This is a genomic window from Amycolatopsis sp. NPDC114505, assembly GCF_055633615.1.
Genome location: NZ_JBVKDV010000005.1, coordinates 265273 through 491108 on the forward strand (window position 1 = coordinate 265273; position 225836 = coordinate 491108).

The following is a 225836-nucleotide window of genomic DNA, read 5'->3' on the forward strand; positions in this document are numbered from 1 at the left end:
CGGGACGGCCTTCGCGGCTTGCGCCGAGACTTACTGCCCGGCTCGTGTCGAGACTTGCTGCCGCGGCCCGAGCCGAAACCTGCTGCCGCGGCTCGAGCCGGAACACGCCGCCCCGGTTCGAGCCGAGACTTACTGCCGCGGCTTGGCCGGAACACGCTGCCCCAACTCGAGGCGGGGACTTGCTGCCCCGGCTCAAGCCGGAACTCACGGTCCCGAATCAAGCCGGGGCTTGCTGCCCCAACTCGAACCGGAACCCGCTGCCCGGCTTGAGCCGGAACTCACGGTTCCGGCTCGAAGCGGGACTTGCTGCCCGGCTCGAACCGAGACTTACTGCCCGGCTTGAGCCGGAACCCGCGGTCCCGGCTCAAGCGAGACCTACTTGTTCACGTCGCGGACCGCGCCCGTGTCCGCGGACGTCGCCATCCGGGCGTACGCGCGCAAGGCCGCCGTCACCGGGCGCTGGCGGTCCTTCGGCTGCCAAGGCCGCTCGGATGCCTCCATCTTCGAGCGGCGCTCGGCCAGCACCTCCGGGTCCACCAGCAGCTCCAAGCGGCGCTCGTGGATGTCCAACAGGATCCGGTCGCCGTTCTCCACCAGGGCGATCAGACCGCCTGCCGCCGCCTCCGGGGAGATGTGGCCCACCGAAATGCCCGATGATCCGCCCGAAAACCGGCCGTCCGTGATCAGGGCGCACTTCTTGCCGAGGCCGGACCCCTTGAGGAATGCCGTCGGGTGCAGCATCTCCTGCATGCCCGGGCCTCCCGCCGGGCCCTCGTAGCGGATCACCAGGACCTCGCCGGGCTGGATCTCCTTCTTGAGGATCGCCGACACCGCCTCCTCCTGGCTCTCCAGCACCCGCGCCGGGCCCTCGAAGTGCCACAGGTCCTCGTCGATGCCCGCGGCCTTGATCACCGCTCCGTTCTCGGCGAGGTTGCCGCGCAGGATCGCCAGGCCGCCGTCCTTCGTGTACGCGTGCTCGACGTCGCGGATGCAACCCCCGGCCGCGTCGGTGTCCAGTGACGACCACCGATTGGAAGTCGAGAACGCCTGGGTCGTGCGGACTCCGCCCGGTGCCGCGTGGAAGAGCTCCAGAGCAACAGCGGAAGGCGAGGAAGCCCGGATGTCCCACGAACCGAGCCACGACTCGATGTCCGGGGAGTGCACCGACCGGACGTCGGTGTTCAGCAGGCCGCCGCGGTACAGCTCGCCGAGGATCGCCGGGATTCCGCCCGCCCGGTGGACGTCCTCCATGTGGTAGTCGGAGTTCGGCGCCACCTTCGACAGGCACGGCACGCGGCGGCCGATCGCGTCGATGTCGGCGATCGTGAAGTCGACCTCGCCCTCCTGGGCGGCGGCGAGGATGTGCAGCACGGTGTTCGTCGAGCCGCCCATCGCCATGTCGAGGGCCATCGCGTTCTCGAACGCCTCGCGCGTGGCGATCGAGCGCGGCAGCGCGGACTCGTCGTCCTGCTCGTACCAGCGCTTGCACAGCTCGACGACCGTGCGCCCGGCCTCCTCGAACAGCGCGCGGCGCGCGGCGTGCGTCGCCAGCGTGGAACCGTTGCCCGGCAGGGAGAGCCCCAGCGCCTCGGTGAGGCAGTTCATCGAGTTCGCGGTGAACATGCCGGAGCATGAGCCGCAGGTCGGGCAAGCCGAGCGCTCGACGATGTCGAGCCCGTCCTCGTCGACGTCGGGGCTGGCCGACGCCGCGATCGCCGTGATCAGGTCGGTCGGCGCCTGCGCGACCCCGCCGACGACAACGGCCTTGCCGGCCTCCATCGGGCCGCCGGAGACGAACACGACCGGGATGTTGAGCCGCATCGCGGCGTTGAGCATGCCCGGGGTGATCTTGTCGCAGTTGGAGATGCAGACGAGCGCGTCGGCCTGGTGCGCGTTGACCATGTACTCGACCGAGTCGGCGATGATCTCGCGCGAGGGCAGCGAGTAGAGCATGCCGGAGTGGCCCATGGCGATGCCGTCGTCGACGGCGATCGTGTGGAACTCGCGCGCGACGCCGCCGGCTTCCTTGACCGCGCCGGCGACGATCTCGCCGAGGTCCTTGAGGTGCACGTGGCCGGGCACGAACTGCGTGTAGGAGTTGGCGATCGCCACGATCGGCTTGCCGAAGTCGCTGTCGGTCATGCCGGTGGCGCGCCAGAGCGAGCGCGCGCCCGCCGCGTTGCGGCCGTGGGTGGTGGTCCGGGAACGGAGAGGCGGCACGGCGAACTCCCAGGTCGGAATGGTGGGCCAGGCGGAGGTCGGGGACGCTCCGGCGAAACTGGTCCTACCAATTTAGCCCACGGGTTCCCGAGGGTTACTCGCTGGGCGACGTCTCGGGCTTGGCCGGCTTGACGTCCTCGGTGTCCAGCAAGCCGCTCGGGTCGGCGACGAGACCCTCGCTGACCAGCGAAAGCACCGGCAGGTGCCGGGTCCGAACGGTCGGCAGCGGCACCTTCGTGTCGTCCTCGAGCACCGCCTGCACGCGGGACTTCTTGGTGATCGCCAGTCCCTTGAGCGCCGACCACGGGACGTCGCGGTGGCCGAACATCGTGCGCGTCGCCAGCCCCGTGCGGGTCGCGATCGTGCGGGTCCGGACCACGAACACCGCGAGCGCGATCGGGAAGATGTAGAGCCACTGCAGGTACGGGATTTCGCCGAGCGCGATCGGCGTCACGCAGAGCGTCAGGAGCGCGATCGCCATGAACGACGTGCGGGGGATCCGGAAGACGGCCTTCCGGCCTTCGTCCTGCTCTTTTTCGGCCACCCCGAAATGGTGCACCGCGGCGCGGACCAGCCCGGAACCGGGTCGGATGCGAGTGACATGCGCCGCGCCGGTGTCCACGATGCGGACACGTCATCCCGCAGAGTTGACACCTGAGAGACCTTCGGACTAGCGTCAGCGTCGTGACACCGCTGACCGGCCTCGTACTTCCCAAGCGCGTCGACGCTTAGGGAAGACTTTCCGCTGCGTCGACGCGCGAACCCTCGTGCGACCTTACGGTCGGCGAGGGTTTTTTGTTGCCCACGGGAAGAGATTCCCCGCCCCACCGCACCAAGCGAGCCCAAAAAAAGACCCGAACGAGTGACACCGAGACCCACGAGGCAGAACCGATGACCAGTGCCACGTCGCGCAGCGACGCGAAACCCGGGCCGACGCCCGGAACGCCCGGAGCACGTCCGAAGCCGGCGCCACCGGCGGGAACCCCGGTGCGCGTCACCGGCGCGCAGTCCCTCGTGCGCTCCCTCGAGGCGGTCGGCGCCGAGGTGGTCTTCGGCATTCCGGGCGGCACCATCCTGCCCGCCTACGACCCGCTGCTGGACTCGACGAAGGTCCGCCACATCCTGGTCCGCCACGAGCAGGGCGCGGGGCACGCGGCCACCGGCTACGCGCAGGCCACCGGCAAGGTCGGCGTCTGCATGGCGACCTCGGGCCCGGGCGCGACCAACCTCGTCACCCCGCTGGCCGACGCGAACATGGACTCCGTCCCGGTCGTGGCCATCACCGGGCAGCAGTCCCGGGCGCTGATCGGCACCGACGCGTTCCAGGAAGCCGACATCTGCGGCATCACCATGCCGATCACCAAGCACAACTTCCTCGTGACCGACCCGGCGGAGATCCCGCGGACGATCGCCGAGGCGTTCCACCTGGCGTCCACGGGCCGGCCGGGCCCGGTCTTGGTGGACATCCCCAAGGACGTGCTGCAGGAGATGACCTCGTTCTCCTGGCCGACCGAGCTGCGGCTGCCGGGCTACCGCCCCACGCTGCGCCCGCACGGCAAGCAGGTCCGCGAAGCCGCGAAGCTCATCGCGAAGTCGCGTCGCCCGGTGCTCTACGTCGGTGGCGGCGTGATCAAGGCGGAGGCGCACGAGCAGCTGAAGCAGCTCGCCGAGCTGACCGGCATCCCGGTCGTCACCACGCTGATGGCGCGCGGCGCGTTCCCCGACTCGCACCCGCAGCACCTCGGCATGCCGGGCATGCACGGCACGGTCGCCGCCGTCGCCGCCATGCAGCGCGCCGACCTGCTGGTCGCGCTCGGCGCCCGGTTCGACGACCGCGTCACCGGCCAGCTGTCGTCGTTCGCGCCGGACGCCGCGATCGTGCACGCCGACATCGACCCGGCCGAGATCTCCAAGAACCGCAAGGCGGACGTCCCGATCGTGGGCGACTGCAAGGAGATCATCGGCGAGCTGATCACCGCCGTGCAGACCGAGTTCGAGCACGGCGGCAAGCCCGACCTCACCGACTGGTGGACCCAGGCCAACGGCTGGCGCGACGACTACCCGGCCGGCTACGAGTGGCCGGACGACGGTTCGCTGTCGCCGCAGTACGTCATCGAGCGGATCGGGCAGCTCGTCGGCCCGGACGCGGTGTACGCCGCCGGTGTCGGCCAGCACCAGATGTGGGCCGCGCAGTTCGTCAAGTACGAGAACCCGCGCACCTGGATCAACTCCGGCGGCCTCGGCACCATGGGCTACGCGGTGCCCGCGGCGATGGGCGCGCAGTTCGGCGTCCCCGGCACCCCGGTGTGGGCGATCGACGGCGACGGCTGCTTCCAGATGACCAACCAGGAGCTGGCCACCTGCGCCATCGAGGGCGCGCCGATCAAGGTCGCCGTCATCAACAACGGCAACCTGGGCATGGTCCGGCAGTGGCAGAACCTCTTCTACTCGGAGCGGTACTCCAACACCGACCTCGGCACGCACAAGCACCGCATCCCGGACTTCGTGCTGCTCGCCGAGGCCCTGGGTTGTGCGGGCCTGCGCTGCGAGACGAAGGAAGACGTCGACGCCACCATCCGCCGCGCGATGGAGATCAACGACCGCCCCGTCGTGATCGACTTCGTCGTGGGGAAGGATGCCCAGGTGTGGCCGATGGTCGCGGCCGGCACCGGCAACGACGAGATCATGGCGGTCCGGGGCATCCGGCCGCTGTTCGACGACGACGAGGTTTCGGTGGAGACGACCGAGGCCGCCGCGGAAGCCGCCCTGGAAGGTGAGCGCTGAGATGAGCGTCCACACGCTGAGTGTGCTGGTCGAAAACAAGCCGGGTGTGCTCGCGCGCGTCTCGGGCCTGTTCTCCCGCCGCGGTTTCAACATCGAGTCCCTCGCCGTCGGGCCCACGGAAAACCCCGAGGTGTCCCGCATGACGATCGTGGTCGCCGTGGAAGAGCTACCGCTCGAACAGGTGACGAAGCAGCTCAACAAGCTGGTCAACGTGATCAAGATCGTCGAGCTGGAGCAGTCGACCGCCGTGCAGCGTGAACTGCTGCTGGTCAAGGTCCGCGCCGACAACACCGTGCGCAGCCAGGTCCTCGAAACCGTCCAGCTCTTCCGCGCCAAGGTGGTGGACGTCTCTCCCGAGGCGCTCACCGTCGAGGCCACCGGGACGTCCGACAAGATCGGTGCGCTGCTGCGGATGCTGGAGCCCTATGGCATCCGCGAGCTGGTGCAGTCCGGCATGGTCGCGGTGGGCCGAGGCGCCCGTTCGATCACCGCCACCTCCCCGCGCTAGAAGCAAGTCAGTCAGGAAAGGAAGCAGTAACCCCCATGGCAGTGGAAATCTTCTACGACGACGACGCCGACCTCTCGATCATCCAGGGGCGCAAGGTCGCCGTGATCGGCTACGGCAGCCAGGGCCACGCCCACTCGCTGAGCCTGCGCGACTCCGGCGTCGACGTCCGCATCGGCCTGCCCGAGGGGTCCAAGTCGCGGGCGAAGGCCGAGGAGCAGGGCCTGCGCGTGCTCACCCCGGCCGAGGCGTCGGCCGAAGCCGACCTGATCATGATCCTGGCTCCGGACACGAAGCAGCGCTTCATCTACGAGCAGGACATCGCGCCGAACCTCAAGGACGGCGACGCGATCTTCTTCGGGCACGGCTTCAACATCCGCTACGACCTGATCAAGCCGCCGGCCAACGTCGACGTCGCGATGGTCGCCCCGAAGGGCCCGGGTCACCTCGTGCGCCGCCAGTTCGTCGACGGCAAGGGCGTCCCGGCGCTCATCGCGGTCGAGCAGGACGCCACCGGCAACGCGCAGGCGCTCGCCCTCTCCTACGCGGCCGCCATCGGTGGTGCCCGCGCCGGCGTCATCAAGACGACGTTCACCGAGGAGACCGAGACCGACCTCTTCGGCGAGCAGGCCGTGCTCTGCGGTGGCGCGTCCGCGCTGGTGCAGACCGGGTTCGAGGTGCTCACCGAGGCCGGTTACGCCCCGGAGATCGCCTACTTCGAGGTGCTGCACGAGCTGAAGCTGATCGTCGACCTCATGTACGAGGGCGGCATCGCGCGCCAGCGCTACTCGATCTCCGACACCGCCGAGTACGGCGATCTGACCCGCGGCCCGCGCGTCATCTCGCCGGCGGTCAAGGAAGAGATGAAGAAGATCCTCGGCGAGATCCAGGACGGCACGTTCGCGCGTGAGTGGGTCGCCGAGGACGAGGCCGGCCGGCCGAACTTCACCAAGCTCGAGGAGCAGGGCAACCAGCACCCGATCGAGGCGACCGGCAAGAAGCTGCGCGACCTGATGTCGTGGGTGGACCGGCCGATCACCGAGACCGCCTGATCTTTTTTGGTTGGACGCTGAAGGGGACGCCCGCTCGGGGCGTCCCCTTCAGTGCTTCCGGCGCTTGGTTACGCTATTCACATGAGCGATGACAAGGCGCACATCCGGCACGAGCTGGACCTGTCGAAGGCGGAATGGGTCCGGGCCGAGCCGGCGGGCGTCACGCTCGACGAGGTCGTCGAATACGCGCACATCCCGCACACCGACGGCGTCACCTACACCGCGATGCGGAAGTCGACCGACCCCGGCGGCGTGGTCCTCGTCTTCACCCCGTCCGAGTGGGACGCGTTCCTCAAGGGCGTCCGCGACGGCGAGTTCGACCTGCCCGAAGACCTCGCGCAGGCCTAGAGCTTCGCCGCCAGCTCGGGGATCTTCCCCAGCTCGCCCGCGATGGCGAGGTGGTCGCCGTAGTCGCGGGATTCGACGACCAGGCCGTCGCGCACGCGCATCGAGAAGATGTTGGCGATCCGCACCGGCTTGCCGCCGTACTCGCCCTGGTAGGCGAACTCGCCGATGAGGACCTCCGGGTCGGTGCCCTGGTAGGTGACCAGGTCCGTCACCGAGAAGCCGGGGTTCAACGCCTTGCCCGCCGCGAAGTGCTCTCGCAGCTCGTCGCGCGTGCGGACCACGCTCGAGCCCGGCAGGAACGGGTGCGTCACGTGGGTTTCCTCGGCGTACAGCTCCGGCAGCTCGTCCCAGCGCCCGCCGGCGACGCCGTGCACGAGCCGCTCGAACACCGTGCCCGAGGTCTCCGGCGTGACCGGTGAAAGAACCCGTGGCGGTGCCTGCTCGTAGGCCTTGGCCAGCAGGTCGACGCCGTCGTGGAGCGCCGCGAGCCGCAGGAAGTCGTGGTAGTCGCGGGAATGGACGATCAGGCCGTCGCGCACGCGCAGGACCTGGATGTTGGCGGCCGTGGTCGTCCGGCCGGTTTCGACCGACTCGGCGTCGTAGTCGTATTCGGCGACGATCACCTCGGGATCCGTCGTCTCGTGGACGACCACGTTCTTGGGCTTGAGCCGGACCGCCGTCGCGAGCGGGCCGGCGAACCGCTCGTGCACGGCCGCGCGGCCGGTGAGCCGCGTCGGCCGCGGCACGGCTTGGGGGTGTTCGACGACGGTGTCTTCGGCGTAGAGCGCGGAAAGCTCGCCGAACCGTCCGTCGCCGATGCCGTCGGACAGGGCGGCGAACACGTCGCGGGGTGTGGTCATGAATCCTCCCAGTGGCAAAACGGAGTCTGTAGTCCGTCTCCGACGATACGGACTGCAGACTCCGGTTGTCTACAGGGAGCGGATGAGATCCCGGGCGGCCGGCTGCTCGCACACGTCGGCCCACGTCTCCGGGGTGCTGGTGAAGATCCCGTCCCGGGCGCCGAGGTCGGCGCCGTGCCCGACGAGGACGCGGATCGCGTCCAGGTGCCCGGACTGCGCGGCGAGGTGCAGCGCCGTGACGCCTTCGCCGTGGTTCGGGCCTCCGAAGGTGCCCTTCCGGTTCACGTCCGCGCCGAGGTCGAGCACCGTCCGGATCGCGGCGATCCGGCCGGTGGCCGCCGCCCACGCGAGGGCGGTGCCGCGGTAGACGTCCGCGTCGACGTCGGCGCCCCGCTCGACGAGCGTGCGGAGTGCGTCGACGCGGTCGTTGCGGGCGGCCCAGGCCAGTGCTTCGTTCTTGGCCTCGGCGGGGTCGTCCGCCGGGTGCCAGGCCGGGAAACCGCTGTGCGGGCGGTAAAAGCCGCGGTGCGCGCCGGCCGCGGGGTGCCCCGGTCGCAGGAGCTCGTCGAGGAGGTCCGCGTCGCCGAGCCCGGCCGCGACGCGCAGGTTGCCGGGCGCCCGGCTGTGGGGCGCCAGCTTCTCCGCGGCCTCGCGGTGGCCCCAGAACAGCGCGACGACCAGGGGAGTGCCGCCGTCACCGCGGGCGGAGACATCGACCGGGGCGCCCGCGTCGAGCAGCAGGTCGAGCAGGAGCGGGAGGTTGCTGTAGGCGGCCTGGTGCAGTGGCGTCCAGCCGTGGACGTTGCCGCGGGCCGGGTCGGCACCGTGGTCGAGCAGGATCTTGCTGAGCCGCTCGTCGCAGGTGGCGCCGGCCATGCCGAGCAGGTCGTTGCCGTTGGTGCCGCGGGCGGTGACCAGGCCGGGGAACTCGTCGAGGAGCGTTTTGAGGGCTTCGGGATCCCGTGCTTCGACCGCGCGGTACGCCCGCGCGAACGGCTCCCCACTGTCCACAAGGGACTTGACGTGGTCGCGGAGGGTGCGCCAGGAAACGAAACCGTGTTCGCGGGCGACGACCACGAGTGCGCCGTCCCGGGTGAGCGGTTGTTCCCAGCGCTCGAAGGGCTTTCGCGCGCCGGGCGTTTCGTCCTCGGCCGAGGCGAGCAGGCCGAGCGCGCGTTCGGCGTAGTAGTGGACGTCCTGGTGGTACGGGTGCTGCAGGTTTTCGCCGTGGTCCGTGACGCGCCGGACGTACGCCTGGAGTTTCGGCCAGCTCGGGAAGCCGTGGTCGCGGGCGATCCGGAACTGCGCTTCGGAGAGTTTGACGCCTTCGGCGCGTGCGAGGTCCTTCGCGCGCTTGCGGAGCTGGTCCAGGCTGGGTTTGGCGGGCAACGTGCCCATGGTGCCTCCTTCCCTCGACGCCCGTGGTCCGCCGGCACCGGGCAGGAAAGAAGGTGCGGAGCTGGTGGTGCGGTGCTGCGGGGGTGGGCTCGGCCCTTTCCGCGGACGGGACGCGGCCCTCACCGCGTCCCGCCACCCTACTCCGGCGTGATCGAAGGGGCATCGCGCGTGATTGCACGGGCATCACGCGTGACTGGAGGGGCATCACGCGTGATTGCGCGGGCATCGGACGTGATGCCCCTCCAGTCACAGGTGATGCCCGTCAGGACACGAGTGATGCCCCTCGGAGCACGTCCGCCAGGCGACGGTAGGAGTCCGGGGTCCGGGCCAGGACCTGGACGCAGACGTGGTCGGCGCCCGCGTCGAGGTGGGCCTGGATGCGGTTCGCCGCCGCCTGCTCGCCGGTCGCGACGATCGCGTCGACCAGGCGGGCGCTGCCGCCGTCGGCCAGGTCCTCCTCCGTGAAGCCGAGGCGGCGCAGGTTCTCCCGGTGGTGCCGCGCCTGCCGGACGTACGGGTCGACGTGCTCCCGCGCGGCCGACGGGGAAGCGTCCAGGAGAACCGCCTGCTCGACCGCCAGGTACTTGCCCGGCCCGAGCCGCTCGCGGGCCATCGCGGTGTGTTCCGGCGGGACGAAGTACGGGTGGGCGCCGTCGGCGCGTTCGGCCGCCAGGTCCAGCAGCTTCGGGCCCAGCGCCGCGAGCACCCGGCGCGGCCGCGGGCCGGGCTGGGGGAGTCCCGGCAGCTCGGCCGAGTCCATCCCGTCGAGGTATTCGCGCAACGCCGTCAGCGGCCGCGCGCCCGGCCGGTGCCCGCCCAGACCGGCGATGAACCGGCCCGGGTAGGCCTCGCCCAACGCGCGGACGGCGCCTTCCGCCGCGAGCGGGGAACGCTGGTCGAAGCGCGCGACGCCGGTGGCGATCGTCAGCTTCGACGTCGCCGCGAGGAGCAACGCCGCCTGCGTGAACGCCTCCCGCCCGGCGTATTCGCCGAACCAGATCGCGTCGAAACCCAGCTCCTCGATCTCCGCGGCCGTCTCGCGCACCGCGGAAATCGGGTCGCCGTCGAAGAACCGCCAGATCCCGACGCTCATCGGACGACCTCCGGGGCCAGCTCCAGCAACAGGTCCACAGTGGACTCGAAGGTCGCCGCGGACGGGGTCAGCAGCACGTGGTCCGCGCCCGCGTCGAGGAGCTCGTCCAGTCGCTTCGCGATGGTCGAAACGTCACCCCACAGGACGAGGTCGTCGACGAACCGGTCGCTGGGGCCCGCGATGTCGGCATCGGTGTAGCCGAGCCGTTTCCAGCCCGCGAGGTAGACCGTGACGGAGTATTCGCGCGACTGCGCCACCCGCCGCCGCACGCTCTCCCTGGCGTCCTCGCGACCGCCGAGCAGCACGGTCTGCTGCGGGATCAGCAGCTTGTCCAGCCCCAGGATGCCGCGGGCGTACGGCGTGTGCGACACAGGCTGGGCGAAGGGGTGCGCGCCGTCGGCGAGATCGCGCGACAGCTCCAGCATCTGCGGTCCGACGGCGGCCAGCACGCGCGGAAACGCCACTGGAGAAGGGTTCTCCGTCGCCGCCGCGTCCATTTCGGACAGATACGCGCGCATCCGGTCGATCGGCCGGTACTCCTCGCCGAGCTTCGTGGCCTGGAACGCGTGCCCGATGCCGATGCCGAGCACGAACCGTCCCGGGTGGGCCTGGGCGAGGGTGGCGCCGCCCTTTTCGGTGGTCACCCCGCGCCGCAGCCAGGTGTTCGCGATACCGGTGCCGAGCACGACGTCCGGCACCGAAGCGAGCAGGTCGCCGAAGTGGGCGAACACCTCGCGGGTGCCGGGTCCTTCGCCGCTCCACACCGAGCGGTAGCCGGCTTCGGCGACCCGGCGGGTGGCCGCGCGCTCGACGTCCGGGGCTGGTTGCAGGGGCGCGCTCGGCAGCCAGGCGCCGATGGCGCCGAGCCGGGCACGCGTGTCTTCGACCAGGGTCATCCTCGTTCCCTCCAGTAATGTGAGGCTGCCTCCGGTTAATATACGGAGGTAGCCTCCGATTGGCTACCCGGTAGGGTCGGAAGGGCGATGACCGAAGTCAAGCCGATGCGCGCGGACGCCCGCCGCAACTACGAGCGCCTCCTCGAAGAGGCCCAGCGTGCCTTCGCCGAGCACGGCGTCGAGGCGTCGCTGGAAGACATCGCGCGCCGCGCCGGGGTCGGCATCGGCACGCTCTACCGGCACTTCCCGACCCGGGAGGCCCTGCTCGAGACGCTGCTGCGCGCCCGGTTCGACGCGCAGGCCGACCGGGCGCGCGAACTGCTCACCCACCCCGAGCCGCTGGCCGCGCTGCAGACCTGGCTGACCGGGCTCGGCGTCGCCACCGGCACGTTCCGCGGCCTGGTGGAGCTCACCGCCGACGCCCTCAGTGACGAATCGTCCCGTTTGTACGCGTCGTGTCACGCGATGCGGGAGGCCGGTTCCCACCTGGTGGAACGCGCGAAAAAAGAAGGCGCACTACGCAAGGACGTCACCACGCACGAGCTTCTTCTCTTGCTGCACGCGGCATCCTGGGCGGGCGGGCACCTGCCCGGCCCGGAGGGCATGCAGCGCCTCCTGGCACTTGTTTTCGAGGGATTACGAGTGAGTTAACACCATGGGAAGCCAGGGGGCGGCCCAGCGGGTTAAACTCCGCCTCGACCGGGGCACAACGACGTGCTGAGTCCGTCTGTCGACACAAAGCGTCCTGGAAATGACCAGATAGTGGGAGCCGCATCGTGAGCAAGCCCAGCAAACCCGTCGTCCTCATCGCGGAGAAGCTCGCCCCCTCCGTGCTGAGTGTTTTCGGTGACGAGGTCGAGGTCCGGCACGTCGACGGGACGGACCGCTCCGCGCTGCTCGAGGCGGTGAAGAGCGCCGACGCGCTGCTGGTGCGCTCCGCCACGAAGGTCGACGCCGAAGTCTTCGCCGCCACGACGCAGCTGAAGGTCGTCGCCCGCGCCGGCGTCGGCCTGGACAACGTCGAGGTGCCCGCCGCCACCGAGCGCGGCGTCCTGGTCGTCAACGCGCCGACGTCGAACATCGTCTCCGCCGCCGAGCACGCCGTCGCGCTGCTGCTTTCGGTCGCGCGCCGCGTCCCGGCCGCCAGCCAGAGCCTGCGCGCCGGCGAGTGGAAGCGCAGCTCGTTCTCCGGTGTGGAACTGCAGGGCAAGACCATCGGCGTGGTCGGCCTCGGCAAGATCGGCCAGCTGTTCGCCCAGCGCCTCGCCGCGTTCGACACGCACATCATCGCCTACGACCCCTACGTCTCGGCCGCGCGCGCGGGCCAGCTCGGCATCGAGCTCGTCACCCTCGACGAGCTCCTGTCGCGCGCCGACGCCATCTCCATCCACCTGCCGAAGACGCCGGAGACCAAGGGCCTCATCGACGCCGAGGCGCTGAAGAAGACCAAGCCGGGCGTCATCATCGTGAACGCCGCCCGCGGCGGGCTCATCGTCGAAGAGGACCTGGCCGACGCGCTGCGCTCGGGTCACGTCGGCGGTGCCGGCATCGACGTCTTCGTCACCGAGCCGACCACGGCCAGCCCGCTGTTCGAGCTGCCGAACGTCGTCGTGACGCCGCACCTGGGCGCGTCGACGGCCGAGGCGCAGGACCGCGCGGGCACCGACGTCGCGAAGTCCACGCTGCTGGCGCTGCGCGGCGACTTCGTGCCGGACGCGGTGAACGTCTCCGGCGGCGGCGCGGTGGGCGAGCACGTCCGCCCGTACCTGTCGCTGACGCAGAAGCTCGGCCAGCTGCTCACCGCCCTGAACCCGACGGCGCCGGCATCGGTGACCGTGCAGGTCAAGGGCGAGATCTCCAGTGAGGACACCGGGGTGCTGCAGCTCGCGGCGCTGCGCGGGGTGTTCACCGGCGTGGTCGAGGACCAGGTCACGTTCGTCAACGCGCCGCAGCTGGCGGAGAAGCTGGGCGTGCAGGTCGAGCTGGAGACCGAGTCGGAGAGCCCGAAGTTCCGCAGCCTGGTCACGGTGCGCGCGGTGCACGCCGACGGCGCGGTGCTGACCGTGTCCGGTTCGGTCACCGGCAAGGACGAGGTCGAGAAGCTGGTCGAGGTCAACGGCCGCGGGTTCGACCTGCGCGCCGAGGGCACGGTCCTGCTGGTCGAGTACGGCGACCGCCCGGGGGTGATGGGCCGCGTCGGGACGCTGCTCGGCGAGGCCGGCATCAACATCGAGGCCGCGCAGATCAGCCAGACGACCGACGGCTCCGACGCGGTGATGCTGCTGCGCGTCGACCGCCACATCGACGCCCACCTGCTGGAGCCGATCGGCGCTTCGGTCGGTGCGCACACGATCCGCGCCGTCGACTTCAACTGACGCGAAACACCCGCAAAGGCCCCCTCGTCGTTCGCGGCGAGGGGGCCTTTGCGCGCAATCACATCTGGATAACGGAGTCCTTTGCCTACGTAAGTAGGTGTTTTGGGGCATTAGGTTCTCTCCGCGAGGTCGAACCACGCGCCGTCGAGGGCACGGCGCGGTCGCCGTGGCTTCACCGTCGGGGGTGCTAGGAGCGGCAGGCAGGTTCGGGTCCAGACCTCGAGTAAGGGGCCGACTCATGAGCAGATCCCGCTTACCCGCTCGCGTCACGACGGCGTTCTTCGCCGTCGTGCTGGCGGCCGCGCTCGGGGCGCCGGTCGCGAGCGCCGCCGACGCTCCTCTGGCCGACGGAGTGGCGCCGGCGAAGATCGACGACGCCAAGCTGCAGGGCAAGGTCGCGCCGCGGCTGGCCGCCGCGCAGGGCCGCGTCACCGCGTTCGTCGAGCTGGCCAAGAAGCCCGCCGTGGACGCGTTCACCGCCGCGCAACCCCAGGGCAAGGAAGCCGCCAAGCGCGCCGCCCGGGTCGCCAAGGACGACACCGCCGCCGCCGTGAACTCGGTTCTCGGCCAGCTGCGTTCGGTCAACGCCCAGCCGCAGGTCGTCACCCAGACCGCCAACGCCGTCCCCGGCGTGGTCGTCACGGCCGACGCCGCGAAGCTGCGCGAGGTCGCCAAGCGCGCGGACGTCGTCGCGGTCCGCACGGTCGTGCCGAAGACCCGTACCAACGCCAGCGCCGAGCAGCTGACCAACACGCTCGCCGCGTGGCAGCAGACCGGCAAGTTCGGTGACAACGTCCGCGTCGGCGTCATCGACGACGGCATCGACTACACCCACGCCGACTTCGGCGGCCCCGGCACGCCGGCCGCCTACAAGAGCGTCGACAGCACCAAGCCGACCCCGCTCTTCCCGAGCGCCAAGGTCGTCGGCGGCACCGACCTCGTCGGCGACGACTACGACGCCGCGACGGCGGGCAAGACCACCCCGAAGCCGGACCCGAACCCGCTGGCCTGCGGTGAGCACGGCACGCACGTCGCCGGCACCATCGGCGGCTTCGGCGTCACCGCCGACGGCAAGACCTTCAAGGGCGACTACAAGAAGCTGGACGCCAAGAAGGTCGACGCGATGCAGATCGGCCCGGGCACGGCGCCGAAGTCGCTCCTCTACGCCATCAAGGTGTTCGGCTGCGCGGGCTCGACGAACGTCACCTCGCAGGCGCTCGACTGGGCGCTCGACCCGGACGGCGACGGCGACTTCACCGACCACCTCGACATCGTCAACCTGTCGCTGGGCTCCGACTTCGGCGCGCCGGACGACCCGGACTCGCTGTTCGTGCGCAAGCTCGCCGCGAACAACGTGCTGCCGGTGATCTCCGCGGGCAACGGCGGCGACATCAACGACATCGCCGGCTCGCCGGGCAACACCCCCGAAGCGCTCACCGTGGCCAGCACGCGGGACGCGGGCATCCTGCGCGACGCCGCCGAGGCCACCGCGCCGACCGCGGCGAAGGGCCAGAAGACCGGGCAGTACAGCCAGAACTACGCCGGCTACGACACGCTCAACCTGACCGCACCCGTCGTCGCGTTGTCGGCGGCGAACAACGCGGGCTGCGCGCCGTACTCCGCCGAGGACAAGGCGAAGGCCGCCGGCAAGTTCGTCTGGCTGGAGTGGGACGACAACGACTCGACCCGCGCCTGTGGTTCGGCGGCCCGGGCGAACAACGCCCAGGCGGCCGGGGCGAAGGGCGCGCTGCTGTCCTCCACTTTGGAGCACTTCAGCGCGGGCATCGCGGGCAACGCGGCGGTCCCGATGTTCCAGTTCACCGGCTCCGCGACGAAGACGCTGCGCGCGGCGCTGACCGCGGGCACGCTGCAGATCCGGCTCTACGGCACCGGGCGCGCCTCGGTCCAGACCTACGACAAGACCATCGTGGACACCCCGAGCTCGTTCACCTCGCGCGGCACCCGCGGCCCGGCTCTCAAGCCGGACGTCGCCGCGCCGGGTGACACGATCACCTCGGCGTTCCGCGGCAGCGGCAACGGCCGGACCGTGCTCTCGGGCACGTCGATGGCCGCCCCGCACACCGCGGGCATCACCGCACTGGTCCGCCAGTCCCACCCGGACTGGTCGGTCGAGGAGGTCAAGGCGTCGGTCATCGACACCGCCGGCCACGACGTCGGCGACGGCGCCGGCCACACCTACGCGCCGCAGCGCGTCGGCAGCGGCCGGATCGACGCCAAGGCGGCGCTGGACAACCAGGTGCTCGCCTACGTCCAGGACGACCCGGGCGCGGTCAGCGTCAGCTTCGGCACGGTCGAGGCCCCCGGGCCGGTGACGCTGTCGAAGACGATCAAGCTGGTCAACAAGGGTGTCACGCCCGCCGAGTACACCGTGGCCTACCAGGCGGTCAACGCGCTGCCGGGTGTCGAGTACACAGTGGACAAGCAGTCGGTGAAGCTGACCCCGCGCGGCACCGCCAAGGTCAAGGTGACGCTGAAGATCACCGACCCGAAGGCGCTGCGCAAGGTCATGGACCCGACCATGCAGGCCACCCAGGCCGGTCTGGCCCGGCAGTTCGTCGCCGACGCCTCCGGCCGCGTCGCCTTCACGCCGACCAGCGGGGCCAAGGTGCCGCTGCGGGTTTCGGTCTACGCCGCGCCCAAGCCGGTGTCGACGATTTCGACGCCGCAGTCGGTGAAGTTCGGCGCCGACGCCACCCAGGCCGTGCTGAACCTGAGCGGCAAGGGCGTCGACCAGGGCTCCGGCGCGCAGCGGTACCGCTCGCTGATCAGCGTGCTCGAGCTGCAGGCGGAATCCCCGCAGCTGCCCGAGTGCGACGCGGACGTCGTCACCGACTGCACGGTGAACAAGACGGCCAAGGGCGGCGACCTCCGCTACATCGGGGCGGCTTCCACCGCGCCGCTGGCGAAGGAACAGGGTGAGCCGGAGAACGCGATCCTCGCGTTCGGTCTGTCCACCTGGGGCGACTGGGCGAACATCGGCAGCAACACCTCGCCGTTCGTCGACATCGACACCACCGGGGACGGGACGCCGGACTTCGAGACCTACGTGACCAAGGCGACGTCCACGGACGTGCTGCTGGCCGTCACGGTCGCGCTGACCCCGGGCTTCCCGCAGGTGGACGTCCAGGCCGTCAACGGCCAGCTCGGCGACGTCGACACGAACGTGTTCGACACGAACGTGCTGACGCTGCCGGTTTCCCTGGCGGCGCTGGGCATCGACGCGAACGCCGACAGCCACCGCATCTCGTACACGGTGGGTGTGAGCGGTTTCTACGTCGCACCGGGCACGACGAACGGGCTGATCGACTACGTCGGCACGCCGCTTTCGTTCGACGCGCTCGCGCCGGGCTATTCGGTGCAGGGTGGCGGCGACGCCGCGCTGGGCTACGTCGCGAAGCCGGGAACGGCGCTGGTCGTCAACCGGAACGCGGCCTCGGCTGCGGCCGACAACGCGCTCGGGCTGCTCGCCATCGAGCACCACAACGCCGCGGGCAACCGGGCGAACGTGGTCAAGGTGGACGCCGCCCAGGGTGCCCGGCCGGGCAATGACCGTCAGCCGATCGGGGCCGGTCAGCGCTAGTTCGAAGAAAGATCGATCTGTGCAGGAACAGGGGCGTCTCCGGCGGGATTCCGCCGGGGGCGCCCCGTCCTTGTTCACCCGATCGGGTGTCTCACCCTGCGGGAGGATGCGGCATAAGGGTGGTGCGGCTACGGCCGTTTGTCTACGGCCGGTAACCTTCCGGCTGCTGGCGTTTTGTTGCGGTGGGCCATCGGTGCATCCGGTGGCCTCGTCGACGGAGGTGTGTGGATGCGGCTCGCGGTGATCCCAGGAGACGGGATCGGGCCCGAGGTGGTCTCCGAGGCGCTGAAGGTGCTCGGCGAAGTGTTACCGACGGCGGAGATCACGAACTACGACCTCGGCGCCGCTCGCTGGCACTCGACCGGTGAGCTGCTTCCGGAGTCGGTGCTCGGCGAACTGCGTCAGCACGACGCGATCCTGCTGGGCGCGGTCGGCGACCCGACGGTGCCGAGCGGCATCCTCGAGCGCGGCCTGCTGCTGCGCCTGCGGTTCGAAATGGACCACCACGTCAACCTGCGCCCGGCGCGGCTGTACCCGGGTGTCCGGGGACCGCTGGCCGACGCCGGTGACGTCGACATGGTCGTCGTGCGCGAAGGCACCGAAGGCCCGTACGCGGGCACGGGTGGCCTGATCCGCAAGGACACCGAGCACGAGATCGCGACGGAGGTCAGCGTCAACACGGCGTTCGGCGTCCGCCGCGTCGTCGCGGACGCGTTCAACCGCGCCGAGCTCCGCCCGCGCAAGCACCTGACGCTGGTGCACAAGACCAACGTGCTGTCGTTCGCCGGCTCGCTGTGGTCGCGGATCGTCGAAGAGGTCTCGCTGGAGCACCCGGACGTGACGGTCGCGTACTCCCACGTGGACGCGGCGACCATCCACCTGGTGACCGATCCGTCCCGGTTCGACGTGATCGTGACGGACAACCTGTTCGGCGACATCATCACCGACCTCGCGGCGGCGGTCACGGGCGGCATCGGCCTCGCGGCGAGCGGCAACCTGGACATGACCCGCCGCAACCCGAGCATGTTCGAGCCGGTCCACGGTTCGGCGCCGGACATCGCGGGCCAGGGCCTCGCCGACCCGACGGCGGCGGTCCTGTCGGTGGCCCTGCTGCTGGACCACCTGGGCCAGAAGGAATCGGCGCGGCGGATCGAGGCCTCGGTGGCGTTCGACCTGGCCACGCGGGACCAGGCGTCGCCGGGCGCGACGACGGCGATCGGTGACCGGCTGGCGGCTTTGGTTTCTTCCAACGTGCGCACGGCCGGCTGAGACCGCTTTCCGCTTGCGAAAGGCCCCGCACCCTGGTGGTGCGGGGTTTTTCGTGTTTCCGTGTGTGGTCCTTTCGCACGACAGCGGTGCGCTGGTGGTCCTTTCGTGTGCTCGCGGTGCTGACGGGCCAGGGGTGCGGGTCTTGCTGCGAACGGTCCGTTCGCGCGGACGGTGTGGCGAGCAGTCTGTTCGTCGTGGTGCGAGCGGTCCATTCGCGCGCAGGCGGTGGTGCGAACGGTCCGTTCGTGACGTGTGTGGGGCCGTGGCGCCACGACCGCGTAGCCAACCCGCCTGCGAAGGGCGTTGGCGGCTACGGTCGCGGGGATCACCCTTGAGCTTCCGTGCGAACGGTCCGTTCGTACGCGGTTGGTGCGCGAACGGCCCGCTGGTGCAGGGCGTCGGTGCCCGAGCCGGGCGTCCTGCGTTCACGGCTCCACCGTTTCCACGGCGCCACCGGTTTCCGCAGCGCCACAGCGCCTCGGTTTCCACAGCGCCACCGTGATGTGGACAAGCCGGCCGCCGAGCGGCTTTCCGGCCGGTTCGGTCGGTGGCCGCCGATAGACTGGACCCAGGGCCTGCCCCCAGGGAGGGCGGGGCTTCGCGTCCGGGGCCGATCCCGGATGGTGGGAGCTTGACCCAGCTTGTGGACTTCCGGCGAAACCCTGTGGCATGATGCGACCGTGACCAGCTTCGCGATCATTATCGTTGAGCGCGCCGGACGATAGCTCCACAAGAGCTCCCGGCGCGCAACCTCTCGCACCCTTGCGGGAGGTTTTTTTGTTGCCCGAAACGCCTCGAGACGCTGCATTAGGAGACCACCGTGACCCGCCAGGAGCCCGCCGATACCCCGCTCGGCGACGCCTTCCACCTCTACGACACGACCCTGCGCGACGGTGCGCAGCGCGAGGGCGTCTCCTACTCCGTCCAGGACAAGCTGGCCGTCGCGCGGCTGCTGGACGAGCTCGGCGTCGGGTTCATCGAAGGTGGCTGGCCGGGGGCGCTCCCCAAGGACACGGAGTTCTTCGCCCGCGCCGCGAAGGGGGAGCTGACGCTGAAGCACGCGGCCCTCGTCGCCTTCGGGGCCACGCGCAAGGCCGGCACCACCGCCGAAGCCGATCCGCAGGTCCGCGCGCTGCTCGACAGCGAAGCACCCGTCATCACCCTCGTCGCGAAGTCCGATCTGCGGCACATCGAACGCGCTCTCCGGGTCGACGTCGACGAAGCCTGTGCCATGGTCCGGGACACCGTCGAATTCCTGACGAAGGAAGGCCGGCGGGTCTTCCTCGACGCCGAGCACTTCTTCGACGGCTACGCGCATTCGCCCGAAACCTCGCTCAAGGTCCTCGATGCCGCCGCGCACGCGGGTGCCGACGTCCTCGTGCTCTGCGACACCAACGGCGGGCAGCTGCCGCTCGGCCTCGCCGAAACGGTCAAGACCATCAAGGAAAAGACGGGATTCCGCCTCGGGATCCACTGTCAGGACGACACTTCCTGCGCCGTGGCGAACTCCGTCGCCGCGGTGCAGGCCGGCGTGACGCACGTCCAGTGCACCGCCAACGGTTACGGGGAGCGGGCCGGCAACGCCGACCTCTTCGCCGTGACGGGAAACCTGGTGACCAAGCTCGGGATGGAGGTCCTCCCGACCGGAGGTACCGCCGAGCTCACCCGGGTCTCCCATGCCCTTGCCGAAATCGCCAACCTCGCCCCCTACACCCACCAGGCCTACGTAGGGGCGTCGGCTTTCGCTCACAAGGCGGGACTGCACGCGAGCGCGATCAAGGTGGATCCGTTGCTGTACAACCACATCGATCCGTCTTCCGTCGGCAATGACATGCGGGTACTGGTCACCGAGATGGCCGGCAGGGCCAGCCTCGAGCTCAAGGGACGTGAGCTCGGGGTCGACCTTGCCGGCCGGCCCGAGGCGCTGACGAGCGCCATCACGAAGGTCAAGCGCCTCGAATCGGAGGGGTGGTCCTTCGAGGCCGCCGACGCCTCCCTCGAGCTCCTGCTGCGCCAGGAAGCCGACGAACCCGTCGAGGCGCCGTTCGAGCTCGAGTCCTACCGCGTCGTGCTCGACCACCGCGCCGACGCCGAGGTCGTCTCCGAGGCGACGGTCAAGGTGCACGTCGGCGGCCGGCGCGTCATCGCCACCGCCGAGGGCATCGGCCCGGTGCACGCGCTCGACGCGGCGCTGCGGAAGGCGCTCTCCCCGCACCTGTCCTGGTTGGACAGTGTGGAGCTCGCCGACTACAAGGTCCGCATCCTCCAGGGCCACCCGGGCACCGACGCGGTGACGCGCGTGCTGGTCGAGAGCACCGACGGCGAGCGCGAGTGGACCACGGTCGGGGTGCACGGCAACATCGTCGAGGCGAGCTGGCTGGCCCTGTGCGACGCGCTGGTGCACAAGAGCACCACCGTGGCCCCGGTCACGAGCACAGCGCACGTAGACTGACGACGTGCGCCTAGCCCGTATTGCTCATCCCGGTGGAGTCGCGTTCGCTTCGGTCGAAGGGGACGGTGACGACGCCCAGGTCCTGGAAATCGCCGAGCACCCGTTCGGCCAGCCCAACTTCACCGGCAAGCGGTGGCCGCTGGCCGACGTCCGGCTGCTCGCGCCGATCCTGCCGTCCAAGGTGATCGCCGTCGGCCGCAACTACGCCAAGCACGCGGCCGAGTTCGGCAACGAGGTGCCCGGCGCCCCGATGCTGTTCCTCAAGCCGTCCACCACGGTCATCGGCCCGAACGCGGCGATCCGCCGTCCGTCGAACGTCGGCCGCGTCGACTTCGAGGGCGAGCTGGCCATCGTCATCGGGCAGCCGGTGAAGAACGTGCCCGCCGCCCGCGCTGCGAGCGCGATCCTCGGCTACACGATCGCGAACGACGTCAGCGCGCGCGACCTCCAGAAGGCCGACGGCCAGTGGGGCCGCGCGAAGGGCTTCGACACGTTCTGCCCGCTCGGGCCGTGGATCGACACGTCGATCGACGCGTCCGACCTGTCGCTCAAGGCTTCGGTGGACGGCGAGCTCAAGCAGGACGGCCGCACGTCCGACCTCGTCCACAAGATCCCCGAGCTGGTCGAGTTCGTCTCCGGCGTCATGACGCTGCTGCCGGGCGACATCATCCTGACCGGCACCCCGGAGGGCGTCGGCCCGATCGAGGGCGGTCAGAGCGTCTCGATCACCATCGAAGGCATCGGCACCCTGACCAACCCCGTCGAGAACATCTAGTTCCCGCTTTTCGAATCAGCGCTGTGCCGGCTCCATCGGCCGCCGGGCGTACGCCGGAGCGTGCTCCGGCCGCAGCCCGAGGCCGAGGAGCCGGGCCGGGAAGTACGACAGCCGCGGGAACCGCGCGAACGCCTTGATCATCGGCATCGGCGGGCCGTTGCGCTTGCCGCTCATCACCCCGCGCACGACGGTCCGGTGCATCAGCCGTTGCAGCCCTTGCACCATCAGCGTCGGGGCGAGCCGCCGCGAACGCACCTTCGCCAGGTCGGCCTGCGATGGGCGGCCGCGCCGCAGCGGCTCGGCCAGCAGCGTCGCCGCCGCGACCGCGTCCTGCACCGCCAGGTTGATGCCGACGCCGCCGATCGGCGACATCGCGTGCGCCGCGTCGCCGAGGCACAGCAGCCCGTCGACGTGCCACTTGCGCAGCAGGTTGAGCCGCACGTCGAGGAACTTGACGTCGTCCATCGTCTTCAGTTCGTGCACGCGGTCGTGGAACTCGGGGCAGACGTGCGTCACGTTCTCCCGGAACGCCTCGATGCCCTGCTTGCGCAGGTCCTCGCCCTTCGGCGCGAGGTAGGCGACCTGGTAGAAGTCCGGGCGGGGGAGCGGCACCGCGAAGCGGCGGTCGCGCATCTTCGGCAGCAGCATGTTGCCGGTTTCGCCGTCGCCGCGCGAGAGCCGGAACCACCAGACGTCGAACGGGCAGTCGTACTCGCGCGGCACGAGGCCGGCCTCACGGCGAGCGAGCGACCAGCGTCCGTCGGCGGCGATCACCAGGTCGGCGCGGATCTCGCCGGTCTCGCCCGCCGTCGTGCGGTAGGTGACGCCGGCGACGCGGCCGTGCTCGCGGACCAGGCCGGTGCACTCGGTCTCCATGCGCTGGACGAACGTCGGCTCCTTGCGCGCGCTCTCGGCGAGCAGGTCGAGGAAGTCCCACTGCGGCACCATCGCGATGTACGGGTGGGGGACCTTCAGCCGGGTGAAGTCGGCCAGCTTCATCAGCGTGCCGTCCTCCTCCGGGAAGCCCGCCGCGGTCAGCTCGCTGTGCGGCAGCGCGTGGAACTTCTCGCCGAGGCCCAGCTCGTCGAGCAGCGTGAGCGTGGACGGGTGGACCGTGTCCCCGCGGAAGTCGCGCAGGAAGTCCGCGTGCTTCTCCAGCACCGTCACCTCGACGCCGGCCCGTGCCAGCAGGAGTCCCGTGACCATCCCGGCCGGCCCGCCACCGATGACGACGCAGCCCGTGCGCTCGGTCATCTCCACCATCTCCCCATCTATTCATCGCTTGTTGAATAAACTGAGGATGCACCCGGCCGGTCCCCGGCGTCAAGCGATGTGGCGACGGATACGCTGATCGGGCTATGAGTGAGACATCGGTGGTACGCGCGCGCTTCTGTCCTTCGCCGACCGGCACCCCGCACGTCGGGCTGATCCGCACGGCGCTGTTCAACTGGGCCTTCGCCCGGCACAACCAGGGGCAACTGGTCTTCCGGATCGAAGACACCGACGCCGCCCGCGACTCGCAGGAGTCCTACGAGCAGCTGCTCGACGCCCTGCGCTGGCTCGGCATCAACTGGGACGAGGGCCCCGAGGCCGGCGGCGAGTACGGGCCGTACCGCCAGAGCGAGCGCCGCGCGATCTACGCCGACGTCGCCGCGAAGCTGCTGGAAGCGGGGGAGCTGTACGAGGCGTTCTCCACCAACGAGGAGGTCGAGGCGCGGCGCAAGGCGGCCGGCCTGGACCCGAAGCTGGGCTACGACAACTTCGACCGCGACCTCACCGACGAGCAGCGCGCCGCGTACCGCGCCGAGGGCCGCGCGCCGGTGCTCCGCCTGCGCATGCCCGCCAAGGACCTCGCGTGGACCGACCTGGTCCGCGGCGACATCAGCTTCCCGGCGGGCACGATCCCGGACCCGGTGCTGGTGCGCGCCAACGGCGAGCCGCTGTACACGCTGACCAACCCGGTCGACGACGCGCTGATGAAGATCACGCACGTCCTGCGCGGCGAGGACCTGCTGCCCTCGACGCCCCGGCAGATCGCGCTCTACGAGGCGTTGCAGCGCGTCGGCGTCGCCGAGTTCACGCCGCGGTTCGGCCATTTGCCGTACGTCATGGGCGAGGGCAACAAGAAACTGTCCAAACGCGACCCTTCGTCGAACCTCTTCAACTACCGCGACCGCGGCTTCATCCGCGAGGGCCTGCTCAACTACCTGGCCCTGCTCGGCTGGTCGATCGCCGACGACCGCGACGTCTTCAGCGTCGAGGAGATGATCGCCGCCTTCGACGTCACCAAGGTCAGCGCCAACCCTGCGCGCTTCGACGTCAAGAAGGCCGAAGCGATCAACGGCACCCACGTGCGGGCGCTGCCCGCAGCCGAGTTCGTGAAGCGCGTCACGCCCTATTTGGTCACCGCGGGTGTCCTTCCGGAATCGCCGAGCGAGGAACAGCTGGCCCGGTTGAACGCGATCGCGCCGCTGGTTCAGGAACGCGTCACGGTGCTTTCGGACGCGCCGGCGATGGTGCGTTTCCTCTTCGTTGCGGAAGACGCGTTCGCGCCCGAGGAGGACGCGGCGGCGAAGAACCTCGGCGAAGCCGCGCAGCCGGTGCTCACCGCGGCGGTCGCGGCGCTCGAGGCGTTGCCGTCCTGGGAGACCGAAGCGATCGAGCAGGCGCTCAAGGACGCCCTTGTGGACGGTCTGGGTCTCAAGCCCCGCAAGGCTTTCGCGCCGGTTCGCGTCGCCGTGACCGGGCGGACCGTTTCCCCGCCGCTGTACGAGTCGATGGAACTGCTCGGCCGTGATGTCTCACTTGGACGTCTTCGCCGCGCGTTGGTCGGATAACCGAAAGAAGACGGTTCGCCAACTGGGAGTAGAGCCGGTGCGCCGGAACGGGCGACCGGCAATCACCTCTTTGGCAGCGTCGCGAACGCTGCGGTTGCCCTAGCCTCACTGGGTGGATTTCGCCCTGGCACCCCGGACCCCGTCGCGAACCGCCCCCGTCGAGGCGGCGCCCGAGCCCTGGGCGCCGCCGGAACTCCGGCTGGTGTGCCTGGACATCGACGACACCCTGATCGACTGCACCGCCGCGATCCGCCGCAGCCTCCACATCCTCACCGGCCGGGGCGACCTGTGGCCGTTGTGGGACCTGATCACCGAGGAGCACGTCGCCCTCGTCGTCGCCGGCGAAATCGACTACGCGACGATGCACCAGCGGCGCACCGACTGCTTCCTCGCGGAGATCGGCATCCTCGCCGACGACGAGCAGGTGAGCTCGTTCGAACGGCGCCGAAGAGAGCTGCTCGACCACTCGTGGCAGCTGTTCGGCGACGTCCTCGACTGTCTGGAGTGGCTGCGCGCCGCCGGCCTGATGCTGGCCGCCGTGACCAATGCTTCGGGTGTCCACCAGCGGAAGAAAATCGCCGACCTCGGGCTGGCGCCGTTCTTCGACCACGTCGCCATCGCCGGCGAGCTCGGGGTGGCGAAACCCGATCCGGTGATGTTCCACACGGTCTGCCTCGGCCTGGGCTGCGCGCCCGCCCAGACCGTCCACGTCGGCGACAAACTGGACACGGACGCGATCGGCGCCCGCGACGCGGGCCTGGGCGCGGTCTGGCTCGACCGCGACGACATCGGCGAGCGCGCGCCCGAGGGCGTCCACCGGGTGTCGGCCCTGACCGAGCTGCCTGAGCTGCTGGTTTCGGAGTACGCGACGATCGGTGTCCCCGCCCAGCGGGGAAGTGGCACCCCCGCGTTCACCGTCCGGAACAGCGTGCTCTAGTATTTCTTCTCGTGCGGTGCTGAACCGGCCGGGCCTGATCGGGTCGGTGGTACCTCACTGGGGTATGGTGTAATTGGCAGCACGACTGGTTCTGGTCCAGTTAGTCTAGGTTCGAGTCCTGGTACCCCAGCTGCGGAGAGTGACCCCCCTGCGGGGCGAGAAATCGCCTCTGGTAAGTTCTCTCCAGCAAGAAAAACAGAAAAGCCCCTGGGAAACCAGGGAAAGATCCTAAGCCCCCGTCGTCTAGCGGCCTAGGACGCCGGCCTCTCACGCCGGTAGCGTGGGTTCGAATCCCATCGGGGGTACCAGCAGTTACCACTGCGAGCCCGTCTGACCCAGGTCAGGCGGGCTTTTTGGTGCGCAAGCCCGCAGTCGGGTCGCCGGGCGATCGTGGCCGCCGGCGACGAAGGTGAACTGTCTTCGCCGCCGACGGATCGACCGAATGACCGCGGTGATCTTCTCCCCAGTGATCTGCCGTCGCCATTCTTACTTCTTGGCGGCGGCGACCTTCTTGCGCGGGGCGCGCTTGCGCGGAGCTGCCGCGGGAGCCGCCGCCTCCGCCGCCTGAGCCGATTCGTAAGCGGCGATCACCTCGGAGGAGAGGCGGCCGCGCTCGGAGACCTCGTAGCCGTTCGCGTTCGCCCAGGCGCGGATCTGCTGGTTGCGCTCGCGGTCACTCGTGCTGGTCGTCGTCGACTGGCCGGTCGCGACGCGGACCTTGCGGCCACCGGTGCGGCGGGCGGCGGCGATGTAGCGGGCGAGCTCATCACGCAGGGCGGCCGCGTTTTCGTCGGAGAGGTCGATTTCGTACATGACCCCGTCGAGGGTGAACGGGACGGTGTGGGTGGCGGGGGTACCGTCGATGTCGTCGAGCATCTCGACGAGGACCTTCTGGGCCATTCCTGCTCCTTGAAACGGTATATACCAGTTGAGTGGCGGCGGTCACCGAGCACACGAATGCGGTGCTCTTCCGCGGAGTATATCCATACCGGCCGGTTTGCGGAGATATCTCCGCGCCAGTATCGAATACGGCAAGCCACGCTGAAGCCAGGCCGGAGAATTGTCGGCCAGGCCGTCGAACCGGTATTCGCCGCGAGCGGAGTGTCCTATCCGGACACCGGGGTGGCGGGGAGGCCGCCGCCCCGGCCGGAGGATCACCGGCGCAGGGCTCGCCGCCGGGTCAGCAGGACGAGGCCGCCGCCGGCGGCCAGGAGCGCGGCACCCCAGTAGACGCCCGTCAAGGACACCCCGGTGCTCGCCAGATTCGACGGCCGGAACGCGACGTCCGGGACCAGGTCACCGCCCGAGCCGGTGCCCGCCTGACCGCCGGGGGTCGGACCGCCCGCTCCGGGCAGCGTCGCGCACTGCGCCGGGTAGCCGAAGACGACCTTGCCGGTGAACGCCGCGGTGAACTCCGTGTCCGAGGTGGGCGTCCCGCTGCCGAGCGCGAACCGGTAGGCGCCGGTCGGGATCGCCTTGCCCGCGACCTCGTCGACGGTCGTGACCTCCGCGCCGCCGGACGCCGTGATCGTGTTCCCGGCCCGCCGCCGACGTACGAACGGAAGCTCTTCTTGAAGCCCCACAGCAGGTTTCCCTGCGCGATGGTGCCGGGGTAGTGGTGGACGTCGGCGGTGTGCCGGGGTCCGTGCCGCCGGGGGGCGGGGAAGACGAGCTTGCCGGCGTCGAGATCGGTGCCGGCCGGGTAGAAGCCGGCGAACGCGCCCGCGCCCGCCTCCGTCAGCTTGGCCGAGGCGCGCTCGACCACGACGTCGTCCTTGCCACCGACTTGACCGCCAGGTCCGCGAAATCCACTTCGGACGGCAGACGGACCTGCTCGGGCGCAGTCTTGGTGCCGTAGAACTGGTACCCGATGGTCGCGCTGAGCTTGCCTGTGCCGTCGCCGGCCAGGGTGATCCTCGGGTTGGCGAGGCTGAACTGCCAGATCATGTGCGGTTCGAGGGTGAACACGACCCGGCCACCGAAAGCGACGCTGCCCTTTTGCCCGTCCCAGGTCGCCGTCCCGGCTGGCCAGCGGTACGGGAATGGCGCGGTGTTCGGCGCGGCCTCGTCGAGGGTGGCGCCCTGGTCCGCGGCGATCGTGCCGCCGAACCGGGCGATGTAGGCGCGCCAGCTCTGCTTGATGCCCCACGCCAAGCCGGTCGAGGAGGTGCCGGGGTCGGGGTCGCCGAGGCCGGTGAACTTCAGCGGCGTCGTGCTGTCCCACGTGACGTCCGGGGTGTCCCAGCCGAACACGTACACGCTGAACGGCTGCGTCTTCGCGCTGCAGGTCGTGCCGGCGGAGGTGTACTCGGCCTTGACGGTGACCCTCAGCTCCCAGCTGCCGTCGTCCTTGAGAGGGATCTGGCGTCCGCGTCCGCGTCGGCCCGGCCAAGGACGACGTGCGCACCGTCAAGGGCACCGAGTTCGCCCCGGCGGCCAACGACGGCAAGGGTCACCGCCGGGCCGGCGGCCAGCGCGGGAGGCGAGACGAGACAGCCGAACAGCGCGGCCCCGGCCACGAGCCACCATCATGTGCCGCGCTCGGGTTCGGTGGCTGCGGCGAACGGCTACTACGTCGCGTTGTGCGTGGTGCCCGAGGACTACTCATACGGCGCGAAGCCGAGCCCCTGTGCGGGCGGCGACGGCCAGGGTGGCGCCGGCGTCAGCCCGTCGGCGTGGGTGACGAACCTGCCCGGCGGCACCGCGACGATCTCCGCCGGCGGCACTTTCACCACGCGGATCCGGTTCGCCCGGGCGAACAGCGGACTCGACTGTGGCGACGCCGCGGTGACGTGTGCGATCGTGTCCCGCCGCGACCACCTGTCGGCCGACGACCGCACGGCCGACGTCTTCATCCCGGTCACGTTCTCCTGAGCCCCGGCGCGGGGTGCGGCCGCGTCCGCACCCCGCGCTACTCGTTGACCCGCTTGGGTTTTCTCACGATTTCAGGTCGAACAGTTGAGCGACTGGACGGCCTTGTCCTATATGGACATGACTCGTCATCGCGATGAATTCGCAGGTCAGCGGCCGCTCCCTCCGTTCGTGCGCCGAAGGAGCGGGCTCGGCCGGACGAGACTTCTTCGGCGACACAACGGAGTTCTCGACCACCCCTGTTTGGAATTTCGGCCCTCCTGGTAATACTCTGTGTGACGTCGGCCGCGATGGGCCTGACAAGTTCCACTATGGAGGACTGGAATGACGAACAAGGCCCAGCTGATCGAGGCGCTTTCGGAGCGTCTGGGCGACGACAAGAAGGTGGCTGCGCAGGCCGTTGACGGTCTGGTGGACATCATCATCCGGACGGTCAACAAGGGCGAAAAGGTCAACATCACCGGCTTCGGTGTGTTCGAGAAGCGCGCTCGCGCCGCTCGCACCGCGCGCAACCCGCGCACCGGTGAGGCCGTGAAGGTCAAGAAGACCAACGTTCCCGCCTTCCGCGCCGGCACGACGTTCAAGGACGTCATCTCCGGTTCGAAGAAGCTGGCGAAGATCGCCCCGGTCAAGCGCGCCACCGCCACGGCGACCCGTGCGACCGCGACGAAGGCCGCCGCCGCGGCTCCGGCCAAGGCGACGACGACCCGCACCACGCGGGCCACCGCCGCGAAGCCGGCCGCCACGCGCGCGACCACGACCCGCACCCGCGCGGCCGCCGCGAAGCCGGCCGCCAAGGCGACGGCGACGAAGGCGGCCCCGAAGACGGCGGCGGCCAAGCCGGCCGCTGCCAAGGCCACCGCCGCCAAGGCGACCACGACCCGCGCGAAGGCCGCGGCCAAGCCGGCGGCGGCCGCGGCGGCCAAGCCGGCCGCAACCCGCACCGCGGCAGCGAAGAAGCCGGCGGCCGCCAAGGCCCCGGCCAAGCGCACCTCGGCTGCGAAGAAGAAGTAGTAGCAACCGCTTCTCTCCGAAGGGCCCCGCACCTGGTGGTGCGGGGCCCTTCGGCGTTCCTGGCTCGGTGAGCTGGCGCGGATCGGGGATGGCGGCTGCTGGGGAACGGGATGGCGACGGCGGCAAGTGGCTCAGCTAGGCGACGTGGCTCGGGATGGCGGCTGCGGCTGCCGGGAACGGGATGGCCTGGGCCGGCGACGGGCAAGTGGCTCAGCGAGCCGACGTGGCTCGGGGATCGCGGCCGCGGCCTGGGCGAGTGCCGGGAAACGGGATGGTCTAGGCAGTGTGCGCGAGGGCGCCGGCGGCGAGTGGCTCGGCGAGCCGACGTGGGCGGGGATGGTGGCCGGGCTGCTGGGAACGGGACGGCCTGGGCGGTGTGCGCGAGGGCGCCGGCGGCGAGTGGCTCGGCGAGCCGACGTGGGGCGGGGATGGTGGCTGCGGCTGCGGGGAGCGGGATGGCCTGGGCGGTGCGCGCAACCGCGACGGCATCGCAAGCGGCTCAAGGAGCCGACGCGGGTCGGGGATGGCGGCTGCGGCGTGGACGAGTGCCGGGACGGGATGACCAAGGCGGTGCGTGGGATCGCGACGGCATCGCACCCCCACTCAGGGGGGAGGTTCATCGGCGAGCCCGATGGCCGCCGGGATGTGCTGCGCGCAAGCCGCAGCCGATCAGGAGTTCAGGAGTGCCGCAGGTGAGTAAACCGGTTCGGCCTTCGGAGCGACCCGGCGCCCCGGTGGTGCACAGTGCGCGGGACAGACACCCGCATCACCAAGCGGAAACGGCCTTCGTCGGCGGCGGGAACCGTTGTCCTCGCCGCCGACGGGCCTTGCCAAGCGCTCTGCCGGACACCGGCGTCACTTCCGGGCGGCGGCGACCTTCTTGCGCGGGGCGCGCTTGCGCGGGGCTGCCGGGGCTTCCGCCTCGGCCACCTGGGCCTGCTCGAACGCCGAGATCACCTCGGACGACAGGCGGCCGCGCTCGGAGACCTCGTAGCCGTTCGCGTTCGCCCATGCTCGGATCTGCTGGTTGCGCTCGCGGTCGGTGGTGCTCGTCGTGGTCGACTGGCCCGTTGCGACGCGGACCTTGCGGCCTCCGATGCGCCGGCCGGCCGCGATGAAGCGGGCGAGCTCGTCGCGCAGGGCGGAGGCGTTGGCGTCCGAAAGGTCGATTTCGTAGGTGACACCGTCGAGGCCGAACTGAACGGTCTGGGCGGCGGTGGAGCCGTCGATGTCGTCCAGGATCTCGACGAGGACTTTCTGGGCCACGGGAATGCTCCTCAAGCTGGATGTGCGTCCGGGGAACGTGACGTGTGACAAGTTGCACAATGACCGACGTTCTTGGGTGGAGTGTATCCACCCGGGGATCGGTACGGCAATTTCCCCCGGGAACTTCCCGCGATTCCGCAGTCCTGATAGGACGTACCGCCGCAGCGTTTCCGTTTCCTGGCCTAGGTTCCGGACGGCGTCGAGTCCGGCTCTTCCCCTTCGGCGGGGTCCGCGAGATCCGCTTTCGCCGCGGCCTCCTTGGCCTCGTCGATGAGCTGCCGCGAGTGGGCGAGCTCCGCGTCGGGGTCTTCCTGCTTCTCGTTCGCCATCACAACTCCTCGCGAGGGTTTTCGGGCAATTCCGCACTCACGGGCTACCCACCGGAGCACGAGCGCAACCGCGGGGGCCGGGATCGTTTCTTCGACGCGTCAATTCGTGAACACGCGGTCTCAGCCCACCCGGCCCGGTGGTCCGTACGGCCGGCTCCGGGACCGGTTCCGGCGTTCTCGTGGCCCGGCAACGCCATCCGCCGTTGAACGCCGTTCCCCGCGCCGCCCCGGGAACGCTGAAGGGCCCCGCACCAGCCGGTGCGGGGCCCTTCGGAGAGAAGCTGGTGTAACTACTTCTTCTTGGCAGCCGAGGTGCGCTTGGCCGGGGCCTTGGCGGCGGCCGGCTTCTTCGCGGCGGCGGTCTTGGCGGCAGCCGGCTTGGCGGCGGCCTTCGCCCGCGTGGTGGTGGCCTTCGCGGTGGTGGCCTTGGCCGCGGTCGCCTTGGCGGGAGCCTTGGCCGCGGTCTTCGGGGCCGCCTTGGTGGCGGTGGCCTTGGCGGCCGGCTTCGCGGCGGCGGCGCGGGTCCGCGTGGCCGTGGCGCGAGCGGTGGCCGGCTTGGCGGCGGCCGCACGGGTCGAAGTGGCCCGCGTGCTGGTGGTCTTGGCCGGGGCGGAAGCCTTGGCGACGGCCGCGCGAGTGGTCGTCGACGCCGCGGTGGCGCGCTTGACCGGGGCAGCCTTGGCCAGCTTCTTGGAGCCGGAGATGACGTCCTTGAAGGTGGTCCCGGCGCGGAACGCGGGCACGTTGGTCTTCTTCACGCGCACGGCTTCGCCGGTGCGCGGGTTCCGGGCGGTGCGAGCGGCGCGGGCGCGCTTCTCGAACACGCCGAAGCCGGTGATGTTGACCTTCTCGCCCTTGTTGACCGTCCGGATGATGATGTCCACCAGACCGTCAACGGCCTGCGAAGCCACCTTCTTGTCGCCCAGACGCTCCGACAGCGCCTCGATCAGCTGGGCCTTGTTCGTCATTCCAGTCCTCCATAGTGGAACTAGTCACGGCCCATCTCGGCCGACACTGCACACGGTATTACCAATACCGCACAAAATCCAACCGGAAGTCGAAATATTTCCTTGCGAGGGCGCTGGTTCCGCCTCTCGAAGAGCCTTCGTGAGAGATGAACCGGAATGGAAGCCGGACGTCGACCATGGCCCTGAGCAGGCAAAACCCTATATCCGGGCCGTCCACAGTGGTCGTCCATATAGGACCAGAGGCCCTCGGGAGACTTTTTTCCGCGACACGCCGGGCCGGAGCCCCCAGGCGTGTGGCCGGGGCCACTTCGACCCCGATCCCGCGCAGCGGCGGGGGTTCCCAGGCCCCGCGGCGGCCCCGTCGCGAGGCCCGGCGAGGCGCCCGGGAAGGCCCCGCGGAGCCACTTCGCCGTGGGGCCAACGCAGTAACGCCCCGCCCGCCCCGAGCGACCTCTCCGGGGTGCGGCGAGGTCCGTTGCGGCGCAACCGGTGGCGGCCGCGCACGAACACGGTGAGGCGAAAAGGATCTTCCCCGTAGGGTGAACTCACTCGTTCGGCCCAGCCGGACCGCTGGTGACGACTCCGGTACGCCACGGCCGGAACGCCGTGTTGGCCGCGGGACTGTCGGTCCGGCGAGCTAGTCTGCGGCCGGAGAAAGCCCCGGGTGCGACAGGGAGAACCGTGGACCAGGAGACGCTCACCACCGTGGTCGGCCGGGTGGCCGGCACCGAGGATTCGACGCCGCTGCAGTTCCACGTGGCCATCGATCCCGAGGCCTACCTGCAGCTCGACGACGTCGTCGTCACCCGGCGGGAACTCCCCGGCCTGGGCGAAGTCACGTCCTTCGGGGTCGTGACGCAGGTGAGCGCGCGGCACGAGGGCGCCAGCTTCGGCAGCGACGTCTTCCTGATCTCCGACGGTGTCCTGCCCGCGCAGGTGCAGGAGATCGCCGAGATCGCGACCACCCGCGTCGAGCCCGAGTGCTACGTGCCGCCGCGGCCGGGGGCCGTCGTGCAGCGGGCCGTGGGGGAGGATCGCGCGCAGGCGCTGTACTTCGACAACATGACCCGCCAAGTGGCGGTCGGGCTGGGGCGCGACGGCGAACCCGTCTTCCTCAACATGGACTTCCTCGACGGCACGCGCGGCGCGCACGTCAGCATCAGCGGCGTCTCCGGCGTCGCCACCAAGACGTCGTTCGCGTTGTTCCTGCTGCACTCGATCTTCCGCGGCGGCGCCCTGCCGAACGCCCACAACGCCAAGGCCCTGGTGTTCTCGGTCAAGGGCGAGGACCTGCTGTTCCTCGACACCCCGAACATCCACCTCGACGAGAAGCTCAAGGCCGAGTACGCCAAGCTCGGCCTGCCCGCGGAGCCCTTCGCCTCGACCGGGTTCTTCGCGCCGCCGACGCCGTCGGACACCACGGGGAAGCCTTACGTCACCGGGCGCACGTCCGGGGTCGGGGCGTTCTGGTGGACCATCGCGGAGTTCTGCGCCAAGGACCTGCTGCCCTACGTCTTCGCGGACGCCGAGGATGAGCGCAACCAGTACACGATGGTCATCCACCAGGTCGCGAACCGGTTGCGGCTGGACAGCGAGCCGGCCGGGAAGGACGGCGCGGCCAAGGTCGACGGCGTCCTGTGCCGCACCTACGCCGAGCTCGTCGACGTCATCTGCGAGCGCGTCACCGACGAGGAAACCCGCGCGAGCTGGGCGGGCGCGGTCACCGGCGCCGGCACGGTCAACGCCTTCATCCGCCGCCTGCGGTCCAGCCAGCGCGCGCTCAACGGCCTGATCCGCGGCGACCTCACCGATCACCCCGCCCGTCAGCTGTCCACGGAAAACCAGCAGGTGACCGTGGTGGACATCCACAACCTCGTCGAGCGCGCGCAGCGGTTCGTCGTCGGTGTCACGCTCGCCGCGGAGACCGCGCGCAAGGAAGCCGCCGGCCCGGGCGGTCTCCTGTTCACCATGCTGGACGAGCTGAACAAGTACGCGCCGCGCGAAGGCAGCAGCCCCATCAAGGAGGTGCTGCTGGACATCGCCGAGCGCGGGCGTTCCCTCGGCGTCATCCTGATCGGCGCGCAGCAGACGGCCAGCGAGGTCGAGCGCCGCATCGTCAGCAACAGCTCGGTGCGGATCGTCGGGCGCCTCGACGCCGCGGAGGCGTCGCGCCCCGAATACGGCTTCCTCCCCACCAGCCAGCGGGTCCGCGCGACGCTGGCCACGCCCGGCACGATGTTCGTGAGCCAGCCGGAGATCCCGGTGCCGATCGCCGTCGGCTTCCCGTTCCCGGCCTGGGCCACGCGGCTTTCCGAGGCCGGGAAGGTCCCGACGGCGACGGTGGCGTCGAAGAAGTCCGATCCCTTCGCCGGTCTGCCGACGGGCGGCAGCGACCCGTTCGGCGACGACCCGCCGCCGTTCTGAGCCACTGCCCGCTACCTGAACGGAAGGACGAAGTGTGAAGTTCCTGCACACCTCCGACTGGCACGTCGGCAAGACGCTCAAGGGCCGCAACCGCCTGGACGAGCAGCGGGCCGTGCTCGGCGAGATCGTCCGGATCGCGCGCGACGAGGCGTTCGACGCGATCCTCGTCGCGGGTGACCTCTACGAGACGTCGGCACCGTCGGCCGCCGCGCAGGAGCTCGTGGTCCAGGCGCTGATGGCGTTGCGCGACACCGGCGCCGAGGTCATCGCGATCGCCGGGAACCACGACCACGCGGCGACGTTCGAGGCGTACCGGCCACTGCTGCGCAAAGCGGGCATCCACCTCACCGGCAACCCGCGGCCGGTCGCGGACGGCGGGGTCGTGTCGTTCGACGCCCGCTCGACCGGCGAGCGCGTCAACGTAGCCGTGCTGCCCTTCCTTTCCCAGCGCTACGCGGTTCGCGCGGCCGAGCTGCTCGCCGGGACCCCGGCGGACAACGTCGGCGAGTACGACCAGCGCGTGCGCGACATCCTGGAGCACCTCAAGTCCGGGTTCTCCGCCGGCGCGGTGAACCTCGTCATGGCGCACCTGACGGTGACCGGCGGGACGATGGGCGGCGGCGAGCGCGCGGCGCAGTCCATCTTCGAGTACCACGTGCCCGCGACGGCGTTCGGCGCCGACCCGCACTACGTCGCCCTCGGCCACCTGCACCGGCGCCAGTCGCTGCCCGCCGCCTGCCCGGTGCACTACAGCGGCTCGCCGTTCGCCGTGGACTTCGGCGAGCAGGACAACAAGAGCGTGGTACTGGCCGTCGAGGTGACACCGACGACCCCGGCGAAGATCACGGAACTCCCGATGACCTCGGGACGCCGGCTGCGGACCGTCCACGGCACGGTCGCCGAGCTGATCGGCCGCGCCGAGGAGTTCGGCGAGGACTACCTCCGCGTCTACATCCGCGAAGCGACCAGGGCCGGGCTGCGCGAGGAGATCCAGGAAGCCCTGCCGAACGCCCTGGAAATCCGCATCGACCCCGAGTTCGCCGCCCCGGTGACGACGGCGGACGGCGACCGCGCGATCGCGGACCGTTCGCCGGGCGAGCTGTTCGCGTCCTACTGCGAAGAACGCTCTGTCGAGGACAAGCGGGTCCAGTCGCTCTTCGCGCGGCTGCACGACGAAGAGACGAGCGAGGTGTGACATGCGGCCTGTGCTGCTGGAGATGACCGGGTTCGCGTCGTTCCGCGACAAGACCGAAGTCAGCTTCGAGGACACGGACTACTTCGCGCTCGTCGGGCCGACCGGCGCCGGCAAGAGCACCGTGATCGACGCGCTCACCTTCGCCCTCTACGGGTCCGTCGCGCGCTGGGACCACGAAGGGCTCGTCGCGCCCGCGCTCGCCCCGACGGCGAACCGGGCCACCGTGCGGCTGGTCTTCGACGCCGGCGGCACGCGCTACCACGTCGTGCGGGAAGTCCGGCGCAGCGGCGGGAAGAAACCCACGGTCAGCGTGAAGAACGTCCGCCTGGAACGGCTCGCCGACCCCACCGCGCTCGGCGGCCCGGAGGACGACGCCGACCCGGTCGCCGCGGACTCCGAGGTCACCCCGGCCGTCGAACGCCTGCTCGGGTTGACCTTCAAGCACTTCTGCACTTGCGTGGCGCTGCCCCAGGGCGACTTCGCGGAGTTCCTGCACGCCAAGGCCGCCGACCGGCAGAAGATCCTCATCAAGCTGCTGGGCCTGGAGGTCTACGAGCGGATCGGCCGTCGCGCCGGCGTCACGGCGGAGCAGCAGAAGCAGCGCGCCGCCGTCCTCGCCGAACAACTCGGCAGCTACGCCGACGCGACCGAGGAAGCCGTCGAAGGGCTTTCCGCGCGGATGACGGCGCTCGCGGACCTCGACGCGCGGGTGAGTGCGGCGCTGCCGGGGTTGTCCGACGCCACCCGCGCCCACGACGAAGCCCAGCGGCTGGTCGCGACCGTGACGCGGGAGCTGGGTGTCCTCGAAACGCTGGAACGTCCGGACGGCGTCGAAGCCCTCGAATCCCGGCGCCGCACGGCGGCGGACGCGGCCACGACGGCCCGGACGGGACTGGAGACGGCCGAGACGGCGGACGAGGCCGCCCGCGCCGCGCTCGCCGCCGCTCCCGCTCGCGCCGAGCTGGAACGGATCCGCGCCGCCCGCACCGAGCTCGCCGAGGCCGAGAAGGCCCTCCCTCGCCTGGAAGAGGCCGCGAAGACGGCGTCGCAGGAGAAAGAGGTGGCGACCGCCGCGGTGGCCGAAGCGGTGTCCGTCGTCGAAGCGGCCAGGAAGAACAGGGACACGACAGCCCGCGCCGCCGAGGACGCCGCCGCCGAAGCCGCGCGAGCCCGGCAGGTCCGCGACCGCCTGGCCGGGCTGCGTCCGCCCGCGAACCTCGGGGACCTGGCGGCGGATTCGGCGCGGGTGGCGAAACGCACCGAGGCCGCCGACGCGCGCCTGCGCGAGGCCGAGGCCGCCGATGCCGGAGCGCGCGAGGCGCTGGGCGCCCAGCCGGACGTCGCTCCGCTGGCGTCGGCCCGTTCCGACGCCCGCACGCTCTACGCGTTGTGCGAGGCGCAACGGAAGGCCGCGCCCGAGCAGGTCGCCCGCCGGAAGGAGCTCGAAGCGGCGCGTAGTTCCTTCGCGAGCGCCGATGCGGAGCTGGTCGCGGCGAAGACCGCGCTGACCGATGCCGAACGCACCGGGCAGGCACTGGTGCTGCGGGCCGGGCTCGCCGTCGGCCACGCGTGCCCGGTGTGCGAGCAAGAGGTCTCCGCGCTGCCGGACGCGGGCGGGCACGCCCACCTGGCCGAGGCGAAAGAACGTCTCGAGCGGGCGGAATCCGGCCGCGCCGCCGCCGAGTCCGCGCTGCGCAAGCTGGAACGGGCCGCGGACCGCGACGCCGACTCGGCCGTGTCCGCGGCCGCGCAGGCGGAAGAGCTGCGCGTGGTGCTCGCCGACGTTGACGGTCCGCCGGAGTCGCCGGTGCTGCGGCGCCCGGTCGAGGCCTCTTTCTCCGAGCAGGACTACGCGGACCTCGTCGCGGCCGTGCGCGAACGCGGCGAGTGGCTGTCGACGACGATCGAGGGACGCACCCGCGTCGCCGAAGCCGCGCACGCCGCCGACAAGGAACTGGCGGCGGCCCGTGCCGACCGCGTGGCGGCGCGGCACGAGGCCGACGTCGTGGAGAAGTCGTTCGCGGCAGCCCGGGAAGCACTGCGGGCGGCCCGGGATCCCCTGGTGGAACTGGGCGCGCCGGCGATCGACGGCGACGACGTCCCGGCGGGCTGGCAGCGGCTGACCGCCTGGGCGGCGGCCGCGCTGGAAGAACGGCGCACGGCGCTGGCCGCGCTCGAGGCGGCCGCCGAAGCCGCGGGCAAGGAAGCCGTCGTCGCGGCGGACGACCTCGCCTCCGCCGAGCGGAACGCCGAACAGCGGCGGAAGCGGGCTTCGGAGGCGGCGCTCGCCGAGCAGTCGGCGAGCACCGAGTGGGCGAACACCCGGCGCCGCCACGGCGAACTGGCCGAGACCCTGGCCGGCGCGCCCGCCGCCGAGGTCGTCACCGAGCAGCTCGCGCAGGTGGCCGGACTCGAACTGGCCGCGAAGACGGCCGACGCGGACCTCAGGACCGCGCGCGCGGCCGCGAAACAAGCCGCCGAAGCCCAGGCGCGGATCGCCGACCAGGTCGAGGCCGAGCGTCAGCGGCTGTCCCGGGCGCGCGACCCATTGGTCGGCCTCGGTGCCCCGCCGATCGACGGCGAGAGCCTGCTGGACGCGTGGGCCGCCTTGACGGACTGGGCGGCCGGGCAGGCGAAGGAACGCCGCGAACGGCTGACCGTCGTGACGGCCGCCGAGGGCGAAGCCGCCGAAGCGTTGCGAGTGGCCGAACGCGCGGTCGCCGACGACGTCACCGCGCTCGGGGTCGAACTGCCCGAGGGGCCGGTGCGCGACCGCGTCCCCGTGGCCGTCGCCGCCGCGCGGGCGCGGGCCGAGGGCGACCACACGGAGCTGAAGCGGCGCGTGGCGCACGTGGCGGGCCTGCACGGCGACATCGCGGCGGCCGAGTCGGAGTCCCAGGTCGCGCGGCTGCTCGCGGATCTCCTGCGCTCGGACAAGTTCCCGCGCTGGCTGATCGCCGGGGCGCTCGACACGCTCGTCGCCGAGGCGTCCGCGTCGCTGCTGGAGCTGTCCGGCGGCCAGTTCGAGCTGACCCACGACAAGGGCGACTTCCTGGTGGTGGACCACAACGAGGCCGACGCCCGCCGGCCGGTGAAGACGCTGTCCGGCGGGGAGACGTTCCAGGCGTCGCTCTCGCTGGCCCTCGCCCTGTCTTCGCAGCTGGGCGCCATGGCCGCCGAGGGCGCGACCAAGCTCGAGTCGATCTTCCTCGACGAGGGGTTCGGGACCCTGGACGAGGCCACCCTCGACGTCGTGGCGTCCACATTGGAGAACCTGTCGGCCACCGGCTCCCGGATGGTCGGGGTGATCACGCACGTGCCGGCGCTCGCCGAGCGCGTGCCGGTGCGGTTCCTGGTCACCCGCGACGGCACCGGCTCGCACATCAGCAGGGAGGGCGCATGACCGCCGTGGCCGGGATGAACTTCAGCGTCGACTCGTGGGACCCGGGTTACGGCAGCTCGATGGAGGCCGAGGAGCTGGCGCGGTCCGGAGCCGAGGTCGAGCTCGAGGTCGAGGTGCCCATGGAGGAGTGGGCGCCCATCGACCCGTCACCGGTTTCGCCGCCCGAGGCCATCCTGTTCGTCGACGGCGTCCGCCGGATCGACGCCCGCGTCTGGATCGACGACCCGGCCGGGATGAACTCGGCGTCCATCGGCTTGTGCGCGTCGTACGCGGCGGGGGTGGTGTGCTGCTGTTCGGGCCGGGCGCACGTCGTCGCGTCGGATGTCCGGCGCGGGGTGTTCACGGTGGCCTCCGAGGCGGCCGGCATCTCGACTTCGGCGGGGCTGTACGAGGCCTTCTCGACGACCGCCAAGGACGACAAACCGCTGGCGGTCGTGCTGTCGTCGTTGCTGCAGGAGCGACTGGCCGAGACGGAGCTGGACACGGCGGCCGCGGCGCGGGAGGCGATCCGGGGCCACGTCGGCAGCGACCTGCTCGTGGTGGACGGGCCGTTGAGCGGCCGCACGCACCTGTCCCGGGCGGTCGGGTTCATCAAGAGCCACCAGACGACGTACCTGCCGGGCGACCTCAACGCGATGGTCGGCCGGCTGACCCCGCACCAGCGCACCCCGGTGTTCCTGATGGGCACGACGTGGGTCCGGCATTCGTGGTACCTGCGGCTGCCGTCGGTGGGCGGGCCCCCGTGGTCGGGGGTGGTGCGGGTCGAGGCGGCGCCCCACCTCGGCCGGGCGGAGGTGGCCGAGCTGGCGAACCTGACGCAGTCGGTGCTGGGGCGGTTCGCGTCGGTGGAGTACAAGGACTCGCGGGCGCCGCAGAACCTCTACCCGATCGCGGGGCTGGAGCGGGACCTGCGGCACCGGCTGGGCGACCAGCAGTTCGTCTACCGGGCGTTGCGGCTGGCCGCGGCTCGCTGAGGCCGGCCCGTGTAGACCGGCCCGGCGGTGTGAACCGCCGGGCCGGAATCCGCCCTCTGGGGGTGGGCGGCCCCGGGACGGCGGGCCTGGGGACCCGCACCTTCCCGGGGTGTCCTTTGTGGAGGGTCAGCTCGGTGAGCCGTCCGCGGTGGGCTCGCCGGCTCGGCGGGCGGGGTGCCGCCCGACCCTCGTTAGTCCGATCAGTGCTTTCTTCGGCATGATCCGTCCCCTCTGCCGCGTACCTTCTCCACGCTTGAGCCGCGAAAACGGTTGAGCCCGCGAAATATTCAAGTACGTGAACGACTATCGAGTCTATGTTTACTGCTCACGTATGCGTTAGCTTGTCCGCCGTTGATCCCGTTCGGTGACGAGGGAGACTCGATGCGCAACGGCCGGCTCGTTCTTGCCGCGGTACTGGGACTTTCGCTCGCGGCCCCCGTGACCGCCGCCGCGGCCGCGCAGCCCTGGCGCGACGCCCGCCAGTCGCCCGACCGCCGCGCCGCGGAGCTCGTCGCCGCGATGACCCTCGACGAGAAGATCTCCCAGCTGCACCTGCAGCCCGACGCCGAGCACCAGCGGTTCGTGCCGCCGATCCCGCGGCTCGGCGTGCCCGGCTTCCGGATCGCCAACGGCCCGGCCGGCATGGGCCCGGCCGACGACAAACCGCAGAAGCCGGCGACCGCGCTGCCCGCCACGATGGCGCTCGCGTCGACGTTCGACACCGGCCTCGCGCGCCGCTACGGCCGCCTGATCGGCGACGAGACCCGCGCGCTCGCGCACAACGTGTCCGAAGGCCCCGACATCAACATCGCCCGCGTCCCGCGCAACGGCCGGACGTTCGAGGGGATGGGCGAGGACCCGGTGCTGGTCGGGGACATGGGCGCCGCCGACATCCGCGGCATCCAGGAGAACGGCACGATCGCCGAGGTCAAGCACTACGCGGCGAACAACCAGGAGACCCAGCGCCAGAGCATCGACGAACACATCGACGAGCGCACCCTCAACGAGCTGTACCTGCCGCACTTCGAGCAGGCGGTCACCGAAGGCCACGCGGGCTCGGTGATGTGCGCCTACCCGAAGATCAACGGCGTGTTCACGTGCGAGAACCCGGCACTGCTGCAGGACAAGCTGCGCGACGACTGGGGGTTCAAGGGGTTCGTCCAGTCGGACTGGGGCGCCGCGCACAGCACCGTGGGCTCGGCGAACGCGGGCATGAACCTCGAGATGATCGACGGCACCTGGTACGGCGAGAAGATGAAGCAGGCGGTGCTGGCCGGGCAGGTGAGCGAACAGCGCGTCGGCGAGCTGCTGCTGCCGCGGTTCCGCACGATGTTCGCGTTCGGGCAGTTCGACCACCCGCCGACGCTCACGCCGCTGCCGACCGCCCAGCACGACGCCGCCGCGAAGGACTTCGCCGAACGCGGCATGGTGCTGCTGCGCAACGAGCACGCCCAGCTCCCGCTCGACGACCGGACGGTGAAGTCGATCGCGCTGATCGGGCCGTTCGCGACCAAGGCCAAGACCGGCGGCGGGGGCAGCTCCGCCGTCATCCCGACGTCCACAGTGGACCCGTTGCCGGGGCTCCGGCAGCGGGTTCCGGGCGCCGCGGTGACGCTGGACGACGGCAGTGACCCGGCCCGGGCCGCTGCCCTGGCGGCCGGTTCCGACGTCGCGATCGTGATGGTCGGCGACAACGAGGCCGAGGGCAAGGACCGGCCGAGCCTGGCCTTGGACGGCAACCAGGACGCCCTGGTGGCGGCGGTCGCCGCGGCGAACCCGCACACGGTCGTGGTGGTGAAGAGCGGCGGGCCGGTGCTGATGCCGTGGGCGTCGTCGGTGCCGTCGATCCTGCAGGCGTGGTACCCGGGCCAGCAGGACGGCGCGGCGGTGGCGGGCGTGCTGTTCGGCGACGCCAACCCCTCGGCGAAGCTCCCGATCACGTTCCCGGCGGCGGACGCGGACACCCCGGCGAACACGGCGGCGCAGTTCCCGGGCGTGAACGGGGTGGCGACGTATTCGGAGGGCCTGCAGGTCGGCTACCGCTGGTTCGACGCGCAGGGCAAGACGCCGTTGTTCCCGTTCGGGCACGGGCTGTCGTACACGACGTTCGCCTTCGCGGGGCTGTCGGTGCACAACACGGGCAGCGGAGCGACGGCGACGTTCACAGTCCGGAACACGGGGAAGAGGGCGGGAGCCGAGGTGGCACAGCTGTACGTGGGCTTCCCGGCAGCCGCGGGCGAGCCGCCGCGGCAGTTGAAGGGGTTTTCTCGGGTGGAGCTGGCACCGGGCCAGTCCCGCCGGGTGACGATCGACTTGGACGCGCGCGACTTTTCGACTTGGGATGTGGGGGATCATGCGTGGCGGCTGGTTAAGGGCGGGTTCACGGTTCAGGTGGGTGACTCGTCGCGTTCGCTGCCGTTGCAGGCTCCGCTGGTGCGGCGCTGACCAGGTCTCTCAGGCCTTGCAACCCGGTGCGCTAGCCGCCGCGGTGAGCAGGTCCGTCGACTCCGCCAACGGCGCCAGCGGGTCGTACGTGCCGTCGACGTCCCGCTGGGCCTGCTGCAACGCCTGCATCGCCGGATCCTGCGAAGCCGCGTCGCCCGGCTTCGCCTGGTCCAGGGTCGTCTTCGCGTCGCGGGCGCGGTCGCGGGCCGTTGCGTACTTGCCGGCGAATGCCTTTCGGACCGTCTCGGCCAGCGGTACCGGGGCCGGCGGGAGCGCCTTCAGACGGTCGACCACCTCGCCGGCGCGGTCCGCGATGCCGCCGAGTGCTTCGCTCAAGGCCTTCTGCGCTTCCGCGACCGAGTGCGGCTGGGACGTCCCCGGCACCGCCTCCTCGCCGGTGCGCGTCCGGTAGGCGCGGATGGCGGAGCAGAAGCCGTTCAGCCAGTCGAGCGTCGCCGGGTCGACCGCCGGCGACGGGGCGGTCGTCGGCGGGGCCGTCACCGTCACGGTCGGCGCGGGCGGCTGCGGCTCCGAACACGCGGCCAGCAGCAGGCAGGCGCCGAGCAGTCCCGTGACGATCTTCATCGCTTCCCCTCACGCTTTGCGAGTACACGCGCGAGGCATTCTGACGGTTGCCTCAGGCCGCGGCGAGCGTCCCGCCCAGTGCCGTCCTGCCGTCGTCGGTCAGCTCCGCCCGCGTCCACTGCCCGACGGCCACCACCGGCCCCCGCGCCGGCCGGATCAGCCCGGCCCGCGCCAGCTCGTGCGCCGTCGCCTGGTCGCAGCACGGCAACCCGTCGACCCGCAGGTCCGGCTCGCAGCTGCAGGTCAGCTCGGCCCGTCCGGCCCCGACGGCCCGCAGCATCGCCAGTGCCCTTCTGTTCAGCATGGTCGTTCCCCCTCCGTGGTGCTGTCCTGAAGGAGACGTGACCGCCGTCACCGAATACGCGGCTTTCGCGAGGTTCCCCCGAACGGTGCACCATGACCCCATGACGGATTCGATCGGCGACCCGGCGGTGCGCGCGTTCATCGACGCACTGAACGCGGGCGACCGCACAGCGTTCCAGGCCGCGCTCACCCCCGACGCGACGATGTCCGACGACGGCACCGACCGCGACCTCGCGGCGTGGACGGAGAAGGAGATCTTCTCCAGCCAGGGCCGGCTCGAGGTGGAAACCGCCGAGGACGACGGTCGGAAGTTCATCGCGAACTACTCGAACTCGACTTGGGGCGCGATGCGGACGCGCTGGACGTTCACCGTTCGCGACGGCAAGGTGGCGCGCTTCGAAACCGGTCAGGCTTAACCGCCGGCGCGGTTCTAGAGTCGTTCCTGCAACGCGTCCGCCGCCGCGAGGAGGTCCGCCGCCCAGCGCGCGCCCGGCTTGCGGCCGATGCGCTCGATCGGGCCCGACACCGACACCGCCGCCACGACCGTGCCCGCCGAATCGCGGACCGGCGCCGAAATGCTCGCCACACCCGGCTCGCGTTCGGCCACGCTCTGCGCCCAGCCGCGGCGACGCACCTCCAGCAGCGTCCGCTCGCCGAAGACCGCGTCCGCCAGGATCGTGCGCTGCGTGTGCGGATCCGCCCACGCTGCCAGCACCTTCGCGCCCGAACCGGCCGTCATCGGCAGCCGCGAGCCCACCGGGACGGTGTCGCGCAGGCCACTCGGCGGCTCCGCCGTCGCGACGCACACGCGCTGCACGCCGTCGCGGCGGTAGAGCTGCACGCTTTCGCCTGTGACGTCCCGCAGTTTCGGCAGGACCACGCCCGCCGCGTCGAGCAGCGGGTCCGTCGAACCGCCGGCCAGTTCGGCCAGCGCCGTACCGGGACGCCAGCGGCCGTCGGGACCGCGGCGCAGCAGCCGGTGCACCTCGAGGCCGACCGCGAGCCGGTGCGCGGTGGCCCGGGGCAGGCCCGTCCGCGTGCACAGTTCCGCCAGGCCGCAGGGGTCGTCCGCGACCGCCTGCAGAACGGCCACTGCTTTGTCCAGTACTCCGATACCGCTATGCTGTCCCACGACCCGATACTAGCGTCCCGCACTTTGGGAAGTCCAGTATCTGGGAAACCCCGAACTCGAGCTGCGCCCTCCCTTCGCGGCTCGCACCAGTTCCGCAGGTGTGCGCCCGAGTTCCACCACCACAACGCACCGTGGAAGGAGCCGGAGATGACCAGCCCGACCGGCAAGGCCCGCACACTGGCGGAGAAGGTGTGGGAAAGCCACCTCGTGCGCCGCGGCGAAGGCGCCGAACCGGACCTCCTCTACATCGATCTCCACCTGCTGCACGAAGTGACCAGCCCGCAGGCCTTCGACGGCCTCCGCCTGGCCGGGCGGCCGCTGCGCCGCCCCGACCTCACCATCGCGACCGAGGACCACAACGTCCCGACCGTCGACATCGAGCTCCCCATCGCCGATCCGGTCTCGCGCACCCAGGTCGACACCCTTCGCCGCAACTGCAAGGAGTTCGGCGTCCGGCTGCACCCGATGGGCGACGCCGAGCAGGGCATCGTGCACGTCATCGGCCCGCAGCTCGGCCTGACCCAGCCCGGGATGACCGTGGTCTGCGGCGACAGCCACACCTCCACGCACGGCGCGTTCGGCGGCATCGCGTTCGGCATCGGCACGTCCGAGGTCGAGCACGTCATGGCGACCCAGACGCTGCCGCTGCGTCCGTTCAAGACGATGGCCATCACGGTCGACGGCGAGCTGCGGCCCGGCGTCACGGCGAAGGACATCATCCTCGCGGTGATCGCCAAGATCGGCACCGGCGGCGGCCAGGGCTACATCCTGGAGTACCGCGGCAAGGCCATCGAGGCCCTGTCGATGGAAGCCCGGATGACCGTCTGCAACATGTCGATCGAGGCCGGCGCCCGCGCCGGGATGATCGCCCCGGACGAGACGACCTTCGCGTACCTGAAGGGCCGTCCGCACGCGCCGAGCGGCGCGGACTGGGACGCGGCGCTCGAGAACTGGCGGCAGCTGCGCACCGACGACGGCGCCGAGTTCGACGCCGAGGTGCACCTCGACGCGAGCGCGCTGACGCCGTTCGTGACCTGGGGCACCAACCCCGGCCAGGGCCTCCCGCTGGGCGCCGACGTGCCCGACCCGGAGCAGATCCCGGACGAGAACGATCGCATCGCCGCTGAAAAGGCCCTGTCCTATATGGACCTGAAGCCCGGGACGCCGCTGCGGGAGATCTCGGTCGACACCGTCTTCCTCGGCTCCTGCACCAACGGCCGGATCGAGGACCTGCGGGCCGCGGCCGAGGTGCTGCGTGGGCGGAAGGTGGCGGACTCGGTCCGCATGCTGGTGGTTCCCGGCTCCATGCGCGTCCGCAAGGCCGCCGAGGAGGAGGGCCTCGACGAGGTCTTCACCGCCGCGGGCGCCGAGTGGCGCCAGGCCGGCTGCTCGATGTGCCTGGGCATGAACCCGGACCAGCTGAAGCCGGGCGAGCGCAGCGCGTCGACGTCGAACCGCAACTTCGAGGGCCGGCAGGGCAAGGGCGGCCGGACGCACCTGGTCTCGCCGCTCGTGGCCGCCGCCACGGCCGTCCGGGGCACGCTGTCGTCCCCGGAAGACCTGCAGACCGCCGCCCGCTGACCCACCCGAGGAGCTACAGCCATGGAACCGTTCACCCAGCACACCGGCGTCGGCGTCCCGCTGCGCCGGTCCAACGTGGACACCGACCAGATCATCCCGGCGGTCTACCTCAAGCGGGTGACCCGGACCGGTTTCGAGGACGGCCTGTTCGCCGCCTGGCGCGGTGACCAGGAGTTCATCCTCAACTCCGAGCCGTTCAAGAGCGGCAGCGTGCTGGTCGCGGGCCCGGACTTCGGTACCGGTTCGTCCCGCGAGCACGCCGTCTGGGCGCTGATGGACTACGGCTTCCGGGCCGTCATCTCCGCCCGGTTCGCCGACATCTTCCGCGGCAACTCCGGCAAGGGCGGCCTGGTGGCCGCGCAGTGCGAGCAGCACGACGTCGAGCTGCTCTGGAAGCTGCTCGAAAACGAGCCCGGCACCGAGGTCACGGTCGACCTCGAGACCAAGACCGTGCGCGCCAAGGACTTCACCGCGCCCTTCCAGATCGACGACTACGTCCGCTGGCGGCTGCTCGAAGGCCTCGACGACATCGCTCTGACGTTGCGCCATGCCGGTGAGATCGACGGCTACGAGGCGGCCCGCCCGTCCTGGAAGCCGACGACCACGCCGGTCGCCACGAGCTAGTTCCACACGGAGGCGGGATCCCTTTGTCACCAAGGGATCCCGCCTCCGTTCGCTTTCGCCAGACGGATCTCCGAAGGCCTCTCAGGGGGCGCTTCGCGAGGCGGAACCCGTCCCCCGGCAAGGGAAGGATTCCGCGTCCCGTCTGGAATTTGCGCTGTGTTGGTAATACCGTGTCGCTAGTCGGCCCGTCGCGGCCGTGGACGAGTACTTCCTTCTTGGAGGACTGGTATGGCCAACAAGGCCCAGCTGATCGAGGCGCTGACGGAGCGCCTGGGCGACAAGAAGGCCGCTTCCGAGGCGGTCGACGGTCTGGTCGACATCATCATCCGGACGGTCAACAAGGGCGAAAAGGTCAACATCACCGGCTTCGGGGTGTTCGAAAAGCGCGCCCGCGCGGCGCGGACGGCCCGGAACCCGCGCACCGGTGAGGCCGTGCGGGTCAAGAAGACCAACGTGCCGGCGTTCCGCGCCGGGACCACCTTCAAGGACGTCATTTCCGGCGCGAAGAAGCTGGCCAAGGCGGCACCGGTGAAGCGCGCGGCCGCGGGCACGCGGGCATCGACGACAACGCGGGCGACCACACCCCGCGCGGCGGCGGCAAAGCCGGCCGCGGCGCGCGCGACGGCAACACGAACCCGCGCGGCGGCGGCCAAGCCCGCGACGACAACGAGGGCGACGGCGACGAAGGCGGCCCCGAAGACGACCACGACCCGCGCGAAGGCGGCCCCGAAGGCAGCGGCGCCGAAGGCGACGGCGACCAGGTCGACGGCCGCGAAGTCGACGGCAGCCAAGCCGGCGAAGGCCCCGACGGCGCGTAGGGCGACGGCGGCGAAGGCGACGACTGCGACGGCTGCGAAGACGACGACGGCCCGGAAGACGACGGCCGCCAAGGCGCCTGCCCGGCGTACCACGGCGGCGAAGAAGAGCTGACCGCCCGAAACTGTCGGACCCCTGCGGTAACGTGAAATTCGGGGATCCCCCGGGGGGTTACCCCCGCTGGGCGAGTGACTTTTCCGGCCAGGGCCCCGCGCGTCGCGCGGGGCCCTGCCGCGTTTCCGGCGCCGGTGGGGAAGAAGCGGTCCGGCGGACGAGCGGGAGCCGCGGTACTCAGGAGCCGGGCCAGGCCAGCAAGTCGGCTCGCGCGGCGGACGCCAGCTCACGTGCGGCGGAAGTCGGCTCACGTACCCGGATGGTCGGCTCGCGTACCCGAGGAGTCGGCTCGCGTACGGCGAAGTTGGTTCGTGTGCCCCGAAGGTCGGCTCGCGTACCTGCGGAGTGGGCCTGAGCGCCCGGAAGCGCGCGAGCCGACCGTCCAAGTACGTGAACCGACTGTGCGGGCCCCAGCCCCGTTACCCACTGCCAAGATCCGTCGTCCGAACGGGACCCGTGCACCACCCGCTCGGACCACTCTGCCACCCCGGGACCGGTTCCGCCCAATTTCGCAAAGTTGCTTGAGCGCCCGGCCGAGTGATGCCACGCTGCCCTCCTCGGGGTCCGCGTCCGGCGGTGCCCGGCGGCGTGCGCGAAACCTGGGGGCGACCACCATCGACATCCGGCTGCTCGGCCCGTTCCAGGTGCTCGTCGGCGGCTCGCCGGTCGTGCTGACCAGTTCCCGGCAGCGTGCGCTGCTCGCGACGCTGGCCTTGTCCGCGGGTCGCCTGGTGTCGATCGACGCGCTCGCGCGCGGCGTCTGGGGCGAGGAGCCGCCCGCGCACATCCGCGGCAGCCTGCAGACCTACGTCATGCGCCTGCGCCGGCTGTGCGGCGAAGAAACCGTCGTCACCGAACCGGACGGGTACCGGCTGGTCGTCGACCCGTCCCGGGTGGACGCCCTGCGCTTCCTCCGCACCCTCGACCAGGCCGCCGCCGCGTCGGAACCCACCCGCCGCCGCGCCCTGCTCACCGCCGCGCTCGCCGCCTGGGGTGGCGCGCCGCTCGAAGGCGTCGGGTCGCCCGCGCTGGCCGCGGAATGGGGGCCGCTGCTGACCGAGCGGTACCTCTTCGCCGTCGAACAACGCATCGACCTCGACGCCGGGCTCGTCCCCGATGCCCGGCTCGTCGCCGAGCTCACCGACCTCGTCGCCCAGCACCCGCTGCGGGAATCGTTGTGGGAACGGCTGGTGCGCGTCCTCGCCCGGTCCGGCCGCCGCGCCGAGGCGCTGGCCCGCTACGCCGGGCTTCGCTCGTTGCTGGCCGACGAGCTCGGCGTCGAGCCGGGGGAGGACCTGCGCCGCCTGCACGCCGAACTGCTCACCGCCGACACCGGACCCGCCGGTCACACCGTGCCGCGGCAGCTGCCCTTCGACGTCGCCGGGTTCACCGGCCGCGGCCCCGAGCTCGCCGAACTCGACCGGCTCCCGCCCGGCGGCGCGTCCGGCATCGTCGTCATCGAAGGGACCGCGGGCATCGGGAAGACGTCGCTGGCCGTGCACTGGTCGCACCGCGTCCGCGACCGCTTCCCCGGTGGCCAGCTGTTCCTCGACCTGCGCGGCCACTCCGTGGGCACGCCCGTCACGCCGGACGCCGCACTGGCCGGCTTCCTCCGCGCCCTCGGCGAGCCACCCGAAACGCTGCCTTCCACAGTGGAGGAACGCTCGGCGCTCCTGCGCAGCCGGCTGGCCGGCAGCCGCACGCTCATGCTGCTCGACAACGCGCGCGACGCCGACCAGGTCCGTCCGCTCCTGCCCGGCCCCGGCAATCTCGTCGTCGTGACCAGCCGCAACCAGCTGCGCGGGGTCGTCGCGCGCGACGGCGCCCGCCGGATCGCCTTGCGCTCCTTCGACGACCAGGACGCCACGGCGCTGCTCGCCGGGAGCGTCGGGCCGCAGCGCCTCGCCGCCGAACCCGACGCCGTCGCCGAACTCGTCCAGCTCTGCGGACGGCTCCCGCTCGCGCTCGCGCTGGCCGGGGAACGCGCGTCGCGGTTTTCCGGCGTCTCGCTCGCGGGGATCGTCGAAGAGCTGCGCGACCAGCGCCTGCGGCTCGACACCCTGCGCGACCCGCAGGACGCCGGCACCGACCTGCGAGCCGCGTTCTCGTGGTCGTACAAGGCGTTGCGCCCGGCCGCCGCGCGGTTCTTCCGGCTGCTGGGCCTGCACCCCGGCCACGGCTTCAGCCTGTCCTCGGCCGCCGCGCTGGCCGGGGCGGACCTGCGCGAGGCCCGCGAGCTCGCTGACCAGCTCGCCGCCACGCACCTGCTCAACCAGCCCAGCACCGACCGCTACCAGTTCCACGACCTGCTGCGCGTCTACGCCGCCGAGCTCGTCGAAACCGAGACGACGGCGGCCGAGCGCGCGGCCGCGCGGCGCCGGCTTCTCGACTGGTACCTCGCGAGTGTCGCCGAAGCGACCAAGCTCGTCCGCCCCGACCTGCTCACCGACGACATCACGCTCGGCCCCGCGCCGGTGCCCGCCGTCCGGTTCACCCAGCACGAGCAGACGATCGCCTGGTACACGACCGAACGCGTGGCCCTGACCGCGCTGGTCGGCGTCGCGGCGGAGAACGGCTTCACCGCCCACGCCTGGAAGCTCGCGTGGCTGCTGCGCGGGTTCTTCGCCGAACGCCACGACCGCGACGACTGGATCACGACCGCCCGATCGGCCGTCGCCGCCACGCGCGACGCGGGCGACAACACTGGCCTGCAGTACAGCGCCAACAACCTCGGCTCGGCCTACCTGCGCACCCTCCAGCCCGACAAGGCGCTCGAAGCTTTGGAGGAGGCACGCGCGGCGTCCGAGGCGGGCGACGGCACCGCATTGGCGGTGGCGATCCTCTCGAATCTCTCCGGCGCGTACTACGTCCGCGCGGAGTATGCGGAGGCCGAGCGCTACGCCCTGCAGGCGGTTCGTCTCGCGCGCGACCACGGCCAGCGGACGTTCGTGCCGCACGCGCTCCTCAACGTCAGCGCCAGCCGCATCGGCCTGCGCAACTACGACAACGCCGCCGAAGCGGCACAGTCCGCACACCAGGCGTTCGCCGACCTGGGCGACCGCTACCACGCGGCGCTGGCGCTGGGGAACGTCGCCGAAGCGCTCGAAGGAGCCGGGCGGCAGGACGAAGCGGAGAAGGCGGGCCTGGAAGCGCTCGCCGAGCTGAAGGAGCTGAACGCCGACTACGGCACGATCGACGTCCGCATCACGCTGGGCCGCCTGAAGCTCCGCACCGGCCGTGGTGCGGAGGCGCGGGCGCATTGGGCCGAGGCGCTGACCGTCTGCCAGCGCCTCGGCGACCCCCGCATCCCGGAGATCCGAGCCCTGCTGGCGACGGTGCCGACAGACGGGTCCCCGTCCCGGGATGCGCCGTACCCCTAGCCCGGCGCAGCCCAGCGGGACCCGGATCCAGTACACCAAGATCGACTGTCACGCCGCTGTCTCGCGATGGCAGCGCGATCCAGCCGGCTCAGGAGCGGGTCGGGGAGGGGGTCGGCAGGGCGCTCGGGTGGTAGTCGGCCGCCAGGAGGACTGGGCCCTCCTCGGCCGTCGGTGCGCGGAACGACAGCACCCAGAACGAGCCCTTCTTGCTCGGGACCACGCCGCCGCGGGCGGCTGGGAGTTCTACGCCGTCGCGGTCGGCCAGTGCGCTGATCAGGTCCGGGATCACGCCGCCCTGGCTGCACACCACCGGGGTTCCGCCGTCGCCCGCGACCGCCAGCAGCCGCGCTACGCCCAGTACCGGGTCCGGCCAATAGCCCTCTTCCGACAGCAGCGGCTCGTGGCGCACCTCGATGCCCGTGTCGTCGGCGATCCCGTGGACCGTCTGCACGCACCTCAGCCGCGGCGCCGACAGCACCCGGTCCGGTCCGTACAGCGCCAGCACCCGCCGCAACGCCGACGCCTGCCGCAACCCCGCCTCCGACAACGGCCGGAGGTCGTCGTCGCCGTTCCACTCGTCGCGCTTGCCCGCCTTCGCGTGGCGCACCAGCACCAGCGTCGTCAGGCCCACCGGTACCTCGCAGAAAGCGCGCAGCACCCGCACGTCCTCCGGCCGCGTCAGCAGCTTCTCCGCCGCCGTCGGGTCGAGCCAGCGCAGCTCGTCGACCTCGTCGTTCACGGTGAATCCGCCGGACACCGCTTCGGCGCTGAAGTAGTCGACCGTCTTGGGGACCGTGCCGGAGCCGTTGCGCGCGGGCACCGGGTACGCCGTCCGGGCCAGGTACCGGCCCAGGACCGCGTCGAACCCGGTCTCTTCCTTCACTTCCCGGACAGCTGCCTCGGCGGTCGTCTCGCCCGGGTCGAGCTTTCCCTTGGGCAACGACCAGTCGTCGTACCGCGGGCGGTGCACCAGGGCGACCTCGGTCGCCTTGCCGGCGCCGCGCCACAGCACCGCGCCGGCCGCCCGTACCTCCTGGGTCATCCGGCGGCCCCGTGCAGCTTCGCCAGCTCCAGCTGGTGGTCGCGCACCCGTGAGCCGTCGGCCGGGAACGGCGACCACTCGCCGCTCGCGGTCAGCACCCAGCAGCGCGTCGCCGGGTCGAGCGCCGAGTCGAAGATGTTGTCGAGCTGCGCGGTGAGCTTGGGGTCCTTGACGCGCACCAGCGCCTCGATCCGCCGGTCCAGGTTGCGGTGCATCATGTCCGCGCTGCCGATCCAGTGCGTGCCGCCGGCGCGGAAGTTGAAGATCCGCGAGTGCTCCAGGAACCGGCCCAGGATCGACCGGACGTGGATGTTCTCGGAAAGCCCTTCGACGCCGGGCTTCAGCGTGCAGATCCCGCGCACCACGATCTCGACCGGCACCCCGGCCTGCGACGCGTGGTAGAGCGCGTCGATGATCTGCTCGTCGACCAGCGAGTTGCACTTGATCCGGATGCCGGCGTGCTGCCCGGCCCGCGCCAGCTCGATCTCCTCGCCGATCGCGCGCACGATGCCCCGGCGGATGCCGTGCGGCGACGTGAGGATCGTCCGGTAGGTGTCCTGCCGCGAGTAGCCGGTCAGCACGTTGAACAGGTCGGTGACGTCGGCGCCGATGCTCGGGTCGGCGGTGAACAGGCCGATGTCCTCGTAGAGCCGCGCGGTCTTCGGGTTGTAGTTGCCGGTGCCGATGTGGCAGTAGCGGCGGATGGTCGAGCCCTCCTGGCGCACGATCATCGACACCTTGCAGTGCGTCTTCAGCCCGACCAGGCCGTACACGACGTGGACGCCGGCGCGCTCCAGCGTGCGCGCCCAGGTGATGTTCGCCTGCTCGTCGAAGCGCGCCTTGATCTCGACCAGCGCGACGACCTGCTTGCCCGCCTCCGCCGCGTCGATCAGCGCGTCGACGATCGGGGAGTCGCCCGACGTCCGGTACAGCGTCTGCTTGATCGCGAGGACCTTCGAGTCGGCCGCCGCCTGCTCGATGAAGCGCTGGACGCTCGTCGAGAACGAGTCGTACGGGTGGTGCACCAGGACGTCGCCCTCGCGCAGCGTCGCGAAGACGCTCTTCGGCGTCTCGCGCTCGCCGAACGCCGGGTGCGTCGCCGGCACGAACGGCCGGTCCTTCAGCTCCTTGCGGTCCACACTGGACAGCTGGTGCAGGCAGGTCAGGTCGAGCAGGCCGGGGACCTCGACGACGTCCGCCGGGTCGACGTCCAGCTCGCGCAGCAGCAGCTCGAGCATGTGCTCGCTCATGTCCTGCGCGACCTCGAGGCGCACCGGCGGGCCGAACCGGCGCTGCGCCAGCTCGCGCTCGAGGGCCTGCAGGAGGTCTTCGTCGCGGTCTTCGTCGACCTCGAAGTCGGCGTTGCGGGTGACGCGGAAGACGTGGTGCTCGGTGACGTCCATGCCGGTGAACAGCTCGCCGAGGTGCGCCGCGATGAGCTCTTCGAGGGGCAGGAACGTCGCCGTCCGGCTGGTCCGCTCGGTCTCGACGCGCATCAGGCGCGCCACGTTGCTCGGCACCTTCACCCGGGCGAAGCGCTCGGTGCCGCCCTCCGGGTCGCGGACCGTGACCGCGAGGTTGAGCGAAAGGCCCGAAATGTACGGGAACGGGTGCGCCGGGTCGACGGCCAGCGGCGTCAGCACCGGGAAGATCTGCTCGGAGAAGTAGCTGGACAGCCGGAGCTGGTCGGCGCCGGAGAGGTCGGCCCAGCCGACGATGTGGATGTCGTGCTCGGCCAGCTGCGGGCGCAGGTGCTTCTCGAACGCGCCGGTCTGCCGCTCGACCAGGTCCTGGTTGCGCTTGGCGATGTAGTCGAGCTGCTCGCGCGGGGTGAGCCCGTCCGCGCTGCGCACGAGGAGGCCGGTCTCGTCGCGGCGCTTCAGGCCGGCGACGCGGACCATGTAGAACTCGTCCAGATTGGACGCGAAGATGGCGAGGAACTTCGTCCGTTCGAGCAGCGGCTGCGACTCGTCCTCGGCCAGCGCGAGCACGCGGGCGTTGAAGTCCTGCCACGAGAGCTCGCGGTTGAAGTACCGGTCGTCCGGGAGCGTCTCGGTGGCGGTCGGGGCCGTGGTGACCGCGGGCGGCGCCGACGGGCCGGCGCGGAACTCCTCGCCGGGGCGCTCGCTGGCGCGGCGCCGGGGCGTGGCCGCGGCGGCGGTGCTCTTGCGGGTTCTCGGCTTCCCGGCGTTGGCACGGGCGGCGGTGTCACGCGCGGTCGACTTCGACGGGACCTTCTTGGCGACGGCCGGTTTGGCCGCGTTCGCCCGGGCGGTGGTGGTCTTCTTCGCCGCCTCCGAAGATCCGTCCGCCGGGTTCCGTCGCCTCCGCGGTGCGGGTGTTCCGCCGTCGTCTGTGCTCACGGCCCCCATTCTTCACTAAGCCCGGCCGAATTGCGCAGGGCGCGGTGAAGGTCAGATGAACAGCTCCGCGGTGTGTTTCCCGACACCCAGCGCCCGCACGTGGGCGAGGTCTTCCGGGGTGTCGACGTCGCTGCGCAGGCTCGGGAGCGGGTTTTTCAGCGGAACGGCCCCGGAGTCGGCGTGTTTTCGCGCCGAGCCCAGGCCGAAGTGCGGGTCGAGGGGGGCGCCGGGGGCCGACAGCAGCAGGGTGGTGCCGGTGCCCTGGCGATCGGCGACGAAGGCGCGTTTTCCCGCCGCTTCGGCGAGGGCGTCGGCGAGGTCGCCCGCGCGCAGGGCGGGGAGGTCGGCTTGGAGGGCGCCGACGATCGCTTGCGGGTCGTCCTTCCGGAGGAGCTCCGCGCCGTAGCGGAAGGCGGCGTTGAGGGTCTTTTCGGCGGGTTCGGCGACGATCTCGACCCCGAGCTCGGCGAGCTCGGCGACGGCCCCGGGATCGGCGGCGACGAGCAGGACACGCCGCACGTGCGCCCCCGACGTCACGGCGGCGAGGGTGTCGGCGGCGAGGGCGAGCACGAGGCCGGGGTGCCGCTCGGCCTCGACGGCGCCACGCAGCCGCGACTTGCCGTCGCGGGGGTGTTTCATCGGCACGACCAGGTCCACGTCCACCCATCCATCTTTACCCGAAACGCCGGGTGGGTGTCGGCCGGAGGGGCAGGTTGTCCACAGGCGACGGGTGTTGTGGACAAGTCGGGGGTGGGAGCGCTTTCGGGAGGGGTCTTGTCGGTGGGCGGCGGTACGTTCGAGACGGGGTGGCCCCCAGGGAGGGTGGGCTTGCGTTGTGGGGCCGGGGCGGGGCTCCGGCGGTCAGCGGCGGACCTTGGTGGGCGCGGACCTGCGTGGGCGCAGACCTGGGTGCGCTTGGACCTGGGTCGGCGGGCGGCGGGCGTGGGGCGGGCCCGTCTGGTGGGCGTCGTGAGGCGAGCCCGTGTCGGGGCCGTGGCGCTCAGCAGGGACATCGGCGCGGATCTGCGGCGCCGGCGCGGCTCGGTCGAGACCCGGTCGAGGCGCGGCGGCCTGCTCGGCGAGGTCGACGCGCGTCCCCACACCGGCGGTATGCCGCCGCCACGAACCGCCCCGGCCCCCGCAGACCGACGTCGTGAACGATCTGTTCACCTCACGAACGACTCCTTCACACCATCCCGACCACCCGCCGGATCACCGCTTCGACCTCGGCGAAGGCACCCTCCCTGGACTGGCCTCACCCCGGCGCGGCAGGATCTGGGGCGGACGTGACGCGTGGAGGAGGAAGATCGTGGCCCGGCGTGAGAAGGGCGGCTTCTGGGTGGGGTTGGCCGCCGCTGTGTTCTACCCGGTTACCGGCATTGCGCGGCGGGTCTACGTCGGGGATGAGAAGGTTCCGCGGCAGGGGCCCGCGCTGCTCGTGCTGAACCACATCTCGCACCTCGATCCCGTCGTCGACGCCGTGTTCGTGCACCGGGCGAAGCGGGTGCCGCGGTTTCTCGGCAAGGAGAGCCTGACCCGGACCCCGATCTTCGGGAAGGTCTTCGTCGGCTCCGGGCAGATCCCCGTCTCGCGCGGGTCGGCCGCCGCCGGGGACAGTCTCAAGGCCGCGCACCAGGCCCTGCAAGAGGGCAAGATCGTCGTGATCTACCCCGAAGGCACCATCACCAAGGACCCGGCCGGCTGGCCGAAGGAGTCCTTCACCGGCGCCGCGCGGCTCGCGATCCAGAACGACGTCCCCGTGATCCCCATCGCGCGCTGGGGCACCAACCAGATCTTCAACGGCTACACCAAGAAGTTCACGCCGTTCCCGCGCAAGACCATCACCCACAGCGTGGGCGACCCGCTCGACCTCTCCGCCTACCGCGGCGGCAACACGCGCAGCGCGTCGAAGCTGCGGGAGGTCACCAAGGTCATGATGGACGAGGTCACCCGCCTGCTCGGCGAGATCCGCCACGAAGAACCGCCGTCGGCGAAGCCGGGGGATCCCGTCTGATGCGCGCCGACGTCCAGCGGGTCACCGTGCTCGGGGCCGGTTCCTGGGGCACCGCCTTCGCGAAGGTGCTCGGTGACGCCGGCCGCGACGTCACGATGTGGGCGCGCCGCGAGCAGGTCGCCGAAGACATCCGCGAGCGGCACGTCAACAGCGGCTACCTGCCCGGCGTCGGCCTGCCGGAGAACATCACCGCCACCAGCGATCCCGAAAAGGCACTGGCGCAAGCCCAGGCCGTCGTCCTGGGCGTCCCCAGCCAGAGCCTGCGGGAGAACCTCACGTCGTGGCGCCCGCTGCTGCCGCCCGACGCGATCCTCGTCAGCCTCGCCAAGGGCGTCGAGCTCGGCACGCTCAAGCGGATGAGCGAGGTCATCGGCGAGATCGTCGGAATCGACGCCGGCGACGTCGTCGTCGTCACCGGGCCCAACCTCTCCAAGGAGATCGCCGCCGGGCAGCCGGCCGCGGCGGTGCTCGCCTGCGCCGACCACGAACGCGCCGTCGCGATCCAGCGGGCCTGTGCCAACTCCTACTTCCGGCCGTACACCAACACCGACGTCGTCGGCTGCGAGCTCGGCGGCGCCTGCAAGAACGTCATCGCGCTCAGCACCGGGATGGCCGCGGGCCTCGGCCTCGGCACCAACACGATGGCCACGCTCATCACCCGCGGCCTGGCCGAGATGGCCCGTCTCGGCGCGAAGCTGGGCGCCGACCCGCTGACGTTCGCCGGGCTCGCCGGCGTCGGCGACCTGGTCGCGACCTGCTCGTCGCCGCTTTCGCGCAACCGGACGTTCGGCGAACGCCTCGGCCGCGGCGAGACCCTCGAACAGGCGCAGGCGGCGGGCGGCGGGCAGGTCGCCGAGGGCGTCATGTCGTGCTCGTCGATCCGGGCGCTGGCCATGAGCGTCGGTGTCGACATGCCGATCACCGACGCGATGCACCGCGTCTGTCACGAAGGCGTCGACCCGCGGCAGGCCGGCGCGGAGCTGCTGGGCCGCTCGCAGAAGCACGAGTGGTCCTGAGGACGGCGACGTTCTTCCCGGTTGCTGAGACGTCTTGACCGGGTCCGGGCGGCCTGCGACTCTGGTCGCATGTTCGCGCACGACATGACCGAGCCGCGGGGTACTTCGTACCTCAGCGCTGTCATGTGCGCGTGTCGCTGTTGTCGGTGAACCCCGCCCCGGCCCAGTTCGACACCCCTTTCTCTTCCGTGAGGACCCTCATGTTCGCCGTTCCCGACAACACCCTGCTGCGTCCCGAGAACCCCGCGCTGCGCCACCCGGTGCGCGTCGCGCTGGAGGTCGCCGCCGACCGTGACCGCTGGAAGCACCTGCTGCGCTACGACCCCGACGAGCGCTTCGCGACGCTCGTCCACAAGGACGCGCAGCAGGAGGTCTGGCTGATGAGCTGGCTGCCCGGCCAGCGCACCGACCTGCACGACCACGCGTTCGCCAGCGGTGCGTTCACGCTGGTCAGCGGCCACCTGACGGAGGCGGTGGCCCGCCGGGCGCCGGGCGGCCGCGCGGTCACCGAGCTGCACGCGCTCTCGGCGGGGCAGTCGCGGGTGTTCGGCCCGGGGTACGTGCACGAGGTGCGCAACGACGGCCCGGACCCGGCGATCTCGATCCACGTCTACCGCGACGCCGAGCGCGAGATGCGCTCGTACCACCTCGACCCGCTGGGCGGCCCGGTCCTGGACTGAACCACTCAGTCCAGGTCGCCGCGGGCCCGGAACTCGCGCTCGATCGTTTCGCGGTCCGCGCCACCGGCCAGCAGCGTGTGCAGCAGGATCCGGGACTTGCGGGCGTCCAGCCAGCCGGCCATCGTCGCGCCCAGCTTGATCAGGCTCGACTCCGAACCGTGGAAGCCGTACGTCGACCGCAGCGTCGGGCCCGCCCCGGTCCGCGAAGCGACGACCACCGGCAACGACGGCACCAGCCGCGCCACCGCGTCGGCCGTGCCGGACGACACGTGACCCGCACCCGTCGCCGCCAGCACGATCCCGCGGACTCCCGGCTGCGAAGCCGCGTACGAGAGCACCGCGCCCGAGTCGTCCAGACCGGATTCCACCACCGGCACCAGCCCGGCGAAGTCCCGGCCGGCCAGGGTAGGCAGCCGCGGCGGCGACGGGTGGAACCAGTGCACGGCCCGCTCGACGACCATGCCGAGCGGACCCGCCGGCGCCGACGAAAACGCCTCCAGGTGGCTCGAATGCGCCTTCCGCACCCAGCGCGCCGCGTGGACGTCGTCGTTCAGCGTCACCAGCACGCCCCGCCCGCGGCTGCGCGGATCGGCCGCCACGGTCAGCGCGTTCCGCAGGTTCGCCGGGCCGTCCGGGCTGAGCAGGCCCGCGTTGCGCATCGCCCCGGTGACCACCACCGGGACCTCCGACGGCCAGCACAGCTCCAGGAAGAAAGCGGTCTCTTCCAGGGTGTCCGTGCCCTGCACGACGACGAACCCATCGGCGTCCTGAGCCAGCCCCCAGTCGCGGCACCGCAGCAACGTCGCGAAGTCCATCGACGCGCTGCCGATCCCGGCGAGGGTCTCGGCGAGGACGTCCATCGGCAGGTCGCCGAGGCCCCCGAGCAGTTCCGCGGCGCCGAAGCGGGGGACGGCGCCGCCCTCGCCGGAGACGGGGGCCATCGAGATGGTGCCGCCGAGCGTGGCGACCGCGATCAAGGGACGTGCCATGCCGTCACCCTATTCAGCCGCCCTTGACCGCCTGGAGCGTGTAGCTCGCCGCGACGCGGGACGGTGTGTCCGTCATCCGCCACTCGTCCACGGCCTCGTCGCGCGTCATCTGCCCGGGGATCGCGTTCCACGGGACGCTGTCGTGCTCGGTGAACGCGGTCAGCGCCAGGCCGTTGTCCAGCAGCGCCGTGATGATCTCGCCCAGCGAGTGGTTCCACGAGTGGCTGATGCTGTTCTCCAGCTTCCGTTCCACCTTGACGTACGTCTCGGGCTCGTCGAACACCAGCGGTTCGGCGTGCTCGAAGTACGGGTACCGCGGCCACGCCGGGTCCGCCGTCTCGTCGAGCGCCCACAGCATCGGGTGGCCCTCGCGGATGAACAGCCGCCCGCCCGGCCGAAGCAGGCCGGCGACGACCGCCGCCCAGCGTGCGACCGAAGGCAGCCAGCACAGCGCGCCGATCCCGGTGTAGACCAGGTCGAACCGCCCGGCGCCGAGCACGTCGACGGCGTCGTAGACGTTGGCCTCGTGGAAGTCGACCGAAGCGCCCGTGGCCGTCGCGAGCCGTCGCGCCGCCGCGATGGCCTCGCCGGAGAAGTCCAGGCCCGTCATCGAAGCGCCCAGGCGGGACAGCGAAATCGTGTCCGTCCCGATGTGGCACTGCAGGTGGACCGCCCGCAGCCCGGCGACGTCGCCCAGGCGCGGCCGGTCGAACCGCACGACCCCGCTCAGGTACGCCGGGTCCGCCGCGAGGGCCGCGAAGCTGTAGTCCGGCGACGCCGCGTGCAGCACCGCGCGTTCGTCCCAGTTGGCCTTGTTGACGGCGAACGAGTCCGTCACGGCGTCGTGGCCCGCTCGGCGGCGCTGCGCAGGACGCAGAACTCGTTGCCCTCGGGGTCGGCGAGCACCGCCCAGCCCCGGCCGTCCGGCTTGCGGAGGTCGTTCACCAGTGTCGCGCCCAAGCCCAGGATCCGCTCGACCTCTTCGTCGCGCGGGACGTCCGGCTGCAGGCACACGTGCAGGCGGTTCTTCACGGTCTTCGGTTCCGGGACGCGCAGGAACAGCAGGTCGATGCCGCCTTCGAGACCGATGCCGCACTCGTCGTCCCCGGGCTGGTCCTCGTCGGGGATCGGCTTGCCGGTGACCTCGCTCCAGAACTGGCACAGCTTGTAGGGGTCGGCGCAGTCGACGGACACGTGCAGGACGGACGAAGGCATGGCACTCCTCGGCAGGCGGGTGGCCCCGAGTCTGGCCGAGTACCCGCGCGAGGGCGAACCGATTTCAGGAAGCCAGCGCCAGGCCCGCCGTCCGGTGCACGCGGCGGCTGTCGTCGACGATGAGGATCTCGCAGTCGGGCCGGTCGGCCGCCCAGGCGATGCCCTCGGCGCCCATCGCGAAGGCCGCGGTGGCCAGCGCGTCGGCGGTGACCAGGTCGCGGGCCATGACGGTGACGCTCATCAGCCCCGTCGCCGGCGTCCCCGACCGGCCGTCGACGATGTGCGAGCCGCGCTCGTAGGCCGCCGACGTCGCGATGGCGCCGTTGCGCGACTCCAGTACCGCGCACACGGCCAGGGGCTGTTCGGGGTGGCGCACGCCGACCCGCCACGGCCGTCCCGGTTCCGGTTCGCCGGCCGTGACGACGTCGCCGCCGGCGTTGAGGCAGAACGTCGTCGCGCCCTCGGCCTTGAGCATGTCGGCGGCGCGCTGCACGGCCCAGCCCTTGACCACCGCGCACGGGTCGAGGCCGCGTCCCGGCAGCCGCGCGCGGAACGCGCCGCCGGAGAGCTGCTCGTAGTACGCGCAGAGCTCCAGGACCTCCAGCAGGTCGTCGGTCAGCTCGGCCGCCGTGAGCTCACCGCGGTCGTACCGGCTGACCTCACTGTCCTCTTTGAACGGGCTGAACTTCGCGTCGACGTCGCGGAACCACGCGAAGACCTCGTCGACGATCTCGGCGAAGTCCCCTTCGTCCCTCAGATCGAGAGAGATCGGCAGGCCCATCACCTGTTCGACGCGCGTGGTCATCTGTTGCCCCGAGCGTCGATGGCTGCCTGGAGCGACGTCTTGTACGACTCGCTCGTCTCGGTCGCCCCGGTGATCGTGTCGATGTCGGCGTTCTGGGCCTTCATGGCTTCTTCCTGCAGACGCGGCAACGCGGTGAGCGCGCGGCCGTCGTCCGGGGCCTGCAGCAGGGTGACCGCCACCATCCGTGAGCCGGTGAACGTCACCTCGACCTGGACGGTCCCGTAGCTGCTCGACTCCGGCGTGCCCTGGGTCGTGACTGTCGCGTTCGCACTGTCCGGAGTGGACGGAGTGGCGCCCGTCGAGGCCGGCGGAGCGGGCGCGGTGGACGGTGCGGCGACGCTCGGCGGTGGTGCCGCGACGGCGGTGTTGTGCACCGGTCCCGGCTCGAACCGCCAGACCGCGATGAAGCCCGCGATCGACAGCGCGACGACGAAAATGGTCCTCTTCACTGCACCATCCCCCTTTAGGCCGCGAGGCTGAAGCGTTCGGCGTGGACCTGGGCCTTGGGCACCTTCAGCTCGCGCAGGCTGCGCAGCACGGCCGATGTCATTCCCGGCGGGCCGCAGACGAACACGTCCCGTTCGTGCACGTCCGGCACCATCATGTGCAGGTTCGCCGGGCCGAGCATCGCCCCGCGCGGGCCGACCGCCTGGTCCGATCCGGCGAGGACGCTCACCACCGCGCCGCGGGCCTTGGCGAGCCCGTTGAGCTCGGGCAGCAGCACCGCGTCGGCCTGGGTGCGCACCCGGTAGAGGACGACGACGTGACCGTCGATGTCCTCCAGCAGCGCCCGGATCGGCGTGATGCCGACGCCGCCCGCCACCAGCAGCGCGTTGGGCCGCTGCTGGTGGATCGTCGTGAACGCGCCGTACGGACCTTCGGCGAACACGCGCGTCCCGATCCGCAGGCTGCGCAGCGACGCGCTGGAGTCGCCGAGCGCCTTCGCGGTCAGGCGCAGCGTGCGGCCGTCGGGCGCGGCGGACAGCGAGAACGGGTTGGCCTGGTACCAGCGGTCCTTCGTGAGGAACCGCCACAGGAAGAACTGGCCCGCCCGCGCCGGCATCTTGTCGAGGTTCTTGCCCGTCATGTAGACCGAAACCACGTCTGGGGCCTCGGAAACCACCGCGGTGACGCGCAGCTGGTGGCGCAGGTTCCGCCACAGCGGGAGCACGACGCGCCCGGCGAGCACGGCGGCGCCGGCGCCCAGCCACATCGACCACCAGTAGGCCTTGGCCGTCGGGGCGCTCGCGAACGACGTTCCAAGCGCGATCTGGTGCGTGAACGCCAGCACGATCGCGGCGTAGGTGTAGAGGTGGATGAAGTGCCACGTCTCGTACGCGAGCCGCTTGCGCGCGAACTTCGCCGAAGCCGCGCCCACGATGAGGATGACGGCGAACGCGACCAGCGCCCGCAGGATCCCCTCGAGCGTGTTGGCCATTTCGACCAGCTCGTCGACGACGCCCTTGTCCGAGACCTCCGCGTACCCGAACGCGATGAACACGAGGTGCGCCAGCAGCGTCCACAGGATCGTGAAGCCGGTCCAGCGGTGCCACGTCGTGAGCCGGTCCATCCCGATCCGCCGGTCCAGCCAGGGCAGCCGCGCGATGAGCAGCAGCTGGACGGCCATTGCCAGCGCGCCGTACATCCCGGCGAGCCTGCCGATGCTGATCAGCACGTTCTGGGAGAGCCCGGCCTCGGCGAAGAGCACCGTGACGGCGCCCACGTTGGCGCCCAGGAAGAGGAAGAGGCCGGATTTCGCGGCGATCCGGGGGCGGATCGCCGGGCGCGTGGCCTCGGCGGTCTGCGTCATGCTGGTCACACGGATTCCCCTCGGGTTCGGTTCACGACGCTCAGCTTCGCCACGCAGCCTGTGGCGAGTCTGGGTACGGGCTGTCGGATTCCTGTCGGCCCGCGTCACGGGTCGCCGCTCGCCGGGGCGCCGGGAGAAGATGGGGTGGTGCAGCCCTCCGAACCCGTGCGCCTGCTCGTCGTCGACGACGAGCCGCACATCGCCGACCTCGTCGCGACCGTCGCCCGGTACGAGGGCTGGCACGCGGTCACGGCCGGGTCCGGCCGGGCCGCGCTGAGCCAGGCCGCGGACTTCGGGCCGGACATCGTCGTGCTCGACCTGATGCTGCCCGACCTGGACGGCTTCACCGTGCTCGACCGCCTCCGGGAGAACGGCAGCACGGTGCCCGTGGTGTTCCTCACGGCCAAGGACGCGACGGCCGACCGGATCGCCGGGCTCACCCGCGGGGGTGACGACTACCTCGTGAAACCGTTTTCCGTCGAGGAGCTGATGGCGCGGCTGCGGGCGGTGCTGCGGCGCAGCACCGGCCTCGCGCACCAGACCGTGACGCGCGGTGCCGTGCTGCAGGTCGGCGACCTGACGCTGGACGAGGACACCCGCGAGGTCCGGCGCGGTGACCGGCCGGCCGAGCTGACGCCGACCGAGTACGAGCTGCTGCGCTACCTCATGCGCCGCTCGCCGGCGGTGCTGACGAAGGCGCAGATCCTCGACCACGTCTGGGAGTACGACTTCGGCGGCCGGTCCAATGTGGTCGAACTCGTCATCTCCCACCTGCGGCGCAAGGTCGACGCGGGCGACGGCGAACCGCTGATCCACACCGTGCGCGGCGTCGGGTACGTCGTGCGCCGGGTCAACCGGTGACGCGCTTCTTCCGCCGGTGGTACGCGGCCTGGCAGCGGACGCGGCTGGGTACCCGGATCACGCTGGGTCTCGGCGCGCTCGCGCTGGTCGTGTTCGCCGCCGTCGGCGTCACGACGGTCGGGATCATGCACGGCTACCTCGACCGGCGGCTCGACGACCAGCTGACCAAGAGCCAGAACACGCAGCTGCCGCAGCTGCGGGAAACGCACGGCTCGCCGCAGTCGGTGTACTCGTGGTACTCGGCGCTGTACAAGGTGCGTGACGGCGTCGCGACGCCCCAGCCCGGCGGCCAGCTGCCCGGCGACGCCGAGCAGCTGGCGAAGATCGCGGCCGACGCGGTCGGCGGCGACGTCACGCGCAACATCTACCTGTACGACGACGGCCCGTACCGGGTGCGCGCGTGCCCGGTCGACAACGGTTCGGTGCTGCTGTCGGCCGCCCCGCAGAAGGACCTCGACGGCACGGTCCAGCAGCTGATCTGGGTGGAGGTCGGCGCGTTCGCGTTCGCGCTGGCCGTGCTGGTGGTCGTCGGGCGGCTGGTGCTGAGCCGCGGCCTGCGCCCGCTGGCGGACATGGCCGGGACCGCGCACGACATCGCGTCCCACGACCTCACCGCGAACCCCGCCCTGCCGGCCCGCTCGGCCGGCACCGGTGGCGGCGCCGAAGTCGACGAGCTGCGGACGGCGTTCAACGTGATGCTCGCGCACATCGACACGTCCTTGGCGGCGAAGACCGAGGCGAACGAGCGGCTGCGCCGGTTCGTCGCGGACGCGTCGCACGAGCTGCGGACGCCGCTGACGTCGATCCGGGGCTACGCCGACCTTTTCCGCTACGCGGCGGCGAACGAGCCGGCGGAGCGGGAGGCACACCTGGCGAAGATCCGGTCCGAGACGGCCCGGATGAGCGTCCTCGTCGACGATCTCCTGCTGCTCGCCAGGCTCGACGCGCGCGCGGCCGAGACGCCGTTGCGGCCGGAGCGCGTCGACCTCGCCGAGCTGGCCGGGGACGCGGCGGACGCCTTCGCCGCCGGGCGGCCCGACCACCCGCTGACTTCGTCGTTTTCGGCGGCTTTCGTCTCCGCGGATCCGCTGCGGTTGCGGCAGGTGCTCGACAACCTGCTGGCCAACGCGGCCATCCACACCCCGCCCGGGACCGCGGTGCACGTCTCGGTGGAGTCCTCGGAGTCCGACGCGGTCGTGCGGGTGGCCGACGCCGGGCCGGGCATCGCCGCCGCCGATCAGGAGCGGATCTTCGACCGGTTCTTCCGCGTCGACGACTCGCGCACCCGCGGCAACGGCGGCACCGGGCTCGGGTTGTCCGTGGTCCAGTCCCTGGTGACGGCGCACGGCGGCACGGTCTCGGTGACCTCGGAGCCGGGCCGCACGGAGTTCACGGTCAGGTTGCCGCTCGCCCGGTGACGTGCGGCGGCGTCGTCCAGCCGGGGGAGAGGTCGTCCGACGGCTCGGGCGCGCCGAAGACGGTCCGGACCGGGAGGACGCCGGCCCACGCGGCGTCGGCGTCGAGGTCCTCCGGCTCGTCGTCCGGGCCCTCGGCGCGCACCTTCACCGACGCCTCGGCGAGGTCGAGCGCCAGGACGCTCACCGCCGCGAACTCCTTCGCGTTGACCTCGCGCGCGTGCTCCCACGAGCCGGGCGCGAGGTGGTCGGTCAGCACCTTCAGGCCGTGCATCTTCGCTTCGGGGTCGGTGACCGCTTCGGCCTTCCCGAAGATGACCGCGCTGCGGTAGTTCATCGAGTGGTTGTTCACCGACCGCGAGTAGACGACGCCGTCGAGGAGCGTCACGGTGACGCAGACGTCGAGGTCCTGCGACGCCGTGCGGAGGCTCGACGCGCCGGTGGAGCCGTGCAGGTAGAGCGTGTCGCCGTCGCGGCCGTAGCCGGTCGGGAGGACGAGGGGCGCGCCGTCGCGGACGATGCCGAGGTGGCAGATCAGGCCCTCGTCCAGGACGGCGTGGAGCGCGGAGCGGTCGGTCACGGCCCGGTGCTTCTTGCGGCCGAGCGTGGTGCGGGGCGTGGTGGACAGCATGCGACCAGCGTCTCCCAGCACAGTGGCATCGGAAAACGGCCACTTCTCGTACACTTGGGAAGTCCACTCGAGGAGGTCCCGTGACTCACGCCGACACCGCGCTCCCGGTCAGCCTCGACCGCTCGGCCGTGACGCCCCTGGCTGTCCAGCTCGCGGACGCGTTGCGCGAAGCGGCCGCTTCAGGCCACCTGCGGGGCGGCGACCGGCTGCCGTCGACGCGGGCATTGGCGGGACGTCTCGGCGTCAGCCGCACGGTGACGTCGGCGGCGTACGAGCAGCTGCACGCCGAGGGGTGGATCGCGGGGCGGCACGGCTCCGGCACGTACGTGACGACGCCGCCGTCGTTTTCGGCGTCGGAGGTCCCGGCGCCCGCTGTCCCGGCACCCGAGACCGAGGTGCCGTCGCTGCTCGACCTGGGCCCCGGCACGCCGTGGGCCGACGGCCTGGACCGCTCGGCGTGGCGCCGCGCCTGGCGTGCGGCGGCCGACCCGGACCCGCTGGTCCGCGCGCACCGCGCCGGGCTGCCGGAGTACCGCGCGGCGGTGTCGGAGCACCTGCTGCGCCACCGCGGCCTGGCCGCCGGCTCGGTGCTGGCGACGGGCGGCACGACGGCGGCGGTGGTGGAGCTGGCCGCGGCGGTGCTCGAACGCGGGGACGTCGTCGCCGTCGAGGAGCCCGGGTACCAGCGCGCGGTGCAGGCGTTCCTGCGGGCGGGCATGCGGGTGGTGGGCGTGCCGGTGGACGACGAGGGGCTGCGGCCGGACGCGATCCCCCCGGGTGCGAGGGCGGTGTACTGCTCGCCGGCGCACCAGTACCCGATGGGCAGCCGCCTGAGCGCGGCACGGCGGGTATCCCTGGTCGAGCGGGCGCGGGCGTCGTCGATGCTGGTCATCGAGGACGACTACGACGGCGAGCTGCGCTTCGACGTGGCGCCGTTGCCGATGCTGGCGTCGCTGGCACCGGACGTGGTGGCGCACCTGGGGACGACGTCGAAGATCCTGACGCCGACGCTGGGGGCCGGGTGGATGGTGGCGCCGGAGGCGATCACGTCGGCGGTGCTGGCGTATCGAGATCTGACGGGGACGCGGCCGTCGCCGGCGGGGCAGCGGGTGTTGTACGAGTTCGCGCGGAACGGAGATCTGGGCCGTCACCTGCGGAAACTGCGTCGGGAGATGGCCGAGCGGCGGACGTTGCTGGCGGGAGCGTTGGCATCGGCCGGGGTGCCGGTCCGCGGGGATGACGCGGGGGCGCACCTGGTGGTGCCGTTTTCGTCGGCTTCGGTGGAGGTTTCGGTTCTTGCGGCGGCCGAACGGCGGGGGATTCGGTTGGATGGGCTGGCGCGGCACTTCGCCGGTTCGCCTTCGGCTCATGGCGTGGCGATCGGGTACGCGGGGTGTTCGCGGGAGGCTTTGGTGGCGGCGTTGCCGACGCTGGTGTCGCTGCTGCGGTGAGGTTCGCGGTTGTCCACAGCTCCTCCAGCACGCACATCCGTTCAGGTGCCTCCGATACCTGAAGAAGGCGACTGATGTATGTCAGGCGGCTGCTCGAGGCTCTGCTCCTTTGCCGCTTGGCTCACTCTCAACGCCTCGACGCGTTCTACCAGGGTCCGAAAACGGTCTGCTTCATTGGGGATCGACGCATAAACCCCGATCTGAAACTCGGCTGCGCGATACTGCTGTTCGATATCGCTCGCTGTTCTCTGGAACATCTCGGCGCGCTCTCGCAATCGAAAAGTGAGGGAGCAGCTCGCTGCGATCCCAACAACAAGGGAAACTGCGATCGATATCGACCGGGTCTCTGCTGTGCCGGCGAGAGCGGTCAACGACGAGGCCGACAAGGATCCGACGATGATGAGAAGTTGCAGGGCTACATAGCCGCGCCTGTAGGCTTGAGCTCGGATTTTGTATCGATCTGCCAATGATGGCAGGTGTTCCTTGTATCTCGAATGTGGTGCGCTGGTTCGTTTCGCCCGCCCGGCGAGAATTTCAGCGCGGCGGATGCGGTTCCTGTCCAGCTCGCTTTGCAGTGTAATGCGCGTGCTGCGATTTTCCAGCGAGTATCCGAGGCAAGTGGCGCCTCCTCCGATTAGGCACATAGTTCCAATGGCGCCGACCGGCAGCATTTCTGCTCCGATCGCGGCAACCAGGAACCAAAGTCCGGTGATGAGGAAGGGGGACGCGAGAGTTCCGCAAATCGCCCACCGCCAGCGGAGCAGCAGCTCTTTTTGCTCCTCTGTCAGCTCGTCCGATTCCTGGTCGATCTCCTGTACCTCGGGTGGTGACGGCATGTCGTCACGCATCAACGGACCTCTCAGTGTTCGATAGCTCACGATGGGTTGCCGGTACTGTAGTCAATGCATTCGTGGCGAGTCGCGATAGAACCATCGTCGCCCGAGTGCTCAACGTGGTGGCGGTAGTTTGCGTGTGATGATTTGTGCCTGAGTGTTTGCTCGGCGTCGCAGTGTCCTCACCGGTTGCGTTCACCGCTCACTTCACGCCGCCCGGCGCACGGGGCTCGGCTGTTCGCCGAGGTCACCGGGTACGGTGGCTCACCATGAGCGAGAAGATCCGGGTCGCGGTCGTGTTCGGTGGGCGCAGCAGCGAGCACACCATCTCCTGCCTTTCCGCCGGCAGCGTCCTGGGGAACCTCGATCCGGAGCGGTTCGAAGCGGTCCCCGTCGGCATCACGCGCGCGGGGCGCTGGGTGCTCGGTACCGGGGACTCCGCCCAGCTCGCCATCCGCGGCCGCGAACTCCCCTCCGTCGATGACGGCAAGGGGCTCGTTCTCGCCGGTGATCCCTCCAGTCAGGGCCTCGTCGCCGTCGAAGCCGGGCGGGAAAGCGAGCTCCTCTCTCAGGTCGACGTCGTCTTCCCCGTGCTGCACGGCGCCTTCGGTGAGGACGGCACCATCCAGGGCCTCCTCGAGCTCGCCGGCATCCCGTACGTCGGCCCCGGCGTTCTTGCCAGCGCGGCCGCCATGGACAAGGAAACCGCGAAGAAACTCCTTGCCGCCGAAGGACTTCCGGTCGGGACCTTCGCCGCGCTCAAGCGCAGTGAGTCCACTTTGGACGACGAGGCTCAGGCCAAGCTCGGCCTGCCCGTCTTCGTCAAGCCCTCGCGCGCCGGGTCTTCCGTCGGTATCAGCCGGGTGACGTCGTGGGATGACCTCGACGCCGCCATCGAGCTCGCGCGGGCCACCGATCCCAAGGTCCTCGTCGAAGCCGCCGTCGTCGGGCGGGAGGTCGAGTGCGGGGTCCTCGAGTTCCCGGACGGGCGCGTCGAAGCCTCGCTGCCCGCCGAGATCCGCGTCCTGTCCGAGGACGAAAACGCTTGGTACGACTTCGAAACCAAGTACCTCGGCGACGACGCCGAGCTGGACATCCCGGCCAAGCTCGACGACGCCCTCACCGAGAAGCTCCGCGCCATGGCCGTCAAGGCCTTCCAGGCGCTCGACTGCCAGGGCCTCGCCCGCGTCGACTTCTTCGTCGGCGCCGACGGTGAGCTGACCATCAACGAGGTCAACACCATGCCCGGCTTCACGACGAAGTCCGCCTACCCGAAGATGTGGGAGGTCACCGGCGTGGACTACTCGACGCTGCTGACCACGCTCATCGAGACGGCCATCGCCCGCGGTACGGGCCTGCGCTAGCCGAAGCGCAGCGGCGTCGCCGGCAGCTTCGCCGCCACGGTGTCCGAGATCTGCTGCAGCGGGCCCGTCCCGGCGCTGTCCGGCACCGTCAACGCCGCGTAGACGTCGCGGTCCACGACGTACCACGTCGACGCGCCGTCGCCGGACACCTGCAGCCACTGCACCTTGTTCACCAGCCGCAGCGCCGCCGTCGGCGTCAGCTCCGGGGGACGGTCCAAGCCGCAGCGCAGCACCAGCGGGTCGTCCGAGCCCCAGGCCACCGTGGCCGGCGGGGCCGGGTCGGCCAGCGCGCGCACCTTCAGCGTCTTGCCGTTGGACGTCAGTTCGGAGGGCACCGCGCTCATCAGCGTCGTGCAGCCCGGGGCCGAGGCGAAGGGCGCCGGCACGGAGACCAGCGGAAGCGGCCCGGAATCGGTGGAGTCCGCGGAGCGCTGGGTCAGCGCGAAGACGGCGACGGCGACCGCCAGGGCGACGGCGAGCGCGGCCGCGGTGACGAGCACCACCCTGGGTGGGGCACCGGTGTCGGAGTCTGGCACCGCACCACTACACCACTGCTCAGAGATGCACGACCGGGCAGGTCAGCGTCCGGGTGATGCCTTCCACGTTCTGGACCTTGGCGACCACGAGCTGGCCCAGCTGGTCGACACTGTCGGCGGCCGCGCGGACGATCACGTCGTACGGTCCGGTGACATCCTCCGAACTGGTGACGCCCGCGATGCTGGAGATCTCGGCCGCCACCGCGGCCGCCTTGCCGACCTCGGTCTGGATGAGGATGTATGCGTGGACCACGGCGCGCCCTTTCGTCGGGATCGGTCAGCTCAGGTAGGAACGTATAGCCAGCTCACCGAAAAACATAGGGCATCCGACTATCGGTGATCGATCTTTGTCCCGGTAGAGAAAGCAGAGGTGACCGGTGTCACCGAACGACGCAACGGTCGCCGAGACCGGCGAGTTCGCGCTCATCCGCGCGGTCACCGAAGGGCGCCGCCAGCCGCCGGGCACGCTGCTCGGCCCCGGCGACGACGCCGCCGTCCTCGCGGCCCCCGACGGCCGCGTGGTCGCCAGCACCGACGTGCTCGTCCAGGGCGTCCACTTCCGGCTCGACTGGTCGCCGCCCGAGTACGTCGGGCGCAAGGCCGTCGCGGTCAACCTGGCCGACATCGCCGCCATGGGCGCCACCCCGACCACCGTCCTGGTCGGCCTCGCCTGCCCGCCCGACACCCCGCGCGACCTGGTCACCGCGCTCGCCGACGGCATGTGGGCCGAGGCCGAACGCGCCGGCATCGGCGTCTCCGGCGGCGACATGGTCCGCGCCGACCAGCTCGTGATCAGCGTCACCGCGCTCGGCGACCTCGGCGACCGCGAGCCCGTGACGCGCTCGGGCGCCCGGCCCGGCGATGTCGTCGCGGTCTGCGGGAAGCTCGGCTGGGCCGCGGCCGGCCTGGCCGTGCTCGGACGCGGGTTCCGGTCGCCGGTCGGCGTGGTCAACGCGCAGCGCTGCCCGGAACCGCCGTACGACGCCGGTCCGCGCGCCGCTCTCGCGGGAGCGACGGCGATGATCGACGTCTCCGACGGGCTCCTGGCCGACCTCGCCCACATCGGCGAGGCCTCCGGAGTCGGCCTCGACGTCCGGACCGCCGACCTCGACATCCCCGCGCGGCTCACCGAAGTCGGCGCCGCGCTCGGCGCCGACCCCCTGGACTGGGTGCTGACCGGTGGTGAGGATCACGCTCTCGTCGCGACCTTCCCGCCGTTCGCCGAACTGCCCGAAGGCTGGCGCACCATCGGCGTCGTGACGATGGCGGACTCCGGGATCACCGTGGACGGGAAACCGTTTTCGCGAGAAGCCGGATGGACTCACTGGCGCTGATCTAGGCTCGGAAAGCGTGAGAATCGTTCCGGTCCCCTACGACCATCCCGACGCGGTCAAGCTCATGGCCGCGGTGCAGCAGGTGTACGTCGAGCGCTACGGCGACGAAGACGCCACCCCGATGAGCCCGGCGGACTTCGATCCCCCGCAGGGCGTCTTCCTGGTCGGCTACCAGGGCGAGGAAGCGGTCGCCTGCGGTGCCTGGCGCGCCCACGACGGCCCGGCGCCGGACTTCCAGGACGGCGACGCCGAGTTCAAGCGGATGTACGTCGCCGACTCCGCCCGCGGCCGCGGGTTCGCGCGGATGATCCTGTCCGAGCTGGAACGCACGGCGGCGCTGTGCGGCCGCAAGCGCGCGGTGCTGGAGACCGGCACCAAGCAGCCCGAGGCGATCGCGCTCTACACGTCCTCCGGGTACGCCGAGATCCCGAACTTCGGCGTCTACAAGGACGAGCCGGAAAGCCGTTGCTACGGCAAGGACCTCACCTCGGTGTGAGCTTGAGCAAGGCCGCCGCGTGCGGGCGCAGGGACGCCGCAATGGCGCCGACGGCTGGGCCGGTTTCTCGGTGGGCCCAGAGATCCCGGACGGTCCACGACCCCGGGATCGCCGCGGAGACGGTCGCGGTGGTGGTGCCGGTGTTGAGCAGCACCACCGCGAACCCGCCGCCGGTCAGCGGTTTCCCCCACACCTGGTAGCCGGGGCCCGCGGCGAGCTGCCGCCCTTGGCCGCCCGCGAAGTCCTGGTCGACGGCGATCGCTTCGGTGTTGCCCAGCGTCGCCAGGTCGCTGTCGCTCAGCTTCGCCGGGTCCGTCCCGGCGAACAGCGGCGCGTTCAGCACGGCCCAGACGCTGAAGTGCGCGCGGGCTTCGTCCGCGGTGAGGGTGCCGTTGCCGACCTGCAGCATGTCCGGGTCGTTCCAGCCGCCCGGGCCGCCGCTGTGGGTCGCGACGGTGGCCTGCTGGTCGATCGTCGCGAGGACGGAGTCCCAGGTCGCGGTGAGGTCGTAGGTGGTCCGCCACAGGTTGGCCACCGGCCGCGCCCAGGTCCAGGGGCTGGAGACGCCGTATTCGGAGATCGCGTAGACGATCGGGCGGGGCAGCGCCGCGAGCTCGTCGCGCATCTTCTCGAACGCCGCCTTGCGACCGAGGCCGTCGACGGTGTCGGCGTTGCACCAGTCGTACTTGAGGTAGTCGACGCCCCAGCGGTCGAACGTCTCGGCGTCCTGGCGTTCGTGGCCGAGCGAGCCGATGCCGGTGGCGGGGTAGGCGTCGTTGGCCATCGCGCACGTGCGGCTGCCGGGGACGGCGTAGATGCCGAACAGCAGGCCGCGGGAGTGGACGTAGTCGGCGAGGTCGGCGATGCCGTGCGGGAAGCGTGTCGGATCGGCCTGCAGCGAGCCGTCGTCGGCGCGCTTCGGGGCCTGCCAGCAGTCGTCGACCACGACGTAGCGGTAGCCGGCGTCGCGCAGGCCGGTGTCGGCCAGTGCGTCGGCCGCCTTTTTGACGACGTCCTCGGTGAGGTCATAGCAGCGGACCTGGTTCCAGCTGTTCCAGCCCATCGGCGGGGTCGCGGCCAGGCCGTTCGCGAGGGCGGGCGACACCGTCGGGAGGCTGAGCACCCAGGTCAGCACGATGAGGAGGAGCACGAGACCCGTGCTCCCGGTACTGGCGTTCCGGTTCGCGGCGATGCCGTGATCCAATCGCAGAACACGTGAAACCGCAGTCACCCCGGAGGCGGCATGCCGATCTACGCACTCGGCTCGATCGAACCGACGATCCACCCGGACGCCTACGTCCACCCCGACGCCACGGTGATCGGCGACGTCCGGATCGGTGCTTTCGCGTCGGTGTGGCCGCAGACCGTCCTGCGTGGCGACCACGGCTACATCGAGATCGGCGAGCGGTCGAACGTCCAGGACGGCTGCGTCCTGCACTGCACCGAGCGGCATCCGACGATCCTCGGGCCGTCGTCGGCGATCGGGCACGCCGTGCACGTCGAGGGCGCGACGATCGGCACCGGCTGCCTGATCGCGTCCGGCTCGGTGGTGCTCAACGGCTCGGTGATCGACGACGGCGGCATGGTCGGCGCGGGCGCGGTGCTGTCGTACGGCTCGCACGTGAAGACCGGGGAGATCGCGCTGGGCGTGCCGGCGAAGACACGGGAGAACAAGTCGTTCAGCGCGGAAAACATCGCCATGGTGGTCGATTCCTACGTGGAGCGCGGGAAGCGGTTCCGCGTCGAACTGCGGCGGCTCGACCCGCTCGGGTGATGCCGGCCACGCCCGGTAGGCTTGCGCGCCGTGACCGCACGACCGCTGCAGGACATCGTCGAGGCAGGCTGGGCTGAGGCCCTCGAACCGGTGGCGCCGCAGGTGTCCGCGATGGGGGAGTTCCTCCGCGCGGAGATCGCCGCGGGCCGCACGTACCTGCCGGCGGGTGAACACGTGCTGAGGGCGTTCAAGCAGCCGTTCCACGACGTGCGCGTGCTGATCGTCGGGCAGGACCCGTACCCGACGCCCGGGCACGCGGTGGGCCTGAGCTTCTCGGTGGCGCCGGACGTCCGGCCGATCCCGAAGAGCCTGGTCAACATCTACAAGGAGTACGCCGAGGACCTCGGCCACCCGCTGCCGTCCAACGGCGACCTGACGCCGTGGGCCGACCAGGGTGTCCTGTTGCTGAACAGGGCGTTGACGGTGCAGCCGGGCAAGTCGAACTCGCACCAGGGCAAGGGTTGGGAAGAGGTCACCGAGCAGGCGATCAAGGCCCTCGCGGCCCGGTCGGAGCCGATGGTGGCGATCTTGTGGGGCCGCAACGCCCGCAACCTGCGCCCGATGCTGGGCGAGGTGCCGTGCATCGAGTCCGCGCACCCGAGCCCGCTCTCGGCCCACAACGGTTTCTTCGGGTCGAAGCCGTTCAGCCGCGCCAACCAGCTGCTGGAGCAGCAGGGCGCGGCGCCGGTCGACTGGAAACTTCCGTAAGTTCGGTGTCCGGATCGGGGTGACGGCTCCGACCAGGGGGAAACGGAACCTTGGAGGACACCATGAACGTCACGTCGGCCGACGGCACGACCATCGCTTTCGACCAGCGCGGATCGGGCGCGCCGGTGATCCTGGTCGGCGGCGCGTTCAACGACCGGACGACCGTCGCCGGCCTGGCCGAAGTGCTGGCCGGGGACTACACGACGATCGCCTACGACCGGCGCGGCCGCGGTGACTCCGGGGACGCCGCTTCGTACGCGTTCGAGCGGGAGATCGAGGACATCGCGGCGCTGATCGCCCACGCGGGTGGTTCGGCGTCGGTGTTCGGGCACTCCTCGGGCGCGGTGCTGGCCCTGGAAGCGGCGGCGGCCGGTCTCCCGATCGACAAGCTCGTGGCGTACGAGCCGCCGTACGCGACTCCCGAACAGGCGCGGGGTGACGTCCTGGGGCAGGTGCGGGCCCAGCTGGCCGCGGGTGACCGCGACGGCGCGGTGAAGACGTTCCTGATGGTCGCGGGCACCCCCGAGGAGATGGTCGAGGGGATGAAGCAGGCGCCGGTGTGGGGCTGGTTCACGGGCCTGGCGCACACGCTGCCGTACGACCTGACGATCTGCGGCCCGGGCGCCCACCCCCGCTTGGACCACCTGGCGAAGATCGCGGTCCCGACGCTGGTCATCGGGGGCGGCGCGAGCCCCGAGGAGCTTCAGGCGGGTGCCCGCGTGGCGGCCGAGGCGGTTCCGGGAGCCCGCCACGAGACGCTGGAGGGGCAGGACCACGGCGTGCTGCAGTACCCGGAGACGCTGAAGCCGCTCCTGCTGGACTTCCTGAAGTAAGCGAAAAAAATGGCGGGTGCTCCGGAGAGCACCCGCCATTTTCGAACTCTTCTCGCCTCAGCCGCGAACGACCTTGCCCGCCTTGATGCACGAGGTGCACACGTTCAGGCGCTTGCGCTGGGAAATACCCACCTTGGCGTGGACGGTCTGGATGTTCGGGTTCCACCGGCGGTTGGTACGCCGGTGGGAGTGCGAGACCGACTTGCCGAAGCCGGGTCCCTTGCCACAGACGTCGCACACGGCAGCCACGTCGAACTCCTTTGGATCTGGGTCATAGAAATGAGCCCAGATGCACTGGGCAACTCGACCATAGTAACTACTGCGTTCCCGGCCCCGAGCACCGGGTCGATACGCTGCCCCGGGACCGGGTAGGAGGTTACGGGGTGCGGGTGCTGGACGTGGCTGCGGTGTCGGCCTGGGCGACGGGCTGCGTGCGCAGTCTCGCGAGCCTGCGGCCGGCCATCGACGAGATCAACGTCTACCCCGTCGCGGACTCCGACACCGGCTCCAACATGCTCTTCACGATGACCGGCGCGGCGAAGGAACTCGAAGCCGCGCAACCGGAAGACGCCGCCGAAGCGCTGAAGATCCTCGCGCGCGGTGCCGTCGCTTCGGCCAAGGGCAACTCCGGCGTGATCCTCTCCCAGGTCGTGCGCGGGCTGGCCGACAGCGCCCGGGGGGAGCTCGACGGCGAGTGGCTGGCCCAGGCGCTCGGGCACGCCGACGAGGTCGCCACCGGCGCGGTCAGCCGCCCGGTCGCCGGGACCATCCTCACCGTCCTGCACGCCGTCGCCCTCGCTGTGCGCGGCGACACGGTCTCGCTCGGCGAAGTCGCGCAGAAGGCCGCGAAGGAAGCCGCGCACGCTCTCGAGAAGACGCCCCTGCAGCTGCCCGCGCTGGCCAGGGCCGGGGTCGTCGACGCGGGCGCCCGCGGGCTCGTCGCCGTGCTCGACGCACTGGTCGGCGTGCTCACCGGCGTCCCGCTGCAGCAGGAGCACCCCCTCGAGGTGCACGCGATCCCGCAGGCCGAGGCCTACGCCTGGGAGGTCATGTACCTCCTCGACGGCGTCGACGAGCTGAGCCTGCCGACCCTGCGCAAGGAGCTGAGCGGCCTCGGCGACAGCGTCACCGTGGCCGGCGACGGCTCGGGCAGCCACGCCGTGCACGTCCACTGCGCCGACATCGGCGCCGCCATCGAAGCCGGGCTCGCCCTGGGCCGCCCGCGCAAGATCCGCGTCGAACCCCTGCTCACGCCCACGCCGATCGAGCCGGGCGGCGGGATCGACCGCACGGTCGTCGCCGTCGTGCACGGTGGCGAGCTGGCCGAGCTGCTGCGCGCCGAGAGCATCCCGGTGCTGGCCGTGGGTGAGGGCGAAACCCCCAGCATCGAGGACGTGATCGGCCTGCTCAACGAGGCCGCGGGGCGGCACGTCACGGTGCTGCCGGGCAGCGTCGCGCTCACCGCGGCGGTCGACACCGCGGCCGGGCACGCGATGGCGGGCGACCGGGACGTCGTGGTCATCCCGTGCGTCTCGCCGGTGCAGGTCCTGGCCGCTCTCGCCGTGCACGACGCCGGGCGCCGCACCAACGACGACGTCGTCGCGATGGCCGAAGCGGCCGCCGCGACCAGGCGTGGCGAACTGCGGATCGCGCGCGAGGAGTCGCTAACCTGGGTGGGCCGGGCCCAGTCCGGCGACGTGGTCGGCCTGGTCGACGACGAGGTGGTGCTGATCGAGCCGGCACCGGCGTCGGAGACGAACCTGGTCGCGGCCGCGATGAACGTGCTCAACCGGATGCTGGCGCTCGGCGGCGAGCTGGTGACGGTGCTGAGCGGGGCCGCCGCCCCGCCCGGGGTCGTCGAGGAGCTCGCGGAGCAGCTGCGGGTCGAGCACCCGGAGGTGGAGCTGACCAGCTACGCCAGCGGCCAGGCGGAAGCCGTGCTGCTGATGGGAGTCGAATAGCCGATGGCCGGACTGCGCGACAAGCTGCCGCTGCTCCTGGGCGCCAAGACGGCGAAGGCGCTCGCCACGGCGTTGGACATCGAGACGGTCAGCGACCTGCTGCGCCACTACCCGCGCCGCTACGCCGAGCGCGGCGAGCTCACCGACATCGCCGGCCTCGAGCTCGGCGAGCACGCCACGGTGCTGGCGCGCGTGGAAAAGGTGAGCAAGCGGCGGATGAAGTCCCGCAACGGGACCATCCTCGACATGGTGATCACCGACGGGAAACGCCGGCTCACCTGCGCCTTCTTCAACCAGGCCTGGCGCGAGAAGGACCTCGTCCCCGGCAAGACCGGCCTGTTCGCCGGCAAGGTGTCCGCCTTTCGCGACACCCTGCAGCTGACCAACCCCGAGTACGAGCTGTTCGACGCCGAGAACGAAGCCGCGGCGATGGACGACTTCCTCGCCGCGATCATCCCGGTCTACCCGGCGGCGCAGGGCATGCCGACGTGGTCGATCGCCAAGTGCGTGCGCCAGGTCCTCGACGTCCTCGAGGTCGACGACGACCCGATGCCGGCCGAGCTGCGGCGGCTGCACAAGCTGTCCGACCTCGACACGGCGCTGCACGGCATCCACCGCCCGGCCAACTGGGCGCACCTGGAGGCGTCGAAGAAGCGGCTGAAGTGGGACGAGGCCATGGCCGTCCAGCTGATCTTCGCGCAGCGGCGCCACTCGGCCATCTCGCGACCGGCGAAGGCGAACCCGCACGTCAGCGGCGGCCTGATGGACGCCTTCGACAAGCGGCTGCCGTTCGACCTGACCGCGGGCCAGCGGGCGATCGGCGACGAGATCGCCGCGGACCTCGCCTCCGAGCACCCGATGAACCGGCTGCTGCAGGGCGAGGTCGGCTCCGGCAAGACGATCGTCGCGCTGCGGGCGATGCTGCAGGTCGTCGACAACGGGCGGCAGACCGCGATGCTGGCCCCGACCGAGGTCCTCGCCGCCCAGCACGCGCGGTCGCTGCGGGAGATGCTCGGCGACCTCGGCCAGGCCGGCGAGCTGGGCGCGGCGGAGAACGCCACCCGCGTGACGCTGCTCACCGGGTCGATGGGCGCGAAGGACCGCAAGAAGGCGTTGCTGGAGATCGTCAGCGGCGAAGCGGGCATCGTCGTCGGCACGCACGCGCTGATCCAGGACCACGTCGAGTTCGCCGACCTCGGCCTCGCCGTCGTCGACGAGCAGCACCGCTTCGGCGTCGAGCAGCGGGACGCGCTGCGCACCCGCGGCGCCGGCGACACCAGCCCGCACGTCCTCGTCATGACCGCGACGCCGATCCCGCGCACCGTCGCGATGACCGTGTACGGCGACCTCGAGGTCTCCGCGCTGCGCGAGATGCCGGTCGGGCGGTCGCCGATCAAGACCACCGTGGTGCCGGTGGCGGAGAAACCGGCCTGGTTCGACCGGATCTGGCAGCGCGTCCGCGAAGAGGTCGGCAAGGGGCACCAGGGGTACGTCGTGTGCCCGCGGATCGGAGACGAGCCGCCGTCGGACAAGAGCGACAAGCGGCCGCCGCTCGCGGTCCTCGAAGTCGCGCCGGAACTGGAGCATGGCGCGCTTCAGGGGCTCAAGATCGGTGTGCTGCACGGCCGGATGCCGCCCGACGAGAAGGACGCCGTGATGCGCGCGTTCTCGGCGGCGAAGCTAGACGTCCTCGTGGCGACCACGGTGATCGAGGTCGGCGTCAACGTCCCGAACGCGACCGCGATGGTGATCATGGACGCCGACCGGTTCGGCGTCAGCCAGCTGCACCAGCTGCGCGGCCGCGTCGGCCGGGGCAGCGTGCCGGGCGTCTGCCTGCTGGTCACCGAGGCTCTCGACGGCACCGCGACGCGCGAGCGGCTGGCCGCGGTCGAGTCGACGACCGACGGCTTCGAGCTGTCGCAGCTGGACCTGGAGCTGCGCCGCGAGGGCGACATCCTCGGCGCCGCGCAATCCGGCAAGCGCTCGACGCTCAAGCTGCTGTCGCTGCTGCGGGACGAGGACGTGATCGCCGCGTCGCGGATCAGCGCGCAGGAGATCGTCGAGAAGGACCCGGACCTGAAGAAGTACCGCGGCCTGGCGCAGATGGTCGCCGACGTCGTCGACGTCGACCGCGCGGAGTACCTGGAGAAGAGTTGAGCATTCGTGACGCGACGGTGGCCGACGCACAGGGGATCGGCGAGGTCCACGTGGCGTCGTGGCAGGCGGCTTACGCGGGCCTCATCCCGGAGGACTTCCTCGCGCGCCTTACGGTCGAGCCGCGCGCGGCGTCGTGGGCACGGCAGATCGGCGAGGGCGCCGGCCGGGTGCTGGTCGCCGAGGAGGACGGCGTCATCGCGGGGTTCGCCGCGTTCGGGGACGCGCAGCTCTACGCGCTGTACCTGCTGCCGCGGTTCTGGGGCCGCGGCCTCGGCCGGGCGCTGCACGACCGGGTCGTCGAAGGACTGTCCGGCGACAGTGCCGTGCTGTGGGTGCTGTCGACGAACGAACGCGCGAAGGCCTTCTACGTCCGGCAGGGCTGGGTGGACGACGGCGCCACCCAGACGGAGACGATCGACGAGGGCCGGGTCACGCTGGAGGAGACGCGGTTCCGGCTTCGGCTGTCGTGAACACCCCGGCTTTCGCGGCCGCTGCCGCCGCCGCGGCCGCGACTCCGGCGTCCTGCGGTGTCACGCCTTCGCGGGAGACGAACAGGCGGTAGAAGATCGGTCCGCACGCGACCCGGACGACCTCGACCGCGTCGGTGCCCGCCGGGACCTCGCCGCGTTCGACGGCCCGGTCGACCACCACGGCCGAGCGCGCGTGGCGGTCGACGTAGAACTCCTGCAGGGCGTCGGCCGCGCGGGTCGAGAGGAAGGCGGCCGAGATCGACGCCGTCGGCAGCTCGCGCTCGCCGGGCGAGGTGAAGTAGTGGACCAGCTCGAGGTTGATCCCACGCAGGTCGCCTTCCAGGGACCCGGTGTCCGGGGGCGTCCACTCCTGCTCGGTCCCCATCAGCAGGGCCGCCGCGACCAGGCCTTCGGCGGACTCCCACCGGCGGTACAACGTCGTCTTGTGCACGCCGGAGCGCTCGGCGACCGCCTCGACGGTCAGCTCGGCGTACCCGCGTTCGCCGAGCAGCTCGAGGGTGGCGTTCAGCGCGGCGAGGCGGGTCCGCTCGGTGCGGCCGCCCGGGCGCTTGGTCCCGGAAATCTCGGTTGCCAACTGCTACTCCTGTTGCGTTAGTGTGCCCAGTATGCCAGGAACCGTCGCCGTCACCGAGATCGCCGAGCTGATCGGCGCCGCCGAAGTCGTCGCCATCGGCGAGAACAACCATCACATCCGCGAGTTCGGCGTGCTGCGCGACCAGCTCCTGCGGCACCTCGTCACCGAGTGCGGGTTCACCGTCCTCGGCTTCGAGGGTGGGTACCCCGAAGGGCGGCTCGTCGACGCGTGGCTGTCCGGCGGCCCGGGTGAGGTGGCCGACATCGCGCGGGACGGCTTCACCTTCGGCCTGGGCGACTCGGCCGAAGTGCACTCGATGCTGACCTGGCTGCGTGGCCGCGGCGTCCGGTTTGCCGGCTTGGACCTGCCGAGCTCCGCCGGTTCGCCCGTGCCGTCGCTGAAGGCGGTCCGCGAAGTCCTGTCGCGGGTGGATCCCGCCAATGTGTCCCTTGTGGACACGGCGATGGCGGCCTGTGAGCCGTACGCGTCGGTGAGCAGTGCGGTCGCGCCCGGACGGTACAAGGAGATGAGCGTCGAGGCGCGGGACGCGGCCACCACGGCGCTGACCGTCCTCAAAGGACACGTCGAGTCGCTGGCACCCGAAGCCGCGCACGACGCCGAGGGCGCGTTGCGGATCGACCTGTACCTGCGTGAGCTGGCCGCGCTGATGGCCGGGCAGGCGCCGGAGCCGCAGAGTTCGTCGCGGGACACGTACATGGCGGCCACCGTCCGGCTGCTGCGCCGGCGGTTTCCGGGCGAGAAGATCGTCCTGATGCTCCACAACGGACACCTCCAGCGCGTGCCGTTCTCGCCGATGCCGGGCATGACGGCGCCGTCGGCGGGCACCCACCTGGCCGCGGAGCTGGGGGACAAGTACTTCGCGCTCGCTTTGACCGCGGTCTCGGGGACGACGACCGGGCTCGTCCCCGACGAGGGCGAGCGGCTCGGTTTCCGGATGTTCGAGCAGCCTCTCGACGCTCCGGCGGAAGGTAGTGTCGAGGCGGCGCTGGCTTCTCGGGCGCCGTGCGTGGTCGCGCGCCCGGCCGCGTCGGGCATCCGGCACGCGCACATGACCGTGTCGGTCGACGTCGCATCGGCGTTCGACGCGGTGGTCTGCCTGAAAGGGCAGGAAACGATTTTCCGGGCCTGAACCGGACAGGTGTGCCCGTTCGGCTGATTGCCGTAGTGGGTTCGTGGGCGTTTCCTACCGGTATGGCCGGGCGGAGGCGGGCGCTGATCGTCGCCAACGGCGAGTACGACAACGCGGGGCTGCAGCAGCTGGGGTCCCCCGCGGCGGACGCGGACGCCCTCGTGGAGGTGCTGTCCGACCGGGCGATCAGCGACTTCGAGGTCCGGGTGGTCCGCAACGAGACCGCGCACGTCGTGCAGGCCGAGATCGAGGACCTGTGCGCCGAGGGCCGGCCTGATGATGTCTTGCTGATGCACTTTTCCTGCCACGGCTTGAAGGACGACTCGGGCGGGCTGTACTTCGCCGCGCGCAACACCCGGCCCGACCGGCTCCGGTCGACGGCCGTGCCCGCGCAGTTCGTGCAGCAGTGCCTGCGGCAGAGCCGCTCGCGCAGCGTCGTCCTGCTGCTGGACTGTTGTTACGGCGGCGCGTTCGGGCAGGGCGTGGCGGTGCGCGCGTCGGGCGACGCGAACGTGCTCGACAGCTTCCGCGGCGGCCGCGGCCGCGCGGTCATCACGGCGTCGAACTCGATCGAGTACGCCTTCGAGGGCGCACGGCTGGCCGAGGGACAGCCCGCACAGCCGTCGGTGTTCACGTCGGCGCTGGTGGAGGGCCTGCGCACGGGCGAGGCCGACCGCGACGAGGACGGCTGGATCGCGCTGGGGGAGCTGTACGAGTACCTGTTCGACCGCGTCCGCGAGCGCAACCCGAAGCAGACCCCGAGCCGCGACATCGAGATGCAGGGCGAGCTGTACCTGGCGAAGAGCAGACGCCGCCGGATCAAGCCGTCCCCGATCCCGGCCGACCTGGCGGGCGCGATCGGGGCGGAGAACCCGTTCACGCGCCTGGGCGCGGTGGCGGAGCTGCGCAGACGTCTGGCGAGCGACAACCTGCCGGTGGCGATGGGAGCGTTCGAAGCGCTGAAGTCCATGGCGGCTACCGACATCCAGCACGTCGCGGCGGCGGCCTCGGACGCTTTGGGGTTCGCGGTGGTGCGGGTGGACGTGCCGTCGGTGCGGTTGTCGGCGGTCGCTGGTTCGCATGCGTCGGCGGCGCTGCGGGTGGTGGGGCCGCCGGTGGCGCGGGAGGTGCGGTTCGAGGCATCGCACGCGTGGATCCGGGTGGTCGAGGTCGCGGGCGGTGCGGAGCTGTCGGTGACGGCGGGGGAGACCGGAACGCGACGCGGGAAGGTCATGGTGACCGGGCCGACCGGGGACGTCGTGGTGGCGGTGGAGATCGAGACGGAGCCGGAGCCGGTTGCGGAGGTCGGGCCGGAGCCGGAGCCGGTTGCTGCGGCGGAGGTCGAGCTAGAGCCGGTTGCTGCGGCAGAGGTCGAGCCGGAGTCGGGCGCCGTGGCGGAGGTCGAGCCGGAGTCGGGCGCCGAGGAGCCGGGGCCGCGAGCGGTGGTGGCCGCCGCACCTGAGCCGGTGGTCGAGCCGGAGCCGGTCGCCGTGGCGGAGGTCAAGCCGGAGCCGGTTGCCGAAGAGCCGGAGCCGCGAGCTGCAGTGGCCGCCACGCCAGAGCCAGAGCCGGTCGCCGAGGAGCCGCGACCGGCCGGACCCGTCGAGCCCGAACCCGCGCCCGCGGCGGATCCGGTGGCCGGCACCGCCGGTGTCACGGCGATCGCCGGGGTCGTCTTCGCCCTGCTCGGGCTCGGCCTGAACTACCGCTACGACGAGTACACCCTCGGCCAGTACCGGCCCGGGATGCCGTTCTACGTCGTCTTGGTCGCGGTCTGCGCGCTGGTCGGCGGCGTCCTGGCCCTGGCGCCGCGAACCAGGCAGCGAACCGGCCCGGCCATCTTGGTGGGCGCCGGCTTCGCGGCGCTCTTCGGGCTGCTGCGCTTCATCGGCGAAGGGATCACCCTCGGGTCGGGCGATTCGGAGACCGGCCTCAACGCGGGTTTCGTCTTCGAACTGATCGCCCACGCCGCCGTGGTGGTCGCGGCCGTGCTCGCGCTCGTGGCGCTGCACCGCAGTCCGGGCCTCGCCTTCGGCGCCGGCTGGGTGCGGGGCTGGCAGCCGTGGGTGGCGATCGCCCTCGCCGGGGTGGTCTCGGCCGGGTGGATCGCCCAGCTGTCCGAGCTGGACTACCTCGATCCGAGCGAAGCCGGCCGGGCCACGGCCTACTTCACCCTCGGCCCGCTCCTGGTCCTCGTGCTGGTGGTCACCGTGGCGGCCCTGCGCCCGCCGGTGGTCGCGTGTGCGGTGCTGGGCGCCGGGAGCGCGGGGCTGGCGGGCGTGCTGGGTCCCACGTATTCGACCCTCCGCGAAAACACTTCGCTGACTCTCGCGGGCGAAATCCTCGCCGGGGTGGGGCTCGCCGGGCTGCTGGTGCTCGCCGTCGTCTGGGGCGTCAAGCTGCGGAATCAGCCGATCGAGCGACAGTCCTGAGTTGTCGCCCGGGCACCGCCGGGGTACCACGACGATCATGAGGATGCTGCTCGCCGCCGTGGCCATCGTGTTCGCCGGACAGACGCCGGCGGTCGCCGCCGGTGGGGTGCAGCCGGATCCGCCCAGCTGGGGGCTCGACCGGATCGACCAGCGCGCCGGGCTCGACCACGCCTACCACTACGCGAGCGACGCCTCGGGCGTCACCATCTACGTGATCGACAGCGGCGTCGACGCGAAGCACCCGGACTTCGAGGGCCGTGTCGCGCCCGGGCGGGACTTCCTGAACGGCGGCTCCGACACGTCCGACACCAACGGCCACGGCACGCGCCTCGCCGGGATCGCCGCGGGCAAGGCGTACGGCGTCGCGAAGGGCGCGCAGATCGTGCCGGTGCGGGTGCTCGACAAGGACGGCGGCGGCGCGACCGACCAGATCATCGCGGGCATCGACTGGGTCGCGCAGAACGCCCAGCAGCCGGCCGTCGCGGTGCTGGGCATCGGCGGCGTCCCGAACGACGGGCTCGACGCGGCGGTCAAGCGGCTGGCGGCGGTGGTCCCGGTCGCGGTCCCGGCGGGCAGCGAGACGGCCGACGCGAGCGGGTTCTCCCCGGGCCGGGTGACCGAAGCGCTGACCGTCGGCGCGACGGACGCCCAGGACCACCCGGACAAGGCGTCGAACTTCGGCGAGGACGTCGACCTGTACGCGCCGGGGGTGGCGGTCCCGTCACCGACCGCGGGCGGCACGGGCGCGGGCCCGGAATCGGGCACGTCGATGGCGGCGGCCTTCGCGGCGGGAGCGGCGGCGCTCTACCGCGCCCAGCACCCGGAAGCGGCGCCCGACCAGGTGGACCAAGCGCTTGTTCAGGCGGCGACGCCGGACGCGCTCAAGGGCGTCCCGGACGGCACGGCGAACCGGCTGCTTTACGCCGCGCCGGGATCCTGACAAGCTGCCCAGCCGCGGACCGGGCGAATCCCCTGGTCCGCATGACGTCCATCACCCGGGACACCGCTCCCGCAGAGCGGGAAGAACCGGGTAACGTGCGTTGACTTACCGATCCAACCGGGAAGGACCGGGCATGTTCCGCAAGGTGCTGGTGGCCAACCGCGGGGAGATCGCGATCCGAGCGTTCCGCGCCGGCTACGAACTGGGCGCGGGGACCGTCGCCGTGTTTCCGCACGAGGACCGCAACTCGCTGCACCGGCTGAAGGCCGATGAGGCGTACGAGATCGGCGAGCCCGGTCACCCCGTGCGGGCCTACCTCTCGGTCGACGAGATCGTCGCCGCCGCGAAGAAGGCGGGGGCCGATGCCGTCTACCCCGGCTACGGCTTCCTCTCCGAGAACCCCGACCTCGCGCGCGCGTGTGAAGAAGCGGGCATCACCTTCGTCGGGCCGAGCGCCGACATCCTCGAGCTCACCGGCAACAAGGCCCGCGCGGTCAAGGCCGCGCGGGAGGCCGGCGTGCCGGTGCTCGGGTCGTCCGAGCCCTCCAGTGACGTCGACGCGCTGGTCGCGGCCGCCGACGAGCTGGGCTTCCCCGTCTTCGTCAAGGCCGTCGCCGGTGGTGGCGGACGCGGGATGCGCCGGGTCCAGGATCCCGCCCAGCTGCGCGAGTCCATCGAGGCCGCCGCGCGCGAGGCCGAGTCCGCCTTCGGCGACCCGACCGTCTTCCTCGAGAAGGCCGTCGTCGAGCCGCGGCACATCGAGGTGCAGATCCTCGCCGACGGCGCGGGCAACGTCATCCACCTCTTCGAGCGCGACTGCTCCGTGCAGCGGCGCCACCAGAAGGTCGTCGAGCTCGCCCCGGCGCCGAACCTCGACCCCGAGCTGCGCGACCGGATCTGCGCGGACGCCGTCAAGTTCGCGAAGCAGATCGGCTACCGCAACGCCGGCACCGTCGAGTTCCTGCTCGACAAGCAGGGCAAGCACGTCTTCATCGAGATGAACCCGCGCATCCAGGTCGAGCACACGGTCACCGAAGAGGTCACCGACGTCGACCTCGTGCAGTCGCAGCTGCGGATCGCCTCCGGCGAGACCCTGGACGACCTCGGCTTGAGCCAGGACAAGATCTACCTGCGCGGCTTCGCCCTGCAGTGCCGCATCACCACCGAAGACCCGGCCAACGGCTTCCGCCCGGACACCGGGATGATCTCCGCCTACCGCTCGCCGGGCGGCTCCGGCATCCGGCTCGACGGCGGCACTGCCTTCTCCGGCACCGAGATCAGCGCCCACTTCGACTCGCTGCTGGTGAAGCTCACCTGTCGCGGCCGCGACTTCAAGACCGCCGTCGGCCGCGCGCGCCGGGCCGTCGCCGAGTTCCGGATCCGCGGCGTCGCCACGAACATCCCGTTCCTGCAGGCGGTCCTCGACGACGAGGACTTCCGCGCCGGGCGCGTCACGACGTCGTTCATCGAGGAGCGCCCGCAGCTGCTCACCGCGCGGCAGTCCGCCGACCGCGGCACGCGGCTGCTGACCTACCTCGCCGACCAGACGGTCAACAAGCCGCACGGCGAGCGCCCGAAGACCCCGGACGCCACGCTGAAGCTGCCGAAGCTCCCGAAGGACGCCCAGCCGGCCGACGGCTCGAAGCAGAAGCTCGTCGAGCTCGGCCCGGTCGGGTTCGCGGAGTGGCTGCGGAAGTCGCCGCACATCGGCGTCACGGACACGACGTTCCGCGACGCGCACCAGTCGCTGCTCGCCACCCGCGTCCGCACGAAGGACCTCCTCGCGGTCGCGCCGGTCGTCGCGAACACCCTGCCGCAGCTGCTGTCGCTGGAGTGCTGGGGCGGCGCGACCTACGACGTCGCGCTGCGGTTCCTCGCCGAGGACCCGTGGGAGCGCCTCGCCGCGCTGCGCGAAGCCGTGCCGAACATCTGCCTCCAGATGCTGCTGCGCGGGCGCAACACCGTCGGGTACACGCCGTACCCGACCGAGGTGACCCACGCCTTCGTCCAGGAAGCCACGAAGACCGGCATCGACATCTTCCGGATCTTCGACGCGCTCAACGACGTCGAGCAGATGCGCCCGGCCATCGAAGCCGTGCGCGAGACCGGGTCCGCGGTCGCCGAGGTGGCGCTCTGCTACACCTCGGACCTGTCGGACCCGGGCGAGAAGCTCTACACGCTCGACTACTACCTCAAGCTGGCCGAGCAGATCGTCGGCGCCGGCGCGCACGTCCTGGCGATCAAGGACATGGCCGGGCTGCTGCGCGCGCCCGCGGCGACCAAGCTGGTCACCGCGCTGCGCAAGGAGTTCGACCTGCCGGTGCACATCCACACCCACGACACCGCGGGCGGCCAGCTGGCCACCTACCTCGCGGGGATCAACGCGGGCGCGGACGCCGTCGACGGCGCGGTGTCGTCGATGGCGGGCACGACGTCGCAGCCGTCGCTGTCGTCGATCGTGGCGGCCACCGACCACTCCGACCGCACCACCGGGCTGAGCCTGGACGCGATCGGCGAGCTGGAGCCGTACTGGGAGAGCGTGCGCAAGATCTACGCGCCGTTCGAGGCCGGGCTGGCCTCGCCGACCGGGCGCGTCTACCACCACGAGATCCCCGGCGGGCAGCTGTCCAACCTGCGCACGCAGGCCATCGCGCTGGGTCTGGGCGACCGGTTCGAGGACATCGAGGCGATGTACGCCGCGGCCGACAAGATCCTCGGGCACCTGGTGAAGGTGACGCCGTCGTCGAAGGTCGTCGGCGACCTCGCGCTGCACCTGGTCGGCGCGGGCGTCTCGCCGGCCGACTTCGAGGCGGAGCCGAACAAGTTCGACATCCCCGACTCGGTGATCGGCTTCCTGCGCGGCGAGCTCGGCGACCCGCCCGGTGGCTGGCCGGAGCCGTTCCGCACCAAGGCCCTCGAAGGCCGGGCGGCGGCCAAGCCGGTGGCGGAACTGTCCGAAGAGGACCGTTCGGCGCTGGCCGAGCACCCGCGCCGGACGCTCAACCGGCTGCTGTTCCCGGCTCCCACCAAGGAGTTCGAGACGCACCGCGAGGCCTACGGCGACACGTCCGTGCTGCCCAGCAAGGACTTCTTCTACGGGCTGCGGCCGGGGGAGGAGTACGCGGTCGACCTCGAGCCGGGCGTGCGGCTGCTCATCGAGCTGGAGGCGATCGGCGAGGCCGACGAACGCGGCGTCCGCACGGTGATGTCGACGCTCAACGGCCAGCTGCGGCCCATCCAGATCCGCGACCGCTCGATCGCCTCGGACATCCCGGCGACCGAGAAGGCGGAGAAGGGCAACCCGAAGCAGGTCGCGGCGCCGTTCGCCGGCGTCGTCACGCTGCAGGTTTCGGAAGGCGACACGGTCGAGGCCGGCGCGACGGTCGCGACGATCGAGGCGATGAAGATGGAGGCGTCGATCACCGCGTCCGCCGGGGGCAAGGTCGGCCGGCTGGCGATCAACTCCGTCCAGCAGGTCGAGGGCGGTGACCTCCTGCTGGTGCTGGAGTGACGCTGGTCAACGCGGTCCCGCAGCGCCAGGGCGCGGTGGGACCGCGGGCGGCGGAGCTGCCGGACGGCTGCCTGGCGCTCGCGGAGCTGGCCGGGCACGTGCTCGGCCGGCCCGTCCACCACGTCCGGCAGACGCGGGAAGTGTCCGAAGTGGACCGCGGGATCGCGTCCCGTGCGGAGCTGACGGGCCCGAACCGCGCGGCCCAGCTGGCGGCACTGGAGGCCCCGGGCGGCCCGGTCCTGACGATCGGCGGCGACTGCGGGGTCGAGCTGGTCCCGATCGGCGTCGCGCGGTTCCGGTACGGCCCGGGCCTGGGCGTCGCGTGGTTCGACGCGCACGCCGACCTGAACACGGCTTCGACCTCGCCCTCGGGCGCGTTCCACGGGATGGTGCTGCGGTCGCTGTTCGGCGAGGGCGACCTGGAGTTCGCGGCGGACCCGGCTCTGACGCCGGGCCAGGTGGCCCTGCTCGGGACGCGGGTGTTCGACCCGGAGGAGCGGGCGGCGGTCGCGCGGGGGCTGGCGGTCACGTCGGTGGATGCACTGGTGGGCGTGGAGAAGCTGTACGTCCACGTGGACCTGGACGTGCTGGATCCGGCGGAGTTCGCGGGCCTCAACTACCCGGAGCCGGCCGGCTGGACCATTCCGCAGCTGGTGAGCGCGCTCGACGCCCTCACGACGTACGAGGTCGTGGGCGCGGGGATCACGGAGTGCGTGGGGACTTCGCGCGAGGTCGAGGTGCTGGAGCCGGTCCTGGCCGCGATCGGCCGCCTGCTCGCTCCCGGCTAACCGGTTTCGTAGGCGGCCCGGAGCGCGGTCGCCGCCGCCTCGACGTCCGCGCCGAGGTCGCGTGCCCGTGACGCGTACTCGATCGCCGCGGTGAGGAGCAGGGCCGTCGGGTCCGGGCGGTCCTTGGGAACCGTGACCACCGTGCCGCGCGCGCGGGCCGTCACCACCCAGCCCGCCGTCTCCAGTTCGCGGTACGCGCGGGCCACCGTTCCGGACGCCAGTCCCAAGTCACGGGCCAGCTGGCGGATCGGCGGCAGGCGCGTCCCGTCCGGGAGCGCCCCCGCCGTCACCGCGCGGACGATCTGGTCGTGCACCTGCCGCCAGGGCGCCAGGCCGTTTTCGGTGTCGACGACGATCTTCACGTCCGGGCCGGCTGCCGTTTCACCGGGGCGGTCACCGCCAGGAACGCGGCCAGCCCGGCGACGACCGCCAGCAGCGACCCGAGGTCCCCGCCCGGCCAGCCGATCGCCGCGCAGCCGGCGATGCCCAGCCCGATCGCGACGCGCCCGCTGCGGCGGCGCAGGGCCAGGTCGACCCGCGGCTCGCTGACCGCCGGCCGGCGCACCGCCAGCGCCGTGATCCCCCAGCAGACCACCGTGGTGCCCGCCGCGGCCGCCAGCAGCGTCCACTGCGCGGTCCAGACCAGGCGCACGATCGCGCCCGCCGACGCCAGCACGCTGAGCACCAGCGCCCAGACGGGGACGACGTCGGCCAGCGTCCGCGGGGCCAGGACGGCCTCGCGACGCGGAGTGCGCGACGGCCGCTGGGCGAACAGCTCCGCGATCAGGCCGCCGACCAGCAGCGTCGTGATGATCGTGCCCGGCCCGGTGTCGCCGAGCACGGGCGGGATCGCCAGGTAGAGCCACGGGTACCAGAGCCGGCGCCGCTTCAGGTACCGGACGGCGAGCGCCACCTCGCCGGCGTCCGGGTCCGGGACGCCCCAGCGTTCGAGAAGGCGCTTTCCGTGCTTCTCGCCCGGCCAGAGCACGATCAGGATCGCCAGGCCGATCAGCCCGCCGAAGAGCGCGACCGCCAGCACGTTGTCCCACGGCATATCCGGACCTCCTCGCTTGTATCAACCACACGATACAAGCGTTCGGCGCGGCGTGCGAGACGGCTTCGGGGTTCGCCCGTTCGTACGTACAATCGTGAGCAGTCGGCGGGGTACTTGTCAGCGAATCGCAGCCCGGCCCCGTGAACTTGTCACGAAGATGACAAGAAATCGGTTTCCCTTCGAAGGTGTGACACGTTCGGGACTACTTTTTCGATGTGTCCGGTGTCACCCCGCACCAGGCTGGGTGCCCGGTGCTCGCGTGCCGGGGTCGCGGGGCGGAGCGAAGGAGCTGCGATGTCGGTGGAGCGCGGACTCGATCACGCTGCGCCGCCGCCCGCCGCACTACCCCGCAAGCTCGCCGACATCCTGCGTCCCGAGCTGGCCAGCCTCGCGGCCGAGATCGTCGACGAGATCCGCGCGACCATCCCCGCCTACGCCCGCCCGCTCGACGGGCCGTACGGCAAGTCGATCCGCGCCGGCGTCGAGTACGCGATCACGTTGTTCGTCGCGCAGATCGCCGACCCGACGGTGTCCAAAGAGCAGTCCCACGAGGTGCACCACCGCTTGGGGCAGAACGAAATGCGCGAAGGCCGCAGCCTCGACACGCTGCAGTCGGCGTACCGCGTCGGCGCGCGCGTGTCGTGGCGGCGCATCATGCGCGTGGGGCGGCGAAGCGGGCTTTCGTCGGCGGTGATGTCCCAGCTGGCCGACGCGATGCTGGCGTTCATGGACGAGCTCGCCTCCGTCGCGCTCGACGGCTACCTGGAGGCGAAGGCGCGCACGGCGGGAGCGCTCGACACGTGGCGCCGCAAGCTGCTGCACCTGATCCTGGAGACGCCGCCCGCGTCCCCCAAGGCGATCGCCGAGCTGGCCCAGCTGATCGGCTGGCCGGTGCCCACCGACGCGACGCCGGTGGCGGTCTGCCCGGCCGACGGCGTCGCCCCGGCCCGCCGCCACGCCGGGCTCGACGCGGACATCCTGGCCGAGCTCGACACCCCCGACCCGAAGCTGGTGGTCCCGGGCGAGCTCGGCGGTGCCCGGCTGGCGACACTGCAGGTGGCCCTGCCGGACTGCCGGCTCTCGATCGGCCCGTGCGTCCCGCTCGCGTCGGTGGCGGACTCCCTGCGCTGGGCCCGCAACGCCCTCCACCTGGCCGAGCGCGGGGTCCTGGTGCCCCGCCCGGTGCTGCGCGCGGAGGAGCACCTGGCGACGCTGCTGGTCAACTCGGACACGGGCCTGGTCGGCACGCTGCGGCACCGCCTGTTCGCCCCGCTGGCGGACATGACGGGCAAGCAGCAGGAGCGGCTGCTGGAGACGCTGCGGGCCTGGCTCGACAGCCAGGGCAACGTGGTGGAGATCGCGGAGCGCCTGGGCGTCCACCCCCAGACGGTCCGCTACCGCATGAGACAGCTCCAGGCGACGTTCGGCGAGAAGCTCCGCGACCCGGCGGCGCGCTTCGAGATGGAGCTGGCGTTGCGCGCGGGCGCGGCGCCGTTGCCGCTGCGGTACCCGGTGAGCGAGCTGCTGCCGTCGCCGCGCACCGGGGTTTCACGTCCACAGTGGACGTCCAATTAGGTTCGGGTGCCGAAGCCCGCTCAGGTGATCGGGACATCCGGCTGGAAAGCCCGGTCCTGCACCGGGTTGGTGACCCGCAGCGTGCACGTCAGCGACCAGAGCGTCCACGCGCCGGTGGACGCCTTGTGGACCTCGAGGCCTTCGGTGAAGCTCACGCCGACCGTGAACCCGACCGAGCCCGACGCGCCCGCCGTGAACGTCTGGGGTGAACCGGTCACCGGCAGCGTGGTCGCGCCCGTGCCGAGGGGCGTCTCCGGGAAGCCGCCGCTGATCGTTCCGGCCGCCGGGCTCGCGTTCTTCACCGCGAACGGTACGGCGAAGGTCCCCCGCACCGCGTCGTAGCCGGCCGCGCGCAGCAGCGCCGTCAGGCCGATCGGGAAGACGTGCTGCGCCGAGGGGGAAACCGTGAACGGCTGCCCGGGGTGCGGGTCGGTGACCGCCAGCTGGGCGGTCAGCGTGGTCGACGGCGGGGAGATCCCGGGGAACGTGCACGTGTGGGTCAGCGTGCCGGTGGTCGTCGTGGTCGTGGCGTGCGCCGTGCCCACTGCCAAGCCCGTGACGAGCAGCGCCGCGGCGACGGCCGGTCCGATCCTCATGCGTCCCCCTCAGTTCGAGTGCTTGACCGCCTTCTTCGCCGCCGGGGTCTCCGGGGGCGGTCCGTCGGACCCGGGCGGGCACTGGGTGGAGTCCGGGTCGGTGCAGACGATCAGGTTGTACGTGTCGACGAAGGCCTGGTTGCCCTCGCCCGAGCTCATCCCGGAGAGCAGCGGGCTCAGGTCCTGGCCGCCGTCGCCGCAGCCGACGAACTCGGGGAGCTTGAACCCCGTGTTCTCGTCGGTCCGGATGTGCCCGACGCCGAAGGCTTCGTACGGGCCGCTCAGCGTGAGGGTCACCGTCTCCCGGGTGACGCAGTCGGGGCCGAGGTCGAGCGGGACGCCGTTGACCTTCGCGTTGCTCAGCCTGGCCATCACCTGCAGCGTCGTCTCCAGGTGCGTGCCGTCGGGCTGGTCGGTGATCTTGCCGGCGACCTCGATGATCTTGCTGTTCCGGTAGTCGACCGGCAGGAACTCGACCGTCGCGGTCACCGGGACGAACCCGAAGCCGAGGAACGTGGTCGTGGCCGGGTTGAACGTCGTCGAGCCGGTGACGCGCGAGGTGCCGTCCACCAGGTTGAGGATGAACAGGCCGTTGAACAGGAACGCGGGATCGGCGGTGACGGTCGCGCCGAGCTTCCGGACCGTCGACTTCGTCATGATCGTGACCAGGCTCAGCGGTACCGCGAACTCGTCTTCGGTCGGCGGATCGCCGGGGCCGGGAGCGTCGGCGGCCGCGGCCTGCTGTTCCTGCTTCGCGTCCGGCACCACCTTCGGCAGGACCATGATCTTGCCCAGGACGGTCGGCTGGTCGGGGTCGAGGGTGCACGCGATCTGCGGCGCCGGCTGCGCGGCCGCGGTGTCCGGTGGCGGCACGGCTTCGAGGGCCAGCGTCGGCGCGGCGACGTCGAACGTGACGGCCCCGACGGTGTTCAAGGCGATCTCCGGCACGGTGCCGGTGGCCGTCAGCGTGAGGTCACCGGTGTCCGGCAGCGGGGTGGCCGGGACGGTCAGGTCGACCGGCACCTTGTCCGCGCGGTCGTCCTGGTGCACGGCCAGGTCGACGTGCACGCTGCCGCGCAGCGACCCGGCGGTGGCACCTTCCGGCAGGAAGGACAGCGCGACGTCGCGGGGGAGCGTGAGCTTCGCCGAGAACCCGCCGATCGTGGCCGACGTCCCGGTCTTCGCCTGCGAGGGCAGCGTCGCCGCCGTCTCGGCCGTGAGCTTGCGCGCGCCGAGCGGGTCGGCGAACGGGCAGGTCACCGAAACCGACGCCGTGGCCTCCGTGTCCGGCGGGACCGCGGGCGCGGGAGCGGCCGAACCGACCCCGGTCAGCGCGCCGTTCACCGCGGAGAGCAAGCCGACGGCCGCCAGCGCGGAAACGGTGAGGGTGCGAGGCCGGGCTCGACGTGGCATCAGGGTCCCTGGGTGTGTTCGGAACGGACAGGACGTCCCGGTGCGGGCCGGGAAAACCGGCCCGCACCGGGAAACCCGGTCAGGAAACGGTGATGCTCGGGCTGAACGAGGTGTTCTGCGCCGGGCTCGTCACCTTGAGGGTGCAGTTCATCGTCCACGGCGCCCAGGCGCCGGTGGACTTCTTGTGGAACTCCAGGTTCGCCGACAGCCCGCTCGTCAGCGACAGGGTGGCGCTGCCCGCGGAGGCCGGCGCGGTCCAGTCCGGGATGCTGGACCCCGCGTCCTGCGAGATGACCACCGTGATCGGCCCGCCGGTCGGGTAGATCACTTCCGGGATGTCCAGCCCGGAAGCCGACGGCTGCGACAGCGTGCCCGCCGACGCCGTGACCGGCACCGTCGCCTTGCCCCGGATGCCGTCGTAGCCGACCGCGGTCAGCAGCGAGTGGACCGTCGAGCTGATCGTGGCGCTGCCGCCGACGTTGGCCGGGGTGACGGTGGTGCTCGCCGGGACGACGTCCGGCGCGTCCAGGTGCGCGGTGATCGCGACCGGCTGCGGCGAGATGCCGGGGAAGGTGCAGTTGTAGGTGACGCCCGCCGTGCCCCCGGCGGTGTAGGTGGTGGTGGCGGCGGCCGCGGTGCCCGCGGTCAGCACCGCGATGGCGCCGATGGCGGTCGCGGTGGTGGCGAAACCGGCGGACAGCCTGCTGAGTCGGGACATACCTGTCATCTCCTTTGATTCAGTTCAGTCTCGGCTTTGGCTGATCGATTGCTCGCCGCCGTGAGCCCCCATCGCGTTCACCGTCCCCATTGCCCCGGGCGGCGGGTCGCGATTTCATCGGCGTGCGAGGTGGAGGTCCATCTGCCGGAATCGAGGCTACTCGCCAGTTCAGTAAGGAACAAGACTTCGCACCGTCGCGGGTGAGGCGGCCTCGGACCGTCTCGATTTCTTGTGCGCGACGGCGTAGGTGCAACACCGGATTTGGCGGATTTTGACAAAGAACGGCCGGCGCGGCGAAGTGCCGTGCGCACCGGTCTACCATTTGTGATCTTGCCGAAGCAATCCCGGATAACAAAACCGGAGAAATGAGGCTACCGTGCCGGGTACTTCCCGTTGTGGACGGGTATCACTGAAGGGCGCCGCATTCGCGGTGACGGCCGCGATGGCCGTCTCGGTGTTCCCCCAGCCGGCGTCCGCGGCCACCGTCGGCGGCGTGATCGCCTGGGGCAAGCCGGACTACGACGTCACCATCCCGCCGCCGGACGCGCTGACCGGGGTCACCGCGGTGTCGGCGGGGAGCACGACCGCGCTGGCGCTGAAGGACGGCGCGGTCCTCGCGTGGGGCGCGAACAACTGGGGCGCCAACCAGATCCCGGCCGCGGCGACGTCCGGGGTCAGCCAGATCGCGTCGGGCTGGGGGCACGAGCTGGCCCTCAAGAACGGCAAAGTCCTGGCCTGGGGCAACAACTGGTACGGCCAGACGACCCTGCCGGCGTCGGTGTCCAGCGGGGTCGTCGCGATCTCGGCGTCCAACATGCACAGCCTGGCGCTGAAGCAGGGCGGGCTGGTGGTGAGCTGGGGGTCGCGGACCGACGTGCCGGCGACCGCGCAGTCGGGGGTCACCGCGATCTCCGCCGGGGGCGACCACAACCTGGTCCTCAAGAACGGTGGCGTGCTGGCCTGGGGCAGCAACACCTACGGGCAGACGACGGTGCCGGCCGGGCTTTCTTCGGGGGTCACGGCGGTGTCCGCCGGGTTCTTCCACAGCCTGGCGCTGAAGGACGGCCAGGTCTACGCCTGGGGCCGCGACAACTTCCACCAGACCGAGGTGCCGCCGGAAGCGCTTTCGGACGTCGTGGGCATCGACGCCGGGTTCAACCACAACGTCGCTCTCAAGGCCGACGGTTCGGTGGTGACCTGGGGCTCGAACCTCGTCGGTGAGACGTACTTCCCTTGGTGCGGCCCGGTGTTCGCCGTCTCGGCCGGCGACAACGACAGCTTCGCGCTGAAGGAAGATCCGTCCGCTCCTTGCTGACGCCGCGCGGGTGGCGGGCACTGCGCCCGCCACCCGCGTCGGTCACTTCAGGGTGGCGTCGCTGGCCAGGTCGAGCGAAATGGTGTTGCCCGGACCCGAAATCAGGGCGCCGAGGGCGATGTCGGCGATGAAGCAGTTGTTGAACTCGGGGATCGTGTAGGTGCCGGTGACCCGGATGGCCGGCGCGGTGATGTCGATGTCCTGCGCGGACAGCGTGAGGTCGAGCGGGGTCTTCGTCTTGCAGCTGCCCGGGACGGTCGGCAGGGGGATGATCGGGATGATCGGGCCGGCCCAGATGTCGTAGATCTCCATGTTGGCCTTGGCCTTGGTGACGAGGTTGCCGTCGGCGATCGTGCCGGTGGCCGGGCCGAGCGGGGTCACCTTGACCTTGGCCTTGATGCGGAAGATGCCCGAGAGCAGGGAGATGTCGGCCTGCGACGGCGGCAGCGCGAGGTCCGCGCTGAGCCCGACCGAGCCGGTCTGGTCGTCGATGAGCAGGTTGCCCTTGAGCGAGCCGGGGCCGAGCGCCATGGCGCTGCCGGTCTTCTTCACCGTGGTGCTGCCGGTGACCTTGTAGGACACGGGGATCGGGATGACGTCGGCCGAGGCCGGGGTCACGACGACCCCGGTCAGCACGACGGCCGCCGTCGAGGTGAGCACGGCCATTCTCCTCAGCTGCGTTGCCACGGACATGGTTGTCCTCCTTGTGCGTTTCCCGTCCGTTCCGGGTGCTCCCGGAAACGGTGAAGTGTTCGTTGTTCAGCGGGGTTCGAGCTCGGTGACGACCCAGCCGTCGCCGGCGCGTTCCGCGGTCACGGAAAGCTGCGCGGCGGCGCTGTCGGTCGCATTGTTGTCAGCCCGGACGGCTGATTGATCGAGAAAGACGAGTAACCGCGCGTGACCATTCTGGAGTTCTTGCACGGCGATGGCGGAAACGCGCGAAGTGAGCACGAGTTTCTGCTCGGGAGCCTTCTGCCGCACTTGGGCGAAGAGCTTGTCGTAGGAATCCTTGGCGGACCCGCGCAGCACGGCGGCGGCGGCCTTTTCGGTGACGTCGGTCTTGTCGTAGGAATAGGAGAAGATCCGGTTCATCGCGAGGGTGACGGAAGAGGTGACCTCGGAGGTCTGGCCGACATCGGTGAGCGCGAGGTTGTCGGCGGCGGGGTTGCTCGAGGCGGAGTGGGCTTCGAGGGTGAACCAGACCCCGGCACCGGCCAGCACGAGGGCGGCGGCGAGGAGGAGTGCGGGCAGGCGAAGCCAGGCGGGGCGGGGCCGGGCGGGTTGAGCTGCGGGTTCGCCTTCGGCTCCGGCCCCGGCCCCGGCTTCGGCTCCGGCCTCGGCTTCGGCTGGCTCGCTGGTGGCGGGTTCGGGCTGGCCTTCGGCCGGGTCGCTGCCGGTGGCTTCGAGCGGCTCGGCTTCAGCGGACGCGGCTTCGGCCTCGACCGACGCCTCAGCGGCCCCGGCTTCGGCGGCCCGATCGGTTTCGGCGACGGCACCGGTCTCGGCAGCAGCCGGGTCTTGCTCGGTCGCCCGGCTGCCGGGTTCGCCGGCCCCGGCAGAGCCGGGCCGGATGCCCCCGATGCTGCCCGGTAAGAGTTCAGCCGAGTCGCTCGAGCCCCGCAACGACCCGTCCCGCTCGTCGGCGGGCGCGGCCTGCTCGGCCTCGCTTGCGGGCGAGCCGCCCTCGGGCCCGGTCGCAGCCGAGCCGTCCTCGGCCCAGTTCGCGGCCGAGCCCACCTCGGCACCCACCTGCGCCGGAGCCTCCCCGGCCTCCACCTCGACCGGAGCCTCCCCAGCCTCCACCTCGGCCGGAGCCACCCCAGCCTCGGCGACCGTCCGCGCGCGGTTCATCGGGCACCCACCGGCAGCTGGTCCAGCGCGCTGAGCTTCCAGCCGTCCGGTGTCCGTGACAGCGCCGCCGCGAAACGGTTGCGCTTCACCGCCGGGGCCGTTCCCTGCTTTGCCATCGTGATCTCCACCGAAGCCAGCATCTTCGCCGTGCCCGCGTGCTCGTCCAGCTCGCTCAGGGCCGCGTCCAGGACCCGGCCCGTCGCCACCGTCGCGTTCGCCGTCAGGGCTTCCTTCGTCTTCGAGTCCGTGCGGGCCAGCTGGTCGTGCAGAGGACCCGTCGACGCCGACAGCCAACGACCCAGACCGCCGTTCACGTCGTGGTAGTCGAGGGTGTTCAGCTCCGCCACCAGCGTCCGCCCGCTCGACAGAGCCTCGTCGCGCGCCACCCCGTACGTCAGGGACGCGTCGTGCGATGCCGCGTACCACGAGTAGCCCGACCAGCCCGCGAAGATCGCGGCGGCCGCGAAAACCACCACAGCGCCCTGCTTCAGCGCAGCCACAGCATCTCCTCGAGGCTCGTCGACGTCGCCTGCCCGTCGAGTCCGGTCAGGCCGCCCGGCAGCGCCGGCTCCGGGACCGGTGGGTGCGGCGCGTTCTGCACGCCGCGCACCGAACTCTCGTTCCCGTACGGCAGCGTGCAGGCCGCGTCCGTGTTCAGCGGCAACGGCGAGAGGTCGTTGCTCGGCCGGTGCTGCGTTCCCTCGTAGCCCTGGCTGCACGGCGGTGGGTTGTCGAAGTTCAGCACCAGCCCCATCCGCAGCGCGTCGCCCTGGGGGTTCAACGCCGACCCCACGCCGGCGACCGCGCGAGGCAGGTTCGCGAACAGCGTCTCCTCCGCCGCGGTGCGGGTGCCGAACACCCGGGCCGTCGTCAGCAGGTTGGCCAGCAGGATCGGCAGCCCCGGGTCGTTCTCCTTCAGCAGCGAAGACAGCTCCGTCGCCGCGGGCGGCGCGGTCGCGATCAGCCGCCGGAGGTCTCCGTCGGACTTGGCCAGCTGCTGGGCGAACACCCGGGCGTTGCTGCTGAACGAGCGCCACTCCGCCGACGAGTCGACCTGCGTCCGCAGCACCGTCGCCCCGTCGTTGATCAGCTTCGACGTCTGGGGCAGGTTCGCGCTCGCCTCGTGCGTGAACGTCGTCGCCGAGTCCATCAGCGTCTGCAGGTCCGGGCCGGCGCCGCGCAGGGCGTCGTCGAGCTCGTCGACCACCGTGCGCAGGTCCTGGGTCGGCACCGACGCGGTGAACGAGTCCAGGTCCGTCAGCAGGCTGTTGACCGGCAGCGGCAGCGTCGTCGACTCGCGCCGGATGACCGAGCCCGCCGTGAGGTAGGGCGCGTCGCCGGTGCGCGGCTGCAGGTCGACGTACTGCTCGCCGACGGCCGACCGGTTCGCCACCACCGCGCGGGAGTCCTCCGGGATGGGCGGGGCGCCGTCGTCGATCAGCAGGTCGGCCTCGGTCCCGGTGACGGTGAGCCGCAGCTCGCCGACCCGGCCGACGGCGACCCCGCGGTAGGTCACCTCGCCGTTGGTGAACAGCCCGCCGCCCTCGGCCAGCTCCAGCTTCACCGTGTAGCTGCCCGAACCGAAGAGCCGGCCGAGCCCGGCGTAGTTCGCGCCGACGAACGCCGTCGTCGCCAGCGCGATCACGACGAACAGCACCACCTGGACCCGCACTCTGCGCGTCAGCATCACTGGCCTCCCGAGGGGAGCGGGAGCTGCGGCAGGTCCGGCGGCACGCCCTCGCCGGGCGCCGGCAGCGGCACGCCGGGCGCCGGGATCATCGACGCGTAGGCGTTGATGTAGTCGCCCTTGATCGCCGGGAGCACCGAGTCGGGGAACGGGAACGTCGGCAGCATCTGCAGCGACTTCGGCAGGTCGGCTCCGGCGTCGGCCAGCTGGTCCAGGATCGGCGCGAGCGCCCGCAGGTCGGCCACCATGTCGTCGCGGCTGCGGTCGACGACGTCGGTGGCCACCGTGGAAAGCCGGTCCAGCGCCTGCAGCATCGAGACGAGCTGGGTGCGCTGGTCGGTGAGCGTCTGCAGGCCGGGCGTCAGGTCGGTCAGCGCGCCGGAGACCTGTTCGTGGCGATTCGCGAGCGTCGAGGACAGCCGGTTCAGCCCGTCCAGCGCTTCGGTGATGTCCGAGCGGTGCGCGTCCAGGTCCGTCATCAGGGTGTTCACCCCGCCCAGGAACGAGCGGATCTGCGCCTCGTTGCCGTCCATCACCTTCGACAGCTCGCGGTTGATGGTCTGCAGCTGGCCGATCCCGCCGCCGTTGAGCAGCAGCGAAAGGGCACCGAAGATCTCTTCGAACTCGGGGTTGCGGTTGGTGCGGTCCAGGGTGATCACCGCGCCGTTCACCAGCCGCGCGCCGCCCGCGGCCGGCGCCGCGCCGTCGGGTGCGGCCAGCTCGACGAACTTCTCGCCCAGCAGGCTGGACTGGCGCAGCCGCGCGACGGCCCCGGCCGGCAGCACGACGTCGCCGTTGACGTCCAGCACGGCTTCGGCCGTCCAGCCGTCGCCGCCCAGCCGGACCTGCCGCACCCGCCCCACCGGCACATCGCCGACCTTCACGGCGGCCTGCGGCACGAGGTCGAGGACGTCGGTGAACTGCGCGGTCACCGCGTACGGGTGGTCGCCGAGGTCGGCGCCGCCCGGCAGCGGCAGGTCGTAGACGCCCTTGAACTCACCGGGCGAGCAGCCCGCGAGGGCCAGGCACCCGATGGTCACGGCGGTCAGGACCCGTTTCATCGCCCGCCCCCGTTCGTGTAGACGTCGCCGGTGGCCGGCAGCGGCATCGGCGGGTAGTACTCGAGGGCGTTGTCGCGGCCCAGCAGCTGCCCGGTCGCCGGGTCGATCGCGTTGAGGACGTTCGTCACGGCCAGCGGGACGCCGTCGAGCGTCTCGGCCAGTGACTGGCGCTGTTCGACGAGCGTTCGCGTCGTCGTCACCAGGTTGTCCACATTGGACTTGATGGCGCCGCGGTTGTCCCGGATGAACGCTTGGACGTCGCCGAGCGCCTGGCCGAGGCTGTCGAGGGCGTGGGCCAGCTCGCCGCTGTTCGCGGCCAGCGTGCCGGAGATCTGCGACAGCTGCTGGTTGACCCCGCTGACCTGCTGGTCGTTGGTGGCGAGCATGGTCGTGAACCGCTGCAGCTCGTCGACCGTGCCGAACAGGTCGCCGGAGTTGCCGGCCAGCGTCCGGGCCAGCTGGGCGAAGTTGCGGACGCTGTCGTTGAACGCCTGCCCGTTGCCCCGCAGGTTCTGCGCGCCGGTCTTGAGCAGGTCCGACAGCGCGCCCTGGGAGTTCGCGCCGTTCGGGCCGAGTGCCTTCGACAGCGTGTCGAGGCTGGCGTAGAGCTGGTCGAGCTCCACCGGGGTGGCGGTCCGCCGCGCCGGGATCGACGCGCCGTTCGGCAGCCGCGGCCCGCCGCGCGCCGGCTTGGCGAACTGGACGTACCGGTCGGCGACGACGCTGGGGGCGATCACCAGCACGGTGGTGTCCTCGGCGATGCCGACCGAGCCGTCGATGCTCATGTCCACCTGCACCTGCTCGCCACGCGGGGTGACGGCGTCGACCTGGCCGATGCGGACGCCGAGCACGCGGACGTCGGAGCCGGAGTAGACGCCGACCGCGCGGGTGAAGAACGCCGTGACGTGGTGCTGGCCGGTGCCCGAGAACACCCACCACAGCGCGGCCGTCACGACCAGCGCGAGCAGGATCGCGGCGGCGACGAACCGGGTGGTCAGCACCCCGGCGCGGGTGGTGGTCAGCGCGCTCACCTGGTGCCTCCCGGCGTGGTGCAGGGGTTGTGGTTCTCCGGCACCAGGCCGCAGAGGTAGGCGTCGATCCAGCGGCCGTTGCCGGTGGTGTTGGTGACCACGCGGAAGTACGGCCCGGCCAGCTGCAGGCCCTTGGTGAGGTTGTCGTTCTGCCGCTTCAGCAGGTCGGTCACCTGGCTCAGCGACTGCAGCGCCTTCTTGAGCGGGTCGGAGTTCTCCGCGACCAGGCCGCGCAGCTGGTCGGCCAGCCGCGCCGAGCCGGTGAGCAGGTCGTGGATCGCGTCGCGGCGGCGGTTCAGCTCGGTCAGCAGCAGGTTGCCGTCGTCGATCAGCTTCTCGAAGTCCTCGTTGGAGTTCGCCAGCGTCGTGGTCAGCTTCCGCGCGTTGGCCAGCAGCTCGGCGATCTCGCCGTCGCGGCTGGAGACCGTCTTGGACAGCTGGGACAGGCCGTCGAGCGCGCTGCGGACGTGCTCGGGGGAGTTGCGGAAGGTGTCGGACAGCGTGGTGAAGCTGTCCGCGAGCTGCTTGGTGTCGATCGCGCCGACCGTGTCGGCCAGGCCGTTGAACGCGTCGGTGACGTCGTAGGGCGTGACCGTCCGGGTGCGCGGGATCGCCTGGTCCGGGTTCTGCACGCCGTCGCCGGTCGGGTTCAGCGCGAGGTACTTGCGGCCCAGCAACGTCTTGATCTTGATGTCGGCCGTCGTGCGGTCGCCGATCCACGCGTTCTTGACCCGGAAGGACACCAGGACGTGGTCGTCGGCCAGCGCGACGTCGCGGACCTCGCCGACCTTGATGCCGGCGATCCGCACCTCGTCGTCCGCCTGCAGGCCGGCGGCCTCGGAGAACTCGGCCTCGTAGGTGGTGCCGCCGCCGACGATCGGCAGGTTGTCGTAGTTGAGCGTGACGGTCAGCAGCGCGGCCAGCGCGACGCTGCCGACGACGCCGAGGGCGATCGGGTTGCGCTCCTTGAAGGACTTCACGAGTCGCACCTCGCCGTCGGGATGTACACACCGCGCGGGGGTGTGGTCTGCAGCGTGGCGCGGCAGAGGAAGAAGTTCATCCACGTGCCGTAGGAGGCGACGCGGCCGATTTCGGTGAACTTCACCGGGAGGTTCGTCAGGAAGCTGTCCACATCGGACTGTTTCTGCACCAGCGTGCCGGCGACCTCCTGCAGGTCGGCGATGCTCTCCTTCAGCGGCGGGCGCGCCTGCTCGAACAGGCCGGCCGTCGACTGCGTCAGGTCCCCGATCCCGCTGATGGCGTCGCCGATCGCGGCGCGGTCGCCGGCCAACCCGGACACCAGCTGCCGCAGCGTGGACACCAGGTTCGCGAGCGCGTCACCCTTGCCGTTGACGGTCTTGAGCACCGAGTTGAGGTTCCCGATCACCTCGCCGATCACCTTGTCGCGCCCGGCGAGGGTGGTGGTCAGCGAACCGGTGTGGGCCAGCAGGCTTTCGACGGTGCCGCCTTCGCCCTGCAGCACCTGGACGATCTCGCCGGAGAGCTCGTTGACGTCGTTCGGCGACAGTGCCTGGAACAGCGGCTTGAAGCCGTTGAACAGGTCGGTGAGGTCCAGGGCGGGAGTCGTGCGGTCCAGCGGGATCTCGCCGCCCTCGGGCAGCTGGTCGCGGGTGCCGGTGGTGCCGCGTTCGAGGGCGATGTAGCGCTGCCCGACCATGTTGCGGTACTTGATGACCGCGTGGACGTCGGCGGGCAGCCGGCGGCCCTGGTCGAGGGAGAACCCGACGAGCGCGCGGTTGTGGTCGCTGATCTCCAGCGTTTCGACCTGGCCGACGCGGACGCCGGAGATGCGCACGTCGTCGCCGGCGTTGAGCGAAGTCGCGTCGAGGAACTTCGCCGTGTAGTGCTCGCCCGCGCCGACGCCGGAGTTCGTGATGGACACGGCCAGCAGCGTCGTCGCCAGGACGGTGATGACGATGAAGATCAGGCTCTTGATGAGCGGGGAGGCGATGTTCCTCATTTGAGCTTCACCTCCGTGCCGCGGTAGAGCGGCCCGACGAGCACGCTGCTCCACTCCGGGACCTGCCCGGCGGGCACGCCGATCGACGGCGCGACCAGCGTGGCCAGCAGCTGCTCCTCCTGCGGGGAGTTCGCGACGCCGAGGTCGCCCTCGCCGCCGGTGAGCAGCGGGTGCCCGGCGCTGCCCGGGGCCGCGGCGGCGACGCCGGTGGTCGGGGCGACGCCGGAGGGGTAGCAGCGCGGCTCGCCGCCGCCGGTGAAGCGCGGGTCGTCCCGGCCGGGCAGGTACTTGCCGCTGTCGGCGGTCACCGAGACCTCGGCGTGCAGGCCGGGCTCCTTCCGGGTGACGCCGAGGACCTTGTCCATGGATCCCTCGAGGGCGCTGAGCGAACTGATGGTGCAGGCGAAGCTGGGGGAGTACTTCGCGGCGACCTCGAGCGGCGCGCGGCTGTCGGCGGCCAGCGCGATCAGGTTGTCACGGTTGTTCTGCAGGAAGTTCGTGACCTCCTGGGAGGACGACGTCACCTGCTGGTAGACCCCGGCGAGGTCGTCCTGCTTCTCCTTGACAGTGTTGAGCGTGACCGCCGAAGAGGTGAGCGCGTCGAGCAGGTCGGGGGCGATGTCGCCGTAGAGGTTCGAGACGGTGGCCAGGTCGTGGAGGTCCGACGTCAGCTGCGGGAGCTCCGGGTTGAAGTCCTTCAGGTAGTCCGCGGCGGTGCCGATCGTCTGCCCGAGCTGTTCGCCGCGGCCCTGCAGCGCCGTCGACACCGCGGTCAGCGTCGTCGCGAGCTTCTGCGGCTGGACGGCCTTGAGCAGCGGCAGCAGGTTGTCGAAGACGCGTTCCAGCTCGATCGCGTTGGCCGAGCGGTCCTGTTCGATCGTGTCACCCGCGGCCAAGTGCGGGGCACGGGCACCGTCCGGGATGGACAGCTGGACGTACCGTTCGCCGAACAGCGTCTTGGGTACCAGCAGCGCGGACACGTTGCGCGGCAACATGTCCACTTTGCCCGGCTCCAGGGCAAGCGCTATCTCGGCGCCCTGCGGCGTCGCCCGGACCTCGCGGATCTCGCCGACGAGCACCCCGCGGGCCTTGACCTGCCCGCCCGGGGAAAGCTGGTTGCCGATGCGGCTCGCCTTGAGCGTCACCGGGACCGTGCTGACGAAGTCCTTGTCGTACACCTTGATGGAGAGCGTCACGAGCACGCCCATCACCACCAGGAACAGCACGCCCGCGGTGCGGATCCCGGCCTTGTGGCGGGTCTCCCGTCTCATCCGGCCACCTGCACGGTGGTCGTCGCGCCCCAGATCGCCAGGGAGAGGAAGAAGTCGAGGACGCTGATCGCGACGATCGCGGTGCGCACCGCGCGGCCGACCGCCACGCCGACGCCGGCCGGGCCGCCGCTCGCGCGGAAGCCGTAGTAGCAGTGGGCCAGCACCACGACGACGCTGAACACGAGCACCTTCCCGAACGACCACAGGACGTCGCCGGGTGGGAGGAACAGCAGGAAGTAGTGGTCGTAGGTCCCCGCGGACTGGCCGAAGAACCAGACGGTGACCTGCCGGGAGGCGAGGTAGCTCGACAGCAGCCCGATCGCGTAGAGCGGGATGACGGCGAGGAAGCCGGCGATCACCCGGGTCGTCACCAGGTACGGGACGCTGGGGATGCCCATGACTTCCAGGGCGTCGATCTCCTCGGAGATCCGCATCGCCCCGAGCTGCGCGGTGAACCCGCAGCCGACGGTGGCGGAGAGGGCGAGCCCGCTCACCAGCGGAGCGATCTCGCGGGTGTTGAAGTAGGCGGAGACGAACCCGGCGAACGCCGACGTCCCGACCTGGTTGAGCGCGGAGTAGCCCTGCAGGCCGACGACCGTGCCGGTGGCGACGGTCATCCCGATCATCACGCCGATCGTGCCGCCGATGACGGCGAGCGCGCCGCTGCCGAAGCTGACCTCGGCCAGCAGGCGGACGATCTCGCGCAGGTACCGGTGGATCGCCCGCGGGATCCAGGCGATCGCGCGCAAGAAGAAGAGGATCTGGTCGCCGAGGGTGTCGAGGAAGCCGAACCGGCGGTCGACGGCTTCGCGCACCCGCGCGGTCTTGGGGACTTCCGTGGTCGTCACGATCAGCTCCCCTTGGGCGGCACGAGTTGCAGGTAGACGGTGGTGAGCACCAGGTTCAGCACGAACAGCAGCAGGAACGTGATGACCACCGACTGGTTGACGGCGTCGCCGACGCCCTTCGGGCCGCCCTTGGGGTTGAGCCCCCGGTAGGCGGCGACCACGCCGGCGACGAAGCCGAAGATGACCGCCTTGATCTCGCTGATCCACAGGTCGGGCAGCTGCGCCAGGGCCGAGAAGCTGGCCAGGTACGCGCCCGGCGTCCCGTGCTGCATGATCACGTTGAAGAAGTAGCCGCCGAGCACGCCGACGACGCTCACCATGCCGTTGAGGAAGACCGCGACACCCATGGCGGCGAGCACCCGCGGCACGATCAGCCGCTGGACGGGCGAGACGCCGAGGACTTCCATGGCGTCGATCTCTTCGCGGATGGTGCGCGAGCCGAGATCGGCGCACATGGCGCTGCCGCCGGCCCCGGCGATGAGCAGCGCCGTCACGATCGGGGCGGCCTGCTGGATGATCGCGAGCACGCTGGCCGCGCCGGTGAACGACTGTGCGCCGATCTGCGTGGTCAGCGACCCGATGTGCAGCGCGATCACCGCGCCGAACGGGATGGAGACCAGCGCCGTCGGCAGGATCGAGACGCTCGCGATGAACCAGAACTGCTGGATCAGCTCACGCACCTGGAACGGGCGGCGGAACGTCAGCCGGACGACGTCCAGCCCGAGCCCGTAAAGCCGTCCGGTCTGCCGCAGTGCGGCGGCCCCGGGGAACGACGGCGTCGTCGTCCGTTCGGCCATTCGTGTGCCTCCCCAGCGGTTTCGACGGCACGTCGAATACACCCGAGTCGAGCAAGGGGAAATGGTCCGAACGGGGTAACAATTGTCGGCCATTCACGGTCTCGGGGGACACCGTGCCGGTTCCTACTGGTCGGTACGTTAACCACGGCCTTGTTGGGAGACAAGAACTTGAGCAGGATCACGCGGTCACGGGCTGGTAACCGCGCATTTCTTGTCCGTCGTTGACAAACGGACCTGATCTTGTTGTCAGAGAAGGAAAAGAAAATCCCGTACCGGATGCGGGAGTGGGTGCACCGCTATCCATTCGCGCGGGGAGGGAACACCGCCGAACGGAGGACACGCCAGGGGGAGAGTAGGCCCGGCGGTGCCCTCCGTCCAGGGGGATCAGGACTTGAGACCGGCCAGCAGCTCGTAGGAGCGGACGCGGTCCGCGTGGCCGTGGACCATCGTCGTGACCATCAGCTCGTCCGCGCCCGTGTCGGCCAGGAGCTGCTCGAGTCCCTTGTGGACCGTTTCGGGCGAGCCGACGATGCTCGAGCCGAACCGCTCGGCGAGGAACGCGCGGTCCATCTCGGTGTACGGGTATTCCGCGGCCTCCTCCGGCGTCGGCAGCGCGATCGGGCGGCCGCGGCGCAGGCTCAGGAACGTCAGCCCGGACGGCCCGGCCAGGAACTGCGCGCGGTCGTCGGTCTCGGCGGCGACCACGGAGACCCCGAGCATCACGTACGGCTCGTCGAGCACGCCGGGTCGGAAGTTCTCGCGGTAGAGCTGCACGGCCGGGATCGTGTTCTCGGCCGCGAAGTGGTGCGCGAAGGAGAACGGCAGCCCCAGCCGTCCGGCCAGCTGGGCGCTGAAGCCGCTCGAGCCCAGCAGCCACACCGGCGGCTGGTTGCCCTCGGCGACCACGGCGTTGACGCCGCGTGCCTCGGAGTGGGTGAAGTAGCCGATCAGCTCCTGCAGGTGCTCCGGGAAGTTCTCCGCGGACAGCCCGCCGGGGCCGCGCAGCGCCAGCGCCGTCCGCTGGTCGGTGCCCGGCGCACGGCCGATGCCGAGGTCGATGCGGCCCGGGTGGAACGCCTCCAGGGTGCCGAACTGCTCGGCGACCACCAGCGGCGCGTGGTTGGGCAGCATGATCCCGCCCGAGCCGACGCGGATGCGCTCGGTCGCGTCGGCGACGTGCCCGATCAGCACGACGGTGGCGGAGCTGGCGATGCCGGGCATGTTGTGGTGCTCGGCCAGCCAGTAGCGGTGGTAGCCCAGCCGTTCCGCGGCGCGGGCGAGGTCCAAGGTGTTTCGCAGCGTCTCGCCGACACTGTTCCCCTCGGACACGGGGGACAGGTCGAGCACGGACAGCGGCACGTCAGGCAGTGAGCTCACAACCGGGGTCAACGCCCCGGTGCCGTCATTGCTTCCCGCAACGCCGCCGGATCGCCGCCTTGCCACGCCACGACGCCGTCCGGGCGTGCGAAAAGCGCGTCGGCCGGGGCTTCCGGGCACTCCGCCGTGACGATCTTCACGTCCGGGCCGGCGGCTTCCCGCAGGTCGGCGCGATCGGCGAAGTCGAACAGCACCGGCCGCGCCGCGCGCATGACCTCGGCCACGCGGGTGGCGCGGCCGCCGACGGTCAGCGGCAGGTCGGGGACGTACGGCAGCTCGTCGGCGTCCCGCAGCAGCCCGGCCAAGTGCCGCGTCGCCGGGGGAAGCGCCGCCAGCTCGCCGAACAGGGTCCGCAGCGCGTCGCCGTCCTCGCCGGTCAGGCGGTCGAGCACGGCCTGGACGCGGGTGTGGGTCAACGTCCGCGCGGCGACCGGGTGCCGTTCCGCGTGGTAGCTGTCGAGCAGGCTTTCGTCCGCGGAACCGCGCACGACGGCAGCGAGCTTCCAGCCGAGGTTGACCGCGTCCAGCAGCCCGACGTTCAGCGAGGAGCCGCCCGCCGGGAAGACGTGCGCCGCGTCGCCGGCCAGCAGCACCCGCCCGGCGCGGTATCGCTCGGCGAGCCGGGCGGAGCTGACCGTCCGCGACAGCCAGAGCGGTTCGCCCAGCCGGAGATCGGTGCCGAGCACGCGCCGCACGGCGTCGCGGAACTCGTCGAGCGTCGGCTCCCCGGCCGGCTCCGGCGCCACCTCCCGGACGCCGGCGATCAGGACGCCCGGCGTCAGCGACGTCACCAGCACCCGGCCGCCGGGCCGGCGGTTCCAGCCCCGCTTCAGCTCCGAGGTGAAGAGGGGCAGGTCCGCCCGGAAGTGCCCGAGGCGCATCAGCTCGTCGCCGGTGGTGCCGGGGAACCCGATGCCGGCCAGCTCGCGGACGCGGCTGTGCGCGCCGTCGCAGCCGACGACGTACTTCGCCTCCAGGGGATATTCGCCGTCCGGGCCGCGGACGGTGCCGAGGTCCAGCAGCTCGTGACCCCGCCGGATTTCGGCGCCGAGCTCGAGTGCGCGCTCGGTCAGCAGGGCCTCCATCCGCGGCTGCTGCAGCATCAGCCCGGGCAGGGGCGTGTTCAGCGGCACCGGGCCGAACGGGAAGCCGGGGAGCGGTCCGGCGAACCCGGCTTCGGCCCGGAAGCGGTCCAGCAGGCCCCGGTGGTCGAGCTGCTCGACGATCCGGCCGACGAGTCCGTTCGCCCGTGGCCGCTCGTCCGGCGTCGCCCGCCGCTCCAGCACCACCACCTCGGCCCCGCCGAGCCGCAGCTCCGCCGCCAGCATCAGGCCGACCGGGCCCGCTCCGATCACCGCGACGTCCATGACGTCCTCCTCACTGTCAGTTTGAACTGACGGATGAGCTGTCAGGCTAGACTGACGCACCATGGAAGCGGAAGAGCTTTCCGGGCGGATCTCGGAAACCGACCCCGCGGTCGCGCTGCGGGCGGTCGGCGCGCTGCACCGGCTCGCCGAGCAGGTCGAGGCGGCCGCCGTCGCGCACGCGAGGGAGCGCGGCTGGTCGTGGGAGCAGATCGGGGACGCGCTCGGCGTCGCCCGCCAGTCCGTGCACGCGAAGTACGGGAAGTGAGGCCGTGGTGCTCGACCGGCTGATCGCCAAGAGCCCGTTCGCCGTCGTGGTGACGGCCGCGTTGGAGGAGTCCCGCCGCCGCGGCGACCGGCGCCTCGGCACCGAGCACCTGCTGCTCGGCCTCCTCCACGACCCGGACAGCGCCCGGGCCCTCGGCAAGACCGTCGAGGAGGCCCGCGCGGCCCTCGACCGCCTCGACCGCGCGGCTTTGGCGGCGCTCGGCATCGAGGTGGAAGGGCTGCGGCCGGCGGCGGTCCCGGTGAAGCGCGGGCGGCTGTCCCCGGGCGCGCTGACGTCGAACGCCCGCGCCGTCGCCAACCGGGCGAAACCACGGGAGCCCGCCGAACTGCTGCGGGAACTGCTGAAGGTGACCCCGCCCGATCCGGCCGCCGACCTGCTCGCCGAACTGGGTGTCGACGCCGCGGCCGTCCACCACCGGCTGGTTTCGCCGAACGAACCCTGACGCGTCGCGATACCCGATACGGTTGTCGGAAACCGGCGGATAAAGGGAGGACGGGGTGCCGCGTCCGGAGCGACCCTTGGATCCCGGCGACGACCCGCTGACCGAATTCGCCGCCGATCTCCGGCGTTTGCGGGAGAGCGCCGGGAATCCGACCTACCGCGAGCTCGGCCGGCGCGCGCACTACTCGGCCGGGACGCTTTCGGACGCCGCCGGCGGACGGAAACTCCCCAGCCTGGCCGTCACTTTGGCCTACGTCCGGGCCTGCGGCGGGGTTCCCGGCGAATGGGAAGAACGCTGGCACGCCGTCGCCCGCGACGGTGATGGTGCACCACCCGAGCCGGAAACCGGGGAGAAGCCGCCGTACATCGGGCTGGGCGCATTCGGCCCGGCGGACGCGAGCCGATTCTTCGGCCGGGAACGGCTGGTCGAAAAGCTCGTCTCCCGGCTTTCGAGACAGCGTTTTCTCGCTGTCCTCGGCGCATCCGGTTCGGGGAAGTCGTCACTGCTGCGCGCCGGCCTGCTGCCGTCGGTCAAGGACCCGGTCGTGCTGCTCACCCCGGGCGCCCGGCCGCTGCAGGAGTGCGCCGTCAAGTTCGCCGCCGCGCTCGGCCTCGCGCCGGGCGCGCTGCTCGACGACTTCGCCGCGCACCCGCGCAACCTCGGGCTCGCCGCCCGGCAGCTGGCCGAAGCCGAAGACACCGACGTCGTCGTGGTCGTGGACCAGTTCGAAGAGGTCTTCACGCTGTGCCAGGACGACCAGGAGCGAGCGCGGTTCCTCGCCGCGCTCGTCACGGCGACGACCGAGCCCGGCAGCCGGACCCGGGTCGTCCTCGGCATCCGCACCGACTTCTACACCCACTGCGCGCGGCACGCGGACCTCGCCGAAGCCATGCAGGACGCCCAGGTGCTCGTCGGCCCGATGACCACCGAGGAGCTCCGGCAGGCCATCTCCCGGCCCGCGGTCGACGCCGGGTACCGCGTCGAGACGGCCTTGGTCTCCCGGCTCGTCGCGGACGCCACCGGCCGGCCCGGCGTGCTGCCGCTGCTCTCGCACGCGCTCCTCGAAACGTGGCGGCGGCGGCGCGGCACCACGCTCACCCTGACCGGGTACGAGTCCACCGGCGGCATCGAGCGGTCGGTCGCGCAGACGTCGGAAGGCACCTTCGCGACGCTCTCGGCGCGTCAGCAGCGGCTGGCGCGGCAGATCTTCCTCCGGATGACCGCGCTCGGCGAAGGCACCGAGGACACCAAGCGCCGGATCAGCCGGGCCGAGCTCGACACCGAAGACGACGACACCGCCGTCGTGCTCGGCGAGCTGGCCGCGGCGCGGCTGGTGACCCTCGACGACACCGGCATCGAGATCACCCACGAAGCCCTCATCCGCGGCTGGCCACGCCTGCGCGAGTGGCTCACCCAGGACCGCGAGGGCCTGCGCGTGCACCGGCAGCTCACCGAGGCGACCGACGCGTGGGAGTCGGTCGAGGAGGACCCCGGCTGGCTCTACCGCGGCACCCGGCTGGCCATCGCGCGGGAGTGGGCCGCGCGCCAGGACACCGCGCTTTCCCGGCGGGAACGCCGGTTCCTCGACGCGAGCCTCGCCGTCGAGCACGCCGAGCAGGAGCGCGACCGCCGGCGCACGCGGCGGCTGCGGCAGCTCGTCGCGCTGCTCGCCGTGCTGCTGGTCTTCGCCGTCGCGGCCACGGTGTACGCCGTGCGCGCCGAGAACACGGCCACCGGTCAGCGCAACAGCGCGCTCGCCCAGAAGGTCGCCGGTCAGGCGCTGGCCATGCGTGCCACCAACCCCGCGCTGGCCGCGCAGCTCGCGCTCGCCGCGTACCGCCTCGACCCGAGCGCCGAGGCGCGCAGCAGCGTGCTCGGCATGTTCGCGACGCCGTACTCGACCCGCGTCACCGGGCACACCGGCCGGGTCAACACCGTCGCCCTCCGGCCGGACGGGCAGGTCCTCGCCACGGCGAGCTGGGACGGCACCGCGCGCCTGTGGGACGTCCACGACCCGCACCACCCGGCGCCGCTGGGCGTCCTCACCGGGCACACCGGCAACGTCAACAACGTCGCCTTCAGCGCGGACGGCCGGAGCGTCGCCACCGCGGGGTTCGACGGCACCGTCCGGGTCTGGGACGTCGGCGACCCGGCGCGGCCGGGCCCCGGGGTGGTCGTCGAACAGCACGAGGGCAAGGCGTACGCGGTCGCGTTCAGCCCGGTGGCACCGCTGCTGGCGACCGGCGACGTCGCCGGGACGCTCCGGCTCTACGACACCACCGACCTGGCCCACCTGCGGCAAGCCGGCGAGCTGACCGGGCACACGTCGTACGTCAACAACCTCGCCTTCAGCCCCGACGGCCGGCTGCTCGCGTCCGCGTCGGCCGACAAGACCGCGCGCGTCTGGGACGTCGCCGCGCGGCGTCAGCTCGGTGTCGCGACCGGGCACACCGGCGTCGTCCACTCGGTCGCCTTCAGCCCTGATGGGCGCACCCTCGCCACGGCGAGCGCCGACGAGACCGCGCGCCTGTGGGACGTCACCGACCCTGCGATGCCTCGGCAGCTGTCGTCGCTCGGCGCGCACAAGGCGATCGTGCGGTCGGTCGCGTTCGCCCCCGGCGGCCGCGCCCTGGCCACGACCGGGTTCGACCGCACCGCGCGGCTGTGGGACGTCGCCGACCCGCGGCAGCCGCGCGAGCTGGCGTCGATGCCCGGGCACACCGGCGCGGTCGGCTCCGCGGTGTTCTCCCGCGACGGCCGCACCCTCGCCACGGCCAGCGACGACCAGACCGCCCGGCTCTGGGACCTGCCCGGCCCGGCGATCCCGACCCACACGGCGCAGGCGTGCCACGCCGCGTTCGGCCGCGGGCTGCTCGCCACCGGCGGCTACGACAAGACGGTCCGGCTGCACGACCTCGCCGACCCGGCCGCGCCCCGGACCGTCGCCACCATCGGCGGCTTCGACGACGCTGCCTGCGGCGTCGCGATCAGCCCGGACGGCCGGACGCTGGCCACCGGCAGCTGGGACCACACGATGACGCTGCGGGACATCACCGACCCCGCCCACCCCGGGCCGCCGGTGGTGTTCTCCCGGCCGCACGACGACATCGACGCGGTCGCGTTCAGCCCCGACGGCAAGGTGCTCGCCACCGCGGGCGACGGCCACACGGCCCGGCTCTGGGACCTCGCCGACCGCCTGCACCCGGTGGAGATCGCCCGGCTGGAGGGGCACGACGACGACGTCCACACGCTCGCCTTCAGCCCGGACGGCCGGACGCTGGCGACCGCGGGCTGGGACCACACCGCGCGGCTGTGGGACGTCTCGAAGCCTCGCACGCCCCGGCCGCTCTCGAAGCTCGAAGGGCACACCGACACGATCTTCTCGGTCGCGTTCAGCCCCGACGGCCGCACGCTGGCGACCGCCGGCGCCGACCGGATGATCCGCTTGTGGGACGTCGGCGACCCCGCCGCGGCGCACGGCTCGGCGATCCTCTCCGGGCACGCCGACATCGTCATGTCGGTGTCCTTCAGCGGCGACGGCCGCGTGCTGGCCTCCGGCAGCTACGACCGCACGGTCCGGCTCTGGGACGTCGCGCGTCGCGAGCCGTACGCGGTGCTGCCCGAGGAGGACGACCGGGTCTACGCCGTGCAGTACGCCCCGGACGGCCATACGCTGGCCGGGACGGTCGCCGACGGCACGGTCCGGTTCGCCGAGACCGACCCCGACCGGGCGGCCGCCCGGATCTGCGCCGACGCGGCGCCCCGGATCACTCCGGCGGAGTGGTCGGCGAACCTCCCGGGCATCGGCTACGCGCCGCCGTGCCCATAACGAGTTGTCCGGCGTTGTTGTTCGGTGCGGGCGCGCGGACACCGAACAACTTTTGTCCAGTAGACATGCCCTCGGACGCGTTCGGTCCGAGAGACGTTTCTTCACCGGGGGTCTGAAGGGCTCCTTCAAGGGCACGGGAACCTGCCTCCCGCCCCTCGAAGGAGCCCTTCTGCGTGTCTTCGTCAGCCCGCCGGGATCCAGTCCGGGTTCGAGGCCAGCACGATCAGCTGCTGCGTCGCCCGGGTCAGCGCCACGTAGAGCACGCGCCGCCCGGTCGTCGACTCGGTGATCAGCTCGTTCGGCTCCACGAGCACCACCGCGTCGTACTCCAGGCCCTTCGAGTCCAGGCTGCCGACGACCTTCAGCCGCTCGTCCGCCTGCCCCGACACCCAGCCCTCGACCTCCGGCACCCGGTCCATCGCCGTGATGACGCCGACCGTGCCCTCGACCGCGCCCAGCAGCTCCTTGACCGCCGCCTGCGTCGCCGACGCGAGGCCCGACGCCTCGACCGGACGGACCTCCGGCTCCACGCCCGTCTTGCGCACCGCGATCGGCAGCTCGCCCGACTCCGCGTGCCCGGCCACGACCTTCGCCGCCAGGTCGAAGATCTCCGCCGAGTTCCGGTAGTTCGTACGCAGCGTGAACCGCCGCCGCGCCGTCTTCACCCCGAACGCCTGGTCGCGCGCCTGGGCCGCCTCCGCCGGGTCCGGCCACGAGCTCTGCACCGGGTCGCCGACGACCGTCCAGCTCGCGTACTTGCCGCGCCGGCCGACCATCCGCCACTGCATCGGCGAAAGGTCCTGCGACTCGTCGACGACGACGTGCGAGTACTCGTCGTAGTGCTCGGGCCGGGTCGGGGCACCGCCCGACCGCTGCGGCTCCACCTCGATCACCTGACGGCGCTTGCGCTTCGGCGGGGTCCCGACCAGCACGCGCAGCTCGTCGAGCAGCGCCACGTCCGCGATCGACCAGCCGCGCGACCGGTCCGCGAAGTCCGCGGCCAGCAGCGAGATCTCGGTCCGGTTCAGGACGCCCCTGGCCACCGACGCCAGCCGCTTCTCCTCGCCCAGCCACTTCAGGATCTGCGCCGGGTACAGCTCCGGCCACCACACCACCAGGAACCGGTGGAAGTCGATCCGCTCGCCCAGGTCGGTGATCAGCTCGGCCCGCTCGAACGGCTTGCCGTCGGCCTTCGCGTACTCCTCGGCCTTCGCCGCGAGCGCGTCCAGCAGCATCTCGGCCGCCCGGATCCGCGACCGGTTCGGCGGCGCGCCCTGCGTGTGGGCCTTGCGGCGCACCTTCTCCAGGTCGCGCGCGGTCAGCTTCAGCACCTCGCCGCGGTAGACGATCCGCATCTCCTCCGGCGCTCCCGGCGGGGTGTCCCGCAGGGTCCGCAGCAGGATCTTCCGCATCCGCAGCGACCCCTTGATCGCGGCCAGCGGCGCCGCGTCCTGCCGCGTCGCCTCCAGGCCGTCGAGGACCTCGCCGAGCGCGCGCAGCTCGACGTTCGTCTCCCCCATCGAGGGGAGGACGCGCGAGATGTAGCTGGTGAACACGCCCGAAGGTCCGATCACGAGCACGCCGGCCCCGCCCAGCTGACGGCGGTAGCGGTAGAGCAGGTAGGCCGCGCGGTGCAGGGCGACCGCGGTCTTGCCGGTGCCCGGGCCGCCGGTGATCTCGGTGACGCCGCGCCACGGCGCCCGGATGACCTCGTCCTGCTCCTTCTGGATGGTCGCGACGATGTCGCGCATCTTCTCGCCGCGCGAGCGCCCCAGCGCGGCCATCAGCGCGCCTTCGCCGACGATCTGCATGTCCTCGGGCACGGCGTCGGCGATGAGGACGTCGTCGTCGACGTCCAGGACGTTCTGGCCGGAGCAGCGGATCACGCGCCGCCGCACGACGCCCATCGGCTCTTCGGCGGTGGCCTGGTAGAACGCCGCCGCGGCGGGCGCGCGCCAGTCCGTGACGAGGTTGTCGAACTCCGCGTCGCGGATGCCGAGCCTGCCGACGTAGGTGCGTTCGTCGTCGTCGACGTGGTCGAGCCGGCCGAAGACGAGGCCCTCGTACTCGGCGTCGAGCGTCTGCAGCGTCTGATTGGCGTGGTAGACCATCATGTCGCGCTCGAACAGCATCGACGCCTGCTCGAAGATCGCCTCGCGCTGCGCGCCCTGGCCGATCTCGTAGCCCTTGGTGCGCATCGCCTCGGCTTGGGCACGCAGTTCGTCCAGACGGGTGTACACGCGATCGACGTGGGCTTGTTCGATGGCGATCTCGGCCCGTCTGACCCGAGGTTCCGACACGCATGGCTCCTTGACAGCTCTGGATCGCCTCCGAGGGCGAAGAACGACTCTACGCGTTGGCTCCGGCGGGCACACCGATGTCCCGGCCATCAGTGCCGCGTGTCATCCCGCACAATCAAGGGGTGACCAGGATCGTGGCCGGGACGGCGGGCGGGCGGCGGCTGAAGGTGCCGCCGAAGGGCACCCGGCCGACCTCGGAACGCGTGCGGGAGGCCCTGTTCAACGCGCTGGAGACGGCGGGGGAGCTGGACGGCGCCCACGTCCTCGACCTCTACGCGGGCTCCGGTGCCCTCGGCCTCGAAGCGCTCTCGCGCGGTGCGGCGGACGCGCTGTTCGTCGAAGTCGACCGGCGGGCGGTCGAGGTCCTGCGCGGCAACGTCGCGGCGCTGGGCCTGGGCGGCACGGTCCGCGCCGGGCAGGTCGAGGCGGTGGTCGCGGCGCCCGCGCCCCGGCCGTACGACCTGGTGCTGGCCGACCCGCCGTACGCCGTGGACGCGGCCGCGCTCGGCAAGGTGCTGGCGTCGCTGGCCGCGGGCGGCTGGCTGGGGGAGAGCGCGCTGGTCGTCGTCGAGCGCGCGGCCCGCGACGGCGAGCCGGACTGGCCGGCCGGCTTCGAGCCCTCGCGCGCGAAGAAGTACGGCGACACGGCGGTCTTCTGGGCGGACTACGGCCCTTCGTGACGTGGGCCACGCACGGCAGAGCGGGCGCCGCGACCTGCGGCACGGTAGCGTCCGCGCCATGCGGCGTGCGGTCTGTCCCGGTTCCTACGATCCGGCCACCAACGGGCACTTCGACATCATCGAGCGGGCGAGCATCCTGTTCGACGAGGTCGTCGTCGCGGTGGGGGTGAACAAGAGCAAGAAGGGCCTCTTCGAGATCGAAGAACGCCTGGAGATGCTGCGCGAGATCACCGCGAAGCTGCCGAACGTGCGGATCGACTCGTGGGAAGGCCTGCTGGTCGACTACTGCCGCGACAACGAGATCGTGGCGATCGCCAAGGGCCTGCGCTCGGTCAGCGACTTCGACTACGAGCTGCAGATGGCGCAGATGAACCGCGAGCTGACCGGCGTCGAGACGCTGCTGATGGCGAACAACCCGGCGTACGGCTTCGTGTCCAGCTCGCTGGTCAAGGAGGTCGCGGCGCTCGGCGGCGACATCGAGCACCTCGTGCCGCCGGTGGTCTACGAGCGCCTCACGGAGAAGTTCCCGAAGCTCGGGCGCTGACCCTCCGCCGCGTCCCTCCAAACAGGACTTCGCGCAACCCGGACGCCCGGTTCCCGTCGTTCGGCCCCCTACGTTCGTCGGGACTTCCGTTCCACACGGCCGGAGTTCACGTGCGCGCCTTCTGACGATCATCCGATCGGGCTACGGTCCGAAAATGACCAACTACCGATCACGCCTGGTCGCGGTCTTGTTCGCGCTCCTGGCCACGCTGTCTGTGTCGTTCTCGGGGGTCACCGCCGCCGAAGCGGTGACAGCTGCACCGGCATCACCGGCCGTCGCCGCCCAGAACGCCTGCGGGAACCTCTCCGGGTTCTCCCACACGACGCTCTCGGCCCTGCCCGCCGAGGCGACGACGACGTACAACCTGATCCAGAAGGGTGGTCCGTTCCCGTACCCGCAGAACGACGGCGTCGTCTTCGACAACCGGGAAGGCATCCTCCCCTCCTGCGCGTCGGGCTACTACCACGAGTACACGGTCCCGACGCCCGGCTCGAGCAACCGCGGCACGCGCCGCATCGTGACCGGCTCGGGCGGCGAGTACTTCTACACCGGTGACCACTACGCGACCTTCAAGGTCATCGACATCGGCGGCGGCACGACGCACGCCTGCGGCGACCTGTCGGGCCTGACGAAGATCGGCTACTCCCAGCTTTCGGCGGCCGCCCGCGCGGTGGTCGACAACGTCCGCGGCGGGGCGACCAGCAGCACGACCTACGAGAACCGCGAGGGCGTCCTCCCGGCCTGCGCGTCGGGCTACTACAAGCTCTTCAACGTCGGCACGAACGACCGCGTGATCTCCGGCAAGGCCGGCGAGCTCGCCTACACGCCCGACCACTACGTCACCTTCAAGCGGATCGACCTGAATTCCTGAGTCCCGTGCAACGCGTCGCGCCCCCTCGTCCGTGAGGTACACCGGAACGAGGACGAGGAGGCGCGATGCGGGCCGGTGACGACGCCGACTTCCGGGAGTTCGCCCGTGCGCGGGCACTGGTGCTCCGGCGCACGGCGTACCTGCTGTGCGGCGACTGGCACCTGGCCGAGGACCTTGTCCAGAACGCGCTGGTCAAGCTCTACCGGGTCTGGCCGAAGATCACCCGCCGCGGGCCGGTCGACAACTACGCCCGGCGGGTCCTGCTGCGCTGCTGGCTCGACGAGCGGCGCCGGCCGTGGCACCACCGCGAACGCCGGGACGGCGTCGTGCCGGACCAGGCCGCTCCCGAGCCGGAAGCCGGGATCTCCGGCCCGCTCCTGCGCGCCCTCGCCGAAGTTCCGCCGAAGCAGCGCGCCGCCGTCGTGCTCCGCTACTGCGCCGACCTGCCGGCCGCGGAGGTGGCGGAAGTGCTGCGCTGCTCGGAAGGAACCGTCCGGAGCCAGGCCGCGCGCGGGCTCGAGACCCTCCGGGACGTCCTCGAGCACGACGCGGAGAGGAGCGTGCGATGACCGACCTCGAGACCCGCCTGCGGGACGTGCGCCTCGCCGAGCCGCCGCTCGGCTTCGACCCGGACGAGGTCGCCGACCGGGCGGCGCGGCAGGCCCGCACCCGAACCGCGGGGATCGGCGGCACGCTCGCCGTCATCGCCATCGTCGTGGCCGCGTTCGTCTTCGCCCCGGCGCCCGCCCCGGTGTCCCCGGCGGCCGGCCCCGTGCCGCCGTCGCTCGCCGAGCAGGCCCGGATCCGCCAGGCGCTCACCGACGCCGTGACGCGGCTCTTCCCCGGGTTGCGGCACCTGAGCGTGGGAACCTCGCCCGCCGATGCCATCTCGCCGGCGCAGATGAGCGTGTCGGCCGAGTTCGTCGACGCGACCGGGCGGGCGGGCTGGTTCCAGCTGACCGTGCGCGGCCCGAAGGCCAAGCCGTCGGGCCTGGCGCCCGGGCAGCCGTGCACCGGGACCGGGTGCCGCGGGGTGTCCCAGCCCGGCGGTGGCGTGCTGGACCCCGGCGGGGTTCTTTACCGCCCCGACGGCTCGACGGTGATGGTCATCGTGGGTCTCGGGTTTTCGCTGACCCCGGAGCAGCTCACGAAGCTGATCACGGATCCGGCCTTCAGGCTGCCGTAGGGGGAGGGGCGCCGGGCGTGGCCAGGGGGACACGCCCGGCGCCGGTGGCGTTCACCGGTTCCGCGCCGAACAAGGGCAGACTGATCTCAGCGACAGGGGATTGGAGTTGCCGTGTACCGGGTTTTCGAGGCGCTCGACGAGCTCGTCACCATCGTCGAGGAGGCGCGCGGCGTTCCGATGACGTCCAGCTGCGTGGTGCCCCGCGGCGACGTCCTCGAGCTCCTCGACGACGTCCGCGACGCACTGCCGGCGGAGGTCGACGACGCGCAGGACGTGCTCGACAAGCGTGACGACCTGATCCTCGCCGCCCGCAAGGAGGCGGGGGAGACGGTCACCGGCGCGAACGCCGAAGCTGAGCGCGCGATCGCCGACGCCACGGACGAGGCCGAGCGCATATTGGCCGACGCGCGCGCCCGCGCGGAAGCGATGCTCGCCGACGCGCACGACCAGGCCGACCGCACGGTGGCGGCGGGCCAGGCCGAGTACCAGAACCTCACCGACCGGTCGCGAGCCGAGTCCGAGCGCATGATCCAGGCCGGCCGCGACGCCTACGACCGCGCGATCGAGGACGGCCGTCTCGAGCAGTCCCGGCTGGTCGCGCAGACGGAGGTCGTCCAGGCGGCCCACGCGGAGTCGGCCCGCATCGTCGACGAGGCCCACGCGGAGGCCGACCGCCAGCGCGCCGACTGCGACGCGTACGTGGACGGCAAGCTGGCGGAGTTCTCGGAGCTGCTGGCGACAACGCTGCGAACGGTGGACTCGGGCCGCAACCACCTGCGCTCCCCGGCGAACCTCCCGAACTCGGGCGGCCGCCCCACGCTGTACGACTACCAGGTGTGACGAGCCTCTCAGCCGGTGCCGGCGCGATGAGGTGAATGAGTCGTTCACCTCGCCTGACGACAGGGCCACGGCACAGTCGGGGCTAAGCGATGCCGCGGAGGGCGAGCGAGCGGGCGTCGTCGCGGGCGGGTTGCGGAGTCCGGCAGCGATGTCGGCGTGCCCCGGCCATGGCTCGAGATGCGGTGCCGACACGGACCCAGTGCAGCGGTTTTCGATGCCCCAGTGGCCACGAACGTGCCGGGTCACCAGCGATGGCGGGTCGGTTGACCGGCGGACCTCGCCCGAACTGCGCACGCCGCCCGGCGGTGGCGGAGCGAACCGGGTCCGGCGACTTTGCCGAGCACTGTCGTCCGACGACGTGAACGACCCGTTCACTTCGCCTGACGACATGAACGAGTCATTCAAGTCACCGGAAGAACCGCCCCGCACCGCCCGCCGCACCCGCGCGGGTGCCTGCTCAAAAGGGGTGGCACCCGGTGCGTACCCTGGACTGGATGTCCGAGAACAAGACCCCCCAGCTCGACGACCGCAGCCCCTGGGTGCTCGACACCCGTGAGCTCGGTCGTCACGCCGGCCTCAGCCGCGCCGTCCAGCGCAGCGTGCCGGTGGAGACGCCGCTCGGCGTCCCCGATGTCATCACCATCGATGCCGGTTCCGAGCTCAAGCTCGACCTGCTGCTCGAGTCCGTCGTCGAGGGCGTCCTGGTCAGCGGCACCGCGACCGCGACCGCGAAGGGCACCTGCGCGCGCTGCCTCGACCCGGTGACCGAGGAGGTCGAGGTCGAGGTCCAGGAGCTGTTCGCCTACCCGGGCTCGGCCACCGAGGAGACCACCGACGAGGACGAGATCCCGCGGCTGGTCGACGACCGGATCGACCTCGAGCCCATCGTGCGCGACGCCGTCGTGCTCGCCCTGCCCCTGGCGCCGCTGTGCACCGAGGACTGCGCCGGGCTCTGCATCGACTGCGGCGTCAAGTGGGCCGATCTCGAGCCCGGACACGGGCATGAGAAGATAGACCCTCGGTGGGCCGCACTGGTCGAGCGCTTCGACGAGAATGCGGGCGAGAAGCCTGCGCCGGGTCCCGCCGAGCAAGCCTGACGAGCGCCCCAGCTCGTTGCGGAGGAAGTTCGCTCGCACCGCGAGCAGACCGTCTTAAGGAGATCTACTCGTGGCCGTCCCGAAGCGGAAGATGTCGCGATCCAACACGCGCTCCCGCCGCAGCCAGTGGAAGGCGGCTCCGGTGCAGCTGGTGCCCTGCTCCAACCGCGCCTGCAAGCAGCCGAAGCTCCAGCACATCGCGTGCCCGTCGTGCGGCCAGCACAACGGTCGCCAGGTCGTCGAGCCCGCCTGATCGGGTAGCCGATATGGGGGGCAAGACGCCCGGGGGACCACCAGCCGATCCGGCGCCGTTGCTCGACGCGCTCGGGGTCACTCTCGACCCCGAGCTGCTCGAGCTGTCGCTGACCCACCGTTCGTACGCGTACGAAAACGGGGGCCTGCCGCCGAACGAGCGGCTGGAGTTCCTCGGTGACGCCGTGCTCGGCCTGGTCGTCACCGATCACCTGTACACCACACACCCCGACCTGCCCGAGGGTCAGCTCGCGAAGCTCCGCGCCAGCGTCGTCAACATGCACGCGCTGGCCCGGGTCGCGCGCGGGCTCGGCGAGGGCGGGCTCGGGGCACACCTGCTGCTGGGCAAGGGCGAAGAGCTCACCGGCGGCCGGGACAAGGCGAGCATCCTGGCCGACGGCCTGGAAGCGGTCATCGGTGCCGTCTACCTCGCGCACGGCATCGAGATCGCGCGCAAGCTCGTGCACCACCTCTTCGACGGCCTGCTCGCCGAAGCCCCGTTGCGCGGCGCCGGTCTCGACTGGAAGACCAGCCTGCAGGAGCTGACGGCGTCGGCCGGTCTCGGCGTGCCCGAGTACCGCGTCGAAGACACCGGTCCGGACCACCGCAAGGAGTTCACGGCCACCGTCCTCGTCGCCGGCCGCCCGCTGGGCAACGGCAACGGGTCGACGAAGAAGGAAGCCGAGCAGAAGGCCGCCGAGACGGCCTGGCGTTCGCTTTCCGCCGAGCTCGAAGCCGAGAAGAAGGACACCCCGGAGTCCTGATCACCGGGAACCTCCGTTGACGCCTCCGCCGGCCACTCAGTAGCGTGATGATCATCCGCCGCGCAACTACTCACTGAGAGGTCCGGCGGATGCGTCTTTTCCTGGTTCCCCTGATCGTGGCGGCGCTCGTCGTCGTACCCGGGCCGTCCGCGTCGGCGGCGCAGATCCGCGTCACCTCGCTGACGGCGCTGCAGTCCGCGCTGGACAAGGCGAACGCGGGCGACACGATCGTCCTGGCCGACGGCTCGTACTCGGCGGGCTCGACACTGTCGATCAAGCGGTCCGGCACCGAGGCCGCCCCCGTCACGGTCGCCGCCGAGCACACCGGCAAGGCCACGATCACCGGCTCGAAGACGTTCGCCTTCGCCGGCGGCGTCTCGAACGTGGTCCTGCGGGGCTTCAAGTTCCGGGGCGGCGCGTCACTGAGCATCCCCGCCGGCGCGTCGCACAACCGCCTGACCCGCAACGACTTCCAGCTCACCGGCGACGGGAACTGGGTGACCGTCAGCGGTGACGACACGGTGGTCGACCGCAACGTCTTCCAGAACCGCACCAGCCAGGGCGTGTTCCTGCAGATCCTCGGGCCGTCCGGTGCGATGGCGAAGCGCGTCCACGTGCACCACAACTACTTCTTCAACCACCAGTTCGCCGGCGCGAACGGCGGCGAGTCGATCCGGCTCGGGCTGAGCGACCGCCAGTCGTACACCGCGAACGCGCTGATCGAGAACAACCTCTTCGAGAAGGCCGACGGCGACAGCGAGGCGATCTCGGTCAAGTCGTCCGACAACGTGGTGCGGTACAACACGATCCGGGACAGCAAGGGCTACATCGTCCTGCGCCACGGCAACCGCAGCGTCGTCGAGGGCAACCTGCTGTTCGGCTCGGGCATCCGGTTCCACGGCAACGACCACAAGATCGTCGGCAACTACGTCGCGAACTCCGGCGACCGCGCGATCGTGTTCGGGTCCGGTGACGAGGCCGACAGCGGGCCGACGAGCAAGCTCCATGATCGACCCGATCGGGTGACGGTCGCGTACAACACGGTGCTGGGCTCGAAGAGCGTGATCGACGGCGACGGCGGCGACTTCAAGCCGAAGGACTGCGTCGTCGCGGACAACATCGTGAAAGGGACGTCCGGCCCGCTCGTGACGCTGCCCGGCGGGTCGACGGTGAAGTACGAAGGCAACATCACCTTCGGCGGCTCGGCGGGTGTTCCGTCCCGTGACGTGGACCCGAAGCTGGTGAAGGACGCGGCCGGGCTGTACCGGCTGGCCGCGGGAAGCCCGGCGATCGACGCGGGCGTGGGTTCGTACCCGTCGGCGGCCAAGGACTTCGACCTGCAGCCCCGCTCGGGCGCTTTCGACGTCGGTGCGGACGAGTACTCCGCCTCCGGCGCGACGCGGGTGCCGCTGACGAAGGCCGACGTCGGACCCACCGCGCCGTAAAGTGTCGTACCTCCCGGGCACAATGGGGGCATGCCCGAACTTCCCGAGGTCGAAGTCGTCCGCGTGGGCCTCCAGGCGCACATCGCGGGCCGGACCATCCGCGAGGCGGAGGTCCTGCACCCGCGCGCCATCCGCCGGCACGCGCTGGGCGCGGAGGACTTCACGAAGCGGCTGATCGGCAGCCGCGTCGAGGCGGCGCGGCGCCGCGGCAAGTACCTGTGGCTGGAGCTGTCCGACAAGGAGGCGCTGCTGGCCCACCTCGGGATGAGCGGGCAGATGCTCGTCCAGCCCGAGGGCGCGCCGGACGAGAAGCACCTGCGGGTGCGGCTGCGCTTCGACGACGACGGCCCGGAGCTGCGGTTCGTCGACCAGCGGACGTTCGGCGGCCTGGCGCTCGACGACGTCCACGACATCGGCGACGACATCCTGCTGCCGGACACGATCGCGCACATCGCGCGCGACCCGATGGACCCGGCGTTCGACCTCGGCGCGGCGGTGCGCGCGCTGCGGTCGCGGCGCACGGAGGTCAAACGGGCGCTGCTGGACCAGACGCTGGTTTCGGGCATCGGCAACATCTACGCGGACGAAGCGCTGTGGCGCGCTCGCCTGCACTGGTCCCGGCCGACCGAAAAGCTGACGCCGGCGAAGGGCCGCGAGCTGCTTTCGGCGGCGTCGGACGTGATGAACGCGGCGCTGGGCGCGGGCGGGACGTCGTTCGACGCGCTGTACGTGAACATCAACGGGCAGTCGGGCTACTTCGACCGTTCGCTGGACGCGTACGGCCAGGAGGGGCTGCCGTGCCACCGGTGCGGCACGGCGATCCGGCGGGAGCCGTTCATGAACCGGTCGTCGTTCTCGTGCCCACGTTGTCAGCCGCGGCCGAGGGCGAACTCGCGTTGATAAATGGTGTTCGCACTTCAGCTAGGATGAATGTGCCTGGTAGCTGAGGGAGTGCATCGTGGTCAAGGAGCCCGGAAAGTCGACGCTGGCCGACAAGATCGACCGGCTGTTCCACGTGGTCCGCAGGCCCGATCGGGAGCCGTACAGCAACGAAGAGGTCGCGAAGGCCTGTCGTGAGGCAACGGGCGAGAGCTTTTCGACGACGTACCTGTGGCAGCTGCGCACGGGCCGTCGCAACAACCCGACGAAGCGGCACCTGGAAGCACTGGCCCAGTTCTTCGGAGTGCCCCCGGCATACTTCTTCGACGACGAGCAGAGCACGAAGATCGCGGAGGAGCTGGCCCTGCTGGGCGCCCTCCGCGACGCGGGTGTCCGCGACCTGGCCCTGCGCGCGGTGACCCTGTCGGCGGACGGACTGGACACGATCAGCGACATGATCGACGCGATCGCCCGAAGGGAGGCCGGTCGCAGCGCACCGAAGAAGGAGGACTGAGGTGACGCCGTTCGCGAACCCGGCGGCGACTGCTGCCGCGGACGATCGGCCGCGCGTCCGCCTGGTCGCGGGGGCGAGCGCTCTCGGCCGCCCACGGTGCATCGAACTGGCGGCGGATCGGCGCTCGGCCTGCCTGCCACGCGCTGCCGGTGTCGAGCCGAAGCGCGCGTCCGACGCCTGGTCCGCCTGTCGGCCGCGCGGTGCCGGTGGGTTGTCGGCGTCCGACGCCTGGTCCGCCTGTCGGCCGCGCGGTGCCGGTGGGTTGTCGGCGTCCGGCGCCGCTCGGTCCGCCTGCCGGCCGCGCGTCGCTCGCGAGTCGCCGGCGCTCGTTCCCCATGGCGCTGTCCGGTTCGCCGGCTCGAAATCCGGGCGCCCGATCTTGCTCCCGTCGCGTATCCACGCCAGGCTCGTCGCGTTGAACCGGCTGGGGCCGTGGGGTCGCGGCGTGAGGGAGGGCTGACGTGGCGCATACACCGTGGCGCCGGCGACCGGGGCGGGCGCTGTGGAAGCGGGCGCGGGAGGTCGCCGATGCCGTCACGCTGCCCGAGCCCTTCGATGCCGAAGCGTTCGTCGCGAGCCTGGCCGCCGAACGGGGGCGTCCCATCGAGCTCATGCCCGTCAGCGCGCCCGAAGGTGCTCCCTGCGGGCTGCTCATGAGCACCGAACGCGCCGACTACATCCTCTACCCGACCACCACCACCGCCCTGCACCGGCAGCACATCCTGCTGCACGAGGTCGGCCACCTGCTCTGCGGCCACACCGGCCCGGCCGGCGGCGCGGACGGGGTCGCGATCGACGCCGCCGCCGGGCGGCAGCTCATGCCCAGCCTCTCGCCCGAGCTCGTCCGGCGCGTGCTCGGCCGCACCACCTACACCGAGGTCGAAGAGCGCGAAGCCGAGCTCGTGGCGAGCCTGCTCGCCCAGCGCGTCGCCCGGCACGAGGAGCCGCGCGAGCTCGCGCCCGACGCCCCGGACGGCCTGCGGCGCTTCGACTCCCTCTTCGGCCGGTCCCGCCGCCGGACGCCGTGATCGAAACCCTGGCCTACCACCTGTGCCTGGTCGGGTTCGCCGGGTTCGGGTACAAGCTCGTCGAGGCGCGGCGCAGCCAGCCGGTGCGCACCATGTGGTTCCTCGCCGGGTTCGGCATCTGCATCGCCACCGGCATCCTCGTGCTGACCCCGGCGATGGCCGCCCTCGCCGGTCCGGGCCCGGTGGCCGAATGGGTCCTGAGCCTGGCCGGCGACGAGCTGAAGCTGGGTGCGATCGGGTTCGCCGTCGCGTTCACGCAGTCGGTGTGGCGCGGCGAAGGCGCCCGGCTCGCCCCGCACGCGCTGTTCACCGGCGTGGCGATGGTGCTGCTCGCGGTGTGCTTCACGCTCTCCCGGCCGCGGCGCGTCGGCGACGACACGGTCTTTTCGGACGCGGGCCTGCCGTTCGCGCTGGCCGACAAGCTCGTCTTCCTGGCGTACAGCCTGTTCAGCCTCGGCCTGCTGATCACGGTGTTCGCCCGCAGCGCGTGGCACGCGGAGCCGGGCCCGCTGCGCACCGGGCTGTGGCTGCTGGTGGTCGGCGTGGCCGCGGCGTTCGCGTGGACGTTCTGGGACATCGACGACGTCCGCCGCCTCGCCGAGGGCGCCCGGATCGGCGCCCGCGAGGACCTGCCGTCATCGGTGCTCGCCGCGACGACGATCGGTTTCGTGACGGCCGGCGCGACGCTCAGCGCGTGGTCGCCGGCGGTGTCGTCGGTGATCGGCCGGGTGCGGGCGTACCGGGCGTACCGCCGCATCGAGCCACTCTGGACGGCGTTGCGCGCGGCGGTCCCGGGCATCGCACTGGACCCGGGCCGCGAGCTGTCGGGCGGCGCCGAGTTCGCGCTGTACCGCAGGGTGATCGAGATCCGCGACGGTCACCTGGCGCTCCGCGCCCACTTCGACCCGGACCTCCCGGCCCGAGCCGAGACGGCGGCCCGCCGGGCGGGAGTCCCCGAGGCAGAGGTCGCACCAACGGTGGAGGCGGTAACCCTGGCGGCGGCGATCGAGGCAGGCCGCCAGGGGAGAAGGTTCGAGCCGGCCGAGCCAACCCCGGACCCACTCCCGGACGCGGACGTGGCGACGGAGGCGGCCTGGCTGGTCCGGGTAAGCCGAGCCTGGCAGCGCGACGCGGTGGTGGACCGGGTGAGGACAAACGCACTCGGCTAGCAAGGGCGGGCCGACCGCGCGGCCACCGGCCTCGCCGATGCTCACGGGCGGGTGCTGGCGTAGGCGCTGCCGGTTGGGCCGTTCCTCGCGGGGCCGCTGCCTGCCCGCGGCGCCGCCAGCCGCGCCGATTCTCGCGAGGCCGCAGCCACAGGATCAGCCCGCGAGGCCCCAGCCTGCAAGTCCACGCGAGCGCCCGTCAACGTGGGTAGCGAGCCCCGTTCACCGTCACCCTCAGCGTGTACAGCGAGCTCGAAGCCGTGATGAACAGTTCGTTCCCCCTCGCGCCGCCGAACGTGAAGTTCGAGCAGATCTCCGGTACCCGCAGCTTCCCGATCAACGTCCCGTCCGCCGCGAAACAGTGCAGTCCGTCGTGTGCCGCCGCCCAGACCTGGCCTTCGCTGTCCACCCGGACTCCGTCGAACACGCCGTTGTCGCACGTTCCGAACACCGCTCCGCCGGTCAGTTCCCCCTCGGCGCCCACCTCGAACACCCGGATGTGGCTGGGCTTCTGCCGGGTGTCCACTATGTACAGCAGCGACTCGTCGGCCGAGAAGGCCAGGCCGTTCGGGCGGGAGAAGTCGTCCGCGACGATCCGTACGTCACCCGATGGGGACACGCGGTATACGTGGCAAGCCCCGATCTCGCTCTCCGCGCGGTACCCCTCGTAGTCGCTGTCGATGCCGTAACTCGGGTCGGTGAACCAGATTGACCCGTCCGAGTGCTCGACGACGTCGTTCGGGCTGTTGAACCGCTTCCCCTCGAACTCCGACGCCAGCACGGTGATCGAGCCGTCGTGCTCGGTGCGGGTCACCCGGCGGTGGCCCTGCTCGCAGCTGACCAGCCGGCCGGCGCGGTCGACCGTGTGCCCGTTCGCATAGGACGCGGGCTGCCGGAACACGCCGACCTGGCCCGTCGTCTCGTCCCAGCGCAGCGTGCGGTCGTTCGGGATGTCGCTGAACACCAGGTAGCGCCCGGCCGGGAAGTACGCCGGCCCCTCGGTCCAGCGGCACCCCGTGTGGAGGCGCTGCATCCACTCGTCGCCGTTCACGCGCGCGAACCGCTCGTCCAGTACCTCGAACTCCGTCTTGACCAGATCCATCTGTCACCCCTAATGAGATTCTGCGTCAAGCATGGATCGCCGAACCTGATATGGTCAAGCCGTGGATGACGTGGACCGCATGCTGCTCTCCGCACTGCAGCAGGACGCGACGCAGGCGTACGCCGCGCTGGGCAAGGCCGTCGGTCTCTCCGCGGGGGCGGCCCACGAGCGCGTCCGCAAGCTTCGCGAGCAGGGTGTGATCCGCCGGACCACCGTGGACGTCGACCCGGCCGCCGTCGGTCGCGGGGTCGCGGCGTTCGTCCTCGTCGAGGCCAACGCCTGGATGGGCGACGAGCCGGTGCGCGCGGCCCTCGAAGCCCTGCCCGAGGTGGTGGAGGCGCACGTCATCGCCGGACCGGCGTCACTGCTGGTCAAGGTACGCACGCCGACGACCGAGGAGCTCCAGGCGTCGCTGCGCCGGCTGTTCGCGATCGACGGCGTCACCGGCACGCAGACCATCGTGATCCTCGAATCCTTCTTCGAGCGCCCGGTGGACACCGGGGCCTGAGCAGGGGAACACGCCCACTTGGCCCTCCGCTGTCCGCACTACTGTGCAATGCGTGGTACCTTTCCAAGCGTAGGACTGGAGGGTGCAGTGGAGATCAGTCAGCTGCTCAAAGGGGTGCTGGATCTGGCCGTGCTCGCGGTGCTCCGCGAGGAAGACGGCTACGGGTACGACGTCCTGCGAAGACTCAGGGGCGCGGGCCTGGACGAGGTGGGGGACGCGTCGGTGTACGGGACGTTGCGCAGGCTCTACAAGGCCGGCCTGCTCACCTCGTACGTGGTGCCCAGCGAAGAGGGCCCGCATCGCAAGTACTACAGCCTGAACGAACCGGGTCGGCTCCGCCTCGCGGAGTCGGGGAAGACCTGGCAGAGCTTCGCATCGACGATGAACGTACTCCTGGGAGACGCAGTGGGAGAGGCAGCATGAGCGACAAGCCGACCGCCGTGCGGGTTTATCTGGCGCGGGTCCGCACCGCGCTCGCCGACCTGCCCGCGAGCGAGATCGAAGAGATCCTCGAAGACGTCCGCCCGCATCTGGCGGAGCTGGAGGCCGAGCTGGGGGAGGGCGCCCGCGTCGAGGCCCTGATCGAGCGCCTCGGCACGCCCGAAAGCTACGCCGCCGAGCTGCGCGCGTCCGGTGGCTACCCGCCGGCGGCCGAAGGGGCGACGCAGGTGCTCGCCACGTCGGCGACCCCGAGCCTCGCGAAGCCGCGGATCGCGTTCTGGGGCCTGGTGCTCTGCGCGGTGGCACTCGCGCTGTTCGCGTTCGCCGCCGCCGTGAGCGTCCAGCCGGACGCGCTCCTCGGTGCGGGGCTCTTCCTGCCCGTGTTCCTCATCAGCCTGTTCTTGCTACTGCGCGGCGGGATCGAGCCGGTGCTGGCGCTGCCCGAGGTGGCGTGGCTGCGCCAGACGCTGAACAAGGGTCGTCAGCAGGAGGACTCCGGGAAGGCGCTGAGCTACCTCGCTTCGCTCAAGCCGGCGTGGTGGATCGTGTGCGCCTTCGTGCTGATCGGCTTCGGGCTGCTGCTCATGCTGCGCTCGCGCGGTGCCGTCCTGCTGCTGCCGTTCCTGCTCGTCGCGGGCGGCGCGGCCGTGTGGGCGGGCCCGCGGCTGCGGCGCGACCGGCGGCTGCTGTGGGTGGCCGTGCCGATCTCGGCGTTCGTCATCGGCGGCATCCTGGGCGGGTTCGGCGCCGCGGTCGACCTGATCTCGAACCGGAACTCGTACTCGAGCTCGCCGTCGTACTACCCGTCGTCGTCCGACCGGTACGGCAACGAGCAGCTGAGCTACGGCAACCACGAGATCGAGAACGTCTACGCGTTCGACGCCGAGGGCAAGCCGCTGACCGAGGTCTACCTCTACGACGAGGAGGGCCGTCCGATCACGCTGACCCGCTACGGCTGCGAGCGGTCGAGCGGGTCCAAGGAGAAGATCGGCGAGGACAACCGGTTCCCGCGGCCGAAGATCGAGCAGGGCGTCACCGACGACCAGGGCAACTACAACGGCTACAACGGGTACCGCTCGGCCTGCCGCGAGAACGCGGGAGTGCCGTTCAGCGCGGCGATCCCGAAGGTGACGGTGCCGCCGACGACTTCGGCGACACCGACGCCGACTCCGTCACCCACGACGAGCACCACGACGACGCCGACCAGGTAGAAGCCATCAGGAGCGGAGGTCGGGGCCGCTCCTGACGCGACGAAGGCCGCCTCCGGAGAACCGGGGGCGGCCTTCGATCTCGGTGGGTCAGTGGCCGAAAGCGCTGCGGGCCGCGAGGTCCGCCAGGAGAGCGCGGCCCTTCTCGGCGTTGCGGGGCTGGGACAGGACGTCGTAGCGGCGCGCCACCAGCTGGCTCTGGGAGACGAACCCGCGCTTGTTGCGGTTGGCCGCGTACCCGAGGGCGCCGAAGAGCAGGTTGAACCCGAGACCGGCGACCAGGCCGATCACGATCGGGACCAGGCCCGCGCCCGGGTTCAGCAGGCTCAGCACCAGGCCGAGGAACACACCGAACATCGCGCCGGACGTCGCCGCGCTGCCCAGGACCTTGCCCCAGGACATCTTGCCGGCGATGCGCTCGACGAGCATCGGCTCCACGCCCACGATCGTGACGTCGGTGACCGGGAAGTCCGTGCCCGCGAGGTGGTCGACCGCGCGCTGCGCCTGCTCGTAGGACTCGTAGGAACCGATCGGCCAGCCGGTGGGCAGGGTGGGCAGCTGGGGCCGCGCCTGCTGCTGTCCGATCGTGCTCTGCTGCGTGAATGCTGTGGTCATCGATCTCACCTCTCCTGCCCCGTTCAACGTGGGAGTACCCCGGATTCCTCCCGCTCGCGCGGAATTCACAGACTCTTCTCAGCCGGGCAAACCGCGCAATCCGCCGCGCCGGACCCGGGCGGGCCATCGTGTCGTCCATCCGGGTACGCGTGTCGTCCGTCCAGGTGCGCGTGCGCGCCGGTCCGGTACCTCCGGACGCGTGCCTCGCGTACCCGGAGGGACGACACGCGCACGCCGGTGGACGACACGCGTACCTGGCTGGACGACACGGCCGGAGGGGGTGTGCGGCCCGCCGAATCAATGGTTCACAAAAATACCTTTGTTCCGGTTGACCCGCCCGGCGTCACCGGGTAGGAAGGACCCGCAAAGGATTCGCATCAAACCTTTGGGGCGGCTGATGGCACGCAGACGAGGCATGCTCACGCTCGACGAGCTCCGGGCGCGGGTGGACGCGGGCACGATCGACACCGTGCTCGTCGCGATCACGGACATGCAGGGCAGGCTCCAGGGCAAGCGCTGCTCGGCGGAGTACTTCCTGGACGAGGTCGTCGGGCACGCCACCGAGGCCTGCAACTACCTCCTGGCCGTGGACGTCGACATGAACACCGTCGACGGCTACGCGCTCTCCTCCTGGGAGAGCGGCTACGGCGACTTCGTGCTGCGTCCCGACTTCGAGACCCTGCGCGAGATCCCCTGGCACGAGGGCACCGCGCTGGTGCTGGCCGACGTCGAGCGCGTGCAGGGTGGCCCGGTGTCGGTGTCGCCGCGCCAGATCCTGCGCCGGCAGCTCGACCGGCTCGCCGAGCGCGGGCTCACCGCCTACGTCGGGACCGAGCTGGAGTTCATCGTCTTCGACGACACCTACGAAGCCGCCTGGGACAAGCGCTACCACGGTCTCAAGCCCGCCAACCAGTACAACGTGGACTACTCGATGCTCGGCACCGCGCGGCTCGAGCCGCTGCTGCGCCGCATCCGCAACGAGATGTCCGGCGCCGGGCTCTACCCGGAGTCCGCCAAGGGCGAGTGCAACCCCGGCCAGCAGGAGATCGCCTTCCGCTACACCGATGCCCTGAGCACCTGCGACAACCACAGCGTCTACAAGAACGGCGCCAAGGAGATCGCGGCCCAGGACGGTAAGAGCCTCACGTTCATGGCGAAGTACAACGAGCGCGAGGGCAACTCCTGCCACATCCACATCAGCCTGCGCTCCACCGAAGGCCGGGCGGTGCTCGCCGGCGACCACGAGCACGGCTTCTCGACGCTCATGGAGCAGTTCCTCGCCGGCCAGCTCGCCGGGCTGCACGAGCTGACGTACTTCTTCGCGCCGAACATCAACTCCTACAAGCGTTTCGTGCCCGGCAGCTTCGCGCCGACCGCGATCGCGTGGGGCACCGACAACCGGACCTGCGCGCTGCGCGTCGTCGGCCACGGCGAGTCGCTGCGCGTCGAAAACCGCGTGCCGGGCGGGGACGTCAACCCGTACCTGGCCGTCGCCGCGCTGATCGCCGCCGGCCTGCACGGCATCGAAAACGAGCTGGAGCTGGAAGAACCGTTCAGCGGCAACGCCTACAACTCCGACCGCGGCACCGTGCCGACGACTCTGCCCGAGGCCGCCGCCGCGCTGGCGGGCAGCGAACTGGCGCGTGAGGCGTTCGGCGAAGACGTCGTCGAGCACTACCTGAACGCGGCGAAGATCGAGGTGGACGCCTACAACGCCGCCGTCACCGACTGGGAGCTCGTCCGTGGCTTCGAACGGCTCTGAGCCCGTCATCGGTCTCACCAGCTACCTGGAACCCGCGAAGTTCCTGGTCTGGGAGACCGAAGCCGTGCTGCTGCACCGGGTCTACGTCGACTGCGTCGTCGCGGCCGGCGGCATCCCGGTGCTGCTGCCGCCGGTGTCCGACGCGTACGACCGGCTCGTGTCTACTGTGGACGGCCTGGTGCTGACCGGCGGCGCCGACGTCGAGCCGGAGCGCTACGGCCAGGAGCGGCACCCCGCGACCTACACGCGGCCGGACCGGGACGCGTTCGAGTTCGGCCTGTTCGAAGCGGCGCGGAAGGCGGGCAAGCCCGTCCTCGGCGTGTGCCGCGGCCTGCAGGTGATGAGCGTCGCCCTCGGCGGCACGCTCACCCAGCACCTGCCCGAAAGCGCGGGCACCACCGAGCACCAGCCCGCGCTCGCGACGTTCGGCCGCGGCACGGTCACGCTCGCCGAGGGCAGCCGGGCCGCCGCGATCCTGGGCTCGGAAACGAAGACGCTCTGCTACCACCACCAGGCGATCGACCGGCTCGGCACCGGCCTGGAGCCGGTCGGCTGGGCCGCCGACGGCACGGTCGAGGCCGCCGAGATTCCCGGCGAATTCGCACTGGGCGTGCAGTGGCACCCCGAGCAGGACAGCGACGACGTGCGGCTCTTCGCGGCCCTCGTCGACGCGAGCAAGGAGAGGGCATGACCAGCACCTTCGACGTCCTGAACCCCGCCACCGAGAAGGTGGTGCGGACCGTCCCGCTGACGAGCGCCGAGGAGACGGACGCGGCGATCGCCCGCGCGCAGGCGGCGTTCCCGGCGTGGCGCGACGTCACCCCCGGCGATCGCGCGCGGCTGCTGCGCCGCTTCGCCGACGCCGTCGAGGCCGACATCGAGAACCTCGCGCGGCTCGAGGTCGCCAACTCCGGGCACACCATCGGGAACGCCCGGTGGGAGGCGGGCAACGTCCGCGACGTCCTCAACTACTACTCCGCCGCGCCGGAACGCCTGATCGGCAAGCAGATCCCGGTCCCGGGCGGCGTCAACGTCACGTTCCAGGAGCCACTGGGCGTCGTCGGCGTGATCGTGCCGTGGAACTTCCCGATGCCGATCGCGGGCTGGGGCTTCGCGCCCGCGCTCGCCGCCGGCAACACCGTCGTCCTCAAGCCCGCCGAGTTGACGCCGCTGACCGCCATCCGGCTGGGCGAACTGGCGCGCGAGGCGGGCATCCCGGAGGACGTCTTCCAGGTCCTGCCCGGCAAGGGATCCGTGGTGGGGCAACGGTTCGTCGACCACCCTGGCGTGCGCAAGGTCGTCTTCACCGGCTCGACCGAGGTCGGCAAGCAGATCATGGCCGGTTGCTCGGCCCAGGTGAAACGCGTGACGCTCGAGCTGGGCGGCAAGAACGCGAACATCGTCTTCGCCGACTCCGACCTGGAGAAGGCCGCCGCGACCGCGCCGTACGGCGTCTTCGACAACGCGGGCCAGGACTGCTGCGCGCGGTCGCTGATCCTGGTGCAGGCGAGCGCGTACGACCGCTTCATGGAGCTGCTCGAACCCGCGGTGCACGGCGTCGTCGTCGGCGACCCCGGCGACGAGAAGACCGAGATGGGCCCGCTGATCTCGGCCGCGCACCGCGAGAAGGTCGCGTCCTACGTGCCGGACGACGCGCCGGTCGCCTTCCGCGGCAGCGCGCCCGCCGGACCCGGGTACTGGTTCCCGCCGACCGTCCTCACCCCGCCCGACCTGCGGCACCCGGCCGCGGCGGACGAGGTGTTCGGCCCGGTCGTCGCCGTCGTGCCGTTCGCCGAGGAGGCCGACGCGGTCCGGATGGCCAACGCCACCGAGTACGGCCTGTCCGGGTCGATCTGGACCCGCGACGCCGGCCGCGCGTTCCGGGTGGCGCGCGGCGTCGAAGCCGGCAACCTGTCGGTGAACTCGCACTCTTCGGTGCGCTACTGGACGCCGTTCGGCGGCTTCAAGCAGTCCGGCCTCGGCCGCGAGCTGGGCCCCGACGCCGCGGCGGCGTTCACCGAAACCAAGAACGTCTTTCTCAGCACGGAGGAGTAATGGTCCAGCGTTTCGAAGGCCGCGTCGCGGTGATCACCGGCGGCGCGAGCGGCATCGGGCTCGCCTCGGCCCGCCGTCTGGCGAGCGAAGGCGCGAAGGTCGTCATCGGCGACCTGACGCCGGCCGAGGGCAAGGCGGCCGCGGACGAGGTCGGCGGCGCGTTCATCCAGACCGACGTCACCGACGCCGAGCAGGTCGAGAACCTGTTCCACAGCACGGTCGAGCAGTTCGGCTCGGTCGACGTGGCGTTCAACAACGCGGGGATTTCGCCGCCCGAGGACGACTCGATCCTGACCACCGGCATCGACGCGTGGGAGCGGGTGCAGCGCGTCAACCTGACGTCGGTGTTCCACTGCTGCAAGGCCGTCCTGCCGCACATGCAGCGCCAGGGCCGCGGCTCGATCATCAACACCGCGTCGTTCGTGGCGGTGATGGGCGCGGCGACGTCGCAGATCTCCTACACCGCGTCCAAGGGCGGGGTGCTCGCGATGAGCCGCGAGCTGGGCATCCAGTTCGCGAGGGAGAACATCCGCGTCAACGCGCTGTGCCCGGGGCCGGTGAACACGCCGCTGCTCAAGGAGCTGTTCGCGAAGGACCCGGAACGCGCGGCCCGGCGGCTGGTGCACGTGCCGGTAGGCCGGTTCGCGGAGCCATCGGAGATCGCGGCGGCGGTGGCGTTCCTGGCCAGCGACGACGCGAGCTTCATCACGGCGTCCCAGTTCCTGGTCGACGGCGGCATCTCCGGCGCGTACGTGACCCCGCTCTAACGGCGCGTCTTCTCCCCCGGTTTCCGCACGCCGTACACCTCCCGCAGGTACTTCCAGGCGGCGTTGAGCGTCTTGCGCTCTTCGGAGATCTGCCGCTCGCGCCGTCGCAGGATGCGAGTGGCGATCTCGGCGGCGAGGAAGGCACCGGCGGCGAAGGTCAGCGTGCCGACGATCAGGATGAGAGCGATCACGGTGGTGGTCATGGTGACCAGCGTCGATCCCGGCTGGGCGATTCGTCCCTGCGCAAAGCTAGCGGGTTTCGTTAGCTTTGTGAGGTGACGCATTGGCGCGCCGACGAGTGGGCGGAAGCGGTCCGGACCGGCATCCGGGCGAGGGGCCTCTCCCTGGACGAGGCCGCCAGACGCATCGGCGTCCCCACGTCGACCCTGCGCAGCTGGATCGAACACCGGCACGCGCCCAAGGTCACCGTCTTCGATCACTGGGCCCAGATCGCCGAGGTCACCGGGCTCGGCGAGGCCGAACTCCTGCGCGTCGCCGGCGTTCTGCCCGAAAGCCTCGCCAGCCCCGTGCACGTCGCCCAAGCCGCGAAAGCGCTGCGTGAAGGCATCGACCAGGCCGGGCAGTTCCTCCGGCAGGCCACGGCGCTCGTCTACTCCTCGCCCGGTACGCAGGTGGCCAACCTCATCGCCGCGTCGCCGATCGACTGGGAGATGCGGATCCGCTCCGCGACCCGCGGTGACGAGGTCCGCGTCACCTACCACCACTACGTCGGCATCGTGGCCCCTCGGGACTTCCCGCACGACGACGCCGAGGTGCGCCGGATCCTCGAGCACGACGTCCTCGGTGAGCTGTGGCGGCCGCTCGGGCTGTACTGGCGGGTCGCCGAGGTGCACGACTGGCACGAGCCGCCGCGGCTGGTCATCCAGGTGCCCGAGCAGGAGGCGACGCGCCCGCCCGCGCCGTCGCCGGTCGTCGCCGCGCCGCCCGTCGTGGTGCTGTCGCCGATCTGGGGGTACGGCGAGCTGCTCGCGTCGCTGGTCGCCGACGGCCTCGGGTTCGGCAACGTCGACTTCCGCTACTTCGGCCTCCCGGACGCGATGGCCGACCGCGTCCGGATCACCGCCCGCGAGCTGGCCGAACCCGCGCCGCGGCTGGTGCACGCGGTGCCGCCGATCATGCTGCTGCACGGCCTGGCCGTGCCCGACCTGACCGGCCGGCTCCCGGTGGTGGTCCGCTACGGGCCGCGGATGCGGGAGCGGGCGGCCCGCATCTACCGCGAGCCGCTGCTCGAAGCCGGCTTCCCGGACGCCTTGGCCGGGGCCCGCGCGATCGAGGACGCGGTCTCGTCGGGGGTGCCACCCGGCTGCGCGTACTACGAGGTGACCCTGGACGACTCCGACGTCTTCGACGGCGACCGCCTCTCGCTCGACCGGCTCAACGACTCGGTGGCGTGGCTGGCCGAGCAGATCGTGGAGCGGGTGCTGCTGGGGGCCGGCCACCCGCCGGTGCCGCTCGGCGGGCCGTTGAAACGCCTGGTCCTGCCGTCGGGCCGGGTCCGGCGGCCGCCCGCGCTGGCCGGGAGCGTGGTGCGGCGGGTCGCCGATCGAGGCGCGGTCGAGGATCACTGTGGCGTTGGCCCGATGAAGTAGACGGACCTCGGCGGCGGCAGGTACCGTAGCCGCCACAACTGCAGATCGGGCCGTCGAGCCGAGGCGGGAGAGCCCTCACGAACGTGGTGGGGCACCGAAGGAGCAAACTCCCCGGAATCTCTCAGGTACCTGCTACCGCTTCGTGCGAGGCCACTCTGGAAAGCAGGCGCACCCGCGCCTCACCCAAGGTGAAAGCTGTGCTCCGCACAGTGAAACTCTCAGGTGCCATGACAGAGGGGGAGTTCCCAGCGCACCGTTGTGCCCGGTGCCCGGCCCGAGGAGCTCCCATCACCTCCACGCAGTTCGACGCCCGCCACATCGGCCCGTCCGAGGCCGAACGCGCGAAGATGCTGGCCGAGTGCGGCTACGGCAGCCTGGACGCCCTCGTCGGTGCGGCCGTGCCGACCGCCATCCGCGCCACCGCCGACCTGCGGCTCCCGCCCGCCGCGTCCGAAGAGGACGCCACCGCGGAGCTGCGCGCCCTCGCCGCGCTCAACCGCCCGATGACGCAGATGATCGGCCTCGGCTACTCCGACACCGTCACCCCCGGCGTGATCCGCCGCAACGTCCTCGAGAACCCCGCCTGGTACACCGCGTACACGCCCTACCAGCCGGAAATCTCCCAGGGCCGCCTCGAAGCGCTCCTCAACTTCCAGACGATGGTCGCCGACCTGACCGGCCTGGCCACCGCCAACGCGTCCCTGCTGGACGAGTCGACCGCCGTCGCCGAGGCCGTCACACTGATGCGCCGCGCGTCCAAGTCGAAGTCCAACAAGGTCGTGCTGGACGCCGAGTGCCTGCCGCAGACCATCGCCGTCGTGCGGACCCGCGTCGAGGCGCTCGGCATCGAGGTCGAGGTCCGCGACCTGCTGACCGGCCTGCCGGACGAGTTCTTCGGCGTCGTCGCCCAGTACCCCGGCGCGTCCGGTGTGCTGCGCGGCCGCGGCTTCTACCACGCGATTTCCGAGTCGGCGAAGGCCGCGGGCGCGCTGTTCACCGTCGCCGCCGACCTGCTTTCGCTGACGCTGATCACCGCGCCGGGCGAGTTCGGCGCCGACGTCGCCGCGGGTTCGACGCAGCGCTTCGGCGTCCCGCTCGGCTACGGCGGCCCGCACGCCGGGTTCATGTCCGTCCGCGCCGGCCTCGAGCGCTCGCTGCCCGGGCGCCTGGTCGGCGTCTCGGTCGACGCCGACGGCAACCCGGCCTACCGGCTGGCGCTGCAGACGCGTGAGCAGCACATCCGCCGCGAGAAGGCGACGTCCAACATCTGCACCGCGCAGGTCCTCCCGGCCGTGCTGGCCGCGATGTACGCGGTCTACCACGGTCCCGACGGCCTCAAGCGGATCGCCCAGCGCGTCCACGGCCTCGCCGCGGGCTTCGCCGACGCCCTGCGCAAGACCGGCGTCGAGGTCGTGCACGAGTCCTTCTTCGACACCGTCGTCGCGCACGTCCCCGGCCAGGCCGCCGAGGTCCACGCCGCCGCGCGCGAGGCCGGGATCAACCTCGGGCACGTCGACGCCGACCACGTCCGCGTCGCCTTCGACGAGGTCAGCACCCCCGCGATCGCCGAGAAGGTCCTCCGCGCGTTCGGCGTCGAGGCGGACCTGAGTGACGGCGTCGCGCTGCCGAACGGCCTAGCCCGCGAGAGCGGCTTCATGGGCCACGAGGTCTTCGGCAGCCACCGCTCCGAGACGGCGATGCTGCGCTACCTGCGTCGCCTGTCAGACCAGGACTACGCGCTCGACCGCGGCATGATCCCGCTCGGCTCCTGCACGATGAAGCTCAACGCCACCACCGAGATGGAGCCGATCAGCTGGCGCGAGTTCGCCGGTATCCACCCGTTCGCGCCGGCCGAAGACGCTGAGGGCTACCACGTCCTCGTGGGGCAGCTGGCGGACTGGCTGGCCGAGGTCACCGGCTACGACAAGGTGTCGCTGCAGCCGAACGCGGGCAGCCAGGGCGAGCTGGCCGGGCTCCTCGCGATCCGCGCCTACCACCGGTCCCGCGGCGACGAGGCCCGCGACGTCTGCCTGATCCCGTCGTCCGCGCACGGCACCAACGCCGCGTCCGCGGTGCTCGCCGGGATGCGCGTGGTCGTCGTCAAGTGCACCGACGAGGGCAACGTCGACCTGGCCGACCTGCGGTCCAAGGTGGACACGCACAAGGACACCCTCGCCGCGATCATGGTCACCTACCCGTCCACGCACGGCGTCTACGAGCACGACATCGACGAGCTCGCGAAGATCGTCCACGACGGCGGCGGCCAGGTGTACGTCGACGGCGCGAACCTCAACGCCCTGCTCGGCCTGGCCAAGCCGGGCGAGTTCGGCGGCGACGTCTCGCACCTGAACCTGCACAAGACCTTCTGCATCCCGCACGGCGGTGGCGGCCCCGGCGTCGGCCCGGTCGCGGTGCGCGCGCACCTCGCGCCGTTCCTGCCCAACCACCCGCTGCTCGACCAGGCCGGCCCGGCGACCGGCGTCGGCCCGATCAGCGGCGCGCCGTACGGCTCGGCCTCGATCCTGCCGATCTCGTGGGCCTACGTCCGGATGATGGGCGCGCCCGGCCTGACCGCGGCCACGAAGGTCGCGGTGCTGGCCGCGAACTACGTCGCCTCGCGGCTCGCGCCGCACTACCCGGTGCTCTACACGGGCCAGGACGGCCTGGTCGCGCACGAATGCATCCTCGACCTGCGGCAGATCACCAAGGAGACCGGCGTGACGGTCGACGACGTCGCGAAGCGGCTCATCGACTACGGCTTCCACGCGCCGACCATGTCGTTCCCGGTCGCGGGGACGCTGATGGTCGAGCCGACCGAGTCCGAGGACCTGGGTGAGATCGACCGGTTCATCGCCGCGATGATCGCCATCCGCGCGGAGATCGACGAGGTGGCGTCCGGTCGCTGGAGCGCGGAGGAGTCGCCGCTGCGCGGGGCGCCGCACACCGCCGAGACGCTGGTCGGGGAGTGGGACAAGCCCTACGACCGCGAGCTGGCCGTGTACCCGGCCGGGGTGTCGCGCAAGAACAAGTACTGGCCGCCGGTCCGCCGCATCGACGGCGCTCGCGGTGACCGTAACCTCGTGTGCTCCTGCCCGCCCCTCAACGCTTACGAAGGCTGAACCCGTGTCACGAGAGACCTCCCTGCACGGAGTCCACAAGGGACTCGGTGCGCTGTTCACCGACTTCGCCGGCTGGTCGATGCCGGTCCGCTACGCCAGCGAGCTGGCCGAGCACAAGGCCGTCCGCGAGGCGGCCGGGCTGTTCGACCTCTCGCACATGGCCGAAATCCACGTCACGGGCAAGCAGGCCGCCGACGTCCTGGACTTCGCGCTGGTCGGCAACCTCACCGGGGTCAAGCCGGGCCGGGCGCGGTACACGATGATCTGCGACGCTTCCGGCGGCGTGCTCGACGACCTCGTCGTCTACCGGCTGGCCGACGAGCACTACCTGGTCGTCGCGAACGCGGGCAACGCGAAGGTCGTCGTGGACGCCCTGGCCGAGCGGGTCGCGGGCTTCGACGCCGTCGTGGACGACCGGTCCGAGACGACCGCGCTGATCGCCGTCCAGGGCCCGAACGCCGTCGCGATCCTCGGCGCGGTGACCGACGCCGACCTGAGCGCGCTCAAGTACTACGCGAGTGTCCCGGCGGTCGTGAAGGGCCACGAAGTCCTGCTCGCCCGCACCGGCTACACCGGTGAGGACGGCTTCGAGCTGTTCGTCAACGCGGACGAGGCACCAGCGGTCTGGCGCATCCTCACCGAGGCCGGTGAGGGGCACGGGCTGGTCCCGGCCGGTCTGGCCTGCCGCGACACGCTGCGGCTGGAAGCCGGGATGCCGTTGTACGGCAACGAACTCACGCTCGACCAGAGCCCGTTCGAGGCCGGGCTCGGGCGCGTCGTCAAGTTCGAGAAGCCGGGCGACTTCGTCGGTCGCGCGGCCCTGGAGGAGCGGTCCAAGCAGGACGTTCCGCGCGTGCGGGTCGGTCTCAAGGGAGCCGGGCGTCGCGCCCCGCGTCACGGCTACAAGCTCTTGGCCGATGGCGTCGAGATCGGCGAGGTCACCAGTGGCGCGCTGTCGCCCACGCTCGGTTACCCGATCGCCATGGCGTACGTCGATCGGGCGTACGCCGAGCCCGGCACCGAGCTCTCCGTCGACATCCGGGGCAGGATCGAGCCCGTCGAGGTCGTCGCCCTGCCCTTCTACTCCCGCGCGTAAGGACTTTTGAGCCATGAGCATCCCCGAGAACCTGAAGTACACCAAGGAACACGAGTGGCTGAACGTCGAGGACGGCGTCGCCACCGTCGGCATCACCGCCTTCGCCGCCGAGTCGCTCGGTGACATCGTGTTCGTCCAGCTGCCCGAGGCCGGCGCCACGATCACCGCGGGCGAGGTGTTCGGCGAGGTCGAGTCGACCAAGTCGGTCAGCGAGCTGTACGCGCCCGTGTCCGGCGAGGTCGTCGAGGTGAACGGCACCACAGCGGACACCCCCGAGGTCATCAACTCCGACCCGTACACGGAAGGCTGGCTGCTGAAGGTGCGTCTGACCGGGGACGTGCCGGAACTGCTCGACGCCGCCGCGTACGCCGCGCTCACCCAGGAGAACTGATGACGACGTTCGACCAGCACCTGTCCGAAGTCGACCCCGAGGTCGCCGCGGCCGTCGCCGACGAGCTGACCCGTCAGCAGTCCACCCTGGAGATGATCGCGTCGGAGAACTTCGCCCCGGTGGGCGTGCTCGAGGCGCAGGGCTCGGTGCTGACCAACAAGTACGCCGAGGGCTACCCGGGCCGCCGCTACTACGGCGGCTGCGAGCACGTCGACGTCGTCGAACAGCTCGCCATCGACCGCGCGAAGGCCCTGTTCGGCGCCGAGCACGCCAACGTCCAGCCGCACTCGGGCGCGCAGGCCAACGCGGCCGCGATGTTCGCCGTGCTCAAGCCGGGCGACACGATCCTGGGCCTCGACCTGGCGCACGGCGGTCACCTGACGCACGGGATGAAGATCAACTTCTCGGGCAAGCTCTACAACGTCGTCGCCTACCACGTCGACAAAGAGACCGGCATCGTCGACCTGGCCGAGATCGAGCGTCTCGCGGTCGAGCACCAGCCGAAGCTGATCATCGCCGGCTGGTCCGCCTACCCGCGTCAGCTCGACTTCGCCGAGTTCCGGCGCATCGCCGACCTCGTCGACGCGCGCCTGATGGTGGACATGGCGCACTTCGCCGGGCTGGTCGCGGCCGGGCTGCACCCGTCGCCGGTGCCGCACGCCGACATCGTCACCACGACCACGCACAAGACCCTCGGCGGCCCGCGTGGCGGGCTGATCCTCTCGCGCCAGGAGCTGGCGAAGAAGATCAATTCCGCGGTGTTCCCGGGCCAGCAGGGCGGGCCCCTCGAGCACGTCATCGCGGCCAAGGCCGTCGCGCTGAAGATCGCCGCCAGCGAGGAGTTCAAGGAGCGTCAGCAGCGGACCCTCGAAGGTTCCCGCATCTTGGCTTCGCGGCTGTCCCAGTCGGACTGCGCTGACGCCGGTGTGCGCGTGCTGACCGGCGGCACCGACGTCCACCTGGTGCTCGTCGACCTCGTCCAGTCCACTCTGGACGGGCAGCAGGCCGAGGACCGGCTGCACGAGGTCGGCATCACGGTCAACCGCAACGCCGTCCCGTTCGACCCGCGCCCGCCGATGATCACATCGGGCCTGCGCATCGGCACGCCGGCGCTGGCCACCCGCGGCTTCCAGGCGGACGACTTCACCGAGGTCGCCGACGTCATCGCCGAGGCACTCAAGCCCGACTTCGACGACGCCCTGCGTTCGAAGCTGCGCGACCGCGTCGAGGCACTGGCCGCGAAGCACCCGTTGTACGCGGACCTGTCCCGATGAGCGCCCTGCCCGAGGGCCGGAAGCTGCTGCGGCTGGAGGTCCGCAACAGCGAGACGCCGATCGAGAAGAAGCCGCCGTGGATCAAGACGCGGGTGCGGATGGGGCCGGAGTTCACCGAGCTCAAGGGTCTCGTGCGTCGCGAGGGTCTGCACACGGTGTGCGAAGAAGCGGGCTGTCCCAATATCTATGAGTGCTGGGAAGACCGTGAAGCGACGTTCCTGATCGGTGGCGATCAGTGCACGCGTCGGTGTGACTTCTGTCAGATCGACACGGGCAAGCCGGCCGAGCTGGACCGGACTGAGCCGCGGAAGGTCGCGGAGTCCGTTCAGGCCATGGGCTTGCGGTACTCGACGGTCACCGGTGTCGCGCGCGATGACCTTTCCGATGGTGGCGCGTGGCTGTACGCGGAGACCGTCCGGCAGATCCACGACTTGAACCCGGGTACCGGCGTCGAGCTGCTGATTCCGGACTTCAACGCCGAGCCGTCGCAGCTGGCCGAGGTGTTCGGCTCGCGTCCGGAAGTCCTTGCCCACAACGTCGAGACGGTGCCGCGGATCTTCAAGCGCATCCGCCCGGGGTTCCGGTACGCGCGTTCGCTCGAGGTCATCACGAAGGCGCGTGAGTTCGGGCTCGTGACGAAGTCCAATCTGATCCTGGGTATGGGCGAGACGCCGGACGAGGTCGCGCCGGCGATGCAGGACCTGGTCGACGCCGGGTGCGAGATCCTGACGATCACGCAGTACCTGCGCCCGTCGCCGCGGCATCACCCGGTGGATCGCTGGGTCAAGCCCGAGGAGTTCGTCGAGCACTCGAAGGCTGCCGAGGCCATGGGCTTCGCCGGTGTGATGGCGGGGCCGCTCGTGCGGTCGTCGTACCGCGCGGGACGGCTGTACGCGCAGACCAAGGGCTACCGTGGGGAGGAGCTGCCGGAGAACCTGCAGCACCTCGCCGACCAGGGCCCGGCCGCGCAAGAAGCCAGCTCCCTGCTGGCGCGATAGGAAGGGGCGGATCAATGGCGATCAGCGTCTTCGACCTGTTTTCCATCGGCATCGGCCCGTCGAGCTCCCACACCGTCGGGCCGATGCGGGCGGCACGGACCTTTGTGGACGGTCTCGGCGACGATCTCGGCCGCACGGCACGCGTCCAGGCCGAGCTGTTCGGCTCCCTCGGCGCGACCGGCTTCGGCCACGGCAGCGACAAAGCCGTCCTGCTCGGGCTTTCGGGCTCGCGTCCGGAAGAGATCGACACCGACACCGTCCCGGCGCGCATCGCGGCGATCCGGGAGTCCGGCCGGCTGCTGCTCGCCGGCACGCACGAGATCGCGTTCGACGAGGACAACGACCTCACGATGCACCGGCGCAAGTCGTTGCCGGCGCACCCGAACGGCATGATCTTCCGCGCGTTCGACGCGTCGGGCGCGCTGCTGCGCGAGCGGACGTACTACTCGGTCGGCGGCGGCTTCGTCCGCGACGAGTCGTACGAGACGGACGCGGTGTTCGTCGAGGATTCGACGCCGGTGCCGTACCCGTTCCGCACGGGCGCGGACCTGCTGGCGCACTGCGCGTCGACCGGGCTGCCGATGAGCGAGATCATGCTGGCGAACGAGCTGTCCTGGCGTTCGCGCGAGGAGGTGCGGGACGGGCTCCTCGCGATCTGGGCGGTCATGGCCGAGTGCGTCCGCAACGGCTGCGGCCACGAAGGCGTCCTGCCGGGCGGGCTGAAGGTGCCGCGCCGGGCCAAGGCGCTGCACGAGAAGCTGCTGGCCGAGGACGGCGTCGGCGACCCGCTGTACGCGATGGACTGGGTCAGCCTGTACGCGCTGGCGGTGAACGAGGAGAACGCCGCGGGCGGCCGCGTGGTCACCGCGCCGACCAACGGCGCCGCCGGGATCATCCCGGCCGTGCTGCACTACTACCAGCGCTTCATCCGGCACTCGACCGACGACGGGATCGTGACGTTCCTGCTCACCGCGGGCGCGATCGGCTCGATCCTCAAGCAGACGGGCTCGATCTCGGGTGCCGAAGTGGGCTGCCAGGGCGAGGTCGGCTCGGCGTCGGCGATGGCGGCGGCGGGCCTGACGGAGGTCCTCGGCGGCTCGCCGGCCCAGGTGGAGAACGCGGCGGAGATCGGGGTGGAGCACCACCTCGGGCTGACGTGCGATCCGGTCGGCGGCCTGGTCCAGATCCCGTGCATCGAGCGCAACGCGGTGGGAGCGTCGAAGGCGATCCACGCGGCCCGCATGGCGATGCGCGGCGACGGAAGCCACGTGGTGACCCTGGACAAGGCGATCAAGACGATGCGCGAGACCGGCGCGGACATGAGCGTGAAGTACAAGGAGACCGCCCGCGGCGGGCTGGCGGTGAACGTCATCGAGTGCTGACGGGGTCAGGTCCGCCGGTCTTCGTCCTCCACCGCCAGCTTCAAGCCCACCTCCACCAGGCGCCAGCCCAGCTGCTGTTTTCTCGTTCCCGGACTGCGGCTCGGCGTCGCCCGGCCTGGAGGGTGGCTGCGCACTCCGTGGCGCAGCTCGTTCTCCCGCTCGTGGACCAGATCTTCGGCCATCAGAAAATGCACCGGATCGCCCCCTGCGTCGATGTTCGGTGTCGGTGGTGTCATCGTCGCCGACCGTGGCCGTCCGCTTCCACCGGTTTTTCCGCGGGCGAACGACATTGTCACCGACAGCGACCGGCCGTGGCCACTCCGAAGGTGCGCCGCGCCGGGGTGATCCACGCGGTGCGGCCTAAACTCGGGGGATGGAACCGACCTCGGTGGTGAATGCCGGTGAAGCGCTGTTCCGGCCGGTCCGCGCGGGCAACGCCTTCGAGGAGACCGTCGAGCGGCTGCTCCAGGCCATCCGCCTCGGCGTGGTCGGTGCGGGGGAACGGCTGCCGTCGGAGCGTGAGCTCGCCGAGCGTCTCGGGGTCAGCCGCGTCACGCTCCGCGAAGCCATCCGGGCCCTCTCCGACGCCGGTTACGTCGAGTCACGCCGGGGGCGCTACGGCGGCACGTTCGTGAACGACACCCTCCCCGGGCCGTCGGAACGGTCACCCGGAGACAAGGTCGAACCGGTCGCGCTGGAAGACGCGCTGTGCATCCGGTACGTCCTCGAAACGGGCGCCGCGGAGATGGCCGCCGCCCGCTCGCTGAGCCCGGCCGACCGGCAGCACCTCACTGGCACGCTCGCCGAGGCCGCGAGCGCGGGCCTCGACGACTACCGCCGCAAGGACTCCCGCCTGCACCTGGCGATCGCGGAGGTGACGGCATCCGGCTCCCTGACCACGGCGATGGCCGACGCCCGCTCCCGCGTCAACCAGCTGCTCGACCGGATCCCCCTGCTCCCGCCCAACCTCGACCACTCGAACGCCCAGCACGAGGCGATAGTCGACGCGATACTGGCCGGCGACGCCCCCGCGGCCCGCCAGGCGATGGCGGAGCACATCGAGGGGACGGCCTCACTCCTGCGCGCGTTCCTGGCGTGAGCCTGTCTTGGGGCCGTCGCGCCTGGTCGCAGTGAAGTGGTCGACGGCGAGTTCGGCGACCCGGGCCGATAGTCCAGTGATCGCTTTGTCGGCGAGGATGAGCGCGGCGCGTCCATCCGTTCCATGTCCCGCGTGAAGGCATGGCGTCGCTTCTGCGCGGGTTCCTGGCGTGAGCTCGTTTGGGGCCGTCGCGCCTGGCCGCGGTGAAGTGGTCGACTGCGAGTTGGGCGACCCGGGCCGATAGTCCAGTGATCGCTTTTGTCGGACGCGATGAGCGCGGCGCGTCCATCCGTTCCATGTCCCGCGTGAAGGCATGGCGTCGCTTCTGCGCGGGTTCCTGGCGTGAGCTCGTTTGGGGCCGTCGCGCCTGGTCGCAGCGAAGTGGTCGACTGCGGTTGTTCGAGTTCAGTGACCCGGGCCGAATGAGCGATGCGCGTCCATCCGTTCCCTGTCCCGCGTGACGGCGGACAAAGCCGACTCCTCGCGTGAACCCGTCTTGACAGGATTCGAACAACCTCGTTAGTTCTCCACAGAACCTCCTCACCCGGTCGGCCGTCATCCATTCGTGACCTTGGCGAGCGAGGAAATCGACGAATCGGAAGAGCAGCCGGACACCCCGCGCCGACGGCGGTGGCGGCGGATCCGGCGGGTCGGCTACTGGAGCTTCGGGCTGCTCGTCGGTGTCCCGCTGATCGCCTTCTGGGTCGCCTACCTCGTGCTCGACGTCCGCAGCCCGCAAGAGGTCCTCGCCGGGCTCGACAAGACCGTAGTGCTCAAGTACTCCGACGGGTCAGAGATGTTCAAGGTCATCCCGGCCGACGGCGATCGGACCTTCGTGCCCTACACGCAGGTGCCCGAGAAGCTGCGGGACGCCATCATCGCCACCGAAGACCCGACCTTCTGGGACAACCAGGGCTTCGACCCGACCGGCATCGGCCGCGCGTTCCTCACCGGTGTCGGCGGCGGGTCCGGGATCACCCAGCAGTACATCAAGAAGTCCACCGGCGACGACGACGCCACCATCGGGCGCAAGTTCGCCGAGCTGGTCCTCTCCACGAAGATCACCCAGGAACAGAGCAAGGAACAGATCTTCGAGAGCTACGTCAACATCATCTCCTTCGGGCGCGGCACGTTCGGGCCCGCCGCCGCGATGAACGCCTACTTCGGCAAGAAGCTCGACGACTCGATGACGTGGAGCGAAGCCGCCTTCCTCGCCGGGATGATCCAGTCGCCGTCGGTGCACGACCCGGCCGCGTCCGGCGACGCCCACGCCGCCCGGCGCTGGCAGTACGTGCACGACAAGCTCGTCGCCCGCGGTTACGTCAAGCCCGCCGAACCGATGGCCTACCCCGGCGGTGAGATCCAGGCGCCGTCGGAGACCCGCGCGGGTCGCGTCACCTACGACGAGTTCCACATCAAGCAGCAGGTCCTCGCCGAGCTCGAACAGGACGGCTTCCCGCTCGGCCGGCTCCAGCAGGGCAACATGACCGTCGAGACCACACTCGACCGCGGCATGCAGGACGCCGCGAAGAAGGCGTTGCAGGACAGGCTGAAGGGCGAGCCGAAAGAGTTCCGCGGCGCGGTCGTCGCCGTCGACCCGAAGACCGGCGCCGTCCGCGTCTACCAGGGCGGCGACCAGGGCGTCCGCGACTACGCGAGCACCCCGCACGCGGCCGGTTCGGCGTTCTACCCGTTCACCCTCGCCGCCGCTCTGCGCCGCGGCTATGGCCCCGACGTCCCGGTCCCGGCGCCCGAGGAGCAGGAGTTCCTCGGCGAGAAGTTCAAGTACCCGGACGTCTGCGGCCCCAAGTGCACCCCGCGCACCGCGATGCGGGCGCACGCCGACGGCCCGTTCATCGCGCTGGCGAAGAAGCTCGGCCCGGACGCGCTGAGCGACGCCGCCCGGCAGGCCGGCATCCCCGAGACCGTCGACGGCAACCCGACGATGCGGGAGAAGGACGGCTTCCTCGTCGGGCCGGGCATCGCCATCGGCCGGTACCCGCTGCGGCCGATGGACATGGCCGGCGCCTACGCGACCTTCGCCGCGGACGGCCGCCGCACCACCCCGCACCTGGTGGCGAAGGTGCGCGACGAGAGCGGCGCGGTCGTCTGGGAGCACACCGACACCGCGCGCCCCGCGTTCGACGAAGACGGCGACGAAAGCCGCCGCATCGCCCGGGACGTCACGGGCACGCTGACGGACGGCACCGGCGCCGCGCTGCGCACCGGCGAGGCCGAGCACGGCAGCAGCCCGGACAACCAGGACGCCTGGGCCGTCGGCTACACCCCGCGGCTGGCGACCGCGGTCTGGATCGGCTCCGACGACGAACGGCTGCTGAAGGACGCGAACGGCGCGAAGCTCACCGGCGACGTCGTGCCGGCCGACATCTGGCGCGGGTTCATGGCGGCGGCGCACCAGGGCGTGCCGGCCCGGGTGGCGACCCCGGGCCCGCCGCCGGTGGTGCGGCCGCCGCGCTGAGTCAGCGGACCAGGGCCAGCACGAACCCGTCGTGCCCCTTGCTGCCCACGGTCTGGACGGCGGTCGCGTCCAGCCGCGGCTCGGCGGCGAGGAGCGCGAACATCTCGCGCACGCCCACGACGTCCGGGTCGGTGCTCGCCGCGTCGGTCACCCGGCCCTGCCGGACGACGTTGTCGACGACGATCGTCGTGCCCGGCCGCGAAAGCTCCAGCGCCGCGCGCACGTAGTTCGCGGAGTTGTTCTTGTCGGCGTCGACGAAGATGAAGTCGAACGGGCCGGTCAGCGTCGGCAGCGTGTCGAGCGCGGCGCCGACGCGGATGTCGACGACGTCCTCGCCGAAGCCCGCCCGCGCCAGGTTGGCCCGCGCGACTTCGGCGTGCTTGGGCTCGTATTCGCAGGTCACCAGCTTGCCGCCGGCCGGCAGCGCGCGGGCCAGCCAGATCGTGCTGTACCCGCCGAGCGTGCCGATCTCCAGGATCGACCGGGCTCCGGCCTGGCGGGCCAGCAGGTTCAGCAGCTTGCCCTGGTTGGGGGCGACGGCGATGCGCGGCAGCCCGGCGGCGGCCGAGTCGGCGAGCGCGTCGTCGAGCACCGGATCGGGCGCCAGCAGCGCGCCGGTGAAGTAGTCGTCGACTTCGGCCCAGGTCTTGTCGGTCATGACACCTCCACCGCCAATCTAGCGGCCAGGCAAGCCAGGTACAGGGGGACGGCGGCGGTGGCGTCGCGCACCGGGCGCCCGGTCAGATCGGCGATCTTCGCCAGCCGGTGCAGGAGCGTGTTGCGGTGGATGTGCAGCGCCGCCGCGGTGTGCACCAGGTTCAGGCCGTGCTCGACCCACGCGAGCACCGTCTCGGACAGCGCGTCCCACGCCGGGTCGGTCCGCAGCGCGCCGAGCTGCCCGGTGGCGAACCGGTCGCGGGCCTGGTGCGCGGTCGTCTCCAGCAGTTGCTCGGTCCGCAGCGTCTCGATGGCGAAGACGGACTCCGCGGGGTGGCGCAGCGGGCCGAGCCGCACCGCGGCGGCGGCGTCCACATAGGACGCGTGCAGCCCCGGCACGTCCGTGGCCGGAGCGCCGGCCCCGGCGTGCGCGGCCAGCCCGTATCGGTCGCGCAGCTCCGCGACGAGCCGGGCGCACCGACGCGCTGTCTCGCCCGGGTGCCGCGGGTGGTGCAGCACCGCGAAGCGGCTCGCGGTCATCTCGGCGACCAGGTCCTGCGGGAAGGCGTCGCGGATCGCCCGCAGCGGTGACGCGGCCGGCGTGCCGCGCACTTCGACGAGCACCGCGACGCGCGGCAGGCGCAGGTCGAGCCCGAGCTCGCCGGCGCGGGCGGCGATCGCCGCGGGCTCGACGACGTCGGCGTCGAAGAACGCGAGGTCGCGCACCAGGTCGTGGCGGGCCCGCTCGCCGAGCAGGCGTGACTCGAGGCCGATCGCCTCGCGCAGCAGGATCTCCGTCTGGCGCCGCACGACCAGGCCGAACGGGCGGACGTGCCGGGGCGCGCCGGTGAGGCCGACCGTGCCGACCGCCGTCCCGTCGATGACGATCGGCAGCGTGATCCCCGGCCGCACGCCGTGGAGCGCGCGGGCCCGCTCGGCTGAGTGCTCCGCGGCTTCGAGCGTGCGCAGGACCTCCAGGGACGCTTCGTGGACGCTGCCGACGCGCGAGGCGTCGCCGCTGCCGATGACCACGCCCTCGACGTCGGTGATGAGCACGTTCAGGCCGATCACGGCGCTCGTCTCGCCGGCGATCTCCTGGGCGAGCGCGGGCGTCAGTTGTGGATCGGCCATGGACGAACCGTACAACGCCAGTCGTCGGATGGGGTGATACTTCGGATGGTTCGTCCGATGACCGTCGCGATCGATGTGTCTAGCGTCACCTGCCAACCAGACCCCCGAAACCCCGGGAGCGGACCATGAAGGCAACCTCGCCGGAGCGGCAGTCCCTCGAACACAGCAGGCCGACGAAGACCCACTGGCTCATCACGATGTACGCCGGCGGCGGCGAGTTCTGCGACGGCTACATCCTGTCGATCATCGGCGTCGCACTGCCTTTGGTGACCGGCGCGTTCCACCTGAGCGGCTCCGCGGCCGGGCTGCTCGGTTCGGCTTCGCTCGTCGGGATGTTCGTCGGCGGCCTGATCTTCGGGTACGTGACCGACCGCGTCGGGCGGCAGAAGGTCTACCTCGCCGACATCGCGGCGTTCATCCTGCTGTCGGCGCTGCAGTTCTTCGCCACCGACCCGGGACAGCTGACGGCGCTGCGCTTCCTGATGGGCATCGCGATCGGCGCCGACTTCGCCATCGCGGCCACGATCGCCTCGGAGTTCGCGCCGCAGAAGTCCCGCGGGCCGTTGCTGGTGGTGCTGGTGACGATGTGGTCGGTCGGCGCCGCGACCGCGTACGTCGCGGGCTGGGCGATGCTCTCGCTGGGAAGCGACGCGTGGCGCTGGATGCTCGCGAGCAGCGCGATCCCGGCGCTGGTGATCCTCGCGTTGCGCATCGGGACCCCGGAGTCGCCGCGCTGGCTGCTGAGCAAGGGCCGGACCGAAGAGGCGCACGCCGTGCTGCGGAAGATGCTCGGCCCGGACGCCGACTTCTCCGACATCGAAGCCGACACGGGGTCGAAGACGCGCTACGGCGACATCTTCCGCGGCGCGTACCGCAAGCGCACGGTGTTCGTCTGCCTCTTCTGGGCGTGCCAGCTGCTGCCGATCTACGCGATCACGACGTACCAGCCGACGATCCTGCACTCGCTCGGCCTCGCCGAAGGCAACGCGTCCTACTTCGGGGCGGTCGTCATCCAGATCTTCTTCGTGCTCGGCTCGCTTTCGGGCGCGCTCGTGGTGAACCGCGGCCGCCGGAAGCTGCTGCTGTGGAGCTTCGGGATCGCCGCGATCCCGTTGTTCCTGCTGGGGATCCTGGGACATCCGTCGACGTGGCTGGTGATCCTGCTGTTCGCGGTGTTCGGCGTCGCGTCGTTCTCCAGCCAGTGCCTGCAGGCGATCTACCCGTCGGAGCTGTTCCCGACCGGCGTCCGCGCGACGGCGAACGGCTTCGCGACCGGGGTCAGCCGGATCGGCGCGGCGATCGGCACGTACGGCGCGCCGCTGCTGCTGGCGCAGAGCACGCGCCTGGCGATGCTCGTCGGCGGCCTGATCGCCGTGGCCGGGCTGGTGTCGTCGCTGTGGCTGGCGCCGGAGACCAAGGGCATGACCCTGGCGGAATCGAGTGCGGCGTGAAGGTGACGATCGCCGGCGGCGGGCTCATCGGCCTCTGCAGCGCCTACTACCTGGCCTCGGCCGGAGCGACGGTGACGGTGCTCGAACGCGGGCGCGTCGGCGGCGGCGCGTCACGGGGGAACGCGGGCGAGATCTGCCCGGACCTCGTGACGCCGCTGCCCGCGCCCGGCGTCATCGGCCCGGCGCTGCGGGGGCTGCCCCGGCCGGACAGCGCGCTGTACGTGCGGCCCCGGCTGGACGCGTCCCTGGTGCGGTTCCTCCTGCGGTTCGGGCTCAACACCTCGCGTCGCCGGTACACCGCCGGCGTCCGGACCCTGGCCCGGCTGGCGCGCGGCACGTTCGGGCTGTTCGGCGAGCTGGAAGCGGCGGGCGTCGACGGCGACGCCGTGAAGTCCGGTTTCGTGTTCGCCTTCGCTTCCGAGGCCTCGGCGCGGACGGCGTGGGAAGGGCAGCGGGACATCGGGGCTCCGGTCGAGCCGGTGCTGTCCGCCGGTGACCTGGCTGCGCTGGAGCCGGCGCTGGGCCCGGCGGCGCGGGCCGGGTTCCTGGTGCGGGAGCAGTGGTCGGTGGACCCGTCGCTGTTCGTCGACCGGCTGGTCCGCCGGCTGCGCGCGCTCGGCGTGTCCATTGTGGAGGGAGCGCGGGTGACGTCGGTGGGCGAGCGCGGCGGCGGCACCCGCGTCCGGACGACGGTGGGCGACTTCGACGCGGACGTCACGGTGGTGGCGGCCGGCGTGTGGTCGCGGGAGCTGTGCCGGGCAGTGGGCGTGCGGACGGACCTGTTCCCCGGCAAGGGGTACAGCTTCTCGGTCGACGCGGACCCGGTGCCCCGGCAGGTGGTGCACCTGGGTGACGCGCGGGTGGTGCTGACGCCGATGGGCAAGCGGGTCCGGGTGGCGGGCACGATGGAGTTCGACGCGGACCCGGAGGCGTTCCACCCGCGCCGAATCCAGGCGATCGTGGCAGCGGCCTCGGGCTACCTCCGGTCGGCGGACTGGGCCGGCCGCCAGGACGAGTGGGTCGGCGCGCGGGTGCTGACCCCGGACGGCCTCCCGGCGGTGGGGCGCCTGCCCGGGCACGACCGGGTGCTGCTGGCATCGGGGCACAACATGCTGGGGCTCATGCTCGGCCCGGCGACGGGACGGCTGGTGACGGACTTCGTGACGGGCTCACCGGACCCGGAGCTGGCCGCGGCCCTGGACCCGGCCCGCCTCTCACGCCGGGCGCGGTGAACGGCCGGCGCGGTGGGTCTGCCGCGGCTTGTCGTGAGTGAGAAACAGTGTTCTAACCCTGTTTCTCACTCACGACCCCCTGAGCTGCGCCGATCCGGTGGGCTGGGATCATGGCCACGACGGCGTTCCGGCGGGAAGCGAAGGTGGGCATGGACGACTACCGCGTCGTCGCGGACGCCCTCGCCGCCGACATCGAGGCCGGCCGCCTCCGGCCCGGCGATCGGCTCCCGCCCCAACGCCGTTTCGCGCGGCAGCGCGGGCTCGCGAACTCCACCGCCGCCCGCGTCTACGGCGAGCTCGTCCGGCGCGGCCTGGCCGTCGGCGAGGTCGGGCGCGGCACCTTCGTCCGGGCCGCGAAGCCGCCGCCCGAACCGGCGCTGGCCGAGCCGGGGGACGCCCGCGTCGACCTCGAGCTCAACTTCGCCGTCCTGCCCGACCAGAGCGCGCGGCTCGCGAAAGCGCTCCAACCCCTGCTGCGCGACGACGTCCTGACCGCGGCCCTGCACCCGATCGGCGCCGCGGGCACCCCCACCGCCCGCGAAGCCGCGGCCACGCTCCTCACCCGCGGCGACTGGCGCCCCGACCCCGCGGCGCTCCTGTTCACCGGCAACGGCAGGCAGGCGATCGCGGCCGCGATCGCCGCCTTCGTACCGGTGGGGGAGCGGCTCGCGGTCGAGTCGCTCACCTACCCCGTGGTCAAGGCCGTCGCGTCGAGGCTCGGCGTCGAGCTGGTGCCGATCGAGACCGACGAGCACGGCCTCGTCCCGGACGCCCTCGCCGCGGCCGGGCCGGTGCGCGCGCTGTACGTCCAGCCGACCCTGCACAACCCGCTCGGCACGACGATGCCGCCGAAGCGCCGCGAAGAGCTGGCCGCCGTCGTCGCCCGGCTGGACCTGCCGGTGATCGAGGACGGCATCTACACGTTCCTGCGCGACGACGTCCGGCCGTTCGCCGCGTACGCGCCGGAGCGGACGGTGTTCGTCGACAGCCTTTCCAAACGCGTCGCACCTGGCCTGACCACGGGATTCCTGGTGACGCCGCCGGCCTGGACCGCGCGGCTGGCGTCGTCGGTGCGGTCGGGCGCGTGGGCCGCGTCGCGCTTCGCCGTCGAAGCGGCGACGCAGTGGATCGTGACGGGCACCCTCGCCGACGTCGAAGCCGCGAAGCGCCGTGACGCAGCTACGCGGGCGATAGTGGTCGAGGCGAAGCTGCCGGGACTGCGGGGCGACGCGGCGTCCTACCACCGCTGGTGGGAGCTGCCGGAGCGGTGGCGGGCGGAGACGTTCGTCGCGGCGGCGGGGCGTCGCGGCATCGCCCTGTCCCCGGCCGCGGCGTTCGCGGTGCTGCCGGGGCACGCCCCGAACGCCGTGCGCATCGCGGTTTCGGCCCCGCCGGTGGAGACGCTGGCCGCGGCCCTCGACGTCCTCGCCGCGCTGGCGAACGGCAGCCCGGACGACCTGCTGGCCGACTGACAGCGGGTGCCAGCGGGGTGCCAGTGCGGTGTGCGGCCCGCACCAGGGACCCGCGCCACTCTTCGGTCGTCGCGAAACGAACCGAAGGAGCATCCATGAACGTCACGATCATCGGCGCCGGGCTCGGCGGCCTCACCCTGGCCCGGGTGCTGCACGTCCACGGGATCCCGGTCACGGTCCACGAGGCCGAGCCGTCCCCGATGGCGCGCATGCAGGGCGGGATGCTCGACATCCACGACTACAACGGGCAGCTCGCCGTCGAAGCCGCCGGCCTGGTGGACGAGTTCCGCGGTCTCGTCCTGGACGGCCGCCAGGCGATGCGGATCCTCGACCAGGACGGGAACCTCGTGTACGAGAAGGTCGACGACGGCACCGGCGGCCGTCCCGAGGTGCAGCGTGGCGAGCTGCGGCAGCTGCTGCTCGACGCGCTCCCCGAAGGCACCGTCCGGTGGGGGCACAAGGTCGGCGGCGTCCGCACGCTCGACGACGGCTGCCACGAGGTCACCTTCACCGATGGCAGCACCGTCGTCACCAGCCTGCTCGTCGGGGCCGACGGCGCCTGGTCGAAGGTCCGGTCGCTGCTCACCGACGCCACGCCGGAGTACGAGGGCACGGCGTTCGTCGAGACCTACCTGTTCGACGCCGTCGCGAAGCACCCGGCCACCGCGGCGGCGGTCGGCCGCGGGTCGATGGTCGCGCACGGCGGCTCGCCCGACGACGGGATCAACGCCCACCGGGAAAGCGGCGACACCGTGCACACGTACGTGGCGCTCTCCCGGCCGCTGGACTGGTTCGCCGCGATCGACTTCACCGACCCCGCCGCGGCCGCCGCGCGGATCGCCGCGGAGTTCGACGGCTGGGCCCCGGAGCTCACGGCGCTGATCACCGACGGCGACACCGACCCGGTCCTGCGCCCGCACTACACGTTGCCGATCGGGCTCCGGTGGGCCCGTGTGCCGGGCGTGACCCTCGTCGGCGACGCCGCCCACCTCACGGCCCCGAACGGCGAAGGCGCCAACCTGGCCATGCTCGACGGCGCGGAGCTGGGCCAGGCCCTCGCCGCGCACCCGGGCGACGTCGAGGGCGCCATCGCCGCGTACGAGGAGGCCATGTTCGTCCGCAGCGCGACGCCCGTGGACGACGCCGTCCTGCTCGAGAGCCTGTTCGGCGACGACGTCCCGGAGAGCCTGCTCGAGCTGGTCCGGGGCGAGCGGAACTAGGGCGCGTACTTCCCGACGAAGCTGCCGCAGGTGACGGCGCGCCCGGTGAGCCGGCTCTGGATCGCCTTCTCCAGGCCCAGGTAGTCGAACACCGGCGTGTCCACCGGGATCGACTCCGGCACCGGGCCGCCCGTCGCGAGCATCCGGATCGAATCCGTCTCGAACAGCACCAGGTAGCCGCCTTCGCGGTTGAGCTGGTCCGCCGTCGCGAGCATCCGCTCGGGCGCGTCACCGACGATCTCCAGCGGCAGCGGCCACTCCAGCGGGAACGGGTTGCGCAGGCCGAACGCGGGGTAGGCGAACGGGCTGTCCGGCAGGATCGCCGTCCGCCCGGCCGGGAAGCGGTCCAGGCAGTCGCGGATCTGCCGGACGAACGTGTGCGTCGAGGGGTTCGTGCGGATGCCCGCCATCGCCGGGCTGACGTCGCCGAGGTCCTCGGTCAGCCGGTCGTGCCCGAGGTCGAGGTAGGCCGCCTGGTCGTGCTGCGCGACGACGACCCAGCCGCACACCGCCACCGCCGTGACGCCCGCCGTCGCGGTCACCCAGCGCCGCGCCAGCCGCGGCCGCGCCGGGACGACGTGGCTGAGCAGCAGCAACGCGGTCAGGGCGAGCGTGCCGGTGAGCAGCGTCGGCGTGTCGTTGCCCCACGACAGGCTGGTCATGAAGCCCGTGGCGAGCACGAGCAGCCCGGCCCACGGCACCTTCCGCCGCACGGCCGCGTTCACCGGCACGCTGACCGCGACGATCCACCACAGGACGTCCGCCCAGCGCGAGGAGCCGGTGAACCGGCCGTCGACGACCGTCCAGACGATCGCCGCCGCACCGGCGAGCACGAGCGCCCAGGACGCGGCCCGCCCGGCCGCGCCGAGCCGGTCGCCGGGCAGCCGGACTGCCAGCAGCACCACGGCGATCGCGGCGAAGAAGGTCAGCTCCCGGAACGGTGCCTGCGTCAGCACCTCGGGGTCTTCCAGCCAGAGCCCGAGCAGCCGCTGGCCGTACGCGGGCACGCCGCCGGTCAGCTGGTCGACCATCTCGGGGAACCCGCCGCCGAGGCTCACCCACGCCACGTAGGCGAGCCCGGGCGCGCCGAGCGCGAGGAGGTCGAGGAGCACCCGCAGCACGCGCCGGGTCCCCGCCCGGGTGGCCGGGTGCAGCAGCAGCCACAGGACGCCGATCACCGCGGCGAGGGCGAAGCTCTGCTTGACGAACACCGCGCAGCCGAGCAGCACCAGCCCGCCGCGCCGGGCGAGCGCGCGGTCTCCGCTCAGGCCGGCGTCGAGCGCCCAGGCGCCGCACGCGGTGAGCGCGATGCCGTCGACGGTGTGCCAGGCCATCAGCGGGAAGGCGTTGAGGTTGATCAGCGACGCCGCCGCGACCATCGCGGTCATGCCCGGGCCCCAGTCGAGCACCCGGCGGCGGGTGACGAGCGCGGCGAAGGCGATGGTGGCGACGATGATCTCGATCATCGAGAGGAAGCTCGACCCGAAGAACAGCGGCATCGGCAGGGCGAAGTCGACGACGTGCAGCACCGCGGACCCGAGCGGGCGGGCGGAGATGATGTCGGCGTGCGGGACTTCGCCGTGGAGCACGCGCCACGCCTGCGCGAGGATGAAGCCCTGGTCGGAGGGATGGAACCCGAAGCGGCCGACGCGCAGTTCGGTGGCCAGCGCCAGCAGCACCACCCAGCCGGCGTGGATGCCCAACCTCAGCAGCGGCCGGGCGCGTTTCGCGGGCACGGGCTCCGGCGCGGCGACGCGCGCCGGACTCGCCACGTCCACGCCTGCCCGCCTTCCGCTCCCCGATCACACCCGGGAAGCGATGGTAGCGGCCCGGCCCGGCACCGGCACGAACCGCACCTGCCGCGGCCGGGTCGTGAGTGGGAAACAGTGTTCTAACCCTGTTTCCCACTCACGACCGCGGACCTGCGCCGGTGCTAACCGATGGTGTGCCTTGCGGTGCCGATGGCGGCCGTCTCGTCGGCCACGGCGGATCGTTCCCCAGTACTGCTGATTTCCGGCATTCCGAACTCCCCAGTTCACGCCCGTACCGATGTACGGGACTCGCGCGAGGGTAGAAGTACCGTCGTCGTGAATCCAGGGTTTCGGCGGAATTCGCGGGGATCAAGCACGACGGCGCCAGAACAGGCGGGTCACCGCCGCCGCGACGGCCGCCGGCGCGGGCCGGCGGGGCAGGTCGCGCGCCTCGGGCGCGGACTCCCGCACCGCCCGGTAGGCGAGGTGCGCGGCGAACCGGGCGAGCTTCGGCGCGGCGAGCGTCGCCAGCTCGGCGGCCCGGCCTTCGGGCAGGGTGAGGATCTCCGGACGCTCGTCCAGTGCCTTCACCACCAGCGCGGCCGCGCGTTCCGGGCTGCTCGACGGGAGGCCGCGGTAGCCGGTCGGCGCGATCATCGGCGTCCGGACCAGGGGCATCCGCACCGACGTGAACGTGACGCCGTCCGAGAGCGTCTCGCGCCCGGCCGTCAGCCCGAACTCCTCCAGTGCCGCCTTCGACGCCAGGTAGGCCGAGAAGCGCGGGGTGTCGGTCTGCAGGCCCATCGTCGTCACGTTGACGACGTGGCCGAACCGGCGCCCGGCCATCGACGGCAGGAAGCCGAGGATCAGCCGCACCGGCCCGAAGTAGTTGATGGCCATCGTGCGCTCGTAGTCGTGAAAGCGTTCGGTGGACAGCGCGACGGAGCGCCGGATCGACCGGCCGGCGTTGTTCACCAGCATGTCGACGGCGCCGTGTTCGCCGAGGACGTCCTTGACCAGCGCGTCGACGGCGTCGCCGTCGGTGAGGTCGCAGGGGTACGCCGCCGAGACGCCGCCGGCCGCGGTGATCTCGTCGCGGACCTCTTCGAGCTCCGAAGCGCGCCTGGCCACGAGGATCACCTTCGCGCCCTTGCGGGCCACGGCGAGCGCCGACGCCCGGCCGATCCCGGACGACGCGCCGGTGATCAGCACCGTCCGCCCGGCCAGGCCGGGCCGGCGACGCGCGCGGTCGGGGTCGAGGTGGGCCTGCCAGTACCGGTAGAGCGGCCCGGCGTAGTCGCGCAGCTCCGGCAGCTCGATGCCGCTGCCGTACAACGCGGTCGTCGTGCGCGCGGTGTCGAAGACGACGTCCGTGCTCAGGTGCGGCAGCACGTCGAGGGGGATGCCCAGCTCCTCCAGGACGGCGGCGCGGGTGGCCCGGCCGCCGGGCAGGCGGTCGACGCCGGCCGCGGCCGCGTGGGCCAGCCGGGTGCCCGCGCGCCGCACCACGCCGGACGGCCGCGCCGGCAGCACGGCCCGGATCGTCGGCCCGCCCGCGGCGCGCGCGAAGGCGTTGTAGACGGAGTTGAGCGACTGCGGCCGCGTGGCGGCCAGGTGGTAGGTCGACCCGGACGGCGCGTCCCGGTGCATCAGGTGCTCCATCGCCTCGACGACGTAGTCGACGGGCACCAGGTTCGTCGCGCCGAGGCCGGGGGCGGCGAGCGGGAGCCGCGCGGGCAGCGCCGCCAGCCGCGAGATGGCGGGGAGGAAGTAGTACGGGCCGTCGACCTTGTCCATCTCGCCGGTGCGCGAGTCGCCGACGACGGCCGAGGGCCGGTAGACGCGGAAGGGCAGGGACTGCTCGCGCACGAGCTTCTCGGCCTGGAACTTCGTCGCGTGGTACGGCGAACGGAAGTGCTGGCCGAGGTCGAAGTCGGCCTCGGTGAACCGCCCGGCGTGGTCGCCCGCGACGGCGATCGAGGACACGTGGTGCACCAGTCCCGCCTCCGCGGCCAAGGCGAAGGCGAGCAGGTGCCGGGTGCCCTCGACGTTGGCGCGCCGGTTCGCGTCCTCGCCGGCGGTGAGGTCGTAGATCGCGCCGAGGTGGACGACGTGGTCGAGGTGCGGCAGCCCGGCGGGGTCGACGCCGAGGCGCGGGTCGGCGAGGTCGCCGACCACCGGGTGGAGCTTGCCCGCGCCCGGCAGGCCCTGGACCCAGGTCGCCAGGCGCTCGCGGGAGGTTTCGCGGACCAGTGCGTGCACCGCGGACGTCTCCGGCCGCCGCAGCAGGCGGGCGACCAGGCGTTTCCCGATGAAGCCCGTCGCGCCCGTCACGAAGTAGGTCGTCATGGCCGGTCCCTTCGGTAGTCGGGCCGACTCTAACCTACTGGAAAGTAGGAACGGTAGTTGTCAGTGTCTTCGGCTCACGGTTCGGCCGTCTCGTCCGCCGTCGCGACGACAGCGTCACGCAGGGCGGCGCGCAGCCGTCCGACGTCCAGCGGGCCCAGTACGGCCGCCTCGCCCGGCGGTGCGACCAGCACCACCTTGTCCTGACTGACGAACACCGTCACATCCCTGCGCCTGCCGGCCAGATCCCGGCAGCCCACCGACCATTCGCCCCGACTCATGGTCGCCGCCCTCCGATTTCTCCTCGTGGTCGTGCTCCGTGCGAGGGTGGGAGGAAGGCGTGCGGGCGCTATGACGCCGGTTCACCCGATCTGCCTACTCGTCAGTTTTCTCTTGCGCTTCGCGGATTTCCGGCGTATCCCCCGGTCGTGGCCGAGCCCGTTCGGGAGTACCGTCCGCACCGGACTCGTCGACGTGGGAGGTCACTGATGCCGGAGCCGCACAAGATCGTCATCGTCGGGGCGGGCCTGGGCGGCGCGTCCGCCGCGGCCGCGCTGCGCGAACGCGGCTACACCGGCGAAGTGCTGCTGATGGGCGCCGACCCGCACCGGCCGTACGAGCTGCCGCCGCTGTCGAAGGGCGTGCTGCTCGGCACCACCGACGAACCCGACTGGGTGCACGAGGAGAAGTACTACGAGGGGCACGACATCCGCTTCAGCGCGGGTGTCACGGCGACCCGGATCGAGCTGGGCGCGCGGCTGGTGCTGGACGACGCGGGCGGCGAGCACCGCTACGACCGCCTCGTGCTGGCGACGGGCTCGCGACCGCGCACGCTCCCGGTACCCGGCGGCGACCTGCCCGGGCTGTACACGCTGCGCACCCTCGACGACGCGCTCAAGCTGCGGTCGGCGTTCGCGGCGGCGGAGCGCGTGGTGATCATCGGCGCCGGCTGGATCGGCTCCGAAGCCGCCGCGGCGGCCCGCACGCACAACGCCGACGTGACCGTCGTGGACCCGGTCCCGGTGCCACTGGCGAACGTCCTCGGCGAGACGGTCGGCGGCGTGTTCCGCGACCTGCACACGGAAAAGGGCGTCCACTGGCGCCTCGGCGAGCAGGTCACGGAGATCACCGGCGGCCCGGACGGCGTCCGCGGAGTCCGGCTGAGCGGCGGCGACGAGCTGACGGCGGACGTGGTCCTGGTGGCGGTCGGCGCGGCACCCCGGGTGGAGCTGGCCCACACGGCGGGCCTGGAGCTGTCCGACGACGGCGGCGTGTGCGTGGACGCGGGCCTGCGCACGGCGGCCCCGGACGTGTACGCGGTGGGCGACATCGCGGCCCACTTCCACCCGCGTTACGGCCACCGCATCCGCGTCGAGCACTGGTCGAACGCGAAGGAGCAGGGCACGCACGTGGCGCAGAACCTGCTGGGGGAGAACGAGCCGTTCTTGGCTTCGCCGTACTTCTTCACCGACCAGTACGACTTGGGGTGCGAGTACCGGGGTTTGGCGGACCCGGTGACGGACGAGCTGGTGGTCCGAGGGGACTTGGCTTCGCGGGAGTTCACGGCGTTCTGGCTGCGCGACGGCGAGGTGTCGGCGGCGATGAACGTGAACATGTGGGACGACGGGGATGCGTTGAGCGCCTTGGTGGACGGCCGGACGAAGGTGACGGCGGAGCAGCTCAAGACGGCGGATCTGGCGTCGCTCACCTAGACCACGAAACTATGAGACGGGACGAGCGAGGCAAGCTGCAGCCGACGTGGGGCCGCCAGCTGTACCGCGTGACCACGCTGAGTGGCGAGCACCCGAGAATCGTCGAGGCGTACTCGGAGCGCGGAGCGCGGCGCATGTTCGGTCGCTACGGTGTGAGCGTCCGGCAGACGACTTTCGGGCCCCTTCACGGACCTGCGTGGTTTCTTGGTGCGCTCGCCGGGGCTCGTCTCGTCCGGCGCGCATCCCGCGCCACGTGTCGAGGAGCGCGGACGATGTGGCTTTGGTGGCGCAACAACGACGCCAAGCCGCTGAGATGACGGCGGATCTGGCGTCGCTCACCTAAGACGTTCGCGGAGCAGGGTGTCGAGCCTCGCCCAGGCGGGCGACGACGCGTTGACGGCACCCTGCACCAACGCCGGGATCGCCGAACCTCCTTCGTACGCAGGCAAATCCGCCCCATACCGTGCCCGCGTCGCCGAGACGAGCTTCTCGGCGAGCGCGTCGACGCGGGGGTCGTCCGGAGGCACGTCGTGCACCCGGTCGTACTCGAGGACAAGGGAAAGCAACGCCGGATCCTCCAGCATCGCCGACTGGTCACGGAAGTTCGCGCGGGCCGTCTCCGGGTGGGTCGCGAACACCAGCAGCCACAAGTCGTTCTGCAGTGTCACCCACCGCTCGCTGAACCCGAGGTCGCGCAAGTGGGACAAGAACGCCACCACCGGCTCCGGCAAGGCGGACAGCTGACCGTCGGCGAGCTGCCGGAGCCGTTCCTGAGTGGCGCGCAGGCCGTCGATGCGGGCGGACAGGTCGTCGTCGATTCGCTGGAGCGCGGAACGCAGCTCGCCGCCGGACCGCAGCTCGCGGATGCGCGCCAAGGGCACGCCCGCCTCCGCCAGCGTGCGGATCTTGATCAGCTCGACCGCGTCGGCCGCGCTGTAGCGGCGGTAGCCGGACGCGTCGCGCGGGGGCTCGGGGAGGAGCCCCTTCGCGTGGTAGACGCGGATCGTCTTGGCCGTCACCCCGACGTACCCGGCGAGCTGTCCGATGGTGAGCACCCGGCCATCGTCGCACTTGACCTTGCCCCAAGGGCAAGGTTGCAGGATGAGCGGCATGGCGGACTACGAGACCCTGCGCGCGCTGGCCGACGAGGGCAACGAGACGGCCCTCGACCGGCTCGCCGACCTCGCCGACGCCCGCGGGGACGTCGACGAGCTGAGCGAGCTGCTGGACGAGGGCTGCGACCACGCCGGCGAGCTGCTGACCCGCCGCGCGGTCGCCGGAAAGGACCTCCTCGCGCTGCAGCGGATCGCCGACGCCGGCCACGAGCCCGCCGGTGAAGAGCTGGAACGCCTGCTCAGGCAGTGACGGGCCGCGTCAGGGCGAGATACGCCACCAACGCCAAGAGCGCGAACCCCGCCATCGTCGCGGCCATCGGCACCGCCGTCCCCGGCCCGCCCAGCCCGACCAGCGGCGTCGCCAGCGCACCCACCACGAACTGCAGCACCCCCAGCAACGCCGACGCCGCCCCGGCGGACCGCGCGTGCGAAGCCAGCGCCAGCGAACTCGCGTTCGGTGTCACCAGCCCGATGCTCGACACCAGCAGGAACAGCGACACGAGCACAAAGGCCAACGGCGCCCGGAACAAGACCGACGTCAGCACCGAGGCCCCGCCGAAAACGCCGAGCAGCAGCCCGGACAGCAGCAGCGCCCGCTCGGGCACCCGCCCCACGAGCCGCCCGTTGAGCTGTCCCGCCAGCACGATGCCGACGCCGTTGACGCCGAACACCACGCTGTACGCCTGCGGGCTGAGCCCGTACACCCCCTGCAGCGCGAACGACGAACCCGAGATGTAGGCGAACATCGACGCGAACAGCAGCCCGGACGCCAGCGCGTAGCCCGCGAACGACCGGTCCCGCGCCAGCCGCCCGTAGGTCCGCATCACCTGGCCGAGCCGGGCCGGCGACCGCGTGGAAGAAGGCTCCGGGAAGAAGAACACGACCACGGCCAGCAGCAGCGCGCCGAACGCCGTCAGCACGACGAACACCCCGCGCCACGACGTCCAGTTCAGCAGCTGGCCGCCGATCAGCGGCGCCAGGATCGGGGCCAGCCCGCTCACCAGCATCAGCGTCGAGAAGAACTTCGTCATCGCGGTCCCGGAGAACAGGTCCCGCACCGTGGCCCGCGCGATCACGATGCCCGCCGCGGCACCGAGGGACTGCACCCCGCGCGCCGCGACCAGCAGCCACGCGTCCGGGCTCACCGCGCACAACACCGAGCCCACGACGTACAGCACCAAGCCCGCCAGCAACGGGCGACGCCGTCCCAGCGCGTCGGACAACGGCCCGAGCACCAGCTGGCCCAGCGCCAGGCCGGCGATGAACGCGGTGAGCGTCAGCTGGACCGTCGTGTCGGCCGCGCGGAGGTCGTCCGCCATCCGCGGCAGCGCGGGCAGGTACATGTCGATGGACAGCGGCCCGAACGCCGACAGGCCACCCAGGACGAGCACGAACTTCAGCTGCGCCCGCCTGCTCGTCGCGGTACGTTCCGCCGTGATGGTCATCCGCCTCCTCAGGCCTCCGACTCCGACCAGCGACGCGATGACCTGCGCTATTCCGGCTGTGAGCGGTGACACCCCGTGCTCAAACGAGCACTGAACCGGTACTGATCCGATCAATTTCCGGTCGATTGGGCGACGGCTCTGGATCCAGGGTCAAGACTGCGATATACATCGGATGTCTGGTCGGGCAGGTGAAGGGAAAATCCGTGCAGCTGGTGCGTCTCGGGGACCCGGGAAGTGAGCGTCCGTTCGTGCGTGCCGACGACGGCGCGACCTACGAGCTGGGCGGGCTGACCGCCGACATCGACGGCGGCTTCCTCGCCGCGGACGGGATCGCGCGGGCGGCCGCCGCGCTCGCCGCCGGGGAACTGCCCGAGGCGGACGTCGAAGGGCTGCGCGCCGGTTCGCCCATCGCCCAGCCCGGCAAGGTCGTCTGCATCGGCATGAACTACCGCCGCCACGCCGAGGAGACCGGCGCGACGCCGCCGACCGAGCCCGTCGTCTTCATGAAGGCGCCGGACGTCGTGGTCGGGCCGTCCGACGACGTCCTCATCCCGCGCGGCTCCACGAGCACCGACTGGGAGGTCGAGCTCGGCGTCGTCATCGGCAAGACCGCGCGCTACCTCGACAGCGTCGACGAAGCTTTGGAGTACGTCGCCGGCTACGTCGTCTCGAACGACGTCTCCGAGCGGGAGCTGCAGTTCCGCACCGCCCAGTGGGACAAGGGCAAGTCGTGCGAGAACTTCAACCCGCTCGGCCCGGCGCTGGTCCCGGCGAGCGAGGTGCCGAACCCCCAGGACCTGGGCCTGCGGCTGTGGATCAACGGCGAGAAGAAGCAGGACTCGAGCACCAAGGACATGATCTTCTCGGTGGCCGAGATCATCCACCACCTGAGCCAGGTCATGGTGCTGCGGCCGGGCGACCTCATCAACACCGGCACCCCCGAGGGTGTCGCGCTCGGCCAGCCCGACCCCAAGCCCTACCTGCGCGACGGCGACGTGATCGAGCTGGAGATCGACGGGCTCGGCCGGCAGCGCCAGACCGCGAGGCAGGCCTGACCATGGCGAAGATCATCGGCATGGAGGTCCTCGACGTCCGGTTCCCGACCTCGCGGGAGCTGGACGGCTCGGACGCCATGAACCCCGACCCGGACTACTCCGCCGCCTACGTCGTGCTCCACACCGACGGCGGCCCGGACGGCTACGGCCTCGCGTTCACCATCGGGCGCGGCAACGACGTCCAGGCCGCCGCGATCCGCGCGCTCGCGCCACACGTCGTCGGCCGGGACGTCCCGGAGGACGCGGCCGCCCTCGGCGGCCTGTCGCGCACGCTCGTCGGCGACTCGCAGTTCCGCTGGCTGGGCCCGGAAAAGGGCGTCGCGCACATGGCCGTCGGCGCGGTGGTCAACGCCGCGTGGGACCTCGCCGCGCGTCGCGCCGGCCTTCCGGTCTGGCAGTTCGCGGCGCGCATGACCCCCGAAGAGCTCGTCAGCCTGGTCGACTTCCGGTACCTGTCCGACGCGCTCACCGAGGCCGAGGCCCTGGAGATCCTGCGCCGCGCGGAACCCGGCCGGGCCGAGCGCGCGAAGCAGCTGGAGGCGAACGGCTACCGCGCCTACAGCACGTCACCCGGCTGGCTCGGGTACGCCGACGCGAAGCTCGTGCGGCTCGCCGAACAGGCCGTCGCCGACGGCTTCGAGATGATCAAGCTCAAGGTCGGCGGCAACCTCGAGGACGACGTCCGCCGCATGAAGCTCGCCCGCGAGACCGTCGGTCCCGACGTCCGGATCGCCGTCGACGCCAACCAGCGCTGGGACGTCCAGGCCGCGGTCGACTGGATGACCGAGCTGGCGCCGTACGACCCGTACTGGATCGAGGAACCGACGTCTCCGGACGACGTCCTCGGCCACGCGGCGATCGCGAAAGCGCTTGCGCCGATCCGCGTCGCGACCGGTGAGCACGTCCAGAACCGCGTCGTCTTCAAGCAGCTGCTGCAGGCCGACGCGATTTCGGTGCTGCAGCTCGACGCCGCCCGCGTCGGCGGGTTCAACGAGAACCTGGCGATCCTGCTGCTGGCCGCCAAGTTCGGCGTCCCGGTGTGCCCGCACGCGGGCGGCGTCGGGCTCTGCGAGCTCGTCCGGCACCTCTCGATGTTCGACTTCGTGGCGGTGTCCGGCACCGACGCGGACCGCTCCATCGAGTGGGTCGACCACCTGCACGAGCACTTCACCGACCCGGCCGTCGTCGAACGCGGCCGGTACCTCGCCCCGACCGTCCCCGGGTTCTCCGCGCGCATGCACGACGCCACGCTGCGCCGGTTCCGCTTCCCGGACGGTCCCGAGTGGACGGAGACCGCAAGTGAGTGAATTCGAGGGCCTGGTGGCCGCCGTCACCGGAGGCGCCTCGGGCATCGGCAAGGCCACCGCGGACTTGCTGGCCGAGCGCGGCGCGCGGGTGGCGGTCCTCGACCTGAAACCGGACGACGACGGCTTCCGGTGCGATGTCGGTTCGGATCAGGAAGTCCGTTCGGCCATCGACGCCGTCGTGGAACGCTTCGGGCGCCTCGACATCCTCGTCAACAACGCCGGCATCGGCGCGCAGGGCGACGTCACGGCCAACGACGACGACGAGTGGCACCGCGTGTTCGACGTCAACGTCGTCGGCATGGTCCGGCTCGCGCGCGCCGCGTTGCCGCACCTCAAGAACTCGCCGTCCGCGGCGATCGTGAACACCTGCTCCATCGCGGCCTGGGCGGGCCTGCCCAACCGCGCGCTCTATTCGGCCAGCAAGGGCGCGGTGCTCTCGCTGACCCTGGCCATGGCGACCGACCACCTGCCCGACGGGATCCGCGTCAACTGCGTGTGCCCCGGTACGGCGGACACCCCCTGGGTGGGCCGGCTGCTCGACGCCGCCGCCGACCCGGCGGCCGAACGCGCGGCCCTCGCGGCCCGTCAGCCGATGGGCCGGCTGGTCACCGCCGGCGAGGTCGCGAACGCCGTCGCCTACCTCGCTTCCCCGCTTTCCGCGTCAACCACCGGGACCGCGCTCGCGGTCGACGGTGGCATGTACGGCCTGCGCCCCCGCGGTCCCGTTCAGCAGTAACAGACTTGATTTCCGCTGTCATCAAGGAGGATGCGGTGCGTAACAGGGTGATCCAGGTGGCCGCCACGGCCGCCGTCTGCGGCCTCGTACTGGCCGCCTGTGGGTCCACAAAGGACAACGCCGCGGCCCCCGCGGCGGGCGGCGGCGACACCGGCGGCAAGGTCGGCGCGACGCTGCCGCTGCTGACCTCGCCGTTCTGGCAGGCCTACAACAACTACGTGCCGCAGATGGCGAAGTCCGAGGGCGTCGACGTCCTCCCGACGGTCAACGCCGACAGCGACCCGGCGAAGCTGATCACCGACATCGGCACCTTCCTCAACCAGGGCGTCAAGGGCCTGGTCGTGACGCCGCTGGACTCGGCCGCCATCGTCGCCGGGCTCAAGCAGGCCGAGAACAAGGGCGTCCCGGTGGTCGCGGTCGACGTCGCGCCCGAGAGCGGCAAGGTCGCCATGGTCGTGCGGGCCGACAACAAGGCCTACGGCACCAAGGCCTGCGACGCGATCGGCGAGAAGGTCAAGTCCGGCAAGGTCGTGCAGATCATGGGCGACCTCGCCTCGGTCAACGGCCGCGACCGCTCGGAAGCCTTCCGCGACTGCATGAAGTCCAAGTACCCCGGCGTCCAGGTGCTGGAGATCCCGGCCGAGTGGAAGGCCGACAAGGCGTCCTCCGGGCTGGACAGCATGCTGACCGCGAACCCGGACATCAAGGGCGTCTACATGCAGGCCGGCGGCGTCTACCTGGCCCCGACCGAGCAGGCGCTCAAGCGCAAGAACCTGTTCTTCCCGGTCGGCGACCCGAAGCACATCGTGCTGGTGTCGAACGACGGCATCCCGCAGGAGCTGGCCGCGATCCGCGCCGGCGAGCTCGACGCCACGGTGTCCCAGCCGGCCGACGCGTACGCGAAGTACGGCCTGTACTGGCTGAAGAAGGCCATGGCGGGCGAGACGTTCAAGCCGGGCCCGACCGACCACGGCAGCACGATCGTCGAGATCAGCCCCGGCATCCTCGAGGACCAGCTGCCCGCGCCCGTCATCACCAAGGCCAACGTGGACGACAAGGCCCTGTGGGGGAACAACCTGTGACCGCGCTGCCCGCCGGCGAATCCGCCGTCCCGGTGGTCAGCGCCGTAGGAGTCGGGAAGCGCTACGGCCCCACCGTGGCGCTCCACGACGTCAGCCTCACCGTCCACCCCGGCGAGTCGCACGCGCTCGTCGGGCGCAACGGGGCCGGCAAGTCGACGCTCGTCACCATCCTCACCGGCCTGTCCGCCACGGACACCGGGCACGTCGAGTTCGGCGGCGAGCCGGCCCCCGCACTGTCCAAACAGGACGACTGGAAGGCGCGCGTCGCCTGCGTGTACCAGCACGCGATGGTCGTCCCGCAGCTCACGGTCGCCGAGAACCTGTTCCTCAACCGGCAGGCGGGCGGCGGGTTCTCGATCGGCTGGAAGTCGTTGCGGCGCAAGGCCCGCGAGCTGCTCGACTCGTGGGACGTGCACGTCGACGTCGACACCCCGGCCGGCGAGCTGTCGGTCGAGGACCGGCAGTTCGTCGAGATCGCCCGCGCGCTGTCCTACGGCGCCCGGTTCATCGTCCTCGACGAGCCGACCGCGCAGCTCGACAGCCAGGCGATCGAGCGGCTCTTCGAGCGGATGCGCCAGATGCAGGCGGGCGGGGTGACGTTCCTGTTCATCTCGCACCACCTGCACGAGGTGTACGAGGTCTGCCAGGCCGTCACGGTGCTGCGCGACGCGAAGCACGTGCTGACCGCGCCGGTGTCCGAGGTCGGCCGGGCCGAGCTGGTCGACGCGATGACCGGCGAACCCGGCGGCCTGTCCGTCCGCGACGCCGCTTCCCGGGAGTCCCTCGAAGCCGACGCCGCCGAGATCCTCGCAGTCGACGGGCTCTCCGGCGACGGCTTCCGCGACGTCTCGTTCCGGCTCCACCAGGGCGAAGTCGTCGGGCTCGCGGGCAGCAACGCCAGCGGGAAGCACCAGGTCGCCGAGACGGTCTACGGCCTGCGGACGCCGTCCGCGGGCACGGTCCGCGTCGACGGCTCGCCGCTGCGGCCGGGCGACATCCCGGCGGCGATCCGGGCGGGCATCGGCTGCGTCCCGCGCGACCGGCACCACGAAGGCCTGGTCCTGGAGCACTCGATCGCCGACAACGCCACGCTGTCCATTTTGGACCGGATGGGCCGCGGCGGGATCGCCTCGCCCACCGCCCGGCGCGCGAAGGCGTCGCAGGCGTTGAAGGACTACGACATCGTGGCGGCGAGCGCCGAGCAGCCCGTGTCGGACCTGTCCGGCGGCAACCAGCAGAAAGTCGTGCTGGCCCGGGCCCTGATCGGTGACCCGCGGGTGGTCGTGCTGATCAACCCGACCGCGGGCGTGGACGTGAAGTCGAAGGAGGCGCTGCTCGCGGTCGTCGACCGGGTGCGCGCCGAGGGCAAGGCGGTGCTGATCGTCAGCGACGAGCTCGACGACCTGCGCCTGAGCGACCGGGTCCTGGTGCTGCGCGCCGGGGCCGTGGTCGCCGAGCACCAGGCCGGGTGGTCCGACGGCGACCTCGTGGCCGACATCGAAGGAGTCGAGCTTTCGTGACCGACGTGATGACCTCTCCCCAGACGGAGCTGCCCGCGCCACCCCGGCGTCGCAAGGCCGGCTGGCTGCGCGAACTCGCCCTCCTGCCCGCGCTGATCGTGGTGTTCGTCATCGGCGGCCTGGTCGACGACACGTTCGTCGGCTGGAGCAACATCGTCAGCATCCTGACCGCGTCGGCGGCGCTGTCGCTGGTCGTGCTCGGCGAGTCGCTGGTGCTGATCACCGGGAAGTTCGACCTGTCGCTGGAGTCCACGATGGGCCTGGCGCCGGCGCTCGGCGCGATGGTCGTCATCCCGGCGGCGTCGGCGGGCTTCGGCGTCGAGCTGCCCGCGGCGATCGGCCTGCTGGTGATCCCGCTGTGCGGCGCGCTCGTCGGGTTCGTCAACGGCTTCCTGATCGTGAAGCTGAAGCTGAACGCCTTCATCGTGACGCTGGCGATGCTGACCGTGCTGCGCGGTGTCCAGGTCGGGTCGACCAAGGGCAAGACGCTGTTCAACCTGCCGGACTCGTTCACGAACCTGGCGACGACGACGTTCGCCGGGCTGCCGATGTCGGTGTGGCTGGCGGCGGTGCTTTTCGCGATCGCCGGCTGGGTGCTGCGCTACCACCGCGTCGGCCGCGCGCTGTACGCGATCGGCGGCAACCGCGAAGCCGCGCGGGCGGCCGGTGTCCGCGTCGACCGGATCGCGTGGGCGGTGTTCGTCGTCGCCGGCATCCTCGCGGCGATCGGCGGGCTCGCGTACACGGGTTACGTCGGCGCGCTGGGCGCGAACCAGGGCTCCGGGCTGATCCTGCAGGTGTTCGCGGCGGCGGTGATCGGCGGCGTCTCGCTCGACGGCGGCAAGGGCACCCTGGTCGGCGCCCTTACCGGCGTCCTGCTGCTGTCGTCGGTGTCGAGCCTGCTCAACTACGCGCACGTGACGGCGGAGTGGCAGGGCGCGATCTACGGCGCCATCATCCTGGTCGCGCTGATCATCGCCCGGTACGCGGGCGGAAAGCCCCAGACCTGACGCACACGCTGTGATCATCCGACCACTGCGAGGAGAAGAAGCGTGTCAGGAGGCTTCCGCGGCCGGCTCGGCGTCCGCGTCGGGCGTGGTCGGGTCGTCCGCGGTGCCCAGGGCGTTGCGCAGCCACTGCTCGACGCCCGCGACGTGCACGGTCGCCCACGAGCGCGCCAGCTCCGGCTCGCGCGCCGCGATCGCCTCGTAGATCGCCGAGTGCTGCTCCCGGGTCTTCGCGACCGCGCCCTCCTGGGTGAGGCCGCGCCAGATCCGGGCGCGGGCCGTCGGCCCGGAGAGGCTGTCGAGCAGCGAGCAGAGCACCGGGTTGCCGGAGCCGTCGGCGATCTTGCGGTGGAACTGGAGGTCGTTGGCGACCAGCGCCTCGACGGTCGGCGAGTCCTCCAGCTCCCCGAGCAGCGTGCCCAGCTCGGTGATGTCGTCGTCGCTCATGTGCAACGCGGCCAGCGCGGTCGCGGCCGGCTCGAGGATCCGCCGCACGGCGAGGAAGTCGAGCACGGTGTCGTCGCGGTGGAAGTCGACCACGAACGTCATGGCGTCGAGCAGCAGGTTCGGCTCGAGACTGGTGACGTACGTGCCGTCGCCCTGCCGGACGTCGAGCACCCTGATCAGGCACAACGCCTTGACGGCCTCCCGCAGGGAGCTGCGCGAGAGACCGAGCCGCTGGGCCAGTTCGGCCTCCTTCGGCAGCCGGTCGCCCGGCGCCAGCTCGCCGGAGATGATCATGTCCTTGATCTTGTCGATCGCGACATCGGTGACGGGCATCGCGTCCGCCCTCCCTGCAACAGACCTCGGATGTTTCGGTGTTCCTCCCCAGCGTGCCATGTCCCGGCGAAGGAGTGGTGATGACCCACCAGCCCGCACCTCAAAGAGTGGCGCTCCATACCCGCTTGAAGCCTGGCAAGGAGGCCGAGTACGAGTCCGTCCACGCGGTCATCCCGCCCGAGCTGGACGTCGCCCTGCGCGAAGCCGGCGTCCGCACCTGGCGGATCTGGCGTAACGGTCTCGACCTCTTTCACGTCGTCGAAGTCGACGACTACGCGGCGATGCGCGCGGCGTTGCGGGACCACCCCGCGAACGTCCCGTGGCAGGCCAGGATGGCCGAGCTGCTGGCCGTCGAAGACGACTACTCCGGCGGTGACACCGGCATCGGGCTGGTCTGGGAACTGCCGGTGAAGGAGTGACGGCGTTGGAACTCTCCCTGTCCCCGCTCGGTCTCGGCTGCGCGCAGCTGGGCAACCTCTACCACGCGATCAGCGACGAGACCGCGGCCGCGACCGTGCGCCGCGCGTGGGACGAAGGCGTCCGGTACTTCGACACCGCGCCGCACTACGGTCTCGGCCTCTCGGAGACCCGCCTCGGCGCGGCGCTGCGGGCATACCCCCGCGACGAGTACGTGCTCTCGACGAAGGTCGGCCGCGTGCTGGAGCCGAACCCGGACGGCGCCGGCGCCATGGACGACCAGGGCTTCGCCGTCCCGGCCGCGTACAAGCGCCGGTGGGACTTCAGCCGCGACGGCGTCCTGCGGTCCTTCGAGGACAGCTTGGTGAGGCTCGGGCTCGACCGCGTCGACATCGCCTACGTGCACGACCCCGACGACCACTTCGAGGAAGCCCTGCGCGGCGCCTTCCCCGCGTTGCGCGAGCTGCGGGACCAGGGCGTGATCGGCGGGTTCGGCGCCGGGATGAACCAGGCGTCGATGCTCACGGAGTTCGTCCGCCGGACCGATCTCGACGTCGTGCTCGTGGCGGGGCGCTACACGCTGCTCGACCAGCCGGCCCTCGACGAGCTGCTGCCGCTGTGCCTCGACCGCGGCGTCCGGGTGGTCGCCGGCGGCGCGTTCAACGGCGGCATCCTCGCGACCACCGAGCCGGGCCGGCTCTACGACTACGCCGAAGCCCCGCCCGAGCTGGTCGACCGGGCCGCGCGGATCGCCGCGATCTGCGCGCGGCACGGCGTCGAGCTGCCGGAGGCCGCGCTGGCGCTGCCGATGGCGCATCCCGCGGTGGCGTCGGTCGTCGTCGGCGCGCATGATCCTTCGCAGGTCAGCGTCAACGCGCGACGCGCACGGGCCGCGGTGCCGCCGGAGCTGTGGACGGAGCTGGTGGACGCGGGCCTGCTGCGCGCCGACGTCGTCATCGCCGAAGGAGTCTCATGATCGACGCCCACCACCACCTGTGGGACCCGTCGCGGCGCGAGTACCCGTGGATGGCGGGGGCGGCGCTCGACCCGATCCGCCGCCCGTACACGGCGGACGACCTGCGCGCGGTCACCAAGGCGGCCGGCGTCCGCGCGACGGTGCTGGTCCAGACGGTCTCGTCGGCGGAGGAAACCGCGGAGTTCCTCTCGATCGCCGAGTCCGAGCCGGTGATCGCGGGCGTCGTCGGCTGGGTGGACCTCGCGGCCCCCGACGTCGCCGACCGGCTCGCCGCACTGAGCGGGCCGCTGGTGGGGATCCGGCACCAGGTCGAAACCGAGCCGGACGACGAGTGGCTGCTGCGTCCCGCGGTGCTGGCCGGATTGCGGGCGGTGGCGTCCGAGGGGCTGGCGTACGACCTGCTCGTGCGCGCTTCCCAGCTGCCCGCGGCGGCGTCGCTGGCGGCGCGGCGGCCGGAGCTGCGGCTGGTGCTGGACCACGCCGCGAAGCCCCCGATCGCGGCGGGGGAGTGGGAGCCGTGGGCGTCCGGCGTCGCGGCGCTGGCCGCGCACGAGAACGTCGTGTGCAAGCTGTCCGGGCTGGTCACGGAGGCGCACTGGACGGGATGGGAGGTCGCGCACCTGCGCCGGTACGTCGACCACGTGCTGGACGTGTTCGGCCCGTCGCGGCTGCTGTTCGGCTCGGACTGGCCGGTCTGCGAGCTGGCGGCGTCCTACGAGCTGGTCCTGGACGCGGCGATCGCGCTGACCGGCGGGCTGTCCGACCCCGAGCGGCTGGGCGTGTTCGAGTACAACGCCCGCCGCGCCTACGGTTTGGACGCGGACGGGGAAACGTCTTCCAGGGGGTAAAAGAGGTTTCCCCGCCCGCCGCTGGGGTGGCTCAGAACTCGTCGTCGTGGATCATGCCGCGCAGCCGGGTCAGCGCGCGGTGCTGCGTCACGCGCACGTTCCCCGCGGAGATCCCGAGCGCTTCGGCGGTCTCCTGCGCGGAGAACCCGACGGCGATGCGGAGGGTCAGGATTTCCTGCTGCACGCGCGGCAGGGAGGCGAGCAGCCGGCCGAGGCGGGCGCCGAGGTCGAGGTGCAGCGCGTGGGACTCGGGCTCGTTGCCGGCGACGAGCGGGCGCTCGGGGAGCTCGGGGACGGGCTCGGAGCGGTCACGGGCGACGGCCCGGTAGGCGTCGGCGACCTTGTTGGCCGCGATCGCGTGGACGAGGTAGAGGAAGGAGCCCCCGCGGTCCTGGTAGTCCGGAAGGGCCTTGAGGACGGCGAGGCAGACCTCCTGCGCGACGTCGTCGGCCGAGAGGTAGGAAAGGTCGCGGCCCCCCATGCGCGCCCGGCAGTACCGCACCACGACCGGCTCGATCATCTGGAGCAGGCGGTGGATGGCGGCGGGGTTGCCCTCGCCCGCTTCTTTGACGAGCGGGTCCAGGTCCTCCTTGGTGAGCCGTCCGCTGGGCCGTGGCAATGACTCAGGGGTCCGATAATCGCGAACGCCGCTGTCCGATTGCTCGGTGGTCCTCGTCGGTGCTGTCATGAGTCGTCTCCCCGGCCGACCCCAGACCGTCGCTGCTGGGGGCTCAACTCTCTGTGACGTTCCGGTCGCAGATACTCCGGGAGACCCGGGCTTACCTGCGTTCCGTGCGACGCTGGGTAATCGTAAGCACCTCATGCCGCATCAGTCCAGATTTCAACGACCAATACCCCGTTAGCAGCAGCGACCGTGATGTTCCCGCGACCAGCCCCCGCACATTGCGATTAATCGGTTTCAGGATGTGCCGAGTTCACTCGTCAGTGGAGAACGGCCACGGAAGCGGCAGTCATGGTCACGGCGAGCGACGCGACCGCGGGCAGGACGGCGCTCATGACGGCCGGCCGAGCGGTCCGCAGCGCCCGTTCGCGAGCTACGCCCACGCCCGCTAGCAGGGCAGATGTCACGGCGGCGAGCAGTACGGGGACCAAAGAGACACCCCAATGGCGCTGGGCGGCGGAGTGCAGGAGAAGTACGGTGCAGGCGGCGGAGGCGAGAGCGGTCCGCCGCCAGGCGAGCCCGGTCCGCTCGGCTTGGGCCCCATCGGGGGCGGTCACGGGATTACCTGCAGGTGGATGACGGTACTTCTGACGTCGTCATAATCGCGAAGCAGCGGTATTCGGGCGACGACGAGGGGTCGGGCACCGTTGGTCCGAATGGCTCGAACGGCATCCGGCGAGGTCCGGCGAGGGTGTTCGGACGGCCCAGCGGCATGTGCGGTCCGTGTCGGAGCGTGCGGGCGGGGTTCCGCTGGGACGGGTGTCGCCGGGCGCTGGGCAGCGGCGGTTTGCCCGGTTCGGAGCGGCTTGGCCGGCTGGTGGTGTTGGGGCCTTGTGGCTAGGGTCGCCGGCCCGGCTCCCGCGGCCCGGCCGCAACCCGCTGGCGCTATCGCCGTCCCCCGGCGGCCCGGCTCGCTCACGACAGCACCAGCAACACCGCCGCCGCCACGGTCAACGCCAGCAGACCTACCGTCAACGCCACGATCGTCCAGCTCCGCGGCAACGGCTCCCCGGCCCGCATCGCGATCTGCACCCGCCGCCACCGCGGATAAGCCGTCGCGGCCAACGCCGCCGCCAACACCACGCACAGCCCGGCGAGGACCGCGCTGGCCGCCGCCGGGGCCGGGACCAGCTGGTGGACCGCCACCCCGCCCGCCAGCAACCCCAGCGCCGTCCGGAGCCAGGCCAGGAACGTCCGCTCGTTGGCCAGCGTGAAGCGGTAGTCCGGTTCGGTGCCACCCGAGTGGGGCTTGATGTCGTCCGAGGCCACGCCCAGACGCTAGCCGCTGTGTGCCGCCGCGGCCGCTTCGGAACGGTGCGCGAACACCCACCAGCGCAGCACCGCGAACCGCACGAACCCGCCGACCAGGCTGGCCAGCAGCAGCGCGCCGGTCTCCTCCCACGACGTCGGCCGTTCGACGACGGCGTCGAGGATTGCCAGCACCGCCGAGCCGTACCCGGCGTAGAACGCGAACGTCAGCAGGTCCTGCAGGTGCCGCTTCCCGGCGTTGCTGGGCCGGCCGGCGAAGGTGACGCGGCGGTGGAACTCGGTGTTGCCGATCGTCGTCAGCGCGATCGCGACCAGGTTCGCCACCTGGGAGCCGAGCTCGTCGCGCAGCAGGAGGAACAGTGCGGCCTGCAGGCCGGTGGTCACCACGCCGGCCACGACGTACCACGCGGCGTGCGTGCCGAGCTCGTGGTGCCGCTCCGGGTCGGTGGCGAGCAGCCGGTGCCCCGGTGCGCACCTGGTGGTGGCCATGATCCCGAACCTACTCCGCGTTCACAAACTTGTGAATATGTTAAACCCGTTGAAGAAATGTGATCCCGGTGACACCGCCCGGGTTTGAAGCCCCCGACGGCCCGGGTAGGTCACCGGCGATGACGGGAGAGAACCAGTGACCGAACCGGGAAGCCTGGAGCCCAGCGAAGCGCTGGACGAAGACGAGCTGCGCGTGGACCCGCTCGAAGCGGGCATCGAGCCGCCCGAGCATTGGAGTGGCGCCGACCGCTTCGGCACCACGCCCAGAGAAGCGCGTGAAGGCGAGCCTATGGCGCAACGCCTCGCCGAAGAGGTGCCGGACACCGAGCCGGAGCCGGTCCCGGAGCGGCCGCTCGCGGCGACCCCGGCCGACCAGCTCGACGAGACCGTCGAGGACGCCCCGGCGGACTTCGAGCCGGTGGTCCAGGCCGACGAGATCCCGCGCCGCCACGCCGACCCCGATCCGCGCGAGCACGCGGACTACGCGGGCGGGTCCGTGGCGGACGCCATCCGCGAGGCGCGGCAGGGCTGATCCGCTCAGACTGCACGCCCGGACGGACGCCCCTAGCGTGGGGCACCAGAGTGCATCGGACCGCGACGAAGGGAAGGCCGAAGATGCTGACCGTGACCGAAGCCGCCGCCGAGGCGATCACCGCGTTGACCAGCCAAGGGGAGGGCGAAGCCGGACTCCGCCTGGCGGTCCAGAACGCCGACGGCGAAAGCGCCCAGCTGGCGCTGTCCGTCGCCCCCGAACCCGCGGAGGGCGACAGCGTGCTGGGCGTCGACGAAGGCCCGAAGGTCTTCCTGGAACCGCAGGCCGCGGCGTTGCTCGACGACAAGGTGCTCGACGTCCAAGAGGACGAAGCCGGCGGAGTCGCCTTCGCCGTGTTGCCGCAGCACACGAGCTGACCGCGGCGGACGGGCCTTCCTCATCGTCGCGGAGGGCCCGTTCGTCAGCGGGACAGCCAGTCGCGGACCAGTTCCGCCGCTCGTACCCGGAGCAGTTCCGCCGCGTTCGCTTGTGCGTGCTCCACCGACGGCGCGTGGTCGATCAACGCGCTGCTCCCCACGACTCCGAGCCGGGCCAGTCCCTCGGCGTCGAGCAGGATCCGGCCGGCGAGCGCCAGCAGCGGCACTCCTCGTGGCCGCGCCCGGTTCGCGATCCCGGCCGGCGCCTTGCCGTTCAGGCTCTGTTCGTCGAGCGAACCCTCCCCGGTGATGACGAGGTCGGCGCCTTCCAGCGCCGCGTCGACGCCGGTCAACCCGGCAATGAGGTCGAACCCGGATTCGACGGTCGCACCCAGCGCGATCGCCCCCGCGGCGACCCCGCCACCGGCGCCCCCGCCCGGGATCCGCGAGACGTCCGGGGCGCCACCCACCTGGAGCGCGTGCACCCACCGGGCCAGGGCTTCGTCGAGCAGCGTCACCTCCGCCGGCCCCGCACCCTTCTGTGGCCCGAACACCGCCGCCGCGCCCGACGGGCCCAGCAACGGGTTCGTGACGTCGGTGGCGACCGCGACGCGCACGCCGTCGAGGCGTTCCCGCACCGGCCCCAGTTCGGCCGACGCCACCCGCGAAAGCGTGCCGCCGCCCAGGCCGACCGGCGCGCCGAACGCGTCCAGCACTCCGCCGCCGAGCGCGCCCAGCATCCCGGCGCCGCCGTCGGTGCTGGCCGTGCCGCCGACCGTCAGGACGAGCCGGCGAGCGCCGTGGATCAGCGCGTCCGCGAGCAGCTCGCCGACGCCCCAGGTGTGCGCGCCCAGCGCGGTTTCCGGGCTGGGCTCGACGAACTCGATCCCGCACGCGCGCGCCGATTCGACGTAGGCGGTGCCGTCGAGCACCGCGTAAGAAGCTTTGACCGGCTCCTCGAGCGGTCCGCGGACCGTCAGCCGGACGATTCGCGCGCCCGCCGCTTCGAGGACGTCGAGGGTGCCTTCCCCGCCGTCGGCGACCGGGCAGGAGACGATCTCGGCGTCCGGCAAGGCGTCTCGCACGCCGAGTCCGATCGCCGCCGCGGCCTCGACCGCGGTGAGACTGCCCTTGAACTTGTCGGGCGCGATGACGACGCGGGTCACGGCTGCACCTCCGTCAGCGGGGGACGCCCGGCGAGCACCGCCGCGACGTTGCGGGCCGCCAGCACGGCCATCGCGGTCCGGGTCTCGACCGTGGCGGACCCGAGGTGCGGGCTCAGCACGACGTCGTCCCGGCCGAGCAGCCGCGGTTCGACGTCGGGTTCCTTTTCGAACACGTCCAGCGCGGCGCCCGCGATCTCCCCGGCTTCGAGGGCGTCCGCGAGCGCGGCTTCGTCGACGACCGGGCCGCGCGTCGTGTTCACCAGGTAGGCACTGGGTTTCATGGCGCGCAACGCGGCCGCGTCGATGAGGTGCCGCGTCTCGGGTGTCAGCGGGCAGTGCAGCGAGACGACGTCCGAGCGGGCCAGGAGTTCCTCGAAGGAAACGGAACCCTGGTTCGACCGTCCCGAGTGGACGATCGACATCCCGAACGCCTCCGCGCGGCGAGCCACCGCGCGGCCGATCTGGCCGTACCCGACGATCCCGAGCGTCTTGCCCTGCAGCCCCGAGCCGAGGAGGAACCCGAGGTGGAACGACCAGGGCGTCCGCGAGCGCAGCAGCCGTTCACCCTCGCCGATCCGCCGGGTGACCGCGAGCAGCAGGCCGAAGGCGAGGTCGGCGGTCGCGTCGGTGAGCACGCCCGGCGTGTTCGTGACGACGACGCCGCGCCCGGCCAGCGCCGGGACGTCGACGTTGTCGTAGCCGACGGCGACGTTCGCGACCACCTTCAGCTCCGGCCCGGCGGCCTCGGCCAGCGCGCCGTCGAGCCGGTCGTGCAGCATCCCGACGACGGCCGCAGCGCCGGCCACGAACTCGTGCAGCTCTTCGGGCGTCAACGGGCGGTCGGCGGGCGACACCACCACGTCGCCCGCCTCGGCCAGGACCTTCACCGCGTCGTCGGGAATCCATCGGGTCACCGCGATCTTGGGCACGCCGACAGCCTAGTTCACGGCACCGACAGTTCAGCCGTGCTGGACCGCGTCGAGGACGATCTCCGACTGCGCGGCCGCCCCGGCACCGTTGGGGTGGAAGGGGAACGCGAGCAGCAGCGGGTTGCTGACGGAGATCGGGATCAGGCCCTCGGCGTAGCGCACGGTGGGCGCCTGGCACGCGTCGTGCCCGACGGTCGGGGTGTAGGTGTCGACGAGCTCGGCGCCGTTGTCCGCGGCGACCCGCGCGAGCATGGCGTTCATCTGGAGGAACTTCGCCTGCAGGTAGGCGATGTCGCCGTCGGCGACCGGGATCACCGGCCAGCACCCCTTCCCGCTCGCGGGCAGCCCGGCGAGGTAGTCGACCAGCAGGATCCGCGCGTTCGGGGAGCGGTCCTTGATGGCCTGGAGCGACGCGGCGACCTTCGGCGCGGTCGCGTTGACGGCGTTTTCCAGCTGGTCGACGCCGCCCGCGGTGAACTTCGCCTTACAGGTGCTGACGGGCAGGAGGTTGAGGCACTTCGTCACGGCGGAGGCGAGCCCGATGTCGTTGCCGCCGATCCCCAAGGTCACCAGGTCGGTCGACGGCGTGAGCCGGTCGAACTGCGGCGGGTTCGTCCCGCCCAGCGGCAGCTTCTGCGGCTGCGTGAAGTCCGTCGTGGTCGCGCCGCCGCAGCTCGCGTCCCGGAAGGTCTCGACGCCCAGCGCGCCGGCGACCTCGTGCGGATAGTCCGAAGTGGACTGTGCGCAGTCGAGCGGGGTGAACTCGGTGGTGGGCGGGAAGGTGACGAAGACGTCCGCGGTCCAGGAGTCTCCGAGGGCGACGTATTCGTGGTACCGCGCGCTGGCCGACGCCGGAGCGGCGAAGGCGAGCATGGCGAGCGCGGGCACGACGAGCAGAGCGGACAGGCGCTTGCGCATGCTGCCTCCGTTGGCGAGCGTAGTGAAGGACTTTCACATTCGGCTCGCGTCCGGTGAAAAGTCAATCCGGCTCACCCGTCCTGGTGACGCCGGTCGGCGTGGGTAATCGGACCCTGGTCAGCCGCACCACCGCGCTCGCGTAGCCGCTCCCGGGCAGGTCGACGTCGAGGCCGTGGCTCAGCAGCACCGCGCCGTCGTGCACGACGCCGTCCTGGTCGCGGTACCGCGCGGACGGATCGAGCCCGGCCAGCCGCGGCGGGGTGACCGGCCGCGCGAACTCCGCGGGCCGCCGCCAGAAGAGCACGACCACACGGTCGTCGAGGAGGTACTGCACCGCGGTCAATGCCGACGTCGCCGGGTCCGCCAGCCGGTACAACGCGCCGTGCTGCACGACCGGCCGGATCTCCTTGTACAGCACGACGAGCGACGCCGCTTCGTCCAGTTCGTCCGGAGACCACCGGGGCAGGTCGCCGCCCAGGCCGAGCACGCCCGCCATCGCGACGTGGAACCGGAAGCTCAGCGGCGCCGCGCGGCCGGTGGTCGGGTTCGGGCTGTCGGTGACCCAGGCCGACATCGTGCCGGCGGGGTAGAGCTGGCCGTAGCCGTGCTGGATGGTGATCCGGTCGGCGGCGTCGGTGTTGTCGGACGCCCAGATCTCGTCGGTCCGGGCGAGGATCCCGAGGTCGGTGCGCCCGCCACCACCCGCGCAGCCCTGGATCCGCAGAGCGGGGTGGTCGGCGCGCAGCCGGTCGAGGATCGCGTGAACGGCCCGCACGTGCTCGACCCAGAGCCGTCCCGCGTCGTCGCCCGCCGCCGGCCAGCCCGCCTCGGTGAACGCGCGGTTCATGTCCCACTTGAGGTAGTCGATCCCGTGCTCGCCGACCAGCCGGTCGAGCCACTTGTGCGCCCAGTCCGCGACATCCGGGCGCGCGAAGTTCAGCACGAGCTGGTTGCGCAACGTCGTACGCGACCGGTTGGCCATGTGCAGCACCCAGTCCGGGTGCGCGCGGTAAAGATCGCTGTCCGGGTTGACCATTTCGGGCTCGACCCACAGCCCGAACTTCATCCCGTGCGCGTGGACGGCGTCGACCAAGGGCCGCAGGCCGGCCGGGAAGCGCTGCTCGTTGGCGGTCCAGTCGCCGAGTCCGGCGGTGTCGCCGGTGCGGGCGCCGAACCAGCCGTCGTCCATGACGAACAGCTCCGCGCCGAGTTTCGCCGCGGCCGCCGCGAGGGACGTCTCGGTGGCTTCGTCGACGTCCCAGCCGGTCGCCTCCCACGAGTTGTAGACGATCGGCCGCAGCTCCTGGGGGTGCGGCTGGACGAACTGGCGCACGTAGGCGTGCCACCGCCGGCTGGTACCGCCGAAGCCGTCGGCCGCGTAGAGCCCGGCGAACACCGGCGTCCCCCACGTTTCGCCGCGCAGCAGCCGCCAGCCGACGTGCTCGTGGCCGAACCCGCCGGTCCACGTGACGCGGCCGGTGTGGGTGTGCTCGACGGTGATCCGCCAGCTCCCGCTCCAGGCGAGCGCCGTCGACCACACTTCGCCGGACGTCTCGGTCGCGTCGCCCGCGTCGAGCATCACCCAGGGGCTGACCTGGTGACTCGACACGCCGCGGCGGCTGGTGAGCGTGGTTTCGCCGACCGGCAGCGGTTCGCGCAGCACGCCGTACTCGGCGCTCCACGCGCCGGACGTCCGGGTGAGCCGCGCGCTGTCGCGGCGGGGGAGCGTCCACGCCGCGGAGTCCGTGCGCAGCAGGGAAATCGGGGCTTCGCCGGTGTTGCGCAGCGACGTCCAGCGCTCGACGACCTCGCCGCGGAGGCGGTAGTGCAGCGAAAGTTCGAGAGGGTAGTGCCGGTCTTCGAGCCGCACGACCAGGGAGTCCTCGGTGCTGGTGTGCCCGGCGTAGCGCCACTCGAGGGCCGACGTCCCGTCCTCGTACCGCACGGCCAGGGCCGCGACGCCGAAGAAGGCGCCGCCCTCGGCCGGGAGTTCCTGCCGCTCGTCGCCCGGCTCGTCGAAGCTGCTGTCGGCCGGGTTGCGGCGCGCGGCGACCTGCGTGGCCTGGGCCAACGTCAGGGGCGGGCCCCAGTGGACGTGCCGTGGGCGGTCGTCGGCGTCGAGCCGGAAGGCGTACGAGCTCTCGGGGGTGCGCAGCAGCCAGAGCCGGTGCGCGGGGTCGTGTTCGACGAGCGACATGATCCCGAGCGTAGGCATGACCAGCCGAAAAATAAATTCTTGACGAAGTTAATTAATCCTGCCTACCCTTCCGGCCATGCCTCGCAGTGCACCGGCAAGGGCGCCGATCACCAGTCCCGCGGCAGCGACCGTGTTCACCACGGTCCTGACCGAAGGGCCGGTCTCCCGCGTCGACGTCGCCCGGCGCACCGGCCTGTCGTCGGCCGCGGTCACCAAGGCGGCCCGGCCGTTCATCGAAGCCGGCTACCTCGAAGAGCTCGCCTCCGAAGGCCGGACCGGTCCCGGCGCCGGCCGTCCCGCCAACCCCCTCGCGATCCGCCCCGACCGCGAGTACTTCGTCGGCGTCAAGATCACCGGCGACGACCTCATCGGCGTCGTCACCGACCTGCGTGCGGACGTCCGGGCCAGCGCTCACCACGCGCTGAAGAGCCACGACGTCGACCACGTCGTGCGCGCGCTGGCCGACCTCGTCGGCGAACTGCTGGCCGGCCCGACCCCGGACGGCACCAGCAACCTCCGCGAGCGCGCCTACTGCCTGGGCGTCGCGGTCTCCGGCGACGTCGACCGCGCGTCCGGCGTCGTCCGGTACTCGCCGTTCCTCGGCTGGCGGGACGTGCCGCTGGCTTCCCTTTTGGAAGACGCCACCGGGCTCACGGCGACGCTGGAGAACGACGTCAAGGCCCTGGCCGTCGCCGAGCAGTGGTTCGGCGAAGGTGTCGGAGCGTCGTCGTTCGCGCTGGTCACGGTGGGAACGGGCATCGGCAGCGCGCTCGTGGTGAACGGCGACCTGGTCCGCGGCGCGCACGGCGTCGCGGGCGAGATCGGGCACGTCCCGGTCGCCGACGACGGCCCGTCCTGCCACTGCGGTGGCCAGGGCTGCGTCGAGGCGATCGCGTCCACCGAAGCGATCCTCGTCCGCGCTCGCGCGGTCTCCGGGGAACCCGCGCTGACCATGGAAGACGCCGTGCTCCGCGCCCGCGGCGGTGACGAGCCGCTGCGCGCGGTCTTCGCCGGCGCGGGGCACGCGATCGGGCTCGGCCTGGCCGCGCTGGTCAACCTGTTCGGCCCGGAACGAGTCGTCGTCTCGGGTGAAGGCGTCGCCACCTACGACCTGTTCGAGGACCAGATCCGCCGGACCTTCGCGGTCCAGGCGTTCGGCAGCGCCGCCCGCTGCGGCCTGGTGATCCGGCCGCTGCCGTTCGAGGAGTGGGCGCGGGGCGCGGCCGCCGTCGCCATCCAAAGTCTTTTCGTCGCCGAAAGCGTCTAAGGAGTCCCTGTGAGCCCCATGAATCGCCGAAGCTTCCTGGTCGGTTCCGTCCTCTTCGCCGGGGGAGCGGCCCTCGCGGGCTGCACCTCCGACCCGCTGAACAAGAACGCGGGCGCCGCTTCAGGCGCGAAAGTCACTCTGCAGCAGTGGTACCACGCGTACGGCGAATCCGGGACGCAGCAGGCCGTCCAGCGCTACGCGCAGGAGTTCACCAAGGCCAACCCGGACATCGCGATCAACGTCAGCTGGATCGCCGGCGACTACGAGACCAAGCTCAACTCGGCGATGCTCACCGCGCAGGCGCCGGACCTGTTCGAGCTGGGCGACTTCCGCTACCAGAACGTCAAGAACGGCCTGCTCGCGCCGCTCGACGACGTCATCGCGCCGGCCAAGGCCGACTTCCGCCCGGCCGCCCTGGACACCGTGACCGTCGACGGCAAGATCTACGGCGTCAAGATGATCGACGACGTCATGATGCTGTACTTCCGCAAGTCCGCGCTGCAGGCCGCGGGCGTCCAGCCGCCGCAGACGTTCGCCGAGCTGCTCGACGCGACGCGGAAGCTCACCACGGGCAAGCAGAAGGGCCTCTACGTCGGCACCGACGGCGTCGGCGAGGCCGCGACACTCCTGCTCTGGTCGTCCGGCAGCGACTTCTTCGACAGCAGCGGCAAGAAGGTCGCGTTCGCCTCGCCCGAAGCGATCGCGGCGATCGCCGGGCTCAAGCAGCTGCACGACACCGGCGGCCTGCTCCAGGGCTACCCGACCGACTGGTCCGACCCCGGCGCGTTCGCCAACGGCGCCACCGCCATGCAGTGGGGCGGCCTGTGGTCGCTGCCGGACATCAAGAAGGCGCTCGGGGACGACTTCGGCGTCGTCGCGTGGCCGAAGTTCGGCGACGCCGGCAAGCAGGTCGCGCGCGTCGGCGGCTGGTACCAGCTGGCGAATGCGAAGAGCCAGAACCTCGACGCCGTCAAGAAGTTCATCGACTGGCTGTGGATCAAGAACGCCGACCTGCAGAAGGACTGGTGCGTCAAGTACGGCTTCCACATCCCGGCCCGCAAGCCGGTCGCCGCGCAGACGACCGAGTTCTCCAGCGGTCCCGCGAAGGACGCCGTGACGATCTCGCAGCAGAACGGCAAGTCGTACTCGGGGCTGTGGAACAAGGCGTCGGCGACGCTGTTCCTGCAGGCCGCGACGAAGATCGCGAACGGGCAGGCCGACCCGGCCGCCGAGCTCGCCGACGCGGCGAAGAAGGCGCAGGCCGAAGTCGACAAGCAGCTGGCATGACCGCCTTGATGGAGGCCCCAACCGTCTCGGTGGCGGCGAAGAAGCGCCGCCGTCGCCGGGACTGGCGCGCGATCGGCGCGTTCGCCGTGCTGACCGGGCCGGTGGTGATCGGGCTGGGGCTGTTCAAGTACGTCGCGATCGCGTGGAGCTTCCTGCTCAGCTTCAACGACGCGCGCGGCACCATCACCATCGGCCACTGGATCGGCTTCGACAACTACGCGTTCCTGCTCGGCGACGACGCCTTCCTGACGTCGCTGTCGACGATCGCGCTCTTCACCGTGTTCATCGTGCCGATCACGTTCGTCGCGTCGCTCGGCCTCGCGGTGCTGATCAACAGCATCAAGCGCGGCAAGGCGTTCTTCCGGACGATCTTCCTCATCCCGGCCGCGGTGTCCTACGTCGTCGCGGCGCTGGTGTGGAAGATGGCGCTGTTCAACGGCCTGCCGTCCGGCGTCGCGAACGTCATCGGCGGGTTGTTCGGCGCCGACCCGGTGCCGTGGCTGTCGGAGACGAACCCGCCGGTGTACTGGGTCGCGGTGGTGACGCTGCGGCTGTGGCTGCAGGTCGGGCTGTACATGATCCTGTTCCTGGCCGGGCTGCAGGCGATCACGCCGTCGCTGTACGAGGCCGGTGAGCTGGACGGCACGACCAAGTGGCAGGCCTTCCGTTTCATCACCCTGCCGCAGCTGCGGAACACGTCGGTGGCGGTGCTGCTGCTCATCCTGATCGCGGCGTTCCAGGCCTTCGACGAGTTCTACAACCTGTTCGGCACCGGGCTTTCGGGCACGGCGACCGCGCCGGTCAAGCCGCCGCTCGTCTATCTGTACGACTCCGCGCTCGGCGACCAGAACTACGGCGTCGGCTCGGCGGGCGCGTTCCTGCTGACCGTGCTCATCGTCGTGATCACCCTGCTGCAGGGCCGGTTCGTCGGCTTCGGGAAGAAGGACTGATGGCCGTCCTCGCCGCTCCCCGCGTGCGGAAGGCACCGAAGTACGTCCTGGCGTCGGTGCTCTCGGTGATCTTCCTGCTGCCGTTCTACATCATGCTGCGCAACGCGTTGATGACGCGTCAGCAGGTCAGCTCGCCGGACTGGTCGTGGCTGCCGGACCCGCTGTCGTGGGTCAACTTCGGCGACCTGTTCGCCGACGCGTCGGTGCCGATGGCGCATTCGTTGTGGAACTCGTTCCTCGTCGCGATCGTCACCGCTCCGGTCGGCACGCTGTTCGGCTCGATGGCGGGTTACGCACTGGCCCGGATCAACGTCCCGGGACGCCGCGCGGTGTTCACGTACGTGCTGGTCACGCTGATGATCCCGCAGTCGGTGACGTTCGTGCCGACGTTCGTCGTCGTCGGCTCGATGGGCGGGGTCAACACCGAGTGGGGCATCATCGCGCCGAACCTGTTCAGCGCGTTCACCGTGATCCTGTTCCGCAACTTCTACCTGCGGTTCCCCGTCGAGCTGGAAGAGGCGGGCCGGCTCGACGGGCTCGGCTACCTCGGCGTCTACCGGCGGCTCGTGCTGCCGAACTCGGGGAGCATGATCGCCTCGCTCGGGGCGCTGATGTTCATCGAAAGCTGGAACGCGTTCCTGTGGCCGCTGGTGATCGGGCAGGACCCGTCTTCGTGGACCGCGCAGATCGCGCTTTCGACGTTCCTGACCGCCCAGTCGGTCAACCTGCCGGCGCTGTTCGCCGGCGCTCTGGTCACCATCGCGCCGCTGGTCGCGATGTTCCTGGTCGCCCAGCGGTTCATCGTCAGCGGAATCGCCGCGAGCGGGCTCAAGGAGTAGGTCCCCTACCGAGGAGTGTTCAGTGAAGCGCCTCCTTTCCGTGTTCCTCGCTGTCCTGGGTCTTTCGGCGTTCCTGGTGCCGGTGGCCGACGCGCGGACGCCGTTCGTCCGGCCGTTCATGGGCTGGAGCAGCTGGAGCCTCGAGTCGTCGACCCGCGCGGGTTACGGCACTTCGTGGCTGAACGAGGGGCACATCCGCGACGCGGCTTCGGCCATGGCGTCGAAGCTCAAGTCCGCGGGCTACACCTACGTCAACATCGATTCGGGCTGGAACGCGGACCTGTCGTGGGTGTTCCACACCGACGTCAACGGGATCCCGGCGCCCGATCCGGGCCGCTTCCCGTCCGGCATCCCCGCGCTGGTCGGCTACGTGCACGGGCTCGGCCTGAAGCTCGGTCTGTACGCCGTGACCGGGCTCGAGAAGGAGGTCTACGACAAGAACGCGCCGATCGCCGGGACGTCGTGCCACGCCCAGGACATCGCGTACCGGCCGTTGACGCCGTCCAACGGCTGGGGCGGCAACTGGAAGGTCGACTTCACGAACCCGTGCGCGCAGAAGTACTACGACTCGATCGTGGCCCGCTTCGCTTCCTGGGGCGTCGACTTCGTCAAGGTGGACGGGACGACCGCGGACAACGTCGCCGACATCAAGGCGTGGTCTGCCGCTGTCGACCATTCGCGGCGGCCGATGTGGCTGACCGCGAGCGCGTGGCCGGTGCCGCGGTCCATCGGTTCCTCGCTGGCGCCCTACGCGAACGGCGTCCGGATCGACACCGACATGGAGTGCTACTGCGAGACGGTTTCCTCGTGGGACAGCTCGGTGAAGGCACGCTGGGCGGACCTGCCCGGCTGGCAGGGCGTGTTCGGCCCGCAGTACCGGCCGGACCTGGACTCCATGCCGATCAACAACAACACGGGGTCCGGCATCCAGGACGGCATCTCCGACGTCGAACGGCAGAGCGTGATGACGTTCTGGTCCATGGCGTCCTCGCCGTTGTACGTCGGGGGAGACATCTACTTCCTGGACGCTTCCGCGGTGTCGATCCTGACGAACCCCGAGGTCATCGCGGTCGACCGGTCGGGGACGTACGCGACGCAGGTGTCCGGCGGCGACCACCAGGTGTGGACGAAGCGCGCGCCGGACGGGAGGACGTACGCGGCCGTCTACAACCTGGGGTCCACGCCCGCGGACATCACGGTGGACCTCGGCGGGCCGGTCCGTGACCTCGTCGCGCGGAAGGACCTCGGGCGGTTCCGGGGCTCGTGGACGGCTTCCGCGGTGCCGCCGCACGGCTCCCGCCTGGTGCGGATCGGCTGACGTCGTCTCTCGAAGGGGACTTTTCTCGCTGCTCACGCGAGGAAAGTCCCCTTCGTCGTGCCTGCGTCATCCATTGGGTGGAAGACGTCTGGTCGGACGCAGGGGCGTCATGCTATGTTCGGTTGCAGAACGAGTGTGCGTCATGCGAACGGATGCGAGGGAGTGGGGATGGCGGAGCTGCTGTCACTGGAGGAGGCCGTCGGCCGGCTGGTGCACGACGGCGACACCGTCGCGCTCGAAGGCTTCACGCACCTCATCCCGGTCGCGGCCGGGCAGGAGATCATCCGGCAGGGCCGTCGTGGTCTCACGCTGGTGCGGATGACCCCGGACATCGTGTACGACCAGCTGATCGGCGCGGGCTGCGCGAGCAAGCTGATCTTTTCGTGGGGCGGCAACCCGGGGGTCGGCTCGCTGCACCGCTTCCGCGACGCCGTCCAGCACGACTGGCCGGTGCCGCTGGAGATCGAGGAGCACAGCCACGCGGGCATGGCGAACCGCTACGTCGCCGGCGCGTCCGGCCTGCCGTTCGCGGTGCTGCGCGGCTACACGGGCACGGACCTGCCGGCCCAGACGGACACGATCAAGCCGATCACGTGCCCGTTCACCGGCGAGCGACTCACGGCGGTCCCGGCACTGAACCCGGACGTCACGATCGTCCACGCCCAGCGCGCCGACCGGGCCGGCAACGTCCAGATGTGGGGCATCACCGGCGTCCAGAAGGAAGCGGTCCTGGCGGCGAAGCGCTCTCTGGTGACGGTGGAGGAGATCGTCGACGAGCTGGAGCCCCGTCCCGGAGCGGTGATCCTCCCGGCTTGGGTGGTCACGGCGGTGGCGGAGGTCCCGGGAGGCGCGAAGCCGTCGTACGCGGCGGGGTACTACGAGCGTGACAACTCGGCGTACCAGGCATGGGACGAGGTGGGCCGCGACCGCGAGGGCTTCACGAAGTGGCTGAACGAGCTGACCGGAGTGACGGCATGAGCGCGCTTCCCGCCCTGCCTGGTCGCACCGCGACGCCGACGCCGAGCTGTTCCCCGACCCGGCGGGCCCAAGCGGCCCACCGGCTCGGCAGCGCCCCGACCGCGCGCCGTTCCCCGGTGCGGCAGGCCCAAGCCGCTCACCAGCCCGGCGGTGGCGCGACCCAGCGCCGGTCCCCGATCCGGCGGGCCCGAGCGGCCCACCCAGCGCCCATCCCGCGCCCGACCCATCCCACCATGCCCAACCCCGCGGAGGTCCCGGCATGAGCACCGACTACACCGCCGACGAGATGATGAGCGTCGCGGCGGCCCGCGCCCTCGGCGACGGCATGTCCTGCTTCGTCGGCATCGGCCTCCCGAGCAAGGCGGCGAACCTCGCCCGCCGCGCGCACGCCCCGAACCTCACGCTGATCTACGAATCCGGCTGCCTGGGCGCGAAGCCGTCGAGGCTGCCGCTGTCGATCGGCGACGGCGAGCTGGCCGACACCGCCGACGCGGTGGTCAGCGTCCCGGAGGTGTTCAACTACTGGCTCCAGCCGGGCCGCATCGACGTCGGCTTCCTCGGCGCCGCCCAGCTCGACAAGTTCGGCAACATCAACACGACCGTGATCGGCTCGGACTACCACGACCCGAAGGTCCGGCTGCCGGGCGCGGGTGGCGCCCCGGAGATCGCGGCGTCGTGTGGTGAGGTGTTCATCGTGCTGCGCCAGAGCCCCCGCGCGTTCGTGGAGAAGGTCGACTTCGTCACGTCGTTCGGCCACGGCTCCGGCAAGGGCGACCGCGAGAAGCTCGGCCTCCCGGGCCGGGGCCCGACGCTGGTCGTCACCGACCTCGGCCTGATGCGTCCCGACCCGGAGACCTCGGAGTTCGTCCTCACCGAGCTCCACCCCGGCGTGGAGCTCGACCAGGCCATCGCCGCCACGGGGTGGAAACTGAAGGTCGCGGAAGACCTGAAGACCACCCCCGCCCCGACGGAGCAGGAGCTCACCCTCCTGCGAGAGCTGGAGAAGGCATGACCGACGTCTACGTCCTCGACGCGATCCGCACCCCGTTCGGCCGGTACGGCGGCGCACTGGCCGGCGTCCGCCCGGACGACCTGGCCGCCGGCGTGCTCAAGGCCCTGGTGGCCCGCAACGACCTCGATCCGTCCACAGTGGACGAGGTGACGCTCGGTGACGCGAACGGCGCGGGCGAGGACAACCGCAACGTCGCCCGCATGGCCGCCCTCCTGGCCGGCTGGCCCACGAGCGTCCCCGGCAGCACCGTCAACCGCCTCTGCGGCTCCGGCCTCGACGCGGTGATCCAGGCCAGCCGCGCGATCCAGGTCGGCGACGCGTCCCTGGTCGTCGCCGGCGGTGTCGAGTCCATGACCCGCTCGCCGCTGGTCATGCCGAAGCCGGAGAAGGCGTTCCCGGCCGGCAACCAGACCCTCTACAACACCGCGCTCGGCTGGCGCATGGTCAACCCGGAGATGCCCTCGCAGTGGACGATCTCCCTCGGCGAGTCCACCGAACAGCTCGCCGAGCGCTACGGCATCGGTCGCGACGAGCAGGACGCCTTCGCTGCCCGAAGCCACGTCAATGCCGCGAAGGCGTGGGACGAAGGTTTCTACGACGAGCTGGTCGTCCCGGTCGACGGCGTGGACCTGGCCCGTGACGAAGGCATCCGCCCGGACTCCAGCGCCGAGAAGCTGGCCAAGCTGAAGCCCGTCTTCCGCAAGGAGAACGGCACCGTCACGGCGGGCAACGCGTCCCCGCTGAACGACGGCGCGTCGGCGCTCCTGCTCGGCGACGAAGCGACCGCGAGCCGCCTGAACGCGACCCCGCTGGCCCGGATCGCCGGCCGCGGCGCGGCGGGCGTCGACCCGGACGTCTTCGGCATCGGCCCGGTGCGCGCGGCGGAGATCGCCCTCGAGCGCGCCGGCATCGGCTGGGACGACCTGGCCGCGGTCGAGCTCAACGAGGCCTTCGCCGCCCAGTCGCTGGCCTGCCTGCGCGACTGGAAGAAGCTCGACCCGGAGATCGTGAACACCCACGGCGGCGCGATCGCGATCGGCCACCCGCTCGGCGCGTCCGGCGGCCGCATCCTCGGCACCCTGGCGCACGACCTCCACCGCCGCGGCGGAGGCTGGGGCCTGGCCGCCATCTGCATCGGCGTCGGCCAGGGCCTGGCCGTCGTCCTCGAAGGCCGGTAAGGGAGAGAAGACGTGGTTACTCCGACCGAACTCAGGCTGCCCCGCTACGGCGAAGACCCCGAAGGCACGCACCCGCCGCTCGGCTTCCCCGGTTACCGCTCCACGGCGCTGCGCCACCCCAAGCAGGACCTGGTGCTGCTGCCGCAGATGCTGACCGAGGTCACCGGCCCGCTGCTCGGCCCCGGCCGCCTCGGCGAGCTGGACAACGACCTCACCCGGCAGCACGCCGGCGAGCCGCAGGGCCAGCGGATCATCGTCACCGGCCGGCTCCTCGACGGCGAAGGCCGCCCGGTGCGCGACTCCCTCGTCGAGATCTGGCAGGCGAACGCGGGCGGCCGCTACCGCCACACCGGCGACCGCTGGCCGTCGCCGCTCGACCCGAACTTCGACGGCGTCGGGCGCGCCCTGACCGACAGCGACGGCCGCTACACCTTCACCACCATCAAGCCGGGCGCGTACCCGTGGAAGAACCACGACAACGCCTGGCGCCCCGCGCACATCCACTTCTCGGTGTTCGGTTCGGCGTTCACCCAGCGGCTGGTCACCCAGATGTACTTCCCGGACGACCCGCTCTTCTCCCAGGACCCGATTTTCAAATCGATCCCGGACGAGAAGGCCCGGCAGCGCATGGTCTCGCGCTACGACCACGAGATCACGCAGTCGGAGTGGGCACTGGGGTTCCAGTTCGACATCGTGCTGCGCGGGCGTGACGCGTCGGTGTTCGAAGAGGAAGAGGACGAAGACGAATGAGCACACTGCTTCCCACCCCGTCGCAGACCGTCGGCCCGTACCTGTCGATCGGGCTGCCCTGGCCCGACGGCCCGCACGTCGTGCCCGAGGGCACCCCGGGCGCGTTCTGGATCCGCGGCATCGTCCGCGACGGCAACGGCGACCCGGTCCCGGACGCGATGATCGAGACGTGGCAGGCCGACCCGAACGGCGGGTTCCGCCACCCCGACGACCCGCGCGGCGAGGCGTCCGGCGACTTCCGCGGCTTCGGCCGCTGCCCGACCACCCCCGACGGCACGTACGGGATCCTCACCCTGCTCCCGGGGGTGGTGCCCGGCGAGGGCGGCACCGCGCAGGCCCGCCACATCGACGTGTCGGTGTTCGCGCGCGGCCTGCTCAACCGGTGCGTCACGAGGATCTACTTCGAGGACCAGGACAATTCTGCGGACCCGGTGCTGGCGACGGTCCCGGAGGAGCGGCGCGGCACCCTGATCGCGGCGAAGACCGAGGACGGCTACCGCTTCGACGTGCGCCTCCAGGGCGACGGGGAGACGGTGTTCTTCCGGGTATGACGAACGCGAACGGAGGTGACGGCGTGGGTGCCGTCCGGCTGCACAGGGTCGTCGAAGGGCCCGAAGACGGCCCGGTGGTGGTGTTCGGCGGCTCGCTCGGCAGCGACCTCCGGATGTGGGAACCCCAGGTCGTGCCGCTGCTGGAGCGCGGCTTCCGGGTGGTCCGCTACGACACGCGCGGCCACGGCGCCTCGCCGGTGCCGCCGGCGCCCTACGACCTCGAAGACCTCGGTTTCGACTTCCTTGCGCTGCTCGAAGACCTCGGGGTCGCGAAGGCGCACCTCGTCGGCCTGTCGCTCGGCGCGATGACGGGCATGTGGCTCGGCGCGCACGCGCCGGACCGGATCGCGAGCCTGGTGCTCTGCTGCACGTCCGCGAAGCTCGGCCCGCCCGAGATGTGGGCTGACCGGGCCCGCACGGTCCGCGAGAAGGGCACCGGTGCGGTGGCCGCGGCCGGCGTCAGCCGCTGGCTGACGCCGGGCTACGCCGAGCGGCATCCGGACCGCGCCGCGTACCTCCGGTCGATGATCGCCGCCGTCCCGGCCGAGGGCTACGCGGCCTGCTGCGGCGCGATCGAGCGGATGGACCTGCTCGACGTGCTGCCGAAGATCACCGCGCCCACCCTGGTCATCGCGGGTGCCGAAGACCCGGCCACCCCGCCGGAGGGCCACGCCGACCTGATCGCGGCGGGCATCCCGGGCGCGCGGCTGGAGGTCGTGCCGGACGCCGCACACCTGGGCAGCTACGAACAGCCCGAAGAATTCACGAGGCTGATCCTCGAGCACTTGGAGGCGCTGTGACACCGAAAGACATGAGCGAAGACCGTCACGAGCAGGGCATGAAGGTCCGGCGCGAGGTGCTCGGCGACGAGCACGTCGACCGCGCCGTCGCGGGCACCACGAACTTCAGCCGCCCGTTCCAGGACTACATCACCGAAGGCGCGTGGGGGTCGGTCTGGTCCCGCGACGGTCTCGACCGCCGGACGCGCAGCTGCGTCACGCTGGCGGCCCTGACCGCGCTGCAGGCGCACAACGAGCTGGCGATGCACGTTCGAGCGGCGATCCGCAACGGCCTCACGGCGGCGGAGATCGGCGAGGTCCTGCTGCACACGGCGGTCTACGCGGGAGCCCCGGCGGCGAACGCGGCGTTCGCCATCGCCCAGCGCACCCTGGCCGAGCTCGGCGAGCCGAGCGCCCTGCCGGCCGACGCCGGATAAGGTGCCGGGCATGGACACGGGGAGGCCCATCGAAGTCGAGCTCGCCAGCGAGCCGGCCCACCGCGGCGCCCACCACGTCCAGTCACTGGAGCGCGGTCTGGCGGTGATCAAGGCATTCCACGCGGACGCGGCCGAGCTGACCCTGAGCGACGTCGCCCGCGCGACGGGCCTGACCCGCGCCGCGGCCCGGCGTTTCCTGCTGACGTTGACCGACCTCGGCTACGTCCGCACGGACGGCAAGTACTTCTCCCTCACGGCCCGGGTGCTGGAGCTGGGGTACGCGTACCTGTCGAGCATGACGCTGCCCGAGGTGGCCCAGCCCCACCTGGAGCACCTGTCGGCGGGAGTGCACGAGTCGAGCTCGGTATCGGTCCTGGAGGGAACGGACATCGTCTACGTGGCGCGGGTGGCGGTCTCGCGCATCATGACGGTGAGTATCAACGTGGGAACCCGCTTCCCGGCCTACGCGACATCGATGGGTCACGTCCTCCTGGCCGGCTTGAGCGAGGCGGAGCTGGAGGCGTACTTCGTGGTGGCAAAGCTCGACCGCCTCACGGACCGAACGGTCACGGCCCCGGACCGCCTCCGGACCGAGCTGGCCAAGGTGACGGGCCAGGGCTGGGCAATGGTGGACCAGGAGCTGGAGGAAGGCCTCCGCTCAGTAGCGGCCCCCATCCACGACCGCACGGGCCGAGTGGTGGCAGCGGTGAACCTGTCGACGCACGCAAGCCGCACAACGGCGGAGTCAGTGGAGAGAGACCTGGTACCGCCATTGCTGGAGACGGCCCGAGCGGTAGAAGCCGACCTGGCGGCAGGAGCCCCCGGCCGAGCCCATGGCTGAAGCAAAAACCACCCCACGACCAGCACCACGGCCGCCCACCGCACCGCGCCGGACCACCGCATCGCCGGAGTTCGCAGTGCGGCCGCCGCCCGTCGCGCGATCGCGGGTTGTCTCGCCGCCGGCCGCGGTGTTGCCACGGGCCGCTTCAGCGGCCGTGCCGCCGTGGCGTGGCGCCGCTCCTGTCAGCTCGCCATGTCCGCCCGCACTTGCACCTCGCGACCAGCCGGCGCGCCCATGACCTCGCCCGAACCCGGCACTCCACCCGTCGCCGGCCTGCTCCTCGCCGCCGGGGCCGGGCGTCGCTTCGGCGGCCCCAAAGCGCTCGCCGAACTCGATGGCCAACCCCTCGTCCTGCGCGCCCTCGCCACCCTGACCGCAGCCGGCTGCGATCCCATCCGCGTCGTGGTCGGCGCCGCCGCCGACGAGGTCAGCGCGCTCCTGCCCGACCCGGCCCAAGCCGTGCGGGCCGAGGGCTGGGAGACCGGCATGGGTGCCTCCCTCAAGGCCGGCCTCGCCGCGCTTTCCCAGGAGACCGGTCCTGTCGCCGCGCTGGTGCACCTCGTCGACCTGCCGTGGGTGAGCGCCGACATCCTCGCCCGGGTCGCGGCCGGCGCGACTTCCGGAACCGTCGCCCGCGCGGCCTACGACGGCATTCCAGGCCACCCCGTCGTCTTCGGACGCGACTGGTGGGCCGAAATCGCCCAAACCGCCCAGGGCGACCGCGGCGCCCGAGACTGGCTGGCCGGCCGCCCCGACCTCAGCCTCGTCGAGTGCGCCGACCTCGGCAGCGGCCGCGACGTCGACCACCGCGCCGACCTCCCCGGCAGCTAGCAACCAGCCCGCCCCCTCCAAGCACGCGTGTCGTCTGTCCGAAACAACCCGGACCCGGCGGCGGCCCGCGCATCGCCGTCGCTCCGCCTACGATCGACAGCGTGACCGACTCGCCTGAAGAACTCGCCGCCGCGCTGGACGTGACCGGCTATCTCGCCGATGACGGCCTCGCCACCGCCGGGTTCCTCGCCCTCCGCATGGGGCGTCCGCTGTTCTGCGAAGGCGAACCCGGCACCGGCAAGACCTCGCTCGCCATCGCGCTGGCCGCCGCGCTCGACCGGCCGCTCGTCCGCCTCCAGTGCCACGAAGGCATCGACGCCGCCCAGGCGCTCTACGAATGGGACTTCCCGCGCCAGCTCCTGCACCTGCGGGCCCTCGAAGCCGCCGGGGACGGGCGGGTCGACGTCGAGACCGCCGAGCGCTCGCTCTACACCGAGCGCTTCCTCCTCGCGCGCCCGCTGTTGCAGGCCCTGATCACCTCGCCGTGCGTGCTGCTGGTCGACGAGATCGACCGCGCCGACGACGAGTTCGAAGCCTTCCTCCTCCAGCTGCTCGACGAGCACGCCGTGACCATCCCCGAATACGGCGAAGTCCGCGCCGCCGAGCCGCCGCTCGTGGTGCTGACCTCGAACCGGACCCGCGAAGTGCACGACGCCCTCAAGCGCCGCTGCCTCTACCACTGGCTGGAACACCCGGACCTGGCGCGCGAGGTCACCATCCTGCGCCGGCGGATCCCCGACATCGGCGAGCGCTTGGCCCGGCAGGTCGCGGAAGCGGTGCACCGGCTCCGCGAGATGGACCTGCTGAAGCCGCCGGGAGTGGCGGAGTCACTCGACTGGGCCCGTGCCCTGCAGGCACTGCACCGCGACGAGCTGGACGCGGCATCGGCGGCACGGACGCTCGGCGCCGTCCTGAAGTACAGCGAAGACCTCGACCGGGTCCGCGCGAAGCTCGACGCCCTGTTCGCCTGAGCGTCCACAAAGGACTGTAGTTAATTGCGTTGACCGCCGCGACGGGCTCCGGCATGCTTTTTTCAGCACAGCAACGCAACACCCCGAGAGGAGGAGATCGTGACCGAAGTCCGGCGATACCGATGCGGCACGATCTCCCGTGCCGTTCGCTGAATCTTCCTGAAGGCTCTTCGCGCCCACCCCTCGCTACCTCGGGTCGGCTGCCGCGAAGAGCGCGGTCTGCGCCCGTCCGGGGAGGGACGTGCGCGCAGACCGCCCCCGTCCCGGTAGCTCAGCAGGACAGAGCGCGGCGCTACGAACGCCGAGGTCCGAGGTTCGACTCCTCGCCGGGACACAGCGACACCACCAGACCACGCGCCCAGCCGCGAAAATCGACGCGCCGCCGCGCCACGCGCAGCCGGTCGCACCCGTCGGCACAATCCGCGCTGCGCGCCGGAGTATCCGTGCCGGCCGCACCGCCGTTTCGCCGGCGCAGCTCGCGTTGCGCCGGAGCCGGCCGCACCGGCCTTTCGCCGGCAGGTCAGCGCCGCTACGGCCGAGGGCGCTCCACGGCCGCCCTCCCGGTCGGGCGCTCAACGACCCTCTCCGAAGCTGGCCGCAGCCGCGTTTCGCCGGCGCAACCCGCGCCGCGCGCCGGAGCGCCCAAGCTGGCCGCACCGTCGTTGACCAGCACGCCCGCGCCTCTCCGGCCGGGGCACTCCACGGCGCCCCGCACCCAGGCCAAGCGCTCAACCGCCCCCTCCGAACCCGACGAGCGCACAATGGAGTCATGACCACCGCCGCCGATCCCGTTGCCGGGTACGCCGGGTTCGCCGCCGCCCTGCGGGAAGCCGGGGTTGCCTGTGATGCGCGGCGCGTGCAGGCCTACCTGGCCGCCGTCCGTGAGGTCGACGTCGCCGAACCCACCCAGCTCTACTGGGCCGGGCGGCTCACCCTCTGCTCCAGCCCCGACGACCTCCCCTGCTACGAAGAAGCCTTCAGCCAGTGGTTCTCGATCGAAACCACCACCCCGCAGCGCACGAAGACCGCCGCGCCGAAGCAGGCACGGATCGCGCCGCTCGTCGATGCCGAGGGCTCGGACACCAACGGTGGCGACGGCCCCGACCAGCTGAAAGTCGCCGCCAGCACCCAAGAGGTCCTGCGTCACCGCGACCTCGCCGCCCTCACCACCGCCGAACGCGAACACCTCCGCGAGCTGCTGGCCACCCTGAAGCCCGCGCCCCCGAAACGGCCGGCCTCGCGAAAGACCCCCTCGCACCGCGGACGCCTCGATCCCTCCCGCACGCTGCGCGCCATGCTCGCCAGCGGCGGTGAACCCGTGAAGCTCGCCTACGTCCGGCGGGGCAGCCGGCCTCGCCGCGTGGTGCTGCTCATCGACGTCTCCGGTTCGATGAGCCCCTACGCCGACGCCCTGCTCCGGTTCGCCCACGTCCTCACGCGCAGCGCGCCCCAGTCCGTCGAGGTCTTCACCCTCGGCACGCGGCTGACCCGGGTTTCGCGCCAGCTGCGTCAGCGCGACCCCGAACGCGCGATGCTCGCGGCGGGTTCGGCGGTGCCGGACTTCGCCGGCGGTACCCGGCTCGGCGAGACGATGCAGGCGTTCCTCGAGCGCTGGGGACGGCGCGGGGTGGCCCGCCGCGCTGTGGTCACGGTCTTCTCCGACGGCTGGGAGCGCGGCGACACCGGCCTGCTCGGTGAGCAGCTCGCCCACCTGCGCCGGCTCGCGCACGCCGTATTCTGGGTGAATCCGCACGCCGGCCGTGCGGGGTACGCTCCGGTCCAGTCGGGCATCGTGGCCGCACTGCCCCACATCGACCGGCTGCTGGCCGGGCACACCCTGGCCACTTTGGAACGACTGCTCGGGGAGATTTCCGATGCGTGACGTACTGGACGATGTGTTCCGCCGCTGGTCCGATGGCGAAACCGTCGGGCTCGGCACCGTGGTCGCGACCTTCTCGTCGGCGCCCCGCGCGCCCGGCGCCGCGATGGTCGTCGCCTCCGATGGCACCGTCGCCGGCAGCGTGTCCGGTGGCTGCGTCGAAGGCGCCGTCTACGAGCTCGCGCAGGAGGTCGTCAGCGAGCGCAAGCCCGTGCTGCAGCGCTACGGCGTCACCGACGACGACGCCTTCGCGGTCGGCCTGACCTGCGGCGGGATCATCGACATCTACGTCGAGCACGTCGACCGCGCGTCGATGCCGGAGCTCGGCGACGTCGTCGCGTCGGTGCGCGGCGGCGAACCCGTCGCGGTCGTCACCGTGATCGAGCACGAACAGGAAGGCCTGGTCGGCGAGCACATGATCGTCTGGCCGGACCGGACCACGGGCTCGCTCGGGTCGTCGCGGATGGACGACGCCGTCGCCGACGACGCGCGCGGCCTGCTGGCCAGCGGCCGCACCGGCACCCTGCACTACGGCCCGGACGGGCAGCGTCGCGGCGAGGGCATGGCGGTGTTCGTCAACTCCTTCGAGCCGCCGCCCCGGCTGCTCGTGTTCGGCGCGATCGACTTCGCCGCCGCGATGGCGCGCATGGGCGCCTACCTCGGCTACCAGGTCACGGTCTGCGACGCGCGGCCCGTGTTCGCCACCAGCAGCCGCTTCCCGGACGCGCACGACGTCGTCGTCGACTGGCCGCACCGCTACCTGCAGGCCGAGGCCGACGCGGGCCGCATCGACCAGCGCACGGCCATCGCGGTGCTGACCCACGACCCGAAGTTCGACGTGCCGCTGCTGGAGGTCGCGCTGCGCCTGAACGTCGGTTACGTCGGCGCGATGGGCTCCCGCAAGACCCACGACGACCGGTTCTCCCGCCTGCGCGAGGCCGGGATCACCGAGGGGGAGCTGGAAAGGCTGTCGTCGCCGATCGGCCTCGACCTGGGCGCCCGGACCCCGGAAGAGACGGCCGTTTCGATCGCCGCGGAAATCATCGCGTTGCGGTGGGGTGGCGGCGGAAAACGCCTCGCCGAGCTGACCGGGCGGATCCACGGCTGACTCCTCCGGGTGGCCCACAAAAGTTCACCCATCCGGACTTCCGCACATACGGCGATCCATACTGGATTACCGCGCATCTGCGGAACGGGTAGTTGAACGTGTGACATCAGGACTTGTCCGCGCGAAGGTCGCGTAGCACGCTCGGGAGTCTGTGAGCCCGATCACGGTCGGGCAGGCCGTTCCCGAACCGGCTTTGGAGGCCTGATGCGCATTACCGTCACTGTCGACGGGACGAAGTACACCGACGAGGTCGAGCCCCGCACGTTGCTGGTCCACCACCTGCGCGAAAAACTCGGCAAGGTCGGCACCGTCGTCGGCTGCGACACGAGCAACTGCGGCGCCTGCACCGTCCACCTGGACGGGCACAGCGTGAAGTCCTGCTCCGTCCTGGCCGTGCAGGCCGACGGCTGCGAGGTCACGACGATCGAGGGTCTCGCCCGCGACGGCCAGTTGCACCCGGTGCAGAAAGCGTTCCACGACAACCACGCCCTGCAGTGCGGGTTCTGCACGCCCGGGATGATCATGCAGTCGATCGACCTGCTGGCGGACAACCCGGACCCGGACGAACAGGCCGTCCGCGAGGGCCTCGAAGGCAACCTCTGCCGCTGCACCGGTTACCAGAACATCGTCCGCGCGGTCCGCGACGCCGCGCAGAACATGAGCCCCGGCGCCGGCCCCGAAGCCGAGCGGATCGCCGAGAACAAGCACGTCGGCGTGGGTGGTGACTGATGACCGCCACGATCGAACCGGAAGTCGGGAAGTCACGGCGCCGCAAGGAAGACGAGCGGCTGATCACCGGCCGCACCCGCTGGACCGACAACATCACGCTGCCGGGCCTGCTGCACATGGCGATCCTGCGCAGCCCGTTCGCGCACGCCAAGATCGTCTCGATCGACACGTCGGCGGCGAAGGGCGCGTCCGGCGTCGTCGCCGTCTACACCGCGAAGGACCTCGACCCGGACAGCGCGATCGGCATGCCCTGCGCGTGGCCGATCACGCCGGACATGAAGGCGCCACGCCGTCCGGTGCTCGCCGCCGACCAGGTCAACTTCGCCGGTGAGGGCGTCGCGGTCGTCGTCGCGAGGTCGTCCGCCGAAGCGCACGACGCGCTCGAGGAGATCGACGTCGAGTACGACGAGCTCCCGGTCATCCTCGACATGGAAGCCGCGATCGCCGACGGCGCGCCGCTGGTCCACGAGGACCAGGGCAGCAACACCAGTGCCGTCTGGAAGTTCGACTCCGGCGAGGCCGGCACCGGTGGCAACGTCGAGGACGCTCTCAGCTCGGCGGAGGTCGTCGTCAAGCGCCGCTTCCGCCAGCAGCGCCTGGTCCCGGCGTTCATGGAGCCGCGGGCGTGCGTCGTCGACCCGACCGGCACGCAGATCACCATGTGGTCGGCCACGCAGATCCCGCACATCCTGCGCGTGATGTCGGCGCTGACGCTCGGCATCCCCGAGCACAAGCTGCGCGTGATCGCCCCCGACGTCGGCGGCGGTTTCGGCGGCAAGATCGGTGTCCTGCCGGAAGAGATGATGTCGCTGCTGGTCGCGCAGAAGCTCGGCAAACCGGTCAAGTGGAACGAGTCGCGGTCGGAGACGATGCTCGCCGCGCACCACGGCCGCGACCAGATCCAGGACATCACCATCTCCTCGACCCGCGACGGCCAGGTGACCGGCCTCAAGGTCGAGCTGCTCGCCAACCTCGGCGCGTACAACGGCCTCGTCGGCACCGGCGTGCCGATCCTCGGCGCGTTCATGTTCAACGCGATCTACAAGATCCCGGCGTACCACTTCGCCTGCACGAACGTGTACACGACGACGACGCTGACCGACGCCTACCGCGGCGCCGGCCGGCCGGAGGCGACGTTCGCGATCGAGCGGATCATGGACGAGCTCGCCGTCGAGCTCGGCATGGACCCGATGGAGCTGCGCGAGAAGAACTGGATCAAGCACGAGGAGTTCCCGTTCACCACGGTGTGCGGGCTGACCTACGACTCCGGCAACTACGAGGCCGCGACGGCGAAGGCCAAGCAGCTCTTCGACTACGACGGCCTGCGCGCCGAGCAGGCGCAGCGTCGCGAGTCGGGTGACAAGGTCCAGCTCGGCATCGGCATCTCGACGTTCACCGAGATGTGCGGGCTCGCGCCGTCACGCGTGCTCGGCTCGCTGGACTATGGCGCCGGCGGCTGGGAGCACGCGGCGATCCGGATGCTGCCCACCGGCAAGGTCGAGGTCATCACCGGCGCGTCCGCGCACGGTCAGGGCCACGAGACGGCGTGGAGCCAGATCGTCGCCGACCAGCTTGGCGTCGCGTTCGAGGACGTCGAGATCATCCACGGCGACACGCAGTCGTCGCACAAGGGCATGGACACCTACGGCTCGCGGTCGCTGGTCGTCGGCGGGATCGCGATCGTCAAGGCCGCGGAGAAGGTCGTCGCGAAGGCCAAGCCGATCGCGGCGCACCTGCTCGAATGCGCCGAGGACGACCTCGAGTTCGCGAACGGCAAGTTCACGGTCAAGGGCACCGACACGTCGACGGGCATCGGCGACATCGCGCTCGCGGTGTTCGCGGCGCACAACCTGCCCGACGGCGTCGAACCGTCGCTCGACTCGGACGCGACGTTCGACCCGGAGAACTTCTCGTACCCGCACGGCACGCACCTGTGCGCCGCCGAAGTGGACACCGAGACCGGGCGGATCAAGCTGCGCTCGTACGTCTGCGTCGACGACGTCGGCGTCGCGGTGAACCCGCTGATCGTCGAGGGCCAGGTGCACGGCGGGCTCGCGCAGGGCATCGCGCAGGCGCTGTTCGAAGGCACCGAACACGACGACAGCGGCACGCTCACCACCGGCACGTTCGCCGACTACCTGCTGCCGTCGGCGGCCGACCTGCCGTCGTTCACCACCGACCGCACCGAGACGCCGTCGACGACGAACCCGCTCGGTGCCAAGGGTGTCGGCGAAGCGGGCACGATCGCGTCCACCCCGGCGGTGGTCAACGCGGTGATCGACGCGGTGCGCCACTACGGGGTGAACGACATCGAGATGCCGTTGACGCCGATGCGGGTGTGGCACGCCCTGCGGCACGGCACCACCGACGCCGGCGGCCCCGGCCGCGGTGAAGCCGGCGGCGGTCTCGGCTCCATCGACGCCACCGGAGGTGCGCAGTGATCCCGGCTTCCTTCGACTACGTCCGCCCGTCCACAGTGGACGAAGCGGTGCAGGCGCTGGCGTCGGCGGGTGAGGACGCCAAGGTCATCGCGGGCGGGCAGAGCCTGCTGCCGGTGCTGCGGATGCGGCTGGCCGCGCCGACGACGCTGGTCGACCTCGGGCGCGTCGCGGAGCTGCGCGGCGTGCGCGAGGACGGCGACGATCTGGTGATCGGCGCGATGACCACGCACTACGACGTCCAGCGGGACGCGTTGGTGGCTTCGCACGCGGCCCTGCTGAAAGAGGCGACGGACACGGTCGCCGACCCGCAGATCCGCCACCGGGGCACGCTGGGCGGCGCGATCGCCCACGCCGACCCGGCCGGTGACCTGCTGGCGCCGGTGCTCGCGCTGGACGCGTCGCTGGTGCTGGCCGGGCCTTCGGGGCGCCGGACGGTGCCGGCCGCGGAGTTCTTCCAGGACCTGTTCACCACGGCGCTGGCCGCGGACGAGCTGCTGGTCGAGGTCCGCGTGCCCAAGCACACCGGGTGGCGGGCGCACTACGAGAAGTTCAACCGGGTCGCCCAGGCGTGGTCGATGGTCGCGGTCGCGGTCACCGTCCGTACCGAGGCCGGGGTCATCGAGGAGGCCCGGGTCGCGCTGACGAACATGGGCTCGACTCCGGTGCGCGCCTCGGGCGTCGAAGCGGCGCTGGTCGGTGTCCAGGCTTCGGCCGACTCGATCGCCGCGGCGGCCTCGCACGCGGCGGAAGGCACGAATCCGCCGGTCGACAGCAACGCCGACGTCGAATACCGCCGTCACCTCGCCCAGGTCCTGACGGGCCGGGCGATCGCGGCGGCGGCCGGAGCCTGACGCATCCGTTCGTCACCCTGGCCGCCGCTCCGGCGGCGGCTAGGGTGGGGTGCGCAAGCTCGTCTCGAGGAAGGAGGTCGGCCCGTGCGGCTCGACCACGAATTCACCGTCCCGGCTCCGATCGGCGAGGTCTGGCAGGCTGTCGTCGACCCCGAGCGCGTCGCCCCGTGCATGCCGGGCGCCACGCTGACAAAGGTCGAAGGGGACAGGTTCAGCGGGACGGTGAAGGTCAAGCTCGGGCCGATTTCCTTGCTGTACAAGGGAAATGGCGAGTTCCTGGAGAAGGACGAAGCCGCGCGCAAGGTCACGATCAAGGCGTCGGGCAAGGACTCCCGCGGATCGGGTACGGCGGCGGCGACGGTCACGCTGACGCTGACGGAGGCCGACGGCGGAACGCACGGTTCCGTGTCGACGGACCTCTCGATCACGGGCAAGCCGGCCCAGTTCGGCCGCGGCCTGATCAGCGAGGTGGGCGGCAAGATCCTCGACACGTTCGCGGGGTGCCTGTCGAGCAAGCTGGCTCCGGCGCCGGAGGCCGCGCCCGCTTCGGAGTCCGCTTCGCCCGCGGCAGCGGCTGCGCCTGCGGTCGCGCCTGTGTCGGCGGCGCCGGCTTCGGCGCCCGCGGAACCGGTGGCCAAGCCTGCGGTCAAGCTGGCCCCGACGACGGCGGAGATCAACACGGACCCGAAGCCGGCGACCGAGCGTCCGCCGCTGCGGAGCGTCCCGGCGGCCCCGGAGACGGAAGCGATCGACTTGCTCGACTACGCGGGCCAGTCGGTGCTGAAGCGGCTGGCGCCGGTGGTGCTGGGGATCGCGGCGGTCGTCGGGCTGGTGGCGATCATCCGGGCGCTGCGCAAGTAGCGAGGTCGACGCGCGCGCAGGTGGGTTGCGCGCTGTGCAACTCGAGCCGCACTCGTGGCTGGCAACAGCGATGCGTTCGGCCCGATCGCGGGAATCTTCGCCGGCAGCCGGTCGTCCACACGCGCGGAATCGTGTCGCGCGATGATCCGCTCGTGAGCCGTTGAGCTGGGCGGATCTACCCTCCGCGGGTCTTCGGGCAGGTGCGTTGCCCGCAATTCGCCCGGACTGGCGACGCGCGTCGCCGGAACGGCTACGCTGGGCTACTTGGTCGGCCGAACTTCGCGCGAGGGGTACGTCACGATGCCGGTCCGTCACTTCCGTGGCTTCGGCTCTTGAGAGCCCAGGCCGCCGTGCGCCGGGAAGCGCTTTCCGCCTGGCCGGGCTGGCCCGCGCGGTGGGAGATGTGGACCGGGGCGAAGGCCCGCTGGATCACGTACGCGCTCGGTTGTGAGCTGGTCGCGGTCGGCGCGACCGGGGCCGCGCTGGTCACCGGGTTCGGCGGGCCGGTGCGGCCGGTCTGGTTCGCGGTGCTGGTCGGGCTCGGCGTGGCGCAGGCGGAGATGTCGCGCCGCATCGAGCGGCTGCGGCGGTGGATGAGCGGGCAGACCCATATCAACGTGACGTCGGTCTGGTACCTCGCCGGCGTCGTCCTGCTGCCACCGGCTTGGGTGGCACTGCTGGCTGTGGTGCTCTACACGCACCTGTGGGTGCGCGTATGGCGTCAGGTCCGTACACGGCCGGCGCACCGCTTCGTCGCCAGTACGGCCTGGGCGATGCTCTCGTGCTTCGCGGCTTCGTCCGTTCTCGCGGTGTACGGGTTGCACGGGACGCCATTGCAGACAGCACGCGGACTGGTCGCGTTGTGCCTGGCTGCGGCGGTGTTCGAGCTGGTGAACATCGGCCTGGTCGCGGCGGGCATCTACCTCTACACGAGCCAGCGTTCGGCGGCCGACCTGATCGGCACCTGGGAGGACAACGCGTTCGAGCTCGCGACGCTGTGCCTGGGCGGCCTCGCGGCGCTGGCGCTGGCCGAGCAGCCGGTGCTGGTGGTGTTCGTCGTGGCGCCGTTGCTGTTGCTGCACCGCTACCTGCTGCTGAAACAGCAGCTGCAGGTAGCGGCCGTGACGGACGAGAAGACGGGCCTGCTCAACACGGCGGGTTGGCACGACTCCGCGGCCCGCGAGCACACCCGCACCCAGCGACGCGGCCCGATCAGCGGCGGGTTCGCGGTGCTGATGATCGACTTGGACCACTTCAAGCGCATCAACGACACGTACGGCCACCTCACCGGCGACGACGTACTGGCCGCGGTCGCGGTCGCGATCTCCGGTTCGGTGCGCAAGGCCGACACGGTAGGCAGATTCGGCGGCGAGGAGTTCGTGGTGCTGCTCCCGGGCATCGGCCGCGCGGAGGTACTCGGCATCGCCGAACGAGTGAGGGTGGCGGTGGGCGAGCTGAACGTGGTCATCTCGACCGGGGGTGGGACGGTCCGGGTCAGTGGGTTGTCGGTCTCGATCGGCGTGGCCCGCTACCCGGACGCGGGCCTGACACTCGATGACGTGCTTCGTTCCGCTGACGCCGCGTTGTATCGCGCCAAGGAGGCTGGGCGGAACCGCGTTGCCGTGTGAGGGGCTCGGTTTGGGGTGGCCGGGTGAGTTCGGGCTGGTCGCGGGCTTGGCTGGGTGGTCGGTAACGTTCGCGGTGCGGGTGAGGTCGGACAGTCGCAGAGTGGCTCCGGGTGGCTGATCGCGTTGCGGGGGCGTGAGGCTTGCTCGGTTCGGGGTGGCTGGGTGAGGTCAGGCTCGGCTGGGGCCGGCCGTGATCGCGTAGCGGTGAGGTGGATGCCGGCTGGTCGGTCGCGTTCGCGGTGCGGGGGGAGGCAGGCCGGGCGCCGGCTCGGACAGGCGCACCGCGCGGGTGAAGCCGCAACCTCCCCGGCCTGTGATCTAGGGCGCGAAATACCCCTGGCGGTCAGCCGTTGAAACCCACATGAGCGGTGCGGATCACGAGACCGACGTGGTGGTGATCGGGGCGGGGCAGGCGGGGTTGTCGGCCGCCTATCACCTGCGGCGGGCCGGGTTCTCCAACCGGTCCGGGTTCGTTGTGCTCGATCATGGGAAACGGCCCGGGGGCGCGTGGCAGTATCGGTGGCCCTCCCTCGTTCTCGGCAAGGTGCATGGCATCTATGACCTTCCCGGCATGGCCTTCGGCAGCCCGGACGTCACGCGTCCCGCCTCCGAGGTTGTCTCGGAGTACTTCGCGCGCTTTGAACGCGTCTATGACCTCCCGGTTTTCAGGCCCGTCGACGTCCAGTCCGTGACGCGGGCGGGGGAGCGGTTGGTGGTCTCGAGCCCGGCCGAGTCCTGGGCCGCGCGGGCCGTGATCAGTGCTACCGGTACCTGGGACCGGCCCTTCTGGCCGCACTACCCCGGCCAGGAGACCTTCGGCGGACGGCAGGTGCATACGGCCGACTACGCCGGCCCCGAAGACTTCCGTGGACAGCGGGTCGTTGTGGTCGGGGGTGGGGCGTCGGCCGTTCAGCTACTCATGGAGTTCGCCCCCTTCGCCCGCGCGACGGCCTGGGTGACCCGGCGACCGCCCGCGTGGCGCGACGAGCCCTTCAGCGAGAACTGGGGCCGTGACGCCGTCGCGAAGGTCGACGAGCGGGTGCGGGCCGGGCTGCCGCCGGAGAGCGTTGTGAGCGTGACCGATCTCGCCGTGACGCCGGAGGTGCGGGCCGCGCGCGCCGCCGGGATCCTCGAGCGGCGGCCGATGTTCGAGCGCATCACGCCCGACGGGGTCGTCTGGGCGGACGGCTCTCGCTTCGACGCCGACGTCATCCTCTGGGCGACGGGTTTCCGCGCGGCGATCGACCATCTCGCGCCGCTGCGCGTCCGCGAACCCGGGGGCGGGATCCGGATGGACGGCACGCGCGTGGTGCGTGAGCCGCGGCTGCACCTCGTGGGGTACGGGCCCTCGGCGAGCACGGTCGGGGCGAACCGGGCGGGACGTGCCGCGGTCGCCGAGATCAAGAAACTGCTGGGTTGAGGTCATACATCCGAAGCTACCCGAACATCTGAGCGATGATCATCGCTGGATCGGGTGAACTCCAGCGACTGCGCGCGGCGAGATTTTCGTTGTGGAACAAGGGAATCGCGCGCGAGGTGGTGGGCGCTGCCCCCGGTTCCCACGCTACCCGTGACCACCGACAAAACCGGAAAAGGCCGGGAAAGGTCGGGGGTCTGCGGGGCCCGTCCCGCCGCACGGCACAGTGCGCCGCTCAGTGGAAACCCTGCTGAGCTGGGAAAACACGGTGAAACTCACCCTCTTGACCGATTCAACGACAAGACACGTCTTGTCAGTCGAAACCGGTCACCGATACAGTTCGCTTTAGTTAGGAAAGTTTCTTAACAGTTCAGCTCCCGTTCACCAGACGCCGCAGCCCGCCAGCCACCGCCAGGCCCAGAAGGAGCGCGACGTGCCGTCGACCCGCCTACGAACATTCACCCGCCTCACGCCCGTGGTAGCCGCGATCGCGCTGCTGCCCGGGGCGATCGCCGCGGCCAGCACGCCGCGGGCCGATGTCCTGCTCTCGCAAGGGAAACCCGTCGCGACCTCCACCGTCGAAAGCTCGTCGTACGCCGGTGCGAAGGCCGTCGACGGCAGCGCCTCCACCCGCTGGGCCAGCGTCGAGGGCGCCGACCCGCAGTGGCTGCGGATCGACCTCGGCCAGTCCGCCGCGATCCACCGCGTCCTCCTCACCTGGGAAGCCGCCTACGCCAAGAAGTACCGCATCGAAGTCTCCGACGACGGCACGAACTTCACCGCGGCCACCACCGTCGACAACGGTGACGGCAAGACCGACGACCTCACCGTGAACGCCCACGGCCGGTACGTGCGCTTCGTCGGCGTCACCCGGGCGACGAGCTACGGCTACTCCTTCTGGGAGATGCAGGTGTTCGGCAGCACGGACTCCTCCGGCGACACCCAGGCCCCGACCACCCCCACCGGCCTCACCGCCGGCACGACCACCGCGACCGGCGCCGCCCTGACGTGGAGCGCCGCCACGGACAACGTCGGCGTCGCCAGCTACGACGTCCTGCGCGACGGGACCGTCGTCGCCACCAGCTCGACGACGTCCTACACCGACACCGGCCTCAACCCCGACACCAGCTACACCTACACCGTCCGGGCCCGTGACGCCGCCGGGAACGCCTCGCCCGCGAGCACCCCGGTCACCGTGAAGACCAAGGCGGGCACCGGAAGCGGCTTCGTCCTCGCCGCGGCCGGCGACATCGCCGAACAGTGCACCGCGAGCAGTTCCAGCTGCGCCCACGTCAAGACCGCGAAACTCGTCGACGCCATGAAGCCCGCGGCCGTGATCACCATGGGGGACAACCAGTACGACGAGCCGACCCTGGCGGACTTCAAGAACTACTACGACAAGACCTGGGGCAAGTTCAAGAACATCACCCACCCCGTCCCGGGCAACCACGAGTCCTACTCGAAGTTCACGGGCTACGAGGACTACTTCGGCGCCATCGCCAAGCCCCAGGGAAAGCGGTACTACAGCTGGGAAATGGGCAACTGGCACTTCATCGCCCTCGACTCCAACGACTTCACCACGCACGACGACTTCGCCGAGCCGCCCCAGATCACCTGGCTCAAGCAGGACCTGGCGAACAACAAGAAGGGCTGCGTCGCCGCCTACTACCACCACCCGCGGTGGAGCTCGGGTGACCACGGCGACAACCCCGACAGCATCGAGCTGTGGAACATCATGACCGGCAACAAGGTGGACCTGGTCCTCAACGGTCACGACCACGACTACGAGCGGTTCGTCCCGCAGGACGCCAATGGCAAGGCCGACGCGAACGGCCCGGTCGAGATCGTCGGCGGCAGCGGCGGCGCCAACCTCTACGACCTGAGCCCGGCGCACCCGACGACCGCGAAGCTGCTCAAGACCTTCGGCGTCCTGAAGCTGTCGATGACGGACACGTCGTTCCAGTCGCAGCTCATCGGCGTCGACGGCAAGGTCCTGGACAGCAGCCCGACCTACACCTGCCACTAAGGGGAATGGCATGTACATCGCGGCAAGCCGTACCTCGGACGCGGCGGCGGGCACCGACCGGAAACCCGCGCTGAAACGCGTGTCCGCCAACGTCGTGGCGCTCGGGATGGTCAGCCTGGTCACCGACGTCTCCTCGGAGATGGTCACCGCCGTCCTCCCGCTCTACCTGGTGCTCGGCCTCGGCCTGAACCCGCTGCAGTTCGGGCTGCTCGACGGGCTCTACGCCGGCGCCACCGCCCTCGTGCGGGTGCTCGGCGGCCACCTCGCCGACCGGTGGCGGCGGCTCAAGGCCGTCGCCGGGTTCGGGTACGGCTTGTCCGCGGTGTGCAAGCTCGGGCTGGTCGCGGCCGGCTCGTCGGTCGCGGCGATCGGCGTCGTCCTCGCCGCCGACCGCACCGGCAAGGGCCTGCGCACCGCCCCGCGCGACGCCCTGATCTCGCTGTCCAGCACACCGGACGCGCTCGGCCGGTCGTTCGGCGTGCACCGCGCGCTCGACACCGTCGGCGCGTTCCTCGGCCCCCTCGTGGCGATGGCGGTGCTCGCGCTCAGCCTCGGCAGCTACACCAGCGTGTTCTTCACCAGCTTCTGCGTCGCCGCGATCGCCGTGCTGCTGCTGGCTTTGTTCGTCCGGGACCACCCGGGCAGCGTCGATCGCGCCGCGGTGTCGCTGCGAACGGCGGCAGGTCTGCTCAAGCAGAGCGACTTCCGGCGCGTGACGCTGTGGGCGGCGCTGCTGGGCCTGGTTACGGTCGGCGACTCGTTCGTCTACCTCGCCCTGCAGCGGCGCTGGGAGATCGCGGCGACGTTCTTCCCGCTGCTGCCGCTGGGCACCGCCGGTGTCTACCTGGTGCTGGCCGTGCCGCTGGGCAAGCTGGCCGACCGCGTCGGCCGCTGGCCGGTGTTCCTCGGCGGGCACGTCGCGCTGTGCCTGGCCCTCGTGCTGCTCTGCGGGCCCGCCGCGCTGGTGTTCGCGGTGGTCGCGCTCGGCTTGCACGGGGTGTTTTACGCGGCCACCGACGGCGTCCTCATGGCCGCCGCCGGCCCGCTCATCCCGCGTGATCTCCGGGCTACCGGGATGGCGGTCGTGCAGACCGGACAGGCCGTGGCCCGCATGCTTTCGTCCGTCCTCTTCGGACTGGCCTGGACGCTCTGGGACCTGCGGCCCGCGGTGCTCGTCGCCGCGGCCTGCCTGGCCGTCGTCGCCCTCGCCGCCGCTCTCGTGAAACCGGTGCGCCCGTGAAGAAAATCGTCCTCGCCCTGATCGGCACGGTCCTCCTGATCGCCGCGGCCGTCGTCTACACCGTCAGCGCCCGCCACGACACCGCCGACGCCGAACCGGCCGCCCAGCTCACGCTGAGCCCCGGTCAGCTGCTGTTCCGCGACACCGACACCGGTCGCATCGGCACCGTCACGCAGGACAAACGCCGGCTCAGTGGCCTGAAGTGCGACCGGTTCGCGGTGGCGAAGCAGACCGCGGTCTGCCTGGCCGTGCGACCGGGGACGCTCCCGGCGGTGACCGACGTCCTCGTCCTCGACGACCACCTCGCCGTCCGCCACACCGAGTCCCTGCCGGGCACACCGAGCCGCGCTCGCGTGTCCCCGGACGGCAAGCGCGTCGACTGGACGCTGTTCGTCACCGGTGACTCGTACGCGCAGACCGGCTTTTCGACACGCGCCGGGCTGTACGAGGTCGACACCGGGCGGCTCGTCAAGACGATCGAGGAGCTTCCGGTATTCATCGGCGACCAGCGGTACTTCGCCTCGGACGTCAACTACTGGGGCATCACGTTCGCCCCCGACGGCAACCGCTTCTACGCCACGCTCGGCAGCAAGGGGAAGACCTACCTCGTCGAAGCGGACTACCGGCGCTACCGCGGGAAGACCCTCCGGGAGAACGTCGAATGCCCGTCGCTGTCCCCGGACGCCACCCGGGTCGCCTTCAAGAAGAAGACGGGCGAGGGCGTCTGGCGGCTGTCGGTCCTGGACCTGAAGACGATGAAGGAAACCGAGCTGGCGGAGCAGAAGAGCATCGACGACCAGGCGCTGTGGCAGGACGACCACACGATCCTCTACGGGCTGGACAACGCCGTCTGGGCGGTCCCGGCGGACGGCTCCGGCGCGCCGCGGAAGCTGGTGGACAAAGCCGCGTCGCCGGCCGTCACGGGGTGACGCCGACCGCCGCGAACAACGTCCGCACGGCGAGGTCGCGCAGCTCCTCCTGGGTGACCGTCGGCTGGTCGAGCCACGCGAGGATCGTCGTCGCGACGAACGCGAGCCAGCCGCGGACGGCCAGCCGCGTCGCCTCGGTGATCGGGGTCAGCAGGCTCACCGCGTCGAGGATGCGGGCGGCGTTCGCGGCCATCCCGGCCTCGCGGATCTCCTGGATCTCGCGGTCGGCGCCGCTCGCCGCGCGGTGCACGATCCGGTAGCCGTCGGGGTGCGTGCGCGCGAACTCGAGGTACACGTCGAGCCCGGCCCGCAGCTGCTCCGCCACGGGCAGCGCCGGGTCGGGCTCGCTCATCGCCAGCAGCTGGTCGCGTTGCGCGCGGACGATCGAAGCGAAGAAGTCCTTCTTCGTCGGGAAGTAGTGGTACAGCAGGCCGCGGGAGACCTGCGCGATCTCGGCGACCTCCTCGATCCACACCTCGTCGTACGGCCGTTTCGCGAACAACCCGGCCCCGATCGTGAGGAGCTGCTCGCGCCGCTGTTCGGTGCTCAGCCTCGTCCGCATCCCCCGAGCTTACTTGACACGGGTTCAGTAGCGGGGGATCGTGACCCTATTGGATACGGGTTCAATAGGGGGTACGTCGTGGACACGTCCGCGCTTCCGCACCGGCCGGGCCGCCTGCCGGTGATCGGCGACCTGATCGGCGCCAACCCGCGCACGCCGCTGCAGGACACGCTGCGCATCGGTAAGCGCGTGGGGCCGATCTTCACGCGGAAGATCTTCGGCTTCGAGATCGTCTTCGTCGGTGGCGTCGACCTCGTGACCGAGCTGAACGACGAGACGAAGTTCGGCAAGCACGTCGGCATGGGCATCGAGAACCTGCGCGCGCTCGCCGGCGACGGGCTGTTCACCGCCCACACCCACGAGCCGAACTGGCGGCTGGCGCACGACATCCTGCAGCCCGCGTTCTCCGCCGAGGCGATGCGCCGCTACCACCCGATGATGCTGGAGGTCGCGCGGGAACTGACCGCGGCCTGGGACGCCGCGTCCGGGCCGGTCGACGTCGCCGCCGACATGACGCGCCTGACCCTGGAGACGATCGGCCTCGCCGGGTTCGGCTACCGGTTCGGCTCGTTCGAGCGCAGCGAACCGCACCCGTTCGTGACGGCGATGATCCGCGCGCTGCGGTACGCGCAGCTGCAGAACGTCAAGCTGCCGTTCGTGCGGCGCGCGTTCGCCGGGACGGCCGAGCAGAACCAGGCCGACATCGCGACCATGACCGGGCTGGTCGACGAGGTCATCGAAGCCCGCCGCCAGGACGGCGAGGAGAGCCGTGACCTGCTCGGCCTGATGCTCACCGAGGGCCACCCGGAGACGGGCGAGCGCCTCGATCCGGTGAACATCCGCAACCAGGCCATCACGTTCGTCGTCGCGGGCCACGAGACGACGTCCGGCGCGCTGTCGTTCGCGCTGTACTACCTGACGCGCCACCCCGAGCTGCTGGCGAAGGCCCGCGCCGAGGTCGACGCGGTGTGGGGCGACCGCGAGCCTGCCTTCGGAGACGTCGCGAAGCTGCGTTACGTGCGTCGCGTCCTCGACGAGGCGATGCGGCTCTGGCCGACCGCGCCGGGCTATTCCCGCGAAGCACGCGAAGACGTCGTGCTCGGCGGGCAGTACCGCATGCGCAAGGGGGACTGGGTGATCGTGCCGCTGCCCCTGGTGCACCGCGATCCTTCGGTCTGGCCGGACCCGGAGCGGTTCGACCCGGACCGGTTCGAGCCCGCCGCGGTGCGGAAGCGGCCGGCGCAGGCGTACAAGCCGTTCGGGACGGGCGAGCGCGCCTGCATCGGCCGCCAGTTCGCACTGCACGAAGCCGTGCTGGCGCTGGGAATGGTGTTGCAGCGCTACGACTTCGAGGTGGATCCGTCGTACGAGCTCAAGATCGTCGAGTCCTTGACGCTCAAGCCGAGTGGGTTCACGCTCCGGCCCCGCGTCCGGGCGCGGGAGCCGCTCACGACTTGAGGTAGCGCACCTGGCCCGGCTTCGTCCGGTCGTACTCGTCCCGGCCCGCGAGGTGCTCGGGTACGCCGACCTCCCACCACGCGCCGGCCTCGGTCCACGACGACGGCTGCGTCTTCACCACGACCACCGCCGGCCGTCGCTCGGCCACGGCGGCCTCGCGCGCGGCGGCGTACGCCGTCCGCAGTGAGTCCACATCGGACGCCGGGAACACCAGGCAGCCCAGCGATTCCGCGTGCCGCGCGAAGTCCACTCGCGGCGGCGAAGCGTGCGAAGTCGTGCAGTCGGCGTAGAAGTTGTTGAACGGCTTCCCGCCCTGACCCTCCTGGAGGCGCGCGATCACCGCGTAGCCGTCGTTGTCGCACACGACCGCGACGAACGGGTGACCTGCGAACGCGGCCGAGAACAGCTCGGAGTTCAGCATCAGGTACGAACCGTCGCCCAGCAGCGTCGTCACCAGGCCCGGATGCGCGATCGCCGCGCCCCACGCGCCGCACAGTTCGTAGCCCATGCACGAGAAGCCGTACTCGACGTCCATCGAGATCGAGCCGGACCCGCGCCAGCCGCCGATCAGCTCGCCCGGCAGCCCGCCGGACGCTGTCATGACGTAGTCGTCCGGCTCGGACAGGTCGTTCACCGCGCCCACGACCTGGGCGTACGACGGGAGTTCCGCGCCGGCCGAGCGCAGCGAGTCGACGTGCGCGTCCCAGGAAGCCCGTTCGGTCGCGGCCCGCGAGGTCCACTCCGGGTCGACCCGCCAGCTCTCCAGCTGCGCGCCCAGGTCGACCAGGCCCGCGTCGGCGTCGGCGACCACCGACAGCGCGCCGTGCTTCACCGCGTCGAACCGGGCCGCGTTCAGCGCGACCAGGCGGACGTCGGGGGAGAAGACCGTCCACGACGCCGTCGTGAAGTCCTGCAGCCGTGTCCCGACCGCGAGGACGACGTCGGCCGCGGCCGCGAGGACGTTCGCCGACGTCGAGCCGGTGACGCCCAGCGGCCCGGCGTGCAGCGGGTGGTCGTGGGCCACCAGCGTGCGGCCCGCGGTCGTCTCCACCAGCGGGATCCCGTGCCGCTCGGCGAAGTCGAGGGCGCGCCGCCCGGCGCCGGAGTACCGGACGCCGCCGCCGAGCACGAGCAGCGGCCGTTTCGAAGACCGCAGAGCGCCGGCCGCCTCGGTGACCGCGCGCCGGTCGGGACGCGGCCGCAGCGGCCGGTGCGTCACCGGGGCGAACAGCTCGTCCGGGAAGTCGTACGTCTCCGCCTGGACGTCCTGCGGCAGCGCCAGGACGACGGGCCCGCTGTCCGCCGGGTCCGTGAGCACCCGCGCGACCTGCGGCAACGTCGAAATCAGCTGCTCGGGCCGGGTGATCCGGTCGAAGTAGCGGCTGACCGCGCGGAAGGCGTCGTTGACCGTCGCGGTCGCGTCGCCGAAGGGCTCGATCTGCTGCAGCACCGGGTCCGGGGCGCGGCTGGTGAACGTGTCGCCCGGCAGAAGCAGCACCGGCAGCCGGTTCGCGTGCGCGACCCCGGCCGCGGTGACCATGTTCAGCGCGCCCGGCCCGATCGACGACGTCACGACGCCGACCTGCCGCCGGTGCGTGGCCTTCGCGTACCCGACCGCGGCGAGCGCCATGCCCTGTTCGGTGTGCCCGCGCCAGACCGGGATCTCGCCGCGGTGTTCTTCCAGGGCCGTGCCGAGGCCGAGGACGTTGCCGTGCCCGAAGATCGCGAAGACGCCCGGGAAGAGCGGGACTTCGCGCCCGTCCAGGGTTTCCGAGCGCTGGGCGAGGATCCAGCGGACCAGCGCCTGAGCCGTCGTCAGCTTCACCGAACACGTCCTTCGTGGCTCGTCACCGGGCAGCGCGGGTCCAGCTCCTGCGCTTCCCACGTCTCGCGGACCCAGCCGTGCGCGGGGTCGTCGCAGAACGCCATGGACCGCTCCGGCGCGGGTCCGGCCAGGACGTTCAGGTAGTACATCGGGTAGCCCGGCGCGGCCACGCACGGACCGTGGAAGCCGCGCGGGATCAGGAAGACGTCGTGGTCGCGGACGGCGACGTCCTCGTCCAGGTCACCGTCCAAGGTGTACGTCCGGTGCAGGCCGAACCCTTCGCGCGACGGCGTCACGCCGTCGCGGCCGGCGACGCGGAAGTAGTAGATCTCCTCGTTGACGACCTCGCACTCGCTCGCTTCGTCGTGCTTGTGCGGCGGGTACGACGACCAGTTGCCGCCCGGCGTGATCAGTTCGCACGCGTTGAGCTTGTCGGCGTGGTCCCACACCCCGGGCACGCCGAAGTTGGTCACCTGCCGGGTGGCCTGCCCGGCGCCGCGCACCTCGACGGGGACGTTCTCGGCGGGGCCGTACTTCGGTGAGAGACGGCGGGTGCAGCGCGCCATCGGCAGCGCCACCTGCGCGCCGGTCTCGGAAGTCAGCTCGACCTCGGCGTCGCGGGGGACGTAGACGAAGTCCGTGACCCGGGTGAACACCGACTCACGCCCTTCCAGCTCGAACTCCTCGCCGTCGACGCGGACCGTGAGCGAGCCGGACAGCGGGAGCACGAACGCCTCGAACTCGCCGGTCTTGACCGTGCGCGGGAGCCGGGTGCCGATCCGGAGCACCCGCAGCCCCGTGTACGTCCAGCCCGCCGAATCCGGGGTGAGCCGGACCGGGTCGGCGTCGTCGGACAGCGTCCCGAGTGGACGGTGCAGCTTGCTCATTCACGGCCTCCAGTTCCTTGCTCGTCCGTGGGGATCACAGCAGCTCCTCGATCTCCCCGGCGGTCGGCATGGCGTCGGCGCAGGCCAGCCGGGACGCGACCAGCGCGCCCGCCGCGTTCGCGTACTCGGCGATCCGCACCGGGTCCCAGCCCGAGAGCAGGCCGTGGATCAGGGCGCCGCCGAAGCCGTCGCCGGCACCGAGGCCGCAGACGACCTCGACGCGTTGCGGTGGCACGGTCGAACGTCCTTCCGGCGTCGCGACGAGCACGCCGTCGGCGCCCTTCTTGATCACCGCCAGCCGCAGGCCGCGTTCGAGCATGCGGTCCGCGGCGGTGTCCGGGTCCGCGGTGCCGACGGCGACCTCCACCTCGGTCCGGTTGCCGACCGCGACGGTGACGTGGTCGAGCATCGCGCCGATCTCTTCGCGGGCCTGCTCCACCGACGGCCAGAACATCGGCCGGTAGTCGAGGTCCAGCACGGTGTGCTCGCGGCGTCCCCGGGTCGCGAGGATCTTCCGCTGGGTCGCCCGCGCCGGTTCGGCGGAGACGCCGGTGCCGGTGACCCACAGCAGCGGCACCGACTCGACGACGTCCCAGGGCACGTCGTCGTCGGTGAGCGTGAGGTCGGGGGCGATGGGGGAGCGGTAGAACAGCAGCGGCGGGTCCGCGGGCGGGTTCAGCTCGCAGAACACCACCGGCGTCTGCAGATCTGGCGACGTGCCCACGTGCGCCGGGGACACGCCGAAGCCGTCGAGGGCTTGACGGACGTAGTCGCCGAAGCCGTCCGGGCCGACCTTGGTCAGCACGGCCGTGCGCCGGCCGAGCCGCGCGGCGGCGACCGCGACGTTGGTCGCGGTCCCGCCGAGCGACTTGGCGAACGTGCTGACCTCGGCCAAGGGGACGCCGCTCTGCTCGGGGTAGAGGTCGACGCCCACCCGGCCGATCGTCAACGCTTCGAGACTCACGCCTTCTCCACCTGCCGCAGCTCGTGCTCCAGGGCTTCCAGTTCCGCACCGCCCGCCATCTGCCGGGTCAGCTCGTTGATGTCGATGTCCGCCTTCTCGTACGAACCGAGGGGCGCACCTCGCTTGAGCAGCAGGAACCGGTCGGCGACGGGGAAGGCGTGGTGCGGGTTGTGCGTGATCAGCACGACGCCGAGCCCGCGGTCACGGGCCTGCGCGACGTACTTCAGCACCACGCCGGCCTGCTTGACGCCGAGTGCGGCGGTCGGCTCGTCGAGGATCAGCACCTTCGCGCCGAAGTACACCGCCCGCGCGATCGCGACGCACTGGCGTTCACCGCCCGAGAGCGTCCCGACCGGCTGCTCGACGTCCCTCAGGTCGATGCCCATGTCGGACAGCGCCTGCTTGGTCGTCTCGCGGCCCTTCTTCCGGTCGAGCATCTTGAACGGGCCGAACCCGGTCGTCGGCTCGGAGCCGAGGAAGAAGTTCCGCCAGACGCTCATCAGCGGCACCACGGCGAGGTCCTGGTACACCGTCGCGATGCCGTGGTCGAGCGCCTCACGCGGCGAGGCTAGCCGCACCGGCTGCCCGTCGATGAGGAACTCGCCCCGGTCGTGCTGGTGCACGCCGGCCAGGATCTTGATCAGCGTGGACTTCCCGGCGCCGTTGTCGCCGAGCACGCAGGTGACCTCGCCCGCGTTGACCACAGTGGACACATCGCGCAGCGCGATGACGCTGCCGTAGGTCTTTCCGATGTCCTTGACTTCGATGAGGCTCATCGACGGACCCTTTCCGCGCGCCGCCGGAAGGCGTTGTTCACCAGGACCGCGGCCAGCAGCATGATGCCGAGGAACAGCATGAACCAGTCGCTGTTCCACTGCGCGAACACGATGCCCTGGCGCGCCATGCCGAAGATCAGCGCACCGATCGCCGCGCCCACCGCCGAGCCGAACCCGCCGGTGAGCAGGCAGCCGCCGATCACCGCCGCGATGATGTACTGGAACTCCAGCCCGATGCCCTGGTTCGCCTGCACGCTCGCGAAGCGCAGGATGTTGATCGAGCCGACCAGCCACGCGCCGAGCGCGGTGCCCATGAACAGCAGGATCTTCGTGCGCACCACCGGTACGCCGACCGAGCGGGCCGACACCTGCGACCCGCCGACCGCGAAGATCCAGTTGCCGAACCGGGTCCGGACCAGCAGCCACGCGGCGATCGCCGTGACGACGACCCACCAGATGATCGACGACTGGAACTCCGTGCCGCCGATGTTGAAGGTGGACGCGAACAGCCCGCCGGCCGACTCGTAACCGCTGGTCGAGCGCATGCCCGAGACCTGGACGGTGTTGGTCACCCAGCGCGTCACGCCGAGGTTGAGCCCCTGGAGGGCGAGGAACGACCCCAGCGTGACGATGAAGCTGGGCAGCCCGGTCTTCATGACCAGCCAGCCGTTGAACGCGCCGACGCCGAGCGCGAAGGCGAGCGAGGCCAGCAGCGCGAGCCAGACGTTCCACCCCGCCTGCGTCGCCAGGATCGCCGTGACCAGCGACGTCGACGCCGTCATCACGCCGGCCGAGAGGTCGAACTCGCCGCCGACCATGAGCAGCGCGACCACGACGGCCATGATGCCCAGGGTGGACGAGTCGTCGAGCCAGGTCGCCACGCCCAGCGGGCTGAGGAACTGGCCGGTGACGACGGAGAAGAAGACGAACACGAGCACGGCGCCGAGCAGCGCGCCGATCTCCGGCCGGACGACCAGGCGGTCGGTCAGGCTCTTCTTCCCCACCCGTTCGTCGGGTTGCGCCTGGATCGCCGCTGTCATCAGCGCGTGCCGCGCTGCGCGTACGGGGCCACGGTGTCGATGTTGGTCTTGTCGACGAAGCCGGGGCCGGTCTGCACCGGGTGGCCGCCGCCGATGGTGTTGCCGTTTTCCTTGTACAGCTTGAGGAACACGATCGGCAGGTAGCCCTGCTCGTACTGCTGCTGGTCCACGGCGAAGAGGATCGTGCCGGCCTTGATGGCCGCGACGACGTCCGCGTTCAGGTCGAACGTGGCGACCTGCGCCTTCGAGCTCGCCTCCTTGGCCGCGTCGACCGCGCGGGCCGCGACCTGCGAGTTCAGCGCCAGCACCGCGTCGATCGACGGGTCGGACTGCAGCGCGCCGCGGATGCGGGCCTGCGCGTCGGTCGGATTGGAGATGTCGACCTGCAGCGTGGTGACGTTGCCGAAGGTCTGCTTCGCGCCGTCACAGCGCTGGTTCTGGCCGATGTTGCCGGCCTCGTGGATGACGCACAGCAGCTTCGTCTTGCCTGCCGCCTTGAGGCGCTGGCCCGCGCCCTGGCCCGCGAGGCCTTCGCTCTGCCCGACGTGCGCGATCGCGCCGAACGCCGCGCTGGAGTCCTCACCGGAGTTGATCGTGACGACCGGGACGCCGGCCTTCACGGCGTTCTGGATCGACGTCTGCAGGGCCTGCGGGTTCGCCATCGAGACGACCAAGCCACTGACCTTCTGCGCGACGGCGTTGTCGATCAGCCTGGCCTGGTTGCCCGGGTCGCCGTCGGCGAAGTAGTCGACGCCGATGTTCAGGTCCTTGCCCGCCTGCTCGGCGCCGTTCTTGACGACGTTCCAGAAGGCGTCGCCGGAGGTGCCGTGCGTGACCACGGCGATCTTCAGCGGGCCGCCCGAACTCGGGGCGGCGGCGGACGGGGCGCTCGAGCTGCTGCTCGAGTTGTCGGCGCTGGGACCGCTGCAGGCGGACAGCACCAGCCCGGTGGCGGCGATCGCCGCCACTCCGGCCAGTTTCTTGAAAGAGAACACAGTCACTCCTTTGGGACCGATTACAGGGAGTCGATGATCTTCGAAAGGTGGGCCAGGCTGCGCTCGGTGTCCCGGCGCGGTGTGTCGTCGGGGCTCGAGTCGCCGAGGGCGGTGTCCTGTTCGAGGACGTACCAGCCGTCGTAGCCCGCCGCCTGGACGGAGCGCACCATCGACGCCACGTCCACGTCCCCCTCGCCGAGCGGGGTGTAGATGCCCCGCCCGACCGCGTCGGTGTAGCCGAGCCGGCCCGCGCGGACGTCGGCCGCGAGGTCTTCTCGGACGTCCTTCAGATGCACGTGCCCCACCCGTTCGGGATACCGCTTCGCCAGCTCGACCGGATCCGTCCCGCCGATCATCAGGTGCCCGGTGTCGAGGCACAAGCCGAGATCGGAGTCGGCGAGGAAGCGCTCGACCTCGGCCTGCTGCTCGACGTGCGTCCCGACGTGCGGGTGCAGCACGGTGCGCAGGCCGTGCGCGGCGGCGATGTCCCGGATCTCGCCGGCGGTCTCGATGAGTGTCGCCCATTCGGCGTCGGTGAGCTTCGGGCGTTCGTCGTAACCGTCGAGCCCGGTCGCGGCGGCGAGCACGAGGACGTCACCACCGCACGCGGCGAACAGCGCGGCCGACTCTTCGGCTTCCTTGAGCGCGTTTTCCCGGTCGGCGTGCAGCACGACGGCGAGGAAGCCGCCGACGAGCGTCAGGCTGTGCTTCCCGAGCAGCTCCCGCAGCTCGGCCGGGTCGCGCGGGAGGTATCCGGGCGGGCCCAGCTCGGTCGCCTGGACGCCGAGGGCGGCCATCTCGCCGAGCACGGTCGCGGCGTCCAGCACCCGGCCCCAGCCCGGGACTTCGCAGACGCCCCAGGAGATCGGGGCGGCGGCCACGCGGATCGTCGCTGTCACAAGGGGCCTCCGTTGGTCCGTTGGAGCGCTCTATTGATTAGAGCGCTCTAATCTTGTAGCGTCCGTCACAGCAAGTCAAGGCCGAGTTTCCGGTGATCAGGGGAGGTGTGTCGCATGCGTCCGACGATGGAGGACGTCGCCGCGCGGGCGGGGGTTTCCCGCGCACTGGTCTCCCTGGTGATGAGGAATTCACCGAAGGTCTCCGACGCCCGGCGCGCCGCTGTCCTGCGCGCGGCGGAAGAACTCGGCTACCAGCCGCACGTCATGGCGCGGTCGCTGGCCAGCCGGACGTCCACGGTGCTCGGCGTGATGGTCAACGACCTGCGCAACGCCTTCTTCGCCGACGTCGTCGAGGGGTTGGACGCGGCGGCGCAGGCCGCCGGCTTCGACCTCATCCTCAACACCGGCGGCCGCAGTCCCGCGCGCGAGTGGAACGCCCTGCACAACCTGCTTTCCTTCCGTCCGGCGGGAATCATCCTGCTCTCCCCGGTCGTGCCGGCGGCGTCGATCCAGCTCGCGGCCAAGCAGTGCCCGGTCGTGCTGGTCTCGCGGACGATCCGGTCGTCCACAGTGGACACGGTGAACGACGACGGCGAGGCGGGGTCCGCGCTGGCCGTCGACCACTTGGTCGGGCTCGGGCACCGGCGCATCGCCCACCTCGACGGCGGGGGCGCGGCGGGCGCGGCCCAGCGCCGCCGCGGGTTCCAGGAGGCGATGCGGCGGCACGGGCTCGACCCGGTCATCGTGCGCAGCGAGCACACCGACACGGCGGGGGAGAAGTCCGTGAAGGAGCTGCTGGCGACGTACTCGCGAGCCGACCTGCCCACGGGTTTGGTGGCGGGCAACGACTTCAACGCCGTCGGCGCGATCTCGGCGCTCGAAGAGGCGGGGTTGCGCGTGCCCGAGGACGTCTCGGTCGTCGGCTACGACAACACGTCCTTGGCGGCACTGCGGCACCTTTCACTGACCACAGTGGACCAGCCGCGCACCGAAATGGGCCGGCTGGCCTTCGAAGCGCTGGTCGAACGCGTCCGCGGGGAGCGCACGGAGCCGGTCCGGCACCTGCTGCACCCGTCTTTGGTGGTCCGGGCGACCACCGCCGAGGTTCTGGCTACAGGAGGAGCACCACGATGAGGTTGGGACTGGCGGGCACCGGCCGGATCGGCACCGCGCACGCGGAGACGCTCAAGGGGTTCGACGAGGTCGAGTCGGTCGTCGTGGCCGACGTCGACCCCGCGCGTGCTCAGTCGGCTGCCGCGAAGCTCGGCGTCGAGACGGCATCCCTCGACGAGCTGTTCACCGCGGGCCTGGACGGCCTGGTCGTCACGGCCGCCACGGACGCGCACCCGGGCCTGATCATCGCGGCGGTCGACGCGGGCATCCCGGTGTTCTGCGAAAAGCCGGTCGCGGCGGACATCCCCGGCACCCTGGCGGTGATCGACCGCATCGGCGCGTCGGACGTCCAGGTCCAGATCGGCTTCCAGCGCCGGTTCGACGCGGGCTACGCGGCGGCGCGGGCGGCGGTGGCGTCGGGCGAGCTGGGCTGGCTGCACACGCTGCGCGCGACGACGTTCGACCCGGCACCCCCGCCGGCGGAGTACGTGGCGCATTCGGGCGGGCTGTTCCGCGACTGCGGCGTCCACGACTTCGACGTCATCCGCTGGGTGAGCGGCCGCGAGGTGGCCGAGGTGTACGCGATCGGCGCCAACCGCGGCGAGCGCTTCTTCGTGGACGCGGGCGACGTCGACACGGCGGCGGCGACGCTGACCCTGGACGACGGAACGCTGGCGACGGTGTCCCTGACCCGCTACAACGGCGCGGGCTACGACGTGCGCTTGGACGTCCTGGGGTCGGTGTCGGGCGTGGTGGTCGGCCTGGACGACCGGGCGCCGCTGCGGTCGGTGGAGCCGGGCGTGCCCCCACTGCCGGGGCCGGCGTACCCGGGGTTCATGGAGCGCTTCCGCCCGGCGTACACGACCGAGCTGCGGGCATTCCTGGACGTCGTCGCCGGCCGGGCGCCGTCGCCGTGTGTCGCGGCGGATGCGCTGGAGGCGTTCTACATCGCGGAGGCGTGTGAGGTCTCGCGTCGTGAACGGCGTCCGGTGAAGCTGACGGAGGTCCGGCGCTAGCTGTGATGTTCAGGGACGTTGTCCCGAGTTGAGGTGACCCGGTGACGGCCTGTCGTACAGACAGGTGAAGGCCTCCGGATGTGAAGCGGAGCTGTCGAGGAACCACATCACCTGTCCGGAGGCCTTCGTGTCCCACCCTAACGCCACCCTGACCCCACGCACCCGACTCCGGTTGGCTCGACTGATCGTCGAGCAGGGCTGGACCTGCACCGCAGCGGCGAAGATGTTCATGGTCGCCGCCAAAACCGCCGCGAAATGGGCCCAGCGCTACCGAGCCGAAGGCGTGGCCGGCATGGCTGATCGCAGCTGCCGTCCGCACCACAGCCCGACCCGCACACCCGAGCACCTGGTCCGGGCGATCGTGCGGCTGCGGTGGCGCAAGCGGCTCGGCCCGGTCCAGATCGCCGGCCGGCTCGGCCTGCCCGCATCGACCGTGCACGCGGTGCTGGTGCGCTGCCGGATCAACCGCTTGTCCCGCATCGACCGGGTCACCGGCCGAGCCGCTGCGCCGCTACGAACACGACCATCCCGGTTCGCTGATCCATGTCGATGTCACCAAGTTCGGCAACATCCCCGACGGCGGCGGCTGGCGCTACGTCGGGCGCGCTCAAGGTGACCGCAACCGGGCCGCGACACCGGGCAAACCCCGCAACGCCTACCGCAACCCCACGATCGGGACCGCGTTCGTGCACACGGTGCTCGACGACCACTCCCGCGTCGCCTACGCCGAGATCCACACCGACGAAACCGCCGCCACCGCGACCGCTGTCCTGCGCCGGGCGGTGGCCTGGTTCGCTGCCCGCGGCGTCAGCGTCGAGCGGGTGCTGTCGGACAACGGGTCGGCTTACCGCTCGTATGCCTGGCGCGACACGTGCACCGAGCTGGGTGTCACCCCGAAACGGACCCGGCCCTACCGGCCGCAGACCAACGGGAAGATTGAGCGGTTCCACCGCACCCTGGCCGAGGGCTGGGCCTACGCCCGCTTCTACCCATCGGACACCCTGCGGCGGGCCGCGCTACCGGGATGGCTGCATTTCTACAATCACCATCGACCCCACAGCTCAACCGGCGGTAAGCCGCCGGTCACCCGGCTGACCAACCTCCCCAGACATCACAGCTAGCTCAGCGCCGGGCCGCCAGCCGCGGCAGGATCTCCGTCCGCACGTACTCCAGCGCGTCCCGCTCCGGGAGGATGTGCGGCCCCTGCACCCACACGACGCCGTGCCGGAGCGCGGCGGCCGTGACGCGCTCCCGCAGGGAACCCACCACCCCCGCGCCCAGTACCAGCGCGTCGACCACGCCGAGGCGGGTCAGGACGGCTTCCTCCGAAACGACGCCGTCCGCGGCGAGACCCGCCGCGGACAGCGCCGTCGTCACCCTCGAGACCGTGGCCGGGTTGCGGCCGAACAGCAGCACCTTCATGCCGCCCAGCCTCACACCTCAAGGGCGCTCGAGGTCAAGACAGTTCGAGCGTGGGCTGGTACATCTCGATCCAGTGGTACAGGTCGAGCAGCCGGTCCAGGCCGATCCGCGCCGCCGGGTCCATGGCCGCCGGGTCCACTTCGGACACCCGGTGCGCCCAGGCCTTGTCCACCAGGCCGAACACCTGGTGACCCGGCTCGGCCAGGACCTCCTTGACCTGCTGCTGCAACGCCGCCGCGTAGCCCGGGTCCTGCGTCGACGGGTACGGGCTCTTCACCCGCTGGGCCACCGACTCCGGCAGGACGTGCTTCGTCGCGTGGCGCAGGAGGCTCTTCTCCCGGCCGTCGAACGTCTTCAGCGACCACGGCGTGTTGTAGACGTACTCCACCAGCCGGTGGTCGCAGAACGGCACGCGGACCTCCAGGCCCACCGCCATCGACGCGCGGTCCTTGCGGTCGAGCAGCATCCGCACGAACCGGGTCAGGTGGAGGTTGCAGATGGTCCGCATCCGCGCCTCCAGCGCGGTCTCGCCGTCCAGGTGGTCGACCGCGGCGACCGCGGTGGCGTACTGGTCCGCGACGTAGGACTCGAGGTTCAGCTTCTGCCGCAGCTCGGTCGTGTACAGCGACGCCCGCTCGTCCATCATCGACGTCCGGAACGCCAGCCACGGGAACGTGTCCGCGTTAACGGCCTTCTCGTCGTGGAACCAGCGGTAGCCGCCGAACACCTCGTCGGCCGACTCACCCGACAACGCCACCGTCGACTCGCCGCGGATCGCCTTGAACAGCAGGTACAGCGACGTGTCCATGTCGCCGAGGCCGGCCGGGATGTCGCGGGCCTTCAGCACCGCGCGGCGCACCGCCGGGTCGCTCAGCTCCGCCGGGTTCAGCATGACGTTCTGGTGCGCCGACCCGACCAGGTCGGCGACGTCGCGGATGTAGGGCGAGTCCGCGGTGTCGCGCATCTCGTCCGGCTTGAAGTTCTCCTCCTG

The 225836-nt window shown here is 71.3% G+C and carries 207 protein-coding genes, 3 tRNA genes, 1 pseudogene and 1 riboswitch (1 of these 212 running past the window's edge); of the genes and pseudogenes, 130 read left to right on the forward strand and 81 right to left on the reverse strand.

The genetic code is table 11. The features are described from left to right. Positions 1-375: 375 nt before the first annotated feature. Together ilvD and ACZ7OU_RS44145 are read right to left on the reverse strand one after the other, a co-directional pair. Positions 376-2220, reverse strand: a complete 1845-nt coding sequence (gene ilvD, locus ACZ7OU_RS44140) for a dihydroxy-acid dehydratase (RefSeq protein WP_470259858.1) — start codon at positions 2218-2220, stop codon at positions 376-378. 94 nt (positions 2221-2314) lie between these two features. Beyond that, positions 2315-2764 (reverse strand): PH domain-containing protein, encoded by a 450-nt coding sequence (locus tag ACZ7OU_RS44145; RefSeq protein ID WP_470259859.1) that lies wholly within the window; start codon positions 2762-2764, stop codon positions 2315-2317. Between the two features lie 347 nt (positions 2765-3111). Between ACZ7OU_RS44145 and ACZ7OU_RS44150 the strand changes: the two genes are divergently transcribed. The 4 genes from ACZ7OU_RS44150 (at position 3112) to ACZ7OU_RS44165 (ending at position 6909) form a co-directional block, all read left to right on the forward strand. Beyond that, positions 3112-5004, forward strand: coding sequence for an acetolactate synthase large subunit (locus ACZ7OU_RS44150; protein ID WP_470245184.1), 1893 nt, complete (start codon positions 3112-3114; stop codon positions 5002-5004). A gap of 1 nt (position 5005) precedes the next feature. Next, complete coding sequence (gene ilvN, locus ACZ7OU_RS44155) at positions 5006-5512, forward strand: acetolactate synthase small subunit (RefSeq protein WP_003080760.1); 507 nt, start codon at positions 5006-5008, stop codon at positions 5510-5512. A gap of 35 nt (positions 5513-5547) precedes the next feature. Next, entirely contained in the window at positions 5548-6561 is a 1014-nt protein-coding gene (ilvC, locus tag ACZ7OU_RS44160) for a ketol-acid reductoisomerase (RefSeq protein ID WP_323331932.1), read from the forward strand. 81 nt (positions 6562-6642) lie between these two features. Continuing rightward, entirely contained in the window at positions 6643-6909 is a 267-nt protein-coding gene (locus ACZ7OU_RS44165; RefSeq protein ID WP_470245183.1) for a DUF397 domain-containing protein, read from the forward strand. Here ACZ7OU_RS44165 and ACZ7OU_RS44170 read toward each other — a convergent pair. The 4 genes from ACZ7OU_RS44170 to ACZ7OU_RS44185 form a co-directional block, all read right to left on the reverse strand. Continuing rightward, on the reverse strand, positions 6906-7769 hold the full coding sequence (locus ACZ7OU_RS44170; RefSeq protein ID WP_470245182.1) for a nuclear transport factor 2 family protein: 864 nt from the start codon (positions 7767-7769) through the stop codon (positions 6906-6908). The genes ACZ7OU_RS44165 and ACZ7OU_RS44170 overlap by 4 nt on opposite strands. A 69-nt stretch (positions 7770-7838) precedes the next feature. Then, complete coding sequence (locus tag ACZ7OU_RS44175; RefSeq protein ID WP_470259860.1) at positions 7839-9167, reverse strand: ankyrin repeat domain-containing protein; 1329 nt, start codon at positions 9165-9167, stop codon at positions 7839-7841. A 262-nt stretch (positions 9168-9429) separates the two neighbouring features. Beyond that, complete coding sequence (locus ACZ7OU_RS44180) at positions 9430-10260, reverse strand: TIGR03620 family F420-dependent LLM class oxidoreductase (protein WP_470259861.1); 831 nt, start codon at positions 10258-10260, stop codon at positions 9430-9432. Beyond that, positions 10257-11156 (reverse strand): TIGR03620 family F420-dependent LLM class oxidoreductase, encoded by a 900-nt coding sequence (locus ACZ7OU_RS44185; RefSeq protein WP_470259862.1) that lies wholly within the window; start codon positions 11154-11156, stop codon positions 10257-10259. The genes ACZ7OU_RS44180 and ACZ7OU_RS44185 overlap by 4 nt, the downstream gene beginning before the upstream one ends. 87 nt (positions 11157-11243) lie before the next feature. Here ACZ7OU_RS44185 and ACZ7OU_RS44190 point away from each other — a divergent pair, with 87 nt between their 5' ends. From ACZ7OU_RS44190 to ACZ7OU_RS44215, 6 genes are all read left to right on the forward strand, one after another. After that, the gene (locus ACZ7OU_RS44190; protein ID WP_470245178.1) at positions 11244-11807 is read left to right on the forward strand and encodes a TetR/AcrR family transcriptional regulator; all 564 of its coding nucleotides are present in this window, start codon (positions 11244-11246) and stop codon (positions 11805-11807) included. A 125-nt stretch (positions 11808-11932) separates the two neighbouring features. Next, a complete protein-coding gene (gene serA / locus ACZ7OU_RS44195; protein ID WP_470245177.1) occupies positions 11933-13531 on the forward strand; it encodes a phosphoglycerate dehydrogenase in 1599 nt (532 codons plus the stop codon). Between the two features lie 238 nt (positions 13532-13769). Further along, positions 13770-17132: a S8 family serine peptidase gene (locus ACZ7OU_RS44200; protein WP_470259863.1), complete on the forward strand. Its 3363-nt coding sequence runs from the start codon at positions 13770-13772 to the stop codon at positions 17130-17132. A 228-nt stretch (positions 17133-17360) separates the two neighbouring features. Further along, positions 17361-18401: a 3-isopropylmalate dehydrogenase gene (locus ACZ7OU_RS44205; protein WP_470245175.1), complete on the forward strand. Its 1041-nt coding sequence runs from the start codon at positions 17361-17363 to the stop codon at positions 18399-18401. An 820-nt stretch (positions 18402-19221) separates the two neighbouring features. Next, positions 19222-20853, forward strand: coding sequence for a citramalate synthase (gene cimA / locus ACZ7OU_RS44210; RefSeq protein ID WP_470259864.1), 1632 nt, complete (start codon positions 19222-19224; stop codon positions 20851-20853). Positions 20854-20857: 4 nt separating this feature from the next. Then, positions 20858-21628 carry a fumarylacetoacetate hydrolase family protein gene (locus tag ACZ7OU_RS44215; RefSeq protein ID WP_470245173.1) on the forward strand — a complete coding sequence of 257 codons (771 nt, stop codon included), beginning with the start codon at positions 20858-20860 and terminating at the stop codon, positions 21626-21628. Positions 21629-21643: 15 nt separating this feature from the next. On the opposite strand, the gene ACZ7OU_RS44220 is transcribed toward ACZ7OU_RS44215, so the two are convergent. Further along, entirely contained in the window at positions 21644-22891 is a 1248-nt protein-coding gene (locus ACZ7OU_RS44220; RefSeq protein WP_470259865.1) for an FAD-dependent oxidoreductase, read from the reverse strand. 95 nt (positions 22892-22986) lie between these two features. On the opposite strand from ACZ7OU_RS44220, the gene gltX reads away from it, so the two are divergent. From gltX to ACZ7OU_RS44240, 4 genes are all read left to right on the forward strand, one after another. Then, positions 22987-24465 carry a glutamate--tRNA ligase gene (gltX, locus tag ACZ7OU_RS44225; RefSeq protein WP_470259866.1) on the forward strand — a complete coding sequence of 493 codons (1479 nt, stop codon included), beginning with the start codon at positions 22987-22989 and terminating at the stop codon, positions 24463-24465. 202 nt (positions 24466-24667) lie between these two features. After that, complete coding sequence (locus tag ACZ7OU_RS44230) at positions 24668-25402, forward strand: HAD family hydrolase (protein ID WP_470245692.1); 735 nt, start codon at positions 24668-24670, stop codon at positions 25400-25402. Positions 25403-25460: 58 nt separating this feature from the next. After that, positions 25461-25532: transfer RNA gene (locus ACZ7OU_RS44235), tRNA-Gln, on the forward strand. A 102-nt stretch (positions 25533-25634) separates the two neighbouring features. Continuing rightward, a tRNA-Glu gene (locus tag ACZ7OU_RS44240) sits at positions 25635-25710 on the forward strand. Between the two features lie 178 nt (positions 25711-25888). On the opposite strand, the gene ACZ7OU_RS44245 is transcribed toward ACZ7OU_RS44240, so the two are convergent. The 3 genes from ACZ7OU_RS44245 to ACZ7OU_RS44255 all read right to left on the reverse strand — a co-directional run bounded on the left by ACZ7OU_RS44245 (position 25889) and on the right by ACZ7OU_RS44255 (position 27661). Next, positions 25889-26302 carry a histone-like nucleoid-structuring protein Lsr2 gene (locus ACZ7OU_RS44245; protein WP_470259867.1) on the reverse strand — a complete coding sequence of 138 codons (414 nt, stop codon included), beginning with the start codon at positions 26300-26302 and terminating at the stop codon, positions 25889-25891. Between the two features lie 254 nt (positions 26303-26556). Continuing rightward, on the reverse strand, positions 26557-26985 hold the full coding sequence (locus tag ACZ7OU_RS44250; RefSeq protein ID WP_470259868.1) for a hypothetical protein: 429 nt from the start codon (positions 26983-26985) through the stop codon (positions 26557-26559). 154 nt (positions 26986-27139) lie between these two features. After that, positions 27140-27661, reverse strand: coding sequence for an HtaA domain-containing protein (locus tag ACZ7OU_RS44255; RefSeq protein WP_470259869.1), 522 nt, complete (start codon positions 27659-27661; stop codon positions 27140-27142). 291 nt (positions 27662-27952) lie between these two features. On the opposite strand from ACZ7OU_RS44255, the gene ACZ7OU_RS44260 reads away from it, so the two are divergent. Together ACZ7OU_RS44260 and ACZ7OU_RS44265 are read left to right on the forward strand one after the other, a co-directional pair. Next, positions 27953-28276, forward strand: coding sequence for a hypothetical protein (locus ACZ7OU_RS44260; RefSeq protein WP_470259870.1), 324 nt, complete (start codon positions 27953-27955; stop codon positions 28274-28276). Between the two features lie 321 nt (positions 28277-28597). Beyond that, positions 28598-29287: an HU family DNA-binding protein gene (locus ACZ7OU_RS44265; RefSeq protein ID WP_470259871.1), complete on the forward strand. Its 690-nt coding sequence runs from the start codon at positions 28598-28600 to the stop codon at positions 29285-29287. Positions 29288-30142: 855 nt separating this feature from the next. On the opposite strand, the gene ACZ7OU_RS44270 is transcribed toward ACZ7OU_RS44265, so the two are convergent. The 3 genes from ACZ7OU_RS44270 to ACZ7OU_RS44280 all read right to left on the reverse strand — a co-directional run bounded on the left by ACZ7OU_RS44270 (position 30143) and on the right by ACZ7OU_RS44280 (position 31850). Beyond that, on the reverse strand, positions 30143-30553 hold the full coding sequence (locus tag ACZ7OU_RS44270) for a histone-like nucleoid-structuring protein Lsr2 (protein ID WP_470245164.1): 411 nt from the start codon (positions 30551-30553) through the stop codon (positions 30143-30145). 182 nt (positions 30554-30735) lie between these two features. Beyond that, positions 30736-30882, reverse strand: a complete 147-nt coding sequence (locus ACZ7OU_RS44275; RefSeq protein ID WP_470245163.1) for a hypothetical protein — start codon at positions 30880-30882, stop codon at positions 30736-30738. A 290-nt stretch (positions 30883-31172) separates the two neighbouring features. Further along, entirely contained in the window at positions 31173-31850 is a 678-nt protein-coding gene (locus ACZ7OU_RS44280) for an HU family DNA-binding protein (protein ID WP_470245162.1), read from the reverse strand. A 681-nt stretch (positions 31851-32531) separates the two neighbouring features. Here ACZ7OU_RS44280 and ACZ7OU_RS44285 point away from each other — a divergent pair. The 5 genes from ACZ7OU_RS44285 to ACZ7OU_RS44305 all read left to right on the forward strand — a co-directional run bounded on the left by ACZ7OU_RS44285 (position 32532) and on the right by ACZ7OU_RS44305 (position 42291). Beyond that, the gene (locus ACZ7OU_RS44285; protein WP_470259872.1) at positions 32532-34274 is read left to right on the forward strand and encodes an ATP-binding protein; all 1743 of its coding nucleotides are present in this window, start codon (positions 32532-32534) and stop codon (positions 34272-34274) included. 34 nt (positions 34275-34308) lie between these two features. Then, positions 34309-35469 carry an exonuclease SbcCD subunit D gene (locus ACZ7OU_RS44290; protein ID WP_470259873.1) on the forward strand — a complete coding sequence of 387 codons (1161 nt, stop codon included), beginning with the start codon at positions 34309-34311 and terminating at the stop codon, positions 35467-35469. A 1-nt stretch (position 35470) separates the two neighbouring features. Beyond that, positions 35471-38872, forward strand: a complete 3402-nt coding sequence (locus ACZ7OU_RS44295; protein WP_470259874.1) for an AAA family ATPase — start codon at positions 35471-35473, stop codon at positions 38870-38872. After that, the gene (locus ACZ7OU_RS44300) at positions 38869-39846 is read left to right on the forward strand and encodes a hypothetical protein (protein WP_470259875.1); all 978 of its coding nucleotides are present in this window, start codon (positions 38869-38871) and stop codon (positions 39844-39846) included. The genes ACZ7OU_RS44295 and ACZ7OU_RS44300 overlap by 4 nt, the downstream gene beginning before the upstream one ends. Positions 39847-40227: 381 nt before the next feature. Beyond that, entirely contained in the window at positions 40228-42291 is a 2064-nt protein-coding gene (locus ACZ7OU_RS44305; protein ID WP_470259876.1) for a glycoside hydrolase family 3 C-terminal domain-containing protein, read from the forward strand. A 9-nt stretch (positions 42292-42300) separates the two neighbouring features. On the opposite strand, the gene ACZ7OU_RS44310 is transcribed toward ACZ7OU_RS44305, so the two are convergent. Continuing rightward, positions 42301-42876 (reverse strand): hypothetical protein, encoded by a 576-nt coding sequence (locus ACZ7OU_RS44310; protein ID WP_470259877.1) that lies wholly within the window; start codon positions 42874-42876, stop codon positions 42301-42303. A gap of 52 nt (positions 42877-42928) precedes the next feature. Then, positions 42929-43180, reverse strand: coding sequence for a hypothetical protein (locus ACZ7OU_RS44315; RefSeq protein WP_470245155.1), 252 nt, complete (start codon positions 43178-43180; stop codon positions 42929-42931). A gap of 100 nt (positions 43181-43280) precedes the next feature. Here ACZ7OU_RS44315 and ACZ7OU_RS44320 point away from each other — a divergent pair, with 100 nt between their 5' ends. After that, positions 43281-43595, forward strand: coding sequence for a nuclear transport factor 2 family protein (locus tag ACZ7OU_RS44320; protein WP_470259878.1), 315 nt, complete (start codon positions 43281-43283; stop codon positions 43593-43595). A 14-nt stretch (positions 43596-43609) separates the two neighbouring features. Here the strand turns inward: ACZ7OU_RS44320 and ACZ7OU_RS44325 are convergent, their stop codons facing one another. Continuing rightward, entirely contained in the window at positions 43610-44311 is a 702-nt protein-coding gene (locus ACZ7OU_RS44325) for an IclR family transcriptional regulator (protein WP_051183801.1), read from the reverse strand. Between the two features lie 147 nt (positions 44312-44458). Between ACZ7OU_RS44325 and leuC the strand changes: the two genes are divergently transcribed. The 4 genes from leuC to ACZ7OU_RS44345 all read left to right on the forward strand — a co-directional run bounded on the left by leuC (position 44459) and on the right by ACZ7OU_RS44345 (position 50826). Further along, positions 44459-45892: a 3-isopropylmalate dehydratase large subunit gene (gene leuC, locus ACZ7OU_RS44330; protein ID WP_470245153.1), complete on the forward strand. Its 1434-nt coding sequence runs from the start codon at positions 44459-44461 to the stop codon at positions 45890-45892. A gap of 21 nt (positions 45893-45913) precedes the next feature. Then, positions 45914-46516, forward strand: coding sequence for a 3-isopropylmalate dehydratase small subunit (gene leuD / locus ACZ7OU_RS44335; RefSeq protein WP_470245152.1), 603 nt, complete (start codon positions 45914-45916; stop codon positions 46514-46516). A 228-nt stretch (positions 46517-46744) separates the two neighbouring features. Beyond that, a complete protein-coding gene (locus tag ACZ7OU_RS44340; protein ID WP_470259879.1) occupies positions 46745-47446 on the forward strand; it encodes an HU family DNA-binding protein in 702 nt (233 codons plus the stop codon). A 521-nt stretch (positions 47447-47967) separates the two neighbouring features. Beyond that, positions 47968-50826 (forward strand): AfsR/SARP family transcriptional regulator, encoded by a 2859-nt coding sequence (locus ACZ7OU_RS44345; protein WP_470259880.1) that lies wholly within the window; start codon positions 47968-47970, stop codon positions 50824-50826. 88 nt (positions 50827-50914) lie between these two features. Here ACZ7OU_RS44345 and ACZ7OU_RS44350 read toward each other — a convergent pair whose 3' ends face one another. Genes ACZ7OU_RS44350 through cofC form a run of 3 tightly spaced genes read right to left on the reverse strand, consistent with a single transcriptional unit; the run spans position 50915 to position 54894 of the window. Beyond that, a complete protein-coding gene (locus ACZ7OU_RS44350) occupies positions 50915-51868 on the reverse strand; it encodes an NUDIX hydrolase (RefSeq protein WP_470259881.1) in 954 nt (317 codons plus the stop codon). Next, positions 51865-54240, reverse strand: a complete 2376-nt coding sequence (locus tag ACZ7OU_RS44355; RefSeq protein WP_470259882.1) for an RNA degradosome polyphosphate kinase — start codon at positions 54238-54240, stop codon at positions 51865-51867. Before ACZ7OU_RS44355 ends, ACZ7OU_RS44350 begins: the two co-directional genes overlap by 4 nt. 42 nt (positions 54241-54282) lie before the next feature. Further along, positions 54283-54894 carry a 2-phospho-L-lactate guanylyltransferase gene (gene cofC, locus ACZ7OU_RS44360; protein ID WP_470259883.1) on the reverse strand — a complete coding sequence of 204 codons (612 nt, stop codon included), beginning with the start codon at positions 54892-54894 and terminating at the stop codon, positions 54283-54285. A gap of 646 nt (positions 54895-55540) precedes the next feature. On the opposite strand from cofC, the gene ACZ7OU_RS44365 reads away from it, so the two are divergent. The 3 genes from ACZ7OU_RS44365 (at position 55541) to ACZ7OU_RS44375 (ending at position 57941) form a co-directional block, all read left to right on the forward strand. After that, positions 55541-56245: a lysophospholipid acyltransferase family protein gene (locus ACZ7OU_RS44365; protein WP_470245146.1), complete on the forward strand. Its 705-nt coding sequence runs from the start codon at positions 55541-55543 to the stop codon at positions 56243-56245. Continuing rightward, positions 56245-57261, forward strand: coding sequence for an NAD(P)H-dependent glycerol-3-phosphate dehydrogenase (locus tag ACZ7OU_RS44370; protein ID WP_470245145.1), 1017 nt, complete (start codon positions 56245-56247; stop codon positions 57259-57261). The genes ACZ7OU_RS44365 and ACZ7OU_RS44370 overlap by 1 nt, the downstream gene beginning before the upstream one ends. A 200-nt stretch (positions 57262-57461) precedes the next feature. After that, the gene (locus ACZ7OU_RS44375) at positions 57462-57941 is read left to right on the forward strand and encodes a cysteine dioxygenase (RefSeq protein WP_470259884.1); all 480 of its coding nucleotides are present in this window, start codon (positions 57462-57464) and stop codon (positions 57939-57941) included. A 5-nt stretch (positions 57942-57946) separates the two neighbouring features. On the opposite strand, the gene ACZ7OU_RS44380 is transcribed toward ACZ7OU_RS44375, so the two are convergent. From ACZ7OU_RS44380 to ACZ7OU_RS44405, 6 genes are all read right to left on the reverse strand, one after another. Beyond that, the gene (locus ACZ7OU_RS44380) at positions 57947-58930 is read right to left on the reverse strand and encodes an asparaginase (RefSeq protein ID WP_470259885.1); all 984 of its coding nucleotides are present in this window, start codon (positions 58928-58930) and stop codon (positions 57947-57949) included. A gap of 13 nt (positions 58931-58943) precedes the next feature. After that, a complete protein-coding gene (locus ACZ7OU_RS44385) occupies positions 58944-59768 on the reverse strand; it encodes a class I SAM-dependent methyltransferase (protein ID WP_470259886.1) in 825 nt (274 codons plus the stop codon). Then, on the reverse strand, positions 59765-60145 hold the full coding sequence (locus tag ACZ7OU_RS44390) for a VOC family protein (RefSeq protein WP_470259887.1): 381 nt from the start codon (positions 60143-60145) through the stop codon (positions 59765-59767). Before ACZ7OU_RS44390 ends, ACZ7OU_RS44385 begins: the two co-directional genes overlap by 4 nt. 64 nt (positions 60146-60209) lie before the next feature. After that, the gene (locus ACZ7OU_RS44395) at positions 60210-60950 is read right to left on the reverse strand and encodes an FAD:protein FMN transferase (protein WP_470245140.1); all 741 of its coding nucleotides are present in this window, start codon (positions 60948-60950) and stop codon (positions 60210-60212) included. Next, a complete protein-coding gene (locus ACZ7OU_RS44400; RefSeq protein WP_470245139.1) occupies positions 60947-61399 on the reverse strand; it encodes an FMN-binding protein in 453 nt (150 codons plus the stop codon). The genes ACZ7OU_RS44395 and ACZ7OU_RS44400 overlap by 4 nt, the downstream gene beginning before the upstream one ends. A gap of 14 nt (positions 61400-61413) precedes the next feature. Further along, positions 61414-62760 (reverse strand): ferredoxin reductase family protein, encoded by a 1347-nt coding sequence (locus ACZ7OU_RS44405; RefSeq protein WP_470260164.1) that lies wholly within the window; start codon positions 62758-62760, stop codon positions 61414-61416. A 147-nt stretch (positions 62761-62907) separates the two neighbouring features. Here ACZ7OU_RS44405 and ACZ7OU_RS44410 point away from each other — a divergent pair, with 147 nt between their 5' ends. Both ACZ7OU_RS44410 and ACZ7OU_RS44415 read left to right on the forward strand, forming a co-directional pair. Further along, the gene (locus ACZ7OU_RS44410) at positions 62908-63621 is read left to right on the forward strand and encodes a response regulator transcription factor (RefSeq protein ID WP_470259888.1); all 714 of its coding nucleotides are present in this window, start codon (positions 62908-62910) and stop codon (positions 63619-63621) included. Continuing rightward, positions 63618-65039, forward strand: a complete 1422-nt coding sequence (locus ACZ7OU_RS44415; protein ID WP_470259889.1) for a sensor histidine kinase — start codon at positions 63618-63620, stop codon at positions 65037-65039. Before ACZ7OU_RS44410 ends, ACZ7OU_RS44415 begins: the two co-directional genes overlap by 4 nt. On the opposite strand, the gene ACZ7OU_RS44420 is transcribed toward ACZ7OU_RS44415, so the two are convergent. Beyond that, positions 65017-65667 (reverse strand): pyridoxamine 5'-phosphate oxidase family protein, encoded by a 651-nt coding sequence (locus ACZ7OU_RS44420; protein WP_470259890.1) that lies wholly within the window; start codon positions 65665-65667, stop codon positions 65017-65019. The genes ACZ7OU_RS44415 and ACZ7OU_RS44420 overlap by 23 nt on opposite strands. 80 nt (positions 65668-65747) lie before the next feature. Between ACZ7OU_RS44420 and pdxR the strand changes: the two genes are divergently transcribed. After that, positions 65748-67118 (forward strand): MocR-like pyridoxine biosynthesis transcription factor PdxR, encoded by a 1371-nt coding sequence (gene pdxR / locus ACZ7OU_RS44425; RefSeq protein WP_470245135.1) that lies wholly within the window; start codon positions 65748-65750, stop codon positions 67116-67118. Positions 67119-67159: 41 nt separating this feature from the next. Here pdxR and ACZ7OU_RS44430 read toward each other — a convergent pair whose 3' ends face one another. Continuing rightward, positions 67160-67966, reverse strand: a complete 807-nt coding sequence (locus tag ACZ7OU_RS44430; protein ID WP_470259891.1) for an SLATT domain-containing protein — start codon at positions 67964-67966, stop codon at positions 67160-67162. A gap of 254 nt (positions 67967-68220) precedes the next feature. Here ACZ7OU_RS44430 and ACZ7OU_RS44435 point away from each other — a divergent pair, with 254 nt between their 5' ends. Beyond that, the gene (locus ACZ7OU_RS44435) at positions 68221-69315 is read left to right on the forward strand and encodes a D-alanine--D-alanine ligase family protein (protein ID WP_470259892.1); all 1095 of its coding nucleotides are present in this window, start codon (positions 68221-68223) and stop codon (positions 69313-69315) included. Here ACZ7OU_RS44435 and ACZ7OU_RS44440 read toward each other — a convergent pair. Together ACZ7OU_RS44440 and ACZ7OU_RS44445 are read right to left on the reverse strand one after the other, a co-directional pair. Next, entirely contained in the window at positions 69312-69851 is a 540-nt protein-coding gene (locus ACZ7OU_RS44440; RefSeq protein ID WP_470259893.1) for a DUF3515 domain-containing protein, read from the reverse strand. The genes ACZ7OU_RS44435 and ACZ7OU_RS44440 overlap by 4 nt on opposite strands. A gap of 19 nt (positions 69852-69870) precedes the next feature. Continuing rightward, positions 69871-70104, reverse strand: coding sequence for an Lrp/AsnC ligand binding domain-containing protein (locus tag ACZ7OU_RS44445; protein WP_155545137.1), 234 nt, complete (start codon positions 70102-70104; stop codon positions 69871-69873). Between the two features lie 124 nt (positions 70105-70228). Here ACZ7OU_RS44445 and ACZ7OU_RS44450 point away from each other — a divergent pair, with 124 nt between their 5' ends. Together ACZ7OU_RS44450 and ACZ7OU_RS44455 are read left to right on the forward strand one after the other, a co-directional pair. Beyond that, the gene (locus tag ACZ7OU_RS44450) at positions 70229-71185 is read left to right on the forward strand and encodes a thiamine-phosphate kinase (RefSeq protein ID WP_470245132.1); all 957 of its coding nucleotides are present in this window, start codon (positions 70229-70231) and stop codon (positions 71183-71185) included. Between the two features lie 16 nt (positions 71186-71201). Beyond that, positions 71202-71681 carry a GNAT family N-acetyltransferase gene (locus ACZ7OU_RS44455; RefSeq protein WP_470245131.1) on the forward strand — a complete coding sequence of 160 codons (480 nt, stop codon included), beginning with the start codon at positions 71202-71204 and terminating at the stop codon, positions 71679-71681. Here ACZ7OU_RS44455 and ACZ7OU_RS44460 read toward each other — a convergent pair. Then, a complete protein-coding gene (locus ACZ7OU_RS44460) occupies positions 71668-72831 on the reverse strand; it encodes a glycoside hydrolase family 27 protein (protein WP_470259894.1) in 1164 nt (387 codons plus the stop codon). The genes ACZ7OU_RS44455 and ACZ7OU_RS44460 overlap by 14 nt on opposite strands. 93 nt (positions 72832-72924) lie before the next feature. On the opposite strand from ACZ7OU_RS44460, the gene ACZ7OU_RS44465 reads away from it, so the two are divergent. The 3 genes from ACZ7OU_RS44465 to ACZ7OU_RS44475 all read left to right on the forward strand — a co-directional run bounded on the left by ACZ7OU_RS44465 (position 72925) and on the right by ACZ7OU_RS44475 (position 74996). Then, the gene (locus ACZ7OU_RS44465) at positions 72925-73455 is read left to right on the forward strand and encodes a gamma carbonic anhydrase family protein (protein WP_470259895.1); all 531 of its coding nucleotides are present in this window, start codon (positions 72925-72927) and stop codon (positions 73453-73455) included. A 30-nt stretch (positions 73456-73485) separates the two neighbouring features. Beyond that, positions 73486-74163, forward strand: coding sequence for a uracil-DNA glycosylase (locus ACZ7OU_RS44470; RefSeq protein ID WP_470245128.1), 678 nt, complete (start codon positions 73486-73488; stop codon positions 74161-74163). Between the two features lie 62 nt (positions 74164-74225). Next, entirely contained in the window at positions 74226-74996 is a 771-nt protein-coding gene (locus tag ACZ7OU_RS44475; protein WP_470259896.1) for an alpha/beta fold hydrolase, read from the forward strand. Positions 74997-75053: 57 nt separating this feature from the next. Here ACZ7OU_RS44475 and rpmB read toward each other — a convergent pair whose 3' ends face one another. Beyond that, positions 75054-75245 carry a 50S ribosomal protein L28 gene (gene rpmB, locus ACZ7OU_RS44480; RefSeq protein WP_247062089.1) on the reverse strand — a complete coding sequence of 64 codons (192 nt, stop codon included), beginning with the start codon at positions 75243-75245 and terminating at the stop codon, positions 75054-75056. Between the two features lie 134 nt (positions 75246-75379). Here rpmB and ACZ7OU_RS44485 point away from each other — a divergent pair, with 134 nt between their 5' ends. Genes ACZ7OU_RS44485 through ACZ7OU_RS44495 form a run of 3 tightly spaced genes read left to right on the forward strand, consistent with a single transcriptional unit; the run spans position 75380 to position 79584 of the window. Further along, positions 75380-76957 (forward strand): DAK2 domain-containing protein, encoded by a 1578-nt coding sequence (locus ACZ7OU_RS44485; RefSeq protein WP_470259897.1) that lies wholly within the window; start codon positions 75380-75382, stop codon positions 76955-76957. Positions 76958-76960: 3 nt separating this feature from the next. Beyond that, positions 76961-79114 (forward strand): ATP-dependent DNA helicase RecG, encoded by a 2154-nt coding sequence (recG, locus tag ACZ7OU_RS44490; RefSeq protein WP_470259898.1) that lies wholly within the window; start codon positions 76961-76963, stop codon positions 79112-79114. Continuing rightward, complete coding sequence (locus ACZ7OU_RS44495; protein ID WP_470259899.1) at positions 79111-79584, forward strand: GNAT family N-acetyltransferase; 474 nt, start codon at positions 79111-79113, stop codon at positions 79582-79584. Before recG ends, ACZ7OU_RS44495 begins: the two co-directional genes overlap by 4 nt. On the opposite strand, the gene ACZ7OU_RS44500 is transcribed toward ACZ7OU_RS44495, so the two are convergent. Continuing rightward, complete coding sequence (locus ACZ7OU_RS44500; RefSeq protein ID WP_470259900.1) at positions 79544-80179, reverse strand: TetR/AcrR family transcriptional regulator; 636 nt, start codon at positions 80177-80179, stop codon at positions 79544-79546. The genes ACZ7OU_RS44495 and ACZ7OU_RS44500 overlap by 41 nt on opposite strands. A 31-nt stretch (positions 80180-80210) precedes the next feature. Here ACZ7OU_RS44500 and ACZ7OU_RS44505 point away from each other — a divergent pair, with 31 nt between their 5' ends. The 5 genes from ACZ7OU_RS44505 (at position 80211) to ACZ7OU_RS44525 (ending at position 89000) form a co-directional block, all read left to right on the forward strand. Beyond that, positions 80211-81329, forward strand: a complete 1119-nt coding sequence (locus ACZ7OU_RS44505; protein ID WP_470259901.1) for an erythromycin esterase family protein — start codon at positions 80211-80213, stop codon at positions 81327-81329. A gap of 62 nt (positions 81330-81391) precedes the next feature. Continuing rightward, complete coding sequence (locus ACZ7OU_RS44510) at positions 81392-83761, forward strand: caspase, EACC1-associated type (protein WP_470259902.1); 2370 nt, start codon at positions 81392-81394, stop codon at positions 83759-83761. A gap of 43 nt (positions 83762-83804) precedes the next feature. Then, complete coding sequence (locus ACZ7OU_RS44515; RefSeq protein ID WP_470260165.1) at positions 83805-84701, forward strand: S8 family peptidase; 897 nt, start codon at positions 83805-83807, stop codon at positions 84699-84701. Between the two features lie 133 nt (positions 84702-84834). Beyond that, positions 84835-88212 (forward strand): pyruvate carboxylase, encoded by a 3378-nt coding sequence (locus ACZ7OU_RS44520; protein WP_470259903.1) that lies wholly within the window; start codon positions 84835-84837, stop codon positions 88210-88212. Further along, entirely contained in the window at positions 88209-89000 is a 792-nt protein-coding gene (locus ACZ7OU_RS44525; protein WP_470259904.1) for an arginase family protein, read from the forward strand. The genes ACZ7OU_RS44520 and ACZ7OU_RS44525 overlap by 4 nt, the downstream gene beginning before the upstream one ends. On the opposite strand, the gene ACZ7OU_RS44530 is transcribed toward ACZ7OU_RS44525, so the two are convergent. Together ACZ7OU_RS44530 and ACZ7OU_RS44535 are read right to left on the reverse strand one after the other, a co-directional pair. Continuing rightward, positions 88997-89362 (reverse strand): GntR family transcriptional regulator, encoded by a 366-nt coding sequence (locus tag ACZ7OU_RS44530; protein WP_470259905.1) that lies wholly within the window; start codon positions 89360-89362, stop codon positions 88997-88999. The genes ACZ7OU_RS44525 and ACZ7OU_RS44530 overlap by 4 nt on opposite strands. Then, complete coding sequence (locus ACZ7OU_RS44535; protein WP_470259906.1) at positions 89359-90054, reverse strand: hypothetical protein; 696 nt, start codon at positions 90052-90054, stop codon at positions 89359-89361. The genes ACZ7OU_RS44530 and ACZ7OU_RS44535 overlap by 4 nt, the downstream gene beginning before the upstream one ends. Before the next feature lie 294 nt (positions 90055-90348). Between ACZ7OU_RS44535 and ACZ7OU_RS44540 the strand changes: the two genes are divergently transcribed. After that, positions 90349-91629, forward strand: coding sequence for a PucR family transcriptional regulator (locus ACZ7OU_RS44540; RefSeq protein WP_470245116.1), 1281 nt, complete (start codon positions 90349-90351; stop codon positions 91627-91629). Positions 91630-91649: 20 nt separating this feature from the next. Here the strand turns inward: ACZ7OU_RS44540 and ACZ7OU_RS44545 are convergent, their stop codons facing one another. From ACZ7OU_RS44545 to ACZ7OU_RS44555, 3 genes are all read right to left on the reverse strand, one after another. Further along, on the reverse strand, positions 91650-92225 hold the full coding sequence (locus ACZ7OU_RS44545; RefSeq protein ID WP_470259907.1) for a hypothetical protein: 576 nt from the start codon (positions 92223-92225) through the stop codon (positions 91650-91652). Positions 92226-92234: 9 nt separating this feature from the next. Continuing rightward, the gene (locus ACZ7OU_RS44550) at positions 92235-93638 is read right to left on the reverse strand and encodes a DUF6801 domain-containing protein (protein WP_470259908.1); all 1404 of its coding nucleotides are present in this window, start codon (positions 93636-93638) and stop codon (positions 92235-92237) included. 79 nt (positions 93639-93717) lie between these two features. Next, complete coding sequence (locus ACZ7OU_RS44555) at positions 93718-94356, reverse strand: DUF6801 domain-containing protein (protein ID WP_470245113.1); 639 nt, start codon at positions 94354-94356, stop codon at positions 93718-93720. Between the two features lie 442 nt (positions 94357-94798). Between ACZ7OU_RS44555 and ACZ7OU_RS44560 the strand changes: the two genes are divergently transcribed. Continuing rightward, positions 94799-95671: an RCC1 domain-containing protein gene (locus ACZ7OU_RS44560; protein WP_470245112.1), complete on the forward strand. Its 873-nt coding sequence runs from the start codon at positions 94799-94801 to the stop codon at positions 95669-95671. Between the two features lie 42 nt (positions 95672-95713). Here ACZ7OU_RS44560 and ACZ7OU_RS44565 read toward each other — a convergent pair whose 3' ends face one another. The 13 genes from ACZ7OU_RS44565 to ACZ7OU_RS44625 form a co-directional block, all read right to left on the reverse strand. Further along, positions 95714-96364 carry a hypothetical protein gene (locus ACZ7OU_RS44565; protein ID WP_470245111.1) on the reverse strand — a complete coding sequence of 217 codons (651 nt, stop codon included), beginning with the start codon at positions 96362-96364 and terminating at the stop codon, positions 95714-95716. A gap of 66 nt (positions 96365-96430) precedes the next feature. After that, positions 96431-97522 (reverse strand): hypothetical protein, encoded by a 1092-nt coding sequence (locus ACZ7OU_RS44570; protein WP_470259909.1) that lies wholly within the window; start codon positions 97520-97522, stop codon positions 96431-96433. Next, positions 97519-98022, reverse strand: coding sequence for a hypothetical protein (locus ACZ7OU_RS44575; RefSeq protein WP_470245109.1), 504 nt, complete (start codon positions 98020-98022; stop codon positions 97519-97521). The genes ACZ7OU_RS44570 and ACZ7OU_RS44575 overlap by 4 nt, the downstream gene beginning before the upstream one ends. Then, positions 98010-99209, reverse strand: coding sequence for an MCE family protein (locus ACZ7OU_RS44580; protein ID WP_470259910.1), 1200 nt, complete (start codon positions 99207-99209; stop codon positions 98010-98012). The genes ACZ7OU_RS44575 and ACZ7OU_RS44580 overlap by 13 nt, the downstream gene beginning before the upstream one ends. Then, positions 99209-100270: an MCE family protein gene (locus ACZ7OU_RS44585; RefSeq protein WP_470245107.1), complete on the reverse strand. Its 1062-nt coding sequence runs from the start codon at positions 100268-100270 to the stop codon at positions 99209-99211. Before ACZ7OU_RS44585 ends, ACZ7OU_RS44580 begins: the two co-directional genes overlap by 1 nt. After that, positions 100267-101301: an MCE family protein gene (locus ACZ7OU_RS44590; RefSeq protein WP_470259911.1), complete on the reverse strand. Its 1035-nt coding sequence runs from the start codon at positions 101299-101301 to the stop codon at positions 100267-100269. The genes ACZ7OU_RS44585 and ACZ7OU_RS44590 overlap by 4 nt, the downstream gene beginning before the upstream one ends. Further along, entirely contained in the window at positions 101298-102281 is a 984-nt protein-coding gene (locus ACZ7OU_RS44595) for an MCE family protein (protein ID WP_470259912.1), read from the reverse strand. Before ACZ7OU_RS44595 ends, ACZ7OU_RS44590 begins: the two co-directional genes overlap by 4 nt. Next, complete coding sequence (locus ACZ7OU_RS44600; RefSeq protein WP_470245104.1) at positions 102278-103282, reverse strand: MCE family protein; 1005 nt, start codon at positions 103280-103282, stop codon at positions 102278-102280. Before ACZ7OU_RS44600 ends, ACZ7OU_RS44595 begins: the two co-directional genes overlap by 4 nt. Continuing rightward, the gene (locus ACZ7OU_RS44605; protein ID WP_470259913.1) at positions 103279-104553 is read right to left on the reverse strand and encodes an MCE family protein; all 1275 of its coding nucleotides are present in this window, start codon (positions 104551-104553) and stop codon (positions 103279-103281) included. Before ACZ7OU_RS44605 ends, ACZ7OU_RS44600 begins: the two co-directional genes overlap by 4 nt. After that, positions 104550-105401 (reverse strand): MlaE family ABC transporter permease, encoded by an 852-nt coding sequence (locus tag ACZ7OU_RS44610; protein ID WP_470245102.1) that lies wholly within the window; start codon positions 105399-105401, stop codon positions 104550-104552. The genes ACZ7OU_RS44605 and ACZ7OU_RS44610 overlap by 4 nt, the downstream gene beginning before the upstream one ends. Before the next feature lie 2 nt (positions 105402-105403). Further along, entirely contained in the window at positions 105404-106198 is a 795-nt protein-coding gene (locus tag ACZ7OU_RS44615) for an MlaE family ABC transporter permease (RefSeq protein WP_360684440.1), read from the reverse strand. Between the two features lie 384 nt (positions 106199-106582). Continuing rightward, the gene (locus ACZ7OU_RS44620; protein WP_470259914.1) at positions 106583-107575 is read right to left on the reverse strand and encodes an LLM class flavin-dependent oxidoreductase; all 993 of its coding nucleotides are present in this window, start codon (positions 107573-107575) and stop codon (positions 106583-106585) included. Positions 107576-107583: 8 nt separating this feature from the next. Beyond that, positions 107584-108942: an FAD-dependent monooxygenase gene (locus tag ACZ7OU_RS44625; protein ID WP_470259915.1), complete on the reverse strand. Its 1359-nt coding sequence runs from the start codon at positions 108940-108942 to the stop codon at positions 107584-107586. A 61-nt stretch (positions 108943-109003) separates the two neighbouring features. Between ACZ7OU_RS44625 and ACZ7OU_RS44630 the strand changes: the two genes are divergently transcribed. The 3 genes from ACZ7OU_RS44630 to ACZ7OU_RS44640 are packed head-to-tail and all read left to right on the forward strand — an operon-like array spanning position 109004 to position 113499. Further along, positions 109004-109207 carry a helix-turn-helix domain-containing protein gene (locus tag ACZ7OU_RS44630; protein ID WP_155545168.1) on the forward strand — a complete coding sequence of 68 codons (204 nt, stop codon included), beginning with the start codon at positions 109004-109006 and terminating at the stop codon, positions 109205-109207. Between the two features lie 4 nt (positions 109208-109211). Beyond that, on the forward strand, positions 109212-109670 hold the full coding sequence (locus ACZ7OU_RS44635) for a Clp protease N-terminal domain-containing protein (RefSeq protein ID WP_470259916.1): 459 nt from the start codon (positions 109212-109214) through the stop codon (positions 109668-109670). Positions 109671-109725: 55 nt separating this feature from the next. Continuing rightward, entirely contained in the window at positions 109726-113499 is a 3774-nt protein-coding gene (locus tag ACZ7OU_RS44640; protein ID WP_470259917.1) for an nSTAND1 domain-containing NTPase, read from the forward strand. A gap of 182 nt (positions 113500-113681) precedes the next feature. On the opposite strand, the gene ACZ7OU_RS44645 is transcribed toward ACZ7OU_RS44640, so the two are convergent. Next, positions 113682-115799, reverse strand: coding sequence for a HelD family protein (locus ACZ7OU_RS44645; protein ID WP_470259918.1), 2118 nt, complete (start codon positions 115797-115799; stop codon positions 113682-113684). Between the two features lie 122 nt (positions 115800-115921). Between ACZ7OU_RS44645 and rsmD the strand changes: the two genes are divergently transcribed. From rsmD to ACZ7OU_RS44715, 14 genes are all read left to right on the forward strand, one after another. Beyond that, positions 115922-116479 (forward strand): 16S rRNA (guanine(966)-N(2))-methyltransferase RsmD, encoded by a 558-nt coding sequence (rsmD, locus tag ACZ7OU_RS44650; RefSeq protein WP_470259919.1) that lies wholly within the window; start codon positions 115922-115924, stop codon positions 116477-116479. A 58-nt stretch (positions 116480-116537) separates the two neighbouring features. After that, the gene (gene coaD, locus ACZ7OU_RS44655; protein WP_470245095.1) at positions 116538-117023 is read left to right on the forward strand and encodes a pantetheine-phosphate adenylyltransferase; all 486 of its coding nucleotides are present in this window, start codon (positions 116538-116540) and stop codon (positions 117021-117023) included. Positions 117024-117177: 154 nt separating this feature from the next. Next, positions 117178-117894, forward strand: coding sequence for a ribonuclease domain-containing protein (locus ACZ7OU_RS44660; RefSeq protein ID WP_470259920.1), 717 nt, complete (start codon positions 117178-117180; stop codon positions 117892-117894). Positions 117895-117959: 65 nt separating this feature from the next. Next, positions 117960-118463, forward strand: a complete 504-nt coding sequence (locus ACZ7OU_RS44665) for a SigE family RNA polymerase sigma factor (protein WP_470259921.1) — start codon at positions 117960-117962, stop codon at positions 118461-118463. Continuing rightward, positions 118460-119080, forward strand: a complete 621-nt coding sequence (locus ACZ7OU_RS44670) for a hypothetical protein (protein WP_470259922.1) — start codon at positions 118460-118462, stop codon at positions 119078-119080. The genes ACZ7OU_RS44665 and ACZ7OU_RS44670 overlap by 4 nt, the downstream gene beginning before the upstream one ends. A 111-nt stretch (positions 119081-119191) precedes the next feature. Next, positions 119192-119920: a DivIVA domain-containing protein gene (locus ACZ7OU_RS44675; RefSeq protein WP_470245091.1), complete on the forward strand. Its 729-nt coding sequence runs from the start codon at positions 119192-119194 to the stop codon at positions 119918-119920. A gap of 494 nt (positions 119921-120414) precedes the next feature. After that, positions 120415-121017: a YceD family protein gene (locus tag ACZ7OU_RS44680; RefSeq protein ID WP_470245090.1), complete on the forward strand. Its 603-nt coding sequence runs from the start codon at positions 120415-120417 to the stop codon at positions 121015-121017. 70 nt (positions 121018-121087) lie between these two features. After that, positions 121088-121270, forward strand: coding sequence for a 50S ribosomal protein L32 (rpmF, locus tag ACZ7OU_RS44685; RefSeq protein ID WP_013223689.1), 183 nt, complete (start codon positions 121088-121090; stop codon positions 121268-121270). 13 nt (positions 121271-121283) lie between these two features. Next, positions 121284-122033 (forward strand): ribonuclease III, encoded by a 750-nt coding sequence (gene rnc, locus ACZ7OU_RS44690; RefSeq protein WP_470245089.1) that lies wholly within the window; start codon positions 121284-121286, stop codon positions 122031-122033. 89 nt (positions 122034-122122) lie between these two features. Then, positions 122123-123478, forward strand: coding sequence for a chondroitinase-B domain-containing protein (locus ACZ7OU_RS44695; RefSeq protein ID WP_470259923.1), 1356 nt, complete (start codon positions 122123-122125; stop codon positions 123476-123478). Between the two features lie 30 nt (positions 123479-123508). Next, positions 123509-124378: a bifunctional DNA-formamidopyrimidine glycosylase/DNA-(apurinic or apyrimidinic site) lyase gene (gene mutM, locus ACZ7OU_RS44700; RefSeq protein ID WP_470245087.1), complete on the forward strand. Its 870-nt coding sequence runs from the start codon at positions 123509-123511 to the stop codon at positions 124376-124378. Between the two features lie 58 nt (positions 124379-124436). Beyond that, complete coding sequence (locus ACZ7OU_RS44705) at positions 124437-124871, forward strand: helix-turn-helix domain-containing protein (protein WP_470245086.1); 435 nt, start codon at positions 124437-124439, stop codon at positions 124869-124871. A gap of 461 nt (positions 124872-125332) precedes the next feature. Next, positions 125333-125899 (forward strand): hypothetical protein, encoded by a 567-nt coding sequence (locus ACZ7OU_RS44710; RefSeq protein ID WP_470245085.1) that lies wholly within the window; start codon positions 125333-125335, stop codon positions 125897-125899. Then, positions 125896-127068, forward strand: coding sequence for an MAB_1171c family putative transporter (locus tag ACZ7OU_RS44715; protein WP_470259924.1), 1173 nt, complete (start codon positions 125896-125898; stop codon positions 127066-127068). Before ACZ7OU_RS44710 ends, ACZ7OU_RS44715 begins: the two co-directional genes overlap by 4 nt. 196 nt (positions 127069-127264) lie before the next feature. On the opposite strand, the gene ACZ7OU_RS44720 is transcribed toward ACZ7OU_RS44715, so the two are convergent. Then, a complete protein-coding gene (locus ACZ7OU_RS44720) occupies positions 127265-128167 on the reverse strand; it encodes an SMP-30/gluconolactonase/LRE family protein (RefSeq protein WP_470245083.1) in 903 nt (300 codons plus the stop codon). A 61-nt stretch (positions 128168-128228) separates the two neighbouring features. Between ACZ7OU_RS44720 and ACZ7OU_RS44725 the strand changes: the two genes are divergently transcribed. From ACZ7OU_RS44725 to ACZ7OU_RS44735, 3 genes are all read left to right on the forward strand, one after another. Next, positions 128229-128675 (forward strand): Lrp/AsnC family transcriptional regulator, encoded by a 447-nt coding sequence (locus ACZ7OU_RS44725; RefSeq protein ID WP_470259925.1) that lies wholly within the window; start codon positions 128229-128231, stop codon positions 128673-128675. Between the two features lie 87 nt (positions 128676-128762). Further along, positions 128763-129098 carry a PadR family transcriptional regulator gene (locus tag ACZ7OU_RS44730; protein ID WP_470245081.1) on the forward strand — a complete coding sequence of 112 codons (336 nt, stop codon included), beginning with the start codon at positions 128763-128765 and terminating at the stop codon, positions 129096-129098. Beyond that, complete coding sequence (locus ACZ7OU_RS44735; RefSeq protein WP_470259926.1) at positions 129095-130327, forward strand: DUF1700 domain-containing protein; 1233 nt, start codon at positions 129095-129097, stop codon at positions 130325-130327. Before ACZ7OU_RS44730 ends, ACZ7OU_RS44735 begins: the two co-directional genes overlap by 4 nt. Before the next feature lie 87 nt (positions 130328-130414). On the opposite strand, the gene ACZ7OU_RS44740 is transcribed toward ACZ7OU_RS44735, so the two are convergent. Beyond that, positions 130415-130939, reverse strand: coding sequence for a YflT domain-containing protein (locus ACZ7OU_RS44740; protein ID WP_155545185.1), 525 nt, complete (start codon positions 130937-130939; stop codon positions 130415-130417). 397 nt (positions 130940-131336) lie between these two features. Between ACZ7OU_RS44740 and ACZ7OU_RS44745 the strand changes: the two genes are divergently transcribed. The 4 genes from ACZ7OU_RS44745 to ACZ7OU_RS44760 are packed head-to-tail and all read left to right on the forward strand — an operon-like array spanning position 131337 to position 135523. Next, positions 131337-132701, forward strand: a complete 1365-nt coding sequence (locus tag ACZ7OU_RS44745) for a glutamine synthetase family protein (RefSeq protein WP_470259927.1) — start codon at positions 131337-131339, stop codon at positions 132699-132701. Next, entirely contained in the window at positions 132682-133392 is a 711-nt protein-coding gene (locus ACZ7OU_RS44750; RefSeq protein WP_470259928.1) for a gamma-glutamyl-gamma-aminobutyrate hydrolase family protein, read from the forward strand. The genes ACZ7OU_RS44745 and ACZ7OU_RS44750 overlap by 20 nt, the downstream gene beginning before the upstream one ends. Beyond that, entirely contained in the window at positions 133389-134756 is a 1368-nt protein-coding gene (locus tag ACZ7OU_RS44755; protein ID WP_470259929.1) for an aldehyde dehydrogenase family protein, read from the forward strand. Before ACZ7OU_RS44750 ends, ACZ7OU_RS44755 begins: the two co-directional genes overlap by 4 nt. Next, positions 134756-135523, forward strand: a complete 768-nt coding sequence (locus ACZ7OU_RS44760; protein WP_470245076.1) for a 3-oxoacyl-ACP reductase — start codon at positions 134756-134758, stop codon at positions 135521-135523. Before ACZ7OU_RS44755 ends, ACZ7OU_RS44760 begins: the two co-directional genes overlap by 1 nt. Here ACZ7OU_RS44760 and ACZ7OU_RS44765 read toward each other — a convergent pair. After that, complete coding sequence (locus tag ACZ7OU_RS44765) at positions 135520-135726, reverse strand: hypothetical protein (protein ID WP_285999017.1); 207 nt, start codon at positions 135724-135726, stop codon at positions 135520-135522. The genes ACZ7OU_RS44760 and ACZ7OU_RS44765 overlap by 4 nt on opposite strands. A gap of 72 nt (positions 135727-135798) precedes the next feature. Between ACZ7OU_RS44765 and ACZ7OU_RS44770 the strand changes: the two genes are divergently transcribed. The 7 genes from ACZ7OU_RS44770 (at position 135799) to ACZ7OU_RS44800 (ending at position 145393) form a co-directional block, all read left to right on the forward strand. Then, positions 135799-137133: a helix-turn-helix domain-containing protein gene (locus ACZ7OU_RS44770; RefSeq protein WP_470259930.1), complete on the forward strand. Its 1335-nt coding sequence runs from the start codon at positions 135799-135801 to the stop codon at positions 137131-137133. Between the two features lie 145 nt (positions 137134-137278). Then, positions 137279-137377: riboswitch (glycine riboswitch) on the forward strand. Between the two features lie 43 nt (positions 137378-137420). After that, positions 137421-140252 carry an aminomethyl-transferring glycine dehydrogenase gene (gcvP, locus tag ACZ7OU_RS44775; RefSeq protein WP_470260166.1) on the forward strand — a complete coding sequence of 944 codons (2832 nt, stop codon included), beginning with the start codon at positions 137421-137423 and terminating at the stop codon, positions 140250-140252. Positions 140253-140256: 4 nt separating this feature from the next. Beyond that, positions 140257-141348, forward strand: coding sequence for a glycine cleavage system aminomethyltransferase GcvT (gcvT, locus tag ACZ7OU_RS44780; protein ID WP_470259931.1), 1092 nt, complete (start codon positions 140257-140259; stop codon positions 141346-141348). Positions 141349-141361: 13 nt separating this feature from the next. Further along, the gene (gcvH, locus tag ACZ7OU_RS44785; protein ID WP_470245071.1) at positions 141362-141739 is read left to right on the forward strand and encodes a glycine cleavage system protein GcvH; all 378 of its coding nucleotides are present in this window, start codon (positions 141362-141364) and stop codon (positions 141737-141739) included. Next, positions 141739-143013 (forward strand): serine hydroxymethyltransferase, encoded by a 1275-nt coding sequence (gene glyA, locus ACZ7OU_RS44790; protein ID WP_470245070.1) that lies wholly within the window; start codon positions 141739-141741, stop codon positions 143011-143013. Before gcvH ends, glyA begins: the two co-directional genes overlap by 1 nt. Further along, positions 143010-144011, forward strand: a complete 1002-nt coding sequence (gene lipA / locus ACZ7OU_RS44795) for a lipoyl synthase (RefSeq protein ID WP_470259932.1) — start codon at positions 143010-143012, stop codon at positions 144009-144011. Before glyA ends, lipA begins: the two co-directional genes overlap by 4 nt. Before the next feature lie 14 nt (positions 144012-144025). Beyond that, positions 144026-145393 (forward strand): L-serine ammonia-lyase, encoded by a 1368-nt coding sequence (locus tag ACZ7OU_RS44800; RefSeq protein WP_470259933.1) that lies wholly within the window; start codon positions 144026-144028, stop codon positions 145391-145393. A gap of 5 nt (positions 145394-145398) precedes the next feature. Here the strand turns inward: ACZ7OU_RS44800 and ACZ7OU_RS44805 are convergent, their stop codons facing one another. Further along, positions 145399-145629: a hypothetical protein gene (locus tag ACZ7OU_RS44805; protein WP_470259934.1), complete on the reverse strand. Its 231-nt coding sequence runs from the start codon at positions 145627-145629 to the stop codon at positions 145399-145401. 137 nt (positions 145630-145766) lie between these two features. Here ACZ7OU_RS44805 and ACZ7OU_RS44810 point away from each other — a divergent pair, with 137 nt between their 5' ends. Both ACZ7OU_RS44810 and ACZ7OU_RS44815 read left to right on the forward strand, forming a co-directional pair. Continuing rightward, entirely contained in the window at positions 145767-146492 is a 726-nt protein-coding gene (locus tag ACZ7OU_RS44810; RefSeq protein WP_470259935.1) for a FadR/GntR family transcriptional regulator, read from the forward strand. A 565-nt stretch (positions 146493-147057) separates the two neighbouring features. Beyond that, positions 147058-148971 (forward strand): transglycosylase domain-containing protein, encoded by a 1914-nt coding sequence (locus ACZ7OU_RS44815; protein ID WP_470259936.1) that lies wholly within the window; start codon positions 147058-147060, stop codon positions 148969-148971. Between the two features lies 1 nt (position 148972). Here ACZ7OU_RS44815 and ACZ7OU_RS44820 read toward each other — a convergent pair whose 3' ends face one another. Continuing rightward, complete coding sequence (locus ACZ7OU_RS44820) at positions 148973-149629, reverse strand: O-methyltransferase (protein ID WP_470259937.1); 657 nt, start codon at positions 149627-149629, stop codon at positions 148973-148975. Next, on the reverse strand, positions 149626-150759 hold the full coding sequence (locus ACZ7OU_RS44825) for a CdaR family transcriptional regulator (protein ID WP_470259938.1): 1134 nt from the start codon (positions 150757-150759) through the stop codon (positions 149626-149628). Before ACZ7OU_RS44825 ends, ACZ7OU_RS44820 begins: the two co-directional genes overlap by 4 nt. Before the next feature lie 125 nt (positions 150760-150884). Between ACZ7OU_RS44825 and ACZ7OU_RS44830 the strand changes: the two genes are divergently transcribed. From ACZ7OU_RS44830 to ACZ7OU_RS44845, 4 genes are all read left to right on the forward strand, one after another. Beyond that, complete coding sequence (locus tag ACZ7OU_RS44830; protein WP_470259939.1) at positions 150885-152210, forward strand: MFS transporter; 1326 nt, start codon at positions 150885-150887, stop codon at positions 152208-152210. Continuing rightward, entirely contained in the window at positions 152207-153442 is a 1236-nt protein-coding gene (locus ACZ7OU_RS44835; protein ID WP_470259940.1) for an NAD(P)/FAD-dependent oxidoreductase, read from the forward strand. Before ACZ7OU_RS44830 ends, ACZ7OU_RS44835 begins: the two co-directional genes overlap by 4 nt. Before the next feature lie 149 nt (positions 153443-153591). Continuing rightward, on the forward strand, positions 153592-154914 hold the full coding sequence (locus ACZ7OU_RS44840; RefSeq protein WP_470260167.1) for an aminotransferase-like domain-containing protein: 1323 nt from the start codon (positions 153592-153594) through the stop codon (positions 154912-154914). A gap of 95 nt (positions 154915-155009) precedes the next feature. Further along, positions 155010-156134 carry an FAD-dependent oxidoreductase gene (locus tag ACZ7OU_RS44845; RefSeq protein WP_470259941.1) on the forward strand — a complete coding sequence of 375 codons (1125 nt, stop codon included), beginning with the start codon at positions 155010-155012 and terminating at the stop codon, positions 156132-156134. On the opposite strand, the gene ACZ7OU_RS44850 is transcribed toward ACZ7OU_RS44845, so the two are convergent. From ACZ7OU_RS44850 to ACZ7OU_RS44860, 3 genes are all read right to left on the reverse strand, one after another. Then, positions 156131-157912 (reverse strand): hypothetical protein, encoded by a 1782-nt coding sequence (locus tag ACZ7OU_RS44850; RefSeq protein ID WP_470259942.1) that lies wholly within the window; start codon positions 157910-157912, stop codon positions 156131-156133. The two genes, ACZ7OU_RS44845 and ACZ7OU_RS44850, sit on opposite strands and share 4 nt — an antisense overlap. Positions 157913-158254: 342 nt before the next feature. Next, positions 158255-160234: an SDR family oxidoreductase gene (locus tag ACZ7OU_RS44855; protein WP_470259943.1), complete on the reverse strand. Its 1980-nt coding sequence runs from the start codon at positions 160232-160234 to the stop codon at positions 158255-158257. A 74-nt stretch (positions 160235-160308) separates the two neighbouring features. Next, complete coding sequence (locus ACZ7OU_RS44860) at positions 160309-160512, reverse strand: hypothetical protein (protein WP_284743660.1); 204 nt, start codon at positions 160510-160512, stop codon at positions 160309-160311. A gap of 207 nt (positions 160513-160719) precedes the next feature. On the opposite strand from ACZ7OU_RS44860, the gene ACZ7OU_RS44865 reads away from it, so the two are divergent. After that, the gene (locus ACZ7OU_RS44865) at positions 160720-161943 is read left to right on the forward strand and encodes an NAD(P)/FAD-dependent oxidoreductase (RefSeq protein WP_470259944.1); all 1224 of its coding nucleotides are present in this window, start codon (positions 160720-160722) and stop codon (positions 161941-161943) included. A 335-nt stretch (positions 161944-162278) separates the two neighbouring features. Here ACZ7OU_RS44865 and ACZ7OU_RS44870 read toward each other — a convergent pair whose 3' ends face one another. Next, a complete protein-coding gene (locus tag ACZ7OU_RS44870; RefSeq protein WP_470259945.1) occupies positions 162279-162998 on the reverse strand; it encodes a MerR family transcriptional regulator in 720 nt (239 codons plus the stop codon). Between the two features lie 46 nt (positions 162999-163044). Here ACZ7OU_RS44870 and ACZ7OU_RS44875 point away from each other — a divergent pair, with 46 nt between their 5' ends. Continuing rightward, positions 163045-163308, forward strand: coding sequence for a hypothetical protein (locus tag ACZ7OU_RS44875; protein WP_470259946.1), 264 nt, complete (start codon positions 163045-163047; stop codon positions 163306-163308). On the opposite strand, the gene ACZ7OU_RS44880 is transcribed toward ACZ7OU_RS44875, so the two are convergent. After that, positions 163298-164503 (reverse strand): multidrug effflux MFS transporter, encoded by a 1206-nt coding sequence (locus ACZ7OU_RS44880; RefSeq protein ID WP_470259947.1) that lies wholly within the window; start codon positions 164501-164503, stop codon positions 163298-163300. The genes ACZ7OU_RS44875 and ACZ7OU_RS44880 overlap by 11 nt on opposite strands. Before the next feature lie 203 nt (positions 164504-164706). Between ACZ7OU_RS44880 and ACZ7OU_RS44885 the strand changes: the two genes are divergently transcribed. Genes ACZ7OU_RS44885 through ACZ7OU_RS44910 form a run of 6 tightly spaced genes read left to right on the forward strand, consistent with a single transcriptional unit; the run spans position 164707 to position 171213 of the window. Beyond that, entirely contained in the window at positions 164707-165558 is an 852-nt protein-coding gene (locus ACZ7OU_RS44885) for a fumarylacetoacetate hydrolase family protein (protein WP_470259948.1), read from the forward strand. Positions 165559-165560: 2 nt separating this feature from the next. Then, positions 165561-166865, forward strand: coding sequence for an enolase C-terminal domain-like protein (locus ACZ7OU_RS44890; RefSeq protein WP_470259949.1), 1305 nt, complete (start codon positions 165561-165563; stop codon positions 166863-166865). Further along, positions 166858-167601 carry an SDR family NAD(P)-dependent oxidoreductase gene (locus ACZ7OU_RS44895; RefSeq protein WP_470259950.1) on the forward strand — a complete coding sequence of 248 codons (744 nt, stop codon included), beginning with the start codon at positions 166858-166860 and terminating at the stop codon, positions 167599-167601. The genes ACZ7OU_RS44890 and ACZ7OU_RS44895 overlap by 8 nt, the downstream gene beginning before the upstream one ends. 47 nt (positions 167602-167648) lie before the next feature. Then, positions 167649-168683, forward strand: coding sequence for a sugar ABC transporter substrate-binding protein (locus tag ACZ7OU_RS44900; protein ID WP_470245687.1), 1035 nt, complete (start codon positions 167649-167651; stop codon positions 168681-168683). Further along, the gene (locus ACZ7OU_RS44905; RefSeq protein ID WP_470259951.1) at positions 168680-170203 is read left to right on the forward strand and encodes a sugar ABC transporter ATP-binding protein; all 1524 of its coding nucleotides are present in this window, start codon (positions 168680-168682) and stop codon (positions 170201-170203) included. Before ACZ7OU_RS44900 ends, ACZ7OU_RS44905 begins: the two co-directional genes overlap by 4 nt. Further along, the gene (locus tag ACZ7OU_RS44910; RefSeq protein ID WP_155545210.1) at positions 170200-171213 is read left to right on the forward strand and encodes an ABC transporter permease; all 1014 of its coding nucleotides are present in this window, start codon (positions 170200-170202) and stop codon (positions 171211-171213) included. The genes ACZ7OU_RS44905 and ACZ7OU_RS44910 overlap by 4 nt, the downstream gene beginning before the upstream one ends. Positions 171214-171258: 45 nt before the next feature. Here ACZ7OU_RS44910 and ACZ7OU_RS44915 read toward each other — a convergent pair whose 3' ends face one another. After that, on the reverse strand, positions 171259-171990 hold the full coding sequence (locus ACZ7OU_RS44915; protein WP_470245049.1) for a FadR/GntR family transcriptional regulator: 732 nt from the start codon (positions 171988-171990) through the stop codon (positions 171259-171261). 80 nt (positions 171991-172070) lie between these two features. Between ACZ7OU_RS44915 and ACZ7OU_RS44920 the strand changes: the two genes are divergently transcribed. The 3 genes from ACZ7OU_RS44920 to ACZ7OU_RS44930 are packed head-to-tail and all read left to right on the forward strand — an operon-like array spanning position 172071 to position 174231. Then, the gene (locus tag ACZ7OU_RS44920) at positions 172071-172409 is read left to right on the forward strand and encodes an L-rhamnose mutarotase (protein ID WP_470245048.1); all 339 of its coding nucleotides are present in this window, start codon (positions 172071-172073) and stop codon (positions 172407-172409) included. Positions 172410-172414: 5 nt separating this feature from the next. Continuing rightward, complete coding sequence (locus ACZ7OU_RS44925; protein WP_470259952.1) at positions 172415-173383, forward strand: aldo/keto reductase; 969 nt, start codon at positions 172415-172417, stop codon at positions 173381-173383. Further along, positions 173380-174231: an amidohydrolase family protein gene (locus ACZ7OU_RS44930; RefSeq protein WP_470259953.1), complete on the forward strand. Its 852-nt coding sequence runs from the start codon at positions 173380-173382 to the stop codon at positions 174229-174231. The genes ACZ7OU_RS44925 and ACZ7OU_RS44930 overlap by 4 nt, the downstream gene beginning before the upstream one ends. A 31-nt stretch (positions 174232-174262) precedes the next feature. Here ACZ7OU_RS44930 and shbA read toward each other — a convergent pair whose 3' ends face one another. The 4 genes from shbA to ACZ7OU_RS44950 all read right to left on the reverse strand — a co-directional run bounded on the left by shbA (position 174263) and on the right by ACZ7OU_RS44950 (position 176671). After that, the gene (gene shbA / locus ACZ7OU_RS44935; protein WP_470259954.1) at positions 174263-174919 is read right to left on the reverse strand and encodes an RNA polymerase sigma factor ShbA; all 657 of its coding nucleotides are present in this window, start codon (positions 174917-174919) and stop codon (positions 174263-174265) included. Positions 174920-175173: 254 nt separating this feature from the next. Then, the gene (locus ACZ7OU_RS44940) at positions 175174-175470 is read right to left on the reverse strand and encodes a DUF202 domain-containing protein (RefSeq protein WP_470245044.1); all 297 of its coding nucleotides are present in this window, start codon (positions 175468-175470) and stop codon (positions 175174-175176) included. 358 nt (positions 175471-175828) lie between these two features. Then, positions 175829-176182 carry a YidH family protein gene (locus ACZ7OU_RS44945; protein ID WP_470245043.1) on the reverse strand — a complete coding sequence of 118 codons (354 nt, stop codon included), beginning with the start codon at positions 176180-176182 and terminating at the stop codon, positions 175829-175831. 9 nt (positions 176183-176191) lie between these two features. Then, complete coding sequence (locus ACZ7OU_RS44950) at positions 176192-176671, reverse strand: GtrA family protein (RefSeq protein WP_470245042.1); 480 nt, start codon at positions 176669-176671, stop codon at positions 176192-176194. Positions 176672-176807: 136 nt separating this feature from the next. Here ACZ7OU_RS44950 and ACZ7OU_RS44955 point away from each other — a divergent pair, with 136 nt between their 5' ends. Together ACZ7OU_RS44955 and ACZ7OU_RS44960 are read left to right on the forward strand one after the other, a co-directional pair. Continuing rightward, positions 176808-177203 carry a hypothetical protein gene (locus ACZ7OU_RS44955; RefSeq protein WP_470259955.1) on the forward strand — a complete coding sequence of 132 codons (396 nt, stop codon included), beginning with the start codon at positions 176808-176810 and terminating at the stop codon, positions 177201-177203. 83 nt (positions 177204-177286) lie between these two features. Further along, positions 177287-177580 carry an iron-sulfur cluster biosynthesis family protein gene (locus ACZ7OU_RS44960; protein WP_470245040.1) on the forward strand — a complete coding sequence of 98 codons (294 nt, stop codon included), beginning with the start codon at positions 177287-177289 and terminating at the stop codon, positions 177578-177580. 44 nt (positions 177581-177624) lie between these two features. Here the strand turns inward: ACZ7OU_RS44960 and ACZ7OU_RS44965 are convergent, their stop codons facing one another. The 4 genes from ACZ7OU_RS44965 to ACZ7OU_RS44980 all read right to left on the reverse strand — a co-directional run bounded on the left by ACZ7OU_RS44965 (position 177625) and on the right by ACZ7OU_RS44980 (position 182790). After that, a complete protein-coding gene (locus ACZ7OU_RS44965) occupies positions 177625-178746 on the reverse strand; it encodes a glycerate kinase (protein WP_470259956.1) in 1122 nt (373 codons plus the stop codon). Continuing rightward, positions 178743-179675 carry a 2-hydroxyacid dehydrogenase gene (locus ACZ7OU_RS44970; protein WP_470259957.1) on the reverse strand — a complete coding sequence of 311 codons (933 nt, stop codon included), beginning with the start codon at positions 179673-179675 and terminating at the stop codon, positions 178743-178745. The genes ACZ7OU_RS44965 and ACZ7OU_RS44970 overlap by 4 nt, the downstream gene beginning before the upstream one ends. A gap of 30 nt (positions 179676-179705) precedes the next feature. Further along, positions 179706-180593 carry an SGNH/GDSL hydrolase family protein gene (locus tag ACZ7OU_RS44975; protein ID WP_470259958.1) on the reverse strand — a complete coding sequence of 296 codons (888 nt, stop codon included), beginning with the start codon at positions 180591-180593 and terminating at the stop codon, positions 179706-179708. A gap of 61 nt (positions 180594-180654) precedes the next feature. Beyond that, complete coding sequence (locus ACZ7OU_RS44980) at positions 180655-182790, reverse strand: alpha-galactosidase (protein WP_470259959.1); 2136 nt, start codon at positions 182788-182790, stop codon at positions 180655-180657. Between the two features lie 76 nt (positions 182791-182866). On the opposite strand from ACZ7OU_RS44980, the gene ACZ7OU_RS44985 reads away from it, so the two are divergent. The 27 genes from ACZ7OU_RS44985 (at position 182867) to ACZ7OU_RS45115 (ending at position 211888) form a co-directional block, all read left to right on the forward strand. Continuing rightward, positions 182867-184057 carry an ROK family protein gene (locus ACZ7OU_RS44985; protein WP_470259960.1) on the forward strand — a complete coding sequence of 397 codons (1191 nt, stop codon included), beginning with the start codon at positions 182867-182869 and terminating at the stop codon, positions 184055-184057. 18 nt (positions 184058-184075) lie between these two features. Further along, positions 184076-185344 (forward strand): ABC transporter substrate-binding protein, encoded by a 1269-nt coding sequence (locus ACZ7OU_RS44990; RefSeq protein ID WP_470259961.1) that lies wholly within the window; start codon positions 184076-184078, stop codon positions 185342-185344. Further along, the gene (locus tag ACZ7OU_RS44995) at positions 185341-186294 is read left to right on the forward strand and encodes a carbohydrate ABC transporter permease (RefSeq protein WP_470259962.1); all 954 of its coding nucleotides are present in this window, start codon (positions 185341-185343) and stop codon (positions 186292-186294) included. The genes ACZ7OU_RS44990 and ACZ7OU_RS44995 overlap by 4 nt, the downstream gene beginning before the upstream one ends. Then, complete coding sequence (locus ACZ7OU_RS45000; RefSeq protein ID WP_470259963.1) at positions 186294-187133, forward strand: carbohydrate ABC transporter permease; 840 nt, start codon at positions 186294-186296, stop codon at positions 187131-187133. Before ACZ7OU_RS44995 ends, ACZ7OU_RS45000 begins: the two co-directional genes overlap by 1 nt. 22 nt (positions 187134-187155) lie before the next feature. Next, a complete protein-coding gene (locus tag ACZ7OU_RS45005) occupies positions 187156-188451 on the forward strand; it encodes a glycoside hydrolase family 27 protein (protein ID WP_470259964.1) in 1296 nt (431 codons plus the stop codon). A 168-nt stretch (positions 188452-188619) separates the two neighbouring features. Then, positions 188620-189429, forward strand: coding sequence for a CoA transferase subunit A (locus ACZ7OU_RS45010; protein WP_470245030.1), 810 nt, complete (start codon positions 188620-188622; stop codon positions 189427-189429). A 259-nt stretch (positions 189430-189688) separates the two neighbouring features. Continuing rightward, a complete protein-coding gene (locus ACZ7OU_RS45015) occupies positions 189689-190441 on the forward strand; it encodes a CoA-transferase subunit beta (protein WP_470245028.1) in 753 nt (250 codons plus the stop codon). Further along, positions 190438-191619: a thiolase family protein gene (locus ACZ7OU_RS45020; protein WP_470245027.1), complete on the forward strand. Its 1182-nt coding sequence runs from the start codon at positions 190438-190440 to the stop codon at positions 191617-191619. The genes ACZ7OU_RS45015 and ACZ7OU_RS45020 overlap by 4 nt, the downstream gene beginning before the upstream one ends. A gap of 12 nt (positions 191620-191631) precedes the next feature. After that, positions 191632-192369, forward strand: a complete 738-nt coding sequence (pcaH, locus tag ACZ7OU_RS45025; RefSeq protein ID WP_470259965.1) for a protocatechuate 3,4-dioxygenase subunit beta — start codon at positions 191632-191634, stop codon at positions 192367-192369. After that, a complete protein-coding gene (gene pcaG / locus ACZ7OU_RS45030; protein WP_470245025.1) occupies positions 192366-192920 on the forward strand; it encodes a protocatechuate 3,4-dioxygenase subunit alpha in 555 nt (184 codons plus the stop codon). Before pcaH ends, pcaG begins: the two co-directional genes overlap by 4 nt. After that, entirely contained in the window at positions 192917-193720 is an 804-nt protein-coding gene (gene pcaD / locus ACZ7OU_RS45035; RefSeq protein WP_470245024.1) for a 3-oxoadipate enol-lactonase, read from the forward strand. Before pcaG ends, pcaD begins: the two co-directional genes overlap by 4 nt. An 11-nt stretch (positions 193721-193731) precedes the next feature. Beyond that, positions 193732-194136, forward strand: a complete 405-nt coding sequence (gene pcaC / locus ACZ7OU_RS45040; protein ID WP_470245023.1) for a 4-carboxymuconolactone decarboxylase — start codon at positions 193732-193734, stop codon at positions 194134-194136. A 10-nt stretch (positions 194137-194146) separates the two neighbouring features. Next, entirely contained in the window at positions 194147-194977 is an 831-nt protein-coding gene (locus ACZ7OU_RS45045; protein WP_470259966.1) for an IclR family transcriptional regulator domain-containing protein, read from the forward strand. 234 nt (positions 194978-195211) lie between these two features. Then, positions 195212-195808, forward strand: coding sequence for a nucleotidyltransferase family protein (locus ACZ7OU_RS45050; protein ID WP_470259967.1), 597 nt, complete (start codon positions 195212-195214; stop codon positions 195806-195808). A gap of 101 nt (positions 195809-195909) precedes the next feature. Beyond that, complete coding sequence (locus tag ACZ7OU_RS45055; protein WP_470245020.1) at positions 195910-196779, forward strand: AAA family ATPase; 870 nt, start codon at positions 195910-195912, stop codon at positions 196777-196779. A 260-nt stretch (positions 196780-197039) separates the two neighbouring features. Then, positions 197040-197113 (forward strand) — tRNA-Arg (locus ACZ7OU_RS45060). Positions 197114-197548: 435 nt separating this feature from the next. After that, positions 197549-198661, forward strand: a complete 1113-nt coding sequence (locus ACZ7OU_RS45065; protein WP_470259968.1) for a vWA domain-containing protein — start codon at positions 197549-197551, stop codon at positions 198659-198661. Beyond that, complete coding sequence (locus ACZ7OU_RS45070; protein ID WP_470245018.1) at positions 198654-199766, forward strand: XdhC family protein; 1113 nt, start codon at positions 198654-198656, stop codon at positions 199764-199766. Before ACZ7OU_RS45065 ends, ACZ7OU_RS45070 begins: the two co-directional genes overlap by 8 nt. 204 nt (positions 199767-199970) lie before the next feature. Next, complete coding sequence (locus ACZ7OU_RS45075) at positions 199971-200495, forward strand: (2Fe-2S)-binding protein (protein ID WP_470245017.1); 525 nt, start codon at positions 199971-199973, stop codon at positions 200493-200495. Further along, a complete protein-coding gene (locus ACZ7OU_RS45080) occupies positions 200495-202936 on the forward strand; it encodes a xanthine dehydrogenase family protein molybdopterin-binding subunit (protein ID WP_470259969.1) in 2442 nt (813 codons plus the stop codon). The genes ACZ7OU_RS45075 and ACZ7OU_RS45080 overlap by 1 nt, the downstream gene beginning before the upstream one ends. Then, complete coding sequence (locus tag ACZ7OU_RS45085; RefSeq protein WP_470259970.1) at positions 202933-203787, forward strand: FAD binding domain-containing protein; 855 nt, start codon at positions 202933-202935, stop codon at positions 203785-203787. The genes ACZ7OU_RS45080 and ACZ7OU_RS45085 overlap by 4 nt, the downstream gene beginning before the upstream one ends. An 84-nt stretch (positions 203788-203871) precedes the next feature. Beyond that, positions 203872-204648, forward strand: a complete 777-nt coding sequence (locus ACZ7OU_RS45090; RefSeq protein WP_470259971.1) for an SRPBCC family protein — start codon at positions 203872-203874, stop codon at positions 204646-204648. 401 nt (positions 204649-205049) lie between these two features. Next, entirely contained in the window at positions 205050-206276 is a 1227-nt protein-coding gene (locus ACZ7OU_RS45095; RefSeq protein WP_470260168.1) for a GGDEF domain-containing protein, read from the forward strand. Between the two features lie 361 nt (positions 206277-206637). Beyond that, on the forward strand, positions 206638-207696 hold the full coding sequence (locus tag ACZ7OU_RS45100; RefSeq protein ID WP_470259972.1) for an NAD(P)-binding domain-containing protein: 1059 nt from the start codon (positions 206638-206640) through the stop codon (positions 207694-207696). Positions 207697-208168: 472 nt separating this feature from the next. Continuing rightward, a complete protein-coding gene (locus tag ACZ7OU_RS45105) occupies positions 208169-209719 on the forward strand; it encodes a discoidin domain-containing protein (RefSeq protein ID WP_470259973.1) in 1551 nt (516 codons plus the stop codon). A 10-nt stretch (positions 209720-209729) separates the two neighbouring features. Then, positions 209730-210959: an MFS transporter gene (locus ACZ7OU_RS45110; protein WP_470259974.1), complete on the forward strand. Its 1230-nt coding sequence runs from the start codon at positions 209730-209732 to the stop codon at positions 210957-210959. Then, entirely contained in the window at positions 210956-211888 is a 933-nt protein-coding gene (locus tag ACZ7OU_RS45115; RefSeq protein WP_470259975.1) for a TolB-like translocation protein, read from the forward strand. The genes ACZ7OU_RS45110 and ACZ7OU_RS45115 overlap by 4 nt, the downstream gene beginning before the upstream one ends. Here the strand turns inward: ACZ7OU_RS45115 and ACZ7OU_RS45120 are convergent. Continuing rightward, positions 211878-212450 (reverse strand): TetR/AcrR family transcriptional regulator, encoded by a 573-nt coding sequence (locus tag ACZ7OU_RS45120; RefSeq protein WP_470245009.1) that lies wholly within the window; start codon positions 212448-212450, stop codon positions 211878-211880. The two genes, ACZ7OU_RS45115 and ACZ7OU_RS45120, sit on opposite strands and share 11 nt — an antisense overlap. Positions 212451-212528: 78 nt before the next feature. Here ACZ7OU_RS45120 and ACZ7OU_RS45125 point away from each other — a divergent pair, with 78 nt between their 5' ends. Beyond that, entirely contained in the window at positions 212529-213908 is a 1380-nt protein-coding gene (locus ACZ7OU_RS45125; RefSeq protein WP_470259976.1) for a cytochrome P450, read from the forward strand. On the opposite strand, the gene iolD is transcribed toward ACZ7OU_RS45125, so the two are convergent. Genes iolD through ACZ7OU_RS45160 form a run of 7 tightly spaced genes read right to left on the reverse strand, consistent with a single transcriptional unit; the run spans position 213898 to position 221294 of the window. Then, entirely contained in the window at positions 213898-215733 is a 1836-nt protein-coding gene (gene iolD / locus ACZ7OU_RS45130; protein WP_470259977.1) for a 3D-(3,5/4)-trihydroxycyclohexane-1,2-dione acylhydrolase (decyclizing), read from the reverse strand. The genes ACZ7OU_RS45125 and iolD overlap by 11 nt on opposite strands. Beyond that, entirely contained in the window at positions 215730-216620 is an 891-nt protein-coding gene (iolB, locus tag ACZ7OU_RS45135; RefSeq protein WP_470259978.1) for a 5-deoxy-glucuronate isomerase, read from the reverse strand. The genes iolD and iolB overlap by 4 nt, the downstream gene beginning before the upstream one ends. 34 nt (positions 216621-216654) lie before the next feature. Beyond that, positions 216655-217584 carry a 5-dehydro-2-deoxygluconokinase gene (gene iolC, locus ACZ7OU_RS45140; protein WP_470259979.1) on the reverse strand — a complete coding sequence of 310 codons (930 nt, stop codon included), beginning with the start codon at positions 217582-217584 and terminating at the stop codon, positions 216655-216657. After that, positions 217581-218360, reverse strand: a complete 780-nt coding sequence (locus ACZ7OU_RS45145) for an ATP-binding cassette domain-containing protein (protein WP_470259980.1) — start codon at positions 218358-218360, stop codon at positions 217581-217583. Before ACZ7OU_RS45145 ends, iolC begins: the two co-directional genes overlap by 4 nt. Then, a complete protein-coding gene (locus ACZ7OU_RS45150) occupies positions 218357-219400 on the reverse strand; it encodes an ABC transporter permease (RefSeq protein ID WP_470259981.1) in 1044 nt (347 codons plus the stop codon). Before ACZ7OU_RS45150 ends, ACZ7OU_RS45145 begins: the two co-directional genes overlap by 4 nt. Further along, a complete protein-coding gene (locus tag ACZ7OU_RS45155) occupies positions 219400-220395 on the reverse strand; it encodes a sugar ABC transporter substrate-binding protein (RefSeq protein WP_470259982.1) in 996 nt (331 codons plus the stop codon). Before ACZ7OU_RS45155 ends, ACZ7OU_RS45150 begins: the two co-directional genes overlap by 1 nt. Positions 220396-220415: 20 nt before the next feature. Beyond that, positions 220416-221294 (reverse strand): TIM barrel protein, encoded by an 879-nt coding sequence (locus ACZ7OU_RS45160; protein ID WP_470259983.1) that lies wholly within the window; start codon positions 221292-221294, stop codon positions 220416-220418. 114 nt (positions 221295-221408) lie between these two features. Between ACZ7OU_RS45160 and ACZ7OU_RS45165 the strand changes: the two genes are divergently transcribed. The 4 genes and pseudogenes from ACZ7OU_RS45165 to ACZ7OU_RS45180 all read left to right on the forward strand — a co-directional run bounded on the left by ACZ7OU_RS45165 (position 221409) and on the right by ACZ7OU_RS45180 (position 224544). Continuing rightward, on the forward strand, positions 221409-222428 hold the full coding sequence (locus ACZ7OU_RS45165) for a LacI family DNA-binding transcriptional regulator (RefSeq protein WP_470245000.1): 1020 nt from the start codon (positions 221409-221411) through the stop codon (positions 222426-222428). Further along, positions 222425-223423 (forward strand): Gfo/Idh/MocA family protein, encoded by a 999-nt coding sequence (locus tag ACZ7OU_RS45170; protein WP_470259984.1) that lies wholly within the window; start codon positions 222425-222427, stop codon positions 223421-223423. Before ACZ7OU_RS45165 ends, ACZ7OU_RS45170 begins: the two co-directional genes overlap by 4 nt. A 127-nt stretch (positions 223424-223550) precedes the next feature. Next, positions 223551-223811, forward strand: a pseudogene (locus ACZ7OU_RS45175) (leucine zipper domain-containing protein); the annotation flags it as partial. Then, on the forward strand, positions 223723-224544 hold the full coding sequence (locus ACZ7OU_RS45180) for an IS481 family transposase (protein WP_470260169.1): 822 nt from the start codon (positions 223723-223725) through the stop codon (positions 224542-224544). The pseudogene ACZ7OU_RS45175 and the gene ACZ7OU_RS45180, both read left to right, overlap by 89 nt. Position 224545: 1 nt before the next feature. Here the strand turns inward: ACZ7OU_RS45180 and ACZ7OU_RS45185 are convergent, their stop codons facing one another. Together ACZ7OU_RS45185 and asnB are read right to left on the reverse strand one after the other, a co-directional pair. After that, complete coding sequence (locus ACZ7OU_RS45185; protein WP_470259985.1) at positions 224546-224845, reverse strand: hypothetical protein; 300 nt, start codon at positions 224843-224845, stop codon at positions 224546-224548. A gap of 34 nt (positions 224846-224879) precedes the next feature. Then, a protein-coding gene (asnB, locus tag ACZ7OU_RS45190) for an asparagine synthase (glutamine-hydrolyzing) (RefSeq protein WP_470259986.1) crosses the window boundary here: on the reverse strand, positions 224880-225836 show its 3' portion. 885 nt of this gene lie beyond the right edge of the window; 957 of the gene's 1842 nt are visible here — the last part of the coding sequence; the start codon falls outside the window, past its right edge — the gene reads right to left on this strand; the stop codon is at positions 224880-224882.

What these genes read in the sequence shown, in the direction of transcription:
- ACZ7OU_RS44150 (WP_470245184.1), top strand. Translation starts at nt 3,112, where the DNA reads ATGACCAGTGCCACGTCGCGCAGCGACGCGAAACCCGGGCCGACGCCC.
- ilvN (WP_003080760.1), top strand. Translation starts at nt 5,006, where the DNA reads ATGAGCGTCCACACGCTGAGTGTGCTGGTCGAAAACAAGCCGGGTGTG.
- ilvC (WP_323331932.1), top strand. Translation starts at nt 5,548, where the DNA reads ATGGCAGTGGAAATCTTCTACGACGACGACGCCGACCTCTCGATCATC.
- ACZ7OU_RS44165 (WP_470245183.1), top strand. Translation starts at nt 6,643, where the DNA reads ATGAGCGATGACAAGGCGCACATCCGGCACGAGCTGGACCTGTCGAAG.
- ACZ7OU_RS44170 (WP_470245182.1), bottom strand. Translation starts at nt 7,769, where the DNA reads ATGACCACACCCCGCGACGTGTTCGCCGCCCTGTCCGACGGCATCGGC.
- ACZ7OU_RS44175 (WP_470259860.1), bottom strand. Translation starts at nt 9,167, where the DNA reads ATGGGCACGTTGCCCGCCAAACCCAGCCTGGACCAGCTCCGCAAGCGC.
- ACZ7OU_RS44180 (WP_470259861.1), bottom strand. Translation starts at nt 10,260, where the DNA reads ATGAGCGTCGGGATCTGGCGGTTCTTCGACGGCGACCCGATTTCCGCG.
- ACZ7OU_RS44185 (WP_470259862.1), bottom strand. Translation starts at nt 11,156, where the DNA reads ATGACCCTGGTCGAAGACACGCGTGCCCGGCTCGGCGCCATCGGCGCC.
- ACZ7OU_RS44190 (WP_470245178.1), top strand. Translation starts at nt 11,244, where the DNA reads ATGACCGAAGTCAAGCCGATGCGCGCGGACGCCCGCCGCAACTACGAG.
- ACZ7OU_RS44200 (WP_470259863.1), top strand. Translation starts at nt 13,770, where the DNA reads ATGAGCAGATCCCGCTTACCCGCTCGCGTCACGACGGCGTTCTTCGCC.
- ACZ7OU_RS44205 (WP_470245175.1), top strand. Translation starts at nt 17,361, where the DNA reads ATGCGGCTCGCGGTGATCCCAGGAGACGGGATCGGGCCCGAGGTGGTC.
- ACZ7OU_RS44220 (WP_470259865.1), bottom strand. Translation starts at nt 22,891, where the DNA reads ATGGTGGAGATGACCGAGCGCACGGGCTGCGTCGTCATCGGTGGCGGG.
- gltX (WP_470259866.1), top strand. Translation starts at nt 22,987, where the DNA reads ATGAGTGAGACATCGGTGGTACGCGCGCGCTTCTGTCCTTCGCCGACC.
- ACZ7OU_RS44245 (WP_470259867.1), bottom strand. Translation starts at nt 26,302, where the DNA reads ATGGCCCAGAAGGTCCTCGTCGAGATGCTCGACGACATCGACGGTACC.
- ACZ7OU_RS44265 (WP_470259871.1), top strand. Translation starts at nt 28,598, where the DNA reads ATGACGAACAAGGCCCAGCTGATCGAGGCGCTTTCGGAGCGTCTGGGC.
- ACZ7OU_RS44275 (WP_470245163.1), bottom strand. Translation starts at nt 30,882, where the DNA reads ATGGCGAACGAGAAGCAGGAAGACCCCGACGCGGAGCTCGCCCACTCG.
- ACZ7OU_RS44280 (WP_470245162.1), bottom strand. Translation starts at nt 31,850, where the DNA reads ATGACGAACAAGGCCCAGCTGATCGAGGCGCTGTCGGAGCGTCTGGGC.
- ACZ7OU_RS44295 (WP_470259874.1), top strand. Translation starts at nt 35,471, where the DNA reads ATGCGGCCTGTGCTGCTGGAGATGACCGGGTTCGCGTCGTTCCGCGAC.
- ACZ7OU_RS44300 (WP_470259875.1), top strand. Translation starts at nt 38,869, where the DNA reads ATGACCGCCGTGGCCGGGATGAACTTCAGCGTCGACTCGTGGGACCCG.
- ACZ7OU_RS44305 (WP_470259876.1), top strand. Translation starts at nt 40,228, where the DNA reads ATGCGCAACGGCCGGCTCGTTCTTGCCGCGGTACTGGGACTTTCGCTC.
- ACZ7OU_RS44310 (WP_470259877.1), bottom strand. Translation starts at nt 42,876, where the DNA reads ATGAAGATCGTCACGGGACTGCTCGGCGCCTGCCTGCTGCTGGCCGCG.
- ACZ7OU_RS44315 (WP_470245155.1), bottom strand. Translation starts at nt 43,180, where the DNA reads ATGCTGAACAGAAGGGCACTGGCGATGCTGCGGGCCGTCGGGGCCGGA.
- ACZ7OU_RS44320 (WP_470259878.1), top strand. Translation starts at nt 43,281, where the DNA reads ATGACGGATTCGATCGGCGACCCGGCGGTGCGCGCGTTCATCGACGCA.
- leuC (WP_470245153.1), top strand. Translation starts at nt 44,459, where the DNA reads ATGACCAGCCCGACCGGCAAGGCCCGCACACTGGCGGAGAAGGTGTGG.
- leuD (WP_470245152.1), top strand. Translation starts at nt 45,914, where the DNA reads ATGGAACCGTTCACCCAGCACACCGGCGTCGGCGTCCCGCTGCGCCGG.
- ACZ7OU_RS44340 (WP_470259879.1), top strand. Translation starts at nt 46,745, where the DNA reads ATGGCCAACAAGGCCCAGCTGATCGAGGCGCTGACGGAGCGCCTGGGC.
- ACZ7OU_RS44350 (WP_470259881.1), bottom strand. Translation starts at nt 51,868, where the DNA reads ATGACCCAGGAGGTACGGGCGGCCGGCGCGGTGCTGTGGCGCGGCGCC.
- ACZ7OU_RS44355 (WP_470259882.1), bottom strand. Translation starts at nt 54,240, where the DNA reads ATGGGGGCCGTGAGCACAGACGACGGCGGAACACCCGCACCGCGGAGG.
- ACZ7OU_RS44370 (WP_470245145.1), top strand. Translation starts at nt 56,245, where the DNA reads ATGCGCGCCGACGTCCAGCGGGTCACCGTGCTCGGGGCCGGTTCCTGG.
- ACZ7OU_RS44375 (WP_470259884.1), top strand. Translation starts at nt 57,462, where the DNA reads ATGTTCGCCGTTCCCGACAACACCCTGCTGCGTCCCGAGAACCCCGCG.
- ACZ7OU_RS44380 (WP_470259885.1), bottom strand. Translation starts at nt 58,930, where the DNA reads ATGGCACGTCCCTTGATCGCGGTCGCCACGCTCGGCGGCACCATCTCG.
- ACZ7OU_RS44390 (WP_470259887.1), bottom strand. Translation starts at nt 60,145, where the DNA reads ATGCCTTCGTCCGTCCTGCACGTGTCCGTCGACTGCGCCGACCCCTAC.
- ACZ7OU_RS44395 (WP_470245140.1), bottom strand. Translation starts at nt 60,950, where the DNA reads ATGACCACGCGCGTCGAACAGGTGATGGGCCTGCCGATCTCTCTCGAT.
- ACZ7OU_RS44405 (WP_470260164.1), bottom strand. Translation starts at nt 62,760, where the DNA reads ATGACGCAGACCGCCGAGGCCACGCGCCCGGCGATCCGCCCCCGGATC.
- ACZ7OU_RS44420 (WP_470259890.1), bottom strand. Translation starts at nt 65,667, where the DNA reads ATGCTGTCCACCACGCCCCGCACCACGCTCGGCCGCAAGAAGCACCGG.
- ACZ7OU_RS44430 (WP_470259891.1), bottom strand. Translation starts at nt 67,966, where the DNA reads ATGCGTGACGACATGCCGTCACCACCCGAGGTACAGGAGATCGACCAG.
- ACZ7OU_RS44435 (WP_470259892.1), top strand. Translation starts at nt 68,221, where the DNA reads ATGAGCGAGAAGATCCGGGTCGCGGTCGTGTTCGGTGGGCGCAGCAGC.
- ACZ7OU_RS44465 (WP_470259895.1), top strand. Translation starts at nt 72,925, where the DNA reads ATGCCGATCTACGCACTCGGCTCGATCGAACCGACGATCCACCCGGAC.
- ACZ7OU_RS44475 (WP_470259896.1), top strand. Translation starts at nt 74,226, where the DNA reads ATGAACGTCACGTCGGCCGACGGCACGACCATCGCTTTCGACCAGCGC.
- recG (WP_470259898.1), top strand. Translation starts at nt 76,961, where the DNA reads ATGGCCGGACTGCGCGACAAGCTGCCGCTGCTCCTGGGCGCCAAGACG.
- ACZ7OU_RS44505 (WP_470259901.1), top strand. Translation starts at nt 80,211, where the DNA reads ATGCCAGGAACCGTCGCCGTCACCGAGATCGCCGAGCTGATCGGCGCC.
- ACZ7OU_RS44510 (WP_470259902.1), top strand. Translation starts at nt 81,392, where the DNA reads ATGGCCGGGCGGAGGCGGGCGCTGATCGTCGCCAACGGCGAGTACGAC.
- ACZ7OU_RS44515 (WP_470260165.1), top strand. Translation starts at nt 83,805, where the DNA reads ATGCTGCTCGCCGCCGTGGCCATCGTGTTCGCCGGACAGACGCCGGCG.
- ACZ7OU_RS44520 (WP_470259903.1), top strand. Translation starts at nt 84,835, where the DNA reads ATGTTCCGCAAGGTGCTGGTGGCCAACCGCGGGGAGATCGCGATCCGA.
- ACZ7OU_RS44535 (WP_470259906.1), bottom strand. Translation starts at nt 90,054, where the DNA reads ATGCCGTGGGACAACGTGCTGGCGGTCGCGCTCTTCGGCGGGCTGATC.
- ACZ7OU_RS44540 (WP_470245116.1), top strand. Translation starts at nt 90,349, where the DNA reads ATGTCGGTGGAGCGCGGACTCGATCACGCTGCGCCGCCGCCCGCCGCA.
- ACZ7OU_RS44545 (WP_470259907.1), bottom strand. Translation starts at nt 92,225, where the DNA reads ATGAGGATCGGACCGGCCGTCGCCGCGGCGCTGCTCGTCACGGGCTTG.
- ACZ7OU_RS44550 (WP_470259908.1), bottom strand. Translation starts at nt 93,638, where the DNA reads ATGCCACGTCGAGCCCGGCCTCGCACCCTCACCGTTTCCGCGCTGGCG.
- ACZ7OU_RS44555 (WP_470245113.1), bottom strand. Translation starts at nt 94,356, where the DNA reads ATGTCCCGACTCAGCAGGCTGTCCGCCGGTTTCGCCACCACCGCGACC.
- ACZ7OU_RS44560 (WP_470245112.1), top strand. Translation starts at nt 94,799, where the DNA reads ATGGCCGTCTCGGTGTTCCCCCAGCCGGCGTCCGCGGCCACCGTCGGC.
- ACZ7OU_RS44565 (WP_470245111.1), bottom strand. Translation starts at nt 96,364, where the DNA reads ATGTCCGTGGCAACGCAGCTGAGGAGAATGGCCGTGCTCACCTCGACG.
- ACZ7OU_RS44570 (WP_470259909.1), bottom strand. Translation starts at nt 97,522, where the DNA reads ATGAACCGCGCGCGGACGGTCGCCGAGGCTGGGGTGGCTCCGGCCGAG.
- ACZ7OU_RS44580 (WP_470259910.1), bottom strand. Translation starts at nt 99,209, where the DNA reads ATGCTGACGCGCAGAGTGCGGGTCCAGGTGGTGCTGTTCGTCGTGATC.
- ACZ7OU_RS44585 (WP_470245107.1), bottom strand. Translation starts at nt 100,270, where the DNA reads ATGAAACGGGTCCTGACCGCCGTGACCATCGGGTGCCTGGCCCTCGCG.
- ACZ7OU_RS44600 (WP_470245104.1), bottom strand. Translation starts at nt 103,282, where the DNA reads ATGAGGAACATCGCCTCCCCGCTCATCAAGAGCCTGATCTTCATCGTC.
- ACZ7OU_RS44605 (WP_470259913.1), bottom strand. Translation starts at nt 104,553, where the DNA reads ATGAGACGGGAGACCCGCCACAAGGCCGGGATCCGCACCGCGGGCGTG.
- ACZ7OU_RS44615 (WP_360684440.1), bottom strand. Translation starts at nt 106,198, where the DNA reads ATGGCCGAACGGACGACGACGCCGTCGTTCCCCGGGGCCGCCGCACTG.
- ACZ7OU_RS44625 (WP_470259915.1), bottom strand. Translation starts at nt 108,942, where the DNA reads ATGGACGTCGCGGTGATCGGAGCGGGCCCGGTCGGCCTGATGCTGGCG.
- ACZ7OU_RS44630 (WP_155545168.1), top strand. Translation starts at nt 109,004, where the DNA reads ATGGAAGCGGAAGAGCTTTCCGGGCGGATCTCGGAAACCGACCCCGCG.
- coaD (WP_470245095.1), top strand. Translation starts at nt 116,538, where the DNA reads ATGCGGCGTGCGGTCTGTCCCGGTTCCTACGATCCGGCCACCAACGGG.
- ACZ7OU_RS44660 (WP_470259920.1), top strand. Translation starts at nt 117,178, where the DNA reads ATGACCAACTACCGATCACGCCTGGTCGCGGTCTTGTTCGCGCTCCTG.
- ACZ7OU_RS44665 (WP_470259921.1), top strand. Translation starts at nt 117,960, where the DNA reads ATGCGGGCCGGTGACGACGCCGACTTCCGGGAGTTCGCCCGTGCGCGG.
- ACZ7OU_RS44670 (WP_470259922.1), top strand. Translation starts at nt 118,460, where the DNA reads ATGACCGACCTCGAGACCCGCCTGCGGGACGTGCGCCTCGCCGAGCCG.
- ACZ7OU_RS44680 (WP_470245090.1), top strand. Translation starts at nt 120,415, where the DNA reads ATGTCCGAGAACAAGACCCCCCAGCTCGACGACCGCAGCCCCTGGGTG.
- rnc (WP_470245089.1), top strand. Translation starts at nt 121,284, where the DNA reads ATGGGGGGCAAGACGCCCGGGGGACCACCAGCCGATCCGGCGCCGTTG.
- ACZ7OU_RS44695 (WP_470259923.1), top strand. Translation starts at nt 122,123, where the DNA reads ATGCGTCTTTTCCTGGTTCCCCTGATCGTGGCGGCGCTCGTCGTCGTA.
- mutM (WP_470245087.1), top strand. Translation starts at nt 123,509, where the DNA reads ATGCCCGAACTTCCCGAGGTCGAAGTCGTCCGCGTGGGCCTCCAGGCG.
- ACZ7OU_RS44720 (WP_470245083.1), bottom strand. Translation starts at nt 128,167, where the DNA reads ATGGATCTGGTCAAGACGGAGTTCGAGGTACTGGACGAGCGGTTCGCG.
- ACZ7OU_RS44735 (WP_470259926.1), top strand. Translation starts at nt 129,095, where the DNA reads ATGAGCGACAAGCCGACCGCCGTGCGGGTTTATCTGGCGCGGGTCCGC.
- ACZ7OU_RS44740 (WP_155545185.1), bottom strand. Translation starts at nt 130,939, where the DNA reads ATGACCACAGCATTCACGCAGCAGAGCACGATCGGACAGCAGCAGGCG.
- ACZ7OU_RS44745 (WP_470259927.1), top strand. Translation starts at nt 131,337, where the DNA reads ATGGCACGCAGACGAGGCATGCTCACGCTCGACGAGCTCCGGGCGCGG.
- ACZ7OU_RS44755 (WP_470259929.1), top strand. Translation starts at nt 133,389, where the DNA reads ATGACCAGCACCTTCGACGTCCTGAACCCCGCCACCGAGAAGGTGGTG.
- ACZ7OU_RS44760 (WP_470245076.1), top strand. Translation starts at nt 134,756, where the DNA reads ATGGTCCAGCGTTTCGAAGGCCGCGTCGCGGTGATCACCGGCGGCGCG.
- ACZ7OU_RS44765 (WP_285999017.1), bottom strand. Translation starts at nt 135,726, where the DNA reads ATGACCACCACCGTGATCGCTCTCATCCTGATCGTCGGCACGCTGACC.
- gcvH (WP_470245071.1), top strand. Translation starts at nt 141,362, where the DNA reads ATGAGCATCCCCGAGAACCTGAAGTACACCAAGGAACACGAGTGGCTG.
- glyA (WP_470245070.1), top strand. Translation starts at nt 141,739, where the DNA reads ATGACGACGTTCGACCAGCACCTGTCCGAAGTCGACCCCGAGGTCGCC.
- lipA (WP_470259932.1), top strand. Translation starts at nt 143,010, where the DNA reads ATGAGCGCCCTGCCCGAGGGCCGGAAGCTGCTGCGGCTGGAGGTCCGC.
- ACZ7OU_RS44800 (WP_470259933.1), top strand. Translation starts at nt 144,026, where the DNA reads ATGGCGATCAGCGTCTTCGACCTGTTTTCCATCGGCATCGGCCCGTCG.
- ACZ7OU_RS44805 (WP_470259934.1), bottom strand. Translation starts at nt 145,629, where the DNA reads ATGACACCACCGACACCGAACATCGACGCAGGGGGCGATCCGGTGCAT.
- ACZ7OU_RS44810 (WP_470259935.1), top strand. Translation starts at nt 145,767, where the DNA reads ATGGAACCGACCTCGGTGGTGAATGCCGGTGAAGCGCTGTTCCGGCCG.
- ACZ7OU_RS44820 (WP_470259937.1), bottom strand. Translation starts at nt 149,629, where the DNA reads ATGACCGACAAGACCTGGGCCGAAGTCGACGACTACTTCACCGGCGCG.
- ACZ7OU_RS44825 (WP_470259938.1), bottom strand. Translation starts at nt 150,759, where the DNA reads ATGGCCGATCCACAACTGACGCCCGCGCTCGCCCAGGAGATCGCCGGC.
- ACZ7OU_RS44830 (WP_470259939.1), top strand. Translation starts at nt 150,885, where the DNA reads ATGAAGGCAACCTCGCCGGAGCGGCAGTCCCTCGAACACAGCAGGCCG.
- ACZ7OU_RS44840 (WP_470260167.1), top strand. Translation starts at nt 153,592, where the DNA reads ATGGACGACTACCGCGTCGTCGCGGACGCCCTCGCCGCCGACATCGAG.
- ACZ7OU_RS44845 (WP_470259941.1), top strand. Translation starts at nt 155,010, where the DNA reads ATGAACGTCACGATCATCGGCGCCGGGCTCGGCGGCCTCACCCTGGCC.
- ACZ7OU_RS44855 (WP_470259943.1), bottom strand. Translation starts at nt 160,234, where the DNA reads ATGACGACCTACTTCGTGACGGGCGCGACGGGCTTCATCGGGAAACGC.
- ACZ7OU_RS44860 (WP_284743660.1), bottom strand. Translation starts at nt 160,512, where the DNA reads ATGAGTCGGGGCGAATGGTCGGTGGGCTGCCGGGATCTGGCCGGCAGG.
- ACZ7OU_RS44865 (WP_470259944.1), top strand. Translation starts at nt 160,720, where the DNA reads ATGCCGGAGCCGCACAAGATCGTCATCGTCGGGGCGGGCCTGGGCGGC.
- ACZ7OU_RS44875 (WP_470259946.1), top strand. Translation starts at nt 163,045, where the DNA reads ATGAGCGGCATGGCGGACTACGAGACCCTGCGCGCGCTGGCCGACGAG.
- ACZ7OU_RS44880 (WP_470259947.1), bottom strand. Translation starts at nt 164,503, where the DNA reads ATGACCATCACGGCGGAACGTACCGCGACGAGCAGGCGGGCGCAGCTG.
- ACZ7OU_RS44890 (WP_470259949.1), top strand. Translation starts at nt 165,561, where the DNA reads ATGGCGAAGATCATCGGCATGGAGGTCCTCGACGTCCGGTTCCCGACC.
- ACZ7OU_RS44915 (WP_470245049.1), bottom strand. Translation starts at nt 171,990, where the DNA reads ATGCCCGTCACCGATGTCGCGATCGACAAGATCAAGGACATGATCATC.
- ACZ7OU_RS44920 (WP_470245048.1), top strand. Translation starts at nt 172,071, where the DNA reads ATGACCCACCAGCCCGCACCTCAAAGAGTGGCGCTCCATACCCGCTTG.
- ACZ7OU_RS44930 (WP_470259953.1), top strand. Translation starts at nt 173,380, where the DNA reads ATGATCGACGCCCACCACCACCTGTGGGACCCGTCGCGGCGCGAGTAC.
- shbA (WP_470259954.1), bottom strand. Translation starts at nt 174,919, where the DNA reads ATGACAGCACCGACGAGGACCACCGAGCAATCGGACAGCGGCGTTCGC.
- ACZ7OU_RS44950 (WP_470245042.1), bottom strand. Translation starts at nt 176,671, where the DNA reads ATGGCCACCACCAGGTGCGCACCGGGGCACCGGCTGCTCGCCACCGAC.
- ACZ7OU_RS44960 (WP_470245040.1), top strand. Translation starts at nt 177,287, where the DNA reads ATGCTGACCGTGACCGAAGCCGCCGCCGAGGCGATCACCGCGTTGACC.
- ACZ7OU_RS44975 (WP_470259958.1), bottom strand. Translation starts at nt 180,593, where the DNA reads ATGCGCAAGCGCCTGTCCGCTCTGCTCGTCGTGCCCGCGCTCGCCATG.
- ACZ7OU_RS44980 (WP_470259959.1), bottom strand. Translation starts at nt 182,790, where the DNA reads ATGTCGCTCGTCGAACACGACCCCGCGCACCGGCTCTGGCTGCTGCGC.
- ACZ7OU_RS44985 (WP_470259960.1), top strand. Translation starts at nt 182,867, where the DNA reads ATGCCTCGCAGTGCACCGGCAAGGGCGCCGATCACCAGTCCCGCGGCA.
- ACZ7OU_RS44990 (WP_470259961.1), top strand. Translation starts at nt 184,076, where the DNA reads ATGAATCGCCGAAGCTTCCTGGTCGGTTCCGTCCTCTTCGCCGGGGGA.
- ACZ7OU_RS44995 (WP_470259962.1), top strand. Translation starts at nt 185,341, where the DNA reads ATGACCGCCTTGATGGAGGCCCCAACCGTCTCGGTGGCGGCGAAGAAG.
- ACZ7OU_RS45000 (WP_470259963.1), top strand. Translation starts at nt 186,294, where the DNA reads ATGGCCGTCCTCGCCGCTCCCCGCGTGCGGAAGGCACCGAAGTACGTC.
- ACZ7OU_RS45010 (WP_470245030.1), top strand. Translation starts at nt 188,620, where the DNA reads ATGGCGGAGCTGCTGTCACTGGAGGAGGCCGTCGGCCGGCTGGTGCAC.
- ACZ7OU_RS45015 (WP_470245028.1), top strand. Translation starts at nt 189,689, where the DNA reads ATGAGCACCGACTACACCGCCGACGAGATGATGAGCGTCGCGGCGGCC.
- ACZ7OU_RS45020 (WP_470245027.1), top strand. Translation starts at nt 190,438, where the DNA reads ATGACCGACGTCTACGTCCTCGACGCGATCCGCACCCCGTTCGGCCGG.
- pcaG (WP_470245025.1), top strand. Translation starts at nt 192,366, where the DNA reads ATGAGCACACTGCTTCCCACCCCGTCGCAGACCGTCGGCCCGTACCTG.
- pcaD (WP_470245024.1), top strand. Translation starts at nt 192,917, where the DNA reads ATGACGAACGCGAACGGAGGTGACGGCGTGGGTGCCGTCCGGCTGCAC.
- pcaC (WP_470245023.1), top strand. Translation starts at nt 193,732, where the DNA reads ATGAGCGAAGACCGTCACGAGCAGGGCATGAAGGTCCGGCGCGAGGTG.
- ACZ7OU_RS45045 (WP_470259966.1), top strand. Translation starts at nt 194,147, where the DNA reads ATGGACACGGGGAGGCCCATCGAAGTCGAGCTCGCCAGCGAGCCGGCC.
- ACZ7OU_RS45050 (WP_470259967.1), top strand. Translation starts at nt 195,212, where the DNA reads ATGACCTCGCCCGAACCCGGCACTCCACCCGTCGCCGGCCTGCTCCTC.
- ACZ7OU_RS45065 (WP_470259968.1), top strand. Translation starts at nt 197,549, where the DNA reads ATGACCACCGCCGCCGATCCCGTTGCCGGGTACGCCGGGTTCGCCGCC.
- ACZ7OU_RS45070 (WP_470245018.1), top strand. Translation starts at nt 198,654, where the DNA reads ATGCGTGACGTACTGGACGATGTGTTCCGCCGCTGGTCCGATGGCGAA.
- ACZ7OU_RS45075 (WP_470245017.1), top strand. Translation starts at nt 199,971, where the DNA reads ATGCGCATTACCGTCACTGTCGACGGGACGAAGTACACCGACGAGGTC.
- ACZ7OU_RS45080 (WP_470259969.1), top strand. Translation starts at nt 200,495, where the DNA reads ATGACCGCCACGATCGAACCGGAAGTCGGGAAGTCACGGCGCCGCAAG.
- ACZ7OU_RS45095 (WP_470260168.1), top strand. Translation starts at nt 205,050, where the DNA reads ATGTGGACCGGGGCGAAGGCCCGCTGGATCACGTACGCGCTCGGTTGT.
- ACZ7OU_RS45100 (WP_470259972.1), top strand. Translation starts at nt 206,638, where the DNA reads ATGAGCGGTGCGGATCACGAGACCGACGTGGTGGTGATCGGGGCGGGG.
- ACZ7OU_RS45110 (WP_470259974.1), top strand. Translation starts at nt 209,730, where the DNA reads ATGTACATCGCGGCAAGCCGTACCTCGGACGCGGCGGCGGGCACCGAC.
- ACZ7OU_RS45120 (WP_470245009.1), bottom strand. Translation starts at nt 212,450, where the DNA reads ATGCGGACGAGGCTGAGCACCGAACAGCGGCGCGAGCAGCTCCTCACG.
- iolB (WP_470259978.1), bottom strand. Translation starts at nt 216,620, where the DNA reads ATGAGCAAGCTGCACCGTCCACTCGGGACGCTGTCCGACGACGCCGAC.
- ACZ7OU_RS45145 (WP_470259980.1), bottom strand. Translation starts at nt 218,360, where the DNA reads ATGAGCCTCATCGAAGTCAAGGACATCGGAAAGACCTACGGCAGCGTC.
- ACZ7OU_RS45150 (WP_470259981.1), bottom strand. Translation starts at nt 219,400, where the DNA reads ATGACAGCGGCGATCCAGGCGCAACCCGACGAACGGGTGGGGAAGAAG.
- ACZ7OU_RS45165 (WP_470245000.1), top strand. Translation starts at nt 221,409, where the DNA reads ATGCGTCCGACGATGGAGGACGTCGCCGCGCGGGCGGGGGTTTCCCGC.
- ACZ7OU_RS45170 (WP_470259984.1), top strand. Translation starts at nt 222,425, where the DNA reads ATGAGGTTGGGACTGGCGGGCACCGGCCGGATCGGCACCGCGCACGCG.
- ACZ7OU_RS45185 (WP_470259985.1), bottom strand. Translation starts at nt 224,845, where the DNA reads ATGAAGGTGCTGCTGTTCGGCCGCAACCCGGCCACGGTCTCGAGGGTG.